Origin of the sequence: Rhodococcus koreensis, from assembly GCF_017068375.1 — a bacterium.
Taxonomy (GTDB): domain Bacteria; phylum Actinomycetota; class Actinomycetes; order Mycobacteriales; family Mycobacteriaceae; genus Rhodococcus_F; species Rhodococcus_F koreensis.
This window is the reverse complement of record NZ_CP070609.1, coordinates 8,145,319-8,376,004: the sequence shown is the minus strand read 5'-3', so window position 1 is coordinate 8,376,004 and position 230,686 is coordinate 8,145,319. Positions and strand designations below refer to the sequence as shown.

Genomic DNA, 230,686 nt, shown 5'->3' with positions numbered 1-230,686 from the left:
GTAGCGGTGACTTAGCCTTGGCGGACTCTTCCCAAAGGTCCGACTCGGGAAGATGCTTCCTCCGGTACACCAGGAACGCGAATCCGCATGCAGCACCGAACAAGAACGCGATTCTCCAGCCCCACTGCACGTACGGAGAGTCCAGCCCACCAGCAGGTGCAACCCTCAGCATCACGAGTGTGACGAGCGAAATGATCACGAACGCTGCGCAATAGGCACCGGCCAAAATCCCTCCCACCAGGCCTCGCTTCTCGCGGTCGCAATATTCGTAGGCAAGCGGAACGGCCGCGGTGTACTCACCACCGAGAAAAATGCCATCGATGAACCGGAGCCCCACCAACAGAACGATCGACCACATGCCCACTGTCTGGTACCCCGGCAGAAAAGCGATCAGGAGAGTGCACACCGAGAAGCCCGCGACCGAGATCATCGTGATCCGACGACGTCCGATTCGGTCGGCCATCGAACCGAAAAGGAGTGCGCCGATCGGGCGGCCGAGGAGTGTGGCCGCGAACGTCACGAAGTAGATCGTCGACTTCATCGCCGGTGACAAGTCGGCCGGCTGAAAGTAGATGATCGCGGGAACCAGGGCGATCACGGGGAGGTATATGTCGATGAAGTCGACCAGTAACCCCTGATAGGCGCCGACGATTGCCTTCCGGCGCTTCGAGGGATCGACCCTGCGCCCGACGTGCCCGGACTCTGAGTTGGTTATCGCTGTCATGCAAAGCTCCTTGTGCATAACCCATGACGTGGGGTTTTGAAGTGCCAGCGGACTGAGACAGCCCGGACAGATAGAAGCGTAAGTGCCTCAAGTCACCCAGTCAATGCTAAATGCATTCTGCATCGACCGGTGGTAGGAATAGACGACGGCCACTCGAGGCCGAACAGCTCCGACGGACGATGGATCGCTTCGTCAGGCCCGCAGGTGTCGATGAACGGCCGGCAAACGGTCACGCCGTTCGCCAGGAATTTGGTGCGCACCCCGCTGTCCCTACTCTCGCAGTCCGCGCTTGTGCATCGTGTACACCGGTGAGCGGTTCACTTCTCGGATCCCATTCATGAGGACGACTGATGACCACCATCCCTCCCCTACATCAATCCAACGGCGATAATGGGCGTCCAACAGACAGAGGTCCCGCGCTCGCGACTCAGATTCGCGCGTACAAGCAAGCGCGCCGCCGAAGGCTCCAGGCCGTCACAGCTGAGAGAACTCGTCGTCGTGTCCCGCGGGAAACCGAGGAAATTGTCGGCTTCGCCCAGATGTGGATCCCATACGGTGGGGCACCAAACGCCGAGATATTTCTGCATTTCGGCATGTCGGCTTCCCAATTCTCTGTCCGACTCTGGAAGGCAGTCTCGGACATGAAGTGCGCCGCGCAATCCGTGCGGAGGCTAGCCGAGGTCTACCCTCGCCCACGTACAGGATTTTCGTCGAGGAAGCTCGCAAGAGCGAGAGGATCTGCGGGCAATGCAGATGCCTGGAACGCTGCGCACCAATCAGCGAACAACGCCCAGTCGTATCGATGGCCCGAACCCTGATCCTTATCGCCGAACAGGGCGGAAACATTCTGCCCGCCTGTGAATTCCGTCTGGCCGTTGGTCACTGCTCAAGGTTAGGCAATCCGCGGCCGCCAATCACGCCTCGGAGGGTCTGTGTCGCCATGAAGACTACCCTCGGGCAAAAGCTGGTTCACTTGCTTGCGCAACACCAGGCGTGACCCCAGCCCGCAAAGTGCCAGTGGATCACGACAAATGCGAACTGTCGAGTAGACGCTCTGCAGCAGCGCCGGCCCTCAACGACTGACCCCCGACCCTGCTGACCACCTCATCCGAATAGCCCGCGAGGGCTGCGCGTCGCCTATCGCAGCGTGAATCGCTGAACCGGACAGCGGTGCCGCACTGATATTGCCGTTCGCGCGTATTGCGCGGAACACAGGAAACGCTAGCCGCAATAGCAGCGCCTTCCGTAACCTGACCTGCGGAAACGACTTCTCCGCTGGCGATTGGGTCCGTCCGGTGGTCAGATCCAGTCGATGTGGACGGAATCGATGTGGTCGAAGTGGAACCCGAACTGGTCGCTGTATTTGTCGAAGCCCTTGTTCTCCGGGTAATCGAGGGTGGCGTGCCGCTCCAGCAAGGCGACGACCCGGGCGTGATCGTCGTTGGCCAGCGCGGCGGCGAGTTCGCGGGACTCGTCACTGGTGAAGGGTGTGTCGGAGTTCGCGAAGTCCAGGGTGCGGACCCGGTAGTCGTAGCCCTCGTCGGCGCCGTTGCGGACCATGACACCGCCCCTGACCCGGATGACTGCCCGTTTCGGGGTTCCGTCGGGCCGCAACACCCCGGCCCGTTTCATGATGTCCTGCGCCTTCACGGTTTTGAGTTTCTTGCTGGCATCGGCCCGCAACTCGTTCGTCTCCCCCGACCGATACCGAGAGACGGCGGAGCGAGACCGGCCGATCTTCGCGGCCACCGCATCGACGCCACCCAATCGTTCGATCGCCGCACGGCGCTGGGCACGCTCGAGGATGTCCGGGTGCGGGATGCGGCCCTGTTGCGCCCACCGGCGCAGTGTGCGCGCGGATGGGGGTGTGCGGCCGGCATCGATCGCCGCCTGCCGCAAACCCTCGTTGCCGAGCTCCTTCCGCAGCTGCGTGACCGAGACCTTGCTGGTCAGCCCGGCCAAACCCCCGCTCTTGACCTGCTTGGATTTCTCGACACCGCTGGTCGCGGCGTTGGCGACGGACACCTTGAGGCCGTCGAGACCGACCGCCTGCTGCGCCGGTTTCGTGGTGCGCGGCTTCGGCAAGTGCAGGGCCATCAGAGCGCCCCCTCCCCTTCGTCGTCGGCGAAGTCGTCGTCGGCGAAGGCCGCCCGGATCGCCAGATTCACCTCGTGCACATCCTGAGCCGACGCCAACGCGGTCAGGAGTGGGTCGGTGAGGGGGGTGTCCTTCTCCACCGACATCTTCCCCAACGCCGCACTCGGATCGGCGATATCCTCCCCCTCGGCGAGCAGGTACACCCAGGAGTCGGTGACCGTCCGGATCGGCCACCGCCCCCGCTCGCGGCCGATCCGCATCGCCACCCGCCGGCCCCGCCACCGGCAGTGCGCGATGATCGCCGCCCGCCACAAAGGTTGGTGGTGATGGGCCATCCGGGTCGCGGTCCACATGTCCGGGTTCACCATCCGCCCGATGTAGCCCTTGTAGCAGGACCCGAGGAATCGTTTCGTCGCCGCATCCTCGGTGTCCACCGACACCTTCCGCGCCTCCCGCAAAATCTTCGCCCACTTGTCCAGCACCCGGCCCTGCTGCGGATACACCCAGGCCTCGGTGACATCCAGATCATCGATGTCGGCGCCGATCCCCCCATCCGCCACCGGTGCGCACAACCCGTCCAGGCTGACCGTAGTGACCCAGGTCTGCACCGGCTGATCGGCGAGCATGTGCGGGTGCGGGGGCGGCAGCCTCTCCGGCAGCGACAACGTCTGCGCCGCCGGGAGGGTGACCCGCCACAACCCGAACGGGGCCCCCTTCTCCCCCACCGCCGCAGCGGCCGCCGCCCCGCCGGTCAAATGGGCGGGCTGCCCGTACCCGAATTCCAGCATCCCCGCCGACGCCAGATAGGCGGCCCGCTGGTCGATGGACACCAACCGGTGGACGTTGTCGAGTTCATCGGCCTCCGGGACGCGTGTCCACCCCACCGCGGGTTCGAGGTCCCCGCGCGGGGCCCCGTCCAGCGGCGGCACCGGGCCCGCCGTCGCCACCACCAGACCATTGCCCGACCGGGTGCGTTCACGCTTGATCTTGTCGACGATCGCCGCACCGGTCCGCGCCGGGGTCGGCCCCGGAAGCACGCCGAGGTGTTTCGCGGACCACGCCAACCGGCGACCCAACTCCCGCGCCGCCGGCAGGTCATCGTCCGGGAGATACGTGCCGGCCGTCGGTGAGCCGAGGATCCCCATCTCCCCGACCCGGTTGTTCCAGCCGAAGTCCTTGTTCCAGTACGTCCACACGTACGGCTCAATCACCACATCGACCATCGAGGTGAACTTGCCGATGCTGCGGGACAGGTGCACCACATGCCCCGGATCTCCCCGCAACTCCCACCCCGCGCTCAGCATCGGCGTCAACGTCGCCTGCAGCACCGCGGTCAGGTCGGCGGCGGCGCGGGTGCGCAGTGCCTCCATGTCGTCGAAGTCGTCCTCACTGCCCGGGTCGATCACCCACCCCAACGATTCACACGCGCCCTGGCCCACGATCCACACCTGCGGCGGCGAACCCAACGGCGTCAGGGCGGCCCAGCGCACCAGCTTGTCCAGCTTCTCCACCGAATCGACCGGACCGGTCAACTCCCGCCCCGACGGCGTGTACGTTCCGTCGGCGGTCACGATCAGCGCGTGCTCATCCGCCTCCGCACCCACCGGCAGCGACTCCCACACCGGCCGGCTCGGTGGTGTCGGCTCGGGTGCCGGTGCAGTCGGCGGTTCCACGGCAACGGTCGGTGCCGGCGGTTCCGCCACAGCGGCCTCCTCCGCGTCGATCTCGTCGGTATCGTCGGTAGCAGGATCCGGGGCGGAGGGCTGGTGCAGGTCGAACAGGGCAATCTGCTCCCACGGACGGCTCATCGCTCTACTGCTCCCCGATCCGACCATCAGGATCGGCCGGCGATACGTCGTAGCGGTCCAGCAACTCCTGCAGGGCCACGTCCACGACGCTGGTGACCGTGAACTGTCGGTTCTTCACCAGCCACTTCAGCCGGGCCTCCGTCGACGCCAGCACCCAGGTGTTCAGCTGCACCTTCACCGGACCCCTGCGGGACTCGAGCTTCGACGTCAAACCTGCAATGGACGGCTCCACCTCGGGGCTACCTCCCGACACACGGGCATCGTTGTGCAGCTTCGAGGTTCGGCCTCTCTCACTCGGTCGCGACGAGTGGCCTCCACGTTTTCCGGCCTGCGCCATGCCCACTCCTTTGCCCCACTGGCCTTGGCCGCCGCGCGTGTTGCCGGCCGCCACTGCAACCCATCCTAGTCGATACACGCAAGTTCGCACGCTTTATTACGCGCAGATGTGCACGCATGTTTGATGCAGAAAACTGCCCGACTCCACACGTTGTGAGACACGCCCATTCTCAGAATCCGGTCAATGGAGCGGCAATGATCGCCGCGGATGCCTGGTCCAGATCGCTCGAGCAGCGGATCCAGGTTAAGGAACTGGCCAAACGCCGGCGCCCGGTAGCAGCGTGGTGGGCGTGCCCAGGTAACCGGGCATACCGCCCGCTGTGAAGGCAGCAACCACCGTCCCGGATCCAGTCTGGGCGACCCCCCGAGAAGGTCCGTACAAGAGGTCCGCAGCGCCACTCGCGCCGGTCGATAGGTTCCGCCAGTGGACGACTAGATCGCAGTAGGGGTATGCGCCGCAGCGGAATCGAGTGATTCCCGGCTCGTCTGGGTCAGTTAGGACAGAGATGAACGTACTGGACGGCGGGTTGGTGAATCCAGTCGGTCCATTGGTCAGTCCCGCGAAGGGGATCGGCAGGACCGTGTCGGTCGGGGCTGCGCTCGCCGGCGGAGCCGCGAGCAGCAGTGCCGCGAGTGCGATCCCGGCGAGAGTAGTCATGCTGCGGGGCATCGAAGCGGTTCGAAACATGGTCCACCCCCTGTCAGGCGTCGAGCTGCGCGTAGCCGGACGGATCCGTTGCTGGTCGCGCGTCTGGCAGAGGCTGCCGAAGCCCCCGCGATGCTATTGAGAGCAGTCCTATTTGCCGATCGGTCTAACCCATACGGCGGGATCGGAATCACCGTCATCACCTCCGGTTGGTGAAAAGAAGGGCGTTTCACCACGCAAGGAAGTTGGGCACCGCAGGCCAGAACGGAGACCAGAAGTAAAGATCCACGGCAACCACCTCCTGCGCTGTGTATCGCCCGCCGGAGGCGGATCGGTACAGCTACGCATCGGGACGCTCCACACAAGCGGGATCACGCTGAATCGGGTCGAGTCCCGAGGCGTGGTGTACGAGTTCATCGCGTGACTCCTCGTGGGGGGTATGCGGTTAGCTCCGCGGGTGTCACCTCCTGGTCAGGTTCGGTCGTGGTGTTGTCGCCACGAGAACGGGCGAGCACGTCGAGACCGAGATAGCGGAGCCCCTCGATCCACTCATCGTGTTGCTCGGCGAGGACGGCTCCGACGAGGCGGATCAACGCGGTGCGGCCGGGGAAGGTCCCGACCACATCGGTTCTCCGGCGGATTTCCTTATTGAGACGCTCCTGTGGATTGTTGCTCCAGATCTGTTTCCAGATCTGCATGGGAAATGCGGTGAACGCCAACAGGTCCGATCGCGCGGCATCGAGGTGGTCGGCAACCTTCGGCAGCTTCTCGGCAGTGCGTTGATGATCCGATCATGTTGAGCATGAACGGAATCGGCGTCGAGTTGGTCGTAGACCGAATGCAGCAGTGTCTTCACCCTCCCCCCGCAAGCGGGCGGTACCCCCACGGCCACGACGCCTTCTCCGGTCACCGCCATGAGGTTCGTCGAGCATGCGTTCGGCACCTCTGCCACGAGGCACCGGGCAGGGTCGCGCCGATCGCCGCCACCTGCCCGGCGTGGGCGTCGGAGGTCACCAACCCGACCCCGGACAGGCCGCGTGCCACGAGCGGGCGGAAGAACGCCAGCCAGCCGGCACCGTCCTCGGACGAGGTCACATCCACACCGAGTATCTCCCGGTAGCCCTCGGCGTTGACGCCGACCGCGACCAGGGTGTGCATGTTGACCACCCGCCCGTTCTCGTGAACCTCGAGGGCGGGGGCGTCGGCGGCGACGAACATGTATGGGCCGGCGTCGAGCGGCCGGCTACGAAACGCCTCGACTTGTGCATCAAGGCGCTGGGGACATGCAGAGGCGCGACGGGCGACACCCGGGTGATCACGTCGAACGTATACGAGCTCAAACGTCGGCATCATCTACAGCCCAGTCCCACACGCTCTATGTCACTCCTCGAGCGAATTCCGAGATCCCGACCCGCGCCGCGCCCCGTCTCCGCCGAAGAACTACGGGAGCCTCGGACCTTGTGAGGGAGGAAGGCCGCCGACACTGCTGCAAAGACGCTAACCGTGATCATCCCGCTACTCTTTCCGGGTATGGGGACCACCTTCCACGGGCCGAGCCCTTGGCCGCACATCACCCGCGCCATCCGCACGCGCGGACCTCGGCACGCCGCGATCGCCTACCTCGGCCAGGACGCCCCCACCCTGCTGCCGCTGCGCGCCGGAGACGTCCTCGTCGTGAACGCCTCGCGGGCCGCGGTGCGCGCCCACGCCACCTCCCCGGCCGCGCTCGCGCACTACGTGGCCGCCGGGGTGCGGGTGCTGTCGTCGCCTAACCTGCACACAGGCGTGATCGCCACCGGTAGGTGGGCTGTCATCGGCTCCGCAGGCGCCTCCCACAGCTCCACGATCTCGGATGAGGCCGTGGTCATCACCGATGATCCCGAGATCGTGGCCGCCGTCCGGACATTCATCAACGGTATCGACGAGATCACCGAGGTCGACCAGCTGTTCCTCGACAACGCCACCGCCATCTGGCAGATCGGCCGGGCCGTACCCCTGCCCGGGATCGGCGGCCGCAACCGCGCCGAACCCGACTTCCTCCCCACCCCGGTAACTCGGATGTTCCTGTGGCACATCACCCACTACCAGCCCGGCGCCGCGGAACAACACGAGCGCGCAGCCCACACCAGCCTCCACAGTACGTCCGCGGGTCCGGCGGCGAAATACCAGCTCGAATGGTTCCGCATCGACACCCCCGCCGGCCGCGGCCGCGGCCGGCTCCAGCGTGGCGACGTCCTGCTCCAGGTCACAGCCGACAACGAATGGCTCTACCCGCCCGCGGTCGTGGACTCCGACCCGATCGCGATCCCCCACACCCGCACAGCGGTGGCACACCACCTGCGTACCCGGATCGACCTGGAGCCGATCGCGGTGACCGACGCGGAAGTACTGCTCGCCGACCTCGGGCACCCGGGCCCCCGGCTGCGCACCGACCACCGCATCGTCTCCGCCAGCCTGCGGGCCGCGCTGCTTCGACTCTGGAACCTGTGACCCGATCCGCACGATTCCCGGCTCGACCCCGTGCCTACGACATGACCGGCGACGGCGACGGCGCACCGAGATCGCCGCGGGCACAGGCTGGAGTGATCAGGCCAACGCCAGAACGGGGCGGGCGCTTCCCTGCACCGGGGGCAGCCACCGATCCCGGCGGGCCGGTGCGCGTGCGCGGAATGATCCTTCGCGCTGCCGATCAGCTTCTGGGTTCCACCAGTTGTCACGACCTGTGCACAAGGTGCCATCCAAGACGCGTCGACTTCCGTGACAGATCGTCACAGAGGTGGACATACTTTGACTTCACGACTACCGGGCAACACGGGACGGCTTTCCCAGGGATGTGATCTCGATGCGAGCACACCGGTCGGCGGCCTCACCTCTGCAGCTCTACGCCGAGTTTCGCCGCCGTCACCCCGCACTCGTGATGCCCGCCGACTACGTTACCGAATGCGGCTTCCGACTGGGACGATGACAGGACCGCCAGCGAGTGGCCCGCATGCTCGGCACCCTGCCGCCGCAACGCATTGCGCAACTCGATGCGATCGGCTTCGTGTGGACCGAGGACAGCGCGCCGCTACCTGACGTGCCGCCGGCCGAGGGTAAGCGGCGACGGATGCTCACCGAAATCGCCGCCTACCGCGAAGAACACGGCGACGCACTCGTCCCCGCAAACTCTGTCACCGCCGACGGTGAACAGGTGGGCAAGTGGCGCTACCAGGCAGCGAAAAAGTGGTGAGCCAACGCACTGCCGGACGACGAGCGGCGCCCCCTCGCAGTCCTCGTGTGGTCCCCCCGGGCCGCGCCCACGGGGACCACGACTATCAGCGCACCCGATGCGATAGCCCCCACCACCCGTCCCTCAGACAGATCGACAGTCGTGGTCTCTGAGGCGGGCAGGGGTAGCGCCCATCCCAGTCGGCCGCGCCCACGACGAGGTGAAGGACACAGCGTCCGGACCAGCACCCGGTGCACATGCTTCGGTGCTCGGCGAGGTGAAGGACTGTCAGATCCAGTCGATGTGGACGGAGTCGATGTGGACGAAATGAATCAGAACTGGTCCGCTGCACTCCGGGACGGCCACTGACCAACCCTGCTTCGGCCGCGTAGGTCCGAACTCCAGCCAGAGAAGTGGTCGCTGAATCACACGCAGCTTTACTCGTGTGTCGGCACGCATTGCGACGCGCCTGCCGCCACGCACCGGGCCACCGCACCTTCTGCCCTGACACCGCTGGCGTCTGCCTGCTGTCGGGTTTCGGCGGTTTCACTTTCCACATCAGTGCAGCGCGATCGGTGAGGGTTCGCAGCCGCCGCGCAATCTCCACTGCCTGTTCGCGGGTCTGGGCCGCGATACCGACACGCAGATCGCCGCGGTGCGCCAATGCTGCCGCGAGAAGGCCCGGTCCGGGTCGATCTCGAAGGTCTCGAGCAGCGTGTTCCGACTCGTCGTCGATGCGTAGCGACCGCACCTACCGATAACGTGCCACGACCGACCGACCGACCGACCGACGAGGCGGGCGAGGCCTGTCAGTGCGCGTGGTGGAACCCCTGCTCGATCTCGGCGGGAATCCGGCCACGGGAAGACAGCTCGTAGCCCCGCTCGATCGCCAGGCGCGGATCTTCTTGGATTCGCCCCGCGGCAGGCCGATCCGAGCGGTGTGTGCGGCCGCCGACCCGGGTGGAGTGGGCGATGTCGCCGGTCCAGGTGCAGTCCCTGTGAACCGAGGCAGACACCCGGATCACGCCGCCGCCGGTCGTTCCTTCGGCACCAGTAACGCCACCAGCGCGACGATCAGGCCACCACCAGCGAGATACAACCCCCAGCGATCGGTGAACACGGTGTCGGAGTTGTCCCGGAGGTAGTCGCCGACACGGTCATTGAGCCGCCACCCGAACACCGCGAGGGTGCCGATCCCCCCGATCACCCCCACCCACTCGGCCGCACATGAACCCACCCACGCGGCGACCAGCAGCAAGGCCGCAGCCCCCAACAGCAATACCGTCATCGACCGGTAGAAGGTCACGGCCTGATTCTCGATCTGCTCGACGGTGATTCCGGCAGGGAAGCCGTCGCGCAGATCGATCACCGCGACGTCGCCCGGGGAAATGCCGCCGACCACGGGAAGAAAGGCACCGATCGCGACTGCAATGGCGCACGCGAACAGGACCACATGGACGAAGCTGCGCATCGGCATTCTCCTGGATATCGGGCGGATGATATGGCGTGGGTTCGGTTACTCGTCCGGCACCGGGGGCGGGGAAGCGGCCCGAAGCTGACCGAGCGACAACGACACCGTGGTCGCGCGGACCCCACCGAGCCGGGACCGTGCCACCCCACACGCCTCGAAGGCAGTCGACATCCCCAGGCGGCCACGGCGCCGACTCGACCGGTGTCAACCCACACCGCCCACAGCGGTCCGACAGCCGTCCGATGACACCGTCGAGCGCGGCACTCTGCGCACACTCCGCATCAGGACCCGCGGCGACACCAACTCAACGGTGCCCCGACCCTGCTCCTCGGCCAGGTCCGCCATCACGGCCAGCGACAGTGACACCGCAAAGTCCTCCTCGAAGTGGGCGGCCCGAGTCCGAACCCCTGCCACTATCGCGCATCACCGTGCCTCACGCCGAACACCCCGGACCGACGGAGCGTCACATCGATCTCACTGCCCGCACAACATGGATGGACCGGGCGTTGAATCGACGGTCGATCGATCACTACTCAGGTCCACTGGAGAAAATGACCATCAAGCCCAGCCACGTCAGCGCAGTAGCCTCTGTCGTCGACGTCGAGGCCGCCGTTACCTGGTACACGAGTTTCTTCGACCGACCTGCCGACCGTCACACCGGACTCGCCGAATGGCAGCTCACCGGTGACGCGGCCCCGCCGGCCGGTACTCGATCCGTACGGCGCCGGCCACCAGGCGGTCACTCCGCACGCAAACGGCATGCACGACGTCCCCGCCGAACCCGAGCACCACGACATCACCCCGCAGCCGGAAGATCGAACAAAGCACCAAATACGCTGTTGGGTATGACTTTTCGATTACAGAATCCACCGATTCCGAGACAACGACAGTCGGGGCGGCGGAGAGTACCTGAAACAGTGAGGCCCACGCTCGACGGTGACGTGCTCGCTGCACTGGGCGCCGCATCCGAGGCGAGGTTCACGACCGGCCAGTTGCACCGGGTGCTGCACCGCCATTCGAAAGAGGGGATACAGAAGGTGCTGCAACGATTGAGCAAGCAGGGCACGGTATGCCGCCGTGTTCGGGTCGGCGGCAAACGGAACGATGACGATCGACAGTGACATCGACCTCTTCCTGGTCCGGCCGGATCACGCCTCGGATGAGCAGTGGGATGAGCAGGTGGCGGAACTGATGGCCGAGGTCACCAGATGGACCGAGCCGAACAGCTCTTCCACCTGGCCGAGACCGGTCGCGACGTCGCCGACGAACCTGGACGGTGTCGATGATGCGGTCACGACATTCTGGGTGCACGCGGGCATCGCAACATCGGATGTCATCCACTGCGCCCGACCGCCGAACCGTCACCGTGGCAGATGATCGAACTTGCGTTCGACTGAAATCGCTTGTCGGCGTGGTCCCCTAATGTCGTGTCTATCCTGAGTCCGCCATTCCGACGCGAAGAAGGAGTCGACCCGATGACGAAGTACCTGATCTCGTTCCCGAGTGGTGCCATGGTCATTCCCGACGGGGATCTGCAGGCAGTGTCCGATGCGTCGCACGCGGTGGTTCAAGAGGCGAAGGACGCCGGCGTCTGGGTGTTCGGCGGTGGCATCGACGAAAGTGTTCCACCGGTCATGGTCGACGGGGACGGAACGGTGACCGCGGGCACGTACCCGCAGACGACTCAGCTCGAAGGCGGCTACGCGGTACTGGAACTGCCGTCCCGTGAGGCGGCACTGGAATGGGCCGCGAAGCTCGCAGTTGCCTGCCGGTGCGCGCAGGAGGTGCGCGCGTTCGGGTACGACCCCGCCAGCTGACCGGTCTCGACCTCGCTGGGAATCGCCCACGAGGCTCCGCCGTCGCCGCTCGCCGGGCGAACCGGGACCGGAACGCATATGCTTCCGGTCCCCCGCCGGCACACATCAGACAGAGCGGAGCGCACGATGACCATCACGATCTACGCCAAACCGGCCTGCGTGCAATGCACCGCCACTTACCGCGCCCTGGACAAGGAAGGCCTCGACTACACGGTCGTCGACATCACCCGCGACCTCGACGCCCACGACTACGTGCGGGCTCTCGGTTACCTGCAGGCGCCCGTCGTCGTGGCCGGTGACGACCATTGGGCCGGTTTCCGGCCCGACCGCATCAAGGCCCTCACCGCGGCCTGACCGAGGCGCGCCCACCCCTCAGCGGCCTGAAGATTGCTCGACCTGAGGCGCCCGGAGCCGCGGGCGCACATGTTCGAAGATCAGGATGGTCTCGGTCGAGGCGACCGCAGGGTGCGCGCTGAGGTGGTCGAGGACGAAACGCCTCAACTCCTCACTGCTGCCGGTGGCGACGTGGATGAGGTAGTCGTCGGCGCCCGCGATGAAGTACACGTTCAGCACGTCCTCGAGGGTGGCGAGTTGCTCGGCGAGCTGCCCGAGGTGCTGTCTTGCATTGGCCTGCACGCGAACTGCGATCATCGCCTGCAGATCCCTGCCGAGGGTGGCGGGGTCAATGTCGGCGTGGAAGCCGCGGATCACTCCACGGTCGATCAGGGAGCGCACCCGACCCAGGCAGGTCGACGGGGCGATGCCCGCGAGCGCGGCGAGGGCGTTGTTGGGCGTACGGGCGTCCCGCGAGAGTTGATCGAGGAGGATCCTGTCGATGTCGTCGATCGGCGCCCCCGCTCGAACATCATTCGATCGCGGGCCTTCGGCATACGGCGTGCCCGGAACATTCTTCTTCATCGGCCCAGTCTAGAGAATTTTCTTCTTTCACCTTGGATTCGGTGCGCCGATTGTTCACCATTGGTGCCTGTCAGCCGAATTTTCCGGCAGACCTTCACGAACCACAAGCACCGCCCGCACCACCGTCCCACTCCCCTGGTCCACGGCTGCAAATGCCCCGACACCGAGATCGTCGCTTCCCAGCGTGATCGGAAAGGCTCATGATGAGCAACCCCCAGTCCCCGCCCGCACGCCACCGCGTCGTGGTGATCGGATCCGGCTTCGGTGGGTTGTTCGCGATCAAGGCCCTCCGCCGCGCGGACGTGGACGTCACGGTGATCGACCGCACCACCCACCACCTGTTCCAGCCTCTCCTGTATCAGGTGGCGACCGGTATCCTCTCCGAGGGCGAGATCGCCCCGTCGACGCGGATGATCCTCAAGGACCAAGCGAACGCCGCCGTCCGTCTCGGTGAGGTCACCGGCATCGACCTGACCGAACGCACGGTGACGTCCGAACACCTCGGGCAGGCCACCGTCACCGGGTACGACAGCCTCATCGTGTCCGCCGGGGCACAGCAGTCGTACTTCGGCAACGACCACTTCGCCGAACACGCCCCGGGGATGAAGTCCATCGACGACGCCCTCGAACTCCGCGGCCGCATCCTCGGCGCGTTCGAGCAGGCGGAAGTGACCGCCGACCCGCAGGAGCGGGCACGCCTGCTCACGTTCGTGGTGGTCGGTGCCGGGCCCACCGGCGTCGAGATGGCCGGTCAGATCGCCGAACTCGCCCACCGAACCCTCGTCGGGGCCTACACCAACTTCGACCCCCGCGACGCGCGGATCATCCTGCTCGACGCGGCCTCCGCGGTACTGCCGCCATTCGGTGACAACCTGGGTTCGGAGGCGGCGGAAACCCTCGAAAAGCTCGGTGTCGAGGTGCGACTGGGTGCGTCGGTGACCGACGTCGACGCCGGCGGACTGACCGTCCGGGATGCGGAGGGCACCGAGCACCGCATCGCGTCCGTCTGCAAGGTCTGGTCCGCGGGGGTGGCGGCGAGCCCACTCGGCGCGCAGCTCGCCGCCCAGTCGGGTGCCGCCCTCGACCGCGCCGGCCGAGTCGCCGTCGACGAAGACCTCACCCTGCCGGGCCATCCCGACGTGTTCGTCGTCGGCGACATGATGTCGCGTGATCGCCTGCCCGGCGTCGCCCAGGTCGCGATTCAAGGGGGCCGCTACGCCGCGAAGCGGATCGCCGCCGAGGTCGCCGCGGCGGCCAAGGGACGCCCGGCGCCGGAACGGCCACCGTTTCGATACCGCGACAAGGGCTCGATGGCCACCATTTCCCGGTTCAACGCGGTCGCCCAGATCGGCGGCGTCGAGCTGACCGGCTTCCTTGCGTGGATCATGTGGCTGGCCGTGCACGTGGTCTACGTCGTCGGGTTCCGGAGCCGTGTCGCCACCCTGTTGTCGTGGGCCTGGACCTTCCTCGGCACCTGGCGCGGGCAACTGACCAACACGCATCAGCAGATCACCGCCCGCAATGCGATCGCGCAGCTGCACAGCCTCGAGCGTCGTATTGAGGATGCGGACGCCCCTGTCGCGCAGGCGAGCTGACGGTCTCGTCCGCCGTGGGCGCGCGTCGTGAACGACGCGATCTCGCCCCGCCGGGCACGCAGCTCGAAGATCCGCACTTGTGGTTTCGGCGAGCCAAACATTATGATTCGCCACGTGAAAACAACGTCCTTCAAGGTGGGTGCGCGACGACGGCCGGCGACCGCTGCCGCGGTACTGACAGTGCTGGCCGCGACGCTGATGCTGTCCGGGTGCGGCAAGGGCGACGGGCCCGCCGACGACAAACCGGTGGTGCTGACCACGTTCACCGTGCTCGCCGACATCGCCGCGAATGTCGGCGGCGAGCACCTGACCGTCGAGTCGATCACCAAGGCGGGCGCGGAAATTCACGGATACGAGCCCACCCCGGGCGATATCAAGAAGGCCGCGCAGGCCGACCTGATCCTCGACAACGGCATGAACCTGGAGGCCTGGTTCGGCCAGTTCGTCGACGGGGTGGACGTCGAGCACGTAGTCGTCAGTGAGGGCGTCGAACCGATCGCCATCGGTGAAGACGCGTACGCGGGGAAACCGAATCCGCATGCCTGGATGTCACCGCTGAACGTGCAGATCTACGTCGACAACATGGTCGCCGCGTTCAGCGAACTCGATTCCGCTCATGCCGCCGACTACCGCTCCAACGGCGACGCGTACAAGGCGCAGTTGCAGGCCGTGCAGGACGAGTTGGTCGCCGAACTGGGCGCACTGCCGGTCAACGAACGGGCGCTGGTCACGTGCGAGGGAGCGTTCTCGTACCTGGCCCGTGACGCGGGGCTGACGGAGAAGTACATCTGGCCGGTCAATGCCGAGCAGCAGGCCACTCCCCAGCAGATCGCGTCGACGATCGAGTTCGTGAAGCAGAACCGGGTTCCGGCGGTGTTCTGCGAGTCCACGGTGTCGGATGCGCCGATGCAACGGGTCGTCGAAGCGTCCGGCGCCGCGTTCGGTGGCACCCTGTACGTCGACTCGCTGTCCGAGGCGGACGGGCCCGTGCCGACGTATCTCGATCTGATCCGGCACGACGCCGACACCCTCACCTCCGCACTGAACGGGCAGCGGTCGTGACCGCGCAGCCGGCCGTCGAGGTCGAGGACGTCACCGTCCACTACGGCGACGTCCTCGCGCTCGACCGAGTCTCCCTCGCCCTTCGCCCCGGACGCGTCTGCGGACTCGTCGGCATGAACGGCTCAGGAAAGTCCACCCTGTTCAAGACGATCATGGGCACGGTCAAACCCGACGCCGGCGCGGTCCGCATCAACGGCGCGGCGCCGGCCGCGGCGCGCAAGGCCGGGGTGCTGGGGTACGTCCCGCAGAGCGAGGACGTCGACTGGACGTTCCCGCTCTCGGTGCGGGACGTGGTGATGACCGGCCGGTACGGGCGCATGGGACCGACCCGGAGGCCCGGAAAGGCCGACCGCGAGGCCGTCGATCACGCTCTCGAACGCGTCGAACTCACGGACCTGGCGGACCGGCAAATCGGGCAACTGTCCGGCGGCCAGAAGAAGCGCACGTTCGTTGCCCGGGGAATCGCGCAGGGCGCCACCATCTTCTCTCGACGAACCGTTCGCCGGGGTCGACAAACGCTCCGAGGCCACCATCACCGCGCTGCTGCGTGAACTCGCCGACGCGGGCGCGGCGATCCTGGTCTCCACCCACGACCTGCATGCGCTACCCGATCTGGCCGACGAAGCGATCCTGCTGCTGCGCACGGTGCTGATGCACGGCGACCCGGCGGTCGTGCTGCAACCGGAGAATCTGGCGGCCGCGTTCGGCCTCGACGTGATGACAAGGACCTGAGAATCAATGGACGTCATCGATTTCTTCGTCGACCCCCTGCGCTACGACTTCATGGTCCGCGCGCTGATCACCACCCTGATCGCGGCGGTGGTGTGTGCGGTGCTGTCGTGCTGGCTGGTGCTGATCGGCTGGTCGCTGATGGGTGATGCGGTCTCGCACGCCGTCCTGCCCGGCGTGGTCCTGGCCTACATCGTCGGCGCCCCGTTCGCGATCGGCGCGGTGATCTTCGGATTCCTGGCCGTGGCACTGATCGGATTGGTCCGCGACACCAGCCGGGTGAAGGAGGACGCCGCGATCGGCATCGTGTTCTCCACACTGTTCGCCCTCGGACTGGTGCTGGTCTCGGTCACCCCCAGCCAGACCGATCTGAACCACATCATCTTCGGCAACCTGCTGGGCGTCAGCCGGTCCGACCTGGTCCAGATCGCGATCCTCGGGGCGTTCGTGTTCATCGCACTGATCGTCAAGCGCCGCGACTTCACGCTGTACGCCTTCGATCCCACCCATGCGCACGCCATCGGCCTGAACCCGCGGCTGCTCGGGGCGGCGCTGCTGGGGCTGCTGGCCTTGACGGCGGTGGTGGCTCTGCAGGCCGTCGGCGTCATCCTGGTCGTGGCCATGCTGATCATTCCCGGGGCGACGGCGTACCTGCTGACCGACAGTTTCCATCGGATGCTGATCATCGCCCCGGCGGTCTCGGCATCCTGCGCCGTCATCGGCCTGTACCTGAGCTATCACCTCGACACCGCCAGCGGCGGCATGGTGGTGCTGTCCCAGGGCGCGGCCTTCGCGCTGGTCTATCTGTTCGCGCCGCGGCAGGGCGTGATCGGTCGCCGGATCACCGCGTCCCGGCGTCGCCGGGCATCCACGTCCGCGGCGGTGGTGGCCGAGCGCTGACGGTTATGCCGCCGGTGCGTGTCTCGGCACGATCATCACGGGCACGGGAGCGTGCCGCAGAATTTTCGAGGCGGCCGAGCCGAGGAACACGTGCGCGGCGGGTCCGGCGGCTCCCGACCCCAGCACCAGCATGTCGTCGGGTTCCCAGGACACGGCCTCGACCGCCGCGCGCCAGTCGGTGCCGCTGCCGATCTCCACGTCCACGTCGGGAACCGGGATGCGGGCGCGAACCGCGTCGAGTTGCCGGGCGATGTCGTCGGTTGTCCGGCGCGTCCACTGCTGGACGACGAGATCCTCGGTCGATTGCTCGATCGCGCCACCGAACCTGGACACCGGCCGCACCGTGAACGACACGATCCGCAATGTCGCCGGCCACCGTGCGGCCATCTCGGCGGTGGCGGCGATGAGGCCGTTGACGTCGGCTTCGCCGCCGTAGGCGGCGGTGAGCCTGCGGATCGGTCCGGGCGCCGGTGGGTAGCCGCGCGGCGCGATCGCGACGGGCACTGCCGCGGTGTGCACGAGCCGTTCGGTGACGCTGCCCAGCGCCACCCGGCCCAGCAGACCGGACGACGACGACCCGACGACGACGAGGGTGGCGTCGTGGGTGGCGACGAGTTCGATCAGCCCGGTGGGAATCGAGGTCGATCGGTGGACGACGGTGGGGATGTCCAGGTCGCCCGGCAGACCGCCGACCACCCCGTCGAGTGCCCGTGACGCCTCCGCGGTGACGTAGCGCAGGTATTCGCGGTCGATGGGGTCGTCCTTCCCCGGCCACGGCTGTTCCACGATCGCCGCGGCGACGACCGTCTCCCCGGTCCAGCGCGCTATCCGTGCCGCCAGGTGCAGCGGCGCGGTCCCCTGACGGCTCGAGCTGAATCCGGCGATGATCGTCATCGAGCGGATTTCCCTGCGCCGATCGGATTGACCACCACGTGTGTCACCGGCACATCGTGCTCGGCGCGGGCGCGGTCCACGACGTCGAACCGGTGCCACACCGACTCTTCGGGTGGCAGCGTGGAGATGACGATCTGATCCGGATGGAACGACTCGACGCCGGCGGCCAGTGCGCGCAGCGGCCGGTAGTCCCCCACCTCGCCGTCCGCGTCGAGGTCCTCCGAGCGGAGCGTCGACAGCGTGTCGTCGAGTCGCTGCCGGGCGACTTCCCGGGTCGCTTCCGCGACGTCGAGCGGGCCGTGGGTAGCGGCGGTTCCGGTCTCGATCGGGCTGGCAGGCACGACCACGAAGTAGGTGGCATCCCGATCCGCGTCGATGCGACGGAGCTCGTCGAGCATTTCCTTGGACTGGACGGTCTGGTTCGCCAGCACCAGCACGCGGTGAGGTCGTGCCGTTGCCGCGACCCCTTCCACGACGGGACGCCGGCCCACGAACCACTTGTTCGCGAGGAACAGCACGATGACGACGGCCCACGACAGCAGGCTCAGCACCAGTTGCGACCGCACATCGTCTTGCAGATACATCTGCACCAGGATCGCCACGATCGCGGCCGCGGTGATGATCGACACCACCGGGAACAGCCACATCTTGACCCGCAACTCCGAGTCCGGGGTGCGGTACCGCAGCACGATCTGCGAGACGGCGATGAGCAGGTAGACGAACAGGATGACCGCACCGCTGGAGTTCAGCAGGAAGGCGAAGACGGTGTCCGGTGACACTGCCGCGGCGATGACGCACAGAAAACCGATGACCGAGGACGCGAGTATCGCGATAGCGGGCACCCCTCGACGCGTCACCCTGACCAGCTGCGCAGGCGCCTCCCGGCGCGCAGCGAGGACGAACAGCATGCGGGAGGCGGTGTACATGCCCGAGTTGAGACAGCTCAACACGGCCGTCAACACCACGGCGTTCATGATGTGGTCGGCGTACGGGATCCCCATTTCGGTGAACGCGGCGACGAAGGGGGACGCGGCCGCATCCTCGTCGTTCCACGGCAGGATGGTGGCCAGCAGGAACGTGGAGCCGACGAAGAACACCGCGATCCGCACGATCACCGAGTTCGCGGCCTTGGTCACCGCCCGCTCCGGATCCGCCGACTCCGCGGCCGCAATCGTCGCGATCTCGGCGCCGACCATGGAGAAGATCACCGTGACGACGCCGACGGTGACGGCCATGGCGCCGAAGGGAAGGAACCCGCCGTGGCTCCACAGGTTGGAGAAGTCGAGTGCCTTGTTCGGCCACACGCCGAGCACGAACAATGCGCCCAGCGCGATGAACACCACGATCGCGGCGACCTTGATGCCGGCGAACCAGAATTCGAACTCGCCGAACGACGACACGGAGAACAAGTTCGTCGCCGTCATCAGGATCATCAGAACAAGCGCGGACAGCCACAGCGGGATGTCGATCCAGTACTGGATGATCGTCGCGCCGGCGATGGCCTCGAAGCCGACGACAATCACCCAGAAGTACCAGTACAACCAGCCGACGGAGAAACCGGCCCAGTTACCCAGCGCGGCGCGCGAATAGTCGGCGAACGACCCGGTCGACGGATTGGCCACCGCCATCTCGGCCAGCATCCGCATGACCATGATGATCAGGACCCCGGCAAGAGCGTAGGTGATGAAGGCTCCCGGCCCGGTGTCGCCGATGACGACGCCCGAGCCGACGAACAGGCCTGCGCCGATCACGCCGCCGATAGCAATCATCGTCAGCTGCCGCTGGCTCAGCGCCTTCTTCAGTGCGGGTGTTCCGCTCATGTCATCCCTCCGATGCTTCACGCGCCGGCGTGCTCGCTCCTGGCGAGACCGACTGTCGGAGTCCGAAGGGTGGTTCGGCTGGGCGACGTCGAGGGGGGGCTTCGGCCGCAGGGCCTCGAAATTCAATCGTAGGCCGCGGCACCGGTCCGGCGAGCGGGATTCGATGTCCGTCCCTTCGCGCCGTTTACCGGCCTCCGCGGCGGGTATCAATACGGTGACGTCCGGAGTGAGACCGCCGAGAACGAAGGTTCCGCTGATGACACTCGTGCCCCGGGTCGCGGTCGCGCTGATCGCCGCAGGCCCACTCGCCCTGTTCCTGGCCGCGCCCGCCGCCGCGGACCCGCCGGACGTGACCCTGGCCGCCGCGGTTGCCGGGAGCACCGTCACGACGACGCTCACCAACGACACCGGTGCGGACATCGTGTGCGGACTCGGCGGACTGCGGGCGGCGGACGACATCGTGAACCCCGAGTCCGTGGCGGTGTTTCACCGATCGAATGTGGTGATCGGGCCGGGACCGCGGGAGTTCGTGTTCGAGGCGGTACCCGACGGCGACTATCTGATCCACTGGATCTGCAGCGAGAACGCCGGTCCCGGTGACGAGGTGTGGGGTTCGGCGCCGCTTCCGGAGGCCGCGTACGCGAAGCCTGCGACGGCGGAACCGCTCCCCGTCACCGTGCGAACGCAGACGTGTTTCGGATCGTTGTGCCTGCCGCCGGGGCTGGGTCTCTGAGCGCGCGCGTCATCCGATCGAATCGCGCTGTGTCCGAAGGAATTCCCGCTCGGCCGCGTTCTCGGTGCGGTCGTGTGCCGCGTCGTAGGCGCGGGCGGCCTCGACGGGGCGCCCGAGGCGGCGGAGAAGGTCGGCCCGCACCGCGTGGTACAGGTGATAGTCGTCGAGGTCGAGCTGGTCGACGAGCGCCAGCCCCTCCGCCGGACCCCGTACCTCCGCCACGGCGACGGCCCGGTTCAACGCCACCACCGGGCTCGGCGCCAGCGACATCAGCTGGTCGTACAGCTGCAGGATCTGCCACCAGTCGGTGTCGGCGGCCGTCTCGGCGTCGCTGTGGACGGCGTTGATCGCGGCCTGGATCTGATACGGGCCCGGTTTGTTGCGTCGCAGGCAGTCCCGCACCAGAGACTGTCCCTCGGTGACGAGGTCGCGATCCCACCGACTGCGGTCCTGGTCGGGCAGGAGCACGAGTCGCCCGTCGGCGTCGGTGCGGGCGGCGCGCCGCGATTCGATCAGCAGCATCAACGCGAGCAGCCCGGTGACCTCCGGTTCGCGGGGCATCAGGGCGGCCAGGACCCGGCCGAGTCGGAGGGCCTCGGCGCACAGATCCGCCCGCGTCAGCCGGTCCCCCGAACTCGCCGTGTACCCCTCGTTGAATATCAGGTAGACGACAGCCAGGACGGTGCGGAGACGGTCCGGGAGATCGGTCTCGTCCGGCACCCGGTACGGGATCCGGGCGTCCCGGATCTTCCGCTTGGCCCGGACGAGGCGCTGCGCCATGGTCGGCTCGGGCACCAAGAAGGCGCGGGCGATCTCCGCGGTGCCGAGTCCGCCGAGGAGGCGCAGGGTCAGTGCGACCTGGGCGGTGGGTGCCAGCGCCGGGTGGCAGCAGGTGAAGATCAGGCGTAGCCGGTCGTCGTGCACGGCGCCCTCCTCCGTCGGTTCGTCGCGGGCGAGCAGCAGCGCGGCCTGCGCGTGCCGGTCGTGCCGGGACGCCTCGCGCCGGAGTCGGTCGATCGTGCGGTGCCGGGCGGTGGTGATGATCCACCCTGCGGGGCTCGGTGGCAGCCCGGCCGACGGCCAGCGCTGCACCGCCTCGGCGAAGGCGTCCTGGACGGCATCTTCGGCGAGATCGATGTCGCCGAACACGCCGACCAGGACGGCGACCGCGCGACCGTGTTCGGTGCGGAACACGTGTTCGATGTCGGCGGTGCCGATCACGTCAGTGGCTTCCGGCCCCGGCGTGGTGGGCGAACGGCCGGACCTCGATGGGCAGCGTCGTCGCCCGGGTGAGCTTGCGACCCCACCCGAGCGCGACGTCCAGGTCCGGGGCCTCGACGATGGTGAATCCGCCGAGATACTCCTTGCCTTCGGTGTAGGGGCCGTCGGTGACGAGCACGTCGCCGCCGCGGGCCCGCATCACGGTCGCGGTCGTCGGGGCGCACAGTCCCCCGCTGAACACCCAGGCGCCTGCGGACACCATCTCCTGGTTGAGGGCGTCGAGGTCGTCGGCGATCTTCGCGAGGACGTCGGGTTCGGGAGCGGGACCGTCGGGCTGGTACACGCTCAACAGGTACTGGGTCATGTCGGGTTCCTCCTCGGATCGGAAGGTCGGCTCCTCGGGATGTGCTGTGGCCGGCCGCCACCTCCTATACGAACGCCGGCCCCCCGAATCGACACTGTGCACGAAAAACACTGTGCACGAGGAAACACTGTGCACGACGAAGTTGCCCCGGGTGCCGTCAGTTGTGCTCGGACACCAGCACGGCGCGGGTCCCCGGCTCCAGCGCCTCGAACACGTGTGCAACATCGCCCGGGTAGGCGATGTAGTCACCGGGCCCGAGCTCGACGGGGGCGCTCGCGAGGCCGACGAGTGCGCGCCCGGCGCTGAGGATGACGTGCTCGACCACGCCGGGCATGTGCGGTTCGGATTCGCGGGCCGGTCCCGGTTCGACGGCGAGGCGGTAGAGGTCCCGGCGCGCGGACGGCGGGCAGGACGCGACGAGGGTGGCGCGGTAGTCGGCCCGGTCGGAGGTCAGTTCCGGTCCCTCGTCGGCCCGGATGACCTGGACGCGCGGGCGGGGCGGATCGAGGAGTTGCGACATCGGCACATCCAGCGCCACACACAGGGCCCACAGGGTTTCGACGCTCGGGTTCCCGCCTCCCGATTCCAGTTGGGACAGAGTGGATTTCGCAACCCCGGCACGGCGGGCGACCTCAGTCAGGGACATGCCCGACCGTTCGCGCTCGCGGCGCAGCGAGGGGCCGATGTATCCCAGCGGGGATTGCCCGTCCATGATTCCCTTCCCGAGGCTGTTCATTATTTCGGTCGTCTCGTTCGACTTGACGAACAATACGCCACCTGTTCAGTATATAAGTCATGCGTTCGATGAAGCGAACACTCGGCTCGCGGGACCTCCGGAACATCGCGCTCGTGTGCCTGGCCGACGGACTGGTCGGCATGTCGTACGGCGCGATCGCGGTCGGCTCGGGGCTCGGCGCATGGCTGCCCGTCGCATTGTCGGTGCTGGTCCTCGCCGGTTCCGCGGAGTTCCTGTTCGTCGGCATCGTCGCGGCCGGCGGCAGCCCGATCGCGGCGACGATCGCCGGACTGCTGGTGAACGCGCGGCACCTGCCGTTCGGTCTGGCGGTCGGTGACGTGCTCGGGCGGGGGCTCCGGCGCGTCGCGGGCAGTCACCTGATGAACGACGAGTCGGTGGTGTTCGCGCTCGGAGAGACGGACCCGGACCGCAGGCGCGCCGCGTACTGGGCGTGCGGTGTGGGGATCGCGGTGTGCTGGCCGCTCGGGGCGCTGCTCGGCGCGCTGGCGGGCAACGCGATCGGCGACCCCGCCGCGCTCGGTCTGGACGCGATGTTCCCGGCGGTGCTGCTGGCCCTGGTGCTGCCGGCGCTGCGTGATCGGGACGTGCGGGTGCCTGCGCTGATCGGTTCCGTCGTCGCCCTGGCGGCCACGCCGGTCCTGCCCGCCGGGCTTCCGGTGCTCGCAGCGCTGGTGGGTCTGCTCGCGGGTGTGCGGCGGACGGTGCTGCGGTGACCGGGCACCTCGTGTTGATCGGGTCGGTCGGGGTGCTCGCGGCGGGCACGTTCGCGTTCCGATTCGCCGGGCCGGTGCTGCGGCCGCGGATCGCGACCCGGCCCTGGGTGGAGCGGACCATGGCGTCGGCCGCCGTGGTCCTGCTCACCGCCCTGGTGGGCACGGCGGCGCTCACCGAGGGCCACGACCTCGCCGGAGTGGCGCGTCCCACCGGGGTCGTCGTCGCGGGCCTACTCGCCTGGCGGAAGGCGCCTTTCGTCGTCATCGTCCTGTCCGCTGCCGCCGCGGCCGCCGGATTGCGGCTCCTCGGCGTGCCGTGAGGATGCATCATCGAGGGGTGTTATTTCATCTCTGTGCCACGTGCGGCGTCGAACAGGACCCGAACACCCCGCTCCCCGACGAGTGCGCGATCTGCGCCGACGAACGCCAGTACATTCCGCTCGGCGGGCAGGAGTGGACCACCGTCGAGGCGCTGGCAGGCGCGGGGTACCGCGCCGTCGAACACGAAGTCGAGCCGGGACTGCACGGCCTGTACGTGGACCCGAAGACCGCGATCGGTCAGCAGTCCCTGGTGATCAGCACCCCCGCCGGGTCGCTGCTGTGGGATCCGATCGGATTCGTCGACGCTGCGGCCGTCGACGCCGTCGCCGCGCACGGCCCGGTCATCGCCGTCGCGGGCAGTCACCCGCACATGTTCGGTGTCCAGACGCAGTGGTCGACGGCGCTCGGTGAGGTGCCCATCCTGGTGGCGGAGGCGGACCGCTCCTGGCTGGCGCGTTCCGACGGGCCGATCGTGTTCTGGTCCGGCACCCACGAGGTGGCGCCGGGGCTGACCCTGCACCAGATCGGCGGGCACTTCCCGGGCAGCGCCGTCGCGCACTGGCGCGGCGGCGGCGACGGCCGGGGTGTGCTGCTCACCGGCGACGGCGTGTTCCCCAACCCGGACCGCCGCACCGTGTCGTTCCTGCGGTCGTACCCCAACCGGCTGCCGCTGTCCGCGGCGGTGGTGCGGCGCATCGCGGACCAGTTGTCGCACCTGGAGTTCGACCGCATCATCGGCAACTTCGACAACGTCATCGACCACGACGGCCGGGAGGCGCTCGAGTATTCGGCGACCCGGCACTGCGCCTGGGTGACCGGGGAGTTCGATCACCTCACGTGACGGTCGCGGAACCGGCCACGGCGCCGGGCGGCGCCTTCGAGGGGGCACTGTAATCGTTCTTCCCCGCCGACGCGGCGATAGCGGCTACCCTCCGCAGTAGCGTGAGCAGCGACTGAGGAGGTAGGTCTGATGGACTTGACAGCAATTGGTGTCGGTTTCGGCTACGTGGTCGTAGTCCTCACCATTCTTGTCGTCGTGGTCGGGGTGACGGCCCTGTTCGTGTTCTCGATCAAATCGGATTTCATCCCCCCGGACTCCACCGGAACCCCCTCGGGCAGGAAGCGGATCGGCCGGGCGGAATAGCCGCGTCGAGCACCGGAAGGCGGGCAGTCCCTCACGGAGGGGCTGCCCGCCTTCGTACGTGGCGGGGGCGGCGGGTCTTCTGGATCGATTCCGGCCGCGGGCGCAGGGAAGCACGCCTTACTGAGACGCTCGAGGACAAGGCGACTACCGTGACAGGAGTCGCCTATTTTTCGAGGAGCACGGAATGAGTATCCAGTCGGTTGAGTCACGCCGCCATCGCGTCGTGGTCATTGGATCCGGCTTCGGTGGGTTGTTCGGCACACAGGCGCTGAAGAATGCCGATGTCGACATCACCATGATCGCGCGCACCACTCACCACCTGTTCCAGCCGTTGCTGTACCAGGTGGCGACCGGCATTCTCTCCGTCGGCGACATCGCCCCCGCCACCCGGCTCGTGCTGCGGAAGCAGAAGAACACGCAGGTGCTGCTCGGCGATGTCGAGAAGATCGATCTCGAGGCGAAGACGATCACCTCCCGGTTCCTGGACCGGACCACCGTCACCCCGTACGACAGCCTGATCGTCGCCGCCGGCGCGGGACAGTCGTACTTCGGCAACGATCACTTCTCCGAGTTCGCGCCCGGCATGAAGACGATCGACGACGCACTGGAGTTGCGCGGCCGGATTCTCGGCGCGTTCGAGCAGGCCGAGTTGTCGAGCGATCCCGCCGAGCGGGCCCGGCTGCTGACGTTCGTCGTCGTCGGGGCAGGCCCGACCGGTGTCGAGCTCGCCGGCCAGATCGCGGAACTGTCGCGGCGCACCCTGTCGGGGGCGTTCCGCAACATCGACCCCCGCGAGGCCCGGGTGATCCTGCTGGACGGCGCGGACGACGTCCTGCCCGTCTACGGCGGCAAGCTGAGCCGCAAGGCCCGCCAGCAGCTGGAGAAACTCGGAATCGAGATCCAGCTCGGCGCGATGGTCGTCGACGTCGACGTGGACGGCCTCGTCGTCAAGGACAAGGACGGCACGCAGCGCCGGATCGAGTCGCAGTGCAAGGTGTGGTCGGCCGGTGTGCAGGCGAGCCCGCTGGGCAAGCAGATCGCGGACCAGTCCGACGCCGAGATCGACCGCGCCGGACGCGTCCTGGTCAACCCGGACCTGTCGGTGCCCGGGCACCCGGACGTGTTCGTGATCGGCGACATGATGTCGCTGGACAAGCTGCCGGGTCTGGCGCAGGTCGCGATGCAGGGCGGCAAGTACGCGGCCAAGCAGATCAAGGCGGGGCTGAGCGGGCAGACGCCGGCGGACCGGCCGCCGTTCAAGTACTTCGACAAGGGCAGCATGGCCACCATCTCGCGGTTCAGCGCGGTGGCGAAGGTCGGCAAGCTCGAGATCAGCGGATTCATCGGCTGGGTGGCGTGGCTGGCGATCCACCTGATGTACCTGGTCGGGTTCCGCAGCCGGCTGTCGACGGTGCTGTCGTGGACGGTGACGTTCCTCGGTCGCGGACGCGCGCAGATGGCGTCCACCGAGCAGTGGGTGTTCGCCCGCAACGCGATGGAGCAGTTGGAGCGGCACGAACGGGAGAAGGAGACCGCGGAGAAGTCGTCCGGCGGCGAGCAGCGCAAGGCCGCCGGGTGACACGGTCATCCACCTGAGCTGACCACGGCGGAGGGGACGGACCATCGGGTCCGTCCCCTCCGCCGTGTCCGGGGTGTGTCAGTTGCCGAGGCGTCCGGTGTCGGTGATGTTCGCGAGCCGGACCTGTCCCTTGGAGACCAGCCGATCCTGTTCGTCGGTGATCCGGACCTCCCACAACTGCTGGGTGCGGCCGCGGTGGACGGGGCTGGCCTCGGCGGTCAGCGTTCCCTCCCGCGTCGCGCGGAGGAAGTCGGTGTTGTTGTTGACGCCGACGACGTGGCCGCGGCCGCCGAGCCAGACCGTGCCCGCCGTGCTGGCGACCGATTCGATGACAGAGCAGTACACGCCGCCGTGCTGGATTCCGGCCGGTTGCTGCAGGTCGGTGGTGACCGTCCACTGCGCGCGCACGCGGTCGGGGCCGAGTTCGAGGTATTCGAGTCCGATGAGGGCGTCGAATCCCTTGCCCAGTTGATCGGCCAGCGCGGCGGTGTCGCCGTGCCCGTCGCCGTTCGATGCCTGCTGCTGCCCGGAATCCACCATCGCACTCTCCATCGGATCGCTGTGCGCTCTCGCGGCGCACCCGCACTCCTGCCTACACGACGGGACGGGCGGCGGGGGAAGCAGGTGGGGCAAACGGATCGGCGGGCCTCACGCTTGTTCAGCGTGAGGCCCGCCGTGGGATGGACCTGGGAGTCACTGCAGCCCTCAGGACTCCTGCGCGGTCCGGTAGTTCGGTTCTCGGCGCCGGCGTTTCCGCTCGACGTCTGCCATGAGTATAGGCAAGGCTTCCCTAATTAAGCAAGCGCTTCCGCGCCTGACCCAGCCGACCGCAGTGCGGGCGCGTGATCCGGCCCTTCGAGCGAACCGGTACGCCGGCAGCCACGAAGGCGTCCAGGATGCCCTGACCGCGGCGCTGCGCGGCAGCCTCACCGCCACACGCGAGGATCGGCACGTACGTCGCGGCGCCGAGCACCGACTCCCCCACGAGCCCCCAGAATCGGGACGCATCGATCGGCGTCAGCCGGGCGATCGCGTCGAACACCGCGTGCAGCGACGTGAGACTGCGATGCACCGTCCAGAGCAGCAGTGCCCGCTCGCACGGCACGGTGACCGTCCGGGGCGCGCCGGCGTAGGGGTCGTCCGGCAGCACGCGCATGGTGTCGTCGGCGAGGCCCGCCCAGTCGATTCCCTCGTCACTGTCCATGTGGATCCACAGGTTCTCGAGCCCCGGGTCCCAGGCCCGCCCCTCCAGCACGACGAGGGCCGTGACACGCCCGACCACCGCGTGGATCAGCGCGGTGGCCACCTGCATCGCGGCGACGTCCGGGTCGGGGACGTCCTCGAGCGAACGCGCCCACATCCGGGGCACCCGGTCGCCGTCGAGGTCGCCGGCGAGCGACCACCACCTGCGTTTACCCTCGTCTGCCATCGTCGCGACCGCGTACATGCGCGGATACTCGGCGTTCAGCGCGCGAAGTCGTGTGCAGGACACGTCCAGTGCGGTCGCGGGGGCGGACAGGGTCGAAGTCACCGTGCACTCCAATCGGTCGGGATGGAACTCCACCAAACATAGGTGAGCCTAACCAAATATCAAGAGTTGACATCGTGTGATGTGGGGCACCCCCGCGAACCGTGGCACCCGGGACGCCCCGCCGGATGTGGCATCGGGGATAGGGTTCCGTAACCTAAGTAGTTGAATCAGTGCAGATCCCGTGCACAGGCACACACGTCAGGAGCTTCCCCCGCCAGTGACGACGACGAGACAGTTCGGCAGCGACATCCCGCACCTGCCGACCGACGAGCCCTACGGAAAGCGCGACGTTCCGCGCGGTCCCGCCCCGCTGTACCTCCGGGCACTCGCGGGAGTGCTCGACATCGGGATAGTGGCCATCCCGCTCGTTCTCGGGTGGTACATCGTCGACTCCCTCCGCGACGACAACGGCGGCGGGGAGGCCGACCGGGTCGTGTTCGGCGGCGCCGCCGTCGCGATCGCGCTGGGACTCGCCCTGTGGAACCGCGGATTCCGCGAAGGCAACACCGGGCAGAGTTCGGGCAAGGGCTGGGTCGGCCTCGTGACCCGCGACACCCACACCGGCGACGCGATCGGCCCGAAACGGTCGCTGCAACGGGCGTTCCGGCGCACCGGCACCGAGGTCGTCCGGGAAAGCACCGCCACCGACGAGGGATTCGCCGTCCGCGAGAGGGACGTCAGCGTCGCCGCGATCCGCCGGCGCCGGCTGATCGGTCTGGGCGTCCTCGTGATCCTGCTCGGACTGGTCCTGCTCGCCAGCGTCGCGGTCGGGGCGCGGCCGCTGTCGTTCGCGGAGATCTTCCACGCACTGTTCGATCCGGACGGCTCGCAGACCGACATCATCGTGCGGACGCTCCGCGGCCCGCGCACCGTGCTCGGCCTCGTCGTCGGAATGGCGCTCGGTGTCGCGGGCGCCCTCATCCAGGGGCACACCCGCAACCCGCTCGCCGACGCCGGACTCCTCGGCCTCAACGCCGGCGCCGCGTTCCTCGTCGTGCTGTCGATGTACCTGTTCGGGTTCAGCGCCCCCAGCGAATACCTGTGGTTCGCGTTCGCCGGATCCTTCGCGGCGAGCGTGATCGTGTTCGGGCTCTCGTCGATCGGCAACGGGGCGGCGAGCCCGCTGAGTCTGGCGCTGGCCGGCGCCGCCGTCGCGTTCTTCCTGCAGGCGATGACCAACGCGATCATCATCGTCGACCAGTCCAGCCTCGACTCCTACCGGTTCTGGGTGGTCGGGTCGGTGGCCGGCCGCGGCTTCGACGTGCTGTGGCAGGTGCTGCCGTTCCTGGTCCTCGGGCTGATCCTCGCCCTCGTCAGCACGCCGGGCCTGAACGTCCTCAGCCTCGGCGAGGACGTGGCCCGGTCGCTGGGCACCAACATCGCGGCCAGCCGTGCGCTCGGCATCGTCGCGATCACCCTCCTCACCGGTGCGGCCACCGCGGCATGCGGTCCGATCGCGTTCATCGGCCTCGTCGTCCCCCACGTCGCGCGGGCCATCACCGGCCCCGACTACCGGTGGCTGGTCCCCTACGCCGGGCTCCTCGGCGGCGTGATGCTCGTGACCGCCGACGTCATCGGACGGGTCGTGGTCCGGCCCGGTGAGTTGCAGGTGGGAATCGTGCTCGCCGTATTCGGGGCACCGTTCTTCATCGCGTTGGTTCGGCGCAGAAAGTTGGCAAGCCTGTGAGCACTCGAGACGACGTGCGCCCCGACCTCGGCGCCGTGCCTGCGGCCCGGGTGCCGGCCCGCCCCGCGTTCCGCCTCGGACCGATCTCCCTGGTCCTGCGCCCCCTCGGCATCGCCGTCAACGTCGCGCTGCTGGCGGCCCTGTTCCTGGTGCTGTGCCTCAACATCGGCCGCGGCGACTACCCGCTGTCGATCCCCGAGGTCACGCGGGTGCTGTTCGGCGGCGGCACGAAGGCCCAGAACTTCATCGTCATGGACCTCCGCCTGCCGCGGTCGCTGACCGGGGTGTTCATCGGCATGGCCCTCGGCCTGGCAGGCGCCATCACCCAGTCGATCGCCCGCAACGCCCTCGCCAGCCCCGACATCCTCGGCATCACGTCCGGTGCCAGCGCCGCCGCGGTCGCGCTGATCGTCCTCGGCGGCGGCGGCAGCTTCGTCGGCATCCTCGCCACCCTGGGGATCCCGCTGGCCGCTTTGGTCGGCGGACTCCTCACCGCCCTGGTCATCTATCTGCTCGCGTGGCGCGGCGGGGTGGAGGGGTACCGGCTGATCCTGATCGGCATCGGTGTCAACGCCATGCTCATCGCGGTCACCGGGTGGCTGCTGATCTCGGCGGACATCAACGACGCCTCGCGGGCCCAGGTGTGGCTCAACGGGTCCCTCAACGGCGCCTCCTGGAGTCAGGTGTGGCCCGTCACGATCGCCGTCGTCCTCGTCGGCGGCTACGCGGTGATCTCCTCGTTCACGATGGGCGCGCTGCGTCTCGGCGACGACAACGCCGTGTCGCTGGGGGTGCGGCTGCAGTGGTCGCAGGCCCGGCTGCTGCTCATGTCCGTCGCCCTCGCCGGCATCGCCACCGCCGCGGCAGGCCCGGTCGGATTCGTCGCGCTCGCCGCGCCGCAGGTGGCGCTGCGACTGGTGCGGTCCGCCGGTCCGCCACTCATCGCGTCGGCGCTGACCGGCGCCGTGCTCGTGGTGGGCAGCGACGTCGTCGCCCGCACCATCCTGCCCGTCGAACTGCCCGTGGGTATCGTCACCTCGGCACTCGGTGGCCCATTCCTGCTCTATCTGCTGGTTCGCAACAATCGGAAGGTCTCGGCATGACCGTGCAGACTGACTCTCGACTGATCGCCGACAACCTGAGCCTCGGGTACGGCGACCGGGTCATCGTCGACCACCTGAACCTCGAGGTGCGGACCGGGGTGATCACCACCGTGATCGGGCCGAACGGCTGCGGCAAGTCCACGCTGTTGCGCGCGCTGGGGCGACTCTTGAAGCCGCGCAACGGTTCGGTGCTGCTGGACGGCAAGGCCATCGGGTCGATGCGCACCAAGGACGTCGCCCGCACCCTCGGCATGCTCCCGCAGGCGCCGGTGGCCCCCGAGGGCCTCACCGTCGCCGACCTGGTGGCCCGCGGCAGGCACCCGCACCAGTCGTGGCTGCGGCAGTGGTCCTCCGACGACGAGGGCGAGGTCGCCGAGGCGCTCGCCCTGACCGGGGTGTCCGACCTCGCGGACCGCCCCGTCGACCAGCTGTCCGGTGGTCAGCGTCAGCGGGCGTGGATCTCGATGGCCCTCGCGCAGGGAACCGACATCCTGCTGCTCGACGAGCCCACCACCTACCTGGACCTGGCGCATTCCGTCGAGGTCCTCGACCTGGTCGACCGGATGCACGAGGAACTGGGCCGCACGGTGGTGATGGTGCTGCACGACCTCAACCTCGCGATCCGCTACAGCGACCAGCTGATCGTCATGCGGGACGGCACCATCGTCGCGTCCGGCGCGCCGAAGGACGTCATCTCCGCCGAACTGCTGCTTGAGGTGTTCGGCCTGGAGGCCGCGGTCATCGCCGACCCGGTGTCCGACCGCCCGCTGGTGGTGCCGATCGGCACCCGCCACGTGTACGGCGCGATCGGCGGACCGGACGCGAAGTAGCGGCCGTCAGCGCCGCCCGCCGATCATCGTCCGCACCAGCCGGTAACTCTGCCCCAGCGACACCGTCGGCAGGTACGCCCTGCCGACGGCGTTGCCGATGCTGGGGAGGGCGGCCGGGTCGGCGAACGTCATGTGCATGGCCACGTACCGGGGCTGGAACTTCGACTTGAACGCCAGCAGCGAACGGAACCCGTACACCGGTTCCAGGGTGCGGCCGAGCAGATCGAGCACGCTGTCCATCACCGCCGACAGGCTCGACGACTCCGACCGTTCCCGCTCGTCGGCGTCGCCGTCCGGTTGCTCGACCTTCGCGAGCGGGGCGCCGGACAGGCTCAGGAACTGGGCCCCTTCCTCCTCCAGTTTCAGTGCCGCGGACGCGATGAGGAACTCCATCGCCGGCCGGAACCCTTCGGCCCGCCGCCGCATGAAGTCGAGGGTCCAGCCGACCACCCGCCCGTCCTGGTACACCGGCAGCCAGGACGTGATGCCGTGGACGGTGCGGTCCTCGTCGACGGCGATGAGGCAGCGGACCTCCGGGTCGTCGACCTCGTCGAGTCCGCCGAGTGTGAAACCCATTTCGGGCATGCCCTTGTCGGCCACCCATTCCTCGGAGATCGCGGTGATCTGATCGGTGATCGCCCGGGGGGCGCTGGGGAAGCTGACCCATTCGGCGGTGATCCCCGATTTCTTCGCCTTGTTCAGGGCGGTGCGGACGTCCTGGAACCGTTTGCCGGTGAACGCGATCTGCCCCAGATCCAGCACCGTCTCCTCCGCGACCTGGATGCCGCTCCAGCCGAGAGCGTCGGTGATGTCGCGGACCTCACCGGTCACCGAGTAGAAGCACGGAATCCAGCCGTTGGCGGCGGCGAACTCGGCGAAGTGTTCGACGGTGTCCCGCAACCGGTCCGGTGGGCCGACCGGGTCGCCGGTGGTCAGGGCGACACCGGCGATGACCCGGTACGCGACGTAGCTGGTGCCGTCGGCGGAGAACCAGTAGTTGTTGCCGCGCCACGTCGTCATCCAGGACAGCGGGCTCCCGCTCCCCGACTTCAGGAGGGCCCGGGCGCGTTCGGTGGACTTCGAGTCCGAGCCGATGGCGGGGCTGAGGAATGTCGCGGCGACCAGCGCGCAGAGGGCGACCCAGAACACCACCCCGGTCCACTCGTACAGCAGCGTCGCGGGGATGCTCTCCGGCAGCAGCCGCGGGTCGAGCCATTGCAGGTACACGGGCGGGATCAGCCGCTCCGGGAAGTCGGCCAGCAGCGTCGTCGTTCCCGGCCGGGGGTCGAACCCGTGCCGCGCCCACAATCCGCCCAGGACGTAGAGGACGGCGAGACCGGCGACCAGCGCCACCAGGACGCCCGCCAGCCGCCGGTACGTCCCGGCCGGGGCGGAGACGTCGAAGAACCGCCGGGTCGCGAGCAGCACGACCAGGATCGCCAGCGGGGTCAGGAACGGCACCAGCGTCCGGTACAGGTTCGGGTCGGCGAGACCGTAGAACAGGGAGTCCTCGTCGAGGGAGTCGACGAACCGGACCGCGAAGTTCAGCAGCGACAGCACCAGCAGGACGACCTGGGCGATCACCGACGCCACCCACGCGAAGCGACGGCCCCGTCGGAGGCCGTCGCTGAGGGTGAGCAGGAACAGGGACGGCATCAGACTCAGCAGGGTCGGCCCGACCCCGGACAGGCGCAGTTCGAGCAGCCCGCGCCGGCATTCGGGGTCCGCCGCCGACACCTCGCACAGGTCGCGGACCTCGCCGGCCGTGTACGGCACGCCGCGGAACAGGTCGCGCAGCACGGCGAGCGGCCCGACCGCCTCCGCGGACAGCGCGGCGATCATCGGACCGATCGCGCTGGCCGCCACCACGATCGCGACGAGCACCCGGCCCTCCCGCTGGGTGCCCGCGATCCGCTCGCCGCGGGCGGAGCGGCCGACGATCCAGCGGCCGATCACCAGCCCCACCACAGCCGCGGCCAGCCGGACCACGTCCTGCAGCGACCCGCTGAACAGCGCCAGGGTGATCGTGAACGCGAGGACTCCGACGCGGATCCGCCGCCGCCACAGCGTGCCCATGTTGGAACTGGCCACCATCGCGGCGCCGACGATCCAGGTGCTCGGGCCGACGGCCATCCCCACGTGCAGCCGGAAACCCCAGTTCGCGTCGACGACCTTCGCGACCGCGGCCACCGACAGCGCCAGCAACCCGCCGAGCACCTGGGTGGCGACCGCGGCCAGGGTGAACCGCGCCGACCCCATCCGGCGTTCCAGCGGCGCGGCCACCACCAGGAGCAGCACGGTCGTCGACAGGTACGCCAGGACGTCGTCGCCCCACAGCCCGGCGGTGAGCAGCGTCCACACCCAGCCGTTCTGGAACGCCCGGATCCCGATCGCGACGTGCTGGGACAGGTCGTGGGAGGGCCCGCCGATCACGCTGGACGTGGCGATCGCCAGAATCCAGATCGCAACCAGTAGCGAGATGCTGACCGGCGCGCCCCGCACCCCGCCCCAGACCCGTTCCGCGGCCCGCCCCGTCCGACCCTTGACCCTCGCTGCCATACCGTGTCCGGTTGCCGCGCTGTCGTCGGTCTTCATCCGCCAGGTCCCCACTCTCTCCGCGATGTCGAGAACGAAAGCTTGCCCGGCGGGTCGGCCGCTAGCCAACCCGACCGTAATCCACCCGTTCGGACTATGGCCAATACCACACGCCGTGACGCAGTTTTACTACTACCAGTAGTACGTATCTGCGTCGTCGTATCCGTAGAATCGATTTATGGCTGGACTCGGCGAACTCGAACGCGCAGTGATGGATCACCTGTGGTCCACTTCGGAACCGCAGACGGTACGGCAGGTGCACGAGGCACTGGCGGCACGCCGTGAACTCGCGTACACCACTGTCATGACAGTGCTTCAGCGGCTGGCGAAGAAGCACCTCGTCATCCAGCAGCGCGACGACCGCGCCCACCGGTACCTGCCGGTGCACCAGCGTGAGGAACTCGTCGCGAGCCTCATGGTGGACGCCCTGCAGCAGGCCGACAAGTCCGGCAGCCGCGCCGCCGCACTCGTGCACTTCGTCGGCCAGGTCGGCGCCGACGAGGCCGACGCGCTCCGCGAGGCCCTCGCCGCGCTCGAGGCCAAGGAACGGACCACCGGAGACAATCAGTCGGGAACCGTTCGCGCCGGCTGACGTTCGTCATGCATGATGAGTAGGACATGGACGCCACCACCGCGCTGGTATTCGGAGTACTCGCACTTCTTCTCGCAGGGCCTGTCCCTGCGCTGCTGAGTCGAGCCCGATGGCCGCATCACGCCCCCCGAGCAGCACTCGTGCTGTGGCAGGCAATCGCCCTCGCCGCGGTCCTGTCCGCGTTCAGTTCGGGACTCGCGATCGCCAGCCAGCTCCTCGTCCCCGGACCGGACGGCCGCCCCACCACCGCACCGGTCGCCGAGATCGACGCCCTCGGCCTGCCGCTGTGGCTGCTGTACGTGGTGGTGTTCGCGCTGACCCTCCTCGTCGGGGCCAAACTGATCTTCGCGATCGTGCAGGTCGGTGTCCGCACCCGGCGTCGGCGCGCCCGGCACCGCATGCTCGTCGACCTCCTCGACCGCTGCGACTCGTCGTCCCCGCTCGCCCGCACCCCCGACCTGCGGGTCCTCGACGTCACCGAGCCCATCGCCTACTGCCTGCCCGGGCTGCGGCAGAGGGTGGTGCTGAGCCAGGGCACGTTCACCAGCCTCGACGACGCGGAGATCACCGCGATCCTCACCCACGAGCGGTCCCACCTGCGGGCCCGGCACGACCTCGTCCTCGAGGCCTTCACCGCCGTCAACGCCGCCTTCCCCACCGTGGTGCGCAGCAAGTCCGCGCTTGGATCGGTGCAGCTGCTGGTGGAGATGCTCGCCGACGACTCCGCCGTCCGCGCCACCGGGCCGACCGCACTGGCTCGCGCACTCGTCGCCTGCTCGGGGTCGGTCGCCCCGAAGGGTGCCATGGCCGCCGGCGGTCCCAGCACCCTGCTGCGGGTGCAGCGCCTGGCGTCCACGGAACAGGGCACCCGGGTCGCGCTCGCCGCCTACGCGGCGTCCGTGGCCATCCTCGTGGTGCCGACCATCGCCGTCGCCGTCCCCTGGCTCACCGAGCTGAGTCGGTTGTTCAGCGCCGTATAGTCGCCCACCTCACAGTCCGCCGGGTTCGATAACCGGGTGCCCCGTCGCGTACACTGGTCGGCGGTCGCCACTGCGGCCCATCAACACTGAAACGGCACACAGCCCAATTCCCCGCACTTCCGCGAATGGATTGACCAGGTGACATGTGCCCTGGCTCGTCCCTTTGTGCGTGCTGCATGACAGCCCCCGCTCCGCGACGCGCCCTATGCCCGGAGAGGTATTTGCGTGACCAACGCTGTCCAGACGACGTCTGCCCCACTAGAGCAGACCGAGACCGAAACCCCTGATCAGAACGCCACCGTGACGTTCGCGGAGATCGGCCTGCCCGCACCCCTGGTGCAGGCCCTCGCCCGCAACTCCATCACGGTCCCGTCGCCGATCCAGGCGCTGGCCGTCCCCGATGCGCTGGCCGGCACCAACGTGCTCGGCCGCGCACAGACCGGATCGGGCAAGACCCTCGCATTCGGCCTGCCGATGCTCACCCGCCTGTCCCGGCACGAGGACCGGCCCGCACCCAAGCGTCCCCGCGCGCTGGTGCTCGTCCCCACCCGTGAACTCGCGTTCCAGGTGGTCGACTCCCTCAACTCGTACGCCGGGGCCATGGGACTGACCGTCCGCCCCGCCGTCGGCGGCACCCCGTTCACCAAGCAGGTCGACCAGCTGCGCCGCGGCGTCGACATCCTCGTCGCCACCCCCGGCCGGCTGAACGACCACCTGCGTCAGGGCACCTGCATCCTCGACTCCATCGAGATCACCGCGCTCGACGAGGCCGACCAGATGGCCGACATGGGCTTCCTGCCCGAGGTCCGGGCCATCCTCGGCGAGACCCCGGCCGACGGCCAGCGTCTCCTGTTCTCCGCCACCCTCGACCGTGAGGTGCAGTCGCTGGTCCGCCAGTTCCTGCCCGACCACGTGCAGCACTCCACCGAGGACGGTCGCGCCAGCGTCGACACGATGGAGCACTACGTGCTGCTCGTCGATCGCGGCCAGAAGGACAACGTTCTCGCCGAAATCGGTGCCCGCGACGGCCGCACGATCATGTTCGCCCGCACCAAGCTCGGCTGCGAGGGCATCACCGACCGCCTCCGCGCGGTGGGCATCGCCGCCGAGGCCCTGCACGGCGGCAAGGCGCAGAACCAGCGCACCCGGGTCCTCGAACGCTTCAAGAACGGCCGCACCCCGGTGCTCGTCGCCACCGACGTCGCCGCCCGCGGCATCCACGTCGACGGCATCGACCTGGTCGTGCACGTCGATCCGCCCGCCGACCACAAGGACTACCTGCACCGCGCAGGCCGGACGGCCCGCGCAGGCGAGAAGGGCACCGTCGTCGCGATCGTGCTCCCCAACCAGAAGCGCACGTTCCGCCGCCTGACCGGCATGGCGGGTGTCGACGCCACCGCCGTGCCCGTCACCCCCGGCTCGGAGAAGCTGGCCAGCATCACCGGCGCCAAGGCGCCCAGCGGAGAACCGGTGCGCGACACCTACTCCCGCGGCGAGCGCGGCGGCGACCGCAAGTTCGGTGACCGCGGGCCCCGCCGCGAAGGGGGGTACGCCGGCCGCGACGGCGGCGGGTACCGCGGCAACCGCGGCTTCGACGGTCGCGGCTCCTCCGACCGGGGCGGCCCCCGCCGCGACGCCGGTGAGCGCAGCTACGGTGACCGCCCGTCGGGTGGTCGCAGCTTCGAGGGCCGCGGCAACGAGGGCCGGAGTTACGAGGGGCGGGGTTACGAAGGGCGCGGCCCGCGCCGCGACCAGACCGACAACCGGTCCGGCGGCTACCGGGGCGACCGCCCCCAGCGTGACGGCGACAACCGCGGTGGGTACCGCGGTGACCGCGACAACCGGACGTTCTCCGATCGGGCTCCGCGCCGCGACTTCGGGGACAGCGCACCCCGGCGCGACTACGGGGACCGCGGCGACAGCCACCGCGGTTCCGGCGAGCGCAGCTTCGACCGCAGCGCACCGCGCCGCGACTTCGGCGACAACCGCGGCGCCGCAGGCGGGTTCCGCCGGGACGATCGGCGGGACGATCGGCGCCCCGCAGCCACGTCGGAGCGGCGTCCCGCGTCGACCGGCGGCGGGTTCCGCAGCCGTACCGACCGTCGCTCCTACGACGGCTTCGACGGCCCGCGCCGTGAGCGCCGCAGCTGATCGAACGATGCCGTGACACGAAGGCCGGCCGTCGCATGTGCGACGGCCGGCCTTCGTGTGTTTGGCTTAGCCGGTCGAGCTTTTCGTAGCCGCCGATTTCACTACCGCCGAGCGAGAGGGAATGCTGTATCCATGACTATCGACAACACTGAGGGTGCCCGCGCGCAGATCGGCGTCACGGGACTGGCCGTCATGGGCTCGAACATCGCCCGCAACTTCGCCCGGCACGGTCACACGGTCGCGCTGCACAACCGCAGCATCGCCAAGACCGACGCCCTCATCGAGGAGCACGGCAGCGAAGGTGACTTCGTCCGCACGGAGACGATCGAGGAGTTCGTGGCAGCGCTGCAGAAGCCGCGCCGCGTGCTGATCATGGTCAAGGCCGGCGACCCCACCGACGCCGTCATCGAGGAACTCGCCTCGGCGATGGAGCCCGGTGACATCATCATCGACGGCGGCAACGCCCTGTACACGGACACGATCCGGCGCGAGGCTTCCCTCCGGGACCGTGGCCTGCACTTCGTCGGTGCCGGCATCTCCGGCGGCGAGGAGGGCGCGCTGAACGGCCCGTCGATCATGCCGGGCGGACCGAAGGAGTCCTACCAGGCCCTGGGCCCGCTGCTCGAGTCGATCGCCGCGCAGGTCGACGGCACCCCCTGCTGCACGCACATCGGCCCCGACGGGTCCGGGCACTTCGTGAAGATGGTCCACAACGGCATCGAGTACGCCGACATGCAGCTGATCGGCGAGGCGTACAACCTGTTCCGCGACGCCCTCGGCTACGACGCCGACCAGGTCGCCGACGTGTTCACCGAGTGGAACGCGGGCGACCTCGAAAGCTACCTCGTCGAGATCACCGCCGAGGTGCTGCGGCAGAAGGACGCGAAGACCGGCAAGGCCCTCGTCGACGTGATCGTCGACGCCGCGGAGCAGAAGGGCACCGGCCGATGGACCGTCAAGTCCGCCCTCGACCTCGGTGTCCCCGTCACCGGCATCGCCGAGGCCGTGTTCGCCCGTGCCCTGTCCGGTGCCCGCGAGCAGCGCAAGGCCGCGGTCGGTCTCGCGTCCGGTCAGCTGGCCGACAAGCCCGCCGACGCCGCCCAGTTCACCGAGGACATCCGGCAGGCCCTGTACGCGTCGAAGGTCGTGGCCTACGCGCAGGGATTCGACCAGATCGCGGCAGGCAGCGCCGAATACGACTGGAACCTGCACCCCGCCGACCTCGCGACGATCTGGCGTGGCGGCTGCATCATCCGCGCCCGGTTCCTCAATCGCATCAAGGACGCGTACGACGAGAACCCGAAGCTGCCGAGCCTGATCCTGGCCCCGTACTTCCGGGACGCCATCGAGACGGCCATCGACAGCTGGCGCCGCGTGGTGTCCACCGCCACCCTGCTGGGGATCCCGGTGCCGGCGTTCGCGTCCTCGCTGTCCTACTACGACGCCCTGCGCGCCGAGCGGCTGCCCGCCGCCCTGACGCAGGGGCAGCGGGACTTCTTCGGCGCCCACACCTACGAGCGGGTCGACGCCGAGGGCAAGTTCCACACCCTCTGGAGCGGTGACCGCAGCGAAGTGCAGGCCTGACCCTCCCCGATCGACCGTCCCCGGCCGTGACGTACCCCGTGTACGTCACGGCCGAGGCGTCGGAGGCCCCGCGCTCGAGGCGGTAGCCTTCTCGATATGCCCGACGACGAGTTCTCCTCGCCCGCACCGGTGGGTGAGACGTTCCTCGCGCTCGGTCTCCCCGCGGTGATGACCCACGCCCTCGACCGCGGCGGCATCGCCGCGCCGTTCCCGATCCAGGCGGCCACCATTCCCGACGTCCTCACGGGCCGGGACGTGCTGGGCCGGGCGCCGACCGGGTCGGGAAAGACCCTCGCGTTCGGGTTGCCGATGCTCGTGCGGCTCAAGGGCGCCGCCAGCAGGCGCGGGTACCCGCGCGGCGTCGTGCTGGTGCCCACCCGCGAGCTGGCTGTGCAGATCGAACGCGCACTGGACGAGCCGGCCCTGTCGGTGGGGTTGCGGGTGGCGAACGTCGTCGGCGGGGTTCCGATCAAACGGCAGGTCGAGACGCTGTCGCGGGGTGTCGACCTGCTGATCGCGACGCCGGGGCGCCTCGCCGACCACCTGTCGCAGGGCTCGGTGTCCCTCGACGACGTGACGGTGCTGGCCCTCGACGAGGCCGACCACATGGCGGACCTGGGGTTCCTGCCGCAGGTCACGGCAATCCTCGACAAGACGCCGGCCGGGGGGCAGCGGCTGCTGTTCTCGGCGACCCTCGACGGGGAGGTCGACACCCTCGTGCGCCGGTACCTGCACGACCCGGTGACGCATTCGACGGCGCCGGTCGCGGCGGCGGTGCCGACGATGCGGCACCACCTGCTGTACGTCGACCGGCAGGACAAGTATTCCGTTGTGGCACATATCGGTTCACGGTCGGGGCGGACGTTGATGTTCGTGCGCACCAAGTACGGTGTGGACCGGGTGGCGCAGGAACTGCACGCCGCCGGCATCGCGGCCGGGGCCCTGCACGGCGGCAAGGCGCAGAACAACCGCACCCGCACCCTGGAGTCGTTCGCCGACGGCACCACCCCGGTCCTGGTGGCCACCGACGTGGCGGCCCGCGGCATCCACGTGGACGGCATCACGCTCGTCGTGCACGTCGATCCGCCCACCGAGGCCAAGGACTACCTGCACCGGGCGGGGCGCACCGCCCGCGCGGGCGAGTCCGGGGTGGTGGTCACCCTTGTCACCGAGGACGAGCGGGCCGCGGTCGAGAAGCTGACCCGCAAGGCCGGTCTCGACGTCACCGGCACCCCGGTGCGGCCGGGTGACCGGGTGCTGGCCGAGCTCACCGGGGCCCGCCGTCCCACCGGGAAGGCCGTCCCCGCACCGGACACCCGGGCGCAGGCGCAGGACACCCCGAAGAAGGGCAGGCAGGCGCACGACCCCGCGGGTCGCGCCGCCCGCCGCGGCAGGCCCGGCGACGGCGGAGCGGCCCGGTCGGGTGCGCGCCGCGGCCGGAAACCCGGACCTGCGTCAACTCCCCACGGACACCGCAACCGCGGGGCACACTGAGAGGCATGTCCCTGCCGTTCGCGTCGGTCGTGTGCGCGCTGATCGCGGCGCTGCTGTTCGCGTGCGCGTCGGTCGCGCAGCAGAGTGCCGCGTCCGAGGTCCCCGAGGACGCCGCGTTCCTGGCCACCCTGCTGCGCAGTCCCCGCTGGTGGGCCGGCATCGTCGGGGACGGCGGCGGCTACGTGATGCAGGCGGTGGCGCTGGCGCTGGGGTCGGTGCTCGTGGTGCAGCCGCTGCTGGTGACGGCGCTGCTGTTCGCGTTGCCGCTGTCGGCGAAGTTCTCCGGGTACCGGCTCAGCCGCACCACGTGGGCCCTCGCCGTCGCGCTGGCCGTGGCGCTCGCGATCTTCCTGGTGATCGGCGACCCCACCGAGGGGAACATCGACGCCCCGTTCCGGGAATGGGTGGTGCCCCTCGGCATCCTGCTCGCCGTGGTGGCGGCCGCGGCCGCGGCGGGGATGACGAAGATCGACCCCGGGTGGCGGGCCCTGCTGCTCGGCGGGGCGGGCGGCATCCTGTATGGGGTGGCGGTCGCGTTCACCAAGTACGTCGTCGAACTCGTCCCCCGCGGGTTGTGGGCGGTGCTGAGCAGCTGGCAGGCGTGGGCGCTGGTCGCCGCCGGGCTGGCCGGGGTGTATCTGCAGCAACGCGGCTTCCAGGTGGGGCCGCTGTCCGCGTCGCTGCCCGCGCTGACCATCGCCGAACCGCTCGCCGCCGTGTTCCTCGGCATGACCGTCCTCGACGAACGCCTGCGGGTCGCAGGACCCGGACTGGTGGTGGTCGGCTGCTCGGTCGCGGTGATGCTGGTGGCCACGATCGGACTGTCCAGGTCGCAGGCTCAGCGGACATCCGGCATCGCCGCAATTTCCCCGGTATCGTCCTGAAATGTGCAGTTCCTCGACGGGCATCGCCCTCCCTATGACCTGACGTACGACGACGTGTTCCTGGTGCCCAACCGCACCGAGGTCACGTCGCGATTCGACGTCGACCTGGCCACCGCCGACGGTTCGGGCACCACCATCCCGATCGTCGTCGCGAACATGACGGCGGTGTCCGGGCGCCGCATGGCCGAAACCGTCGCCCGCCGTGGTGGTCTGGTGGTCCTCCCGCAGGACCTTCCCGCCCGTGCCGTCGCGGAGACCGTGGCCTTCGTCAAGAGCAGGCACCTGGTCGCCGACACCCCGGTCACCCTCGGCCCCGACGCCGCCGTGTCCGACGCGCTGGCGCTGCTGCCGAAGCGGGCGCACGGCGCCGTCGTCGTCGTCGAGGACGACCGCCCCGTCGGTGTCGTCACCGAGGCCTCCTGCGCGGACGTCGACCGGTTCGCGCGGCTGCGCGCGGTGGCGCTGACCGACTTCGTCACCGCCCCCGACTCCGCGTCGCCGCGGGAGGTGTTCGAACTCCTCGACGGCACGCACGACTCCCTCGCCGTGATCGTGCACCCGGACGGCACCCTCGCCGGTGTCCTCACCCGCACCGGCGCCATCCGGGACGGCATCTACCAGCCCGCCGTCGACGGCAACGGGAAGCTGCGGGTGGCCGCGGCCGTCGGCGTCAACGGCGACGTCGCCGCGAAGGCGCGCGCCCTCGTCGATGCCGGGGCCGACCTGCTGGTCGTCGACACCGCGCACGGCCACCAGCAGAAGATGATCGACGTCCTCGGCGCACTGAAGAAGGCCGATCTCGGGGTGCCGCTGGTCGCAGGCAACGTCGTGTCCGCCGCCGGCACCCGGGACCTGATCGACGCGGGCGCCGACATCGTGAAGGTCGGGGTCGGGCCGGGCGCGATGTGCACCACCCGGATGATGACGGGGGTGGGCAGGCCGCAGTTCTCCGCCGTCGAGGAATGCGCCGCGCAGGCCCGCGCGATGGGTGCGCACGTGTGGGCGGACGGAGGCGTCCGTCACCCCCGCGACGTGTCGCTCGCCCTGGCCGCGGGCGCGGCGAACGTGATGATCGGATCGTGGTTCGCCGGCACCTACGAGTCGCCCGGCGACCTGCGCGTGGACCAGTCCGGCAACGCGTACAAGGAGAGCTTCGGGATGGCCTCCAAGCGCGCGGTCGCGGCGCGCACCGCCACCGACACCGCCTTCGACCGGGCCCGGAAAGGGCTGTTCGAGGAGGGTATTTCGAGTTCCCGGATGCGCTTGGACCCGGAGCGTCCCGGCGTCGAGGACCTGATCGACCACATCTGTTCCGGGGTGCGCAGCACCTGCACGTACGCGGGCGCGCGGACGCTGGCGGAACTGCACGAGCGGGCCGTTCTCGGTGTGCAGTCGGCCGCCGGGTTCGCGGAGGGTCGCCCGCTGCCGGCCGGCTGGTGAGGACTGCATCCTGAAGTGCCGGAGGGTGTCCTGTTCCACGGAACCGGACATCCCCCGGTATCATGGGTCGCTCAACCACACCAGTTCTCGGCGCCGGACCCGTCCGGGCCGTCGAGGCCGAACGAGAGGACTCCGGTGCCCGCGGCACCCACATACGCAGCAAGCGCTCCACCCGCCGTCTCCGGGAGTGTCGTCCCCTCCTGCTCCGTGGAATCGGACTCCGATTCCGCCGGTTCGGAGGGCTCCTCTATCGAGCCGGGTGACAAACCCGGCGACCCCCGTTCCTCCGCCCGGCGGCGATGACCGATGGACATCGCGCTCAGCATTCTCGCCCTGCTCGGCTTTCTCGCCCTGACCGCGGGTACCGCGTTGTTCGTGGCGGCCGAGTTCTCCCTCACCGCCCTCGAACGCAGCACCGTCGACGCGCACGCCCGCACCGGTGACCGGCGGGCCCGGCAGGTGCAGCACGCGCACCGCACCCTGTCGTTCCAGTTGTCGGGGGCCCAGCTCGGCATCACCATCACCACGCTGATCACCGGCTACCTGTCCGAACCGGTCCTGGCACGCTTCATCACCCCGGTGCTGTCCGCGATCGGCTTCAGTGAATCTGCCGCTGCGGCAACGTCTTTGGTGATCGCCCTGATTCTCGCGACCTCGTTCTCGATGGTGTTCGGCGAACTCGTGCCGAAGAACCTCGCCATCGCGCACCCCTTGCCCACGGCGCGGGCGACGGCCGGGATGCAGGCCGCGTTCTCGCTGATCTTCAAATGGGCCATCAACGGGCTCAACGGAAGCGCGAACTGGCTGGTGCGACGCCTCGGCATCGAACCGGCCGAGGAGTTGCGGTCCGCGCGGTCCCCGCAGGAACTCGGTTCGCTCGTGCGGACGTCCGCGCAGCGCGGCGCCATCGACAAGGGCACGGCGCTGCTGGTCAACCGCTCGCTGCGCTTCGGCGAACGCACCGCGGAGGAACTGATGACCCCGCGCGTGAAGATCGAGACCCTGTCCACCACGGACACGGTGGCCGATCTGATCGACACCGCCGCCCGCACCGGGTTCTCCCGCTTCCCCGTCGTCGACGGCGACCTGGACGACGCCGTCGGCATCGTCCACATCAAGCACGCGTTCGCGGTGACCGCGCAACGCCGCCGCACCACCCGCCTCAACACGCTGGCCCAGAAGGTGCCGGTGGTGCCGTCCAGCCTCGACGGCGACGCGCTGATGGAACGGATCCGGTCCGACGGCATGCAGGTCGCGTTCGTCGTCGACGAATACGGCGGCACCGCCGGGATGGTCACCATGGAGGACCTGATCGAGGAAATCGTCGGCGACGTCCGCGACGAGCACGACGAACCGGAGATCGACGTCCAGCGGATCGGCGACAGCTGGTCCTGCTCCGGGCTGCTGCGCGTCGACGAGGTGTCCGAGACCACCGGCTACACCGCCCCCGAGGGGGAATACGAAACCCTCGGCGGTCTCGTGCTCACCGAACTCGGGCGGATCCCCGACGAGGGCGACGAGGTGCAACTCCCGCTGGCCGAGGGCGCGCACGACCCCGGCGGCCGGTGGGTGGCCACCGTGACCCACATGGACGGCCGGCGCATCGACCGGGTGCTGCTCACCCCGAAACCCGATCGGACCACCGGCACCGGCAGCGAGGAGGACGACGATGAGTGACCTCTTCGGTGTGCTGCTCACGTTCGTGCTGCTCGCGGGCAACGCCTTCTTCGTCGGCGCCGAGTTCGCGCTGATCTCGGCGCGCCGCGACCGGCTCGAGGCCCTCGAATCGCAGGGCAAGAAACGCGCCCGCACCGTGATCCTCGCGGGCGAGAACCTGTCGCTGATGCTGGCCGCCGCGCAGCTCGGCATCACCATCTGCTCGATCCTGCTCGGCAAGGTCGCCGAACCGGCGATCGCGCATCTCCTCGAGGTCCCGCTGCACGCGGTCGGGCTGCCCGCCGGGCTGCTGCACCCGATCGCGTTCACGATCGCGCTGGCGCTCGTCGTGGTGCTGCACATCCTGCTCGGTGAGATGGTGCCGAAGAACATCGCCCTGGCGGGCCCGGAGCGGACGGCGATGCTGCTGGTCCCGGTGCACCTGGTGTTCATCAAGCTGGCCCGGCCGCTGATCTCGTTCTACAACCTGTGCGCCAACCTGACGCTGCGGTTGCTGCGGGTGGAGCCGAAGGACGAACTCGACGTCACCGTGTCGGCGGTGGAACTGTCCGAGATGATCGGCGAATCCCGGTCCGAGGGGCTGATCGACGCGGAGGAGCACCGCCGGCTCACCCAGGCGCTGGAGACCACGGACCGCACCGTCACCGAGGTGATGATCCCGCTCAGCGAGGCACGGACCATACCCCTGACGGAGGGTGGTACCCGGCTCGGCGCCATCGAGCAGGCCGTCGTCGAGACCGGCTACTCCCGGTACCCGGTGCGCGCCGAGGACGGGTCGCTGGTCGGGTATCTGCACCTGAAGGACGTGCTCGACGACATCCTCGACGAGGAGGCCGGACCCGACACCCTGATTCCGCGGTCGGACATCCGCCCGCTGCCGCGGATGTCGACCACCACCCCGCTCGCGGAGGCACTGGCGAGTCTGCGCCGCGCCAGCTCCCACCTGGGGGCGGCGGCGGACCCGTCGGGGCAGATCGTCGGCATCGTCGCCCTCGAGGACCTCGTCGAGGAATACGTGGGCACCGTCCGCGACGGCACCCACCGGAACAACGGCGTCAATCCGGGACAGCGAACGAGCTGATCGGATGAACGTTCTGGACGCGTCGGAATGGATCCCTCGCCGCGACCGGCACCGGGCGAGGGTGTCCGCGCTGATCGGGCCGCACCTCGAGCGGCGGGACCGCGGGGCGACCCACCCGGTGAACGACTTCCTGTTCACCTATTACAGCTACCGGCCGAACCAGCTGCTCCGCTGGCACGCCGGGTGGGGCACCGTCCTCGCCGGCGCGGACGAGTACGCCGACCTCCGCGGCTATCACCGCGCCGACGGCGGTGTCACCGTCGACCCGGAGTTCCTGCGGCGCCGCGCGGACACGGTCGCGTTCACTGCCCGACTGATGGAGGCGACCGGTGGGCGGCCCCCGCACCTGTCCTGCTTCGGCCTGCACGAGTGGGCGATGGTGTACCGGTCCGAGGAGGTGCGGCACGGCGGCGTGCCGCTGCGGCTCGGGGCGGGCGGCACCGACTCCGTGGTGGAGTCGCTGCAACTGCGCTGCACCCATTACGACGCGTACCGCTTCTTCACCCCGGCCGCCGAACCCCGGAACAGCGTGCCGCTGACCCGGGCCGACCAGCTCGGCCGGGAGCAGCCCGGGTGCCTGCATGCGTCGATGGATCTGTACAAGTACTGCTACAAGCTCGCGCCGATGATCGACTCGGACCTGACCGTCGACTGCTTCGAACTGGCGCTTGCCGCACGGGAACTCGACATGCGGGCCAGCCCGTACGACCTGAGCGGATACGGCTACACCCCGATCCCGATCGAGACCCCGCACGGCCGCGCCGAATACGTCCGGGAGCAGGCCGCGCTGGCCGCCCGCGCCGCACCGCTGCGTGCCGCGTTGCACGACCGGTGCCGCCGGTTGCTCGCCGCCGTGGGGCCGTGACTCCCCCGGTGCCCGTCCACGCCGGGGACTACCTGGCGGCCCGCCTCCCCGTGTACGCGGTGGCGGCGGGCTCGCTGACCGCCCTCACCGGCGCCGTCGACCGGTTCGACCGCGCGCACGGCCGCGACCCCCGGCAGTGGCGGCTCGACCCCGAGCGGATCGCCGCGTCGTTCGCGAGCGACCGTCTGCTGCGGTTGTCGGGCGCCCCGGTGTCCGGTTTCGCGGAGCTGTCGGGGTTCTTTCCGGCGTCGGACGGCTGGGTGCGGACCCACGCCAACTACCCGCACCACCGCACCCGGCTGCTGTCGGCGCTCGACCTGTCCGCCGACGCCGGCCGGGACGCGGTGGCCGCCCGGATCGGGACCCTCACCGCCGCCGAGATCGAGGATCGGGCCGCCGCCGCGCAGGCCGTCGCGGTGCGGGTGCGGACCGCGGCGGAGTGGGCGGCGAGCCCGCAGGGGGCGGCCGCCGCGGCCGGCGACCTCGTGTCCACCGTGGTGCACGCCGCCGGGCAGCGCTCCCGCATCGTTCCCGGTCCGGGACCGTTGGCGGGGGTGCGGGTTCTGGACCTGACCCGGGTGATCGCGGGCCCCGTCGCCACCCGCACGCTGGCGCTGCTCGGCGCCGAGGTGCTGCGGATCGATCCCCCGTCGCTCCCCGAGATCGTCGTGCAGCACCGCGACACCGGGCAGGGCAAGCGGTCCGCGCTGCTCGACGTGCGGTCCGCGGACGGCCGAGCGGTGTGGGACCGCCTGCTCGCCGGGGCGGACGTGGTCGTCACCGGCTACCGTCCGGGCGCGCTGGACGGGCTGTTCGACCACGCCCCACCGCATCTGGTGCGGGGACGGGTGTGCGCGTGGGGCGGCTCCGGTCCCTGGGCGGACCGGCGGGGATTCGACAGCATCGTCCAGGCGGCGTCGGGGATCGCGACGATCGAGGGCGTCGGCGACATTCCGGGCGCGCTGCCCGCGCAGGCACTCGATCACGCCACCGGGTATCTGCTCGCCGCCGGCATCGTCGACGCCCTCGCCGCCGGGTACACCGACGGGCGCGGCCGCTCCGTCGACGTGTCCCTGGCCCGCACCGCGGCGTGGCTGCTGACCGCGGACGGCCGATCCGAGGATCCGCCGCCGCCGGCGGTGCCCGGACCCCGCTGCCTCACCGCGCACGGCGACCTGGTGACGGCCCGCCCCGCCCTGGCCGAATTCGACGACTACCCGTTCCCGGCCCGTCCCTGGGGCGGCGACGTCCCCGCCTGGCCCGGGCTCACCCCGTCGCCGTGAACCGTGCGCTCGGTTCCCCGCGCAGATGTCCCGGCGGCAACCGGCGACCGCACAGCACGAGGAGCAGGTCCTGGGCGGAACCGCGCAGCGGCGCACCCACACCGAAGGTCCAGGTTCGATCGTCCGCCGTCAACTGCACGCCCGTCAGGTCGACGCCGAAGTACTTCACGTGCTTCGGGCCGACGCCGCCGAGGACCCGGTCGAGGCGGTCGTCCGGGACCCGCCTGCCCAGGCCGAGCGCCACCGACACGTCGAGACCGTGGATCACGTCGTGGGACAGTGCCCCCTCGAAGCCGCCTCCCGGCGGCGTCCACGGGTGCGCGACGTTCTCCTCCAGTGTGCGCAGTAGCGCGCCGGCGGTCAGGGTCCGCGCGTCCTCGCGAGCCTGCGCGTCCGACATCCGGTTGAATTTGCCGCGCGCCTTCACCATCTTCAGCAGGATCCGCGGCGTCGACAGGCGATACGGCATGGTGATGTGCGCGATCACCTCCCGGGTGCGCCACCCCGCGCACAGCGACGGCGCGTCCCATTGCTCCGGCGTCAGTCCCGCCAGCATCGACGCCAGGTCGCGCCGCTCCCCCGCGACCCAGTCCGGGGCCGTGTCCCGTGCCATGTCCGTCTCCTCCGGTCGCCGTGTCGTGCTCTACGTGAACAGACCGTGCCCGCCCGCGAAACTCATCGCACGGCCGTGAAGAATGATCGCGTGAGCACACACGACTACACGCTGACGGTCACCTGGACCGGCAACCGCGGCGCGGGGACGTCGGGCCCCGACACCTACGACCGGGACCACGTGATCGCGGCGGCCGGCAAACCGGATCTGCCGGGCAGCGCCGACCCGTCGTTCCGCGGCGACGCCGCCCGCTGGAATCCGGAGGAACTGCTCGTCGCGTCGCTGTCGCAGTGTCACATGCTCTGGTATCTGGGCCTGGCCGCCGCGGCCGGTGTGGTCGTCGTCGACTACCGGGACGACCCGACGGGCACGATGGTCGAACACCCGGACGGCGCAGGCGAATTCACCGAGGTGGTGCTGCATCCCACGGTCACCGTCGCGGAGGCGGCGATGGCCGCGCGCGCCGAGTCGCTGCACGCCCGGGCGCACGCGAAGTGCTTCATCGCCCGGTCGGTCGCGTTCCCCGTGCACCACCGGCCGACGGTGGTGACGGCGTGAGCAGGCAGCGGCTGATCGTCGACGTCGACACCGGCATCGACGACTCCCTCGCCCTGCTGTACCTGCTGGCCAGCCCGGAGGCCCAGATCGCGGGCATCGCCAGCACCGCGGGCAACGTGCCCGTCGAGCAGGTCGCGGCGAACAACCTGAACTGGCTCGAACTGTGCGGGGCACCCGACGTCGAAGTGGCGCTCGGCGCCCGGGTGCCGCTGGACTGCCCGCTGCGCACCACCGAGGACACGCACGGCCCGCAGGGCATCGGGTACGCCGTCCTCCCCCCGTCCGGCCGGTCGCTGTCCGAGCGGGACGCGACCAGCCTGTGGGTGGACCTGGTCCGGGACGCTCCCGGGGAGCTGACCGGGCTGGTGACCGGGCCGCTGACGAACCTGGCCCTCGCGATCCGCGAGGAACCGGAACTGCCCCGGATGCTGCGGCGCCTGGTCGTGATGGGCGGGGCGTTCAACCACCCCGGCAACACGACCCCCACCAGTGAATGGAACGTGTCGGTGGATCCGGAGGCGGCCAAGGAGGTGTTCGACGCCTTCTCCGGTCTGCCCGAGGGCAGGCGGCCCATCCTGTGCGGGCTGGACGTCACCGAGACGATCGAGATGACACCGGACCACGTGCGGCGGCTCGCGGAGGCGGCCGGCAGCACCCCCGCCGAGATCATCTCCCCCGACGACGGCCCGCAGGTGCGCTCGACCGCCAGCAACGCGGTGATCCGGCACCTGTCCGACGCCATCCGGTTCTACATGGACTTCCACCGCACCCACGACCAGGGTTTCCTGGCGCACATGCACGACCCGTTCGCGGCGGCCGTGGCACTGAACCCGGCGATCGCACGGACCCGGCCTGCGACCGTCGACGTCGAACTGCACGGCCGGCTCACCCGGGGCACCACGGTCGCCGACTGGGTGGGCCACTGGAACCGGGAACCCAACGTCGACGTCGCGGTGAGCACCGACCCGGCCGCGTTCTTCGACGATCTCGTCGACCGGGTCGGGCGCTTCGCGAAATCAGTCGGCTGACGCGTCCGCACCGTCGAACGCGTCGAGGATCTCGGCGGCGGCCAGCGCCGCCGTCAGGGATCCGTCCCGCACCCGCTGTTCGACGTCGCCGCGGATCGCCTTGACCCTCGTGTTCGACGCGAGGCGGCGCAGCAGCTGGTCGTTGACCATCGTCCACGTCCAGTCCACCTGCTGGCGGCGCCGGTTCTCCTCGAACTGCCCGGCCGCGGTCAGCACGTCCCGATGCTTGCAGACGGTGTTCCAGAAGTCCTCGAGACCGACACCCTCGAGACCGCTCATCGTGATCACCGGCGGCGTCCAGACGGCGTCGTGTGGGTAGATCAGGCGCAGCGCACCGGCGAGTTCCCGGGCGGCGCCCTTCGCCTCCCGCTCGTGCTTGCCGTCCGCCTTGTTCACGGCGACGAGGTCGGCGAGTTCGAGGACCCCCTTCTTGATGCCCTGCAACTGGTCGCCGGTGCGGGCCAGGGTGAGGAAGCAGAAGCAGTCCACCATGTTCGCGACCGTCACCTCGGACTGCCCGACACCGACCGTCTCGACGAGGATCACGTCGAAGCCGGCCGCCTCGAGCAGCACGATCGTCTCGCGGGTCGCCTTCGCGACCCCGCCGAGGGTCCCCGACGTCGGGGACGGCCGGATGTAGGCGTCCTTCTCGACGGTCAGCCGCGCCATCCGTGTCTTGTCGCCCAGGATCGACCCGCCGGTGCGTGTCGACGACGGGTCGACGGCCAGGACCGCCACCCGGTGCCCCTGCCCGATCAGGTGCATCCCGAGCGCGTCGATGAACGTGGACTTCCCGACGCCGGGCACCCCGGTGATCCCGACCCGGTGCGCCTTCCCCGACTCCGGCAGCAGCTCGAGCAGCAGCCGCTGCGCCGCCTCACGGTGATCGGTGCGGGTGGACTCGACCAGGGTGATGGCCTTCGCCAGGCCGGCGCGCTGGTTGGCGCGCACGGCCTGGGCGAGGGCATCGATGTCGACTGGAGGCCGCCCCATGCTATTCCGGGGTGCCCGTCAGGTCGTGGCCGAGCTGCGCGGCCAGCTTCTCGAGCAGACCGCTGGCGGCGTCCGCGATGACCGTCCCCGGCGGGAAGATCGCCGCGGCGCCGGCCTCGTACAGTTCGGCGAAGTCGCCGGGCGGGATGACGCCACCGACCACGATCATGATGTCGGGGCGTCCCACCGCCGCGAGTGCTTCCCGGAGCGCAGGCACCAGCGTGAGGTGACCTGCGGCCAACGACGACACACCGACCACGTGGACGTCGTTGTCGGCCGCCTGGTTGGCGACCTCTTCCGGGGTCTGGAACAGCGGTCCGACGTCCACGTCGAATCCGATGTCCGCGAAGGCCGTGGCGATCACCTTCTGGCCGCGGTCGTGACCGTCCTGCCCCATCTTGGCGATGAGGACACGGGGACGCCGGCCCTCCTCTTCCGCGAACTTCTCGACGAGTTCGGTTGCCTTGTTGATGTTGTCGACCTTCCCGGCCTCGTCCCGGTACACCCCGCTGATGGTGCGGATCTCGGCCTGGTGACGCCCGTACACCTTCTCGAGCGCCTCGGAGATCTCCCCGACCGTGGCCTTCGCCCGGGCCGCGTCGATCGCCAGCGCCAGCAGGTTGTTCTCCATGCCGCCTTCGGTGGCCGCGGCGGCGCGGCTCAGTTCCGCGAGCGCCGCCTCGACGGCTCCCGAGTCCCGGTCGGCGCGCAGCCGGTCCAGCTTCTCGAGCTGTTCCTTGCGGACCCGCGAGTTCTCGACCTTGAGGACCTCGATCTCGTCGGCCTCGTCCGGCACGTACTTGTTGACGCCGATCAGCGGCTGCCGGCCAGAGTCGATACGGGCCTGGGTGCGGGCCGCGGCCTCCTCGATGCGCAGCTTCGGGATGCCCTCGCTGATCGCCTGCGCCATGCCGCCGGCCTCTTCGACCTCGGCGATGTGCGCGCGCGCACGGTTCGCCAGCTGGTGGGTGAGCCACTCGACGTAATGCGAACCGCCCCAGGGGTCGATGGGACGGACGGTCCCCGACTCCTGCTGCAGCAGCAGCTGCGTGTTGCGGGCGATGCGGGCGGAGAAGTCCGTCGGCAGGGCGAGGGCCTCGTCGAGTGCGTTGGTGTGCAGCGACTGGGTGTGCCCCTGCGTCGCCGCCATCGCCTCCACACACGTGCGGGCCACGTTGTTGTACACGTCCTGCGCGGTCAGCGACCAGCCCGACGTCTGCGAGTGGGTGCGCAGCGACAACGACTTCGCGGACTTCGGTTCGAACTTCGCGACCAGTTCACTCCACAGCAGGCGGCCGGCGCGCAGCTTCGCGACCTCCATGAAGAAGTTCATGCCGATCGCCCAGAAGAACGACAGCCGCGGCGCGAATTTGTCGATCTCCATGCCCGCGTCGAGGCCGGCGCGGATGTATTCGACACCGTCGGCGAGGGTGTACGCCAGCTCCAGGTCGGCGGTGGCTCCGGCCTCCTGGATGTGGTAGCCGGAGATGGAGATCGAGTTGAACTTCGGCATCTTCGCGCTGGTGTACGCGAAGATGTCGGAGATGATCCGCATCGACGGCTTCGGCGGGTAGATGTAGGTGTTGCGGACCATGAACTCCTTCAGAATGTCGTTCTGAATGGTTCCGGCCAGCTGCTCCGGGGCGACACCCTGCTCCTCGGCGGCCACGACGTACAGCGCGAGGATCGGCAGCACCGCACCGTTCATGGTCATCGACACGCTGACACTGTCGAGCGGGATGTGGTCGAACAGCTGACGCATGTCCAGGATCGAGTCGATCGCCACACCGGCCATGCCGACGTCGCCCTGCACCCGCGGGTGGTCGGAGTCGTAGCCTCGGTGCGTCGCCAGGTCGAACGCCACCGACAGACCCTTCTGACCGGCCGCGAGGTTGCGGCGGTAGAAGGCGTTGGATTCGGCGGCGGTCGAGAAGCCCGCGTACTGGCGGATCGTCCACGGCTGGTTCACGTACATGGTGGGGTACGGCCCGCGCACGAACGGTGCGGCGCCCGGGAAGCTGCCCACCGGGTAGCCCTCGGCCTCGGCGGCGTCCCGGTCGGCCTTGGTGTAGACCGGTTTGACGTCGATGCCCTCGGGGGTGGACCACACCACCTGTTCCGGGCTGTAGTGGTTCGCCGCCGCGGCGGACGCGATCAGCTCGTCCGTCTGCTCCGGCGTCGGAGCGGACGGCTGAGGAGACTGCGGATCCTCCAGTGGCACTTCGGCGAAGCTGCCGATCGCGTGCTTGACCTCGCGAGTAGTCACTTCTTGCTCCCTGTGTCGCCCGAGGAGTCGCTCGGGCTCTCGATGGTGTCGAGCAGGCCGGACAGGACCGAGACTGCGTCGATGCGGGCGGTGACGAATCCGTCGGGCCGGGCGGCGCCGTCCGCGTCGGCGACGACCTTCTCCGGGCCGGCGAGCAGCACGGTGCCGATTCCGGCGGCGCGCAGTTCCTCCACCGCGGCCGTGGCCTCGGCGGCGTACCGCTTGTCGGTGCCGCAGATCACGGCGATGCCGGCGCCGGAGTCCTTCGCGGCGGCGGCGATGCTGCCGTCACCGACCGCGAGGGGGCCGGGGTTGAGTGCCTCGATGCCGCCCGACGCCAGCAGGTTCGCGCTGAACGTGGTCCGCACGTTGTGCTCGGCGACGGGTCCGAGCGGGGCCAGGAACACGGTGGGGCGCGCACCGTTGGCCGCCAGGTAGGCGTCGGAGCGGTCCCGCAGCACCTCGAACGCGGCGGCGTACCGCGCGACGCGGCCGGTGTCCGCGGCGCCCGCGGGCAGCGGTGCCTCGCCGAGGTTCGGGAACTCGTTGACGCCGGTGACGGTGGTCTTGCGGTGCGCGATGTCCGAATCACGTTGCGCGCGGGTGGAAGCGATCCGTTCGCCGATCAGGCCGGCGTCGAGCGCGGCGAGGTAGCCGCCGGCCGCCTCGATCTGCTGGAAGAACTCCCACGCCTTGGCCGCGACCTGCTGGGTGAGGTCCTCGACGTACCAGGACCCGGCCGCGGGGTCGAGCACCCGGCCGAGGTGCGACTCCTCGAGCAGCAGCAGCTGGGTGTTGCGGGCGATGCGCGCGGCGAAGGTCTTCGACACCCCCAGCGCCCCGGCGGGCAGCGCGGAGTCGAACGTCAGCACCGTGACGGCGTCCGCGCCGCCGACGCCGGCACCGAACGCGGCGAGGGTGGTGCGGAGCATGTTCACCCACGGGTCGCGCTGCGCCATCATGGCGGCGGACGTGACGGCATGCTGCGGGGCGCCACCGAAGTCGGAGGCGCCGCACACCTGGGCGATCCGCGCCCACACCAGCCGCGCGGCACGGAACTTGGCGATGGTCTGGAACTGGTCGTCGGTGGCCGAAAACCGGAAGCCGAGCTGCCCGAGGGCCTGCCCGATGGTCAGCCCGCTCGCGGTGAGCACCCGCAGGTACTCGAGCCCCGCCGCGATCGACGCACCGAGTTCCTCGGCGTCGGAGGCGCCTGCGTCGTGAAATACGGTGCCGTCCACGGCGATCGCCCGCACGCTCTCGGACCGGGCCGCGGACTCGGTGGCGAGGGTCACCGCGTCGCCGAGTTCCACGTCGGCAGTACCGGCGAACGCGCTCGTGAGCGGTGCGGCGCCGAGGTCGACACGGACCGCGGTGCGGTCGGTGACCCCGTCGCCGGCGGCGGCACGGGCGTCGAGCAGCGCGAACAGCGCCCGCGCCGCGAGCGGTGCGTCGGTACCGGCGTCGAGGGTCAGCGGGGCGAGGTCGAGGAGCACACCGTCGAGGGCCGTCTCCAGGGACCGGACGGGGAGGTCGGCGCCGCCGACGGCGAGCCACAGGGCGCTGACCCCGTTCTCCAGGGAGTCCAGGACGGAGCGGTTGACGTCCGCGGCTTCCGCACCCTCACCGAAGCGGGCGCTGACCAGCCAGCCGGCGTTGACGTCGCGGGTGGCGTCGGCGCCGCGCACGTAGGGGAAGGTGCCGGGCAGGGGCTGCTCCGGGCGCTCGTCGCGGGGGCTGTACAGCGGTGCGATGGTGACACCGTCGTAGGTGACGGTCTCGAGGAGCTTCTGGGGTTCCGGACCGAGTTCCGCGGCGTCGATCCGACGCGACTTCGCGAGGACTCCGGCCACGGAGTGCTGCCAGTCGGCGTACGCCCGCGCAGCTTCCTCGGTTTCTGAAGCTAGTGACACGGTGTCGGCTTCCTCTCCCTGATGAGCGATCGATCAATACGTTGTGTGACTGTGATGCTAGCCGCAGTTCGGCGCCCCCTATCGTGAGGATCACCACACGATGAATAACCTCAGGTCATGAGCGTTGCGCACGAACCGGCGGTGACCGGTCGCACGAACACCCAGCGGCTGTTCGGGCTCGGTGCGCCGACCCGGGACGTCGACGACCGCGGCGAACCACTCAATCGTATGAGCATGGACATCGCTGCGCTCGCCGCGAAGACCGCCGACATCTCCTACGGCGGCGTCCTCGCCGTGCTGCTCGACGACCTCCTCGGATTCACGGTGTGGGACCGGCGCGGAACACGCGACGGCCTGGTCACAGCCGAGTTGTCGATGGACGTCGTCACGCCCCGGCGGTGGCGGGGCCCGGCGCTGTGGGCGGAGAGCCGGCTCCTCGCGGTCACCGCCGACGGCGGCATCTCCACCGCCCGCGTCCACGATGCGGCCGGGACCCTGATCGCCACCGGCACCCTGTGGGGCAACTTCGTGGACCTGCCGGCGCCGGCGCCGGACGGTGGCGCCCTCCCCGAGTTCCCGGAACCGGGGGTCGCGCCGCTCGACTGGATCGGCGGGCGGGTCGAGGACGCCGGTACGCGGGTGGTGGTGCCGGCGAACCCGCTGATCGCGAACAAGCTCGGGTTCGTCCACGGCGGCGTCCAGGCCTGCGCGACGGACCTCGCCGCGAGCGCGGCCCTGAGCGGGCAGGGCGCGGACATGGACACCGCTTCCGTGCGGATCAACTATTTCCGCCCGGTTCCGCTGGGCTGCGACACGACGTTCACCGCGGACGTGGTGCGGGCGGGCCGCGCGGTGGCGACGACCCGGGTGGCCGGGACGTCGGGCGGGCGGGTCTGCGTCGAGGCGACGGTGACCGGGCGCCGCCGGCTGCCCTGACCGGCGCTCGCGGCGCCCCGGACCGGTCTCCCGGGTAGCCTGGTGCCCTGTGAAGAGACGCCTCGGGGACCGCAGGGTGATCGGCGTCGCAGTACTGGCAGTCGCGCTGGTCGTCGTGGCGCTGCTGGCCCCGCATCCGTCCGTGCTGCAGGTGCGGGAATGGGCGCACTCCGTCGGTCCGGCGTTTCCCCTCGTCTTCTTCGCCGTGCACGCGGTGGTGACGGTGTTCCCGTTCCCCCGCACGGTGTTCACGCTCAGCGCCGGATTGCTGTTCGGCGCGTGGCTGGGCATCGCGATCGCGGTGCTGGCGTCGACGGTGAGCGCCGTGCTCGCCCTCTACCTGGTGCGTGCCGTCGGCCGGGACGTGGTGTGGCAGCGCATCTCCAACCCGACGATCCGGCGGGTGGACGAGCGGATCGCCCGGCGCGGCTGGCTCGCGGTGGGGTCGTTGCGGCTGATCGCGTTCGTCCCGTTCTCCGTGGTGAACTACTGCGCAGGCGTGTCCTCGATCCGGCTGATCCCGTACGTGCTGGCCACGGTGATCGGTGTGCTGCCGGGGACCGTCGGCATCGTCGTGCTCGGCGACGCGCTCACCGGGGAGACGAAGCCGGGACTCCTGGTGCTGTCCGCGGTGTGCATCGCCGTCGGAATCGCCGGGCTGGTGGTGGATTCCCGGCGGCCGCTGGACGGTTCCGGTGACGCGGTGCCGGAACCGGTTGTCGACCGCCCCGCCGAGGATGAGTCAATCCCGCAGTCTTGAACCCGCGAAGTCAAGCTTTGAGTATTGACATCGTGATATCCAGTTTCTAGCCTTGACTCATGTTCGTGTTGACGGTCGACCAGCGCGGCAGCCGCCGCGACATCGACCGTGTCGCCCCACTCCTCTCCGAATTCGCGCACCGCGACCTCGTCCGCCCGTTCCAGCGGACCGCGGGCGACGAGGTCCAGGCCGTCGTCGCGGACCCGGCGACCGTCGTCGACCTCGCCCTCGACCTCGTCGCCCGCGAACACTGGAGCATCGGCATCGGCGCCGGACCCGTCGAGGAACCCCTCCCCAGCGAAACCCGGGCCGGGCGCGGCCCCGCGTTCGAATCCGCGCGGATCGCCGTCGACCGCGCCAAGAGCGCCCCCGGACGGGTGGCCGTCGAGGGTCCGGACCCGGACGGCGCCGCCGACGCGGACACCGCGCTCGCCCTCGTCGCGGTCCTCGTCGCGCGCCGCACCGAGGAGGGCCGCGAGGCCGTCGAGCAGATGCGGCGCGGCTCCACCCAGACCGAGGCGGCCCGCGCGCTGGGCATCAGCAAGCAGGCCGTCTCCCAACGACTCTCCACCGCGGGCTGGCACGTCGAGACCGCGGGGCGACGACTGGCCGAACGACTCCTACGCAAGGCGGACACGTGACGACCCTGGCCCTCATCGCCCTCGGCGTCGCCGCGCTCGCACCCCTGGTGCTCGCGGGGCCCCGCGGCCCCCGCTGGATGTCGCAGTGGGCGGCGCCGATCGTGGTCGTGCTCGCCCTGACCGTCGCGGCGGTCGCCGCATCCGCCACCACACCGGTCACCGGGTTCGCCCTCGCCGCGACCCTCGTCCTGTGCGTCGCGGCCGCGACCACCGGCGGGGCGCCGCTCGTGCTGGCCGCGTTCCGCATCGCGCGCCGCCAGCCCGACGCCGGATCCGACCCGCGACCCGACGCCGGGCCGCTGCGCGGCGGACGGATCATCGGCCTCCTCGAGCGTGCCGCCGTCGCCGTCTCGATCCTCGCGGCCTGGCCGGAGGGCATCGCCGTCGTACTGGCGGTCAAGGGACTGGCCCGCTACCCCGAACTGCGCGAGGCGCACGCCTCGGAACAATTCATCATCGGCACGTTCACCAGCGTGCTCTGGGCGATCGCGGTGTGCGGAACGGGCCGCGCCCTCATCACGTAGCAGCCCGTCCCGGTGACCTCCACCGGTGTGGGACATTCACCCCGGGGGTGCGCGAAACCAGCCCTGGGGGTGATGGGTTCCCGCCTCGGCGCGGACGAGAGTCGTACTCGTCCAATCCGAGGGAGAGAGCATCCTTGCCTACCGATTTCGTGTCCCACGTCCGCGCCCAGGTCGCCGTCTACGGCGACGACCGGTCCTACACCTACCACCGCGAGGTCGGCCGCGAACTCGTCGCCGAGGAAGTGACCTACCGCGAACTGGACCGGGACGCCCGCGCACTCGCGGTGTGGCTGTCGACGCGGCCCGAGGCCGAACACCCGGTGATGCTGCTGTACGTCGACGGAATCGACTTCCTCCGCGCGTTTCTCGGCTGCCTCTACGCCGGGGTGGTCGCCGTACCCGCACCGGTCCCGCACGACGAGCGCAGCATGCAGCGCGTCGCCACGATGTTCGCGGACGCCGACGTGCGCCTCGTGCTCACCACGTCCGCGGTCGCCGAACCGCTCGACAGCTGGATCCGCGAGTCCGGGCTCGCCGCCACGGTTTCCGTCGCCGCCACCGACACCGCCGAACTCGGCGACCCCGACCCCGACCACTGGCGCCTGCCCGGACTCGACGCCGGCACCCTGGCCTTCCTCCAGTACACGTCCGGTTCCACCAGCGAACCGAAGGGCGTGATGGTGACCCACGGAAACCTGCTGCACAACGCGGCCGCCATGACCGAGGCCAACGGCGCCGACGACACGGTGACCGGGGTCGGCTGGCTCCCGCACTTCCACGACATGGGGCTGATCGGCATGCTGCTGCTGCCGCTCTACTTCGGCGGCAACCTCGCGTTCATGTCGCCGATGACCTTCCTCAAACGGCCGGTGCGCTGGTTGCAGCTGATCGACAGCTACCGCGCCGACATGACCCTCGGCCCGAACTTCGCGTACGACCTCGTCGCCCGCCGGATCCCCGACGACCAACTGGCCGGGCTGGACTTGTCCTCGGTGCGGGTGGCGCTGAACGGGGCCGAACCCATCCGGCCCCGCACCCTCGACGCCGTGATCGACCGGCTCGGGCCCGTCGGTTTCCGGGCGGGTGCCTTCCTGACCGCGTACGGCATGGCCGAGGCGACCCTGCTCGCCACCGCCAGCGAGGTCGGCTGCGCCCCAAAGTATCTCGACGTCGACGCCGCCGCACTGGAGCGTCACGAACTGACGCCGAAGGCCGGCGGCGCCCGGCTGGTCGGCAGCGGCAGGCCGTTCGGGTGCGACATCCGCATCGTCGACCCGCACACCGGCCGGGAGCAACCGCGCGGGCGGGTCGGGGAGATCTGGATCTCCGGCGGCAGCGTCGCCGCCGGCTACTGGAGACGGCCGGACGAGACCGCGGAGAAGTTCCGCGCCACTCTCGACGGCGACGGACCGTACCTGCGCACCGGCGACCTCGGGGTGTTCGACGACGGGCACCTCTACGTCACCGGCCGCCTGAAGGACCTGCTGATCGTCAACGGCCGCAACCTGTACCCCCAGGACATCGAGGAGGCCGTGCGGGACCTGCATCCGGCGCTCACCGGTTCCGCCGGGGTGGTGTTCTCGCTCGACACCGGGCAGCACGAGCGGCTGCTGGTGATCCACGAGGTCAGGACCGCGCTGATCGACGACTTGACACTGCCCGCACTCGCCCGCCGGATCAGGCTCGGCGTCGCCCGGACCTTCGACGTCCACGCGCCGAGTGTGGTGCTGGTCGACCGCCGCGGCGTGCACCGCACCACCAGCGGGAAGGTCCAGCGCAGATCGATGCGCGCCTCGTTCCTCCGGTCCCGCGTCGACGCCGTCCTGCACGAGGACATCGACCCGGCGGTGCAGCGCCTCCGGACCACCACCGCCGTGCCCGCCTGACCCCGATCACCGACCAGGAGTACCCGATGCCCGTCCCCGAGCAGATCACCCGCCGCGACCTCGCCCCCGTCATCGACTGGCTCGCCTGCCGGGTCGCCGATCACACCGAACGGCCGGTGCACGACGTCGATCCGCACCTCCCCCTCGCCGAGCTGGGAATCGAATCGGTGTCCGCGGTGAGCCTGTGCGGCGAGATCGAGGACCGGTGGGACCTCGAACTCGATCCGACCGTGGTGTTCGACTACCCGACGATCGCCGAGATGGCCGTCTTCGTCGTCGGCGAAACCGCACTGCGGCACCGGAAGGCCTCATGACCGACGTCGCGATAGTCGGCCTCGACTGCCGCTTCCCGCAGGCCCCCGACCCCGCCGCATTGTGGACGCTGCTGATGGAGGGCAGCGACGGCATCACCGACGTCCCCGCCGGACGCTGGAACGCGGACGTCGTGTTCGACGCCGCCGGTGGTCCCGGCACCGTCAACAACCGCAGCGGCGGATTCCTCGCCGACGCGGACGCCTTCGACCACGACTTCTTCGGCATCGCACCCCGCGAGGCCGCGGCGATGGACCCGCAACAGCGGCTGCTGCTGCAGGCGGCGTGGCGGGCGTTCGAGGACGCCGCACTCGATCCGCGGGCCCAGGCCGGTTCGAACACCGGCGTGTACGTCGGCGTCATGGCCAACGAGTGGAATCTCCAGATGCGCGACCTCCCGCGCATCACTCCGCAGCTCGGCAGCGGCAACGGCTATTTCATGACCGCCAACCGGGTCTCTTACCAGCTGAACCTGCAGGGCCCGAGCATGGCGATCGACACCGCCTGCTCGTCGTCGCTCGTCGCCGTCCACCTGGCCTGCGCGGCGCTGCGGTCCGGGGACTGCGACCAGGCCCTCGCCGGGGGCGTCAACCTGACCCTGACCCCCACGGTGAACGTCTTCTACACGCAGGCCGGGCTGTCCGCGCCGGACGGCAGGTGCAAACCGTTCAGCGGTGCGGCCGACGGAATCGGCCGCGGCGAGGGGGTCGCGGTACTCGTGTTGCGCCGGCTCGCGGACGCGCAGGCGGAGGGCCTGCCGATCTACGCCGTGATCAAGGGCAGCGCCGTCAACAACGACGGCCGCAGCAACGGGATCACCGCCCCCAACCGCTGGGCCCAGCAGCAGGTCGTCGAGAAGGCGTACCGGCGTGCGGGTGTCACGCCCGCACAGGTCGCGTTCGTCGAGGCGCACGGCACCGGGACGGTGCTCGGCGACATGATCGAGATCAAGGCCCTCGGTCACGTCCACGCGGTGCCCCGCCCGCGGCCGTGCGCGATCGGGTCGATCAAGGGCAATCTCGGTCACACCGAGGGCGCGGCCGGGGTGGCCGGACTGATCAAGGCAGCCCTGGCGCTGCACCACCGGGTGGTGCCGCCCAGCCGCGGCGCGGCGGATGTCAACCCGCGGCTCCGGTTGGCGGACAACGGTCTTCAGATCCTGTCGGAGCCGATGCCGCTGCCCGTCGGCGACGTGCACGGCGCCGTGAGCAGTTTCGGGCTCGGCGGCACCAACGCCCACCTGCTGCTCGCCGCGGCGCCCGCCGGCGAGCAGCACGCGGCGAGCACGGGCGGCGGCGTGCTCACCCTGTCGTCGAACGACCGGGACGGCCTCGCCCGCACCGCCGCCGCCCTGGCCGACGATCTGCTCGCCCACCCCCACGCCGAACTGGGCCGGGTGTGCTGGAGCACGAACACGGTCAAGGCATCCGGGCGCCACCGGCTCGCGCTCCCCGCCCACGACCGGGAGGAGGCCGTCGCGGCGCTGCGCGCGGCGGCCGGTGACGAACACCTGCTCGAGTCGCTGTCCGGGACGGCCCGCCCGGTCAGCGTCGGCTGGTTCTTCACCGGGCAGGGCGCGCAGTACCCGGGAATGTCCCGCGCCCTGCACGAGAAGCACGGCGCGTACCGGCGGGCGCTGTCCGACGTGGACGAGCGGATGACCCCGCACCTGGGCCGCTCGGTCCGGGACGTGCTGTTCGGCACCGGCGAAGACATCCACCGCACCGAGTTCGCGCAACCCGCCCTGTTCGCGGTCGAGTACGCGCTGGCCCGGACGCTCGGTGAACTGGGCATCGAACCGGCGTGGCTGATCGGCCACAGCGTCGGCGAATACGCGGCCGCCGCCCACGCAGGCGTGTTCGGCCTGGACGACGCGTGCCGGCTGATCGTCGCGCGGGGACGGCTCATGCAGCAACTACCCGCCGGCGGCACGATGCTGGCGGTGCGGGCCACCCCGGACGACGTCGCCGCCCTGCTCGCCGGCGAACCCGCGGCCGCACTGGCGGCGGTGAACGGGCCGCGGGACGTGGTGCTGTCGGGGGCGGCAGACGCCGTCGACCGGATCGGCGCCGCGCTGACCGCGGCCGGAGTCCCCGTCCGCAGGCTCACCGTCTCGCACGCCTTCCACTCCCCCGCGATGGCACCGATCCGGGACGCGTTCGCCGAGGTCGCCGCCGACTGCACGTACAGGCCGCCCGAGATCCCGATCTTCTCCACCACCCGGGGGCGGCTCCTCGACGTCAACGAACCGATGGACGCGACCTACTGGACCGACCACATCACGGCCACCGTGCGCTTCGCGGACGCCACCGCGGCCGCCCTGACCTGCGATCCCACCCACCTGATCGAGGTGGGCCCCGCACGAATCCTGTTGCCGCTGACCGCCCGCGCCCATCCCGGCTCGCTGGCGCGGCACCTGGCGCCGTGCCCCGGCCCGGCCGCCACCGGCGACGAACTCCCCGCAACCGTCGCCGCCCTGTACCGGGACGGCCACGACCCGGCGTGGGACGCGCTGTACGAGCCGGGCGCCCGGGTCCGCCGGCGACTGCGCGGGTACCCGTTCGCGACCACCGCCCGCTTCTGGACACCCGAGAACGCACCCACCGCGGCGCAACCCGCCGAACCCGCACCACCCACCGTCGCTGCCGAGCCCGAGGACACCACCATGGACCACCTGATCGCTCTGTTCCGGGAGCAGGCCGCCGTGCTCGCCGCCGCCGCCGGTGTCCCCGGGACGGGACTGTCCGTCCCGGGGGCGACACCGGACACCGCGCCCGGTCCAGCGGCGTCGGCCGGCGACACCGCGACCCGGGTGCGCGCGGAAGTCGCACGGGTCAGCGGATTCCCCGCGGCCGCGCTGACCGCGACGCAGACGATCGCCGGCGACCTCGGATTCGACTCGATCATGATCACCGACCTGTTCGGCGGGTTGCGCCGCGCATTCCCCGGTCTCGTCGTCGAACCGGACTGGTTCACACCGGGCCGCACGCTCGGCGAGGTGATCGACCACGTGACGGCGCACCGCGTCCCCGGGTCGCGGCCCGCCGTGACGCCCGTCCCGGACCCGGAACCGGCGGTGGCACCCGAGTTCCGCATCGCCGACTTCCCGGAGGTGCAGGCGCTCGCCGCACGGCTGACCGCCGCCGAGGGGCTCGGCGTCACCAACCCGTACTTCCTCGTCAACGACGGCGTCACCCGGGACACGTCGACGATCGACGGCGCGGAGGTCCTCAACTTCTCCAGCTACAACTACCTCGGCATGTCCGGGCACCCGGCCGTCGTCTCCGCGGTCCAGGACGCCGTCGCCCGCTACGGCAGCTCCTGCTCGGCCAGCCGCGTGCTGTCCGGGGAGAAACCGGTACACCGCGAACTCGAGGCCGCACTGGCCGGGCTGCTCGGAACCGACGACGCCATCGCCCTCGTCAGCGGGCACGCCACCAACGTCACGGTCATCGGCCACCTCCTCGGGGAGGGTGACCTCGTCGTCCACGACAGCCTCGCGCACGACAGCATCCTGCAGGGTTGCGCACTGTCCGGCGCCACCCGGCGCCCGTTCCCGCACAACGACCACGCGGCGCTCGATGCCCTGCTCACCGCGATCCGCTCGCGGTACCGGCGGGTCCTCATTCTCATCGAGGGCGTGTACAGCCAGGACGGCGACATTCCCGACCTGCCCGCGATGATCGCGGTGAAGAAGAAGCACCAGGCGCTGATGATGATCGACGAGGCGCACAGCATCGGGGTGCTCGGCGCCACCGGCGGCGGCATCGGCGAGCACTTCGGCGTCGACCGCGACGACGTGGAATTGTGGTCGGGCACGATGTCGAAGGCGCTGGCCGGGTGCGGCGGCTATGTCGCGGGCAGCGCCGAACTGATCCGGTTCCTGAAGTACACGACGCCCGGCTTCGTCTACAGCGTCGGGATGACGCCGATGAATGCCGCGGCGTCCCTGGCCGCGATCCGGCAGATGCGCGCCGAACCCGAGGCCCTCGGCAGGTTGCGTCGCAACTCCCGGCTGTTCCTGCAACTCGCCGCGGACGCCGGAATCGACACCGGGGACAGCGGGGACACCCCGGTCATCCCCTGCATCGTCGGGGATTCACTACGCACCCTCGCGCTGTCGGGTGCGCTGCTCCGGCGCGGCATCAACGTCAACCCCATCCTCTACCCGGCGGTGCCGGAGAATCTCGCGCGGTTGCGCTTCTTCGTCACCTCCTGCCACACCGAGGACCAGATCCGGTCCACCGTGGCGGCTCTCGCCGAGGAACTCGGCGCGCTCGCCGCGGCCGCGTAGCGCCGTGCCCCTCCGGCTGTTCTGCTTCCCGCACGCCGGCGGCGGGCCCACGACGTACCGCCACTGGCACCGCGCCCTGGGCCCGCACGTGTCGGTGCGGCCCGTGCACCTGCCCCGGTGCGCGGGCGGGGCCGGGTTCACCGACGTCGATTCCCTCGTCGCCGCACTCGACTCCGAACTCGCCGAACAGCTCACGGCGCCGCATGTGTTCTTCGGCCACAGCATGGGTGCGCTGGTGGCGTACCGGCTCGCGTGCCGTCGGCGCGCGAGCGGTCACCCACTCCCGCGGGCGCTGCTGCTGTCCGGGTACGCGGCGCCGCACCTGCCCGCACCGCTACCGCCGGTCGACGGCCTGGACGACGCGGCCCTGATCGCGGTGCTGCGCGCCGCCGGGGGTGTTCCCGCCGGCCTCCCGGACCTGCCGGACTTCCTGGACCGCTACCTTCCCGCGCTGCGCGACGATCTGCGCCTGTGCACCGCCTTCCGCGACCCCGGCGACCCGCCGCTCAGCTGCCCGGCGCACGTGTTCGGCGGGGACGCCGACCCGCTGGTCGGCGAGCGGGAACTGCACGCCTGGGATCGGCACACCACACGGCTGTCCGGGGTGCGCATGCTGGCGGGCGATCACTTCTACCTCGACCACGCACCCGAACAGCTCTTCCGGGTACTCCGGCCGCTGCTGCGCCGCTACGCCGCGGCCGGGTAGGCGGGGGTCAGCCGTGCGGGGGGACGGGCGGCGGCAACTGCCCGGGCGCTCCCCCCGGGTACAGCGGCGCGTGCTCGTCGGCGCCGCCGGGCTTCGTGAGCGGTCCCGGACCGTCGACGGGCTGCCGCGCCTCGACCTCCGCGGCCCGGACGGCTTGCGCGATGGCCGGGTCGGACTTGGTCTCGAACCAGTCGGCGACCTCTTCCGAATCGTCCTCGGGCTTGGGCAGATCCTCGTCCGTGGTGGACGGCTCGTACCGGAACACCCCGTCCTGCCCCTGCGCGCCGAGGGTCTTCGCGAAACCCTTGAGGGCGTCACCGAAGTCGCTGGGCACCAGCCACACCTTGTTCGCGTCGCCCTGCGCCATCTGCGGCAATGTCTGCAGGTACTGGTACGCGAGGAGTTCGGGGGTGGGTTTGCCGGACTTGATTGCGGCGAACACCTTTTCGATCGCCTTCGCCTGACCCTGCGCCTGCAGGTACTTGGCGGCCCGATCGCCCTGCGCTCGCAGGATCCGGGACTGCCGCTCACCCTCCGCGGTGAGGATCGACGCCTGCTTCGCGCCCTCCGCGGCGAGGATGCGGGACTGCTTGTCGCCCTCCGCCGTCTTGATCGCCGACTCCCGGTGCCCCTCGGCGGTGAGGATGGTGGCCCGCTTCTCGCGGTCCGCCTTCATCTGCTTCTCCATCGACTCCTGGATCGACGGCGGCGGATCGATGCTCTTGAGTTCGACCCGGGCGACGCGCAGACCCCAGCGGCCGGTGGCCTCGTCCAGCACCCCGCGCAGCTGCCCGTTGATGGAGTCACGCGAGGTGAGCGTCTCCTCCAGCGTCATGCCGCCGACGACGTTGCGCAGCGTGGTGGTGGTCAACTGCTCGACACCGACGATGTAGTTGCTGATCTCGTACACCGCGGCCTGCGGGTTGGTGACCTGGAAGTACACCACGGTATCGATGTTCAACGTCAGGTTGTCCTGGGTGATCACCGGCTGCGGCGGGAACGACACCACCCGTTCGCGCAGATCCACCTTGGCCCGGATGCGGTCCGCGAACGGGATCAGGAACGTCAGCTGACCCGACACGGTCCGCGAGTACCGGCCGAGTCGCTCGATCACCGCGGCCTCGGCCTGCGGCACCAGCGCCACCGATTTGGCCACCACCAGCGCAACGAACAACACGAGCACGATCAACACGATGAGTGCTGCCATCTACGGTCCCCTCCATACGACGGCGGTCGCGCCGTCAATTTGCATTACCGTCACGGTCGTTCCCGGTGGATACACTTCCGTGCTGTCGAGCGGGCGGGCCGTCCACACGTCCCCGCCGAGTTTGATCTGCCCGGCGTGCTCGGCGACTTCCTCGAGCACCAGGGCCTGCTTGCCGGTGAGCGCCTCGATCCCCGTCGGGGTCGGCGGCGGTGTCTCGAACTTGCGCAACAACACCGGGCGTACCCCGAGGATCAGCGCGAGGGACAGTATTCCGAAGATCACCGCGTCGACCCAGACCGGGAAGTCGGTGATCGCGGTGACCCCGGCCGTGGCCAGCGCACCGCCCGCCAGCATGAGGAGGAAGAAGTCCCCCGTCAACGCTTCGGCGGCGGCGAGCAGCACCCCCGCTACCAGCCAAATCAATGCAGCCACAACACCATCTAACCAGAATCTCCGGAACCGACGGTGACGAAGTCGACCAGCTGTTCGACCGCCCCGATCAGCGGCGCCTCCAGGTCGCGGAACGTGTCGACGGCCGAGTACACCCGGCGCCACCCGTCGCGCGGTGTCCCCCAGCCCAACTCGCGGCACACCCCGGTCTTCCAGTCCTCACCGCGCGGAATCTTCGGCCAGGCCGCGATACCCACCGCCGACGGCCGGACCGCCTCCCACACGTCGATGAACGGGTGCCCGGTGACGAGCACGTTCGGACCGAGCCCCTGCGTGAGCTGGGTTTCCTTGGACCCGGTGACGAGGTGGTCGACGAGCACGCCGACGCGCCGTCCCGGTCCGGGGCGGAACTCCGCGAGCCGCTCCCCGAGGTTGTCGAGGCCCTCCAGGTGCTCGACGACGACCCCCTCGACGCGCAGGTCGTGCCCCCACACCCGTTCCACCAGGGCGGCGTCGTGGACGCCCTCCACCCAGATCCGGCTGGCCAGCGCGGTCCGGGCCCGCAGCCCCTCGACCTTCGTCGACCCCGATGCCGACCGGGTGGCCGGCGGACCGGCGGGCTTGGCCGCGGGGCGCACCAGGGTGACCGGTTTCCCGTCGATCAGGAACGCCGCCTCCCGCATCGCGAACAACCGGGTGCGCCGCGCCCCGTCCTCGAGCCGGACGAAATCGCCGTCGTAGGTGCGTTCGAACCCCACCACCGCCCCGCAGAACCCGGTGCCCGCGTCCTCGACCACGAGGTCCCGTTCGGCCGGGACCGTCGGCGTCACCGGCTTCCTCGCGCGTGGGTGTCCGGAAAAGATGTCGCCGTATCTGTCGCCTCCGCTCACGGGCGCTGACGCTATGCCAGCGGCGCCGTTACACACACGCCGCCACGCCGACATATGCTCGTTTATCGTGACTTCACCCAGCGCCACTCTCACCGTGTGGGCCAGTTCCTGGCTCGCCGGGAACAGTGCACCCGACGACGTCATCGACGCCCTCCACGCGTGGGCGCCGATGCATCTCGCCTGCGCGGAGGATCAGGACACGGCCCGGCGCACCGGACTGCCGTGGCCCGACCCGCAGGACGCCGGGGTGACGGCGTTGCTGCAGACGATGCGCCGTTCCGTGTCGCAACCCGAGACCGAGATCCGGCTGGTCCTGCCCGGGCCGGGGGACGTGCGCGGGTTGCCCGCGGGCACCGAGTTCGCGTCCGCCGCGATCGGCACCGGCGAAGGTGTCCTCGTCGGGCCGCCCGGCCGGTCCGGGACGGGGCTCGTCCCGCACGTCGAGGGTCCCGACGTGCTGCGGTGGACGGTGTCGACGATCGAGCGGCTCCCCCTCGACGCCCACCACACCGGTCTGGGTGAGGCCGAGTTCACGATGCGGGAGGCGGTGCGCGACGCCGCGGCCGCGCTCGAGGCCCTGCACATGCTCGACTCCGGTTTCGGCGCCGATCCGCGCGCCCTGATCGCCGATGCGCTGGCGAAGTCCGCGCTGCACCGGTACCCGACGACGATCGCGCCGCGGGCGCTGCGGATCCTGGACTCGGCCGATCAGGTGGCCGCGATCCTCACCGTCGCCGAGCAGATGGCCCCCGCCCGCACCGTGTCCGCGTCGGGCGCGGCCACCCTCGAGGACCTGCTGCGGCCGCTGCGTTCGGCGGTGCGCTCGGCGCGCACCGCCGCCGTCAATGCGTGTGCGCGGGACGGCCTGACGGCCTGACGACGGCCTTGCAGCAGTCGACCGCGCAGGATTCGCCGTCCAGGGTGGACCCGAGCAGCGGCTCGGATCCGAGCCGCGCGGCGGACGCGCCGGTCAGCTGCTCGGTGACGAGTGCGACCACGAGTTCCGCGAACCGCCGGTCCGTCCCGGGTGTGGCCGCGCGCACGAAGTCGATGCCGAGTTCGGCGGCCTTGTCCCGCGCCTCGGTGTCCAGGTCCCACACCACCTCGAGGTGGTCGGAGACGAATCCGACCGGGCACGCGATCACCGCGCGCACGCCGTCGCCGGCGAGGGTGTCGAGGTGGTCGCAGATGTCCGGTTCGAGCCACGGCACCTGGGGTGGCCCGGACCGGGACTGCCACACCAGATCGAAGTCGTCGAAGCCGGCGGCGCGGGCGGTGAGCCTCGCGGCCTCGGCCACCTGCCGGCTGTAGAGGCGGCCGCCCTCCGCGGGCGGTCCGGCGTTGACGTCCGCGGAGACCGGCACGGAGTGGGCGGTGAACACGAGTCGCGCGTCTGCCCGGTGCTCGGCGGGGAGCTGCGCGGCGGCCGCCCGGACGGCGTCGGCGAACGCCCCGATCAGCAGCGGGTGGTCGTAGTACTGCCGCAGCTTCAGCAGGTGCGGCGCCCCGTCGCCGGCCACGGCCCGCGCCCGGGAGACGTCCTCGTGGTATTGCCGGCACCCCGAGTACCCGCCCCACGCCGACGTCGGGAACACCAGGGCCGAGCGGACACCGTCCGCACCCATCCGGGCGACCGTGTCCTCGACCATCGGATGCCAGTTCCGGTTACCGAAATAGACGGGCAGATCGATTCCGGCGCTTGCCAATTCGGATTCGACGCGGGAGATGATGTCGCGGTTGAGGGCGTTGATCGGCGACACACCCCCGAAATGCAGGTAGTGCTCGGCGACCGCGTCCAGACGTTCGGGCGGCACCCCCCGGCCCCGGGTGACGTTCTCCAGGAACGGGCGCACGTCCTCGGGCTTCTCCGGACCCCCGAACGACAACAGAAGAAGGGCGTCGAACCGGGAACCGGAACCGTCCGTCGAATTCACAGCGATCATGATCCCCATCTTCCGTGCTGCCGTTCGGGGCGCACTCCCCGGGTAGTGCCCTAGCCGGCCATCGCGTGGGCGCCACCGTCGACGTAGATGATCGACGCGGTGGTGCCGGGCAGCCAGTCGGACAGCACGGTGCACACGGTCTTCGCGACCGGCTCCGGGTCGTCGACGTTCCAGCCGATGGGCGCGCGCTCGTCCCACGCCGTGTTCAGCTCGTTCATCTGCTTGGCGTCGTCGGTGGCGGTGCCGGCGATGGCCTTGGCGGCGAGGGTCTTGATCGGGCCCGCCGCGACGAGGTTGGAGCGGATACCGCGTTCGCCGACCTCCTTGGCGACATACCGGTTCACCGACTCGAGGGTGGCCTTGGCGACGCCCATCCAGTTGTAGAACGGCACCGCCCGCGCCGGGTCGAAGTCCATGCCGACGATCGACGCGTTGTCGTTCAGCACCGGCAGCAGCGCCTTCGACAGGGACGCGTACGAGTACGCCGACACCTCGAACGCCACCCCGACGTCGGACCACGGTGCGTCGAAGAACGGGCTGCCCAGGCAGGACCGCGGCGCGAACGCGATGGAGTGCACGACGCCGTCGACACCCTCCGGCGCGATCTCCCGGATCCGGTCGGCGAGGCTCGCGAGGTGCTCGGGGTTCTGCACGTCGAGTTCGAGCGCCGGCGGCACCGGCTGCGGCAGCCGCTGCGCGATGCGGTCGATCAGCCGGAGACGGTCGAATCCGGTGATGATCACCTTGGCGCCCTGTTCCTGGGCGACCTTGGCGACGTGGAACGCGATGGACGCGTCCGTGATGATGCCGGTGACGAGAATGGTCTTACCTTCGAGCAATCCGCCCATGAGGTGTCCTCCTGTGAAGAAAAGTCCGGGAAGTGGTGTGGGAGTTCTAGTGGCCCATGCCGAGGCCGCCGTCGACGGGGATCACCGCGCCGGAGACGTACGCGGAATCGTCGGAGGCCAGGAAGCTCACCACCGCGGCGACCTCCTCGGGCTTGCCCTGCCGCTGCAGCGGGACGGCGCCGGTGATCATGTCCTTGTACTTGTCGTCGAGGACCGCGGTCATGTCGGTGTCGATGAATCCCGGGGCCACCACGTTCGCGGTGATCGACCGGGACCCGAGTTCGCGGGTCAGCGACCGCGCGATGCCGACCACACCGGCCTTCGACGCCGCGTAGTTGACCTGGCCGGGACCGCCGGCGAGCCCGACGACCGACCCGAGGAACACGAACCGGCCGAACCGTGACCGCAGCATCGACCGGGTGGCGCGCTTCGCGACGCGGAACGCGCCGGTCAGGTTGGCGTCGACGACGGAGGTGAACTGTTCCTCGGTCATCCGCATGATCAGCGTGTCGTCGGTGATGCCGGCGTTCGCGACGAGGACCTCGACCGGACCCTGGTGCGCCTCCACTTCCTTGAAGGCACGGTCGATCGACTCGGTGTCCGTGACGTCGCACTGGACGCCGAACAGACCCTCGGGCGCACCCGAACCGCGGTGCGTGACCGCGACCTTGTGCCCGTCCGCCGCGAGGCGCTGCGCGACAGCGAGGCCGATCCCGCGGTTGCCGCCGGTGACGAGCACCGACCGGGGAGTGGACACCGTCCTCACCGACGCGTCAGTAGTTTCTGGGGTAGACATGCGGATAAACCTATCTGTTCAGATGTGCAGGAGTGGAAGCGCGGGGCCGCGGTCAGCAGGGCTCTGATGCCGAGAACGCCGGCGGAACGCAGATCACGGCAGCCGTTGACGCAGGACCAGCGCGAGGATCAGCCCCGCCGTGGCGGAGAGGACACCCAGCACGAGCCACGGGCGGCTGGCGTCGCCGCGGGTGGTCTCGAACCCGATCTGCTCCTCGAGGGTGTCGTAGACGTCGCGCAGTTCCTCCAGGCTCGACGCCGTGAAGAAGCTGCCGCCGGAGAGATTCGCGATCTCCCGCAGCGACGGGTCGTCGACGGGCACCGGGATGCGTTCGTCCTCGATCTCGACCTTGCCGTAGCTGGTGCCGAACGAGATCGTCGAGATGGGAACGTCCTTGTCCTTCGCCTGCCGGGCCGCGGTGAACCCGCCGCGCGGATCGTCCGGATTCTCGGGGACCGTCTGCTTGCCGTCCGAGAGCAGCACGATGCGGGCGGGCGGCGCCTGATCACTGCCGCCGAGCACCGCGGCCAGCGTGTCGATCGACTGCAGCGATGTGAAGATCGCCTCACCGGTGGCGGTCCGCTCGCTCAGCTGCAGATTGTCGATCGCGACCTTGGTGGCCTCCCGGTTGGTGGTCGGCGATACCAGCACCGACGCGGTGCCTGCGAACGCGACGAGACCGAGGTTGATGCCGGGGGTGAGCCCGTCGGCGAACGACTTCGCGGCGTCCTGCGCGGCGGCCAGACGGGTCGGTTCCACGTCGGTCGCCTTCATCGACAACGACACGTCGATGACGAGGATCACGGTGGCCCGGTTCCGCGGAACCCGCTTGTCCTCCGTCGGGCCGGCCAGCGCCACACTGAAGAACACCAGCGCCAGCACCATCAGCAGCGCCGGGATGTGCCGGGCCCGGCCCGGCCGCGACGGCGCGACCTTCTCGAGCAACGCGTAGTTGGTGAACCGCAGGGTGTGCTTCTGCCGCTGCCGCTGTACCCACACGTATCCCGCGACCAACGCCACGACCACCAGGAGGAACAGCAACCACCACGGTGAGGTGAACTGCGAAAGACTCACCGGCGGGACCTCTGGTTCGTCGCGGTCCCGTAACTGTGTTTCCGGGCGGACACGAACCGCACCACGTCCGAGATCCAGTCCCGGTCAGTCCGCAGGCTGAGCAGCGGGGCACCGCACCCCCGCAACGACTGCTCCACCTGCAGGCGGTGCTCGTCCGCGGCGCGCGCGAAGTCGGCGCGCAGTTGCGGTGTGGTCGTGAACTCGCGGGTCCGTCCGGACTCCGGATCGTGCAGCACTACATCCCCCAGGTCGGGTAATTCCAGATCTCGCGGGTCGAGCACCTCGACACCGAGTACGTCGTGGCGCCCTGAGATGGCCCGCAGCGACCGCTCCCAGTCGATCGGTCCCAGGAAGTCACTGATCACGACGGCAAGACCGCGGCGGCGCTGCGGCCGGCGCAGCGACTCCACCGCCCCCTGCAGGTCGCCCCGCACCCCGTCCGGGGCGTGCGGGGTGGTCGCGATCTGACGCAACATCGCCTGCGCGTGGATCCGGCCGCCGCGGGCCGGGATCCGGGTGGTCTGGGCGCCGGTGGAGACGATCGCCCCGATCCGGTTGCCGCCGCCGCTGGTCAGATGCGTGACGGCGGCGGCCGCAGCCACCACCAGATCCCGCTTCTCGCACCCGGCGGTACCGAAGTCCAGGCTCGACGACAAGTCGACGACGAGCCACGTCTCCAACTCCCGGTCCGCGACCGACTGCCGGACGTGCGGGTGCGTCGTCCGGGCGGTCACCGACCAGTCCATCTGACGGACGTCGTCACCCGGCTGGTACTCGCGCGCATCACCCGGCTCCGAGCCCGGACCCGGGATCAGGCCCAGGTGGTCGCCGTGCAGCACACCGTCGAGGCGTCGGCGGACGGTCAGTTCCAGCGTCCGCAGCGCAGCGGACAGTTTGGGATCACGGAGTTCGCCGGAGCGAAACGACGGCGGCGGGCCGGAACTCTGCGCACCGGCGGTACGCGCACTCACCGTGGCTGGCTCATCGCCGTCGGTCCGGGCACCGACGTGGACGGGACAGGCGGTCCGTTGTGACCGGCGGGAGCGGCCGGGACCGTCGTCGGCTGTGCGGCGATCTGCGGCAGACCCACCGTCTGCAGCACACGGGAGATCACGTCGTCCGGGCTCACCTCGTCGGCGAGAGCGTCGTAGGACAGCACGAGACGGTGACGCAGAACGTCCGGGATCACCTCGAGCACGTCCTGCGGCACCACGTAGTCACGCCCGCGCAGCAACGCCAGCGCCCGCGCCGAGGAGATGATGCCCAGCGTCGCACGCGGTGACGCGCCGTACGCGATCCAGCCGTCGACGTCGGGGAGACCGAACTCCGCCGGCGTGCGGGTGGCCGCGATGACCCGGACCACGTAGTCGACGAGCGCATGGTGCACGAACACACCGCTCGCGACCTTCTGCAGGCGGACGAGTTCCTCGGGATCGAGAACCTGGTGCGGTTCCGGCGCATCGACACCCATCCGGTAGACGATCTCGCGCTCCTCCTCCACCGTCGGATAGTCGACGAGGATCTTGAACAGGAAGCGGTCGCGCTGCGCCTCCGGCAGCGGGTACACACCCTCGTTCTCGATCGGGTTCTGCGTCGCCATCACCAGGAACGGGTCGGGCATATGGTACCGCTTGCCGCCGATCGAGACGTGCCGCTCGGCCATCACCTCGAGCAGCGCCGACTGCACCTTCGCCGGTGCGCGGTTGATCTCGTCGGCGAGCACGAAGTTCGCGACGACCGGGCCGAGTTCGGTGTCGAACTCCTCCCGCCCCTGCCGGTAGATGCGCGTACCGATCAGGTCGGTGGGCACCAGGTCCGGGGTGAACTGGACGCGCGAGAACGACCCGCCGACCACCTTCGCGAACGTCTCGACGGCCAGGGTCTTCGCCACACCCGGCACACCCTCGAGCAGTACGTGCCCCTTCGCGAGCAGACCGACCAGGATCCGCTCCACCAGCCGGTCCTGCCCGACGATCACGCGTTTGACCTCGTAGATCGCGCGTTCCAGCGTCTGAACGTCGGCGGCGAGATTGGGCGCGACCGACTTCGTCAGCGCGGCCTGCGTGCCCGCATCCTGTGAGGGTGCCGTCGGCGCGGTGGCGTTCTGGGGACCCGATCCGTTGGACGCACCCCCGTTCTTCACACCTTCGGGAGCGGCCTTCGCGGGCGACTCCTTCCGGGCTGCACCCTCCGATACCGCATCATCACGTGAGGTCACCAAGAATCCACCGCTTTCACCTAGATCGTTCCGCCCGTTCACGTACTTGCTCAACTATTCCAGGTGCAAGCAACCCCCGCCGCAACCAAGCACGATCCGCACCGCGGACTACTTCATCGACATCATGGATCACGACACCATACGGACAGCGTAAGGGGTCATGCCGTCCCATCGCACCGGGGAGATCTTGACGACGTCCCCCGACTCGGGCGCCTCGAGCATCTGGTCGTCCCCGAGATACAGGGCGACGTGCTGGCTGGCGTTCGGGCCCCAGAAGATCATGTCGCCGCGCTGCATCTCCTCCGAGGGAACCTGCTCGCCCGCGGTGTACTGGTACCCGGTGTAGTGCGGCAGGGAGATGCCGATCCCGGCGAACGCGTAGATCATCAGACCGGAGCAGTCGAAACCGACCTTGTTGAAGTCGCCGTAACTGTCGGCGACACCGCCGTCGCGAATACCGAGGGTGGGGCCGTTCTCGTCGCCGCCGCCCCACGCGTACTCCACACCGATCTGGGACAGGCCGCGGTCGATGACGGTTTCGATGGCCTCACTACCCGTCAGGTTCTCACCGCTGGTCGACGGTTTCGACTTGGGGGTGGATTTCGGCGTGGTCGTTCCCCCGCCGGTGGCGGAGTCCTCGTCCTCCGAATCGTCCTCGATCGTGGTGTGCGCCCGCTGCCCCGCGGCGAGTTCCGCCGCGCGCTGACGTGCCGCCTCGTTGGCGGCGACCCGCGCGACAGCCTGCGTCGCGGCCTCCCGGGCCGCGGCGGCGATGGCAGCCTTCTGCGCGTCCTCGGCGCGCTTCTGCTCCTCCCACGTCGCGTACGCCTCACGCTGCCCCTGCAGCCCCGCGACGTTGCCTCGGGCGGCGTCGAGCTGGGCCTGCGCGGCCGCCCGGTTACTCTCGATCTGCGCCTTCTTGGCCGCCTGGTCCTGCAACGCCGACCGGGCGATCGCGATCGCCTGCTCGGCCAGTGACTTCTTCGACGCGGCCTGGTCGGCGGCCACGTCCGCCTGCTGCTTCGCCTCGCGCGCCGCGGAATCCTTGTTGGCCTGCGCGGTCCGGGCGCGCTGCAGGCCCTCGAGCACCGCGTTCTGGCTGGTGGCGAGGAGTTTCAGAACCTGCGCGCGGTCCAGGACGTCACCGGGCCCCTGGGCGCCCAGGTATGTCGAGATCGCGGAGACGTTGGTGCCCTGCGTGTAGCTCGACCGGGCGTACTTGTCGAAGTCCTTCTGCGCCAGTTCGATCTGTGCGCCGGCGTCGCGCAGCGCCTGCTGGGAGGCGCCGACCACACTGGCGGCCAGATCGGCGGCGCTGCGGGCGTTCTGCAGATCGACCAGCGCCCGGTTCACGTCCTCGCGCTTGATGGCGACCTCGTTGTCGAGCTGGGCGAGTTGCTGATCCGCGGAGGCGACCTGGTTGATCAGTTCGCTGACCTGCCCGAGGCCGGCCGATACCTGGGTCTGGGCCTGCGCGATGTCGGAGTCGGACGGATTCGGCGGCGGGGGCGGCACTGCGGCGGCCAGGCCGGGCGTGCTGCCGACCAGCGCGCCGACGATGCCCAGTCCGATCAGGAGGCGCACGACGCGAGCGCGCCTGCGGGAGAAGCTACGGTGCCCCACTCCAGCTCGTGCTTGTCGCTTCACAACTCTCTCCCTCGGTTCTGCACCGATCGCGCAGGCCGCGCTGTGCTCGTCGTGGGGAGAATTTGCGGCAGTCACACCTTCCGTGTTTCGGCGACACCGACGTACGCCGGAACGCCGTCACTCTGGACGTCAATCACCAGCCTGCGACACTTCTTCCCCAAGAGCGCCAAATGCACCGTACGACACTTCCGGACTCTATGGAAACTTTAGTCACAAATAACACATGAGTAATTTGACCAGCGGAAATGTCGAACTGTGAATCGTCGGCGCCATTTACGCGCATCGACGCAGGCAGCGGCCGCACACGGGCGAATCGTGAAAATGCCGCCGAGTTATCCCGGGAATTCGGAAGGCGTCAGGGCTTCTGTCGCTCGTACGTCGTGCCGGCGCCCGCGGCACCATCACCCTTTTTCGCGGCGTCGCCGTCCTTCGAGCCGGACGCCCGGCGCGACTTCGCGAAGAACGTCGCGGCCGACGCGATGACGACGATCGCCACGATGACGGCGGTGAACAGGGCCCACGGCGGTCCCGGCTCCATCACCTCGTCGACGAAGTGATTCGCGGAGACCACCGCGTCGCCGGTATACGTGCGGTCCTGACCCGACTCGAGCAGCACCCGGCTGATCGAATCGCTGTACGTGCCGACCCAGCTGGGGCTCAGCACCAGAACGGTGCCGCCCTCCTCTGCGCCGACCTCGGTCGCGAGGTCGCGTAGCTGCGAGTCGCGGCCTGGATCCTCGTCCAGCACCACGATGCTCAGCTTGATGCCGTGCTCGGCCGCGCGGTCGACGACGGCGGCGAGCTCACCGGTCTCGTCGGACGGTGCCGACACCCCGTCGTCGGACACGTCCGCGACCACGTCGGAGACGTCGATCTCTTCCGGAAGGTCCGTCGACAACGGGAGGGCCGAATGGACGGGAACCGTGACACGGGCAGGAAGTGCGGTGGCGATAGGGGCAGGCATCTCTCATCCGGGTGTGCTGTAGGAACGTAAGCCTCGCGTGAACACTACGTGAGGAGTCCCCGAAGTTCCGTTCCGTCCGGCCGCATCCCCGCCGCGGTAGTGGAGAATCGCCGGGAGTACGGGCCCGTTTCCGCCCCGAATTCTCACAGGACAAGCGTACTGTTAGACTACCGGAGGTACCGCGGTAGGGGCCGATTCCGTACATCGCTAGCTCGACAGCGCACACGGATCAGCCGTGCCCGCAGTGCCTGCAGCCGTCGACACAGCCCCGTCGGTGGCGACCCTCACATAGACGAGTGGAGCTGACGTGAGCACCAGTATTGATTCATTCGGAGCAAAGGGAACCCTCGAGGTCGGTGAGAACTCCTATGAGATCTTCCGACTCGCGGCCGTCCCCGGCACCGAGAAATTGCCTTACTCCTTGAAGGTTCTCGCCGAGAACCTTCTCCGCACCGAAGACGGAGCCAACATCACCGCGGATCACATCCGCGCAATTGCAGGCTGGGATCCCTCGGCTCAGCCGAGCATCGAAATCCAGTTCACGCCGGCTCGCGTGATCATGCAGGACTTCACCGGCGTTCCTTGCGTCGTCGACCTCGCCACCATGCGTGAGGCTGTCACCACCCTCGGCGGCGACCCCAACAAGGTCAACCCGCTCTCCCCCGCCGACATGGTCATCGACCACTCGGTCATTCTCGACATCTTCGGCCAGGCCGATGCACTCGAGCGCAACGTCGACCTCGAATACGAGCGCAACGGCGAGCGTTACCAGTTCCTCCGCTGGGGCCAAGGCGCATTCGACGACTTCAAGGTCGTCCCCCCGGGAATGGGCATCGTTCACCAGGTCAACATCGAATACCTGGCACCGACCGTCATGGCCCGTAACGGCCAGGCATACCCCGACACCTGTGTCGGCACCGACTCGCACACCACCATGGTCAACGGCCTGGGCGTGCTGGGCTGGGGCGTCGGCGGCATCGAGGCCGAGGCAGCCATGCTCGGCCAGCCGGTCTCCATGCTCATCCCCCGCGTTGTCGGCTTCAAGCTCTCCGGTGAGATCAAGCCCGGCGTCACCGCGACCGACGTCGTGCTCACCGCCACCGAGATGCTCCGCAAGCACGGCGTGGTCGGTAAGTTCGTCGAGTTCTACGGCAAGGGTGTTGCCGAGGTTCCGCTCGCGAACCGCGCAACCCTGGGCAACATGAGCCCCGAATTCGGTTCCACCGCAGCGATCTTCCCGATCGACAGCGAGACGATCGACTACCTGCGCCTCACCGGCCGCAGCGACGAGCAGCTCGCCCTCGTCGAGGCCTACGCCAAGGAACAGGGCCTGTGGCACGATCCCGACAAGGAGCCCGTCTTCTCCGAGTACATCGAGCTCGATCTGGGAACCGTTGTTCCCTCGATCGCCGGCCCGAAGCGCCCTCAGGACCGAATCCTGTTGTCGGAGTCGAAGACCGCGTTCCGCAAGGACATCCACAACTACGTGGAAGAGAACTATCCGACCGAGCACACTCAGCTCGACGAGGCCGTCGAGGAATCCTTCCCGGCGTCCGATCCCGCAGTTCTGTCGTTTGCCGATGACGGAGCAGTCGACGTTCACTCCGCCGCCAACGGCGCAGAAGGCCGCCCGAGCAAGCCGGTTGTCGTCAAGTCCGACGCAGGCGAGTTCGTTCTCGATCACGGCGCCGTCGTCGTTGCCGGCATCACGTCCTGCACCAACACGTCCAACCCGTCGGTCATGCTCGGCGCTGCGCTGCTTGCGCGTAATGCCGTCGAGAAGGGCCTCGCCACCAAGCCGTGGGTCAAGACCAACATGGCACCCGGTTCACAGGTTGTCACCGACTACTACGAGAAGGCCGGCCTCTGGCCGTACCTCGAGAAGCTCGGCTACTACCTCGGCGGCTACGGATGCACCACGTGCATCGGCAACACCGGCCCGCTGCCCGAGGCAGTCTCCAAGGCCATCAACGACAACGACCTGTCGGTGACCGCGGTGCTCTCGGGCAACCGCAACTTCGAGGGACGCATCTCCCCCGACGTCAAGATGAACTACCTGGCCTCCCCGCCGCTCGTCATCGCCTACGGCCTTGCGGGAACCATGGACTTCGACTTCGAAACCGACTCGCTCGGCGACGACAGCGATGGCAACCCCGTGTTCCTGAAGGACATCTGGCCGTCCACACAGGAGATCGAAGAGACCATCAAGACGGCGATCAGCCAGGACATGTTCCGCAAGTCCTACGCAACGATCTTCGCGGGCGACAGCCGCTGGCAGAACCTCTCGACCCCTGAGGGTGACACCTTCGAGTGGGACGAGAACTCGACCTACGTCCGCAAGGCTCCGTACTTCGACGGCATGCCGAAGGATCCGGCTCCGGTCAAGGACATCAAGGGCGCTCGCGTCCTCGCCCTGCTCGGCGACTCGGTCACCACCGACCACATCAGCCCGGCAGGTCCGATCAAGTCCGGCACCCCCGCCGCGCAGTACCTCGATTCCCATGGCGTCGAGCGCAAGGACTACAACTCGCTCGGCTCGCGTCGCGGCAACCACGAGGTGATGATCCGCGGAACGTTCGCGAACATCCGTCTGCGCAACCAGCTCCTCGACGAGGTCTCCGGTGGCTACACCCGCGACTTCACCCAGGACGGCGGCCCGCAGGCCTTCATCTACGACGCGTCGCAGAACTACCAGGCAGCCGGCATCCCGCTGGTCGTCCTGGGCGGCAAGGAGTACGGCTCCGGATCGTCGCGTGACTGGGCCGCCAAGGGCACCAGCCTCCTCGGCGTCAAGGCCGTCATCACCGAGTCGTTCGAGCGCATCCACCGCTCCAACCTCATCGGCATGGGCGTCGTTCCGCTGCAGTTCCCGGTCGACGAGTCGGCTGCGTCGCTGAAGCTCGACGGCACCGAGACCTTCGACATCGAAGGCGTCGAGAAGCTCAACGAGGGCGTCACCCCGAAGACCATGAAGGTCACGGCAACGCGCGAGAACGGCGAGAAGGTCGTGTTCGACGCAGTCGTACGCATCGATACCCCCGGTGAAGCGGATTACTACCGCAACGGCGGCATCCTGCAGTACGTGCTCCGCAACATGATCAAGGGCTAGGCGCTCTAGGCGCTCCGCGCCTGTGCGTGTTTCCGGCCTGAACAGGCACTGAGCGCGCACGACCACTTCGAGCGGATCTCACCGTCCCGAATGACTGGTCGTGCGCGCTCAGTGCTTGAGGTCACCTTTTCTCGCGAAGGGCCGACAACATTGCACAGGCCGACGAAGGAGGCACTTTGCCCAAGGTCAGTGAAGACCATCTCGCGGCCCGGCGCAGTCAGATCCTGGACGGCGCCCGCCGATGCTTTGCAGAATACGGTTACGACGGCGCCACCGTCCGCCGGCTCGAGGAAGTGACCGGACTGTCACGCGGGGCGATCTTCCATCACTTCAAGGACAAGGACGGGTTGTTCCTGGCGCTCGCCCACGAGGACGCGACCAGGATGGCCGACGTGGTCGCCCACGAGGGTCTCGTCCAGGTGATGCGGGACATGCTCGCCCAGCCCGACCAGTTCGACTGGCTGGGAACCCGACTCGAAATCGCCCGGCGGCTGCGGAACGATCCCGACTTCCGCAGAAGCTGGTCGCAACGGTCGGCGGAACTGACCGAGGCGACCATGGCACGCCTCGCGCGGCAGAAGTCGGCCGGCCGCCTCCGCGACGACGTGCCGACCGACGTCCTCATCGGCTACCTGGACCTCGTGCTCGACGGCCTCGTCGCGCGCATCGCCTCCGGGCACGCCGGTGAGAACCTGTCGGCCGTGCTCGATCTCGTCGAGGAATCCGTCCGACGCCGCGACTGACACGGCACTCCCTCACCGACGCCGGTCAGGTCCTACGACGGTGAGCTCCGCCTCGTCCGCGGAGCTCCACCTCGGACTCCGCGAGAATGTTGCGGACGAATCCGTACGATCGCCCCATTTCCCGGGCGAGGGAACGAATACTCGCCCCGGCCTGATAGCGCTGTTTCAGCTCCGCCTGCAGATCGGCACGCGACGGTCCCGTGATCCGAGCGCTCTTGGCGAAGACCCCGATGTCAGCCATGAACTCCTCCAGTCGGCGAGCGACGGTGGTTTCCACGGTAGAGCGGAGCGACCGCGATATCTACGCGCCGGCTCAGGCGAGCTGAATCAGTTCCAGGTAGTCCTGCGACCAGTGGTCCTCGGTGCCGTCGGGCAGGAGGATGACCCGCTCCGGGTCGAGCGCCTCGGCGGCACCCGGGTCGTGGGTCACCAGCACGACGGCACCGGTGTAACTGCGGAGCGCGTCGAGCACCTGTTCGCGGGAAACGGGGTCGAGGTTGTTCGTCGGCTCGTCGAGCAGCAGGACGTTCGCCGCCGACGACACGAGCCCCGCGAGCGCGAGGCGGGTCTTCTCTCCGCCGGACAGTGTGCCCGCCGGCTGCTCGAGCTGCGGGCCGGTGAACATGAACGCACCGAGCAGCGAACGCAGCTCCTGCTCCCCCGTGTCCGGCGCCGCGTGGCGAATGTTCTCCCACACCGACGCGTTGTCGTCGAGGGTGTCGTGTTCCTGCGCGAAGTAGCCGATCTTCAGTCCGTGGCCGGGGACGAGTCCACCGGCGTCGGGGGTCTCGACGCCGCCGAGGATGCGCAGCAGCGTCGTCTTACCCGCACCGTTGAGGCCGAGCACGACGACGCGTGACCCACGGTCGATCGCGAGGTCCACTCCGGTGAAGATCTCGAGCGACCCGTAGACCTTGGTCAGGTTCTCCGCCATCAGCGGAGTCTTGCCGCACGCGGCCGGCTCGGGGAACCGGATCCGGGCCACCTTGTCGGACACGCGTTCCGCGTCGAGGTCCGACATCAGCTTGTCGGCGCGCTTCGCCATGTTCTGCGCCGCCACGGCCTTGGTGGCCTTCGCGCCGAGCTTCGCGGCCTGCGCGCGGAGCGCTCCGGCCTTCTTCTCCGCGTTCGCGCGCTCACGCCGGCGACGCTGCTCGTCGGTCGCGCGGGCGTCGAGGTACTTCTTCCAGCTCATGTTGTACACGTCGGCTTCGCCGCGTACGGCGTCGAGGAACCACACCCGGTTCACGACGTCGTTGAGCAGATCGACGTCGTGGCTGATCACGATCAGACCACCCTCGTGGTTCTGCAGGAATCCCCGCAGCCACGTGATCGAGTCGGCGTCGAGGTGGTTAGTGGGCTCGTCGAGCAGCAGGGTCGTGTCCGACCGTCCGCCGCTGCCGTCCGACGCGGCGAACAGGATGCGCGCCAGTTCGACTCGGCGGCGCTGACCACCGGACAGGGTGTGCAGTTGCTGACCGAGGATGCGGTCGGCCAGTCCGAGGCTGTTGCAGATGCGTGCCGCCTCGCTCTCGGCTTCGTACCCGCCGAGGGCGGAGAACCGGTCTTCGAGGTTGCCGTACTTGCGGACCGCCTTGTCGCGTTCGGCGTCGTCCACGACCTCCGACATCAGGATCTGCTGCTTCTCCATGTCCCGCAGCAGCGAGTCGAGACCGCGCGCGGACAACACCCGGTCCTTCGCGAGGACGTCGAGGTCGCCTTCCTTCGGGTCCTGCGGGAGGTACCCGAGGTCGCCGGTGCGTACGACGGCTCCCGCGTACGGCTCCCCCTCCCCCGCGAGGATGCGGAGGGTGGTCGTCTTGCCGGCACCGTTACGGCCGACCAGCCCGATGCGGTCGCCGGGCTGCACCCGCAAAGCCGGCCCGGGAGCAGACAGCAACGTCCGCACTCCAGCTCGAACTTCCAGGTCGGTAGCGGTGATCAACAAGAACTCCTAGGAATATGACACAGGCGCTTAATGAGAGAAACTGCGCAAAGAACACACGAACCAGCAATTTTACCCGACTGCCGCCCACTCGGAACACGCCCGTCAGTGATTCCGCTAACGTTCGCCGCCGTATCCGATCCCCCGGCGACCTCCGCCCCGGCCTTCGCTGCTGGACGGAACGTGAAAAATGCTGTCTGGACCAGTGCACGGTGGTGAGTTCGGTTGGTTCGATGGTGAGCTGCCCAATCTAGAATTCTGGAAACTGCAGCGTTCCGTCACGGTCCGACTATGGAATCGGGTCGCATGGCGGCGGAAAACTCGGCAGCCGTGACAGGCTGGCGGCGTGACAGCCACTTCCCGTCCGCCGATCTGGGACGTCGCGATCGTCGGCCTCGGCCCCGCCGGCCGCGCCCTCGCCCACCGGGCCACCGCCCTCGGTTCGGCAGTCGTATCGGTCGATCCGCTCCCCCGTCGGTCGTGGACCGCGACGTACGCCGCCTGGGAAGACGAACTCCCCGACTGGCTCCCGCGGGATGCCGTCGCGACGAGAACCGACCGCCCGGCAGCGTGGACAATGCGCCGCCACACTATCGATCGCACCTACTGCGTTTTGAATACACCTAGGCTGCAATCAATACTCGGTGACAATTGCGGAACTGTTATCGCAGGTAGAGCGATGGACATCTCCCCCACCTCCGTCCGACTGGACGACGGTTCGACGCTGAACGCTCACGCCGTCGTCGATGCCCGGGGTACGGGCGACAGCCCCGACCTCGCCCAGCAGACGGCGTACGGCGTCGTAGTGGACCCCGGCACGGCCGCGCACGCACTGGGCGGCGAGGCCGCGGTGTTCATGGATTGGCGCCGCGACAACGGCACGTCATCCATGGACGCGCCGTCCTTCCTCTACGGGGTCCCGCTCACCCGGGACCGGTTCCTGCTCGAGGAGACCTGCCTCGTCGGCCGGCCCCCACTCCCGATCTCCGAACTCGCCACCAGACTCCACGACCGGCTCCGGGCGCGCGGCATCACCGTGCCGTCCCATTCGGACGTCGAGCGCGTGAGGTTCGCCGTGGAGCCACCACCCGAGGCCGGTCGTTCCCACAGCTCGGACCAGGTGCGCTTCGGAGCCCGCGCCGGGCTGATGCACCCCGGCACCGGCTACAGCGTCGCCGCGTCACTTCTGTACGCAGATGCCCTGGCCCGGGACCTTCGTGACGGCTCGAACGCGCGACTGTGGCCGTGGAAGGCTCGCGCCGTCGCGTCACTGCGATCGATCGGTTTGCGCGTCCTTTTGGATCTGGGGCCCGAGCACGTCCCCGAATTCTTCGGGCATTTCTTCGATCTGCCGCCGCAACTGCAGGCCGCATATCTGTCCGAACGGTCGAATCCGCGTGGAACACTGTCGGCAATGGGCCGGATGTTTCTCGCATCCTCCGGCGATATCCGCGGTGTGATTCTCCGTTCCACGCTTCGCCGGGAAGTTCGATGAACTGTCGCGCGAACGCGAAAAGGAGACCATCATGGAACGCATGCGGTCGATATGGAAGGGCTCGATAGCGTTCGGACTCGTGAACGTGCCGGTCAAGGTCTATTCGGCAACCGAAGATCACGACATCAGATTTCACCAGGTCCATGCCAAGGACGGCGGCCGGATCAAATACAACCGCGTGTGCTCCGAATGCGGCAACGTCGTCCAATACGCCGATATCGACAAGGCCTACGACTCCGATGACGGCGTCCGAGTGGTGTTGACCGACGACGATTTCGGCAAGTTACCCGCCGCCGAGAAACACGAGATTCCCGTTCTGCAGTTCGTGCCGACCGAACAGATCGACCCCATTCTGTTCGAGAAGAGTTACTTCCTCGAACCGGATTCCAGCTCTCCGAAGGCCTATGTCCTACTCGCCACGGCCCTCGAGAACAGCGACCGCACCGCTCTCGTCCACTTCACGCTCCGCCAGCGCACCCGACTGGCCGCGATGCGCTCGCGAGACGGAGTGCTGGTGATCCAGACTCTGCTGTGGCCGGACGAGGTACGCGCGGCCGAGTTCTCCTCACTCGACGACGTGGACAAGCCGAAGGCGAAGGAACTCGCGATGGCCGAGACCCTCGTCGACAGCATGGCCGACGACTTCGACCCCACCGAATTCACCGACGACTACCAGGTGCAGTTGCGTGAACTGCTCGACGAGATGATCGAGTCGGGCGGCAAGAAGGTCATTCCCGTCGCCGAGGTCGAGAAGAGCGGCGAGGACGCCGAAGTGGTGGATCTCGTCGCCGCACTGCAGCGCAGCGTCGATGCCGCGGGGAAGAAGGCCGCACCCGCCAAGAAGACGCCGGCGAAGAAGGCCCCGGCCAAGACCGCGGCGAAGAAGGCCACAGCGAAGTCGTCCACCTCGGAACGCAAACGCGCCTGAATCGACGACAGGGCGCGGCCGGACGGACCCGGAACTCCTCAGATCCGGCGGATCACCGATACCACCTTGCCCAGGACGACTGCGTCGTCGCCGTCAATCGCGGTGTAGGCCGGATTACGGGGCTCGAGGGAGACATGGCCACCGCCTCCGAAAGGTGCACACCTCGCTCACGGCGGCACCCCGACGTTTCCGCACCGCACCCGCCACCCTCGCCCGCGACTTCGGCGCCGCGCTGCCGCGGGCGCTGCGCGGTCTGATCTCGCGAACACCGTTGCGGGCGCTGACCATGCCCACGCCACGGGTCAACCTGATCATCTCCCACGCCGCCGGCCCTGCTCAGCCGCTCTATACCGCGGGCATCGAGGTGACCGGGAACTTTCCCGTCTCCGCCGTCAGCGACGTGGCCGGCGACATCACCGTCGCCGCCATGTCCTACGGCCGGCACCTCGACGTCGGCATCATCGCCTGCCGAAACCTCGTCCCCGATGTGTGGGACGTGACCGAGCAGCTGCACCAGGCCCTCTCCGAACTGACCGCGTGCACCCGCAACGTCGAAAACCTGCGCCCCGGCCGTCCCCCGGTATCGAGGTAACCGCTCTCGTCATCGGCGCCACCATACCGACCCGAACATGTAGAAAGTCACAGCTCTACCCGGACACGATCTCGCGTGGAGGCCGCCCTGTAGAGCGGATCCTCCACCACGACACGTCACCATATGTGTTACTGGGAACCGTTGCCAGCCGGGGAATCCGGCTGCCCCTCATCAGGTGTCGGCGATGGGCGTGATCACGTACGGCGCGCCGACGCCGACTGCTACCGGTAGCAGTATGAATCGGACGAGGCATCGCCGCCCTGGAGGCGAACCTGGTGCACCCGCAGACCCCGGAAGTCCTCGTCATGAGGGAAGAAGGCCTCGTCGATGGTCATTCCGCCGCGAGGATCGGCGTGCATCTCGGCCATCCAGGCACCAACCCCGTCCGGGTAGAACTGGTCGTCCCAGGCGCCGTAAAGGGAGTTGGTGACGTAGACCCGCCGACCATCACGGCTGATCTCGACCATCTGTGGGCCACCGGACAGCGACCGGTTCGGTGCCGCCGGATGAGTGCTGTGGCCCACGATCCCTCCGAGCCGGACGGACCCGGTCTCTATGGGGCTGGCTGGGTCGTGCACGTCGAACTGTTTGAGTTCCCCGATACCCCAGCACGAGACGTAGAGGAATTTGTCGTCGACCGACAGGTCGATATCGGTCACCAGCGGTGGCACCGCACCGAACGGTTTCAGCGCAGGCGGCAACAGGTCGGGATCGGCCGGCTCGGCCGGGATAGTGATCACCTTGTCCACCGCCCAGCTGTCCCTGTCGCGGTGCCAACGCCACACCGAGGCCGACAGATCCTCGGTCGAGATCACCACGCCGAGGAATCCCCACGTGGCCTCCGGGTCGTGCGACGGGCGCAGCTCGAGCGGCATCTGGTGCTGCGCGCCGAGGTCCACTCGTTGCTGGTGCTTGCCGGTGCCGAGGTCCCAGAAATGGATCGCGTGGCCGTACTTGTTCTCCAGCAACAGCTCCGGTACCAGCCCGTCCTCGATCATCGACGGCGTGCCCCACTCGCTGCTGATCAGTGTGTTCTGGTTGAGGTGCCACCAGGCGTCGTACGCGAGATATTGAGGCCCCCGGTCGGTCTCCCATTGCCGGAGCACACCGAATGTGGAGTGATCGAGCAGTGCGATCCCGCCCGGCCCGTCCGATTCGTCGGCACCGCCGAGGCAGGTCATGAACACGCCGTCCGGCCCGCAGTGCAACGTGTGTGGTCGGGAGTAACCGGCCTTGGCTGCGAGCTCGGCGCTGTCCACGATCTTGGCCAGCGTGGGCTGACGTGGATCGGGCTGAGTATCGAACACATACAGGTTGGACGAGCGCAGACCCGGCACGATCAGGTACCGGCGAGCCAACCCCTCCATGTGGTGACCCTCGTGTTTCAGCGCGCTGCTACAGGCGTTCCAGCCGAAGTGGTGCAACTCGTTGCCCCGATGGGGTACCTCGGTCCAGCCCACCACCCGGCCGTATGTGCCCGAGCCGGGATCCACGTCGATCACGCTCAGCGCATCGGGCTTCTCCGCTGCGCGATCGAACGCGACCACGTAGGCCAGTTGCTCCGGTGCGGCGGCGGCCGCCTCGGCTGCGCTGCGATAGAAGGTCGGGTCCATAGTTGGCTGACTCATCTCAGCCTCCTTCGTATCGATACGACGAGACCCGCTCATACCTCCTGCTACAAGTACCGCAACCCGCGCCCACGGGGTCGCAGCGATGAGAAAGGACGCACGGGCTCTCGGTGTACACCAAACCCGTCTGCGCGCACAAACACCCGCCCGTCTACCGCGTATCGGGACATGGATACCCACTAAGGATAGGAGAAGCGGACGACGGGCGGAACCGGCTCGACCCGGCAACTCCAGCACTTGCGGGAATCCCGCATAGATATGCAGTCATACACGGTCCGGTTCTGAAATCCCAGCATACTGGGATGTGCTCAGCCGGCGCAGTCCAGGTAGATCATCTGCCCACCGGCCGTGCCCGCGAGGCGGCTGCGGTGATGGACGAGAAAACAACTGGTGCAGGTGAATTCGTCTGCCTCCTCGGGAATCTCCCGTACCGGGAATACCTCGCCGAACAAGTCGGCCCCGGGCAGCTCGAAGGACTCCGCGGTGTCCGTCTCCTCGACGTCGACGACGGCCGACTGCGATTCGTTCCTTCTGGCCTCGAGCTGGTCGAGCGAGCGCTCGGATGGCTCGTCGTCGGTGTTGGTAACTCTGGGTGGTCGTAGTCGGTCGGCCGACCCGGGCGTCACACCCGCGAGTGCAGGTCTGCGGCGAGCTGTGTCACGGTCCCCGAGGCGCAGCTGCGGTTGTCGCCGACGCCGCCGGAGGCGCCTCGTTTCGCCCAGCCGACGACATACAGTCCGTCGAGCGGTTCGCCCGTCTCGAGAGAGATCACTCGTCCTCGGCGGTTGGGCACCAGCCCCCGCCCGTCGACGGGGATGCCGTCGATCTGCTTCGTCGTGAATCCGGTCGCGCATATCGCGGAGTCCGCGAGGAAGGTCCGACCGGTCGTCGTGGTGACGGCGACGCCGCCGGCCGCTGTCTTCCCGAGATCGGTCACCTCCTGTCCGAAGGACAACACCACGCGCAGCAGGCCCGCGGCGGTGGCGGTCGGGCCGTCTGCCGCCCAGATATCGGCAGCCGGCAGGGCGGCAAGGTCACGGAGCAACGGGGTGTCCGCAGCGGCGACCGGCCGGCGGCCGGAGCGGTCGATCAGCACCTCGGCATTCTCGAGGTCCAGAAGTTCGTAGAACGCCGACGGCGTGAAGGAGGCGCGATCGGGGGCCGATCGCGACAACACGACCACCTCCGTCACCGCTTCTGCCGCGGCACCTCGGTCGCGTGTCTTGGCCATCCATCGGACGACATCGAAGGCGACGTTTCCCGCCCCGATCACGATGGATCTCGGTCCCAGCGGCCCGCGCGGGCGAAAGCCGGACACCCCACAGTTCTCGGCCACCAGAATGTCGATGGCCTCATAGACACCCTCGCCGCGATCCGCAGTCGTAGGTCCGAGTCTGCGCGGTTGTGAAGCGCCACACGCGAGCACTACGGCGTCGAATCTGGTCCGGAGATCGTCGACCGAGACATCCACACCGACTTCTGTGTTGTGGATGATCGTGACGCGATCGTCGTTGAAGGGCACGTCGAAGAGCCGGATCATGTCGCGAACGCCGATGTGGTCCCGGGAGACACCCCGGCGCAGTAGGCCCCCGATCTCGCCGTGCTGTTCGAAGACGGTGATGCGTACCGAGGTCGATCGCCGGAGGAGTTCGCGAACGGTGTACATCGCCGCCGGCCCGGATCCAACGACGGCGATCCTCAGCCTGTCACTCGGCCTGCCCAGCGGTTGCTCGAAGCGGATCCGTCGCGACAGGGGCCGGGACTCGGGAGCCTGCTCGAAGAACTCTGCGTTGCGGGCCGCGTCGCGTCGTTCGGTGAGGGTCAACGTCCACTCGGGTTTGATGGCAGACGCCGGGCAGGCCTCGACGCAGGCAGTGCAATCGATACACGAGCGCGGGTCGATGAACAACGTCTCGGCCGACTCGAAACCCGCTTCACCCGGGGCGGGATGAATGCAGTTCTGCGGGCACACTCGCACGCACGAGGCATCCTTACAGCAATGCCCCAGGACAACGTGGGTCACAACGACTCCTGCTTGCTCAGAGAAGATTCGATTTTCGGTAGATCCATCGCGCGCCGAAATTCAGCAGCCCTTCTCTGCTCAGGAATTCGATAAACGGTTCTGCGGCCCTGCGGAACATTATCCGGTGGTGTTCGTTTGCGTCGATTTCCGCGCCCACGACCTTCCAATCCAGGCCGAGATCCTCGTACATTCGACGATTGATCAGGCTCTTCGCGATGAGATGCGTTCCCATCGCGATGACCAAGGTGCTGATAAACCGCCGGACGCGCGAAATCGTGATCAACCGAGTCCGGATTTTCTGACGCGCGTACGCCATGTGCCGGGCTTCCTCGATAACATGGATATAGCAAGCCCTGCGGATGGGCGCGGCAACGTCTTCGCTCGCCATCCAGTCGCGTTGCATGACGTCGAAGATCTCTTCTCCGGCCAGCACGATTCCGTACGCCACCTCGTCCCACGCGATGGTCCGAAACAGCCATCCGAAAAAATCCAGTGAGCGGTCGCGCCTATAGAAATGCGATCCGATGCTGTCGATGACGTTGACGAACATCAACGAGTGCAGATTCTCGTCGGCGCATTCATTGAACAGAAACTTGACGTCCGAGCGGGCGGGGTCCGCGCTGTGGCTCGCCCGCAGCAATGCCACCTGCAATCCCACCTCCAGCCAGATTCCGACGCCCAGGAACTGCGCAACCTCGCTTCTGGTGAGGCGGACGCGCTCCGGCTCGGTCATGGAGTCCCACGTAGCGGTGCCGAACAGAGGCGACCACTCAGGTGTCATCCCGTGAAATTCGACGCCACCTGAATCGGGTTCGCAAACTAGGGGGTCCCGCGGATCGAATGAGAGGCGCTTGGCCGATTCCAAGAGAGTCTCGAATATCGCATCGCTTCCGGATGTCGTCATCCTTTCTTTACTCCTATATTCCGTTCCAATCGAATCTCGAATCGATTAGAGCTAATGTGATTATCTCGGGCGCAAAAACTCACCTTGCGCTCTGTCTCAACTGTGTTCCGCCCGGCATTCGAGTCGGTTACAACAGCCATCGCAGCGTACCCCGCCACCGACTCGACGATCAGGTTGCGGCATCCACTGAATTGATCTCGAATGTTTCGGCGTTTTTCATGAGAATTCAAGTAACACGCAGTTGTTCTGGGAAACCATGGCGCTGACGCTCTTGAACGAGTCGACGCCGACCACCGCGCTCGCCGCAATCGCAATCGTGCTCGACTCCCAGATCATGTCATCGGCACATGGAGCCTGCGCCTGGAATTCGGAGCGATCGCCGCCCTCGGTGCAGCACTGGTCCGCAAGAGATCCGCGCTGCTCGCGTTCGCCACCCCAACCGGCCGATACCGACGCATCAGACCCGGAGTCGCCCGTGCTCACCGCCCCGGCGGTGCACCGGGACCGAGGTCGGCACCGGGTCGCACTGGGCATGGACGATCCGCGTCGGCAGCTCGTCCGTGAATCGCGCTCCGGTTAGAGGGTCGACGACGGCGTCGGGGCGCGGGGTTCGGAAGAACACGAACGATTTACCGCCCACCTGGGAGATGGGGTTGCCGCGAGGCCCGTATTCGACCTCGGCGTGAGGCATTCTCAGGGCGAGTTCGTGGACATCTTCGACCCGCGCGTGCCGCGGTTTCGCCGCCATCACAGCAGTGATGGTGTCATGTCCCGCTCCGAGTAGGCCACGGCATCGATCGTCATACCGTTCGGGCACCGAGAAAAGGGGCTCGGCGAGATGGTTCTCGCCGAGCCCCTCCGTCAACGGTGGTGGGTCGTCAGACCGTGAAACCGAGGGCGCGCAACTGCTCGCGGCCGTCCTCGGTGATCTTGTCGGGGCCCCACGGCGGGAGCCACACCCAGTTGATCTTCAATTCGTTGCACAGCCCGCTGCGCACGAGTGCACCGCGAGACTGGTCCTCTATGACGTCGGTCAGCGGGCACGCCGCCGACGTGAGGGTCATGTCGAGGGTCACGACGTCCTCGTCCTCGGTGATCCCGTACACCAGGCCGAGATCGACGACGTTGATGCCGAGTTCGGGATCGACGACGTCACGCATCGCCTCCTCGAGCTCCTCGAGGCGTTTCGGGTCGGTGATCGCACCCGATGCGGCGGGCGCGGATTCGCCGCCCTGGTCCGCCGGCGCCTGCTCCGGTGCGGCTGCGGCGTCCGCCTGCGGCGTCTGCGTCTCGCTCATGATGCCTGTCCTCCGATTCGAGCTGGTTCGCCGTCTGCTGTCGGAACGGCCGAATCCTGTTCGTCCACGACGCGGTCGTCCACTATCTGAACAACCGCGTCCTTGAATGCCATCCATCCCAGCAACGCGCACTTCACGCGGGCCGGGTACTTCGAGACGCCGACGAAGGCGATGCCGTCCCCGAGGACGTCCTCGTCACCCTCGACGGTACCGCGGCTGCTGACCATTTCGTTGAACGCGGCAACGGTCTGCAGCGCCTGCTCGACGGGCATCCCCACCACCTGATCGGTGAGCACCGACGTCGACGCCTGGCTGATGGAGCAGCCCTGGCCGTCGTACGACACATCCACCACCGTGCCGTCGTCGGCGAGTTGCACGCGCAACGTCACCTCGTCGCCGCACGTCGGGTTGACGTGATGGACTTCGGCGCCGAACGGTTCACGAAGGCCGCGGCCGTGGGGATGCTTGTAGTGGTCCAGGATCACTTCCTGGTACATCTGTTCCATTCTCATGCAGGAACCTCCCCGAAGAACTCCTGGGCACGCCGCACCGCCGCCGCAAGAGCGGCGACCTCGTCGACCGTGTTGTACAACGCGAACGACGCCCTCGCCGTGGCCGCGACACCGAAATGCCGGTGCAGGGGCCAGGCACAGTGATGGCCGACGCGGATGGCGACGCCCTCGTCGTCGAGGATCTGGCCGAGATCATGCGCGTGGATCCCGTCGACCACGAACGACACTGCCCCACCACGGTTCTCGGCGGTCGTGGGTCCGATGATGTGCACGCCGTCAATGGCGCCGAGCGCTGCCAGTGCCGCCTCGACCAGGGTGTGCTCGTGCGCGGCGACTGCGTCCATCCCGATCTCGTCGAGATACCGGACCGCGGCGCCGAGACCGACCACCTGCGAAGTCATCGGAACGCCGGCCTCGAACCGCTGCGGCGGCGGCGCGTAGGTGGTGCGTTCCATCGTGACGGTCTCGATCATCGAGCCGCCGGTGATGAACGGCGGCATCGCGTTCAGCAGTTCGCGGCGCCCGTACAGGACACCCACGCCGGACGGGCCGAGCATCTTGTGCCCGGAGAACGCCGCGTAGTCGACTCCGAGCGCGTGGAAGTCCACCGCCATGTGCGGGACGGACTGGCAGGCGTCGAGCACCACCAGTGCGCCGACCGCGCGGGCGCGGCGGACCAGTTCCTCGACCGGTGCCACCGCCCCGGTCACGTTGGACTGGTGGGTGAACGACACGACCTTGACGGCATCGGTCAGCTCGAGCGAGTCGAGATCGATGCGGCCGTCGTCGGTGACGCCGTACCAGCGCAACGTGGCACCGGTGCTGCGCGCAAGCTCCTGCCACGGCACCAGATTGGCGTGATGCTCGAGCTCGGTGATGACGATCTCGTCGCCGGGACCGAGGTGCCGTTCGAAGCGATCGTCGCCGAGGACGTGGGTGACGAGGTTGAGGGACTCCGTCGCGTTCTTGGTGAACACGAGTTCGTCGCTGTCGGCGCCGACGAACTCGGCGATCGCCGCACGCGCGTTCTCGTACGCGTCCGTGGCCTCTTCGGCGAGCTGGTGAGCGCCTCGGTGCACGGCGGCGTTACAGGTGGTGAGAAACTCCCTCTCGGCGTCGAGCACCTGATTCGGGCGCTGCGATGTGGCACCCGAATCGAGGTACACCAGCGGTTTTCCGTCGCGGACCGTACGCGCCAGGATCGGGAAGTCCTCCCGGATCCGGGTGACGTCGAATACGCGCACCGAGGTGGTCATCTGCGTTTATGCTCCTTGCGTTGCTGCAGCCTGGGTGAAGCGCTCGTAGCCGTTCGCCTCGAGCTCGTCGGCCAGTTCCGGCCCGCCCGACTCGACGACGCGACCGCCGACGAACACGTGGACGTACTCCGGCTTGATGTACCGGAGGATGCGCGTGTAGTGCGTGATCAGCAGGATTCCGCCGTGCTCGCGCTCCTTGTAGCGGTTCACACCCTCGGAGACGACGCGCAGGGCGTCGACGTCGAGTCCGGAGTCGGTCTCGTCGAGGATCGCGATCTTCGGCTTCAGCAGGCCGAGCTGCAGGATCTCGTGGCGCTTCTTCTCACCGCCGGAGAAACCTTCGTTGACACTGCGCTCGCCGAACGAGGGGTCGATGTCGAGTTCGGTCAGCGCCTCCTTGACCTCCTTCACCCAGTGGCGGAGCTTCGGGGCCTCGCCACGGACGGCGGTGGCCGCGGTGCGCAGGAAGTTCGACATCGAGACGCCGGGAACCTCGACGGGGTACTGCATCGCGAGGAACAGTCCCGCGCGGGCCCGCTCGTCGACGCTCATCTCGAGGACGTCCTCACCGTTGAGGGTGATGGACCCCGAGGTGATCTGGTACTTGGGGTGACCCGCGATGGCGTACGACAGCGTCGACTTGCCGGAACCGTTGGGCCCCATGATCGCGTGCGTCTCGCCGGACCGAACCGTCAGGTTCACACCCTTGAGGATGTTGATCGGTTCGGCGTTCTCGTCGGTGTTCGCGACGTCGACGTGCAGGTCCTTGATTTCCAGGACCGAGGTTTCGGGGGTGGAAGCGTCAGGGGTAGACATTGTGATCCTTCGAAGAAATGGGAAGTAATGGTCCGGCGGCGCGGCTCAGACGCCGACTGCGGCGAGTTCCGCCTCGACGGCAGCCTCGAGACGCTCGCGGATCTCGGCGACGGCGATCTTGTTGATGATCTCGTGGAAGAACCCGCGCACGACGAGTCGCCGTGCCGCGTCCTCGGGGATTCCGCGGGCGCGCAGGTAGAACAACTGCTCGTCGTCGAATCGACCCGTGGCGCTGGCGTGGCCGGCACCCACGATCTCGCCGGTCTCGATCTCCAGGTTCGGGACCGAGTCAGCGCGGGCACCGTCCGTGAGGACGAGGTTGCGGTTCAGCTCGAACGTGTCGGTGCCTTCGGCCGCCGCACGGATCAGCACGTCGCCGACCCACACGGTGTGGGCGTCGGGCTTCCCCGACTCCGGATCACCCTGCAGGGCGCCCTTGTAGACCACGTTGGACTTGCAGTGCGGCTGCGAGTGATCCACCAGCAGTCGCTGCTCGAAGTGCTGTCCCGCGTCGGCGAAGTACAGACCGAGCAGTTCGGCGTCGCCGCCGGGACCGTCGTATTTGACGGTCGCGGACAGGCGGACGAGGTCGCCGCCGAGGCTCACGGCGTTGTGCCGCAGGACCGCGTCCCGGCCGAGGCGCGCGTGATGCGACGCCACGTGCACGGTGTCGTCCGCCCAGTCCTGGACGGCGACGACGGTGAGGTGGGCGCTGTCGCCGAGCACGAATTCGACATTCTCGGCGAACGTGCCGCTGCCGCGCTGGTCGATGACGACGGTCGCCTTCGCGAACGCGTCGAGCCGGATCTGCAGGTGCCCGAAGGCGACCTTGCCCTCGCCCGGGCCCGTGATCGTGATGTTGATCGTCTCCGCGACCTCGACCTCGCGGCCGACGGTCACGACGGTCGCCGTCTCGAAACCCGAGTACGCCTGTGCGGCAACACGGTCGGCGGGAACGCCGGCCTTGCCCAGCCGGTCGTCGTCGCGGCCGACGGTCTCGACCTTCACGGAGTCCGGGCCTGCGACGTCGACGGTGGCCGTGCCGCTCGCCACGGCCGATCCGTCGTGCAGTCCGCGCAGACGGCGCAGCGGGGTGAACCGCCAGACCTCGTCACGACCACCGGGGATCTCGAACGCGTTGACGTCGAACGACGTGAAGACCTCGCCCTTGTTGGCGATCGGCGAGCCGGTGGACGTCCGCGCTATCCGCGGATTCTCGCCGGCGACGGCTCCCGTGACTCCGAGATTCTGGACACCAGTTTCTGGCGTGGTCACTAACCCACCGCCCCTTCCATCTGCAGTTCGATCAGGCGGTTCAGTTCCAGGGCGTACTCCATCGGGAGTTCCTTGGCGATCGGCTCGACGAAGCCGCGCACGACCGTGGCCATGGCCTCGTCCTCGGTGAGCCCGCGGCTCATCAGGTAGAACAGCTGGTCGTCGCTCACCTTCGACACGGTGGCCTCGTGACCCATGGTCACGTCGTCCTCCCGGATGTCGACGTAGGGGTAGGTGTCCGAGCGGCTGATCTGATCGACCAGCAGGGCGTCACACTTGACCGTCGACTTGGAGCCGTGGGCGCCCTTGTTGACCTGGACGAGTCCGCGGTAGGACGCGCGGCCGCCGCCGCGGGCCACCGACTTGCTGATGATGGTCGACGACGTGTGCGGCGCGAGGTGCAGCATCTTCGCACCGGTGTCCTGGTGCTGGCCCTCACCGGCGAATGCCACGGAGAGAACCTCGCCGCGGGCGTGCTCGCCCATCATCCAGACGGCCGGGTACTTCATGGTGACCTTGGAACCGATGTTGCCGTCGATCCACTCCATGGATCCGCCGGCCTCCACCTTGGTCCGCTTGGTGACCAGGTTGTAGACGTTGTTCGACCAGTTCTGGATGGTCGTGTAGCGGCAGTGGCCGCCCTTCTTCACGATGATCTCGACCACCGCGGAGTGCAGCGAGTCGGACTTGTAGATCGGTGCCGTGCAGCCCTCGACGTAGTGCACCGAGGCGCCCTCGTCGACGATGATCAGGGTCCGCTCGAACTGGCCCATGTTCTCCGTGTTGATGCGGAAGTAGGCCTGCAGCGGGATGTCGACGTGCACGCCCGGCGGGACGTAGATGAACGAGCCACCCGACCACACCGCGGTGTTCAGCGCGGAGAACTTGTTGTCGCCGGCCGGGATGACCGTGCCGAAGTACTCCCGGAACAGTTCGGGATGCTGCTTCAGACCCGTGTCGGTGTCGAGGAAGATGACGCCCTGCGACTCGAGGTCCTCACGGATCGAGTGGTAGACGACCTCCGACTCGTACTGCGCCGCGACACCGGCGACGAGGCGCTGCTTCTCGGCCTCGGGGATGCCCAGCTTGTCGTACGTGTTCTTGATGTCCTCGGGCAGGTCTTCCCAGCTCTCGGCCTGCTTCTCACTCGAGCGCACGAAGTACTTGATGTTGTCGAAGTGGATGCCTTCGAGGTCCGATCCCCAGTTCGGCATCGGCTTCTTGTCGAAGGTCTTCAGCGCACGCAGACGGATGTCGAGCATCCAGTCCGGTTCGCTCTTCTTCGCCGAGATGTCGCGCACGACGTCTTCGGACAGACCGCGCTGCGCACTGGCACCGGCCTCGTCGGAATCGGACCAGCCGTACCCGTAATGCCCGAGTGACGCGATGGTCTCTTCCTGCGTGAGCGGCTCGGCGTTGGCCGACGCAGTGGATGTCACCTGGTCTGATGTGACGGTCATGCGAGCTCCTTCCGGAGTCTTGTTACGAGACCGGCGAGGGCTGGTCGCCGGTGGAAAACAGGTTGCTGACTAGGGGATCTATCGGGATAGCGTTGCTATTTGGGGCCGGACGGTGGGACGAGTGGAACGTGGGTGGTGCAGGCGCAGTCGCCGTTCGCGATGGTCGCGAGCCGCTGGACGTGGGTGCCGAGCAGTTGGGCGAACGCGGCCTGCTCGGCTTCGCACAGTTCCGGGAATTCCTCGGCGACGTGCGAGACCGGGCAGTGGTGCTGGCAGATCTGCACGCCGTTGCCGACCGGGCGGGTCGAGGCCGCGAATCCGGCGGTGGTGAACGCGTCGGCGATGGCGTCGGCGGTGGTTTCGAGGCCTTCGGCGCTCTGATCCGCGGCCGGGGTGACGTCGCCGACGATCGCCTGCACTCGGCGGCGAGCGAATTCGGTGATCGCGGCGTCTCCCCCGACCTCCCGCAGTTGGCGCATGGCCGCGCCCGCGAGGTCGTCGTACGCGTGACCGAGTCTGCCGCGGCCTTTGGCAGTGATCTGGAAGTATTTGGCGGGCCGTCCCCGTCCGCGGTGACGCACGGCGACGGAGGACGCCTCGCGCGCCTCGCCGGATTCGAGGAGTGCGTCGAGATGGCGACGGACGCCTGCGGCGCTCAGGCCCAGGCGGGTTCCGATTTCCGACGCGGTGATGGGTCCCTCCTCGAGGAGGAGCTTCACGACGGCCGCGCGGGTGTGCCCTTCGTGGCCCACGGCGACGGGTGACGCGGTTGCGACAGGCGCCGCCGAAGGAGGCGCGTGAACTGCGCTTTCCTTCGCTGCACGTGGTGTCGTATCCGTTTTCACAACACCAGTGTGACGGAATTCCGATCGCAGGTCTACTAAGGGTGCCCTGCCTTACACCTGTGATTATGTGCCGCCCGGGCGCGGGAATACTGGCCGAACCGGCCGTGTTCGGCGCACCGCTACGCTGCCTGTGTGCCGCAGACCCCCGAGAACCCGGAGCCGACCCGCGCGGAGCCGACCTTGACGGCTCGCGCCGCTCTTCGACATCCGGCCGAGCTCGTCCGGCGGGCGCTGGGCATCGACGGACCCTCCCCCCGCTCGTCGGTGGCGGCCGCGCTGCACGGCGACGAACCGGAGACCGCAGGCCTGAACGGGCAGGAGACCGCGCAGCTCCGCGGCATCCGCCGGTTCGGCGCGACCGGCGCCGTCCTGATGGCCGTCGGCGCACTGGGCGCCGGCGCCCAACCGGTACTGCAGAACCCCGTCCAAGGGCTGCGCATCATCGGACTTCCCGCCCGGATCCCCAGCGTCGCGCTGACCCTCGCCATGACCGGCACGGTGATGATCGTGCTTGCGTGGCTGCTGCTCGGACGGTTCGCGATCGGCAGCCTGCAGTCGGGGGCCGTGCGCCGCCTCAACCGGTCCCAGCTCGACCGCACCCTGTTGCTGTGGATCATCCCGCTGTCCGTCGCGCCGCCGATGTTCAGCAAGGACGTGTACTCGTACCTCGCGCAGAGCGAGATCGCGGCCCGCGGGCTCGACCCCTACGCCATCGGTCCCGCGGGCGCTCTCGGCGTCGATCACGTCCTGACCCGCACCGTGCCGACGATCTGGCGGGACACACCGGCGCCGTACGGCCCACTGTTCCTCTGGATGGGTCGCGGGATCAGCTGGCTGACCGGCGAGAACATCGTCGCGGGAATCTTCCTGCACCGGCTGCTCGCGCTCGCCGGTGTGGCCATGATCGTGTGGGCGCTCCCCCGCCTTGCACGCCGCTGCGGCGTCGCCGAGGTCAGCGCCCTCTGGCTGGGCGCCGCCAACCCCCTGCTGCTGTTCCACCTGGTCGCCGGGATCCACAACGAGGCGCTGATGCTCGGCCTCATGCTGGCCGGGATCGAACTGGCGCTGCGGGCCGTCGAACGGGCGGATCCGATCCGCGGGCAGTCCCTTCTCCTGCTGCTGTCGGGGGCGGCGCTCATCGCCCTGTCGTCGACGATCAAGATCCCCTCCCTGCTCGCGCTGGGATTCGTCGGGATGGCGCTGGCCAGGCGATGGGGCGGAACCCCGAAAGCGGTGCTCACCGCGGCCGCACTGCTCGGCGGGGTGGCCCTGGTGGTCACCCTCGTCATCAGCACGTCCAGCGGGCTCGGCATCGGCTGGGTGCACACGCTCGGCACGGCGAACGCGGTCCGCAGCTGGATGTCGATTCCCACGCTCCTCGGGCTGGGCACCGGACTGGCCGGGGTTCTGCTGGGCCTCGGCGATCACACGACGGCGGTGCTGAGCCTGACCCGGCCGATCGCCGCCGTCGCTGCGGCGTTCATCACACTCCGGATGCTCGTCGCCACCCTCGTCGGCCGCATCCACGCGGTCGGCGCGCTCGGACTGTCCCTCGGCGCGGTCGTCCTGCTGTTCCCCGTGGTGCAGCCCTGGTATCTGCTGTGGGCGGTCCTGCCGCTCGCCGCCTGGGCCACTGCACCCGCGTTCCGGGTCCCCGCGATCGTCTTCTCGTCCATCGTCAGCGTCATCCTGATGCCGAACGGCGGCGAGTACCAGCCCTTCGTCATCGTCCAGGCCGCCATCGCCACCATCTTCACGGCGGGAACGCTGATCGTGATCACCCGCAACCGCCTGCCGTGGCGGGTCGGTCCGGGGCAGCAACAGGCCGTGCCGGAACCGCAGGATCCGCCCCGGGACGACGCCGGCGCGGAAAGCCGGGGCACCGGCCGGGTCACACCCGGCCAGGGCTTACGCTGATTCCCCGTGACCTCGCGAACGCCCGGATCGGCGCAACCTGCTGTACGCCTGGAAGGCGTGGTGAAGACCTTCGACGGTGTGAGGGCCGTCGACGGGCTCGATCTCACCGTCGAACCGGCACAGGTCGTGGCGTTGCTCGGTCCCAACGGCGCGGGTAAGACCACCACCGTCGAAATGTGTGAGGGTTTCGTCCGCCCCGACAGCGGCACCGTGCGCGTCCTCGGACTCGACCCCATCGCCGATGCCGGCGCCGTCCGGGCCCGGATCGGTGTGATGCTGCAGGGCGGCGGCGCGTACCCCGGTTCCCGCGCCGGCGAGATGCTCGACCTGGTCGCCGCCTACTCCGCCGACCCCCTCGACCCCGACTGGTTGCTGCGCAGCCTCGGCCTCGAGGAGGCGCGTCGCACCCCGTACCGCCGGCTGTCCGGCGGGCAGCAGCAACGCCTTTCCCTGGCCTGCGCGCTGGTCGGCCGCCCCGAACTGGTCTTCCTCGACGAACCCACCGCCGGGCTCGACGCCCAGGCCCGCCTGCTGGTGTGGGAACTGATCGACGCGCTGCGCCGCGACGGCGTCAGCGTGCTGCTGACGACGCATCTGATGGACGAGGCCGAGGAACTCGCGGACCGGCTCGTCATCATCGATCACGGGTCGATCGTCGCTGCCGGAACGCCCGCCGAGGTCACCAGCCGCGGCGCCGAAGGCCAGTTGCGGCTCACCGCGCCCGCCGGTCTCGACACCGGACCGCTCGCACGGACCCTCCCCGACGGCTTCCGGGTGGCCGAGTCCGGACCGGGGACCTACCTCGTCGAGGGGCCGATCGACCCGAAGGTGGTGGCCTCCGTCGCGTCGTGGTGCGCCGATCTGGACGCCCTGATCAGCGACATCCGCGTCGACCAGCGCAGCCTCGAGGACGTCTTCCTCGAACTCACCGGCCGGGAACTGAGGGGATGACGATGAGCACCAGTGACCGTCTGACGGAGAATCGTTTCGCCCCCGGCACGTTCACCCCCGATCCCCGCCCGAGCGGCGCGGCGGTCATGCTGCGGGCGCAGACCGCGCTCGAGCTGAAACTGCTCCTGCGTAACGGCGAACAGCTGCTCCTGACGATGTTCATCCCGATCACGCTGCTGATCGGGCTGTGCCTGCTGCCCATCGGCGACCTCGGAACGTCGCGCGTCGACAAGGTGGTGCCCGCCGTGATGATGGTGGCCGTGATGTCCACCGCGTTCACCGGGCAGGCGATCGCGGTCGGGTTCGACCGCCGGTACGGTGCCCTCAAACGGCTCGGCGCGACTCCCCTGCCCAAGTGGGGAATCATCGCCGGGAAGAGCGCCGCGGTGGTCATCGTCGTCGCCCTGCAATCCGTCCTCCTCGGCGTGATCGGGCTGGCTCTCGGCTGGCGTCCGAGTGCGTGGGGACTCGTCCTCGGCGCCGTGATCATCGCGCTGGGCACCGTGACGTTCGCGGCGATGGGCCTGCTGCTCGGCGGCACCCTCCGCGCCGACATCGTCCTCGCCCTCGCCAACATCCTGTGGTTCGTGATGGTCGGTGTCGGCAGTGTGGTGTTCGCCACCGGCGACCTCCCGTGGCTTCTCCACACCGGGGCCCGGCTGATTCCGTCCGGAGCGCTCGCGCACGCGCTGGACGCCGCACTGTCGGGTTCGGTGGACGTGCTCAGCGTCGTGGTCCTCGCCGTCTGGGGCGCGGCCGCGGGGGCCCTGGCCGCAAGGACGTTCCGATTCACGTGATCCGTCGACTCACGGCCCGCCGCGCGGGCACCGTTCTCGCTGTTCTGCTCGCCGTTCTCTGGGGTGGCGCGCTGCCCGCGGGCGCCGCACCGCAGTGGGGTCCGCCTGCGGCGCCGAATCCGTTCCTCGGACCCGCGGGCACGTCCACGATGCACGGCGACGCGGGGTCCACCGACGTGACGCCGCTGCCCGGTCCCGGCACCGGCCCGGTCACGCTGTCCGCGTACCCGCTCGTGTCCGCGTGCCCGACCCTCCTGCAGGGTTCCGACCGGCTCGTCGTCGCCCTGTGCACGTCCGTGGCCGGCCAGGTTCCCACCGTGCACCTGATCGACCCCGCGGCCCCGGCGGCGCCGTTCGGCGGCTCGCTCGCCACGTTCGCGCTGGCGAAGGGCAGCCTGCTCGGTGGCGTGTACGCGTTCCTCGACAACGACAACCGCCTGGTCGTCGTCGACGGCAACCGTCAGCTACTGCGCCTCGGACATTCGAAGGACCCCGCAGGCCAGTGGCGGATCACCGTCGACTCGCACGTCGATCTGTCCGGCAGTGTTCCCCAGGGCGACAACGTGACCGGGCTGACTCCGGACTGGCAGGGCAACGTCTGGTTCGCGACGGGCGGCGGTGTCGTCGGAGCCGTGGATCGCGGCGGTGTCGCGCACACCCTGCCGCTGGCCGCGGGCGAGCAGGTGCAGAACAGCATCTCCACCTCGCCGGCAGGCGCCGCGGTCGCGACCACGCACGCCCTGTACCAGTTCGCGCTCCGCGACGGCGAGGTCCGTCTGGATTGGCGCCGCGAGTACGACCGCGGACCGGACCGTAAGCCGGGGCAGCTGAGCCACGGCACGGGCTCCACCCCCACCTACTTCGGACCGTCCACCGGCAGCGATTTCGTCGCGATCGTCGACAACGCCGACCCGCAGGTGAATCTCCGGGTCTTCCGCGCCGATTCCGGCGACGAGATCTGCACCCTCCCGGTGCTCGGCAACCCGGGCGGCAGCGAGAACTCGCCGATCGGCATCGGCAACTCGGTGTACGTCGCCGGGACGTACGGCTACCCGTATCCCACCGTCCCGGACGGGGCGGGACCGGCCGTTCCGACGAACGCGCCCTTCACCGGCGGCATGACGCGGGTGGACATCGACCCGATCGGCTGCCACCAGGTGTGGAGCAACGACGTCCGCAGCGCCGCGGTCCCGCACCTGTCGACCGGCGACGGCCTGCTGTACACCGTGATCCGCCAGGGGTTCGACGTCACGACACCCCTGGACGGTTTCGCGTTCGCGGTGATCGACCCGTCCGACGGCTCCGTCGAGCACACCAGCCCACTCCCCGGCACCGCCGTCAACGACACCCTGCAGATGTCCGGACTCGTCACCGATACCGGCGACTTCTGGCAGGGCACGGTGACCGGCATCCTGCGCATTCGCGGCGAGTAGCACGAAGTCGGCTGCGCCGCCACCGGCCCAACGACACGCTGTAGTTGACCGCCCTCTACCATCGATGCCGTGCTGTATCGCGGGTTTCTGAGCCTGGTAGACCGTCTCCCCCTTCCGTCGCTGACCGTGCAGCGTGTCATCGCGTTCGCGGTGATCCTCACGCAGGGCGGCATCGCCGTCACCGGGGCCGTCGTCCGGGTGACGGCCTCCGGCCTCGGCTGCCCCACGTGGCCGCAGTGCTTCCCCGGCAGCTTCGTGCCGGTCGGGCACGGCGAGGTCGCCGTCGTCCACCAGGCGGTCGAATTCGGCAACCGGCTGCTGACGTTCGTCGTCGTCGTGGCCGCGGCCCTGATCGTCCTCGCGGTCACCCGCGCGCGCCGCCGCAAAGAGGTCCTCGTCTACGCGTGGATGATGCCTCTCGGCACCGTCGTGCAGGCCGTCATCGGCGGTGTCACGGTGCTCACCGGACTGCTGTGGTGGACGGTCGCGGTGCACCTGCTCGCATCCATGGCGATGGTGTGGCTGGCGACCGTGATGTACGCGAAGATCTGCGAACCGGACGACGCCCCGGCGATCGACGTGATCCCGGCACCGCTGCGCTGGCTCACCGCGCTGTCGGCGGTCGCGCTGGCCGGGGTCCTCGCCGCCGGAACGCTGGTCACGGGTGCGGGACCGCACGCGGGAGACAAGAGTCTCGACCGCGTGGTTCCCCGCCTCGAGGTGGAAATCGTCACGCTCGTGCACCTGCATGCGCAACTGCTCGTGGGTTATCTGGCGTTGCTGGTCGGCCTGTGCTTCGGTCTGTACGCCGTCGGCGCCGGCCGCGCGGTGAAGGTCCGGGTGCAGGTTCTGCTCGCGCTGGTGGTGGCGCAGGCGCTGATCGGGCTGGTCCAGTTCTTCACGGACGTTCCCGCCGCCCTGGTGGCGTTCCACGTCGCGGGGGCCGGGCTGTGCACCGCGGCCACCGCGGCGGTGTGGGCCGCGGGACGCACCCGCGAGTACGTCACGCAGCCCGACACCGCGAGCGTCTAGCGCTCGTTGCGGGCCTTCGGGAACCGGGTCTGCCGCGCGACCCAGCCGGCCATCTTCTGGATGTGACCCTTGCGGGGCGTGACGATGCTGGTGATCGCGCGGTCCCACTCCGAGACGGTGACGGCGTCGAGCGAGGCGACGACGGCGTTCGCGGTGGCGAGATCCTCGACGACCTGGTCACCGAGGATGCCGTCGGCTCCGACGAGGGTGATCCGGACGCCGGCGAGCCCGATGGGCTGGATGACGGCGCTGGCCGAACCGCCGTGCTCGGCGACGAACTTCTTGATCGCGTCGACCGTGTGGGACGGCAGCGAAGGCGCCGGGCTCGAGGGGGCCTGTTCCGCATGGGTGTCGGTACTCATGGTCCGAGAATACTGGGCGGTAGTCGTGCCGTGTCCGCCAGGCTCCGTGCGGCGGGCCGCGCCGTGTAGAACTGAAACCATGCGCGCTATACAGGTTTCCCGTCTCGGTGGTCCCGACGTCCTCGAACTGGTAGAGGTTCCCGAACCCGAGATCGGAGCGACGGATCTGCTCGTTCGTACCGACGCGATCGGCATCAACTTCATCGACACGTACTTCCGGACGGGGCTGTATCCGCGGCCGCTGCCCTACGTTCCCGGCGACGAGGGCTCCGGCGTCGTGGAGGCCGTCGGCGGCGATGTTGCGGATTTCGCGCCCGGCGACCGGGTGGCCTGGTGCGCCGCTCCCGGCAGCTACGCGGAGAAGGTGGCCGTGCCCGCGGCGGCCGCGATCGCCGTCCCCGACTCCGTGCCCGCCCCGCAGGCCGCCTCTGCGCTGCTGCAGGGCATGACCGCCCACTACCTGGCCCACTCCACGTACCCAATCCAGTCCGGCGACACCGTCCTCGTCCACGCCGGGGCGGGCGGAGTCGGTCTGATCCTCACCCAGATGGCGACGACGCTGGGCGCCCGGGTGATCACCACGGTGTCCTCCGACGCGAAGGAGCAGCTGTCCCGTGACGCCGGAGCCCACGAGGTGCTGCGCTACGACGACGACATCGCGGCCCGGGTGCGGGAACTGACCGACGGCGAGGGCGTCGCAGCCGCGTACGACGGTGTCGGCGCGTCCACGTTCGAGGCCAGTCTCGCGTCGGTGCGGATCCGGGGAACGGTCGCGCTGTTCGGTGCGGCGAGCGGGCCGGTGCCGCCGTTCGATCCGCAGCGACTGAACCCGGCAGGTTCGCTGTTCCTCACCCGGCCGACGCTCGCGCACCACGTCCGCAACCGGGAGGAACTGACGTGGCGGGCGGGAGACGTGTTCGCCGCCCTCGCCGACGGTGCACTCACGGTCCGGGTGGGAGCGGAGTACCCGCTCGAGCGGGCGGAGGAGGCGCACCGCGACCTCGAGGCGCGGGCGACGACGGGATCGATCGTGCTGGTGCCCTGAGACGAAGCGGGGTCAGCTCAGCAGGCTGCCGACGGTCTGCAGTCCCAGCACCGAGTCGACGGCGAGCCCGACGAAGACGATGGCCAGGTAGTTGTTGGACTGCAGGAACAGGCGGAGCGGTTTCACGGCCGCTCCGCCGCGGACGCTGCGGTACAGCTGATGGGCCATGAGCAGGAACCAGGCGCCGGCGACGAGGGTCACGGCCGCGTACACGACTCCGGCGGCGGGGACGAGCACCAGCGACGTGATCACCATCGCCCAGCTGTACAGCAGGATCTGCTTGGTGACGTGCTCCTCCGTGGCGATCACCGGCAGCATCGGGACACCGGCCGCCTTGTAGTCCTCCTTGTAGCGCATCGCGAGCGCCCAGGTGTGCGGCGGCGTCCAGAAGAAGATGACCAGGAACAGCACGATGGGCTGCCAGCTCAGCGATCCGGTGACCGCCGACCAGCCGACCATGACGGGCATGCAGCCCGCGGCGCCGCCCCAGACGACGTTCTGCCAGGTCCGGCGCTTGAGCACCATCGTGTACACGAGCACGTAGAACGCGATGGTCAGGACGACCAGACACCCGGCGAGCAGGTTCGCCCGCCACCACAACCACAGGAACGACGCGACCCCGAGGGTCATGCCGAACACGAACGCGTGCGACGTCGGAACCGCGTCGCGGGCCAGCGGCCGCCGCGCGGTGCGCTTCATGACCTTGTCGATGTCGGCGTCGACGACGCAGTTGAGGGAGTTTGCGCTCGCCGCACCCATCCATCCGCCGAACAGCGTGCTGAGGATCAGCAGGATGTCGACGTTGCCGCGGTCGGCCAGCAGCATCGCCGGGATGGTCGCGACCAGCAGCAGTTCGATCACCCGCGGCTTGGTCAACGCGATGTAGGCCAAGACCTTGCCCGTGACGCGACCCAGCACCGTGTCGGTGCCGGTCGCGCGGGGGGCGGGGCTGGGGCTGCCGAAGCCGTGTCCGCTCGGCTGATGCCCTGTCCGCACGTTCTCTCCTCGCACCACGCGTAATTCCACATCCGAATGCCGGTGCCTGCTCCCGAAGTCCTTCGCGACGGCCGGCCGTTCTACTACAAACGATGGTAGACCGCCGTAATGCGCGAACCGAATCGACCCGGATACGACCGCGCACTAGGCTGGAGTCGCACAAGAGGCCCACGCATCCTCAGGCTCCACGTTCACCCATGTCAGGAGACTTCTGCCCGTGTCGATCACAGACGACATCCACGTCCTCACGCAACCGGTTCATCCCGCCGACTGGACCGAACTGGACACCAAGGCCGTCGACACCATCCGGGTGCTCGCCGCCGATGCAGTGCAGAAGGTGGGCAACGGCCACCCCGGCACGGCCATGAGCCTGGCCCCCCTCGCCTACACCCTGTTCCAGCGCGTCATGCGTCACGACCCCACCGACGCCGACTGGATCGGCCGCGACCGGTTCGTGCTGTCCTGTGGACACTCCAGCCTCACCCTCTACATTCAGCTGTACCTCGCCGGTTACGGGCTGGAACTCGAAGACCTGGAAGCACTGCGCACCTGGGGCTCGAAGACCCCCGGCCACCCCGAGCACGGCCACACCCGCGGCGTCGAGATCACCACCGGGCCGCTGGGTCAGGGTCTGGCCTCCGCCGTCGGCATGGCCATGGCCGCCCGCCGTGAGCGCGGCCTGTTCGATCCCGAGCCCGCGCTCGGCGACAGCCCGTTCGATCACCACATCTACGTGATCGCCTCCGACGGCGACATCGAGGAAGGCGTCACCTCCGAGGCGTCGTCCATCGCCGGTGTGCAGCAGCTCGGCAACCTGACGCTGATCTACGACGACAACAAGATCTCCATCGAGGACGACACCGCCATCGCGCTGTCCGAGGACACCGCCGCCCGCTACGAGGCGTACGGCTGGCACGTGCAGATCGTCGAGGGTGGCGAGAACGTCGTCGCCATCGAGGAGGCCCTGAACAAGGCCCGCGAGGTCACCGACAAGCCGTCGCTGGTCCTGCTCCGGACGATCATCGGCTACCCGGCACCGAACAAGATGAACACGGGCGCAGCGCACGGCGCCGCCCTGGGCGCCGACGAGGTCGCCGCCGTCAAGAAGGCGCTCGGCTTCGATCCGGACAAGACGTTCGAGGTTGCCGACGAGGTCATCGCGCACACCCGCAAGGTCGTCGAGCGCGGTGCGCAGGCGCACAAGGAATGGCAGGCCCAGTACGACGAGTGGGCGCAGCGCGCCCCGGAGGGCAAGAAACTCCTCGACCGCCTGATCGGACGCGACCTGCCCGCCGGCTGGGCCGACGTGCTGCCGATGTGGGAGCCCGACGCGAAGGGTCTCGCCACCCGGAAGGCGTCCGCCGCCGTCCTGAACGCCGTCGGACCGGTGCTGCCCGAGCTGTGGGGCGGCTCCGCCGACCTCGCGGAGAGCAACAACACCACCATCAAGGGCGCCGACTCGTTCGGTCCCAAGTCCATTTCCACCAGCATGTGGAACGCGGAACCCTACGGTCGCACCCTGCACTTCGGTGTCCGCGAGCACGCCATGGGCTCGATCCTCAACGGCATCGCCCTGCACGGTCCGACCCGCCCCTACGGCGGCACGTTCCTCGTCTTCAGCGACTACATGCGTCCCGCCGTCCGGCTGGCCGCGATCATGAAGACCGCGGTCACCTACGTGTGGACGCACGACTCCATCGGACTCGGCGAGGACGGTCCCACCCACCAGCCGATCGAGCACCTCGCGGCGCTGCGCGCCATCCCCGGCCTGTACGTCGTGCGGCCCGGCGACGCCAACGAGACCGCGCACGCGTGGCGCGCCGTTCTCGAGAAGGGCGCCGAAGAGGCCACCCGCGCTCCCGCCGGTCTCGCCCTGACCCGCCAGGACCTGCCGGTCCTCGAGGGCACCAGCTACGAGGGTGTCTCCCGCGGCGGTTACGTCCTCGCCGACGCGTCCGCCGGGGCACCGGAGGTCGTGCTCATCGGCACCGGCTCCGAGCTGCAGCTGGCCGTCGCCGCCCGCGAGGCGCTCGAGGCCGAGGGCATCCCCACCCGGGTCGTGTCCATGCCCTGCGTCGAGTGGTTCGACGCCCAGGACCAGGCCTACCGCGACGGCGTGCTGCCCCCGACCGTCAAGGCGCGGGTCGCCGTCGAGGCCGGCATCTCGATGCCGTGGTACCGCTTCGTCGGTGACGCAGGCGAAATCATCTCCATCGAGCATTTCGGCGCCTCCGCCGACCACAAGACCCTGTTCCGCGAGTTCGGCTTCACCGCCGAAGCCGTCACCGCCGCCGCACAGCGCTCGCTCGCACGCGTGAAGGGATAGAACGCCATGACTCAGAACCCCAACCTCCAGAAGCTCTCCGAAGCCGGCGTCTCGGTGTGGCTCGACGACCTCTCCCGTGACCGCATCGAGTCCGGCAACCTCGCCGAGCTCATCGCGACCAAGAGCATCGTCGGTGTCACCACCAACCCGTCGATCTTCCAGGCCGCGCTCAGCAAGGGCCACGTCTACGACGCACAGGTCCGCGAACTCGCCGAGCGCGGCGCCGACGTCGAGGCCACCATCCGCACGGTGACCACCGACGACGTCCGCGCCGCCTGCGACGTCCTCGCCCCGCAGTTCGAGGCGAGCCACGGCGTCGACGGCCGGGTGTCCATCGAGGTCGACCCGCGCCTGGCCCACGACGCCGACAAGACCGTCGCGCAGGCCGTCGAACTGTGGAAGATCGTCGACCGCCCGAACCTGTTCATCAAGATCCCGGCCACCGAGGCGGGGATCCCGGCGATCGCCAAGGTGCTCGGTGAGGGCATCAGCGTCAACGTCACGCTGATCTTCTCGGTGGAACGCTACGAACTCGTCATGGGCGCCTACCTGGACGGCCTCGAGGCCGCGAAGGCCGCCGGCCACGACGTCTCCCGCATCCATTCGGTGGCCTCGTTCTTCGTCTCCCGCGTCGACACAGAGATCGACAAGCGGCTCGACAAGATCGGCACCCCCGACGCCCTCGCGCTGCGTGGCAAGGCCGGCGTCGCGAACGCCCGCCTCGCGTACGCCGCGTACCAGCAGGTCTTCGAGGTGCAGCCGCGGTTCCAGGGTCTGCTCGCGGCCGGTGCCCGCCCGCAGCGCGCACTGTGGGCGTCGACGGGAGTCAAGAACCCCGACTACCCGGACACCCTGTACGTCGCCGACCTGGTCGCCCCGAACACCGTGAACACGATGCCGGAGAAGACCCTCGACGCGTTCGCCGACCACGGCGAGGTCGCGGGCGACACCGTCTCCGGCACCGCGGTCGCCTCGCAGGAGATCTTCGACCAGCTCACCGCCGTCGGCATCGACCTGCCCGACGTGTTCAAGGTGCTCGAGGACGAGGGCGTCGACAAGTTCGAGGTGTCCTGGAACGAACTCCTGGAGGCCACCGCGGAGCAGCTGCGCGCAGCAGGGCAGAAGAGCTGATACGTGAGCGAGCCCGCAGCGTCAGACGATTGGGTCAATCCACTTCGCGACAGTAGGGACAAGCGCCTACCACGCATCGCCGGGCCGTGTGCGCTGGTGATCTTCGGTGTCACCGGCGACCTGGCCCGGCGCAAGTTGATGCCCGCCATCTACGATCTGGCCAATCGTGGTCTTCTGCCGCCCGGGTTCGCTCTCGTCGGGTTCGCCCGCAGGGATTGGTCGGACGAGGATTTCGGCAAGATCGTCCACGATGCCGTGCGCGACCATTCCCGGACCCCGTTCCGGGAGGACGTGTGGGAGCGGCTGTCGGAGGGCCTGCGTTTCGTCAAGGGCAGCTTCGACGACCCGGCGTCCTTCCAGGAACTGGCGAGCACCCTCGCCACGCTCGAACGCGAACGCGGGACCGGCGGCAATCACGGGTTCTATCTCGCGATTCCGCCGGACGCGTTCCCGGTGGTCCTCAAGCAGCTGTCCGAGGCCGGCCTCGCCCGGTCGAACGACAGCCAGTGGCGCCGGGTGGTCATCGAGAAGCCGTTCGGTCACGACCTCGCGAGCGCACGTGAGCTCAACGCGGTCGTCAACGAGGTCTTCCCCGAGGACACCGTCTTCCGGATCGACCACTACCTCGGCAAGGAAACCGTTCAGAACATCCTGGCGCTGCGCTTCGCCAACCAGTTGTTCGATCCGATCTGGAACGCCCACTACGTGGATCACGTGCAGATCACCATGGCCGAGGACATCGGTCTCGGTGGCCGGGCCGGGTACTACGACGGCATCGGGGCGGCGCGCGACGTCATCCAGAATCACCTGCTGCAACTCCTCGCGTTCACCGCGATGGAGGAGCCGATCAGCTTCGAACCGTCGGAGTTGCAGGCGGAGAAGATCAAGGTGCTCTCCGCCACCACACTCGCGCAGCCGCTCGACGAGACCACCGCGCGTGGCCAGTACGCGGGCGGCTGGCAGGGCGGCACCCGGGTGGTCGGTCTGCTGGAGGAGGACGGCTTCTCGCAGGACTCCACCACGGAGACGTTCGCCGCCATCACCCTCGAGGTCGACACCCGCCGCTGGGCGGGTGTGCCGTTCTACCTCCGCACCGGGAAGCGGCTCGGCCGCCGGGTCACCGAGATCGCCGTGATCTTCAAGCGCGCGCCGCACCTGCCGTTCGATCGGACGATGACCGAGGAACTCGGGCAGAACGCGCTCGTCATCCGGGTGCAGCCGGACGAGGGTGTGACGATGCGCTTCGGATCCAAGGTCCCGGGATCGAGCATGGAGGTCCGCGACGTCAACATGGACTTCAGCTACGGTCAGGCGTTCACCGAATCGTCCCCCGAGGCGTACGAACGCCTCATCCTCGACATGCTGCTCGGTGAACCTTCCCTGTTCCCCGTCAACGCCGAGGTCGAATTGTCTTGGGAGATCCTCGATCCGGCGCTCGCCGCCTGGGCCGCGGAGGGCAAACCGGAACCGTACGAGGCAGGCACGTGGGGTCCCCCGTCCGCGGACGAAATGATGCACCGCACCGGTCGCGAATGGAGAAGGCCGTAGATGATCATCGACATCCCCTCGACCACCACCGGCCAGGTCAACAAGAAGCTGGTGGAGCTCCGGAAGACCGGCGGGGCGGTGACGCTGGGACGGGTTCTCACCCTGGTGGTGTGCACCCGGGACAGCGAGAACTCCGAGGACATCATCGACGCCGCCAACGAGGCGAGCCGGGAGCATCCCTGCCGTGTCATCGTCGTCGCCCGCGGTTCCCGCGACGCCGAGCCCCGGCTGGACGCCCAGATCAGGGTCGGTGGTGACGCCGGCGCCTCGGAGGTGGTGGTGCTCCGCCTGTTCGGCGAACTCGCCGACCACGAGAGCAGCGTGGTCGTGCCGTTCCTGCTCCCCGACACCCCGGTCGTCGTCTGGTGGCCCGAGACCGCTCCCGCCGTCCCCGCGAAGGATCCGGTCGGGAAGCTCGCGATCCGGCGCATCACCGACGCCACGGACCGTGCGGATCCCGCCGCCGAGATCAAGGGCCGCCTCGCCTCCTACACGTCCGGAGACACGGATCTGGCGTGGAGCCGCATCACGATGTGGAGGGGGCTCATCACCTCGGCCGTCGACCAGCCACCGCACTCGCGCATCGAATCGGCAGTGGTGTCGGGGCTCGTGGACGAGCCCGCCGTCGACATGATCGCCGGATGGCTGGCGGGCCGTCTCGATGCGCCCGTCAGCCGCAGGGTCGGACCGCTGTTCGTGACCCTCGAGTTCGCGGACGGCGGCACGCTGACCATCAGCCGCCCGCAGACCGGCACCACCGCGACGTTGTCGCGGACCGGCAAACCGGATGCGCTGGTGGCGCTGGGCAGGCGGGAGACCCGCGACTGCCTGGCCGAAGAACTCCGCAGACTGGACCCCGACGAGGCCTACGAGGCCGCACTCGCCGGGCTGACGAAGGTGACGTATGAGTGACATCCACGTAGAAGTGCACCCCGACACCGCCACGCTGGTGACGAAGGCCGCGGAGCGGTTCGTAGCCACCGTCGTCGCCGCCCAGAAGGACCGCGGGTCGGCGTCGGTGGTCCTCACCGGCGGCGGCACCGGGATCGGGTTGCTCGAGAGGGTCCGGGAGAACCCGGGCGACATCGACTGGCGCGCGATCGACATCTTCTGGGGTGACGAGCGTTTCCTGCCCGCCGGCGATCCGGAGCGCAACGACGTGCAGGCGCGGGCCGCGCTGCTCGACCACGTCGACGTCGATCCCGACCGCGTGCACACCATGCCCGTCGCGGACGGGATCTACGAGAACGACCCGGAGGCGGCCGCCGTCGCGTACGCACAGGTGCTCGGGGCGCACGCCGACGGCAGGCAGGTCCCGGTCTTCGACGTCCACCTGCTCGGCATGGGCGGTGAGGGACACGTCAATTCGCTGTTCCCCGACACCGACGCGGTCCGCGAGGAGCACCGGTTCGTCGTCGCGGTGACGGACTCCCCCAAGCCGCCGCCGGTGCGGGTCACGCTGACCCTGCCCGCCGTCCGGCACGCCGACGAGGTGTGGCTCGTCGTGTCCGGTGACGCCAAGGCCGAGGCCGTGGCCGCGGCGATCGCGGGCGCACCGCCCGTCGAGATCCCGGCGTCCGGGGCGCGCGGACTCTCGGCCACCCGGTGGCTGCTCGACACGTCGGCCGCGTCCCGGCTGCCGAACTGACCCTCGCCGAACTGACCCTCGCCGAACTGAGGCTCTCATCCGACGGGGTCCTCGTCGTCGTCCGCCGGTAACCCGGCGGGCGACCGGGGGTCCCGTTCGACGGGTGTCCGGGTGACCCGGCATTCGGTGACGATCCGGCCGGCCCGACGCGGGCTCGCCGTCCGCGTCCCCCGCCGCCCGATTCCGCCGCGCCAATAGACCGGGTCACCCGCGCATCGCCTCATCCGTCGCCCCACTTCGTCTCGGAAACGTTGTGCTCTTTCCCGTTTTGACGCAGGGACGGACGGTTCGGTTCCCCCGCCCCGGAAGAAAGTTCATGCACTTTCTCGCGGGGCGCGGGAACCGCCCTCGCTACCCGCTGTTGCGCAGTGCGGTCGCCAGCCCGTTCATCGTGAGCTGGATGCCGCGGCGCGTCTGATCACTGTCGTCCCCGGCCCGGTAGCGGCGCAGCAGTTCCACCTGTAGGTGGTTGAGCGGCTCGAGGTACGGGAACCGGTTGTGCACCGACCGCTCCAGACCGGGATTGTCCGCGAACAGCGTGTCGTTCCCGGTCACGGCCTTGTACATCCGGATGGTCCGCTCGTGCTCCTCGGCGATCTTGCCGAACACCCGTCGCCGCAGTTCCTCGTCGGGGACGAGTTCCGCGTAGCGGGCGGCGAGACCCATGTCGGACTTCGACATCACCATCGCCAGGTTCGACAGTACGGTCCGGAAGAACGGCCACGTCTCGTAGAGGCGGGACAGCATCGCCACCCGTTCGGGGTCGCCCTGCGTCCATTCCTCGAACGCGGCGCCGGTGCCGTACCACCCGGGCAGCATGACCCGGGACTGACTCCACGACAGCACCCACGGGATGGCCCGCAGGTCGGAGATGGACGTGGTCTGCTTGCGGGAGGCCGGACGGCTGCCGATGTTGAGCGCCCCGATCTCCGCGACCGGCGTCGACATCTCGAAGTACTCCACGAATCCGGGTGTCTCGTGCACCAATTCGCCGTAGGCGCGGCGGGCCAGCGCGGCGAGTTCGTCGAGGATGCGGTACGCCGGTTCGGCGTCGTCGCCGAGGCCCTCGACATCGAGCAGGGTGGCCTCGAGGGTAGCGGCGAGCAGCGTTTCGAGATTGCGTTGCGCGAGGCGGGGTTCCGCGTACTTGGCGGCGATCACCTCGCCCTGTTCGGTGATCCGCAGCGATCCGGCCACCGCGCCGGGCGGCTGCGCGAGGATCGCCTCGTAGCTGGGTCCGCCGCCGCGGCCCACGGTGCCGCCGCGACCGTGGAAGAGCCGCAACCGGATTCCCGTCTTGCGGGCCGCATCGACCAGGTCGAGCTCGGCGCGGTACAGCGCCCAGTTGGCCGCCAGGTAGCCGCCGTCCTTGTTGGAGTCGGAGTACCCGAGCATCACTTCCTGGGCGTCGCCGCGCACCGACACCAGGGCCCGGTAGATCGGGACCTCCAGGGTGGCCTCGAGGGTGGCGGCGCCCTGCTGCAGGTCTTCGATCGTCTCGAACAGCGGCACGATGCCCACCGGGCAGGACGGCGCCTCCCCCGACCCGGGATCGAGGATGCCGACCTCCTTCAGCAGGACCGCAGCCTCGAGCATGTCGCTGACGGAGGTGCACATGCTGATGATGTAGTTGGGCACCGCGCCCGCACCGAGGGTCCGCACCGCGTCGGCGCCGGCCTGGAGAATGGCGAGTTCCTTCGCCGTCAGTTCGCTGAACTCGGCGTTCGCCGTGGTCAGGGGGCGCCGGGTGGACAGTTCCGCCGACAGCAATTCCACCCGCTCGTCCTCGGACAGCGACGAGTAGTCGGCGTGCACCCCCGCCCACGCCAGCAGTTCGGCGACGACGGTCTCGTGCACGTCCGAGTTCTGCCGCATGTCGAGGCCGGAGAGGTGGAAACCGAACACCTCCACCGAGTCCCGCAACGTCGCCAGTCCGTCGTCGGCGATCGTGCCGTCGCCGCCGCGCCGCAGGGAGTCGTCGACGACGTCGAGTTCGCCGAGCATCTGCCGCGGCGTGTCGTAGGGTGCGAGCCCGAGGTCGAGCCCGTGATCCGGCGCCGCCCCGAGGATGCGGTGCGCCGTGGCCGTGAGCCGCCCCCGGATGCCCCGCACCGCGCGCCGGTACGGCTCGTCGGCGCGGAACGGTGAATCGTCCTGGGACGCCGCGGCCAGGAGGTCGAGGGCGGGCGTCACGGTGACGAGACGGGCCGACATGGACAGTTCCCGCTCGAGTGTCTCGAGTTGCCCGAGATGATGCTCGAGCGCGGTGGCCGCGGCCTGGGTCGTGGCCTGACGGACCACCTCGTCGGTGACGTAGGGATTGCCGTCGCGGTCCCCGCCGATCCACGATCCGGGACGCAGGATCGGTTCCCGGCCCAGATCGGCGTCCGGCCACCGCGACTGCAGGGCACTGCGCAGTTCGGCGTTGATCTTCGGGACGACCTCGAACAGCGCCGCGTCGTAGTACCGCAGCCCGACCTCGATCTCGTCCTGGATCCGCAACCGCGACAACCGGATCAGCGCGGTCTGCCACAGGGTGAGGATCTGCCGCCGCAACCGGACGTCGACGTCCGCCGTCTCGGATTCGGTCAGGGCGGTGCGTTCGCGGTACCGCATCAGTTCGGTGATCCGCGTCTGGGTCTCGAACACCGTGCGGCGACGGGTCTCGGTGGGATGCGCGGTGATGACCGGCGACACGAGCGCCCCGCGCAACGCGTCCGCGACGACGTCGCTGCCCAGATGAGCGGCGTCGAGCTTGGCGAACGTGGCGGTCAGGGTGCTGTCGGGCGCGGGTTCACCGGCGGCGACGTGGACGGCGCGCCGGCGTTCGCGGTGGTTGTCCTCGGCGAGGTTGGCCAGCAGGGCGAAGTGGCTGAAGGCCCGGATGACGGGAATGGCGTCGCTCGTGGACACCTCGGTGAACATGTCGGCCAGATCGGCGCGGTCGATCTCGGAACGACGAACCCGGAACGATTCGACCCTGGCCTTCTCGACGAGGTCGAAGACGCCGTCTCCGGCCTGCTCCCGCACTATCTGACCGAGGATGCCGCCCAGGAGCCGAATGTCTTCGCGGAGTGGTTCAGTGGCCTCACGTGGGGTTTCGATCATGCATCCAGTATCGACCGGTGACGGCCCCTCTGCATGATGAAGCGGATCAGCCGAACTTGATCTCCAGACCGATACCGATGATGGCGATGAACCAGATCAGACCGGTGAAGATGGTGAGCCGGTCGAGGTTCTTCTCGACCACGGTGGAACCGGACAGGCTGGACTGGACGCCGCCGCCGAACAGGCTGGACAGACCGCCGCCCTTACCGCGGTGCAGCAGCACCAGCAGAATCAGCAGCAAGCTGGTGATCACCAGCAAGATATCCAGGAACAGTTCCATGTCTGTCTACGTCCACCCATCCAGTAGGAACAACTACGACCTCGTACACCCTACAGGCGCTCCGCGCCCGTGCGCCTTTCCGGTACCCACCGCTACCGGAAAGGCGCACGAGCGCCGAAGGCGCCTTACGGCAGAGGTCCGCCCGCGGCGATCGCCGACAGGGTGGCGAACTCGTCGGCCTTCAGTGACGCGCCGCCCACGAGGGCGCCGTCCACATCCGTCTGACCGACGATCTCGCCGACGTTCTTCGCGTTGACGCTGCCGCCGTACAGAACACGGACACCGGACGCGACGTCCGGCGAGGCCAGCTCGCCGAGCGTGGCGCGGATCGCGGCGCAGACTTCCTGCGCGTCCGCGGCACTGGCCACCCGGCCGGTGCCGATGGCCCACACCGGCTCGTACGCGATGACGACCTTGGCGACGTCATCGGCGGACAGTCCGGCGAGGGAGCCCCGCAACTGCTCGACGTTGTAGGCCACGTGCTCGCCTGCCTCGCGGATATCGAGGCCCTCACCGATGCAGACGATCGGAGTGAGCCCGTTCTTCAGCGCGGCCTTGGTCTTGGCCAGCACGGTGTCGTTGTCCTCACCGTGCAGGGTCCGGCGCTCCGAGTGCCCGACGACGACGAACGTGCAGCCCAGCTTGGCCAGCATGGATCCGCTGATCTCGCCGGTGTACGCGCCCGAATCCTGGGCCGACACGTCCTGCGCACCGTAGGTGAGCAGGAGCTTGTCGCCCTCGACGAGGGTCTGCACGCTGCGGATGTCGGTGAACGGCGGGATCACCGTCACGTCGACCTTGTCGAAGTACTTCGCCGGGAGCGAGAAGGCGATCTTCTGTACCAGCGCGATGGCCTCGAGGTGGTTCAGATTCATCTTCCAGTTGCCGGCGATCAGCGGCTTCCGTGCCATGCCTCAGCCCTCCAGAACTGCGATGCCGGGGAGTTCCTTGCCCTCGAGGTACTCGAGGGAGGCGCCGCCACCGGTGGAGATGTGCGAGAACCCGTCCTCGGGCAGACCGAGCTGGCGCACCGCCGCGGCGGAGTCACCGCCACCGACGACGCTGTACGCGCCCTTGCCGGTGGCCTCGATGATCGCCTCGGCGACACCCTTGGTGCCCGCGGCGAACTTCTCGAACTCGAACACACCCATCGGGCCGTTCCAGAACACGGTCTTCGCGCTGGTCAGGATCGCCGCAAACCGGCGAACCGACTGCGGTCCGATGTCGAGTCCCATCCAGCCGTCCGGGATCTCGAGCACCGAGACGATCTTCGATTCGGCGTCGGCCGAGAACGAATCGGCGATGACCACGTCCTGCGGGATGTGGATTACGTCGGCGTACTGCTCGAGCAGCGCCTTGCACGTGTCGATCATCGATTCCTCGCACAGCGAGTTACCGACCGAGACGCCCTGCGCCGCGAGGAACGTGTAGTACATGCCGCCGCCGATGACGAGGGTGTCGACCTTGGGGGCCAGCGCCTCGATCACCGCGAGCTTGTCCGACACCTTGGATCCACCGAGCACGACCGCGTACGGCCGCTCGGGCTCCTCGGTGAGCTTGCCGAGCACCTCGATCTCGGCGTCGACGAGCTTGCCCGCGTAGTGCGGGAGCAGCTTCGCGACCTCGTACACCGACGCCTGCGCGCGGTGCACGACACCGAACCCGTCGGACACGAACGCACCGTCGTCGCCGACCAGTTCGACCAGAGCCTTGGCGAGCTTCGTCCGCTCGGCCTCGTCCTTGCTGGTCTCCCGCGGGTCGAAGCGGATGTTCTCCAGCAGGAGGACGTCGCCGTCGGTGAGTCCCTCCGCGCGTGCCAGCGCGTCCTGGCCGACGACGTCGCCGGCGAGCTGGACGTTGCGCCCCAGCACCTCGGCGAGTTTCACCGCCACCGGTGCGAGGGAGTACTGCGGGTCGGGTTCGCCCTTGGGGCGACCCAGATGGGCGGTGACGATGACCTTGGCGCCCGCCTCCGCCAACGCCTTCAGCGTCGGCGCGGAAGCGAGGATGCGCCCGGGATCTGTGATCCGGTCACCGTCGAGCGGAACGTTGAGGTCGGAGCGCACCAGCACGGCACGCCCTTCGACCCCAGCGTTCAGCAGATCGTCGAGAGTCTGAACTGCCACTGTTATACCGGACCTTCGCTCAGAGAGACTTGGCGACGAGACCGATGAGGTCGGCCAGACGGTTGGAGTAACCCCACTCGTTGTCGTACCAGGACACGATCTTGGCCTGATCCTCGATGACCTTGGTGAGGCCGGAGTCGAAAATCGAGCTGTGCGGGTCGGTGACGATGTCGGACGACACGATCGGGGCGTCCGTGTACTTCAGGATGCCCTTGAGCGGTCCCTCGGCGGCAGCCTTCATCGCGGCGTTGATGTCCTCGACGCTGGCCGACTTCCGCAGGTTCGCGGTGAGGTCGGTGACCGAACCCGTGGGGATCGGGACGCGCAGCGCGTAGCCGTCCAGCTTGCCGAGCAGCTGCGGGAGGACCAGGCCGATGGCCTTGGCGGCACCGGTTCCGGTGGGGACCACGTTCAGCGCGGCGGCGCGGGCGCGACGCAGGTCGCTGTGCGGGCCGTCCTGCAGGTTCTGGTCCTGGGTGTACGCGTGGACCGTCGTCATGAGGCCCTTGACGATACCGAACTCGTCGTCGAGCACCTTGGCGATGGGACCGAGGCAGTTCGTGGTGCAGGAGGCGTTGGAGATGATGTTCTGGCTGCCGTCGTACTTGTCGTCGTTGACGCCCATCACGATGGTGATGTCCTCGCCCTTGGCCGGGGCGGAGATGATGACCTTCTTGGCGCCGGCCTCGAGGTGGCCCTTCGCCTTGGCTGCGTCGGTGAAGATGCCGGTGGACTCGACGACGACGTCGACGCCCAGGTCGCCCCAGGGAAGCGCCGCGGGGCCTTCCTTGATGGCGAGCGCCTTGATCTTCTGGCTTCCGACGACGATGGTGTCTTCACCCTCGAGCGAGACGTCGTGCGGGAGACGACCAAGGATGGAGTCGTACTTCAGGAGATGCGCCAGCGAAGCGTTGTCCGTGAGGTCGTTGACCGCCACAATCTCGATGTCGGTGGTTCCGAGCGCCTTCTGCGCATCCACCGCCCTGAAGAAGTTACGTCCGATACGGCCGAAACCGTTTACGCCTACCCGGACAGTCACAATCTGCTCCTTTGCGCATGATTCTGGTTGTGCAGCTCTGCTCCCGCGCCGCTACGACACCACCGACGGGTGGCCGGCGCGGGTTTCATCGGTCGATGTGGTTCTTACCCTAGTGCGCGAGCCACGCGCGCGCGCAGTCACCTCGGGGCGCCCTCCGCCGGGCCGCCCCGACCGGAACGAACGGGACGCTCGTTCGATCTGACGCGACGAGCGTCCCGTTCGTCCGGTCAGGCGTCGTCGAGAAGGTCTGCGGTGACGGCCGACTCGGTGTCCGGGATGCCGGTCTCCTTCGCCTTGCGGTCCGCCATCGACAGCAGTCGCCGGATGCGGCCTGCCACGGCGTCCTTCGTCATCGGCGGGTCGGCGAGCTGGCCGAGTTCCTCGAGGGACGCCTGCCGGTGCTCCACCCGCAGGTGCCCCGCGGCCGCCAGGTGGTCGGGGACCTCGTCACCGAGGATGTCGAGGGCCCGCTCGACGCGTGCCGCGGCCGCGACCGCGGCACGCGCGGAGCGGCGCAGGTTGGCGTCGTCGAAGTTGGCGAGCCGGTTGGCGGTGGCACGGACCTCCCGGCGCATGCGCCGTTCCTCCCACACGAGGCGGGTGTCCTGGGCTCCCATCCGGGTGAGCAGCGCGCCGATGGCCTCGCCGTCGCGGATCACGACGCGGTCGGTGCCGCGGACCTCGCGGGCCTTCGCGGAGATGCCCAGCCTGCGCGCCGCCCCGACGAGGGCGAGCGCCGCTTCCGGGCCGGGGCAGGAAACCTCGAGCGCGGACGAGCGTCCCGGCTCGGTCAGTGAACCGTGCGCCAGGAACGCACCGCGCCACGCGGCTTCCGCGTCGGCGACGCTACCGCCGACGACCTGCGCGGGAAGCCCGCGCACGGGGCGTCCCCGCAGGTCCAGCAGCCCGGTCTGGCGGGCGAGGGCCTCCCCCTCCTTCGCGACCCGCACGATGTACCGGGACGACTTGCGCAGCCCGCCCGCGCTGAGGACGTGGACGTCGGCGCTGTAGGTGAACAGGTCGAAGATCTCGCGCCGCAACCGGCGGGCCGTGGACCCCAGATCCACTTCCGCCTCGACCACGACCCGGCCGCCGACGATGTGCAATCCCCCGGCGAACCGCAGCAGCGACGAGACCTCGGCCTTCCGGCAACTCACGTGAGTGACGACGAGACGACTGAGTTCGTCTTTGACCTCTGCTGTCATTGCCACGAAGCGCTCTCCCTTTCCTCTGGTGTCTCGGCCGCTTCGCTCCCCCGAGACCCCGCATCGGGGTCGCTCCAGAGCTGTTCGAGAACGGACGCAAGTTTTCCTGCATGGTGCGTGTGGGTGCCGTGCTCGGACACGTCGGCGTAGACGACGCGTGCCCGGAACTGTCCGGCGGCGCGGGCGAGGTGCTCGCGCTCGCGCCCCGGTGGAACCGAACCCGAATCGACGACGACGAAGTCGACGGTGAGTTCGGGTGCGTGTTGGGACAGTACGTGCAGATGACGCTCGGTGGAGAATCCCGCGGTCTCGCCGGGTTCCGGAGCCAGGTTGAGTACCAGCACCTTCCGCGCGGGGGTGGCGATCAGCGTGTCGAGGAGTTCGGGCACGAGAACGTGCGGGATGACACTGGAGAACCACGACCCGGGGCCGAGGACGACCATGTCGGCGACGTCGATCGCCCGGACCGCGTCCGGGCAGGCGGGCGGATTCGCCGGCAGCAACCGCACGCGGCGCACCTTGCCGGGGGTGGTCGCGACCGCGACCTGACCGCGGATGCAGCGGCTGACCCGGGGGTCCGCCTCGAGGCCCTGCACGTCGGCCTCGATGTCCAGGGCGATCGGCGACATCGGCAGCACCCGCCCGTCGATCCGCAGCAGCCGGGCGAGTTCGTCGAGCGCGGCGACGGGGTCGCCGAGCACCTCGGTGAGACCGGCGAGGATGAGATTGCCCACCGAGTGTCCGGCGAGGGCGCCGATTCCGCCGAATCGGTGCTGGATGGTGTCGGTCCAGTCCTGCACCTCGGGGTCGTCCGCGGCGAGCGCGGCGAGCGCCATCCGCAGATCCCCGGGCGGGATGACGCCGAGTTCGGCCCGCAGCCGTCCCGAGGATCCGCCGTCGTCCGCGACGGTGACGACGGCGGTCACGTCACGGCTGAGCCTGCGGGCGGCGCTGAGGGTGGCGAACAGCCCGTGGCCCCCGCCGAGCGCGACGATCGCGGGCGCCTGGCGCACCGGCCTCATTCGCGCCCCAGATCACGATGGACGACACGCACGTTCAGCCCGGAGTCCTTTCCGAGCCGGCCCGCCAGGGCCTCCGACATCGCGACGCTGCGATGTTTCCCCCCGGTGCATCCCACCGCGATGGTCATGTAGCGCTTCCCCTCCCGACGATATCCGGCGATCGTCAGATCCAGCAGGTGGTGGTACGTGGCGAGATAGTCGTCCGCACCGTCCTGCGACAACACGTAGTCCCGCACGTCCGCGTTCTGCCCGGTGTGCGGACGCAACTCGGGGATCCAGTGCGGGTTGGGCAGGAACCGGACGTCGCAGACGAGATCGGCGTCCATCGGAAGACCGTACTTGAAACCGAACGACTGGACTGTTACCTGCATGGTGCGGTTCTCGGCGTCGCCGAACGCGTCCTCGATCTTCTGCCGCAACTGGTGCGCGGCGAGGGACGACGTGTCGATCACCAGATCCGCGGCGGCCTTCACCTTCGCGAGCTGGTCGCGCTCGGCGGCGATGCCCTCCGACAGGGTGCCCTCGGCGCCCCCGCCGGACAGCGGGTGACTGCGGCGGACCTGTTCGAATCGGCGGACCAGGACCTCGTCCGACGCGTCGAGGTACAGCACCCGCGTGTGCACGGGCTTGCTCTCCAGTTCGGTGAGGACCCAGCCGAGGTCGCCGGTGAACAACCGGCTGCGCACGTCGATGACGACGGCGAGCCGCTCGAGCCGCGAATCGGATTCCAGGCTCAGATCCACCATCCGGGAGATCAGTTCCGGGGGAAGGTTGTCCGCGACGTACCACCCGAGGTCCTCGAGGACCTTCGCCGCCGTCTGCAGACCCGCCCCGGAGAGCCCGGTGACGAGAAGGAAGTCCATCGGCCGAACCGTGGGCGGACGGTCGCTCTGCGCGTGCTGCTCGTTCACTCGACACCTGTCCGTTGCGATGCGCTCTGTGCTGCCGGGCCGTGCTGTCCTACCGGTTCGCGGGGTAGGTCCGCGCCGTTGCGTTCTGCCGTGCCCGGCCCGTTCCGATCTGCTTCATCATCCCCCACTCCCACGACGTCCGCAGACGGTTCCTCCGCCCCGAGAGCGGTGAGTACCGCCTTCGCCGTGGCCGTTCCGATGCCGGGCACGGCGGTGATCTCCTCGACGGAGGCCTGTTTGAGTTTGGCGACGGAGCCGAAGTGCGTCACCAGGGCCTTGCGGCGGGTGTCGCCGAGACCGCGGACCGAGTCGAGTGCGGAGGCCGTCATCCGGCGGGACCGTTTGCTGCGGTGGAACGTGATCGCGAAGCGGTGCGCCTCGTCCCGCACCCGCTGCAGCAGGTACAGCGACTCGCTGGTGCGCGGGAGGATCACCGGGTCCTCCTCCCCCGGCACCCACACCTCCTCGAGCCGCTTGGCCAGCCCGATCACGGCGACGTCGGTGATGCCCAGTTCGTCGAGCACCGCCGAGGCCGCGGCCACCTGCGGGGCGCCGCCGTCGACGACGAACAGGTTCGGTGGGTACGCGAACCGCCGCGGCCTGCCGGTCTGCGGGTCGATCGCCGCCTCGGGGGCGAGGTCGCCGCCGTCGCCGCCGGACACCTGGTCGGCGTCCGTCCCGGCCGCTTCCGCGCGCAGCACCCCGACGTCACGGTTGTGCCGGAGGAACCGGCGCCGGGTCACCTCGGCGATGCTGGCGACGTCGTCCGAGCGGCCGTCGCCGGCGGCCTCCTTGATGGCGTAGTGCCGGTAGTCGGACTTGCGCGGCAGCCCGTCCTCGAAGACGACGAGGGAGGCCACCACGTCGGTGCCCTGCACGTGGCTGATGTCGACGCACTCGATGCGCAGCGGCGCCGAATCCAGGTCGAGGGCCTCCTGGATGCCCTGCAGGGCCGCCGACCGCGACGTGAAGTCTCCGGCGCGGCGCAGCTTGTGCTGTTGCAGCGCCTCCATCGCGTTGCGCTGCACGGTCTCGGCGAGCGCCTTCTTGTCGCCGCGCTGGGGCACCCGGAGACGGACGGCGGAACCGCGGAGACCGCTGAGCCATTCCTGCACCTGCTCGGCGTCCGGCGGCAGCACCGGCACCAGCACCTCCCGCGGCACCCCGCCGCTGCCCGCCTCCTGGTCGGCCGCGCCCGACAGCGCCGCCTGCTCGCCGTAGAACTGGGTGAGGAACTGCTCGACGAGCAACGGCAGGTCCGAGCCCGCCTCGGAATCGACGCTGGCCCAGTCGATGACGTCGCCGGCCTTCTCGACCACCCAGCCGCGCTGCCCGCGGACGCGGCCGCCCCGGACGTGGAACACCTGGACCGCGGCCTCGAGTTCGTCGGTCGCGAATGCGGCGACGTCGGCGTCGGTGCCGTCGCCGAGCACGACGGCCTGCTTCTCGAGCGCCCGCCGCAACGCGCCCACGTCGTCGCGCAGTCGCGCCGCCGTCTCGAAGTCGAGTTCCTCGGACGCCTGCTGCATCCGGGCCTCGAGCTGCCGGACCAGCTTGTCGGTGCGCCCCGACAGGAAGTCGCAGAAGTCCTCGACGATCTTGCGGTGTTCGGCCGCGGACACGCGTCCGACGCACGGCGCGGAGCACTTGTCGATGTAGCCGAGCAGGCAGGGCCGGCCGATCTGGTTGTGCCGCTTGAACACCCCTGCCGAGCAGGTGCGGGCGGGGAACACCCGCAGCAGCAGGTCGAGGGTTTCGCGGATGGCCCACGCGTGCGAGTAGGGGCCGAAGTAGCGGACACCCTTGCGCCGCGGGCCGCGGTAGACGAACAGCCGCGGGTACTCCTCGTTCAGGGTGACCGCGAGAACCGGGTACGTCTTGTCGTCGCGGTAGCGGACGTTGAACCGGGGATCGAATTCCTTGATCCAGTTGTATTCGAGCTGAAGCGCCTCGACCTCGGTGCTCACCACGGTCCACTCGACGCTGCCGGCCGTGGTCACCATCTGGCGGGTGCGCGGGTGCAGCGTCGAGACGTCGGCGAAATAGGAATTCAGCCGTGATCGAAGACTCTTCGCCTTCCCGACATAGATGACCCGGCCGTGCGGATCGCGGAACTTGTACACCCCAGGGTCGACCGGAATCGTTCCGGTCGCGGGGCGATATGTCGAAGGATCGGGCACCCCTCCACGTTAGTCGGCGCCACCGACCAACCCCGCATCCGCGGCGTCGCGGAGGGGTGGCCGCCGGTCAGGACGGCGCGTACTCCGACGCGAGCGCGCGGAACCGGTCGACGGCGTCCACGGCGTACTCGCGATCGTTCGACTGGATGGCCATCACGGCCAGGTACTCGTCGTCGGGCAGCTCGATCCGGGCCCACGCCGCGCCGTCCGGGAAGGACAGCCCCTCGTACAGGTCCCAGTCGACGATCCGCTCACCGAGCACGTTGCGCACGCCGATGCCGCGGGGCCCGATGCGCACCCGCGGGCGGGTCAGCAGCAGGACGGCGGCCGCGAAGAGGCAGCCGATGCCCGCGAACGCCAACTGGTCGGCGAGCCGGAAGTACACGCCCGTCGAATCGCCGCGCAACAGGATCGCGAACGTCACGTGCACGACCACGAGCAGGACCGCCACCCCGATCGCGTAGCGGCGGGACTTGCGTGGCTTCGCGACGAGAGTCCACTCGGATTCGGGGGTGGTCACGGGTGGATCCGGATCATGCGAAGGACTCCTCGGCCCGGCGCAGCCGCGCCAACGTGACGGCGGTGTCGAGTGCGGCCGCGCATGCCTGCCCGCCCTTGTCCTCGACGGCTCCGGGCAGGCCGCTGCGGTCGACGGCCTGCTGCTCGGTGTCCGTGGTGAGCACACCGTTCCCGACCGGGGTGCTTTCGTCCAGCGAGACCCGGGTCAGACCGGCCGTGACGGCGTCGCAGACGTATTCGAAGTGCGGGGTCCCGCCGCGGATCACGACACCGAGCGCGACGACGGCGTCGTGGCTGCGGGCGAGCGCCTGCGCGACCACGGGCAGTTCGATGGCGCCCGCGACGCGGACCAGCGTCACGTTCTTCACGTTCGCCTCGGCGGCCACCCGCTGCGCGCCGGCGATCAGCGCCTCCGAGATCTCGGCGTGCCAGCTGCCTGCGACGATGGCGAGCCGGAGGTCGCCGGCCTCCCCGAGTTGCAGCTCCGGCAGTCCCTCGCCGCTCACAGCATCTCCCCCGCTTCGAAGTCGTCGAGCCCGATCAGGTCGTGGCCCATGCGGTCGCGCTTGGTGCGCAGGTACGTCAGGTTCTCGGCGTTCGCCCGCAGCGGCATGGACACCCGCTCGGTGATCTGCAGCCCGTAGCCGTCGAGTCCGACGCGCTTGGCCGGGTTGTTGGTGAGCAGCCGCATCGAGGAGATGCCCAGGTCGACCAGGATCTGAGCGCCGATGCCGTAGTCGCGGGCGTCGGCGGGCAGGCCGAGCTCGAGGTTGGCGTCGACGGTGTCCGAGCCGGCGTCCTGCAGCTGGTAGGCCTGCAGCTTGTGCATCAGGCCGATGCCGCGGCCCTCGTGCCCGCGCATGTACAGGACCACCCCGCGGCCCTCCTGCGCGACCATGTCCAGGGCGGCGTCGAGCTGGGGACCGCAGTCGCAGCGCAGCGAACCGAACACGTCGCCGGTGAGGCACTCGGAGTGCACGCGCACCAGCACGTCGCTGCCGTCGCCGTCCGGGCCGGGCAGGTCGCCGCGGACCAGGGCCACGTGCTCGACGTCGTCGTAGATGCTCCGGTACCCGACTGCGGTGAACTCGCCGTGCCGGGTGGGGATGCGCGCGGACGCGACCCGCTCCACGTGCTTCTCGTGCTTGCGGCGCCACGCGATCAGGTCGGCGATGGAGATCAGCGCGAGGTTGTGGTCGTCGGCGAAGACCCGCAGCTCGTCGGTCTGGGCCATGTGGCCCTCGTCCTTCTGGCTGACGATCTCGCAGATCACGCCTGCGGGACGCAGGTCGGCCATCCGGGCGAGGTCGACGGCGGCCTCGGTGTGACCGGGACGGCGCAGCACGCCGCCCTCCTTGGCCCGCAGCGGCACGACGTGGCCGGGGCGGGTGAAGTCCTGGGCGCCGCTGGCCGGGTCGGCCAGCAACCGCATGGTGGCGGCGCGGTCGGACGCGGAGATGCCGGTGCCGATGCCCTCGCGGGCGTCGACGGTGACGGTGTACGCGGTGCCGTGCTTGTCCTGGTTGGTGGCGTACATGGGGGGCAGGCCGAGGCGGTCGCAGTCGGCGCCGTCGAGCGGCACACAAAGGTAGCCGGAGGTGTATCGAACCATGAAGGCAACCAACTCGGGGGTGGCTTTCTCCGCGGCGAAGATGAGGTCTCCCTCGTTCTCGCGGTCTTCGTCGTCGACGACGACGACAGCCTTGCCTGCGGCGATATCCGCAACGGCGCGCTCGATAGTGTCGAACCTGGTCACGTGCTCGGTCTCCAAAGTCTTGACTGACGCATCTTCGAATACAACGGATGCATCCGTGGGATGCTCCTCAACAGTACGACTCAGCGGCCGGCCGCTTGCAGCCGCTCCACATACTTCGCGATCACGTCGACCTCGAGGTTGACGGGCGTCCCGACGGACGCCGCCCCGAGCGTGGTCAGTTGCAGCGTGGTCGGGATGAGCGAGATCTCGAAGTATTCGGCGCCGCGTTCCCCGCCGAGCGCCGACACCGTCAGCGACACACCGTCGACCGTGATCGAACCCTTCTCCACGACGTACCGGGAGATGGCGTCCGGAAGGGCGATGCGCACGACCTCCCAGTTCTCGGACGGGCTGCGGCTGATGATGTGCCCGGTGCCGTCGACGTGGCCCTGGACGAGGTGGCCGCCGAGGCGGCTGTTCAGCGCGGCGGCCCGCTCCAGGTTGACGCGGCTGCCCACGTCGATCTTCTCCAGACTCGACCGGTTCAGCGTCTCCTGCATGACGTCCGCGGTGAAGGAGCCGTCGGCGAGCACCTCGACGACGGTCAGGCACACACCGTTCACCGCGATCGAATCGCCATGCGACGCATCGGAAGTCACGACCGGACCACGCACGGTGAACCGTGCGGCATCGGCCAGTTCCTCCTTGGCGACGATCTCACCCAACTCTTCGACGATCCCGGTGAACACTGTGGCTTCTCCTACGTTCGGTGACTGTCAGGGTTTTCGGACACTGCTGGAACCAGACTCAACAACAGATCGGGGCCGATTGTTTCGACCGACTCGTGCCGGAACCGCAGGGCGCCGTCGATCGTCTGCACACCCGCCTCCGACACCGCGGACGCACCCGCACCGAGGACCAGCGGGGCGAGGTACGCCTGGATGCGGTCGACCCGGCCCGCGGCGAGGAACGCGCCCGCCAGCCGGGGCCCGCCCTCGAGCAGCACGTCGGTGTAGTCGGCGAGCGCGGCGAGGACCTCGTCCACGTCCCGGGTGCGCAGCACCAGCGTGGGCGCCGAGTCGTCGAGGACGCGGGCGCCGGGCGGGATGTCGCCGAGTCCGACGACGACGCGCACCGGCTGGTGCGCCGCGAGCGACCCGTCGGGCGTCCGGGCCGTCAGGCGCGGGTCGTCGGCCAGCACCGTCCCCGTCCCGACCACGATCGCATCGAGTTTCGCGCGGTCGGCGTGCACGCGTTCGCGCGCCTCGGGGCCGGTGATCCACTGACTGGTGCCGTCGGCGGCCGCGCTGCGCCCGTCCAGGGTGGCCGCGTACTTCCAGGTCACGTGCGGTCGTCCGGTGCGCTGCCGGTGCAGCCAGGCCCGGAGCGGGCCGCGTTCGACGTCCTGCGCGCGCAGACCGGACGTCACTTCGACGCCCGCGGAGACGAGGGTCTCGGCGCCGCCCGCGGCCTCCGGGTTCGGGTCGCCCACCGCGTAGTGCACGGCGACCACACCGGCGTCGAGGAGCGCCCGCGAGCACGGCCCGGTGCGGCCGTGGTGGTTGCACGGTTCCAACGTGACGACGGCGGTGCCGCCGCGGGCGGCGTCCCCCGCCTCCCGCAGCGCGACGACCTCCGCGTGGGGGCCGCCCGGCGGCTGCGTCATCCCGACGCCGGCGATGCGCCCGGCGGCGTCGAGGACCACCGCGCCGACCGCCGGGTTCGGGCTGGTGAATCCGCGCGCCGACTCCGCGGCGCCGATCGCGATCTGCATCGCGGCGTCGAGGTCCGCAGCCGAATTCTCGTGCCGCACGTGGGGGTTCACGATGTGCCGGGTGCCGCTACCGCGACAGGCTCAGGTGCGGCGACGCCTTCGCGGCGCTGGCCCGCAGCGCGCGCACGGCCTCCGCGGGATCGCTCGTGCCGTAGACGGCGGAGCCGGCGACGAAGCAGTCGACGCCGGCTTCGGCGGCGGCCTCGACGGTGTCGGCGTTGATGCCGCCGTCGATCTCCACGACCAGCCGCAGCTCACCCGAGTCGACGAGGCGGCGGACGGCCTTCGCCTTCGACAGGACCTCCGGGATGAACGACTGACCACCGAAGCCGGGTTCGACGCTCATGACGAGGAGTGTGTCGAAGTCCTTCAGGATTTCCAGGTACGGCTCGATCGGCGTGCCGGGCTTGACGCTGAGGCCGGCCTTGGCGCCTGCGGCGCGGATGTCCCGGGCGACGGACCGGGGGTCGTCGGTCGCCTCGGCGTGGAACGTGACGTTGTGCGCGCCGGCCTCCGCGTAGGGCGGCGCCCAGCGGCCGGGGTCGTCGATCATGAGGTGGCAGTCGAGCGGGATGTCCGTCGCCGCGAGGAGACTCGTCACGACGGGGAGGCCGAGGGTCAGGTTGGGCACGAAATGCGCGTCCATCACGTCGACGTGCAGCCAGTCGGCACCGGCGACCGCGTCCGCCTCCTCGGCGAGACGCGCGAAATCGGCAGACAGAATGGACGGTGCGATCATCGGGGTTGCCACGCGCCGAAGTTTAGTCGTACGCGTGTGGGGGCCGGGTCACGCGGTCCATACTGGGCGCATGCCGACCTGGACGGACGTCGTGGCGATCGGTGCGTCTCTGCCGGAGGTGCAGGAGAGCACCTCGTACAACACCCCGGCACTGAAGGTGGCGGGCAAGTTGCTCGCCCGGTTGCGGGCCGAGTCGGACGGCGGCCTGGTGGTGATGTGCGACCTCGACGAGAAGGCGGCCCTGCTCGCCGAGGGCGCGCCGTTCTACACCACCGCGCACTACGACGGCCACGGTTCGATCCTCGTGGACCTCGAGAACATCGACGTCCCGCAGCTGACCGAGTTGCTGCGGGACGCCTGGCGGATCAAGGCCCCGGCGAAGCTGCGCAGGCAGTTCGACCAGATCTGACGGGTCGGCGCCCGCACACCGGCCCGGACCCTCATCGGATCGGCGTCAGACGCCGAGCTTGAGGCCCGCCCCCGCATCGACCCGGAGTTGCTGACCGGTGACGAACCGGGACTCGTCGGACGACAGGAACACCACCGCGTGCGAGATGTCCTCGGGTTCGACCCACGGGGTGGGCATCGCCTGCATGAACGGGAACGTGACCTTCGCGTCCTCGGCGGTCGGGTTTTCGAGGTCGGGGCGGAACGTGCGGAACATCGGGGGGCTCTGCAGCATGTCCGTGTTGCAGTTGGTGGGGTGGATCGCATTGACGCGGATGGACTTCGGGCCCAGGGTGAGCGCGAGCGAGTTGGTGTACGTCCACAGCATCTTCTTGGCGAGGCCGTAGCCGTCGCCGCCCGGCCCCTGCAGGGCCTGCTGGCCGTTCAGGCCGGTCTGCGGGACCAGCCCGGCCACCGACCCCGTCGCGATGATCGACGCGCCGGCGTCCAGGTGCGGGAGGGCCGAGTGAATCGTGTTGATCACACCGACGAAGTCGACGTCGAACGCATCGACGAAACCCTCGACGGGCACGTCGTTCCCGAGGGGCGCGATTCCCGCGTTGGCGACCACGACGTCGAGCCGTCCCAGCGTCGCGACCGCGGCGTCGAGTTCGCGGCGCAGCGCCGCCCGGTCGCGCACGTCCACCTTGGCGGTGACGACGCGGCGCCCCGCCTTTTCGACGAGCCGTCCCGTCTCCGCGAGGTCGGCCTCGGTGGCCAGCGGGTACTCGTTGGATGCGATGTCCTCGCAGAGGTCGAAGGCGATGATGTCGGCGCCCTCGTCGGCGAGATGCACCGCATGACTACGACCCTGGCCCCGCGCCGCTCCGGTGATCAGAACGACCTTCCCCGCTACCCGATTCATCTGAAGTCCTCCACTCGCTTCGTGACGTACGTCTCTGTCGCGAGAAGAATTAGAACACGTTTCACAGTAAAAAGTGAAACAGGTTCTACCGAGTGTCGGGCGGAGGACCGGGCAGCGGGAAGGCGACCGCCTAGGGCTTGCGCAACGCGGCCATGAACATCGCGTCGGTCCCCTGCCGGTGCGGCCAGAGCTGGACGCTCGGACCGTCCCCCAGACCCGGCACCCCGGGAACGAGCTCACGCGTGTCGAGCGCCGTGAGCCCGTGGCGCCGCACCGCGTCCGCGACCACGGCCACCGTCTCGGACAGGTGCGGCGAACATGTCGCGTACAGGATCACGCCACCCGGGCGAACCAGCTCGGCGGCCGACGCGAGGAGTTCCCGCTGCAGTTTCGCGAGCCCCGCCACGTCCGACGGCTGCCGGCGCCACCGCGCCTCCGGACGTCGGCGCAGCGCACCCAGTCCGGTGCACGGCGCGTCGACCAGGATGCGGTCGAACCCGCCCTCCAGCCCGGGATCGCGGCCGTCGGCGACGTGCACGTCGACCGGAAGTTCCTTCGTCGTCTTGCGGATCAGGTCCGCACGGTGCGCCACGGGCTCCACGGCGTCGAGACGCCCGCCCTCGATCCCGGCGAGCGCGCCGAGCAGGGCGGCCTTGCCGCCGGGGCCCGCGCACAGGTCGAGCCACCGGCCGGTGTCCGGGCCGTCCAGCGGCGCCAGCGACAGTGCCCGGGCGACGAGCTGGCTGCCCTCGTCCTGCACTCCGGCGAGTCCCTCGCGGACCGCGTCGAGCAGACCCGGGTCGCCGCCGTCCAGGTAGACGGCATACGGCGAGTACCGGCCCACCTCGCCGCCGGTGGCGAGCGCGAGTTCCTCCGACGAGATCTCCCCCGGGCGGGCGACGAGATGCACCGCGGGCCGCGCGTCGTCGGCGACGAGCACGTCCTCGAGTTCCCCGGCGTCGGCGCCGAGCGCGTCCGCGAACACCTGCGCGATCCACGTGGGGTGCGCGTGCTCGAACGCCAGCCGGCCCACCGGGTCGGCCGGGGCGAGACGCTCCACCCACTCCGCCTCCGACCGCTCCGACACCCGGCGCAGCACGGCGTTGACGAACCCCGCCTTCCCCGGACCGGCCTCCGCACGGACCAGGTCGACGGAGGTGGCGACGGCGGCGTGCGGGGCGACGCGGGTGCGCAGCAGCTGGTAGGCGCCCAATTGGAGAACGTCGAGGAGCGGTCCGTCGATCTCGGCGATCGGCCTGCCCGCGCAGTCAGCGATCACGGCGTCGAGGAGCCCTCGGGCACGGGCGGCGCCGTAGGCCAGTTCCGTGGCGAGGGCGGCGTCGCGTCCGTCCAGGCGCCGCTCACGCAACAGCCCGGGCAGGACGAGGTTGGCGTAGGCGTCGCGTTCCCGGACGGCGCGCAGCACGTCCCTCGCGGCGAGCCGTGGCTGGTCGAGTCCGGACTGGGACGCGTCGGGGCGGCGCGCCTGACGGGGGCGGTTGATGCGGCCCCCCGAGCCGGACTGGCCGCGACGTGCGGGCCTTCTGGATTCGCTCACTGTGCCCGTACCTCCGCGTCGAGTCGTGCGCCTCGCGCCCAGTCCAGGGCGGCCATCTGTTTCTTGCCCTGCGGCTGGACGCGGTCGAGCCGCACCGCCACCGTGGACGTCCCGATCAGAAATCCGGACTTGGTCACGGAGATCTCCCCCGGCTCCAGTCGCTCGTCCGTCACGGTGACCGGGCCGACCTTGACGCGCAGATCACCGATCGTCGTCCAGGCGCCGGGCGCGGGGGTCACCGACCGGACGTGCCGGTCCACCACCGCAGCCGTTCTGTCCCACCGGATCCGAGCCGCCTCGACCGTCACCTTGGCGGCGTGCGAGACCCCCTCGGCCGGTTGCGGGACCGCGGTGATCGCGCCGTCCTCGATCCCGTCGAGGACCGACTCCAGGAGCACGGCGCCGCTGTCAGCGAGGCGTCCGAGGAGGTCGCCCGCGGTGTCGGTGTCGCGGATCCGCTCGGTGACCACCCCGTAGACCGGGCCGGTGTCCATCCCCGCCTCCAACCGGAACGCGCTCGCACCCGTCATGTCGTCGCCCGCGCCGATCGCGGCCTGCACGGGGGCGGCCCCGCGCCACGCCGGCAACAGCGAGAAGTGCAGGTTCACCCAGCCGTGGGCCGGGATGTCGAGCACCTTCTGCGGCAGCAGCGCCCCGTAGGCGACGACGGGCGCGCAGTCGGGTGCGAGGTCCGTGAGGCGCGCCAGGAACTCCGGTTCCGTGGGCCGCTCCGGGGTGAGCACCTCGATGCCGTGGAAGTCGGCGAGCGCGCCGATCGGTGAGCGGACCACCTTACGTCCACGTCCGGCGACCGCGTCGGGACGCGTGATCACCGCCACGACGTCGTGGCGCGGCGAACGGATCAGTCGCTCGAGTGAGGGAACGGCGGGCTCGGGGGTTCCGGCGAAGACTATGCGCACGCCGGCGACCCACACGACGGATGGTGGACCGCTGCGCGGGCCGAAACGGTACTCACGAAGAAAGCTCCCCTTGGATCGACGATGTGCCGACCAGTCTAGGGAGTCGCACACGGGCCATGACACTCGGCGAAGCGATTCCGCGGAACCGCCCACAGCGACGGCGGACGGGTATTGACTGTTCTGAGGCCGGCGCGAACGGTCGGGCCGGTGTCCCGTTTTCGAACCTCTGGAGGTAACGATGGCAGGAATCGAGAGCAAGTTCGACAAGGCGTACGAGACGAAACCGATCGAAGAACTGGCAGGCGCCCCCGTCGCCGCCCTGCAGGGCGTGAGCGATTCCGACGCCGAACACCTGGCGGCCGCCTTCAACATCAAGACCGTGAAGGACCTCGGCACCAACAAGTACTTCCTGTGGGCGCAGGCCGTCGCGAAACTGGCGGAGTAGCAGCCACACACGAGAGGCGGGGAGCCGTGCACTGCACGGCTCCCCGCCTCTGTCCCTGAGGGCTAGCGGTTGCCGTCGACGACGACCTCCGGGATACCCGCACCGATCGGCACGAACTCGCAGCGAGCGAGCGGAACCGCATCCGGATCGAGCGCCGCACGGACCAGGTCGAGCGCGAACGGATCGTAGGGTGCCCGGAAGTGCCCGGTGCCGTCCTCCGGGCATCGATCCTGGATCAGGATGTTGACCGCCCCGGCGCCGCGGAGCGCCATGTTCGTGTACGGCTGGATCATCTCGTCGTACCGCGACCCGATCGTCGTGTACGAGACGCCGGGCACGGTGTCGCCGCCCGCGTTGAGGGCGTTCATGAACGGCGAGCCCTGCATCTGCTGGCTGACGGCGACCGACGTCACCGTGCGGGCGAAGTCCGGGCCGCCGGGCAGCGCCTGCACGACCGGAACGAGGCCGTACATCACTCCCCCATAGCTGGGCGACGCCAGTCCGACCCAGTGGTCGACGAACGGAACACCGCCGAGCTTGTTGACGTAGTACCTGGTGACGTTCGCGCCCTGCGAATAACCGACGACGTCGACCTTGTCGGCGCCGGTCGCATCGCGGACCCGGTCGACGAACCGGCCTAACTCACCCGCGCTCGCGACGATGTCCTCGGTCCCGAACGAATCGGCACCCGGCGCGCCGCCGTAGTTGAGGGCGAAGACGCAGTATCCGTCCGCGGCGAGGATCGGCGACAGGGCGGCCCAGTCCGCGTACGCGCTGGCGTCGGTGCCGTGTGCGAGCACGACCGGCTCGGGGTGGTCCGCGGAGGGCGTACACGTGAAGTCGTTCGATCCGGCGGGTGCGCTGCCCGGGTGGTCGTGCGCGTACGCAGCGGCGGCACTACGACCGGTCTGGGGAAGCCCGGCGCCGGCGGGCACGACGAGTGAGGGCGGGGAGGCGTCGTCCGCCTGGGCGGTGGACACTGCGCCGGACATCAGCAGGACGACACCCGCGACGACCGCACCGGCACCCCGAAACCTCATGATCTCTCCCGACTTCACTGAGACATTGCTGTGAACCTTCCCAGAATGTGCACGCGCTGTCGCGTCGAGCCGGCGGGTCCGCGGCGGGGTGCGGCGCCCTACGAGTCGGTGACATCCTTGCCGGCTTCGCTCTGATCGTCTTCTGCGAGAAGGCGATACAACGAACGCCGCGCTTCGGTGAGAATCTCGCCTGCCCGCCGGACCTGTTCGTCGTCACCGACCGCGGCGACCTGCCCCGCAGCGCCCATCAGCAGCCCGATCAGGCCCCGCAAGTCCTCGGCCGGCCTGCCGACGCTCTCCCGCACGTCGTCCCACGGGGTGCCGAGTTCGGTCTTGTTCGCCTCGACGAAGGCCTTGCCCTCGTCCGTGAGGCGCGCGGTCTTGCGGCCCGCCACCTTTTCGATGAGCACCAGACCTTCGTCCTCGAGCTGCGACAGCGCAGGATAGATCGAACCGGGACTGGGCTTCCACACCCCGTCGCTGCGTTCGACGATCTGCTGGATCAGCTCGTAGCCGTGCATCGGCTGCTCGGTGAGCAGCAGCAGGATCGCGGAGCGGACATCGCCGCGCCGTCCCCTGCCACCCCGCCCGCGTCCGCGGCCGAAGTGCATTCCGGGCCCGAAGCCCGGACCGCCCTCGGGGCCGAAGCCGCCTCGGCGGTGTCCGTGACGGTGCGGCCCGTCGGGCCGTGCCATCCGTTCGCGTCCGAATCGTTCCCGTCGGGAACCTCTGTGTTCGAAATGGAAGTCTTCCATCATCAGCCTCCTTCTGTATCGCTGATGCATCAACGATATATCGTCAATTGCGACGCGACAAGGCCCCTTTTCTGTGACGGCGGTCAACTACCCGATGCGAATGGGGTCGATCTGTACCCGCGCGGGTAGCGAATCCTTCCGCGCACTGCGCACCGACTGCGCCTCGCCCAGCGCCTTGGCCAGCGGTTTCCCCTCCCCGCGGGGCACCCGGATCAGCATGCGCTCCACCTCCGCCGGCTCCGGCGCGTCACCGGAGAACGGCAGCCGCTCCCCGGCAGGCAGCTCGACCGGGCCGAGCAATTCGGCGTTCGCCGGCAGATCGGCGAGGTCCAGGAGGTCGGCGATCGCCTTCGCGCTGCCGTCGATCGCCGCGAGATGGATAGCGGGCGGAAATCCGACCTCGGCCCGCTCCTCGTACTGCGCACGCGCGTGACCGACCGGATCCCAGCGGACCAGCGCCTGCACCGTCGGAATGCCCGAATCGGCGACCACGACCACCTGACCGCCGTCGGCGAACGAGCGCACGAGCGACGACGCCGTCATCCACCGCCGCATCGTCTCCTCGGCGGCACGCAGATCGGGGCGGCCCAGGAGCGCCCAGCCGTCGAGCAGCAATGCCGCGCCGTAACCGCCCGGCATCACCGGTTCCGCCCCGACCGTCGACACCACGAGGGTCGGGCCCTGCTTCACTTCGTCGACGACGTCCGACCCTCCGGACATCCGCACGGCGACCCCGGGGAAGGCACGACCGAGTTCCTCGGCGGTGCGTCCCGCGCCGACCACGACGGCCCGCAGCGCCCGCGCTCCGCACGCGTGGCAGCGATGTGCGGCGTCGGCGACGCCGCACCACCGGCACGCGGGTGTTCCCGCCCCGTCCGGACCGGCCGCGGACGGCAACGCGAGCGGTCCGTTGCATCGCCGGCACCGCGCGGGCGCCCGGCACTTGCCGCACGCGAGGCTGGGGACGTAGCCGCGCCGGGGGACCTGGACCAGCACTCCCCGGCCGGCGCCGAGAGCCTCCCGGGCGGCGGCGAAGGCGATGGCGGGCAACCGGGCGGCCCGCGCTCCGGGGTCGCGGGCCAGGGCGTGGTCGCTGTCCGCGAGTGCGGTGATCTTCGGGGCGGCCGCCCGCACGGAGTCCCGGGAGGCCACGAGGTCGTGCGCCCAGCCCGAGTCGACCAGGGCCTGGGCCTCCGCGGTGCGCGCGTGCCCGGCCAGCACCACCGCACACCCACTGGCGTACGCGCGGAGCAGCGCCACCTCGCGGGCGTGCGGGTACGGTGCGCGCGGTTCGGAATGGTTGTCGTCCCCGTCGTCCCACACCACGATCAGTCCGGTACGCGGCGTCGGCGCGAACACCGAACTCCGGGTCCCGACGACGACCCTGGCGGTTCCGCGGAGCGCCGCCAGCCAACGCCGGTACCGCAGGGCGGGCCCGAGACCTGCGGCGAGTCCGACGACGGCGTCCTTGCCCAGCAGCGTCTCCACGGCAGCGACCACCCGGTCGAGGTCGCGCTGGTCGGGGACCACGACGACGGTGCTCGCCCCGATGGCGGCGACGAGCCCGGACAGTTCGGCGAGACGCGCCGGCCAGTCCTCGCCGGGGAGTGCCTGCCACACCGCGCGGGGGGCGCGCCCCTCGGACAGCGCCGTCAGGAAAGCGGCGCCGTGGACGTACCGGTCCCACGCGTCGGTGGCGATCGCGGTGCCGGACGCCTCGGGCGGTTCGGACGCGGCCTCGGACTCCGCCCGCGCGTGCCTCGGCGGAATCGCGAGCCGCAGGACGTCGGCACGGGTTCCGGCGTAGCGGCCGGCGACGAGGTCGACGACCCGGGTGATCTCCTCGGTCAGCACCCGCTCCGGTGAGATCACCCGTTCGAGCCAGCCGAACCGGCCCTGATGGTCGCTCGTCGCGGTGCGGGCCACGACGAATCCGTCGACGAGGCGCCCGGCGAACCGGATGCGGACCCGGACCCCGGGCTGCGCCTGCTCGTCGAGGTCCTTCGGCACGAGGTAGTCGAACTCGCGGTCGAGGTGCGCGAGCGGAAGCAGCGGCAGCACCCGGGCAACCGGGTCGACTTCCGCCGCGACCTTGTCCGCGCTCACGCGGCGGCCCCTACCGCAGCGGCGCCCGCCGGGCCGTGACTACCGATCAGAGGCCTGCGGCTGCCCGCAGCTTCTCCGCCCGGTCGATGCTCTCCCACGGGAGGTCGATGTCGGTGCGACCGAAGTGACCGTACGCCGCGGTCTGCGCGTAGATCGGGCGCAGCAGGTCGAGGTCGCGGATGATGGCGCCCGGACGCAGATCGAACGTCTCGGTGATGGCCTGCTGGATCCGAACCGGGTCCGTCTTCTCGGTTCCGAACGTCTCGACGAACAGGCCGACGGGCGCGGCCTTGCCGATCGCGTACGCCACCTGCACCTCGATCCGGTCCGCGAGACCCGCCGCGACCGCGTTCTTGGCCACCCAGCGCATGGCGTAGGCCGCCGACCGGTCGACCTTCGACGGGTCCTTGCCGGAGAACGCGCCGCCGCCGTGGCGGGCCATGCCGCCGTAGGTGTCGACGATGATCTTGCGGCCGGTCAACCCGGCGTCGCCCATCGGGCCGCCGAGCACGAACTTGCCGGTCGGGTTGACGAGCAGGCGGATGTCCGAGACGTCGAGTTCGGGCATGTCGATCTCCGCGAGAACCGAACCGAGCACCTTCTCCCGCAGATCCGGGGTGAGCAGGTTGTCGAGGTCGATGTCGGCGGCGTGCTGCGTCGAGATGACCACGGTGTCGAGGCGCACCGCCTTGTCACCGTCGTATTCGATGGTGACCTGGGTCTTGCCGTCCGGACGCAGGTACGGCAGGACCCCCGACTTGCGGACCTCGGTGAGTCGACGCGACAACCGGTGCGCCAGCGCGATCGGCAGCGGCATCAGTTCCGGGGTGTCGGTGGTGGCGAACCCGAACATCAGTCCCTGGTCGCCCGCGCCCTGACGGTCGATCTCGTCGTCGCTCAGTTCGCCGGTGCGAACCTCGTGCGAGTGGTCGACGCCCTGGGCGATCTCCGGGGACTGCGCCCCGATCGCCACGTTGACGCCGCAGGAGTTGCCGTCGAAGCCCTTGGCCGAGGAGTCGTACCCGATCTCGAGCACGGTGTCGCGCACGATCTTGGGGATGTCGGCGTAGGCGGTGGTCGTCACCTCACCGGCGACGTGGACCTGTCCGGTGGTCACCAGCGTCTCGACGGCGACGCGGGCACGCGGGTCGTCGGTGAGGAGCGCGTCGAGGATGGAGTCGCTGATCGCATCACAAATCTTGTCCGGGTGCCCCTCGGTCACAGACTCACTGGTGAATAGCCGACTACCGGACTGGCTCACAGAATTCCCTCTCGACAGTTGTCCTGAACAGCACGTGAAAACAGCTTAGCTGCGTAATACAACGAACGACCCTAGCGCCACCCCGGCGGGAGTGACCACCCTTCGAATCACCGAAACTCTGCCGGATATTCCGTCAGAGTGTCCGGCAAAGCTGGCCGACGGCGTCGAGTACCCGGCTCGCCATCAACGCCTTCGATCCGTGCTCGAGCGCGGACTCGGAGCCGTCGGCTCCGAGCAGCCAGCCGTCGTTGTGGTCGACCTCGAACGCCTTGCCCTCACCGACCGCGTTGACGACGAGGAGGTCGCAGCCCTTCCGGGCGAGCTTGGCCCGTGCATACGTGAGGACGTCGCCGTCGGCGTCGCCGGTCTCGGCCGCGAATCCGACGATCACGGTCTTCGCCGGGATCTCGCCGTCCCTCCGGGACTGCACCAGGCCGGCGAGGATGTCCTCGTTCTTGGTGAGTGCGATCGAGTCTGGCTCGCCCGCGCCCTTCTTGATCTTGCTCGCCACCGTCGTCGTCGGCCGGAAGTCGGCGACGGCCGCGGCCATGATCACCGCGTCGAACCCGGGCGCGTGCTTGGCGACGGCGACCCGCATGTCTTCCGCGGTGCGCACGTGCACCATGTCGACGGCGGCCGGGTCGGCGAGGCCGGCGGTGTACCCGGAGACGAGGGTGACCTCGGCCCCGCGCTGCACGGCGAGCCGGGCGATGGCGTACCCCTGCTTGCCCGAACTGCGGTTCCCGAGGAACCGCACCGGGTCGAGCGGCTCCCGGGTGCCGCCCGCGGACACGAGGACCCGCCGGCCCACGAGGTCACGGGGCAGCGCGTCGGGACGCTCGACCAGCAAGGACGCCAATCCGACGATCTCGTCGGGTTCGGGCAGCCTGCCTGCGCCGGTGTCCTTGCCGGTGAGACGGCCGGATGCGGGTTCGATGACGGTCACGCCGCGGTCGCGCAGCGTGGCGACGTTGGCGACGGTGGCCGGGTGCTCCCACATCTCCGTGTGCATCGCCGGTGCGAACACGACGGGACATCGCGCGGTGAGCAGCGTCGCGGTGAGCAGGTCGTCCGCGCGTCCCGCCACGGCCCGCGCCATGAGGTCGGCGGTGGCGGGCGCGATGACGACGAGGTCCGCTTCCTGCCCGAGACGCACATGCGGGACCTGCGGAACGTCGGTGAACACACCCGTGTGCACGGGGTTGCCCGACAGCGCCTCGAACGTCGCCTTGCCGACGAACTCGAGCGCGGACTCCGTCGGGATGACCCGCACGTGGTGTCCGGCCTCGGTGAAGGCTCGGATGACGGCGCAGCTCTTGTACGCGGCGATGCCGCCGCCGACACCGACGACGATCCGCTTGCGCGCCCCCGAGGGCCCCGGTTCCGGTGAATCCGTCACGCGCCCGGAGTCCGGGCCCGCTGCCTGGTCAGGCACTGCAGGTCCTCCGCTCACTCGCCTTCGGTGTGCTCGAGAAGATCGGAGTGGATCTCACGCAGCGCGATCGACAGCGGCTTCTCCTGCAGGCCCGGCTCCACGAGGGGGCCGACGTACTCGAGGATGCCGTCGCCGAGCTGGTTGTAGTAGTCGTTGATCTGACGCGCACGCTTGGCCGCGTAGATCACCAGCGCGTACTTCGACGACGTGCGAGCGAGAAGCTCGTCGATCGGAGGGTTGGTGATGCCGAGCGGGGTGTCGTAAGCCGGCAGGGCGCCGTGGCTGGGTGTTGCGGACGCTGCTGCGGGGGTGCTGCTCACTCGGTATCTCCTGAAATTGTTCTGGCTAGTTGATGTGAGATCTAGTGGGTCGACTCGGACTGTTCCGGTCGTCCAACCAACAAGGATACCAACTCGTCGCACGTTCGGCTGACATCCTCGTTCACGACGACCACGTCGAACTCGTCCTGCGCCTCCAGCTCGACCCGGGCGGTCGCGAGACGCCGCTCCACGACCTCCGCGGATTCGGTGCCCCGGCCGGTCAATCTCTCGACCAGCACGTCCCAGCTCGGGGGCGCCATGAAGACGAGCAGCGCCTCCGGCATCGCGGCACGGACGGCCCGCGCACCGGCGAGATCGACCTCGACCAGCACCGGTCTGCCCTGTTCGATCGCCGCGCGGACGGGTGCGGCCGGGGTTCCCGACAGCTGGAGTCCGCCGTGGATCTCGGCCCATTCGAGCAGCTCACCGGAATCGATCATCCGCTGGAACTCGCCACGAGAGGTGAACCGGTAGTCCTTGCCGTCCACCTCGCCCGGGCGTGGATCACGCGTCGTCGCGGACACGCTGAAGACGAGCTCCGGCATCCGCTCACGCAGGAGTCGCACCACGCTGGACTTACCGACGGCCGAGGGGCCGGCCAGTACTACCAGCCGACCCCTCCGCACTGCGGTCTTGCTCTCTGACACTTGTGCGTCAGCTACCACTGTCGTGCTCAGGCCTCGAAGTCGAACTTCGCGAGCAGGGCCTTCCGCTGCCGATCGCCGAGGCCACGGAGGCGACGGGTCGGAGCGATCTCCAGCTCGGTCATGATCTCCTGCGCCTTGACCTTGCCCACCTTGGGCAGCGCCTCGAGCAGTGCCGACACCTTCATCTTGCCCAGGATCTCGTCGTCCTCGGCGTCCTTGAGAACCTGCTTGAGGTCGGTGCCACCACGCTTCAGGCGCTCCTTGAGCTCAGCCCTGGCCTTGCGGGCAGCAGCTGCCTTCTCCAAAGCAGCAGCGCGCTGCTCATCAGTCAACTGGGGAAGGGCCACGGTTCCTCCGTCTCGTCGTTGGCAAATAGTCCAAACCACTGGATAACCAGCAGCGATAGCGACCGTACTCACGCCAGGCGCCGATTGCGAACCCACCCCCCGAGGTCAGAGCCGGATTCAGGTGGGCTATGAGAGTGCGGACTCGATCTCGTCACGCACCTTCACGGCCGCCTCACGCAGTGCCGCCGCCGACGGTCCCGCCCGAAGAACACCACGAGAACTGTTCGGCAACAACAGTTTACGGGAATCGGGAAAAATGTCGGCGAGATCACCGGGAGTCGCCCCCTGGGCGCCGAGACCGGGCGCGAGAATCGGCCCGGAAAAATTCGACAAATCCAGGCCGTGTCCGCGTGTCGCGCCCACCACCAGACCCACGAGACCCGGTTGCGCGTCGTTGTGCCGGACTGCCGCGTCCACCACGGACTGGGCCACGGACACCCCTGCGGCCGTCCCTGCCGCCTGCAGATCGCCGCCCTCGGGATTGGACGTCCGCGCCAGCACGAAGAGCCCGCGGCCCTGCTCCGCCGCCAGCGACAGCGCCGGATCCAGGGCACCGAATCCCAGGTACGGCGACACCGTCACGGCATCGGACGACAGAGGGGACTCCGCGCCCAGCCAGGACTGCGCGTACGCCGCCATCGTCGACCCGATGTCCCCACGCTTGGCGTCGGCGACGACGAGCGTCCCTGCCTCTCTGAGGACCGAAATGGTGCGTTCGAGCACCGCGTACCCGGCGGAGCCGTACGCTTCGAAGAACGCCACCTGAGGCTTCACGACGGCCACCTCACCGACGAAGGCCTCCACGCAGATCTCCGCGAACGTCTCCAGCCCCTCGGCGGAGACGGGAAGGCCCCACGCCTCGAGCAGCCCGGGATGCGGGTCGATGCCGACACACAACCGCCCCCGGTGCTCGACCGCCGACGTCAGCCGATGCACCCAGGAGTGGTGGTGGTGATGGTGTCCGCTCACGACGAGACGGCCCCGCTCGCGGGGGCCACGACGACGGCGGGCGAGCGCAGCCGCGCGTGCAGCGCCTGGAGCGACTGAACGCCGATGTCGCCGCGGATCGCGGCCTCGATGCCCTGCACCGCGGCGGACGCGCCCTGCACGGTGGTGACGCACGGGATGTTCGTGGCGACGGCCGCGCTGCGGATCTCGTAGCCGTCGACACGCGGTCCGGAGTTGCCGTACGGCGTGTTGATCACCATGTCGACCTCGCCGTCGCGGATCGTCTCGACGATGGTGCGCTCCCCCGCCTCCAGCTTCTCGCCGGAGTGCTTGTGCACCTCCTGGCAGGTGATCCCGTTGCGGCGGAGGACCGCCGCGGTGCCCTCGGTGGCCAGGATCCGGAAGCCGAGGTCGGCGAGCCGCTTGACCGGGAAGATCAGCGACCGCTTGTCCTTGTTGGCGACCGAGACGAACACCGAGCCCGAGGTGGGCAGCGAACCGTACGCGGCCGTCTGGCTCTTGGCGAACGCGGTGCCGAAGTCGGCGTCGATGCCCATGACCTCGCCGGTCGACTTCATCTCCGGGCTCAGCAGGGTGTCGACCCCGGTGCCGTCGGCGCGGCGGAACCGGTTGAACGGCAGCACCGCCTCCTTGACGGCGACGGGCGCGTCCGCCGGGGTCCAGCCGCCGTCGCCGGTGGCCGGGAGCACGCCGCTCGCGCGCAGATCGGCGATGGACTCGCCGAGCATGACGCGGGCGCACGCCTTGGCAAGCTGCACGGCCGTCGCCTTCGACACGAACGGCACGGTGCGGCTGGCGCGGGGGTTGGCCTCGAGGACGTACAGGATGTCGTCCTTGAGTGCGTACTGGACGTTGAGCAGGCCCTTCACGCCGATGCCCTTCGCGAGCGCCTCCGTCGAGCGGCGGACGTTCTCGAGGTCGGCGCGGCCGAGGGTGATCGGCGGCAGCGCACAGGCCGAGTCGCCCGAGTGGATACCGGCCTCCTCGATGTGCTCCATCACGCCGCCGAGGTACACCTCGGTGCCGTCGCAGAGTGCGTCGACGTCGATCTCGATGGCGTCTTCCAGGAAGCGGTCGACCAGCACCGGCCGGTCGTCGGAGATCTCGGTGGCGCGGGAGATGTAGCTTTCGAGGGACGCCTCGTCGTACACGATCTCCATGCCGCGGCCACCGAGGACGTACGACGGCCGCACCAGCACCGGGTATCCGATGCCGGCCGCGATGTCGCGGGCCCCGGCGAACGTGGTGGCGGTGCCGAACTTGGGGGCGGGCAGGCCGGCGTCGACCAGCACCTTCCCGAACTCGCCGCGGTCCTCCGCGAGGTCGATCGCCTCGGGGCTGGTGCCGACGATCGGCACCCCCGCCGCCTTCAGCCGCTTCGCCAGACCCAGCGGGGTCTGACCGCCGAGCTGCACGATCACACCGGCGACGGTGCCCGAGATCGACTCCGCCCGGTACACCTCGAGCACGTCCTCGAACGTGAGCGGTTCGAAGTACAGCCGGTCGGCCGTGTCGTAGTCGGTGGAGACGGTCTCCGGGTTGCAGTTGACCATCACGGTCTCGTAGCCGGCCTCCGACAGCGTCAGGGCGGCGTGGACGCAGGAGTAGTCGAACTCGATGCCCTGACCGATGCGGTTCGGTCCGGAACCGAGGATCAGGACCTTCGGACGCTCGGTCTGCGGGGCCACCTCGGACTCGGCCGCCGGGTCCAGTTCGTACGTGGAGTAGTGGTACGGCGTCTTCGCCTCGAACTCGGCGGCGCAGGTGTCGACCGTCTTGTAAACGGGGTGGACGTCCCACTGCTCACGCAGCGCGCGGACCGCGTCCTCGCCGCCGATCTCGGGGCGCAGGGCCGCGATCTGCCGGTCCGACAGGCCATGGTGCTTGGCGCGGCGCAGGACCCGCTCGGTCACCTCGGGCGCCTCGCGCAGCGCGTCCCCGAGTTCGTGGATCTGCATGATCTGGTCGAGGAACCAGGGGTCGATCTTCGTGGCGTCGAACAGCTGCTCGACGGTGGCGCCGAGCGCGAACGCCTTCTCCAGGCCGTACACGCGACCGTCGCGGGGGATGCTCAGTTCCGCGAGGAGGCTGTCGAGGTCGTCGGCCTCCACGTCGGGACCCGTCCAGTACCCGGCCCGCTTGGTCTCGAGGGAGCGCAGCACCTTGCCGAACGCCTCGGTGAAGTTGCGGCCGATCGACATGGCCTCACCGACCGACTTCATCGTGGTGGTGAGGGTGTCGTCGGCGCCGGGGAACTTCTCGAACGCGAACCGGGGCGCCTTGACCACGACGTAGTCGAGGGTCGGCTCGAAGCACGCCGGGGTTTCCTTGGTGATGTCGTTGACGATCTCGTCCAGCGTGTAGCCGATGGCGAGCTTCGCGGCGATCTTCGCGATCGGGAAGCCGGTCGCCTTGGACGCGAGCGCGCTGGACCGGGACACGCGCGGGTTCATCTCGATGACGACGAGACGCCCGTCGGCAGGGTCCATCGCGAACTGGATGTTGCAGCCGCCGGTATCGACGCCGACCTCGCGGAGGATGTCGATCGAGAGATCGCGCATCGCCTGGTACTCGCGGTCGGTGAGGGTCATGGCGGGGGCGACGGTGATCGAGTCACCGGTGTGCACACCGACCGGGTCGACGTTCTCGATCGAGCACACGATCACCACGTTGTCGCGGCCGTCGCGCATCAGCTCGAGCTCGTATTCCTTCCACCCGAGGATCGACTCCTCGATCAGCACGTTGGCGGTGGGGGACGCCGCGAGGCCGCCGCCGGCGATCCGCGTGAGGTCCTCGTCGTCGTAGGCCATGCCGGAGCCGAGTCCGCCCATCGTGAACGACGGCCGCACGACGACGGGGAAGCCCAGTTCGGCGACCGTGTCGCGGACCTCGTCCATCGTGTAGCAGACGCGGGAGCGCGCCGACTCGCCGCCGACCTTGGCGACGATGTCTTTGAACTTCTGCCGGTCCTCGCCGCGCTGGATGGCGTCGAAGTCGGCGCCGATCAGCTCGACGTCGTACTTCTCGAGGATGCCCTGCTCGTGCAGCGCCACCGCGGTGTTCAGGGCCGTCTGGCCGCCGAGCGTCGCGAGGACGGCGTCGATCGGGTGCCCCTTCTCGGCCTCGAGGGCGATCACCTTCTCGACGAACTCGGCGGTGATCGGCTCCACATACGTGGCGTCCGCGAATTCGGGGTCGGTCATGATCGTGGCCGGGTTGGAGTTGACGAGGCTGACCCGCAGGCCCTCCTCGCGCAGCACCCGGCAGGCCTGGGTTCCGGAGTAATCGAACTCACAGGCCTGGCCGATGACGATCGGCCCGGAGCCGATCACCAGGATGTGGGAGAGATCTGTACGGCGTGGCATTAGTTCTTGACTCCCTCGAGCAGGCTGGTGAAGCGGTCGAACAGGTACGCGGCGTCGTGCGGGCCCGCCGCGGCCTCGGGGTGGTACTGCACCGAGAAGGCCGATCCGTCGAGCAGGCGGACTCCCTCGACGGCGCCGTCGTTGGCGCAGGTGTGGCTGACGACGGCCTTGCCGAACGGGGTGTCGAACTCTTGTCCGGCCTCCCCCTCCAGCGCGAACCCGTGGTTCTGTGCGGTGATCGCGATGCGTCCCGTCTCGTGTTCGACGACCGGGATGTTGATGCCCCGGTGACCGAACTTCATCTTGTACGTGCCGAGACCGAGTGCGCGCCCGAGAATCTGGTTGCCGAAACAGATGCCGAACAGGGGCAGACCCTGCCCGATGACTTCCTTCGTCAGGTGCACGGCGCCGTCGGCGGTCGCCGGGTCGCCGGGACCGTTGGAGAGGAAGACGCCGTCGGCCTTCAGGTCCAGGATCTGCGCGAGCGTGGCGTCGGACGGGAGCACGTGCACCCGGATGCCGCGCTCGGCGAACATGCGCGGGGTGTTGGTCTTGATGCCGAGGTCGATGGCCGCGACCGTGAAGCGCGCGTCTCCCCCGGTCGGCTCGACGACGTACCCGCTGGTGGTGCTGACCTCGCCGGCCAGGTCCGCGCCGAGCATCGACGGCTGGCCCTTCACCCGCTCGAGCAGCACGTCGGTGTCGGCGAGGGCGTCGCCGGAGAACACGCCGGCGCGCATGGAGCCCCGGGTGCGCAGGTGGCGGACCAGGGCCCGGGTGTCGATGCCGGCGATCCCGACGACTCCCTGCTTGACGAGCTCGTCCTGCAGGGATCCGGTGGCGCGCCAGCTGGAGGTGCGGCGGGCGGGGTCGCGGACGACGTACCCGGCGACCCAGATCTTCGCCTCGGCGCTGCTGCCGGTCGGCCCGACGGACTCGTCGTCCTCGTCGTTCCACCCGGTGTTGCCGATCTGCGGCGCGGTGGCCACGACGATCTGGCGGTGGTAGCTGGGGTCGGTGAGCGTCTCCTGGTACCCGGTCATGCCGGTGCTGAAGACGGCCTCACCGAGCGTCTGACCGACGGCACCGAAAGTGGTGCCCCGGAATACCCGTCCGTCCTCGAGGACCAGTACTGCAGAGTCGGTGTCGTAGCCGCTCATGCGTTCTCTCCGTTCTGCTCGACCTCACCAGAGCTCGCCGCATTCGCTGAATCTTCACTGTCTGTCTTGCCGTCCGGCTTCCCTGCGCCCACCCAGGCGGGGTACACGGACTTGTCGTCGCTGCGGAATCCGGTGTCGATCTCGGTGCCGGTCGGCAGCTCCCACCGGATCACCAGGACGCCGTCCTTGCTCATGACCTTGCCCGCGAGGCCGCGTTCGGTGCGCACGGCGCGGACCGCGTCCTGCGGTATCCAGATCGCCGACGCCCCGTCCCGTTCGAGCAGGATCCCGGTTTCGTAGCGGGAGATCTCACCCGTCGCCCGGAAGCCGAGGTCACCGACCGCGATCCGGTCCTGCCAGCTGGGGGCGAGGGTGCTGCCCACGTACAGTCCGGTGGCCGGGGCGATCGTCTGCGCGCCGAGGTGCGCGGGCACGCCGGGAAGCTGCCCGACCCGGTCGGCCTGCCGCCGGGCGCGACCGCGCCAGCCGACGTACATGAGGAAGATGGCCAGCGCCCAGAACGCGACGAGGCCGACTACCCACAGAATTCTCTCCACCGTCATCCCCTGCCGTTTCGCACCCGGACGCGGGCCTGGCCGTCGCTCGCGGTGATCCGGCCGCGCAGGATCGTCGTCGTCACCCGGGCCGGAAGGGTCATCGACTCGTAGGGCGTGTTGTGGGCGACGCTGGCGAGATCGGGGCCGTGGACCGTCCATTCGGCGTCCGGATCGATCAGCACGAGGTTGGCGGGCTCGCCCACCTCGAGCGGGCGACCCTGGTCGTCGAGTCCGACGATCTCGGCCGGGCGCTCACTCATCACCCTGGCAACGCCGCGCCAGTCGAGCAGCCCCGTGCGGACCATCGTCTGCACGACGATCGACAGCGCGGTCTCGAGCCCCAGCATTCCGGGGCGGGCGGCCGCGAACTCGCAGCACTTGTCCTGCTCGGCGTGCGGCGCGTGGTCGGTCGCGACGCAGTCGATGGTCCCCTCGGCCAGTCCGGCCCGGAGCGCGGCGACGTCGCTCGCCTCCCGCAGGGGCGGGTTCACCTTGTTGACGGCGTCGTACGTCTCGAGCCGCGAGTCGTCGAGCAGCAGGTGATGCGGGGTGACCTCGGCGGTGATCGAAATACCTTGCCCGCGTGCCCACTTCATCAGTTCGACGGTGCCGGCGGTGGAGGCGTGGCAGATGTGCACCCGCGCCCCGGCGTCGCGGGCGAGCAGTGCGTCACGGGCGACGATCGACTCCTCGGCGGCGCGCGGCCACCCCGCCAGCCCGAGCCGGGCGGCGGTGGGTCCTTCGTGCGCGATCGCCCCGACGGTCAGTCGCGGCTCCTCCGCGTGCTGCGCGATGAGCACTCCGAGCGAGCTCGAGTACTCGAGGGCCCGGCGCATGATCAGCGGGTCGTAGACGCAGTGGCCGTCGTCCGAGAACATCCGCACCCGGCCGGCCCCCGACGCCATCGTGGCCATCTCGGCGAGCTGCTTGCCCTCGAGCCCCACGGTGACGGCGCCGACGGGGTGCACGTCGACGAGCCCGACCTCCCGGCCGCGGCGCCACACGTGGTCGGTGACGACCACCGAGTCGGCCACCGGGCTGGTGTTGGCCATCGCGAACACCGCGGTGTACCCGCCGAGCGCGGCGGCGGCCGAACCGGAATCGATGGTCTCGGTGTCCTCGCGGCCGGGTTCCCGCAGGTGCGTGTGCAGATCGACGAAACCGGGGAGCAGGATCTGCCCCGCCGCGTCGATCACCTCGGCGTCGGGCGTGGCGTCCTTGCCCGCGTCCGCTCCGATCGCGGCGATGACGCCGTCACCGAGCAGAACGTCGGTGGGCTCGCCCTCGCCGTACAGCAACACGTTCTTGATGAGCACTGTCTCTCCTGTCACTGCACTGTCACTCATCCCGCAACTTCCTCCGCCCCGACCAGCAGCCGGAACAGCACCGCCATCCGCATGTGCACACCGTTGGTCACCTGCTGCAGCACGGCGGTTCTCGACGAATCAGCCACCGCCGAGGCGATTTCCATGCCGCGCAGCATCGGACCGGGGTGCAGCACCACCGCGTGCTCGGGAAGCAGCGCGAGCCGCTTCTCCGACAGGCCGTAATTGATCGAGTACTCCCGCTGGGACGGGAAGAACCCGCCGTTCATCCGTTCCGCCTGCACCCGCAGCATGAGGACGGCGTCGAGACCGGGCAGCTCCGCGTCGAGGGAATGCGCCACCGACACCGGCCACGACGACACACCGACCGGGAGCAGCGTGGGCGGCGCGACGAGGACGACCTCGGCGCCGAGCATCGACAGCAGCAGCGCGTTCGACCGCGCGACCCGGCTGTGGAGGATGTCGCCGACGATGGCGATGCGCTTGCCCTCGATGTCGCCGAGGCGCTGACGCAGTGTGAGCGCGTCGAGAAGCGCCTGGGTGGGGTGTTCGTGCGTGCCGTCGCCCGCATTGATCACCGCGGGTCCGCCGTCGTCCTGACGTCCGGTCCAGCTCGCGATCTGGTGGGCCGCACCCGACGCGGGGTGCCGCACGATCAGGGCGTCGGCGCCGGCGGCGCGCAACGTCATCGCCGTGTCCCGGAGCGATTCACCCTTCGACACCGACGAACTGGACGCGCTGACGTTGATGACGTCTGCGCTCATCCACTTGCCTGCGACCTCGAACGACACCCGGGTGCGGGTCGAGTTCTCGAAGAACACGGTCATCACGGTCCGGCCGCGCAGCGTCGGGAGCTTCCGCACCTCACGCCCGAGGAGGGCCTGTTCGAAGCGTTCGGCCTCGTCGAGAAGTTCGACGGCCGATTCCCGTGTCAGGTCCGCGATCGACAACAGGTGCTTCACTTAGCTCTTCCCCCCGGAGATCATGACCGCGTCGCGGCCGTCGTGTTCGCTCAGGAGCACCTTGACGTCCTCGGTGCGGGCGGTGGGCACGTTCTTGCCCACGTAGTCGGCGCGCAGCGGCAGTTCACGGTGCCCGCGGTCGACGAGGACGGCCAGCTGGACGGCACGGGGCCGACCGAGGTCGCGGAGGGCGTCGAGCGCCGAGCGGACGGTGCGGCCGGAGAACAGCACGTCGTCGACGAGGACGACCAGGGTGTTGTCGACGCCGCCCTCGGGCACCGAGGTGCGTTCGAGGGGCCGGTGCGGTTTGGTCCGCAGATCGTCGCGGTACAGGGTGATGTCGAGGGAGCCGACCGGTGGGCGCACCCCGGAGAATTCTTCGACCTTCCCGGCGAGCCGCGCGGCGAGCGTCGTGCCCCGGGTCGGGATGCCGATCAGAACGACACGCGGCGCTTCACCGTCCGCGGCGTCGATCGCGGTCTTCTCGATGATCTGGTGCGCGATTCGCGCAATGGTCCGTCCCACATCGGCTGCGGACAGCAGCTCTCGTGCGGGTTCGACGGACGGGGACTCTTCTGGTGTTGAATCCGCCGGTTCCCCGGCGGGGCGAGACCCTTCGGGCACGCGCATACAACGACCTCCTTCTCCGCCTCACTGGACGGATCGTTAAAGGATGCCTGACGCGGACAGCTTATCAGCGCGTCGACTGCGCCAGGCCCGGACCCCTGACCTGCGGACCCGCCGACGCGGGCCCGCAGCGGGACACGAACTTACGAGCGGGCGTCGTTCGACTCGCCGTCGGCGGTCTCGGCGCGGCGCGACGTCGCGGCCGCAGCCGACCGCACCTGCGGGGCCACCAGCACGACCTGACCGAGGATGCCGTTGACGAAACCCGGCGACTCGTCGGTGGAGAGCTGCTTGGCGAGCTCCACCGCCTCGTCCACGGCCACGACCGGAGGCACGTCGGTGGCGTGGAACAGCTCCCACACGGCGATCCGCAGGATGGCGCGGTCGACGGCGGGAAGCCGCTCCAGCGTCCAGTCCTGCAGGTGGGACGAGATCACCTCGTCGAGACGGTCCAGGTTCTCCGCGACACCCGTCACCACGGTGACGGTGTACGGGGCGACCGGTGCCACCGCATCGTCCTTGCCGGACAATTCCGCGCGCTCGGTCGCGAGATCGACCGGATCGAGATCTCGCGCCTCGGCCTCGAAGAGGAAATCGACGGCGCGTTTGCGGGCCTTGTGCCGTGCGCCGAGTTTCTTATGCGTACCGGACACTCAGGAATTCACACGCCCGAGGTAGTTGCCGTCGCGGGAGTCGACCTTCAGCTTGTCACCGGTGTTGATGAACAGCGGAACGTTGATCTCGGCTCCGGTCTCGAGGGTGGCGGGCTTGGTGCCGCCGGTGGAGCGGTCGCCCTGCAGGCCGGGATCGGTGTGCTGGACCACCAGTTCGACGGTGACGGGCAGTTCCACGAACAGCGGAACGTCCTCGTGCGTCGCGACCTGCACGGCCATGTTCTCGAGCATGAAGCGGGCGCCGTCGCCGACGGTGGCCTCGCTGATCGAGATCTGGTCGTAGGTGTCGCCGTCCATGAAGATGTAGTCGGTGCCGTCGTGGTACAGGTACGTCATGTCACGGCGGTCGACCGTGGCCGTGTCCACCTTGACGCCGGCGTTGAACGTCTTGTCGACGACCTTGCCCGAGAGCACGTTCTTCAACTTGGTGCGCACGAACGCGGGACCCTTGCCGGGCTTCACGTGCTGGAACTCGGTAATCGTCCACAGCTGGCCTTCGATCTGCAGGACCAGGCCGTTCTTGAAATCACTGGTGGAAGCCACTTGCTTCGCGTCTCCTCGATAAGGTCGAAACCGTCTACACGACAGTCAGGTCTTTGGTGGTGAGTGTGAGCAGTTCCGGTCCCTGCTCACGAACCACGAGCGTGTCCTCGATCCGCACGCCTCCGCGCCCGGAGAAGTACACGCCCGGCTCGACGGTCACCGCCGCACCGTCCAGAAGTGTACCGGTGCCCAGCTTGCCGATTCCCGGAGCTTCGTGGATCTCCAGGCCGACGCCGTGTCCGAGCCCGTGCAGGAACAGCTCCCCGTAGCCGGCGTCGTCGATGACCCGGCGGGCGGCGGCGTCCACCGCGGACACCTCCGCTCCCGGGCGCAGCGCGTCCCGCCCGGCCTCCTGCGACCGCGCGACCAGCGCATACACGTCGCGTTGCCAGTCCGCGGCCTGCCCCAGGACGTACGTTCTGGTCATGTCCGAGTGGTAACCGCCGATCTCCGCCCCGAAGTCCAGCTTGACGAAGTCGCCGCTGCCGAGCACCGCCTCGGTCGGGCGGTGGTGCGGGATCGCCGAGTGGGCGCCGGCCGCGACGATGGTCTCGAACGAGATGCCGTCGGCGCCGTGCGCGAGCATCAGCGCCTCGAGTTCCCGGCCGACCTCCTTCTCGGTGCGCCCTGGGCGGAGACCACCGCGCTCGATCAGCTCGGCGAGCGCGGAGTCGGCGGCCGCGCACGCCGCGCGCAGCAGTCCGACCTCGAAGTCGTCCTTCACCATCCGCAGTTCCTCGACGAGACCCGGAACGGGGTCGAGCCGCGCGTCCGGCGCGAGCACCGACCAGGCGGCGAACTCGTCCACGGTGACGACATGACTCTCGAACGCCAGCGACGAGGGGCTCTGCCGCCTCACCGATTCGATGAGGTGGGCGGCGCTGGCGCGGGCAATCTCGGCCCGCAGATCGGGAACCTGTTCTCCGACCTGCGTGAGGTAGCGGCCGTCGGTGCAGATGACGGTGCGCTCCTCGGCGCCCTCCGCGTCCGACGCGTGCACGAGCAGCGCGGCGTTGGAGCCGGTGAACCCGGTGAGATACCGGATGTTCACCAGATTCGTCACCAGAAGTGCGTCGAGATCCCGGGCGGCGAGGGCCGCACGCAGCGCCGCGCGCCGCGAACCATGATCAGCAGGCATGTCGTCAAACGTACCGGCAATCCGCCGCCGGGAGGGCGCGGATCGACGGCACCGGTGCAGCGGCGAGAACAGGTTCCAGACAGCCCCCGTGTGGGTTAGGCCACACGGGCGAAAACCCGCTCGTTACGCTGTGCCCATGAATGCGTGGGTGGTACGCGGCCTCGGCATGGCCCTGATACATGTTTTCGTTCGTGTGATCCTCGGTGTGTCGATTACACAGTGGCCGCTTCAGGGTTCCGCTCTGAGATGGCTCGCACTGCTGATCGTGGTGTTCGTGGCACTGATCTGGGCCGGCATCGACGGCATCCGGGACCGTCGCCGGAACCCCGATCCGGAGGACGGCGCCGACCTGACGATGCTGTGGCTGAAGGCGGCCCTGCTCGGCGGAGTCGTCGCGGGTGTGGGGAGCTGGCTGGCCAACCTGGTGCCGAACCTCAACGTCACCCAGAACTCGTTCTTCTTCGAGATCACGTCCGGGGCCGCGTTCACGGTCCTGCTGATCTTCGTTCCTGCCATGCTCGCCGTGTTCCTCGGCCGGTTCTTCGTCGGCCGGGACTCCAGGAAGACGGTGAAGGACCGCGGCGAACGCCGGCCGGCGGCGCACGGCGCCGGAGTGGCCGCAGGAGCCGCAGCGGGGGGAACCGCAGCCGCAGCCGTCGCCGACGACGACGGGTACGGACAGAACTACCCCGGCCAGGCATACGAGCAGACCCCGGACACCGGGTACGCCGGTTCCGACGCCGACACCGCGGTGTTCGAACCGGTGCACAACTACCGCGAGGACACATCGGACCTCGATCAGTCGCAGGGCGGGGACACCACCTGGCAGGACCCGGTCGACCTCGGGAAGCGGACCACGGACGACCCGCGCCGCGGCGAGTAGCAGCCGTTCGACTCTCCAATACCCGACCGACGACACACCGACAGACGGCGCGGCGGTGTGAGCGCACTCGCTCACACCGCCGCGTCCCTGCTTCTTCGCGCTACGTCACAGGAGGTTACGTCACAGGAGAACGGCGCCGCCGGCGCCCGGCGTCGCCTCTCGGGCCACCGCGGAGTACGCGGCGACGAGCAGAGACGGGTCCGGGCCCTCGAGCCGTCCGGGCTTCGCGAGCCCGTCGAGCACGACGAACCGCAGCACGCCGGCCCGGTTCTTCTTGTCCGTCTGCATTCCCTCGACCAGCTGGCCGAACGCGTCCGCGTCGTACGTGGTGGGCAGCCCCACCAGTTCCAGGATGGTGCGGTGCCGGTCCGCCGTCGCATCGTCCAGACGTCCCGCCAGCCGTCCCAGCTCGGCCGCGAAGACGAGCCCGACGGCGACCGCCGCACCGTGACGCCAGCGGTAGCGTTCACGCCGCTCGATCGCGTGCCCGAGCGTGTGCCCGTAGTTGAGGATCTCCCGCAGATCCGACTCGCGCAGGTCCGCGGCCACGACCTTGGCCTTGACCTCCACGGACCGCCGGATCAGTTCGGGCAGAACGGTTCCCGTGGGGTCCAGCGCGGCCTCGGGATCCTTCTCGATGAGCTCCAGGATCACGGGGTCGGCGATGAATCCGGTCTTCACGACCTCCGCCATGCCCGCGACGATCTCGTTGCGGGGCACCGTCTCGAGCGTCGCCAGGTCGATCAGCACCGCCGACGGCTCGTGGAACGAGCCCACCAGGTTCTTGCCGGCCTCGGTGTTGATGCCGGTCTTTCCGCCGACCGCCGCATCCACCATCGCGAGCAGCGTCGTGGGCACGTGGATCACGCGCACCCCGCGCATCCACGTGGCCGCAACGAACCCGGCCAGATCGGTGGCCGCGCCGCCCCCCAGACTGACGACCGCGTCGCTGCGGGTCAGGCCGATCCGGCCGAGGACCTCCCAGCAGAACCCGGCGACGGCCAGATCCTTGCCGTCCTCCGCGTCCGGAATCTCGATGCGGTGCGCATCGATCCCCTTCTCGGCGAGCGCCGCGCGCACCGCCTCCGCCGTCTCCGCCAGCGGCGGCTGGTGGAAGATCGCCACCGTCCTCGTGCCGGCGAGTTCGTCCACCAGCTCGCCGAGCAATCCGCGCCCGATGATGACCGGGTAGGGGTTCGCCGTCTGCACCTGTACGCGTACCGGTTCGGTCACTGTCTGCTGCTCCGCTCCGTCTTGTCCGAGGTTCTCGGATGTCTCTGTTCCGCCGGGTCGCCCATCACTCCGCGGCTCCGCCGGGGTCGCCGATCACTCGGCGAGTTTCGCCACCAGCTGCTGCACCACGCGGGCGGGACTCCGCCCGTCCGTGCGTATCCGGATGGACGCCACCTCCCGGTACAGCGGTCGGCGCTTGCGCATCAACTCGGTGTACTTCTGGCGGGGGTCGCCACCGGCGAGGAGCGGGCGCGCGGTGTTGGTTCCCGTGCGCTTGAGCCCCTCGGCCACGCTGATCTCGAGGTAGATCACCGTCTGGCCCTTCAACAACTCACGGGTGCGCTCGGAGAGGATGGACCCACCACCGAGCGAGACGATCCCCTCGTGACTCTCGATGGCCTTCCGCACGATCTCTTCCTCGAGGGCCCGGAAGGCTGGTTCACCCTCCTGGACGAAGATCTCGGCGATCGTGCGTCCCGCCTCTTCCTCGACGGCCACGTCGGTGTCGAACAACGACAGGTCCAGCGCCTGCGCGAGGCGACGCCCGATCGTGGACTTACCTGCTCCCGGCGGACCGACGAGCACGGCTTTCGGTGCCATCACCCGTCACCGCCCCGGCGCGACGGCAGACGGGCTGGTCATCGCGCGAGCCGGGCTGCGACACCCGACGCGTAACGCTCGTAGTTGGCGGCCGTCTCGGCCACCGAGTCGCCGCCGAACTTCTCGAGCGCGGCCTGGGCGACGACCAACGCCACCATCGCCTCGGCCACGACACCGGCGGCAGGCACCGCGCACACGTCGGACCGCTGGTGGATGGCCACGGCTTCCTCACCGGTCGACATGTCGACGGTGGCGAGCGCGCGCGGAACCGTCGAGATCGGCTTCATCGCCGCGCGCACGCGGAGCGCCTCGCCGTTGGTCATGCCGCCCTCGAGACCGCCGGCGCGGTTGGTCGAACGCAGAATTCCGTCCGGGCCGGGCCGCATCTCGTCGTGCGCCTGGCTGCCGCGGCGGCGCGCGGTCTCGAAGCCGTCGCCGACCTCGACGCCCTTGATGGCCTGGATTCCCATCAGGGCGGACGCGAGGCGGGCGTCGAGGCGGTCCGCGCCGCTGATGAACGATCCGAGACCCACGGGGAGACCGTGGATGACGACCTCGACGACACCGCCGAGGGTGTCGCCGTCACGCTTGGCGGCCTCGATCTCGGCGATCATCGATTCCTCGGCGGCCTTGTCGAACGCGCGGACCGGGCTGGCGTCGATCGCCGCCAGGTCCGATGCGGTGGGTTCGGGGCCGACGTACGGGTCGGACGCGCCGATCGAGATCACGTGTGACAGCACCTCCACGCCGAACACCTGGCGCAGGAAACCCCGGGCGAACGTCGCGGCCGCAACCCGGGCCGCCGTCTCACGCGCACTCGCGCGTTCGAGAACGGGGCGCGCGTCGTCGAACCCGTACTTGAGCATGCCCGAGTAGTCGGCGTGACCGGGGCGCGGACGGGTGAGCGGCGCGTTCCGCGCCTGGTCGGCGAGCAGGTCTGCGTCCACCGGGTCCGCGGACATGATGGTTTCCCACTTGGGCCACTCGGTGTTGCCCACCTCGACAGCGATCGGGCCGCCGAGCGTCCGGCCGTGTCGGACACCACCGACGATGGTGACCTTGTCGGCCTCGAACTTCATCCGCGCACCGCGGCCGTAGCCGAGGCGGCGTCGCGCGAGTTGGGTCGAAATGTCCTCGGACGTCACTTCGACGCCCGCGACCATCCCCTCGAGCATCGCGACGAGGGCGGGACCATGGGATTCTCCGGCAGTTATCCAGCGCAGCACGCCAATATCCTTCCATGTCGCCGCGTCCGGCAGTGACGGTGGTCCTCTCGGGGCGCGCGCGGGGTGCGGACTCGGTCAGGTGAGGTGCCCGGCGAACAACGCCACCAGCGTCGCGGCACACATGGCGGGTCCGTGTGGGAGCGGCGGCGGCGAGCGCCGGACGGCGAGGACGACGCAGCCCGCCACTGCGGTCAGTGCCGGCGCGAGCGCGGCCGCGAACACCCAAGCCTCTCCCCCGGCCAGCCCGGCGGCCGCGCCGACGCCGAGCGCAAGTTTCACGTCGCCCGCGCCGATCGCACCGGGCGCTCCCAGGTAGAGGGCGAGATAGGCCGCCGCCAGCAGGAGTCCGCCGATCACGGCGGCGGACGCGGCGCCGGTCGCGACACCGATGCCGACGATCACCAGGAACCCGGGCAGCGTCAGCAGGTTCGGCAGCCTCCGGGCGCACAGGTCGGTGGCGGCGAGACTCACACACCACCACCAGAACGCGAGCGCACCCGGCAGTATCCACACCGGGTTGCGGCCGGCGTCGGCCCAGACCGCGGCGGCGACGCCGACCGCGCACATCGCCTCGCACCAGCCCGGCGGCACCGGACCCACGAACCGGCCCGCGGTGAGGCGCGCACACCGCCCCACAGCCGCACCGGCCACCACACTCGTCACGATCAGCCACCACATGCCGACCAGCGTGCGGGACCGGACACCCGGACCCCTCGCGGCGACCTGCGGGAACGATCGCCCTGTGGATGGCGGCCGGGCCTGTGGACAACTGATATGGACGCAGATTTGTCAAGAGGGCAGCAGGAGGCGGACGTCCAGGACCGTCGTCGAGGGACGTCCGCCTCGGGTGGCCCCGGATGAATCTGTTGGTTGGTGGCGAGCGTGTCGGTTGTCGACGCGTTGTCGAAGTCTGATATGCGCGGGTTGGCTACCGCAAAGACAGTTGTTCGGCTGGAGTGGATCGCTGGTCTAACCTCGAGCGTGATCCCAACGTGCAGTTGAGGATTGCTCATAGTTGTCTCGCGGGTCACTCCCAGGCGCTGTTGTCACCAACCGTGTGATCATCCGGGACGTTCGTGGGGCCTTCGGCCCCCCGGTCCGTGCCCCATCGGTCGTCGCCGAGGAGCGGGGGCAAGGTGGAGTCCCCGCAGCGCAAGCGAGGAGAACCGACCTTGCCGCCCGACGAGCAACGACCAGAATGGCCGCGACGGGGGGAAGGCCCCGTGGGTCAGTCGTCGAGCACGGCCAACGACCAGCACCACCCGGCGAGCTCGCGGGCGATGGCGGTGTTCGCCAGCACGGGACGCTTGCGGCGGGCGTCGAACCCGGCCCAGCGCTCGTGCAGGCGCCGGTTGCCTCGTTGCCCGCGGGCTCGGGCCGCCGGTGAGGCCTTGTCCCAGCGGCGCCGCAGATCCACCCCGGCACGATAGGGCTGCCGGTGATGCCAGGCGGCCTCGATCAGCAACCGGCGCGCGTGCCCGTTGCCGGTCTTGGTGATCGCCCCCTGCGAGCGGGAGGCGCCCGAGGACGACTCGGTGGGCACCAGTCCCAGGTACGCGCCGATCGAGCGGCCGGTCAGCCGGTGCCAGTCCCCGATCTCGACCGCCAGCCCGAACGCGGTCAACGTGGACACCCCCCGCAGGCACCCGAGCCGGGTCACCACCGGGGTGAAGGCGCTGTCGGCGGCCATCCGGGTGATCGCGGCATCCAAACGGTCGCGCCGGCCGACGGCGGCGAGCATGGTGTCGTACGCGGTCTCGTACGCCAACTGCAGACCGGGCTCATCGAAGTGCTGGCTGCGCAGCCAGGTGTCGTGCACCTGCGTCCACGCGTGCCCTCCGTAGTAGACGATCCCCTGCCGCAGAAGAAGTTTCGACAGCCTGTGCCGAGCCGCCATCAGATCCCGGCGCACGTCCTCACGGGCGCGCACCAGATCCCGGGCGGCCTCCTGCGCCACGCTCGGCACCGTGACCGAGGTGATCTGATCGAGGTGCAGCAATCTCGCCAGATGCCGTGCATCTCGCGCGTCGGTCTTGACCCGATCTCCGGACGGGCGCTGCAGCTTCGAGGGCGCGGCCACCAGACACTCGATGCCGACTGTGTCCAGGAAACGGGCCAGCCCGAACCCGGTGGGCCCGGCCTCGTACGTCGCCTTCACCGGATCCGGCAACGACCGGATCCACTCGAGTATGTCGCGATGATCGGGCGTCAATCGGCGCTCGAACAGCTCACCGGTCCGCCCGTCGAGGCCGCACGCGACGACCGATCGTGCGTGCACATCCAATCCGACACTCGTACGCTGATTCATTGCTGGGGCCTCCCACATCTTGTGGCTCTACCGGCCAGGACCCGTTTCCTGTCGGCAACCCACGTTCACATGTGGAGTGGGCCCCAGCCCATACCCTCATACTGTCTAGCCCAGAGCGGCCGCCATCGCCTCGCGCGGCGCCGGGCGGCCGGTAAACTGCTCGACTTGCCCGAACGCCTGGTGCAGGAGCATCGACAGACCGCCGACGACCGTTCCCCCGGCCACCTCGACCGCGGCCGCCAGTGGGGTCGGCCACGGGTCGTAGATCGCGTCGAGCACGAACGGCGCCCGGCCGAGAACGTCCGCGTAGTCGGTGATCGCGGCGGACGGAACGGTGCTGACGAGTGCGGCGGCCGCGGCGCACCGGGCACCGAGTTCGGGGCTGTCGAAGCCGAGCAACCGGACCTCGAGCCCCACCGATTCCGCGCACCCCAGCGCACCCGCCGCGCGACCCGCGTCGCGGGCTACCACGGTCACCGATTTCACGCCCAGGTCGGCGAGCGCGACGAGCGCAGGCCTGGCCGTTCCCCCGGCGCCGACGACGACCGCCTCGGCGCCCGCGACGGCACCGACGCCGCCCGCGGTGAGCGCGCCGCTGACCCCGTCCACGTCGGTGCAGTCGGCACGCCAGCCGCCCTCGATGCGCACGAGGGTGTTCGCGGAGCCGATCGCCACGGCCCGGTCGGTGCGCTCGGACGCGAACTCGAGCGCGGCGATCTTGCCCGGCATCGTGACGGACAGACCGACCCATTCCGGGCCGAGCCCGGACACCAGCCCGGGGAGTCGCTCCCCGTCGCACTCGATGCGGTCGTACGTCCACCCGGTGAGACCGAGCGCCCGGTACGCCGCGAGGTGCAGTTGCGGTGATCGCGAATGCGCGATCGGGCTGCCCAGCACCGCAGCTTTGCGTGCGGTCACCAACTCATCGTCCACTGTTGAGAATCCCGTTGTTCAGAGCCTGGTCGATGTTGGCCAGGTGTTCGTCGTAGCTCTTCGTGAAGAGTGTCGTGCCCTTCGAATCGACCGTCACGAAGTAGATCCAGTCGCCGGGCGCCGGTTGTTCGACCGCCTGGAGCGCCCCGATGCTCGGCGACGAGATCGGCGTCGCGGGCAGGCCGGGGCTGGCGTACGTGTTCCAGGGGGTCACCTGCGCGCGGTCGGCGTCGGTGGTGGCCAGTTCGGTGGTGTCCAGCGCGTAGTTGACCGTGGAGTCGAATTGCAGCGCCTGGTTGACGGCGAGCCGGTTCAGAATGACGCGCGCGACCTTCGAGAAGTCGTCGGGCATCGCCTCGCGTTCCACCAGCGACGCCGCGACCAGCATCTTGTACGGGGTGAGACCGACCTGGTTGCCCGCGGTGAGGATCCCGGTCTTCTCGTAGCTCGCGGAACTCTCGGACACGAGCTTCTGCAGAATGGCGGCGGGACCCGCCGTCGGATCGAAATCCCAACTGCCCGCGGCGATCAGTCCCTCGAGCTGGCGATCCCGGTCCGGGACACCCGCGACCGAGTCCTTCGCCCAGTCGGGCACACCCAGCGCGGACAGGTCGCCCGCGCCGGCGGCGTTGAGGTCGTCGTAGCTGATGCACTTCTGCTGACCGGCGTCACCCAAGCAGCTGGCCTCGGAGATCAGCGTGTAGATCCCCTTCTTCTTGGCGCCGGTCTGCACGTCGGTCGTGTCGTGGAGTTGCCTGCCCTCGGAGATGATCATCTGCCCGACGCGGGAGGCCGGGTCGACCAGTTCCTGCACGGCGTCGTCCGCCGGAATCTGGGTGGAGAGGCTGTAGAAACCGGGTTGCACCGAGTTCATGGCGTTGCTCTGGACTGCGGCGTTGAAGAACGCCGATCCGCTGGCGACGACGTCGCGGTCCGCCAGGGTGGTGGCGATCTCCTCCGCGGTATCGCCCGGATGGACCTGCACGACCACTTCGGGACCGCCGGGGCCTGCGTAGTCCGCGGGCGCGTCGGACCCGCCGAAGAACAACTTGCCGCCGACGAACACGACACCGACCAGCACGATGAGGACCGCCGCGGCGGCGAGGACGCCGAACACCTTGCCCCGGCGTGCGCGTCCCCTGGTTTGTTTGCGGCTGCGGGCCTGCGTGCGAGCAGCGGCGCGGGTCGGTGGGAACTCCTCCGGAGTCGCCGAGGGTGGGATCTCCTCGGGAATCGCCGAGATGATCTGCGTCTCGGCCTCCGCGAACGCGACGTCGGGTTCGTCGTGCGGGCGGTCGTAGCCGTCGTCGGGGTACGTGTGGGCCTCGTCCGGCTCGTCGACATGGTCGTCCACATACGGGTGGTCGTCGGCCGGCGTCTCCCGGTAGGAGCGGGCGTCGCCGTAGGAGCGGGGACCGTATCCGTCCTCGTACACGGGTTCGGGGTCGTAGCGCGGGTCGTACCGCGGCTCCGCGTAATTGCGGTGCGACTCGTAGCGCTGCGGTTCCTCGAGGTGCTGTTCCTCGTAGTGCGGCTCGTCGAGGTGCTGTTCCTCGTAGTGCGGCTCGTCGTACACGACGGCGTGGCGGCCGGTGGTGACGAGGTCGTCGTCGGGGGGTGGCGTGTAGTCGACCTCGTCGTCGTCCCCGTCGAGGTAGCGGTGCCGTCGGGGTTCGCGGGGGATGTACTGAAAGTCGGGTCGCTCACCTGCGGGGCGGCGGTGATTGCTCACTGGCCTGCCTCCGGTAGCTGCACGTCCCCACCTGAATCCCCTGCATTCACCGACCTGCTCCGCTCGTCCAACCATCCCTGCAAGATCGCCACCGCCGCAGCCTGGTCGATCACAGGACGCTGGCCCCTCGCACTGACACCGCTCTCGCGAAGCGCCCGCGCTGCAGTGACCGTCGTCAGACGTTCGTCCGCCATCCGCACCGGTATCGGGTCGACCTTCCTTCGCAATCGCTTCGCGAACACAGTAGCGATCGAGGCGGCTTTTCCCCGTTCACCCCGCAGGGTCTGCGGCAGACCGACGATAACCTCCACCGCCTCGTATTCCTCGACAATGTCGGCAATGCGCCGGATATCCGGCGCGTCGGGCCCGCGTTCCTTGGACCGGGGCACCGTCTCCACCGGGGTGGCGAGGATCCCGTCGGGGTCGCTCGACGCGACGCCGATGCGGACGCTGCCCACATCGATGCCGATACGCCGACCACGCCCAGGGTCGTCGACTCCCGGTCGATCCGGACCCTGTTCCGCGTGATCCACCGCTACTGGCTCCCCACCTTGTCCGCGACTTGTCCCCGGACCGCGTCGAGAGCGGCCGCGATTCCGCTGGTGTCCGAACCGGAACCCTGTGCCATGTCGGCCTTTCCGCCGCCGCGGCCGCCGATCTTCGGACCGAATTCCTTCACGAGGTCGCCGGCCGACAGGCCGAGTTCCTGCGCGGCCTTGCTCACGGCCACCACGAACGGCACCTTGCCGTCGACATCACCGAGCAGCACGACGACGGCGGGCTGGGTGCCGAATCGGCCGCGGATATCCGTGACGAGCCCGCGCAGGTCGTTGCCGCCGACACCGGCCGGGGCGGAATCCGCGACCAGCAGCACCGGCCCGACCCGCTGGGCCTTGTCGACGAAGGTGCCCGCCGAGGCGAGAACCGCCTGCGCGCGGGTCTGTTCGAGTTCCTTCTCCGCCACCCGAAGTCGCTCCACCAGTGCCTCGACGCGGGCGGGCACCTCTTCCGAGGGCACCTTCAGCGACGACGACAGCCCGGCGAGCAGGGCCCGTTCCTTGGCCAGGTAGCGGTACGAGTCGAGCCCGACGTAGGCCTCGACGCGACGCACGCCGGAGCCGACTGACTGCTCACCGAGCAGCGTGACGTTGCCGATCTGCGAGGAGCTGCCCACGTGAGTTCCACCACACAGCTCCATCGAGAACGGTCCGCCGATCTCGACGACCCGCACCTCGTCGCCGTAGTTCTCGCCGAACAACGCCATCGCGCCCATCGACTTCGCCTTGTCGAGGTCGGTGACGAACGTGTTCACGGAGTAGTCGGCGGCCACCGCCTCGTTCGCGACGACCTCGATGTCCTGCTTCTGCGCTTCAGTCAGCGCACCCTGCCAGGAGAAGTCGAACCGCAGGTAGCCCGGCTTGTTCAGCGAGCCGGCCTGAACGGCGTTGGGGCCGAGCACCTGTCGCAGCGCGGCGTGCACCATGTGCGTGCCGGAGTGCCCCTGCGTGGCGCCCTTGCGCCACGCGGCGTCGACCTGCGCGAGCACGACGTCACCCTCGGTGATCTGCCCCTCCTGCACGGTCACCTTGTGGACCCACAGCTTCTTGGCGATCTTCTGGACGTCGTTGACCTTCACCCGCAGCCCCGGACCGGTGAGGGTGCCGAGGTCGGCGATCTGGCCGCCCGCCTCCGCGTACAGGGGGCTGCGGTCGAGGATGACCTCGACGTCCTGGCCGACCGTCGCGACGGGGACGCGCTGCCCCTGCGAGATCAGCGCGAGAACGTGTGCCTCGGAAACCAATTCGTGGAATCCGGTGAACTCGGTGGGTCCGCGGTCAAGGAGTTCCTTGTAGACGGTGAGGTCGGCGTGCGCGTGCTTGCGCGCCTGGGCGTCGTCCTTCGCGCGCTGCCGCTGTTCGGCCATCAGCGCGCGGAAACCCTCCTCGTCGACGGTCAGACCGGCCTCGGCCGCCATCTCCAGGGTCAGGTCGATCGGGAAGCCGTACGTGTCGTGCAGCGCGAACGCCTGTTCGCCGCCGATCGTCGACTTGCCGGACGCCTTCACCGATTCGGCGGCGCCTTCGAACAGCTTGGAACCGGACGTGAGGGTCTTCAGGAACGCGGTCTCCTCCCCCACTGCGACCGTTTCGATGCGGCCGAAGTCGGTGTCGAGGACCGGGTACGACGGCGCCATCGTGTCGCGGACGACGGTGATGAACTCCCGCATGCTGGGCTTGTCGGCGCCGAGCAGCTTCGCTGAGCGGACGATGCGCCGCAGCAGGCGGCGCAGGACATAGCCGCGGCCGTCGTTGCCGGGGTTCACGCCGTCGGCGATGAGCATCGCGGCGGTGCGCGCGTGGTCGGCGATCACCCGGAACCGCACGTCGTCGTCGTGGTCGGCGCCGTACTTGCGGCCCGACAGTTCCTCGGCCTTCGCGATGACCGGGCGCACGAGATCCGTCTCGTACACGTTGTCGACGCCCTGGAGCAGGAATGCGACGCGCTCGACGCCCATGCCGGTGTCGATGTTCTGCTTCGGCAGCGGCCCGAGGATCTCGAAGTTGTCCTTGCTGATGCCGAGACCGCGCTCGTTCTGCATGAACACGAGATTCCAGATCTCGATGTAGCGGTCCTCGTCGGCCTCGGGGCCGCCTTCCACACCGAATTCGGGGCCGCGGTCGAAGTAGATCTCCGAGCACGGGCCGCAGGGCCCGGGGATGCCCATGGACCAGTAGTTGTCGGCCATGCCGCGGCGCTGGATCCGGCTCTCGGGAACGCCGACCTCGTCGCGCCAGATGTCGCGGGCCTCGTCGTCGTCGAGGTAGACCGTCACCCAGATCCGCTCCGGGTCGAACCCGTAGCCGCCGTCGTCGACGCCGGAGGTCAGCAGCGACCACGCGTGCTTGATCGCGTCGCGCTTGAAGTAGTCGCCGAAGGAGAAGTTGCCGGCCATCTGGAAGAACGTGTTGTGCCGTGTGGTGATGCCCACATTCTCGATATCGAGGGTGCGCACACACTTCTGGACACTGGTCGCCCTCGGGTACGGCGGCGTCTGCTGGCCGAGGAAGAACGGCACGAACTGCACCATTCCGGCGTTGACGAACAGCAGGTTCGGATCGTCGAGAATCAGCGAGGCGCTGGGTACCTCGGTGTGGGCCGCCTTGACGAAATGGTCGAGGAAGCGCCGGCGAATCTCGTGGGTCTGCACGTCAGTGATCCTTATTGTCTGTCTCGAGGGCAACTACGGTCGCCGGGTGGCTGGGCACACCCGGCGGTTCGGCAACATTCAGCTTAACCGGCCACCCTGACGGTTCGTGCCGCGGACGATGGCCCGCAGTTTGTCCACGCGCCCCGCGATGTCACGCTCGCCGCCGTGGGTGGTGGGCTGGTAGTAGTCGACGCCGACGAGCTCGTCGGGCGGATACTGCTGCGCCAGTACCCCGTCCGGGTGGTCGTGGGGATATCGGTAGCCGACGGCGTTGCCGAGCTTGGCCGCCCCCGCGTAGTGGCCGTCGCGCAGGTGCGGTGGAACGAGCCCGGCGTTTCCCGCCGCGACGTCCGCCATCGCGGCGCCGAGCGCGGCGATGACGGCCCCCGACTTCGGCGCGGTCGCGAGGTGGATGGTGGCCTGGGCGAGGGCGAGGCGGGCCTCCGGCATCCCGATCAGCTGCACCGCCTGCGCGGCGGCGGTCGCGGTCTGCAACGCGGTGGGGTCGGCCATCCCGATGTCCTCGCTGGCATGGACGACCAGCCGCCGCGCAATGAAGCGGGGGTCCTCGCCCGCGGTCAGCATCCGCGCCAGATAGTGCAGGGCGGCGTCGACGTCCGAACCGCGGATCGACTTGATGAACGCACTGATCACGTCGTAGTGCTGGTCGCCGTCGCGGTCGTAGCGGACGGCGGCCTTGTCGACGCTGGCCTCCACCGTCGCGAGGTTCAGCAGCACCGGACGGTCCGCGTCACCGGCCTGGTCGAGCGCCGCGCCCGCCGCCGCCTCGAGCGCGGTGAGCGCCCGCCGGGCGTCACCGGCCGCGAGGCGCACCAGATGGTCCATCGCGTCGCCGGCGATCTCGATGTCCCCGCCGAGACCCCGCTCGTCGGTGCGCGCCCGCTCGAGGAGGTTCTCGATGTCGTCCGCCGTCAGCGACTGCAGTTGCAGGACCAGCGAGCGGGACAGCAGCGGGGACACCACGGAGAACGACGGATTCTCGGTGGTGGCGGCCACGAGCAGCACGATCCGGTTCTCCACCGCCGCCAGCAGTGCGTCCTGCTGGGTCTTGGAGAAGCGGTGCACCTCGTCGATGAACAGCACCGTCTGCTCGCCCGCGAGGAGCCGTCGGCGAGCGAGTTCGATGACGCCACGCACTTCCTTGACACCGGCGGACAGCGCGGACAGCGCCTCGAAGCGGCGCCCGGTGGCACCGGAGATCAGCGACGCCAGCGTGGTCTTGCCGGTGCCGGGCGGACCGTACAGCAGCACGGACGCCGCCCCCGACCCCTCCACGAGCCGCCGCAGCGGCGCACCGGGGCCGAGGAGATGCTGCTGCCCGACCACCTCGCCGAGCGTGCGGGGACGCATGCGCACCGCCAGCGGTGCGCGGTGGTCGACCGGCACCGGACCGGGAACCGAGCGCGGAGCCGCCGCCTCGTCCGGCTGCGCCGTCTCGAACAGGCCCGCCGACTCGTCCTCGCCGACATCCGAACCGAAAAGATCGCTCACAAGTTCGACGCTACTGGAACCCGCACCGTCCGACCCAGTCCGGCCGGACCTCGCGTCAGCCGACGGACAGTCCCCGGATCTTGTCGGCGATGACGCGGGCGTCGTGGGCGACCACCGTGTTCCCCGCGTGATCCGCCGAACGGGCCAGCTTGTCCCAGCGCTGGGTCAGCGCCTCGGACCGCGGCACCGACAGGTGATGCTCGCGGACGGCGGCGATCCGGGTGTGGTTGTCCGGCAGGAACAGGTAGGTGCTGAGCCACACCCAGATCAGTTGCGCCTCGACCATGCGGGCGGCGAGCACGTTGTCGTCGGCGAGCGCGGGCCACATCCCCACGACCTCCGCCCGCCAGGCCTCGATCATCGCCTGGGTGCGGTCCTCGGACAGTTCGATGCTGCACAGGCAACCCGGGAACGAGACCAGCGCGTACGCGATGTCGAGCATCGCGTCGCGGAACCCGCCCCACTCGTAGTCGAGGAACCGGACGCCCTCGTCGTTGACGATGATGTTGTCCGGGCACAGGTCCGACGGGCTGAACGCCCGGAACCGCCCGCTCTCGAACAGCTTCGCGGCCCGCGCCACCTGCTCGGTCAGCTCCGGCGAGACGTCGACACGGAGAATGTCGGACAGCAGACCGGGCACGGCGGGCACCGCACGCTCGACCTGCTCGGCCACGGTGTCGTCGCAGTGCGCCACCTCGGCGCGGCGCAGCAGCGCGGTGAAGTCTTCTTCGCGGCCCACGGTGGCCGCGTGCATGCGGCCGAGCGCCTGGGCCATGGCCATCAGGGTGTTGGTGACGGTGTCGGAATCGGAGTGCTCGAGCAGCGCGCTGATCGGGGTGGCGTCCCCGAGGTCGCTGAGCACGAGGAGCCGGGCTTCGAGGTCGGATGCGAGCAGTTCGGCTCCGGGGCGGCTGTCCGTCGCCAGCGCCGTGGCGAACTGGTACGAGACGGCCTCGCGGAGGAAGGCGCTGCGGCTGTCGCCGGACAGGTCGTCGGGATCGACGGCCCGCGCGCCGGACACACCGGACTCCTCGCGGACCTGCTTGATCACCAACGTCCGGGGGAGGGAGAACGGATTCTCCGCCACCCGCACACGGAGCACGATGGTGCGGCCACTACCGCCGAGATCCACGGGATCCACCAGTGTCACGGGTGCCCCTGTGCGACGGGTGAGCAGCTTCTCGGCTGCGGCAACTACCTCTGAAACGGGGTCTGCCAGTATTGCAGTCATCGCGGACCAACTTACCTGCTAGTGACACGGATCATCGAGTCCTCCTCCGGAAGCCCCGATGAATTTCAGCATTTCGGCTGATCCGGTGCGAGTACTTCCATCGGCGCCACGTCAACCGACACCGCAATGGTGCTGTTTCGTGCCTCTGTGTATATGACACCGCGCAGCGGCGGCACGTCGGCGTAGTCCCGGCCCCACGCGACCACCGTGTACCGCTCGTCGACGAGCTGGTCGTTGGTGGGGTCGAAGGCCAGCCACCGGTCCCCCGGCATCCACACCGCGGCCCAGGCGTGCGTCGCGTCGACTCCGATCATCCGTTCCTTGCCGGGCGGCGGCTGCGTCGCCAGGTACCCGGACACGTACCGGGCCGCGAGTCCGCGTGAGCGCAGGCAGGCGATGGCGAGCCGGGCGAAGTCCTGGCAGACGCCCGACCGCTTCTCCAGCACCTCCGCGACCCGCGTCGAGACCGACGTCGACCCCGACTTGTACTCGAAGTCGCGGTGGATGCGGGTCGTGAGATCGACCACCGCGTCGACGAGGGGCCGTTCCGGCGGGAAACTCGGTGCCGCGTACTCGCGGACCGCGTCGCCGATCTCGGGGGGATCGAGGTCGAGCACGAACTCCTGCGCCATCGCGCCCTCGGTGCCCACGGGCCGGGACAGCTCCCACGGCGCGTTCGCCGGTGCGGCGGCGAGCCTCGCCTTGTCCGGTCCGTAGACCTCGATCTCGGATTCGGCCGCCACCACCAGTTCCTCGTGCGGCGTGCTCACCTGGAAGTACAGGTCCCGGTTGCCGTACACGTCCGACCCGGTGGAGCGGTCTGCGGGCGGCGGTGTGATGTCGACGACGGAAGCGACGCACCGCTGTTCCTCGGTGTCGCGCGGCAGGAGGTAACCCCGGCCGTACGACGAGGTCACCGGCCCCGAGTAGGTGTACGTCGTGCGGTGGGTGATCTTGTATCTGCGCAGAACCGGACGTTCCGCTGCCGGGTCCGTGCGGGGCGTCGTGTCGGTCATGCAGAGACTCCGCCCGGGGAGGTGCTCCACGAGGTGCCGCTGCCCCACAGCGGCTGGGTGCCGCCGGGCAGCGACAGCTGACCCTTCAGCATCACGTCGGACAGTTCGCTCAGCAGTGCGCGCATCGTGGTCGTCAGCTCGCCCAGCTCCTTCCGGGACCCGCCCGCGTCGACCGATTCGAGTCGGACGGGGTCGACGCGCCGCACGGTGTTGACCATGTCCTCGGCGAGCCGCTCCGCACGGGACGCACCCGAGGCGTCCGGCAGTGCGGCCAGATTCGTGCGCAGCGCCTCCAGTTGGAACGCCAGCGACCGCGGGTTCTTCACGTCGAACAGCAGCAACTCGGCGACGGCCGCCGGGCGGATACTGCGGTTGCGGCGGCGGTAGACCACGGAACTCTCGGTGGCGACGAGAAGCGATTCGATCACCGCCCGTTCGGTCGCGGGATCCGTCCTCCGCCCGAGGGTGGAGTCCACCAGCGCGATCAAGGTGGATGCCCTCTCGATCCGTTTGCCGATGTCCATGACGTGCCAGCCGGTGTCGCGAACCAGCGACTCCGCGGCGACCCCGGACAGCGCGAGCATGCCGCCGAGCACCGCGGACTGCGCCTCGAACAGCGCGGACCCGTCGTCGACGGTGTCGGCCGCGACCTGTCCGAGCGCGCGTTCGACGGAGCTGAGGACGGCCCAGATGTCGTTCGACAGTTGCCCGCGCACGGCCCGCGCGGCCTGCTCGACGCCGCGCACCGCGTGGGCGAGCGACCCGTCCCGGTCCGGGTCCGCCGTCAGCGAGCGGAACTCGGAGCGCACCCGCCGCTGGTCGGTGACCGGATCGGAACCCGAGTCGGCCACGGCGCGGTTCCCGGCGTCGGCGACCCGCAGGACCGTGTTCAGCAGGATCGGGAGGCTTCCGCCGCCCGCCAGCCACGGTCGCAGGCGGTAGTCGCGGTACTTCTCCCCCACGGCGATCATCAGCCGGGCCGCACCCTCGGCGCGCTCCGCGAACCGGCCCATCCAGAACAGTTCGGTCAGCGCGCGCGGCGACGTCATCAGGTCGGACGTCGTCGCCGCATACGTGGGCAGGGTCTCCCCGTCCCGCTCGGCGCCGTCGCCCGGGTCGGTGGACGCCGTGCGCTGGGCCAGCCGGATCCACACGTCCTTCGCCCCGGCGTGGCGCCGGTCCCCGCGCTCGGCCCCGGGAACGAGGGACGTGCCGAGACCGCCGGCCATCGGCGTGAATCCCACCTGCTGCGCGACGCTGAACAGCCGCATCCCGACCGGTGCGAGCACGACGTCCCCGGATCCACCGGCGGCGGGTGCGTACGAGGGGTCCGGGACGATCTGCCCGACCCACCGCCCGGGTTCGGCCCGCACCCGGTCCAGCAGGGTGTCCCGGTCGGCGGCACCGAGGTCGGCGGGCACGATCGGCGCACCCCCGTGCACCGCGCGCAGCACCATCGACGAGGCGTTCGAGAGGATGTGCGACAGCTCCGACCGGTCGCCGCCCCAGAAGCTCGGAACCGACGGCAGCAGCAGATCCTCGTCGAGCAGCCGTCGGCACAGGTCCGGAAGCAACCGGGTGAGGGCGGGGTTCTCGAGGATTCCGCTGCCGAGGGTGTTGACGACGGTCACCGCGCCCCGCCGCAGCACCTCGACGAGACCGACCACCCCGGACCGGGAGCCGGGGCGCAGGTCGAGGGGGTCGGCGAGGTCGGCGTCCACCCGCCGGACGATGACGTCGACGCGTTCCAGACTGCCGAGGGACCGCATCCACACGTGGCCGTCGCGGACCACCAGGTCGGCACTCTCCACGAGCGGGAAGCCGAGGACCGTCGCCAGATACGCCTGATCGAATGCGGCCTCGGACCGGGTGCGGGGGCTGAGGACGACGACGAGCGGGTCCTCGGTGCCCGCGGGAGCGGCGTCGATCGCCGCGAGCCGCATCGACTGGGCGAACGAGGACAGCGGGCGCGGTCCGACCGTCTCGTAGATACCGGGCATCGCCCGTGCGATGACGCGGCGGTCCGCCATCGCGTAGCCGGCGCCCGCCGGGGACTGCGTGTGGTCGCGCAGCGCGTGGAACGTGCCGTCCGCCCCGCGGCCGACGTCGAGTCCGTGCAGGAACAGCTGGTGGCGGCCCGGCACCGTGATGCCGTGCGCCGCACGGACGTAGCCGGGGTGCCCGAACACCGTGCGGGCCGGGACGGCGCCGCTCCGGACGAGGGTCATCGGTCCGTACAGGTCCGCGAGTACCGCGTCGAGAAGCCGGGAGCGCTGCACGAAGCCCGCCGCCAGCTGCTCCCACTCCTCGGCCGCGACGATCAGCGGGACGGCGTCGATCTCCCATCGTGGCGGTGCGATCGGCGCGTCCGAACCGTCGAGGGGGTTGTAGGTGATCCCGTGGTTGTCGACGAGCAACCGGATGCGGGACTGCAGGCGGCGGACGGAGTCCGGCCCGCCGTCCGTGAAGTCCTGGGCCAACTCCGCCCACGGTTCCCGGAGGCCGCCGTCGTGGTCGAACAGTTCGTCGTAGCCCGCGCCGTCGTGCGGCGAGACGCTCATCAGGCCCTCCGCCGCTGCGCCACGGAGCGTTCTTTCCGCGCCTGCTCGAGCAGCCGGCGGGGATCGCCGCCGCTGCGGAGTCGCAGCGCCACGACCAGGACGCCGGCGACGACGATGCCCACCATGTTGACCCCGAGTTGCAGCGCCGCCAGTGCCGCGACGCGCCATTCGCCCACGGTGACCGCGACGACGGCGAATCCGGCGGCCGGAACGGTGGTGACGGAGATGAAGACGCCGACGAGCGCCGCCGACTTCGAGGACACGAGCGCGAGCATGCCCGCCGCGCCGGCGAGGAGCGCGACGATCAGCGACAGCGGTCCGACCCGGTAGATGAAGTCGACCTGGTCGAGGGACTCGATGCTCTCGAACTCCATCCAGCCGACCTGCTCCATCAGCAGGGTCGCGACCAGCGTCGCCGCCATCGCGAACGGGAAACCGAACAGCAGGGCGATCAGCGACCGCCGCGCCAGCCCCAGCTTGCGCCGCATCAGGGCGACGGCGAGCGCGGCGAGCGGTCCGAACTCCGGTCCCACCACCATGGCCCCGACGACGGTGATCGGCGAGTCGGTCACCACACCCACCGCGGCCAGCAGGCACGCGATGGTGAGGAACGCGAGGAAGGTGCCGTTGAGCGTCGACTCCTCGCGCGTCCGGCTGACCAGTTCCTCCCACACGACGCTGTCCGCGGGATCGCCCGGGGCCGCCTTCTCCGCCTCGTGTGCGGACTTCGAGAGCACCGTGTCGACGGGCTCCACCGTGATCGCGCCGGTGCGATCGATTCCCAGGGCCTCGAGCGCGTCGATCACGTCATTCGCGGACTCGCGGGCCACATCGGTCTGGATCGCGTCACCGGCGGGGTCGATCGCGGCGTCGCGCAGCACCACCACGTGGGTCGCGCCGGGTTCCGCGGCGAGCACACCGAGGACGTCCTCGGTGTGCTCGGCCGGACAGATCACTCGCAGGTGCAACATCGTGTCCCCCGGCTGTTCCGCGTCGTCCGGTCATCGAGTCCCGCCGGCAGATCGTGCCGGAGGACCCGCCTACTTGTCGGCGTGTGCGTCGGGCTTGGCCGCCGCGGCGTCGCCCTTCGGCTCCGGCTTGGCGTCCACCCCGGACTCCTTGCGCTGCTGCGCGGTGATCGGAGCCGGAGCACTCGTCAGCGGATCGACGCCGCCACCCGACTTCGGGAACGCGATGACCTCACGGATCGAATCGACACCGGCGAGCAGGGCGGTGATGCGGTCCCAGCCGAACGCGATGCCGCCGTGCGGCGGGGCGCCGAACGCGAACGCGTCGAGCAGGAAGCCGAACTTCTCCTCGGCCTCCTCGTGGGAGATGCCCATCACCTTGAACACTCGCTCCTGAATGTCCTTGCGGTGGATACGAATACTGCCGCCGCCGATCTCGTTGCCGTTGCAGACGATGTCGTAGGCGTACGCGAGCGCGGACCCCGGGTCGGTGTCGAACGTGTCGATCGACTCCGGCTTGGGCGAGGTGAACGCGTGGTGCACCGCCGTCCAGGCGCTGTAGCCGAGTGCGACGTCGCCGCTCGCGGTGGCATCCGCCGTCGGCTCGAACAGCGGTGCGTCGACGACCCACACGAAAGCCCAGGCGTCCGGGTCGATGAGGTTCTGCTTGCGGGCGATCTCGCCGCGCGCGGCACCGAGCAGCGCCCGGGACGACTTGGTGGTGCCGGCGGCGAAGAAGATGCAGTCGCCCGGCTTCGCGCCGACGTGCGCGGCGAGGCCCTCACGTTCGGCGTCGGTGAGGTTCTTGGCCACCGGTCCACCGAGGGTGCCGTCCTCGCCGACGAGCACGTAGGCCAGGCCCTTCGCCCCGCGCTGCTTCGCCCACTCCTGCCAGGCGTCGAGCTGCTTCCGCGGCTGGCTCGCACCGCCGGGCATGACCACCGCCCCGACGTATTCCTGCTGGAAGACCCGGAACGTGGTGTCGGTGAAGAATTCGGCGCACTCGACCAGTTCGACACCGAAGCGCAGGTCCGGCTTGTCGGAACCGTAGCGGCGCATCGCCTCGGCGTACGTCATCCGCGCGATCGGCGTCTTGATCTCGTGCCCGACCAGCTTCCACAGCGAGGCCAGCACCTCCTCGGCGAGGAGGATGACGTCGTCCTGGTTGACGAAGCTCATCTCGATGTCGAGCTGAGTGAACTCGGGCTGGCGGTCCGCGCGGAAGTCCTCGTCGCGGTAGCAGCGCGCGATCTGGTAGTAGCGTTCGATGCCACCGACCATGAGCAGCTGCTTGAACAGCTGCGGGCTCTGCGGCAACGCGTAGAAGCTGCCCGGCTGCAGACGCGCGGGAACCAGGAAGTCGCGGGCGCCCTCCGGCGTCGACCGCGTCAACGTGGGCGTCTCGACCTCGACGAACTCGTGGTGTGCGAGCACGGCGCGGGCCGCGGCGTTGACCTTGGACCGCAACCGGATGGCATGGCCGGGGCCCTCACGGCGCAGGTCCAGGTAGCGGTACTTCAGGCGCGCTTCCTCACCGGCCTGGTCATCCAGCTGGAACGGCAGCGGCGCGCTCTCGTTGAGGACCTCGAGGTCGGTGACGTTGACCTCGATGGCCCCGGTCGGGATCTCGAAGTTCTGGTTGCCCTCGGGACGCACCTCGACCACACCGGTGACCTTGACGCAGTACTCCGCGCGCAGACGGTGAGCCTGCTCGGCGGCGGCACCCTCCCGGAACACCACCTGGGACACGCCCGACGCGTCACGTAGATCGATGAAGATCACCCCGCCGTGATCACGACGCCTGGCAACCCAACCGGTGAGGGTTACGGTCTGCTGGGCCTGCTCGGCTCGCAATGAACCGGCGAGATGTGTGCGCAGCACGGGATTCCTTTCGAAACATGGGGCAAGCTACTTCGTTGGCTGAGATCCTACGGAGACACCGTGCGTGAGCGGAAACGCATACCCGCTTCACGTGCGAGGCTCGATCGGCACGCACCGGAAAACTGACGAGAAAGCGAAGACACATGACCTTCAACGAGGGCGCCCGAATGGACTCCGGCCGGGTGTCGACCGGAGGTGGGGGCGGCGGTGGCCTCGGCGGCAAGTTCGCGTTGGGCGGCGGCGCCGGCGGGCTGATCGTGCTGGTTCTGGCGCTGCTCCTCGGTGGCGATCCCGGTTCGCTGCTCGGCGGTCTCAGCGGTGCCACCGAGTCCGGCCAGAATTCCGGCGCGGGCCTCGAAGGGTGCGAGACCGGCGCGGACGCCAACCGCGACGTGAACTGCCGGGTGGTGTTCACCGCGGGCAGTCTCGACTCGGTGTGGGGACAGGAACTCGCGCAACAGACCGGCACCGCGTACGTGCCGCCGGAAGTCGTGCTGTTCTCCGGTTCCGTCAGCACCGGCTGTGGCAACGCCACCAGCGAGGTCGGGCCGTTCTACTGCCCGGCGGACTCGACGGCGTACTTCGACACCAGCTTCTTCCAGCTCCTCGTCGACCGCTTCGGGTCCAGCGGCGGCCCGCTCGCGCAGGAGTACGTCGTGGCCCACGAGTTCGGCCACCACATCCAGAACCAGCTCGGCGACATCGGACGGGCACAGGCCGACCCGCGGGGCGCCGACTCGGCCGCGGTGCGAACCGAACTGCAGGCCGACTGCTACGCGGGCGTGTGGGCCCACTATGCCGACACCCTCCCCGGCCCCGACGGCGGACCACCGTTCCTGAACACCCTCACCGACACCGACATCGACGACGCCCTCTCCGCCGCATCCTCGGTCGGCGACGACCGGATCCAGCAGTCCGCGGGCGCCCGGGTGAATCCGGAGGGCTGGACACACGGCTCCTCGCAGCAGCGCCAGAAATGGTTCGCCACCGGATACCGGACCGGCCAGGTACAGGCCTGCGACACCTACTCGGCACGCGATCTGAACAACCCGCCCGCGCTCCGCTGACCGGAATCCGCCCGACAAATTTTTTTGTCTTGACAGAATTTACTGTCGGTGCGACAGTGGACGCATGTTGGACCTAGCAGTGATCGATCAAGCGGCCGCCGCCGAGATCTCCCTGGACCCGGTCCGGGCGCGGTTGCTGGCGGCGCTCGCCGAACCCGGTTCGGCGAGTTCCGTCGCCGTGCAGGTGGGATTGACACGGCAGAAGGCCAACTACCACCTCCGGGCGCTCGAGGAGCACGGCCTCGTCGAACTCGTCGAGGAACGCAAGAAGGGCAACGTCACCGAGCGGCTGTTCCAGGCCACCGCGGCGTCGTACGTCATCTCCCCCGCCGCGTTCGCCGCCCTCGCGCCCGATCCCGACCGGGCACCGGACCAACTGTCGGCCCGCTGGCTGGTGGCACTGGCCGCGCGACTGGTGCGTGAGGTCGGCGAGTTGATCGCCGGCGCCACCGCGGCGCGTCAGCCGCTGGCCACCTTTGCGATCGACAGCGAGATCCGGTTCTCGTCGGCGGCCGACCGGTCCGCGTTCGCCGACGAACTCGGCGAGTCCGTGAAGAACCTGGTGTCCCGTTACCACGACGAGAACGCCCCGAACGGGCGCAGGCACCGCCTCGTCGTCGCACTGCATCCGAGCCTGAAAACACCGCCCGCGCAAGCGAAGTCATCCGACAACCGCCACGAGGAGAGCTAGCCATGTCGAAGAATTTCGAGATCCGTCGCGAAGTCGTCCTGAACGCCACCCCCGAGGACGTGTTCGCCGCCGTCACCACCGGCACCGGCGGCTGGATGTTCCCCACCGAACTCGATCCCGGGGTCGGCAGCGAGGGGCCGGACGACCCCGCCGTCATCGCCTGGGAGCCGCCGCAGAAGTTCGCGGTCCGCCAGGAGGGCCCTGACGGCTGGTTCAACGCTCTCGAGTACCTCATCGAGGCGCGGGACGGCGGCACCGCGGTGCTGCGCTACGTGCACAGCGGCATCTTCACCGACGACTGGGACGCCCAGTACGACGGCGCCGACAAGCACACCACGTTCTACCTGCACAGCCTCGGCCAGTACGTCCGGTACTTCGCGGGCCGCGCAGCCACCTACATCGCGACCGGCGGCCCGGCGGCCTCCGCCGATCCCGGCGCGATGATCACGCTCCGCGGCGCGCTCGGCTTGTCCGACACGTCGACCGCCGGCGACACCGTCACCGTCGACGTCCCCGGATTCGGCACAGTGGACGGCGTCGTCGACTACCTGACGCCGCACTTCATCGGCATCCGGACCGCCGACGCGCTGTACCGGTTCTACGGTCGCAACGCATTCGGCGGAACGGTCGACGCGGCGCACCACCTGTTCGCCGCGGGCGCCGACCAGGAGAAGTCGCAGGACGCGTGGACGTCGTGGCTGGACGACGTCTTCGCGTGACTCTCCGTGGTGCCCGAGTTCAGGAGGCCGTGAACTCGCCTGTCCCCGGAATGTTCGGCGTGCTCGGGGTGATCTCGACACGGACGCGACCCGCCCCCGGATCGAAGTAGACGGCTGTCGGAGCCTCCGGACCGTCCCATCCGCTCAACGCCCATTGCTTCGTTCCGGAGGCGCCGGTGTCGAGGTTGCGCCAACGCAACGTTCCGTCGACCATGCAGACCCGGGAACTGCCCACGAAATGCGTCCTCAGCATGACGTAGTTCGGCCCGTACGGCCCCGGGTAGCCGGACGACGCCTGGGCGTCGATTCGGCCACCGCACACGCTGATGTCGCCGGGGTTCAGACCGTGCCCGATCGTGAACGTGGGTGTCAGCGTCGCCGTATCCGCAACGGCAGCAGTGGGTGCGCCGATCAGCGCGGCAGCGGCGAGCGACGCCACCACCGCCGAACGGCCTACCAGATTTCCCACAGTCATGGCGCTCCTCGGTCGTGTGCGGCGGGCGAACCCCTCCCCCGTGTGTCTCCCGGGAATGCGGGGCGCGTTACGCGTCCGCACCGCCGGGGTCGACGTATCGTTCGTCGCGCGATCCATCCGGGCCTACGGCGCGGCCGATCAGCCGGTGGAACGGGCCTCAGAAGAGGGTGAGCGCCGGTCCGGGACGACCCGCCCCGACCAGTTCACGGCGATCCGGTTCGGGTTGTCCGGCCTCCCGGTGTTTCGCACCGCCGCCGAGACCGTATCGGTCGACGAGTGGGTCGACTCGCTGCCTCAGCCACGACTTGTATTCGGGCGGAACGTAGGCCGCCCGCCCGTACAACTGCCGGTACTGACGGACCAGCGCGGGATGCTCCGTCGACAGCCAGTTCATGAACCAGCCCTTCGTGCTGCCGCGTAGATGCATCGGAAAGACGGTCACGCCCGAGGCGCCGGCATCGGCGATCGATTCGAGCAGGCCGTCCAGGTGCCGCACCGAATCGGTGAGGAACGGAATGACGGGGGCCACCATCACATTGCACGGCAGCCCGGCGTCGGTGATCGCCCGGATCAGATCGAGGCGCGCCTTCGGGGTGGGTGTTCCCGGCTCGATCGACTTCTGGAGGTCGGGATCGTGGATCGCCAGCGAGACGCCGATGCTCACCGGGACCTGCCGGGCGGCGAGAGTCAGTAGCGGGAGGTCGCGCCGCAGCAGCGTCCCCTTGGTCAGAATCGAGAACGGGGTCGCGGATTCGGCAAGCGCGCGAATGATGCCGGGCATCAGACGGTACCGGCCCTCGGCGCGCTGATACGGATCGGTGTTGGTGCCGAGCGCCACGTGTTCACGCTTCCACGACCTGCGCCCCAACTCCTTGCGCAGCACCGCCGCGACGTTGGTCTTCACGACGATCTGGCTGTCGAAGTCGCGGCCCGCGTCGAGGTCGAGGTATTCGTGGGTGGGCCGGGCGAAACAGTAGCGGCACGAGTGCGAGCACCCGCGAAAGGCATTGACGGTGAACCGGAATGGTAGTTGCGACTCCTCGGGCATCTTGTTCAGCGCGCTCTTGCAGAGCACTTCGTGAAAGGTGATGCCGTCGAACTCGGGTGTCTGCACGCTCCGCACGAGTCCGGCGCGTTCCAGCCCCGGCAATGCACCGTCGTCGGCGTCGACCGCTTGCCCATCCCACCTCATGAGTACATGCGAACATTTGTTCTAACCGGTGTCAAGACTTCGCACCGGGTGGACACGAGATCGTCACCGTCGACCGCGCTGGTGAGCGCCGGATCGGGGCTTGCGACAATGTCGCTCATGTCGAACAGAAACAACGTCTCGTCCGGTTCCGAGTGGGAAGGCAAGATCGGCTATTCCCGTGCCGTGCGTATCGGGCAGCTCGTGTCCGTGTCGGGCACCACCGCGTCGGGTCCCGACGGCCCCGTCGGCGGAGATGATCTCGCAGAGCAGACCCGCGAGGCGCTGCGCCGAATCGAGGCGGCGCTCGCGGAGGCCGGCGCGAGCACGACCGACGTGATCCGCACCCGCATGTATCTCACCGACATGAGCCGGTGGGAAGAAGCGGGCATCGCACACGGCGAGGTCTTCGGCGAGATCCGTCCCGCCACGACAATCCTCGAGGTCAGCGCGCTGATCGCCCCCGGCCTGCTCATCGAGATCGAGGCCGACGCCGTCATCGGCGACTGACCGTCCGGGGAGGCGGCACCACGCCGACGAGCCCACGTCCGCCTCCCCGCCTACCAGTGGTCCACCGGAAGTACCCACTCTTCGACGACATTGGGTGAACAATTGTCGCGGTGAGCCCCCTGGGACGAATCGGTCGAGCGCTCCTCGCGTTCGCGCTGGTCGTTGTCATCGGCACGGTCGGATACATCGTCCTCGGCTTCGGGCTCCTGGACGCGCTCTACCAGACCGTCACCACGATCACGACCGTCGGATTCCGCGAAGTACATCCGCTCAGCCGCGTCGGAGAAATATTCACGATCATACTCATCCTTGCGGGGGTGGGCACCGCGCTGTACATGTTCGGCGTCCTCCTCGAGGCGCTCATCGAGGGCCACCTACGCCACCACATGGAGAGACGGCGAATGGATCGACGCATCAGCCGGATGACCGGCCACATCATCATCTGCGGATGGGGCCGGGTGGGTACTGCGAGCGCGCAATACCTCACCTCACTCGGCCGCGAGATCGTCGTCATCGACCGCGTACCGGACAGACTCCGAGATATCGAGCATCCCACCGTCATCGGCGACGTCACCGACGACCGGACCCTCGAAGCAGCCGGGATCGCGCATGCACACGCCTTGATCTCCGCGCTCGACACCGACGCCGACAACGTGTACGTCACGCTGTCGAGCCGGGCATTGCGCCCGGATCTCATCATCATCGCCCGCGCCCGGAACGAGGGGTCGATGTCCAAACTGGTACGCGCCGGCGCCAACCGGGTTGTAAACCCGCAACTGATCGGCGGCCGCCGAATGGGTTCCTTTGCACTGCAACCCCACGTGGCCGAATTCTTCGATGTGGTGATGCACGACGAAACCCTCGACTACCGAATGGAAGAGATCACCGTCGGTTCCGCTTCACCCTGGGTGGGATACACGCTCGCGCAGATGGGACTTCACGTAAGCGGCGCACTGCTGCTTGCGATTCGCACCGTCTCCGGTCAGTTCGTCGCCAATCCGGCGCCCACTATCCAACTCGAACCCGAAACGATCCTCATCGCTCTCGGAACCCCCGACGAACTCGATGCGGCACGCCACCACGTCAACCCGTAACTCCCTGCGCGGGTTGATCACCGGCCTACCCGAGGGCTCACACCGAACCGATGTGGGCGGCTCTCGAGGGGTCACCTCCCTGTGTTCTCTGCCGAAACAACCTCGGCTTCATCAGGTTTCCCAACGATCCGGACTCGACGAACTCGGTCGCGGCCGCGGAGTGACAGATTCCGATCGAGGTCGACGGCCTCCGCCCCGCCCTTCCCCGGCGTCACCGTCCTGACCATCCGGGTTGGCCGGAGGAGGACACACATGCGATGAATGCGCGGGGTGAGGCATCGCCCATGAGAGGCCGCGCGGCCGGTTGGTCACCCGTCACGTTGTGGCGGATGCGTGTCATTCGCGCCCCAACCGCGCCGAGTGGCCCGATAATCGGGCGAGCACCGGTTGCGTCGTTGCCGGTGCATCGTCGCAGGAGGTGCCGAATTGCAATCCAGGACCGTTCTCAAACTCACCGGCGCCACGGTGGCCGCGGGAGTGCTGCTGGCCGGGGTGATGTTCCCGATCGCCGCCGGGCTGGGGTACGCATCCAACCGCGCCGCCGACAGCGTCGGTAACTCCTCGGCCGAACTGGCCGACGGGGTGGTGCCTGCGGTGACGACCATGACCGACGTCACCGGCAACCCGATCGCCTGGCTGTACGACCAGCGCCGATTCGAGGTCCCGAGCGACCAGATCTCCAACGACATGAAACTGGCGATTCTCTCCATCGAGGACAGACGGTTCGGCGAACACCAGGGGGTGGACTGGCAGGGCACGATGCGGGCGTTCTTCACCAACACCACCAGCGGTCAGATCGAACAGGGTGCCTCGACGATCAATCAGCAGTACGTGAAGAACTACCTGCTCCACGTGGTCGCCAAGACCGACGGCGAACGCCGGGCCGCGATCGAGACCACGCCGGTCCGCAAGATCCGCGAGATCCGGATGGCGATGACCCTCGACCAGGAACTCTCCAAAGAGGAAATTCTCACCCGGTATCTGAATCTGGTGCCGTTCGGCAACGGTTCCTTCGGTGTGCAGGACGCCGCCCGCACGTACTTCGGCATCGACGCCAAGGACCTGAACCTGGAGCAGTCGGCGATGCTCGCGGGCATGGTGCAGTCCAGCTCCGCACTCAACCCCTACACCAACCCGGAGGGGGTGTTCGAGCGCCGCAACGTCGTCCTGGACACCCTGGTCGTGAATGTTCCGGACCGGGCCGCCGAGATCCGCGCCCTGAAGGAGACGCCGCTCGGGGTGCTCCCGAAACCGAACAACCTGCCCCGCGGATGCATCGCCGCCGGCGACCGCGGGTTCTTCTGCGACTACGCGTTGCAGTACCTCCAGAACGCCGGACTGTCGCGGGAGCAACTCGAAAGGGGCGGCTACCTGATCCGCACCACCCTCGATCCGGCCGTACAGGGATCGGTGAAGTCGGCGGTGTCCACCTACGCCGACCCGAAACTCCCGGACATCGCGAGCGTGATGAACGTCGTGCAGCCCGGGCAGGACCAACACCGAGTCCTGGCGATGGCGGGCAGCCGCAACTACGGCCTGGACGCAGCCGCCGCCGAGACGGTGCAGGAGCTGCCCTATTCCCTCTCCGGGCACGGCGCCGGATCGGTGTTCAAGATCTTCACCACGGCAGCGGCCATGGAGAAGGGGCTGCGTCTGAACGCGATCCTCGACGTACCGGGCCGGTTCGATGCCTACGGGATGGGCGACGGCGGCGCGCCCGGGTGTCCCGGCGGCGCCTACTGCGTGCAGAACGCCGCCCCGTATCCGCGGGCACTGTCGCTCACCGACGCCCTCGCCCAGTCACCGAACACCGCGTTCGTGAAACTTCTCCAGGCCACCGGGGTCGATGCGACGGTGGACATGGCGGTACGCCTCGGCATGCGGTCCTACAACGAACCGGGCACGTCCGGGTTCGGGGACCAGAGCCTGGCCGACATGCAGAAAGACCAGAATCTGGGGTCGTTCACCCTCGGCCCGGTGTGGATCAATCCGCTGGAGCTGTCGAATGTCGCCGCGACCCTGGCCTCACACGGCAAGTGGTGCCCGCCGAGCCCGATCGACTCCATCGTCGACCGGCAGGGCCGGCCGGTCCCGCTCACCCAGCAGGCGTGTGAGCAGGTCATCGATCCCGGCCTGGCCGACACCCTGTCCAACGCGCTCAGCAAGGACGACCTGCCCGGTGGCACGGCGTCGGCCGCGGCCGGCGCCGCCGGGTGGAAACTGCCGATGTCCGGCAAGACCGGGACCACCGAATCGCACATGTCGTCGGCTTTCGTCGGGTACACGAACAACCTGGCCGGCAGCGTCTACGTGTTCGGGGACACTCCGACCCCCGGCCAGATCTGTACCAGCCCGCTGCGCGCGTGCGGGGACGGAAACCTGTTCGGCGGCACCGAGCCGGCCCGCACCTGGTTCACGGCGATGATGCCGATCGCGAACAACTTCGGCCCCACCGCCCTGCCTCCGATCGACCCGCGCTACGCCCGCTGACCGGGTGGTGTGGAGGCCCGCGACGACCTGAGCGGGCCTCCACCCCTGTGCGGTTCAGCGCCACCCGGGTTCGGCACGCCGCCCCTCAGGTGTGCGCCCGCAAGAGTTCGTCGCGGGTGCCGGGCATGCCGCTGCTGCCCCGATCGGTGCTTTTGACTGCCAGAATCTGGTTGATCCCGAGCCGGTTCGCCGAGAAGGCCAAGGCCGCTCCGGCCATGTACAGCCGCCACACCCGTGCCCGCCCGGCGCTGCTGGAGGCCACCGCCTCGTCCCAGTTCGCCTCCAGGTTCGCCACCCAGGCCCGCAGGGTCAGCGCGTAGTGCTCGCGCAGCGACTCGACGTCGCGCACCTCGAAGCCGGCACCTTCGAGCGCGTCGATCATCGGTGCCATCGGTTCGATTTCACCGTCGGGGAACACATAGCGATCGATGAACGACGTCGTGGAGAAACTGTCCGCGGTCTTGCGTGGTCGCCGCGAGATCGCGTGGTTGAGCAACCGGCCCTCCGGGCGTAACAGTGCGAACAGGTCCGCAGCGTAGGTCGCCAGCATCGTTTCGCCGACGTGTTCGGCCATGCCGATGCTCGAGATCGCGTCGTAGGGGCCGTCCGCGACGTCGCGGTAGTCCTGGACCCTGATCTGCACCAACTCCCCCACCCCGGCGTCGACCATCCGTTTGGCGGCGTAGTCCGCCTGCTCGTGGGACAGGGTGACACCGACGACGTGCACACCGTAATGACGTGCCGCGTGCAGCGCGAAAGTCCCCCACCCGCAGCCGACGTCGAGTACCCGCATCCCCGCGGTCAGTCCGAGCTTGCGGGCCACCAGATCGCATTTGGCGTACTGGGCCGCGTCCAGATCCCCGCCCGGCTCCGCCCAGTACGCACACGAGTAGGTCATCGACTCACCGAGCACGAGTCGATAGAAATCGTTGCCGACGTCGTAGTGGTGGCTGATCGCGGCGGCGTCCCGGGCCTTGTCGTGCCGGCGCCCGCGCGCCAATTTCATCTCCTCCGCCGGCGGCTTCGGTGGCAGCCCGACGATCCCCAGGCGCAGCGCCGCCGTCACCAGTGCCTTCTTCGTCTGCCCGTCGATCCGCACACCGGGGCCCCGGCTCGGGTCCGCCACCTCCTCCAGCGCGTCCAGTCCGGCGAGCAGGTCACCCTCGATGTCGATGTCGCCGGACACGTAGGCCCGGGCGAAACCGAGATCGTTCGGCGCCCACAGCAACCGCCGCAGACCCCGCCGATTGACGAGGTGCACCTGCCACGGCGCGTCCGGAGGCCCACTGCGACTACCGTCCCAGCACCTGATCCCCACCGGGACCTGTGTACCGAGCACCGCGCGAACCAGCGGAGCCACCGTGTCAGCGACCGTCATACCCACCTCCGTCGAAGTGTGGGTCCGGCGTGCGCACTTCATGCCGCTCGCCGTGACCCACAGGCCTGTCAACCCACAAACGTCCCACAATCCACCTCGTCGACCATATCGATGGAACGTCCGTCGCCGCAGACCATCACACCAACTACTGCTACCGATTCGGGCGCCGCGATTCTCGAATCTCGCCGCCCGCACGCCTGGGAACGACTAGGTGAATGTCGGTGTTCTCTGCTCGTCTCGCCGACGACCCTGAAGTGGTCGCCCAGGTCGCCTGGACCGCCGACACAGCGAAAGGACTCTCCGTGCCACCTGACACCTCCGCTGCAGCCGGACGGAACCCTCCGGAGGAAGCACGTGCACAGCTACTGTCCACCGCGGACCCCTTCACGCCCAGCGGCAACGTCACACACGATTCCGGTGACTGGCAGGCGCGTGCCGCGTGCCGCGGTAACGATCTGGCAGTGTTCTTCGCCCCCGATGCCGAACGCGGAAACGCCCGTGCCCGGCGCGAAGCGCAGGCCCGGCAGATTTGCCTGCCCTGCCCCGTGCTCGAACAGTGCCGCGATCACGCGCTCACGGTGGGTGAACCCTACGGCGTGTGGGGTGGTATGACGGAAACGGACCGGCGAAGGCACACCAAGCGACTCCGCGGCGGTGAGCGCCGTCCACTCGGTTCCCAGCACCCGCGCCCCGGACGGACCTCGCGATTTGAGGCAAACGCCTCATGCGACGACGGAACCGGCGGACCGATGATCAGGGCATGACAAAGCGAGTTCAGGAATCACGGAAATCACCGGTCACGACCGAATCGGCGTTCGAACCACCGACCGTCGGGCGGGTCGGTATTTGCCTGTCGGATCACGCACCTGAAGTGGCGGACGGCGGGCGGGTCGATGCGGTCGACGTGAGCAGGAGTGTCGGGGGGCGGCAGATCCTCCAGGAGCTGTCGCTATCGGTCGAACCGGGCGAGTTGGTCGCCATTGCCGGCGGCAGTGGAGCAGGAAAGAGCACGTTGCTGGAAATCCTCGCCGGACTGCAACCACCGTCGGCCGGGGAGGTTCGGCACGACGGCGTCGTTCGCGGGGCCCGGGTCGTCGCCGATTCGCGTATCGGCTACGTACCCCAGGACGACATCATCCACCTCGAGATGCCCCTACGCCGCACGCTGCGGTACGCGGCGCGGCTCCGGCTGCCCGCGGGCACGTCGGCGGCCGAAGCGGACCGGATCGTCGACGAGACCATGCAGGACCTCGACCTGGCCGATCGGGCCGAGGTGCCGGTCCGTGCGCTGTCCGGCGGCCAACGCAAGCGGGCCAGTATCGCCGTGGAGCTACTCACCCGGCCACGCCTCTTCTTCCTCGACGAACCCACCTCCGGGCTCGATCCGTCGACCGCAGCCGACGTGATGCGCCTGCTGCACCGACTCAGCCGGCGCGGGGTCACAGTCGTCCTCACGACACATGAGCCGGCCGGCATCGACCGGTGCGACCGGGTGGTGTTCCTGGCTCGCGACGGCCACCTGGCCTTCACCGGCAGCCCGACCGAGGCTCGACGCTACTTCGGTGTGGAGGATCTGGCCGAGGTGTACGACCGGCTGGCACGCGAGCACACCCCTCAGATCTGGGCGGAGCGATTCGCGGACAGCGGTGAGAATTCGGACGCCCGGCCCGGCTCGGCACCACCGCCCCTCCCGGCCACCCGTTCGGACGTAAAACGCACGGGCATGGTGCAGCAATGGTGGCTCCTCACACGACGCAATGTCGACGTTCTCCTTCGCAACCGGCTGACCCTGGCGGTCTTGCTCGGCTCACCGGTGCTGGTCACGGCGATGATGGCGACGCTGTTCCAGCGCGGCGCGTTCGATCCGCGCAGTGCGGCCGACCTCGGCCCCGCCCAGATCGTGTTCTGGATCGCCTTCGCGGGCTTCTTCTTCGGCCTCACGTACGGACTGCTCCAGATCGTCGGGGAGATGGCCGTCTTCCGGCAGGAGCGCCTGGCCGGGCTCAGCGTGAGCGCCTACGTGGCATCCAAGGTGACAGCGCTGCTTCCGGTGCTGGCGGGAGTGAGCGGGCTGCTGCTCGGTGTTCTGCGGGCGCTCGGTCGGCTCCCCGCGGTCGGATGGCACGTGTACGCCTTCCTGTTCGTGACGATTGTGATCGAAGCGACGTCCGCGCTGGTCCTCGGTTTGCTCGCCTCGGCCGCGGTCTCGAACGCCGCGCAGGCCGCCCTCGCCCTGCCGATGCTCTGCTTCCCTCAGGTTCTGTTCGGTGGCGCCATAGTTCCCGTTGACGAGATGGCCGTCCCGGGACGCCTGATGAGCCTCGGCCTGTCCAACCGCCACGCATTCGAAGCATTGGGTCGCGACCTGGATCTCGACCGGTACAGCGCCACGGTGCCGGCCATGTCCGCCTACGGCGACACCTTCCGGGGTGGCACCGGCGGCAGTCTCCTCGCGCTCGCCTCGTTTGCCGTGGGCCTCACACTCGCCACGGTGTGGGTACTGGACCGGCGGTCCCGGCCCGGCGCATCCCGGCGATGACGGCCCGGCACGGTCGGTCCCGCCGGACGGCGGACGCGTCACTTCCCCACGACTGCATTGACCGGGAATCCCACCAGACCCCGGTCGATCGCGGCGAGACTGGCCTGCGTGCGGTTGTTGACACCGAGCTTGGCGTAGACACGTTCGACGTGGTTGCGTGCCGTCTTCTCTGCAATGAACAGTTCGGCGGCGATTTCCCGGTTGGACCGGCCCTGCGCGACGAGTCGCAGGATCTCGACTTCGCGGTCGGTCAGCCCGGCCGGCCAGGGCGTGCGCCTCGACAGCCGTTGCCCGGCCGCCGCCAGCACGGCCGCCACCGACTCGGCGTCGAGGCGTCCGGCACGCGCCTCCTCGCGCAGCCGATCCGCAGCGCCGCGAGGATCGAGCGCCGGCCGGTGTGGACGCGGTTCGAGCAGTCGCTGATATGCGTCCGCCGTGGCAAGCAGCCGGTCCTGCGCGGTCAACTCCGCGCCGGCGATCCCCCGGGGAAAGCCGGACCCGTCGATCCGTTCCCGGTGCTTCATCGCGACGGACACCACCGATTCCAAGCCATTGACGCGGCTCAGTATCCGGCCGGTCAGATCCGGATACATCCGTACCCGTTCCCATTCGGCCGTGGTGAGAGGCTTCTTCTTCTCCCAGATCTGGTTGGACACCCCCATTTTGCCGAGACTGTGCACGAGACCGGCACGGTAGAGATTCGTGACGTCCGGTGGTGACATGCCCAGGTGTCGGGCCGCCCCGGCGACCAGATTCGCGACGCCACGCGAATGCCCCAGGGTGAACGGCGATTTGAGATCGACGAAATCAGCCATGGCCCTGAGCAACTCGTCGCTCTCGTCGGCCGTCAGGGTTCGGTCACGATCCGGCGCTTGGGCCAACGCCGCGATCCACACGTCTGTTTCCAGCACCCCGTCGACGATCGCCGCCGCGTCACGTTCGAACACCTCCGCCACGGCCGGGCTGAACTGGCTGCCGCGCCGGGAACGCAGAACGTCCTTCGCGTGCGCGAGCCCACCCGTCCGCAGGTGCACCTCGACGACGTCTGCTACGTGAGCGATGTGGATCTCGACCGGGATACCCTCCCCGCGACAACCGTTCGGCAATCCGCGGCCGTCCCAGCGTTCGAAGGCGTAGGCCAGCGCCTTTCCGACCTGCCCGTCCAAACCCATCCGATCGGAAAGAACCCCGGCGGAACTGCAATGCGAATGGATCAGCGTGGCGACCTGACCGCGCGCGGCGACCAGGAATGCTGCCGCACGGATACCGCGCTCCCAGCCCGGCAATCCGCGTCCCACATGACTCATCGTCAGCCGCAGAAACGGCAGGCCTGTCATGTCCACCGCGTAGGTGTCGGCGCGGAAGGCGATGTCGTCGCCGAAGAGCGCCGAGAGTTCGTGGGAGTCGGCGTGACAACCGATCCACCCGATCAGATTGGCGTAATAGACGGTCTCTCGCTGCCGGGGGTCGAGCCCCATCCGCTCGGCGATCCGTGTCGCGATCAACGACGATCGAAGCATGTGTTCCATCGGTTGACCCAGACCGAGGTCGATCGCCAGCGATACCGAGGCCAGCAGTTCGGCTCTGCTCAGTCCCTTTTCCGAGCCGGGCAGCGTCCCGTGCGGGTGCATCTACCCATTGTCCACCTGAACACGGTCCACCTGAACACGGTCCACCTGAACACGGTCCACCTGGACACGGTCTAGCGCTGCCGGGAACAGTCGACGAATGGGACCGGTGTTGCCCGATTCGGGCTATGACCGGCCCGCAAACTGGGTAGGGTCCGATTCCATGGCTGACCAGGGGAAGATCCGGACCGTGGTATGGGGAACCGGGAATGTGGGGCGGGCCGCGATCCGCGCCGTCGACGCCCACCCCGGACTCGAGCTGTCCGCGGTGCTCGTGGCGAACCCGGAGAAGGTCGGACGCGACGCCGGCGACCTCGCGCGCCTCGGCCGCTCGCTCGGGGTGGCGGCAACCGACGATGCCGACGCAGTGCTCGCGAACTCTCCCGGCGCCGTCGTCTACGCCGCGTCGGGTGACATCCGCCCGGACGAGGCCGCGGCCGACATCACCCGCGCGTTGAATGCCGGGGCGGTCGTCGTGACCCCGTCGATCTATGCGCTCTACGACCACCGTAATGCGCCGGCCGAATTGCGCGACCCGATCGAGGCGGCCGCGAAGTCCGGTGGCGGCGCGCTGTTCGTGTCGGGTGTCGATCCGGGATGGGGCAACGACATCCTGCCGATCCTGATGACGGGCCTGGCGGGCACGATCGACCGGATCCGGTGCCAGGAGATCTTCGACTACACCACGTACGACCAACACGATTCGGTGCGGTACCTCGTCGGCATGGGCCAGCCGATGGACTACGAACCGCCGATGGTCGCGGCGACGGTGCCGACGATGGTGTGGGGCGGCCAGATCCGGCTCATCGCCCGCGCTCTCGGGGTGGAACTCGACGAGATCCGGGAGACGCTGCTACGCCGGCCGCTCGAGGAGACGATCGCCACCGAACTCATGGGCGAGTTCGAGGCGGGAACCCAGGGGGCACTGCGTTTCGAAGTTCAGGGCATCGTGGGCGGCGAACCCCGCATCGTCATCGAGCACGTCACGCGGATCCACCCGTCGTGCGCCCCGGACTGGCCCGTGCCACCGGACGGCGGGGACGGCGCCCACAAGGTGATCATCGAGGGCCGTCCGCGGATCGAGGTCAATGTGGAGGCCACCGACGAGGGCGGCAATCGAGCGGCCGGTGGCAATGCCACCGCGGTGGGGCGCCTGGTCAACGCGATTCCGTGGCTGCGGACGGCCGCGCCGGGGCTCTACGACGCCCTGGATGTCCCGCTCGTCCCCGGTCACGGCAAGCTCGGCTGACACCAGCCAAACAGTTAGCCCTTGCGCTAACCATCGTTGCGGTAAATACTTTGCCTTGTGGCTCAGTATCCGGAGCAGCTCAACGGTATCTTCCAAGCGCTCGCCGACCCCACCCGGCGGGCCGTGCTGGGCCGCCTGAGCCGCGGCCCGGCGACGGTCAGCGAACTGGCGAAACCGTTCGACATGGCCCTGCCCTCCTTCATGAAGCACATCCACTTCCTGGAGGACAGCGGGTGGATCCGGACACGCAAGGAAGGCCGGGTACGGACGTGCGCGATCGAGAAGGCGCCGTTCACGGCGGTCGGAGTTTGGCTCGCGGAGCAACAGGAACTCTGGGAGGGCCGCACCGACAGGCTCGAACAATTCGTCACCGAACACACAGTCACCACTCACGCGAAGGACACACCGCAATGACCGACACTGCGAGACCCGATCTCGACCTCACGATTTCGCGCATCATCCGGGCGCCCCGGGCCGTCGTGTGGCGCGCCTGGACCGACCCTGCCAGCTTCGAACAATGGTGGGTTCCCGCGCCTTCCCGGTGCCGGGTCGTCGACATGGAATTACGCCCGGGCGGCGCGCTCACCACCCAGATCAGCGAAGACGGCGGCGAATTCGTGCCCCATATGAATGGCTGCTTCCTCGCCGTCGACGAACTCGAACGCATCGTGTTCACCAACTCCCTCGTCGGTGGCTGGCGACCCGCCGAACAGCCGTTCATGACCGCGATCATCACGTTGACCGACCATCCGACGGGCACCGAATACGTCGCCCACGTGATGCACAAGAACAACGCCGACCGGAATACCCACGAAGAAATGGGCTTCTACGACGGCTGGGGCACCGTCACGGAGCAACTCGCCGAACTCGCCGAGCGACAGGCGTAACCGAGGAGGCCGGACATGCGCAAGATCGTCCTGCAGATGATGACGACCCTCAACGGCCGCCTCGACGACCCCACAGCGTGGGTCCACGACGTCGTCGACGACCAGTACCGCGAGATCGATCGAATCTACTCGACCTACGACACTGTGCTGGTCGGGCGCACCACCTACGAGGAGATGGCCGCGTACTGGCCCCGCGCACTGGCCGAACACGAAGGGACCGAGACCAATCAGGTCATGGCCGAGCGAATGAACACCTACCGGAAACTGGTGTTCTCGCGTTCCGGCAACACTCCGCTGACCGAATGGGCCAACACCGAACAGGTCGTCGTGGCCGCGGACAGCGACCTGGTGACCTACCTCGAGAAGCTGAAGGCGGAGCCGGGCAAAGACATTCATCTGTCCGGCGGATCTTCCCTGGCACGCTCGGTCGTGGCGGCGGGTCTCGTCGACGAGTTCTATTTCTTCGTCTACCCGGTGGTCTCGCCCGGCGCGCCCTGGTTCTCGGAGATCCCCGATCAGCGGCGCCTGCAGTTGGTCGGTTCCGAGTCGTTCGGCAACGGGGTGGTCGAAGTCCACTACGTGCCCCGCGAGCACGACGACGCACCGCGGCCGGAGAGCTTCACCGACCTGCTCGCGTGACGAGCGATCAGCCCACCGTCGCGAATTCCCCTGCTGCGGACCATCGTTGCCGCTCAGCGGCGAACGCGACGGCCTGTTCGGCTCGGAATCCGCCGATCGATTCGGCATTGGCCGCGAGGAACTGCTGGTGCTCGGCGAGCGAGAACGTGCCCTCCGTGATCTCGATTCCGCCGCCGCGGCCGGCGGCGACGTCGGATCGCAGGTCCACCAGCTCGTCCGGTTCCACGGGGTACCAGGAGATCCGGTCGAAGAAGCGCAGCAGCCAGGGGGTGCCGTCCTCGAACGGTCCGGACTTCTCGGGGTGCCGATGGTTCCACACCTGGGTGGTGCGGCCGACGAACTGGTAGCCGCCGGGGCCCTCCATCCCGTAGATGCAGAGGTATGCCCCACCGATCCCGACCGCGTTCTCCGGCGTCCACGTGCGGGCGGGGTTGTACTTCGTTGTGACCAGCCGATGCCGTGGGTCGAGGGGTGTCGCGACGGGCGCGCCGAGGTAGACGTCGCCGAGTCCGAGCACCATGTACTCCGCCCCGAAGACGGTGTCGAAGACGTCGTCGACACTGCCGAGGCCGTTCATGCGACGAATGAACTCGATGTTCCAGGGGCACCACGGCGCATCGGCGCGGACACCGTGCATGTACCGCTGGATCGCCTCACGCGTCGAGGGGTCGTCCCACGACAGCGGCATCCGCACGGACCGGCTCGGCACCACGAGTTCGTTCGCCGCGGGCAGCGCGTCCTCCGCCTCGGCGAGCAGCCCCATCAGCTTCGGGATCGGCAGCACGTCGGGGTCGACCCGCACCTGCAGTGACCGGATGCCCGGTGTCAGGTCGAGGAGCCCGGCCGGCTTCTCGACCTCGAGCCGCTGGTGCAGCGCATGTGCGCGGGCCCGCAGTGCGAGGTCGAGGCTCATGTCGCCGTATTCGACCAGGACGTTGTCGTCGCCGGATCGCCGGTACGTCACGGCGGTCTCTCCGTCGCGCCGGGCGATCACGCCGTCGTCCCGGTCACCGGCGGTGGAGAAGACCGTCGAGAACGCCGCCCGCCGGGCAGGCCCCAGCGCACGCGTGGACGCGGCCCGGTCGGCCCGGATCGGCACGAAGCGCACCGTGTCGCCGGGGGCCAGTTGTCCGAGCTTCCAGCGTTCCGCGGAGACGACCGTGACGGGGCACACGAACCCGCCGAGGCTCGGCCCGTCCGGGCCCAGGAGGATCGGGGTGTCTCCCGTGAAGTCCAGGGCGCCGACCGAATACGCGTTGTCGTGGATGTTGGACGGATGCAGGCCTGCCTCGCCGCCGTCCGTGCGAGCCCAGTCGGGTTTGGGCCCGATCAGCCGCACCCCGGTGCGGTCCGAGTTGAAATGCACCTCGTAGTCGGTCCGGTACAGCGTGTCGATGTCGGCGCGGGTGAAGAATTCGGGTGCGCCGTGCGGGCCCTCGGTGACCGCGATCTCCCAGCGACGGCACAGGGCCGGGACGTGTTCGGCGGGAACGGCGGCCGCGCGGGCGCCGGTGTGCTCACCGACCGCGAGAACATCGCCCTGCCGCAGCGTGCGGCCCTGATGACCGCCGAACTTGCCCAGTGTGAAAGTCGAGGCGCTGCCGAGGAAGTCGTCGACGTCGAGCCCGCCCTGGACGAGGAGGTAGATGCGCAGCCCTGGTCCGGCGACCGCGCCGACATCCAGGGTCCCGCCCGCCGGAACCCGTACCGGTCGCCACTGCGCGTGCAGCACGCCGTCGACGGTGACCGGGGCGGGCGCACCGGTCACGCAGACCACCGTCTCCTCGTCGAACTGCAACGCGGGGCCGGACATGGCGCATTCGATTCCGGCGGCGCCCTCGTCGTTGCCGAGCGCGGTGTTCCCGAGCCGGAACGACAGGTCGTCCATCGGACCTGACGGCGGCACCCCGACGTGCCAGTACCCGGTCCGGCCCGGGAAGTCCTGGACCGTGGTGAGCATGCCGGGCCGCTGAACCGTGATCTTGGCGCTCATGCGGGTGCTCCCGCCGGCCGGGTCACGATCATCCGCACCGGCGTCGGGTCGAACCCGTTGCAGGGGTTGTTGATCTGCGGGCAATTGGACACCAGTACCAGAACGTCGCGGTCCGCGCGGAGTGCGAGCCGGCGGCCGGGTGCGGAAAGGCCGTCGACGATGCCGAGTGTGCCGTCGGCGTCGACGGGGACGTTCATGAAGAAGTTGATGTTCGACACCAGATCCCGCTTGCCGATTCCCCACCGCGACCCTTCCGCGAGAAAGTTCTCGACGCAGGCGTGCTGATGCTTGGTGTGGTGGCCGTACCGCAGGGTGTTCGACTCCTGGGAGCAGGCGCCGCCCACCGTGTCGTGGGAGCCGACCTCGTCGGCGACGAGTGTCATCAGCGCGTCGTGATCGTCGGTGCGGAGCACACTTCCCGTGGTCAGGAACAGATTTCGCTGCGCCGACACCGTCGCGGCGGCCGAGTAGCGCTGCCGGTGGTCGCCGGCCGCGTAGATCAGGGTGTCGACGGCCTGGTTGCCGTACAGATCCACGATGGTCAGGACGTCGCCGGCCGCGACGACGGCGGACCAGGGTCCGCGGGCGCCGACCTCCTCGTCCAGGATCACCGTTCCCGGTACCAGCGGCGCGGTCTCGATGGTGGTGGTCATGCCTGCTCCCGTCCCTGGCGCTGCGCTGCAGCCCAGACGTCTTCGGTGTTGAGGAAGGCGCGCCGGTACTCCGGGTCGGCGTCGACGGGCTCGGCCACGTCGGCGCCGGTCCAGGCGAGCACCTCGAGCGCGGTCGTGTCGTACGTCGGCGACGGATCCAGGGGGTGCGCCGTGTTGGCGATCAGGACGATCACCGGGAGGTGGATCACGAGTTCGACGGCGGTGTCCGCGCCGGCGGATCCGATGCTGCTCAGCGATCCGTCCGCGCCCACCCGCACCCCGTGGAAGAACGACAGCGAGGGCGGGAGGTCGCGACGCTCGAGCCCGTGCTTCGCGGCCGCCACGGTGAAGAGCTCACGGCCGGCCGGAGACCCCGAATGCAGGCTGCCGTCACCGTATTTCGCAGTGTTCGTGGCGAGCGAGGTGGTGCCGCAGAGGGCGTCGTGCCGGCCGGACCCGTCCGACACCACGGTCGCGAGGACGCGCCCCTGATCGGAGAGCAGCGGATGCCCGGTCCCCGTGTACGCCTGCCACGGCACCTTCACCGTGTCGGCGACGTTGAGCCGCTCCCACGGCGCGTCCGCCCGGTACAGCAGCAGGTGGGCGCAGGCCCGGCCGTCGAGGTCCCGCAGTCGCAGTCGGGTGCCGCGGCCCAGCACTTTCGTGGTGTACCGGCCGCCGGGAACGGTCTCCGCCCACGTGAGCAGCGCCGGATCGACACCGGACGGAGGGGTGGGCCAGGACGACGCGGGGACCACCGGCATCGAGTCGGTGACCACGCCCGACTGGGCACGCGCGTGTTCCTTCGCGGCACTGGTGGTCGAGGTGTCCACTGAGGTCATGTCAGGCTCCGATCGTGACGGGGTTGGGGGTCGTGCGGCCGCGCGGAAAGCACGCGATCCCGAGCGCGACCACGGCGGCGACGGTGACCGGGGCGGCCCACCGCAGGAGTGGGTAGTCGCCGCTGGGGTCGAAGATCTCGGCGCGCGGCCAGGACAGGTTGACGACCATCAGCGCGCCGTAGCCGACGGCCAGGATGTTCACGGGCAGTCCGAACCGTCCGAGCGAGAACAGCGTCCGACCGTCCGCGTCGACCTGCGGTCCCCCGTGCGGCCAGCCCTTCAGCCTGCGCAGCAGGAGCGGCACCGTGACCATCAGGTAGGCGAGGTAGATCAGGATGATGCAGACGCTCGAGAGGGTCGCGAAGATCGCGGAGTTCCCGACGTTGACGGCGAGGATGCCGATGCACACGAGGCCGATCAGCACGGACGGCGCGATGGGTGTTCCGGTGCGGGGGTTCACCGTCGACAGAATCCGCGAGGCCGGCAGCCGGCCGTCCCGGGCCATCGAGAACACCAGCCGTGATGCCGCCGTCTGGATGGCGAGCGTGCAGACGAAGACGGCGATCGCGACGTCGACGAGGAGCAGGGTTCCCCACGGGGAGCTGAGGATCGACGAGAGCACGTACGGCAGTCCCTCGGCGGCGAGACGGCCGTCCGTCAGGCTCGGCGCGGCCATCAGGGCGCCGATGATCATCAGCCCGCCGCCGAGCGCCGACACGGACAGCGCGAGGCGGATCGTGCGCGGTGCGACCCGGCGCGGGTTCCTGGTCTCCTCGGCGAGTTCGCCCGCCGAACCGAACCCGACCATCACGTATGCCGCCATCAGCCCCGACACGATCCACGCCCATCCGTAGCCGGGCGACGCGCCCGCCGTGCCGGTGTCGAACACGACGTCCGGTCCGCGCCGGGCGTGAGTGAGGAACATCCCGACCACCGCGATGACCCCGACGATCTCGCAGGTCACACCGATGTTGTTGATCCGGGACATCCAGTTGACGCCGATGCAGTTGATGAACGTGGTCAGCACGAGCAGGACGGAGCCGAGGAGCACCGCGTTGGCGGCACCGCTCGCGGACGTCAGTGTGCTGTCCTCCCCGATGATCTGGAATCCGCTCCACACGTTGGGGAGAACGACCTGCAGGGCGATGGCCGCGGCGGACGCCGTCACCATCTGCGCGAGGATCATGAACCAGCCGGCGAACCAGCCGACCACCTCGCCGCCCATCCGGCGGGACCACTGGTAGATCGCCCCCGAGATGGGGTACCGGGCGGCGAGTTCGGCGAAGTTGAGCGCCACCATGAACTGGCCGGCGAACACCACCGGCCACGTCCAGAAGAAGGCGGGCCCGGCAAACCCGAATCCGAGCCCGAAGAGCTGGAAGATCGTGGTGAGGATGGAGACGAACGAGAAGCCGGCGGCGAACGACGCGAACTTGCCCAGGGAGCGGTGGAGCTGCTGCTCGTAGCCGAATTCGCCGAGGTCGCCCGTGTCGTCGACGCCGGACGGGCGGAGAGGTGCGGGAGCCGGCGCGGTCGGCACCTGCGCAGTCCTTGTGGGTGTACTCAAGGGCGTACTCCTTCGGCGAGGGCAATATCTGTCGCTCGATAGTTTTCTCGCGGAGAGGCCCCGATGGGTGACGCCCGCGTATCCAGATCGCGGTCGGCCGTAACAGCATCGTTGCCTACGTTTCGGTCGCGTGACGAAACCCTCACGGAGGGTGGTCGGGGTCGGCTCCGGACGCGACCTGACATCATGGAGCGGTGACCACAGGGCCGGGACGACCCCGACTGACCAGTCAGCGCAGACCAGGGCAGACCACTCCCGAGGAGATCCTCGACGCGGCCGGAGAGTTGTTCACCACCAAGGGTTTCGCCGCCACCTCGACCCGGCGGATCGCGGAGATGGTCGGCATCCGGCAGGCGTCGCTCTACCACCACTTTCCCAACAAGGAGGAGATCCTGGCGGCGCTGCTCGAGGAAACGGTCTCCCCCGCGCTCGCCGCCGCCGAGCGGCTCACCGGCGCCGACGCCCCCGCCACGGTGCGCCTGCACGCGCTGGCCACCTACGACGTCACACAACTCACGGCCACCAGATGGAATCTCGGTGCGCTGTACCTTCTCCCGGAACTGCTGACCGATCGATTCGAGCCGTTCCGCACCCAGCGCACCCTGCTCCGCGGGCACTATCGGCAGCTGGCGGACCGGGCGCTCACGGAAATCACCGGCGAATCCGGCAGCACCTCCCCAGCCCTGGCCGACCTGCCGTTCCGAATCGTCGAGAGCGCCATCGCAACCCGCGCCGACATCGAACGCGGACTGCTGCCCGGGCCCGAGAACGAGGGCGCTGCCGGACTCCTCGCCGACGCCTGCCTCCGCGCACTCGGATGGACGGACCCGCTGGACGAAATCCGGGCGAAGTCGCGCGCACTGCTCGCCGAGACCGAGGGCGGAACACCCCTTCACCTCTAGCCGGGCATGTCGTTCCCGTGCGATAAAGTCTGGCGAACGCTTAACACTGGGGGGTTATCTTGAGCGAAGTCTTCGTCGTCACGGACGGCATCAGGAAATACGGCGCCACCGCTGCGCAGGCCGCCGAACAGATCAGCAGCGCCGCCGCACTCGATCTCGGCGCGAATCTCGCGGCGCTCGCGCCCGTGTTCGGCCCGATCGGAGCCGACTTTCTCGCGTCCTTCGCTGCCGCGCAGGCACGTCACGCCACATCGGTCGCCGAACTCGCAACGCACTACGCGCAGACCGCGATCGCGGCCGACGCCACCGCCCGGTCCTACGACTCCGTCGACGGCGCCAACGGCGCAGCGCTCGGCGCCGTCGGCGACGGGCTCGGGGGCCTCGCATGACCTCCCCCGAAGCCGCCGGTCATCCCGCCGAGCCCGGATCTGTTCTCGACCTGATCCAGGGCTCGCCCGTCGGCGACGCCCTCGCCACACCACTGCCGAGCACCCCGCTCGAGGCCCTGCAGAATTCCCCGCTCGGCCCGTTGCTGGATGCGCCGCTCGGTGAGCTGCCACCGTTGCCGGCCCTGCCGTCGTTGCCGCCCCTGCCACCGAACCCGGTCGAGGCACTGCTGCAGGGGCACGCTCTGCCCGCACTGCCGGGTGTGGACGAATTGTTCAAGCCGCTCACCGATCTCGCCGGGAGCTTCGGCACCGGCACGTTCGGCTCGTTCGACCCGACGTCCGTCCTCGACATGTCCTCGGGCCTGATCGACCAGGCCATGTCGATGAGCCTGTCGGGTCTGAAGGTCCTCGACCAGATCTGGCAGAGCCAGGCGGCGCAGGCGGCGCAGTCCCAGGGTGTGCAGGCCCAGGCGAGCGGCACCGAACTGAGCGAACGTGGCACGGAGATCGCGACCACCACCCAGACCGCCGCCGCGTCCGTGGCGCGGGGCAACGCGAACCTGATGACGATCACGGAGTCGTTCGCGGCCACCGCGGTCGCCGCCGCGCCGATGGTGATGACTCCGCCTGGGCAGGCGATGCTTCTCGCGTCCGCGGCCGAGCACATCAAGGCGGCCATCGGAGTGGTGACGCAGACCCGCACCGAACTGAACGAGCAGACCCTCACGATGAACGGTCTCGCCGCGCCGGTCCCGGTACCGCCGCCCCCGGCACCCGGAGCCGTGGCGGGAGCGGCACCGACGTCACCGTTCGCTTTCGCGTCCACCGTCATCGAGGGCGTGGGCAAGCCGATGATCTCCACCGTCACCGACGGCGTCGGAGACCTCGTGTCGGCGAGTACCCAGGCGGCCAGTGTCTCCTCGTCCGATCTGCCCGCCGACACCGTCGCGGCGAAATCCGCCGTCACCCCGGCACACGGTGCCGTCGGCGGAGTACCCGGCGCGGTGGGCACGGCAGGCGGCGCGGGCATCGGCATGTACGGCGGCGGCGCGGGCGGAAGCACCTCGGCGGGAAGCAGTTCGGTACCCCGCGGAGCGGTTTCCGGGGCGGTCGTGCCCCCGGCGACTGCGACCCCGACGACACCGGGCACCGCTCCGGCACCCGGCGCCACTCCGGCCGCCTCGTCCCCTCTCGCACCGGGCGGGGCAATGGGCGGCGCCGGCATGGCGGGCGCGGGGCGCGGCGGCGACGAACAGCTGAGCGGCCGGTCCACACCGAGCTACCTCGTCAACGCCGGCGAGAACAACGCGTTCGTCGGCGACCTGCCGATGGTCGCGCCCGCCGTGATCGGCGGCGAGGATCTCGACGACGCCGCGTTCGGCGATCGGGGCTGATCGCTCAGTCGAGCAGTGCCGCCACCTCGTGATCGGTGAGCGTGGTGGTGGGCACGCGGCCCTCCGAACGCACCAGTTCCACGGCCCGGAACAACGCGCGTTCGGGGAGGGCCGCGCCGCGCGCTTCCGCACGGAGTTGCTCGATGAGGACCGACGCGATCGCCGCAGCCGGTACCAGCTCACTGGTCGTCAGGGCGTCCGCCAGCCTGCGGAGCCCGAGGATCTCGAGTTCCCGGCCGCCGTCCGTCGTGTAGAGGGCGAGCGGAATCGCGAGGCTCCCGTCGGGATCCGTGATCCGGACACTCACCTCGCTGACCCGGGCCGAACGGACCACCAGTTCCGCGGCCACCGCGTGGGTGACGTCGACGTGCCGGCTGCGCAATCCCCCCGTCGACCGGATCCGCCCGGCCTGCAGCGTGATGCGACGCCGCAACGTGAGGAGCGCGGACGCGGCGGTCGGGACTGCGATCACGGCCCCGACCGTCACGCCGACCCACACCGGGCCGAAGAACCCGACGACGACGCCGACCACGACACCGATCAGCACGGCGATCGCCGCGACCTTCTTGAGCCGCGGCGCGATCAACGCGATCGGGACGAGGTCGAGCGACACCGGCGCGGTGTCGTCAGGCGCCAAGGATGGCTCCGACGCGCGCGAGAACATCCGCCGACGACACCGATTCCTGATCGCCGGTGGCGAGATTCTTGATTCCCACCGTGTCCTCGGCGATGTCGCGGTCGCCGAGCACCAGCGCCAGCGCGGCGCCGGACCGGTCTGCGGCCTTCATCGCGCTCTTCACGCCGCGGTTGCCGTACGCGAGATCGACTCGAATTCCCTGGGCGCGCAACTGCTGCGCGATCACCACCAGCTTCGCCTTCGCCTCCTCGCCCAGCGGGACGCCGAAGACCTCGCAGCGGGCCGTCGAGCCCGCGGTCTTGCCCTCGGCGGCGAGCGCCAGGACGGTGCGGTCGACGCCGAGCCCGAAACCGATGCCGGACAACGGCTGACCACCCAGCTGGGCCATCAGACCGTCGTAACGTCCGCCGCCGCCGATTCCCGACTGCGCGCCGAGACCGTCGTGGACGAACTCGAACGTCGTCTTCGTGTAGTAATCGAGGCCGCGGACCATCCGCGGGTTGACCACGTACGGCACCCCCAGCGCGTCGAGGTGCGCGAGCACCTCGTCGAAGTGCGCCTTCGCCGTATCCGAGAGGTGATCGAGCATGAGCGGGGCGTCCGCCGTCATCTCGCGCACCTCCTTGCGCTTGTCGTCGAGCACCCGCAGCGGGTTGATCTCCGCCCGCCGACGGGTCTCCTCGTCGAGGGGAAGCGCGAACAGGAACTCCTGCAACCGTTCCCGGTACTGCGGACGGCACGTGTCGTCGCCGAGGGACGTGACCTCCAACCGGAAACCCTCGAGACCGAGGCCGCGGAAACCCGCGTCGGCGACGGCGATGACCTCGGCGTCGAGTGCCGGGTCGTCGACGCCGATGGCCTCGACCCCGACCTGCTGCAACTGGCGGTACCGGCCGGCCTGCGGTCGCTCGTAACGGAAGAACGGGCCGGCGTAGCTCAGCTTGACCGGCAACTGGCCGCGGTCCAGGCCGTGCTCGATCACGGCCCGCATGACACCCGCGGTGCCCTCGGGCCGCAGTGTCACCGAACGGTCACCGCGGTCGGCGAACGTGTACATCTCCTTGCTGACGACGTCGGTGGACTCGCCGACACCGCGGGCGAACAGCCCGGTGTCCTCGAAGATGGGAAGTTCGATGTGGCCGTATCCGGCCAGACGCGCAGCGCGCGTGAGTCCGTCACGGACCGCGACGAACTCGGACGACTGCGGCGGGACGTAATCGGGGACGCCCTTGGGGGCGGAGAAGGTGCTGGCTTTGCTCACTGTCGTTACTTTTCCTTATTTCGATCCCGGGAGTCCAACGAGAAACGGGTTCGACCCACGTTCGGCGCCGACGGTGCTCGAACCGCCGTGCCCGGGGAGGACCGCCGTGTCGTCGGCCAGGACCAGAAGCTTGTCGGCGATGGACTGCAGCAACTGTTCGTGGTTGCCGCCGGGCAGGTCGCTCCGGCCGATCGATCCCTGGAACAGCGTGTCACCGGTGAGGGCGATCTCGACGGGGCCGTTCTCGGTGACGACCCGGGTGCGGAACACCACGGACCCCTGCGTGTGCCCGGGGGTGTGGTCGACGGCGAACGACATCCCGGCCTGCTCGATCACGTCGCCGTCGGCCAGTTCGATCACCTCACCGGGCTCGACGAACGTCATGCCCTCGATGAACGGCTTCATCGTCGGGCCGATGCCGCGGCCGGGGTCCGACAGCATGTAGCGGTCCTCGGGGTGGATGTACGCGGGGATCCCGAACTTCTCGCAGACGTCGTAGGCGTTCCAGACGTGGTCGAGGTGTCCGTGGGTCAGCAGCACCGCCGTCGGGGTCAGATTCGACTGGTCCAGGAACTCGAACAACGGTTCGGCGGCATCCTGCCCTGGGTCGACGACGACGCACTCCGGGGCATCGTCCTGCGCGAGGATGTAGCAGTTGGTCTGAAACATCCCGGCCGGGAATCCTGTGACGAGCACGCGCGACGCTCCTGTTCGAGTGGTCATTGCAGTCGCTACAGCCTAAGCCGCCGCCCCGCCAGGATGTTCTCAGGTTCGGATGGCAGACTCTGGAGGTCGTGTGCCGGGGGCAGTTCGCACCGGCCAACGGCCCTATCGACCGACTTCCAGCCAGACCGACACGGGAGGACCACCGCAGTGCCGAGCAACGAGCAGCGCCGGGAAGCAGCGAAACGAAAGCTCGAGCGTCAGCTCGAACGCCGCGCCGACAGAGCACGCAAGCGTAAGCAGCTGACCATCGCCGGTTCGGTGCTCGGTGTCGTGCTCGTGGTGGCCGCCGGCGCCGTCGTCTTCTCCCTCACCCGCGGCGACGACGAGGCGACGGAGGCATCGGCGGCGGAGTCGGTGTCGGCGTCACCGCAGTCGCCCGGTGTGATGCCCGCAGGCCGGTCCGAACCGCTGCCCGAGAAGGTGTCCTGCACGTACACCCCCGACAGTCAGCCGCCGGCGAAGCAGGTTAACCCGCCGCGCACCGACGAGATCGACACCACGCTCCGGGAAGTCAGCGTCAGCATGCAGACGACGCAGGGAAACATCGGTCTGGTCCTGGACAACGCCGACTCCCCGTGCACGGTCAACAACTTCCTGAGCCTGGCGAGCCAGAACTACTTCGACAACACCCCTTGCCACCGGCTCGTCACGTCCGAGGGACTGAAGGTCCTACAGTGCGGCGATCCCACCGGCGCGGGCACCGGCGGTCCGGGCTACGGGTTCGCCAACGAATTCCCCACCGACCAGTACGAGGCGTCGGATCCGGCGCTGCAGGTTCCGGTGACCTACCCGCGCGGCACGATCGCGATGGCCAACAGCGGTCAGCCCGACAGCAACGGCAGCCAGTTCTTCCTCGTCTACGCGGATTCGCAGCTCCCCCCGCAGTACACCGCGTTCGGGAAGGTCGACGAGACCGGTCTCGCGACCATCGAGAAGGTGGCGGCGGCCGGTGACGACGGATCGATGCAGGCCGGCGGCGGCAAGCCGAACCTGCCCATCGACATCACGTCCGTCCGGATGGACTGACGTCACGTGTGAGGATGGACCGATGAAACGCACCTCGATTCTCGTCGCAGGCGTGAGCCTCGCGGTCCTCCTCGCCGGCTGTTCGGATTCGTCCGACTCCGGCGGCTCGTCGACCAGCACCTCGTCGAAGGCGGCCGCCACGAGCGCGGCGGAGCAGTCGCTCGACCTGTCCAAGTTCGGCACGCTCCCCGCGGTCCCGGCTCCCGCCGGGGCCACCGTGGACTGCACGTACCCGGCGGGGCGGCCCGCCGTCAAGGACGTCACCCCGCCGCCCACGTCCGGTGTGTCCACCGTGGGCACGGTTCCCGTCGATCTCCAGACCAGCGCCGGACCGATCGGCCTGGTCCTGGACCGCGCCGAGGCCCCGTGCACGGTGAACAGCTTCACGAGCCTGGCCCAGCAGGGGTACTTCGACGACACCCCCTGCCACCGGCTGACGACCGAAGTGGGTCTGCAGGTGCTGCAGTGCGGCGACCCGAGCGGGGCGGGCACCGGCGGCCCGGGCTACGGATTCGACACGGAGTACCCCGAGACCGCGTTCGCGCCGAACGATCCGGCACTCGCGAATCCGGTGGTCTACCCCCGCGGCACCGTCGCGATGGCCAACAGCGGGCAGCCCGGCAGCAACGGCAGCCAGTTCTTCCTCGTCTACGCCGACTCGGTGCTCCCGCCCAACTACACCGTCTTCGGTTCGATCTCCGAGGAGGGCCTCGCGACCGTCGAGAAGATCGCGGCCGACGGCGACGACGGATCCATGTCCGCAGGCGGCGGCAAGCCCAACACCCCGGTACAGATCGAGACCGCGAAGGTCGGCTGACCCCGCACCCGACCGCACGAACGGGACGGTCGTTCGATCTGCTCGAACGACCGTCCCGTTCGTCGCCGGGAACAAGCGCTAGGCGGCGGACGTCACCCGGTACACGTCGTACACGCCCTCGACGTTGCGGACCACGTTCAGCACATGCCCGAGGTGCTTCGGGTCGCCCATCTCGAACGTGAACTTACTGATCGCCACCCGGTCGCCGGACGTCGTCACCGACGCCGACAGGATGTTGACCTTCTCGTCCGCGAGCGCCTTCGTCACGTCCGACAGCAACCGGTGCCGATCGAGCGCCTCGATCTGAATGGCCACCAGGAACACCGACGACGGGGACGGCGCCCACTTGACCTCGATGATCCGCTCCGACTGCTCCTGCAGGGAGCCGGCGTTGGTGCAGTCGGTGCGGTGGACGCTGACCGCGCCGCCCCGGGTCACGAAGCCCATGATCTCGTCGCCGGGAACGGGTGTGCAGCACTTGGCGAGTTTGGCGACCGTGCCCTCCGCGCCGGGAACCAGCACACCCGCGTCGCCGGTGCTCCGCGGACGCATCGGCATGGTCGACGGGGTGGACCGCTCGGCCAGCTCCTCCTCGACGTCGCCGACCCCGCCCAGATGGGCCACCAGACGCTGGACTACGTGCTGCGCCGACACGTGACTCTCGCCGACCGCCGTATACAGCATCGACACGTCGGTGTAGTGCAGTTCGTGTGCGATGGACGCCATCGACTCGGCGTTCATCAGGCGCTGCAGCGGCAGGCCGACCCGCCGCACCTCCTTCGCGATAGCGTCCTTGCCCGCCTCGAGCGCCTCTTCGCGGCGTTCCTTGGCGAACCACTGCCGGATCTTCGTCTTGGCGCGCGGCGACACGGCGAACGTCTGCCAGTCGCGGCTCGGACCGGCGTTGACGGCCTTGGAGGTGAAGACCTCCACCACCTCGCCGTTCTCGAGCTTGCGTTCGAGCGCCACCAGCCTGCCGTTGACCCGGGCGCCGATACAGCGGTGCCCGACCTCCGTGTGCACCGCATACGCGAAGTCGACGGGCGTCGACCCGGCGGGCAGGGTCACCACGTCGCCCTTGGGGGTGAAGACGAAGATCTCCTTGACCGCGAGGTCGTAGCGCAGCGACTCCAGGAACTCACCCGGGTCGGCGGCCTCACGCTGCCAGTCGAGGAGCTGACGCATCCACGCCATGTCGTCGACCTCGGCGACGTCACCGGAGTGCCTGCCCTTGGTCTCCTTGTACCGCCAGTGCGCAGCGATGCCGAACTCCGCGGTCCGGTGCATGTCGTGGGTGCGGATCTGCACCTCGAGGGGTTTGCCCTCGGGTCCGACGACGGTGGTGTGCAGCGACTGGTAGACGCCGTAGCGCGGCTGCGCGATGTAGTCCTTGAACCGGCCGGCCATCGGCTGCCACAGCGAGTGGACGACACCGACGGCCGCGTAACAGTCGCGGACCTCGTCGCACAGGATCCGCACCCCGACCAGGTCGTGGATGTCGTCGAAGTCGCGGCCTTTGACGATCATCTTCTGGTAGATCGACCAGTAGTGCTTGGGCCTGCCCTCGACGACCGCGTTGATCCGCGACGCGGTCAGGGTCGCGTTGATCTCCGCGCGCACCTTCGCCAAGTAGGTGTCGCGGGACGGCGCCCGGTCGGCGACGAGCCGCACGATCTCGTCGTACTTCTTGGGATGGAGGATCGCGAAGGACAGGTCCTCGAGTTCCCATTTCACGGTGGCCATGCCGAGCCGGTGGGCCAGCGGCGCGATCACCTCGAGCGTTTCGCGGGCCTTGCGGGCCTGCTTCTCGGGTGGCAGGAACCGCATGGTCCGCATGTTGTGGAGCCGGTCGGCCACCTTGATCACCAGCACGCGCGGATCGCGGGCCATCGCGATGATCATCTTGCGGATGGTCTCGCCCTCGGCGGCGTTGCCGAGCACCACCTTGTCGAGTTTGGTGACGCCGTCGACGAGGTGCGCGACTTCTTCGCCGAACTCGTCGGTCAGCTGGTCGAGGGAGTAGCCGGTGTCTTCGACGGTGTCGTGGAGCAGGGCCGCGACCAGGGTGGTCGTGTCCATCCCCAGTTCGGCGAGGATGCTGGCGACGGCGAGCGGATGCGTGATGTACGGGTCGCCCGACTTGCGGCGCTGGCTGGCGTGCCGTTCCTCGGCCACGTCGTAGGCGCGCTGCAGGAGCGCCAGGTCCGCCTTGGGGTAGAGCTCGCGATGCAGACTGACGAGGGGTTCGAGAACCGGCCGGATGGTCGTGTTCCGCTGACCTGTGATGCGCCTGGCGAGTCGCGCTCGTACCCGGCGCGATGCGGACGCCGGAACGGCGAATCCCTGTGCTCCACGGTTGTTACCGGAAGCCGGGTTCGCTGCAGGTGACTCGGCATCGGATTGCGCAGACGCGGGTGTTCCCGTGTTCTGCGACCGATCAAGATTCGAAGTCATGCCGTCACCTCCTACCACTGAAATGGCTCGGGCTCTGGGGCCCTGGCTGGTCTCGGGCATGCGCCCCGGTGGCCGTGACGACCACCAGGCCCAACTTTAGTACTCAGACCGTGACGAGGGACGTGAGCGGGTACTTTCCGAGGCGCTCGCGGCCGCCCAGCGCGGCGATCTCCAGGACCACGGCGATGCCGATCACACGGGCACCTGCGGATTCCACCAGCCGCGCCGTCGCGTCGAGGGTGCCGCCGGTGGCGAGGACGTCGTCGACGACGAGAACCGAACGCCCCTCCAGGCCGATCGATCCGTCCGGGATCTCCAGCGTGGCCGTTCCGTACTCGAGGGTGTACGACTGCGACAGCACGGGCGGCGGCAGTTTGCCCGACTTCCGCACTGCCACCACACCGGATCCCAGCTCCCGGGCCACGCCGCCGCCGAGGAGGAACCCCCGCGCGTCGACGGCGGCGATCACCTCCGCCGCCGGCGCGCACGCGGCCAGGGCGTCGACGACGACACGGAAACCGTCGGCGTCGGAGAAGACGGGCGTCAGATCGGCAAACCGCACGCCGGGTTGCGGGAAGTCGTCGGCCCACCGGGTGAGCCGGGTGACGGCGTCACGGGCCGCGGAATGATCGATCACCGGCGCAGAACCCACCTGTCCATGTTCCACCCGGCGCCCGAAACAGTCGGATTGACCGTTCCCGCCTGCAGACCCGACGCGAACGCGACGGTTCGCGGCTGGTCGAACAGCGGCACCGTCGGCACGTCCGACCACAGGATGTTCTCGACCTCCGTCGACAGCGACAGCTGGGTGGCGGTCGAGTCGTCGACGGCGAGCTGATCGACGATCCGGTCGACGCGACTGTTGCTGTAGTCGCCGAAGTTCGATCCGTTTCCACTGCGGAGGGCGTACATCGCGGTGGTGGCCGCGGCGGTGCCTGCCGCACCGGGGGCGGACGCCGTCCCCGCGAGCACCACGTCCACCTGCCCGCCGCGCAGCATCGACGGTGTGAACTCCGGCGAGGCGACGTCCTGCACGGTGATCCCGGCCGGGGCGCATGCCGCCGCGACCGCGGACACGATGTCGGCGCGCCGCGGGTTCGGGCCCAGGTATCCGATCCGGACGGTCGCCGACGTGTTGTCGGTGTCGGCGAGCGCGGCGGTGGCCGCCGCCGTGTCCGCCGTCTCGTACCGGCCGCCGACAGCGCCGGCCACCGACTGGTGGACGAGACTGTCGGGTGCGGTGACCCGCGTGCCGACCGGACCGCCGGAGCCGGCGCCGTCCGCGTCCGGTTCCGCGGCGAGCCCGAATTTCGCCGCCAGCTCGTCGCGGGGCAGGCAAGCCGCGAACGCCCGCCGTCCCGCCGCGTTCTCGAACAGCCCCGAGGTGGACAAGACGAACTGCTCGACGCTGCGGGAGGCCACCTCGGTCACCTCGAACCCGCCGAGGTCCAGATCCGGCGCCGATCCCGCGGCGACGTCGACGACCTCGACCGCACCGTCACCGATCCGCGCGCTGATGTCGGAAGACTTGGGCCACACCACGATCCGAGACGTGGCGGGACGGTTCCCCCACCAGCGGTCGTTGGCCACCAGCACCAGACCCTCGTCCGCGGAGAACGATTCGACCTTGTAGGGGCCGGATGCCGGGAACAGCGTGAGATCGAGGTCGCCCGGTGTCATCGTCCATCCGGAGTTCCAGAAGTCCGCGACGCGCGTGAGGGCCGCGGTGTCCGAATTCTGCACGGCGGACACGATGTCGGGGACACCGGTGGCAGTGGCGACGACGTGCGCCGGCATCATCGACGTCGCACCGAACAGCGACTTCCAGTCGGTGACGTTCCGTCCCGCCTTGAACGTGACGACGGCATCCTTCGCACCGGTCTGGCAGTCGATCCGGTCGATGTCCGTGTAGCCGGCGGTACTCGCCGCATCGAACATCGGGACGGTCGCGCCCTGGTCGTTCCGGCGGGTGAAGCGGCCGCTGTTCGCCGCCCAGGTGAGCACCAGGTCGTCGCAGGACATCGGGACGCCGTCGGAGTAGACGGAGTTGGGGTTCAGCTTGTACTGGATGGTGAGGGCGTCCCCGGGCATCGCGTTGGCGGTGCCGATGTCCGTGTCGGCCACCGGTCCGCCTTCGGGCCCGGTGTAGTTGAACCCGGGCAGGACCCGCGCGAACGCCTGACGCGCCCCCGACACCGCACCCGCGACGCTGTTCGCGTTGTAGGTGGTGACGGTGTTGTCGATGGCGTAGCCGATCGACGGGATCTGCTCGCCCTCCTCGGCGCATCCGACGAGGGTGCCTGCGAGGAGCACGGCCGCGAGGAGACCGGCACCCGACACGGCCGCCGTCCGGCCGCGTCGGGTGGGCGCACCGCGCCGGGTGCTGTGCGATGCGGGCATGTCAGTGCCTCTTCTTGTTGCGCTTCCCGGTGGGACGTGAGCCCGGAGCAGGTGCGGTCGACGCGGTTCGGGAACGCGGCACGGCCGCCTCCGGGGTGGATGCGGTCGCCGGCGCGCCGGCCTTCTGCGCTCCGCCTTCGGCCAGGGTCGCCCGTCGGGCGAGGACCTTCCGCGTGTGCGCGGCCACCGGACCCCACCGCTCCTTCAGGGTGACCAGCAACGGTGTCGCGAAGAAGATCGACGAGTACGCACCGACGATGATGCCGACGAGCTGCACCAACGCCAGGTCCTTCAGCGTTCCGACACCGAGCATCCACACCGCGACCACCATCAGCGCGAGCACCGGCAGCACGCTGATCAGTGTGGTGTTGATGGAGCGCATCAACGTCTGGTTGACCGCGAGGTTCGCCTGCTCGGCGTACGTGCGTCGGGTCAGATGCAGAATTCCCCGGGTGTTCTCCTCGACCTTGTCGAACACCACCACCGAGTCGTAGAGCGAGAATCCGAGAATCGTCAACAGGCCGATGACGGTCGCCGGGGTCACCTCGAAGCCGACGAGCGAATACACACCGGCGGTGACGGCGATGTCGAAGAACAATGCGACGATCGCGGCGATCGCCATGTCGCGCTCGAACCGGACGGCGATGTACACGCTGACGATCACGAGGAACACAAGCAGCGCGATCAGCGCCTTCTGGGTGATCTGCCCGCCCCACGTCTCGCTGACGTCGGCGACGCTGATCACGTTCTCGTTGACGGTGCCGTCACTGTCCTTCGGCTGGAACTCGTCGTACAGCGCGTTCTGCAGCTTCACCACCTGGGCCGCGTCGAGCGCCTCCGAGCGGATCTGCACGGTCGCACTCGAACCCGAGCCGACGGTCTGCACCGAGACGGGGTCCATTCCCAGCGCGTCGGAGTAGACGTTCTCCACCTGTGTGGTGTCGACCCCGTCGCCCGCGGGGAACTGGATCCGCGATCCACCCTCGAAGTCGATACCGAGGGTGAATCCACGGACGAGGATGCTCAGCAGCGAGATCAGCACGATCGTGCCGGTCAGGATGTAGTAGAAGCGGCGGCGGCCGACCACCTCGAAGGCGCCGGTTCCGGTGTACAGCCGGGACAGCCAGCTGTGCCGGGGCATCGATGTCTGGTTGACGCCCGAATCGGACAGCGAAGACTCGGGGTCCGTCTGCGACGCAGACTTGGACGACGTGGTCGATTCGCTCATACTCGTGACTCCTTCGCCGACGCTGCGGCAGCCTTGCGTTCCTTGGCGATCTGCTGCACGGCACCCAGTCCGTTGACGCCCGGCCTCGACCAGAACGGCGACTTCGAGGCCAGGTGGACCAGCGGCCACGTCACCAGGAACACGACGACGACGTCGAGAATGGTGGTCAGGCCGAGGGTGAACGCGAACCCGCGCACCTGGCCGATCGCGAGGATGTACAGCACCGCGGCGGCGATGAAGCTGACCGCGTTACCGGACAGGATGGTCCGGCGCGCACGCGCCCAGCCGCGCGGAACCGCGGACCGGAAACTGCGTCCCTCTCTCATCTCGTCCTTGATTCTCTCGAAGAACACCACGAACGAGTCGGCCGTCATGCCGATGCCGATGATCAGACCGGCGATGCCGGCGAGATCGAGGGTGAAGTTGATGTACCGGCCGAGCAGCACCATGATCGCGTAGACCATCACACCGGACAGGACCAGGGACAGCGCCGTGAGCACTCCGAGCATGCGGTAGTAGAGCAGGCAGTAGAGCAGCACCAGGACCAGACCCACCAGACCGGCGATGAGACCGGCCTGCAGCGAGGCGAGACCCAGGGTCGCGGACACCGTCTCGGCCTCCGACGCCGCGAACGACAGCGGCAGCGAACCGTACTTCAGGGTGTTCGCGAGTTCCTTCGCGCTGTCCGCGGTGAACGAACCGGTGATCGACGTCGAACTGCCTGCGGGTGTCGCGCCCTGGACGACCGGCGCGCTCACCACCTTGGAGTCGAGTGTGAACGCGGCCTGCTTACCGATGTTCTGCGACGTGAACGTGGCCCAGGTGTTGCTGCCCTCGGACTTGAACGTCAGGCTCACCTCGTGCCGCGACTGCTGGGAGTTGTACCCGGACGTCGCGTCGGCGATCTCCTGGCCGTCGATGATCGCCGGTTCGAGCAGATACACGGCCTGACCGTCGGTGGAGCACGCAACCAGCGGCAGAGCCGGGTCGTCGTTGCCGCGCAACGGGTCGGGCACGCTGCAGTCGAGGGTCGCCATGGCCTGCTGCTGTACGGCAGGGTCGGTGCTCTGGCGCGTGGCCCGGGCGGCCGCGATCTCGTCAGCCGCCTCGGCGGTTTCGGTCCCGGACTCGTCGGTGGGCGCCGGTTCCACCGTGGGGGCGGGCGCGGGTGACGTGGACGGGTCCTGTGCCGGGAACGGCCGGTTCTGCGGCGCGGGAGTCTCGGTTCCGGCGGGCGCCTGGGCCGGCGTCTCACCGGCGGCGGGCGCCTGCGTGCCTGGAGCGGCCGCGGCCTGCGACGTCTGGACGGGGCGGACGTACAACCGCGCCGTCTGGCCGAGCGACCGGGCCTGGGCGCTGTCGTCGCCGGGGACGGTGATGACCAGGTTGTCGCCGTCGATGACCACCTCGGAGCCGGACACGCCGAGTCCGTTCACACGGGTCTCGATGATCTCCTGCGCCTGCCGCAGGCTGTCCGGCGTCGGCTTGCTGCCGTCCGGGGTGCGTGCGGTGAGGGTGACTCGGGTCCCACCTTGCAGGTCGATGCCCAGCTTGGGTGTCGCGGACTTGTCGCCGGTGAAGAACACCAGGGCATACAGAACCGCCACGAGCACCGCGAAAACGGTGAGGTAGCGGACGGGATGCACCGATCCTGTGGAAGGTGCCACGATCTCTATGTCTCCTCAGTACGTGCAGTTCGGGTGGGAACGCTCACAGCGCACGGGACCGGCGGACGCAGGGCTGTGCCCCGGTCACCGCGCCCGGGGCGCGACGCGACGGTTGCGTGGGTGCACCGCGGAAGCGCCGGTCAATCCTTGTTCAGCCGCGGCGTGGTGTCGCCGCCGTTCTCACGATCCTCGCGCACGATGTCGGTGGCGGGGGCCTCGGTGCTGATCGACTCGTGGTCGATGGCACCGTCACCCTGCAGCGGGGCGTCGACGATCTGCTCGCGGACGACGAGACGCGACCACGTGGTGACCACGCCGGGAGCGATCTCGAGGTCGATCGTGTCGTCGCCGAGCGCGACGACGGTGCCGTGCAGACCGGCGGTCGTGAGGATGCGGTCGCCCACCGAGAGCGAGTCCTGCAGAACAGTCACCTTGGCCGCCTCCTTCTTCTGCCGGCGGATCCCCAGGAACATCGGGACGAGCAGCGCCAGAATCAGGAGCGGGAAGAGAAAATCCATCTGTAAGTCAACCTCGAGGTATGTCGCACGGTCCGAAGCACTGGTCCCGGTTGGACCGATGCAATACACCAGTGTGCCATCACCGGCCCGGACACCGGTTCGGTCGGCACGAGGCGGGCGTTTCTCCGGGAGTCGATCAGGGGTCTTCCGGATCGAACAGGGAGGCCTGCGGTTCGTTGACGCGGACCTCGATTCCGCCGGTCACGGCGTCCGGCGGCGGGGTCAGGCCCAGTTGTATCCACGCGGCCGCGGTGGCGACACGGCCGCGGGGTGTGCGCGCGATCATTCCGGCGCGGACGAGGAACGGCTCACACACCTCCTCGACGGTGGCGGGCTCCTCACCCACCGCGACCGCCAGGGTGGACACCCCGACCGGGCCGCCGCCGAAGCTGCGCACCAGGGCGCTGAGGACGGAACGGTCGAGGCGGTCGAGTCCCAGCTGGTCGACGTCGTACACGGCGAGGGCGGCGTGCGCGATCTCGCGGGTGACGACGCCGTCCGCGCGGACCTCGGCGTAGTCGCGGACGCGGCGGAGCAGGCGGTTCGCGATGCGGGGTGTGCCCCGGGACCGGCTCGCGATCTCGGCGCCGGCCTCCTCGCCGAGTTGCACCCCGAGGATGCCCGCCGATCGCATGAGGATCTGCTGCAGCTCCGCCGGTTCGTAGAAGTCCATGTGGGCGGTGAACCCGAACCGGTCGCGCAGCGGCCCGGTGAGCGCCCCCGAGCGGGTGGTGGCCCCGACCAGGGTGAACGGCGCGACCTCCAGGGGTATGGAGGTGGCGCCGGGACCCTTGCCGACCACGACGTCGACCCGGAAGTCCTCCATCGCGAGGTAGAGCATCTCCTCCGCCGGACGGGCGATGCGGTGGATCTCGTCGATGAACAGCACGTCGCCCTCGACGAGATTGCTCAGCATGGCGGCCAGGTCGCCGGCGCGCTCGAGCGCCGGACCCGACGTCAGTCTCAGCGAGGAACCCAGTTCGGCGGCGATGATCATCGCCATGCTGGTCTTTCCCAGCCCGGGAGGTCCGGAGAGCAGGATGTGGTCGGGGGTGCCGCCGCGCATCTTGGCGCCGGTCAGGACGAGTTGCAACTGCTCCCGGACCCGCGGCTGCCCGATGAAATCGTGCAGGTTCTTCGGCCGCAGGCTGGCCTCGATGTCGCCGTCGCCGGCGACGAGATCGGCCGAAACCGGGGACTCGTCGTCGTAGTCGCCGCCGGGTTCCGGATTCATCTGGTCTTCCCGAGCAGGGACAGGGCGGAGCGCAGCGCGGACGAGGTGGTCGACTCGGGGGCCTCGGCGAGGACGGAGTCGGTGGCCTGTTCGGCCTGCTTGGCCGGGAAGCCGAGCCCGACGAGCGCCTCGACGATCTGATCGCGGATCGATCCGCCGCCGCCCGCGCCGAGCGGCACCGCCCCGGACGTGGACGCGACCGCGTCGACCTTGTCGCGCAGTTCGACGACCATCCGCTCGGCCCCGCGCTTGCCGATGCCGGGCACCCGGGTGAGTGCCGTGACGTTGCCCTCGGCGAGCGCGGCCCGCAACGCCTCGGGTTCGAGGACGGCGAGTGTCGCCATCGCCAGGCGTGGACCGACACCCGACACCGTCTGGAGCAGCCCGAACAACTCCTTGGACTCAGAGTCGGGGAACCCGTACAGCGTCATCGAGTCCTCGCGGACGATCATCGCCGTGACCAACCGGGCCTCGGTTCCCCGCTGCAGCCCGCCGAGGGTGGCCGGGGTCGCGTTCACGCGATATCCCACTCCCGCGGATTCGATCACCGCATGGTCGAGGGCGATCTCGAGCACCTCGCCGCGGACGGACGCGATCATCGTGTACCTGCCTTCTTCACTTCGGCCAGCCGGGCCTGGTAGCGACGTTTCTGTTCGGCGGCCGCGGCCTCGGCGCGGGCCATGCGTTCGATCATCGGCGCCCGCCAGCAATGGCAGATCGCCAGGGCCAGCGCGTCCGCGGCGTCGGCCGGTTTGGGCGCGGCCGCCAGCTTGAGGATGCGTGTCACCATCGCCGTCACCTGAGCTTTGTCGGCCGATCCGCTTCCGGTGACGGCCGCCTTGACCTCACTGGGGGTATGGAAACACACGCCGATGCCGCGGCGCGCGGCGGCGAGGGCGACGACGCCGCCCGCCTGCGCGGTACCCATCGCGGTGCGCACGTTGTGCTGGGAGAACACCCGCTCGATCGCCACGACCTCCGGCCGGTGCAGATCGATCCACGATTCGGCGGCCTCCGAGATCCGCAGCAGTCGTGACGACAATTCGAGGTCTGCCGGGGTTCGGACCACGCCGACGGCCACCGGGGTGACGGTGCGGCCGTTGCCGCCGTCCACCACTCCGAATCCGCACCGGGTCAGACCGGGATCCACACCCAGCACACGCACGCAAAGCCACCTCTCCCACGCCGAACAGCTGTTCGATAGCTTAGCCGTGGCGTCGGACGTGTCGGCGCACCAACACGCAGGAAGGCGCGGGGCGGGCGAGCACCGCTCCCCCGCCCCGCGCCGTGCGCCCGTGCGATCAGTCGTCGAGTTCGGCGAGCACCTCGTCGGAGAGGTCGACGTTGGTGTAGACGTTCTGCACGTCGTCGGACTCCTCGAGTGCGTCGACGAGCTTGAACACCTTGCGGGCCCCGTCCGCGTCGACCGGGACCTCGACGGATGCGCGGAAGTCGGCCTCGGCGGAGTCGTAGTCGATGCCCGCCTCCTGCAGAGCGCTGCGCACGGCCACGAGGTCGGTGGGCTCGCTCACGATCTCGAACGTCTCGCCCAGGTCGGTGACCTCTTCGGCGCCCGCGTCGAGGACCGCCATGAGCACGTCGTCCTCGGTCTGGTCGCCCTTCTCCAGGGTGACGACGCCCTTGCGGGCGAACAGGTAGGACACCGAACCCGGGTCGGCCATGTTTCCGCCGTTGCGGGTCATCGCGGTCCGCACCTCGCCGGCCGCACGGTTGCGGTTGTCGGTCAGACACTCGATGAGGACGGCGACGCCGTTGGGTCCGTAGCCCTCGTACATGATGGTCTGCCAGTCGGCGCCGCCCGCTTCTTCACCGGCGCCGCGCTTGCGGGCGCGCTCGATGTTGTCGTTGGGGACCGACGTCTTCTTGGCCTTCTGGATAGCGTCGTACAGGGTGGGGTTTCCCGCAGGGTCGCCACCGCCGGTACGGGCCGCCACCTCGATGTTCTTGATCAGCTTCGCGAAGGCTTTGCCACGCTTGGCATCGATCACAGCCTTCTTGTGCTTGGTGGTGGCCCATTTGGAGTGGCCGCTCATGCGATTCAAGCCCCTTTCCTGCTGCTTTTGGCACGCCGACTGCGCGGTTTCAGCTTTGACGATGTTACCCGCAGCCCGGCCACCCCTGCGCTATCCCGGGGTAACAACTCGCAAAAGTCACCATTGTTTGCATAGAATGCAAACATGTTGATGCGAGTCGACCACAGCTCCGGCACCCCACTGGGCGAACAGATCGCCGCCAATGTGCGCGGCGCGTTCCTGCGCGGCGAGATCGACGCGGGCGACCGGCTGCCCTCCGCCCGGGCACTGGCCGAGTCCATCGACGTCAACCTCCACACGGTGCTGCGCGCCTACGCCACCCTCCGCGACGAGGGGCTGATCGACCTCCGCCGGGGCCGGGGCGCGGTCGTCCGCGCCGACACAGACCCGATTCGTACCGGATTGACCGAAGCCGCACGCACTTTCGTCGCCGAGGCACGGCGCCTCGGACTCGACACCGAACAGATGCTCGACGTGATCAAGGAGACCACCGAACAATGACGACCTCCCGCACGCGCCTCCTCACCGCGACCTCGGCGGTACCCCTCCTCGCCCTCGTGATCGCGAGACTCGCGTGGGGCGGCGATCTGCCGCCGGTGGTGGCCAGCCACTGGTCCGGCACCCGACCCGACGGTTTCAGCGACACGACCACCTACTTCTGGATCGCCCTCGCCGTCTGCGCGATCGCCGCGGGCACCGCCGGCGTCGCCGCGGCCCGGATCCGCACCGACGCCGCGCTCTGGCTCCCCGCCACCGTGTTCACCGGGTGGACGGTGGCCACGACGTGGATCGTCAGCGTCGCCGCCACCGTCCGTGCGGGCTCGCCCGACGCGGCGACGCTGGGCTGGTGGATCGTGATCCCCCTGCTGGGAATCCTGTGGGCGGTCGCCACGTTCGTCCTGCTCCCCCGGCCGTCGCACGCCACGGAGAACGGCCCCGCGCCGACACTGCCCGTCCCCCTGGCGCCCGGCGAACGCGCGTCCTGGACCGGATACGCGCGCGGGCGCTGGGCGGGCGTGCTCGCTCTCGCCATGGCCGTCGCCGCGCTCGTGTCCGCGCTGGTGGGCGCACTCTGGCTCGCGGCGCTGTTCCTCGTCCTGGTGGTCGCCGGCGGCGCCTTCGCTTCCGTGACCGTGCAGGTCGACCGCACCGGGCTGAGCCTCGCGTCGTGGAACGTGCGCTGGCGGCACATCCCACTCGACGCGGTCGACGAGGCGCAGGTGACCGAGATCCGCCCCGCGGACTGGGGCGGCTGGGGATACCGCTTCTCACCGCGCGGAACCGCGGTGGTGATCCGCGGCGGCGAGGGCATCGTAGTGACCCGCGCCGGCGGCCGCCCGTTCGCCGTCACCGTCGACGGCGCCGCTCAGGGTGCGGCGCTCCTCAACTCGCTCGCCGCACCCCGTCCGGCGGGTTAGGGCGTGTCTCCCGATCCCTCTCGGGAGCGCCGAAACGGGGATCGGGGAAGATGCCCTAGACCCCGCGGACGATGTCGACGAACAACTCGTGCACTCGCCGATCCCCCGTGACCTCCGGGTGGAACGACGTCGCCACCACGGAACCCTGCCGCACGGCCACGATGCGTCCGGCGGCCGCGCCACCCGACTCGGGCACCCGGGCGAGGACCTGGACGTCGTCGCCGACGCGCTCCACCCACGGGGCCCGGATGAACACGGCCCGCATCGGGTCGCCGACGATGCCCTCGAATTCGAGGTCGGACTCGAAGGAATCGACCTGACGGCCGAATGCGTTGCGGCGCACGGTCATGTCGATGGCGCCGAGGTGCTGGGCGTCGGGTCGGGTGTCGAGGATCTCGCTCGCGAGGAGGATCATCCCGGCGCACGACCCGTAGGCGGGCAACCCGTCGCGCAGGCGGGCCTTCAGCGGCTCGAGCAGTTCGAAGATCTGCAGCAGCTTGCTCATCGTCGTCGACTCACCGCCCGGGATCACCAGGCCGTCGATCTTCTCGAGCTCCTCCGGGCGACGGATGCCCACGGCGTCGGCGCCCGAATCATTCAGTGCAGCAAGGTGTTCACGGACGTCGCCCTGCAGGGCGAGCACTCCGACGAGGGGACGGGTCATGCCATGTTTCCTGTCTCGATGTCGCGCTGGTCCTGATCGCGCTGGATGCGGGTCAACCCCTCCTGCACCACGGCGGCGACCATGGTGCCGTTCCGGTCGAACATGCGGCCCTGGGTGAGGGCGCGGCCGAAGCCGGCGGAGGGTGAGGTCTGGTCGTAGAGCAGCCACTCGTCGGCGCGGAACGGGCGCAGGAACCACATGGCGTGGTCGAGCGACGCGGTCTGGGTGACCACTCCGGGGTGCGGGACCTTCGACGCGCCGAGGAGCGTCATGTCACTGAGGTAGGCGAGGGTGCAGATGTGGAAGACCCGATCGTCGGGCAGTGTGTTGCGGTAACGCATCCACACGCGTTGCTGCGCGGCGATTCCGGGAGTCTTCCTGGTGCAGTCGGCCGGAACGATACGGACGTCCCATTCCTTCCACTCCCGGTAGAGATCGGTGGCGGCCATCTCCTCGACGGTCTGTGCGTCGACGAGCTCTTCGGGCTCGGGGACCGACGGCATCGTGTCCTGGTGCTCGATGCCCTCGTCCTGCGAGTGGAACGAGGCCGACATGGTGAAGATCGCCTTGCCGTCCTGGATGCCCGTGACGCGCCGGGTGCAGAAGGACCGGCCGTCCCGGATCCGGTCGACCAGGTACACGGTGGGTTCCGCCGGATTTCCGGGGCGCAGAAAGTACCCGTGCAGGGAGTGCACCTCGAATATCTCGTCGACGGTGCGGACGGCGGAGACGAGCGACTGACCGGCGACCTGCCCGCCGAACGTCCTCTTCAGCACGGACGGATGAACCGACCCGCGGAAGATGTCCTTCTCCAGCGCTTCGAGTTCGAGAATGTCCTCGATGCTCGCCATCCGCCCTCCTTCTGTGCCTGGTCAAGGTTATCCGCCCGGTTCGGGCTCGAGGCACCATGGGTGCCATGACGATGTTCACACCGACGAGCCCGGACGGTCTCGTCGCACTCGTCACCGAGCGTTGTCTCGCGGTGGACGGCACCGCCGTCGTCGCGATCGATGCCCCCGACGCCGCGCAGCCGCTCCCCCTCTCGGACGCGATCTGCGCGTCGCTGCGCGAACAGGGCCGGCCCTGCGACGTCGTGTCCGTCCACGACTACGTCCGGCCCGCCTCCCTGCGGTTCGAGCACGGACGCGACGACGAACTCAGCTACCGCACGCTCTGGTTCGACTACGACGCACTGAACCGGGAGGTGGTGCGGTCGGTCCGCGCCGACCGCCGGTGGTTGCCGCGGCTGTGGGACGAGGCCGAGGATCGCTCCGCCCGCTGCGCCCGCGTGCCCGCCGCCGACGGGCAGGTGCTTCTCGTGACAGGCCCGATGCTGCTCGGCCGGGACCTCGACTTCGACGTCACCGTGCAACTCCACCTGAGTGAAGGGGCCCTGCGGCGCCGTACTCCGGACGATCAACGATGGACCGTGCCCGCACTGCTGCGCCGCGCCGCCGACGTCACCGACGAACCCGACCTGCTGGTGCGGTACGACCATCCGCCGAAACCCGCGGTCCGAGCAGGCCGCTGAGCCGCTCACGTCGTGCGCAGGAACCGGGTCAGCCCTTCCTGCACCACGGCGGCGACCAGGTTCCCCTTCCGGTCGAAGATCCGTCCCTGCGCGAGAGCCCGGCCGAAGCCGGCGGCGGGCGACGTCTGGTCGTACAGCAGCCATTCGTCGGCCCGGAACGGGCGCAGGAACCACAGCGCGTGATCGAGTGAGGCACTGTCGATCTCGACACCGGGATGCGGGGTCATCGCGGAACCGATGAGCGTCATGTCGCTCATGTACGCCAGCGCGCAGACATGGAAGACGGGGTCGTCGGGCAGCGTCCTGCGGGACCGGAACCACGCCTGCTGCTGCGCGGCCGCACCGCGGATGCGGTCGACCTCGCCGTGTCCGACGATCCGGATGTCCCAGTCGGACCACTCCCGGGCCAGCCAGGCGATCTCCGGGTCGTCGGATTCGCCGGCGAACGGCAGATTGTCGGGCGGCTGGACCACGGGCATCTCGTCCTGGTGCTCGATGCCCACGTCGTCGACCTGGAAGGACGCCGACATCGTGAAGATGGCCTGGCCGTCCTGAACGGCGCTGACCCGCCGGGTGACGAACGAGCGGCCGTCCCGGATGCGGTCCACGAGGTACACGATCGGCATCGTGGGATTGCCGGGGCGGAGGAAGTAGCCGTGCAGCGAATGCACCGCGAAGCGGGGGTCGACGGTGCGGACCGCCGCCACCAGCGCCTGACCGGCCACCTGCCCGCCGAAGGTGCGGGGAAGCATGGTCTCGGTCGCTATGCCCCGGAAGATGTTCTCCTCGAGGCGTTCCACTTCCAGGATCTCTTCGATCGTCGCCATCCACGGCCCCTTCCGATGCTCGTCCGCTGACACTCTCCCACGGTCCCGGGCACCGGGCCGCACCGCACGGGCCCCGGTGGGGGCCTCGTGCGGTGCGAGCGGAGGAACAGCGCCGGGAGCGCCGACGCTCGATCAGTGATCGAGCGGGGGGATCACCAGCCGCGCTCGGCGAGCCGGTGCGGGACGGGGATGTCGTCGACGTTGATGCCGACCATCGCCTCGCCCAGCCCGCGGGACACCTTCGCGAGGACGTCCGGGTCGTCGAAGAACGTGGTCGCCTTGACGATCGCCGCGGCGCGCTCGGCCGGGTTGCCCGACTTGAAGATGCCGGAACCGACGAACACACCCTCCGCGCCGAGCTGCATCATCATCGCCGCGTCCGCCGGGGTGGCGATGCCGCCGGCGGTGAACATGGTGACCGGCAGCTTACCGGCCTTGGCGACCTCGACGACCAGGTCGTACGGGGCCTGCAGCTCCTTGGCCGCCACGTACAGCTCGTCCTCGCTCAGCGACGTCAGCCTGCGGATCTCCCCGCCGATGGTGCGCATGTGGGTGGTCGCGTTGGACACGTCCCCGGTGCCGGCCTCACCCTTCGAGCGGATCATCGCCGCACCCTCGGTGATCCGGCGCAGCGCCTCACCAAGGTTCGTGGCACCACAGACGAACGGAACGGTGAACTTCCACTTGTCGATGTGGTTGGCGTAATCGGCGGGCGTCAGGACCTCGGACTCGTCGATGTAGTCGACACCGAGCGACTGCAGGATCTGCGCCTCGACGAAGTGCCCGATCCGGGCCTTGGCCATCACCGGGATCGACACGGCGGAGATGATGCCATCGATCATGTCCGGGTCGCTCATCCGGGACACGCCGCCCTGGGCGCGGATGTCCGCGGGCACCCGCTCGAGTGCCATCACCGCAACGGCACCGGCGTCCTCGGCGATCTTCGCCTGGTCGGGGGTGACGACGTCCATGATGACCCCGCCCTTCAACATCTCGGCCATGCCACGCTTGACGCGCGCCGTACCGGTGGTGGGGGTGGTGTCGGGGGTGCTCACAGCGAACTCCTGAGGTGTGGCGTGGATTGATTGCGATAGCGGCATGCGTGAGCGACGACGTTCACGCTGCAGTACTTGATTCTAGGACGAACGCCAGTCCACTTCCGTAGCCAGTCCGCGATTGCTGGCTTTCTCCGGATCTGCGGGCGGCTCAGGTGATCGCGCGCACCTCGGGGTCGTCGGCGGCAACAGCGACCGCTTCGGCCTCGTCGAGGAGATCCGCGAGGTCGTGCGGGTACACGGCTTCGCCCGCCGCCGCCAGTTCCCGTACCGTGTCCGCGGTGCACCACCGGTGACCGGTGATGGTGCGGCTCTCGAGTTCGGTGAAGCCGCCGTGATGCGGCTCGAACCCGTCGGTGCGCAACGCGAAGAACAGCTCCTCGGACCGGATGAGCTGCCCGTTCCAGGAGAAGATCGCCACCCGACGCCACATCGGTCCGCGCAGCGACTCGGGCGACGCGGTGTGCCCGGTCTCCTCGGCGATCTCCCGGACGGCGGCCGCCCGCAGGTTCTCGCCCTTCTCGACGGCGCCGCCGATCGTGAACCAGTAGTAGATGTCGGGGACGGTGGGGTCGTGTCCACGCAGCAGCAGCACCCGGCCCTCACCGTCGAGCAGCACCACCCGGGCGGAGGTGCGGACCGAGTCGAGGGACAGTCCCTCGGTGACCGCGGCGGCGGACGAACGTTCGGTGATCTCGAAGTACGTCGGCAGCGGGGCCGTGCCCCCGAGGTGCAGCCATCGGACGGGCCGCCGGGTGCGTAGGGCGAGCGTGTCGCGGACGGCGTCGTTGTGGAATCGGCGGGCGATCAGCACCCGCGCCTCGGCGTCGGCGAGTTCCGCCACCAACTGGGGGCGCAGGGTGTCCGGGTCGAGCGACGAGAGTGCGCTGGACAACGCGTTCTCGGCGATCTCCCGGTCGGCCCGGTCCGCTCGTTCGGCCCTGGCCGCCAGCGCGGCCAGCGACCTGCCCTCGGGTGGGTCCATCGCCGCGGCCGCCGCACGGACGACCACCGCCCGGCGGGCGAGGGCAGCGTCGAGGGCCTGCCAGGACAGGTCGGAGCGGACGTGCAGGCGGTCGAGGCGGTTGGCCGTGCCGTACGCCCACAGGCCGATCGCGAGGACGACGGCCGCGACCAGCGCGAGAACCAGGATCGTGAGGGCGGAGAGCGTCACGAGCCGACCTCCCGCACGCCGTCGCGGCCGACGGTGACCGTCTCGTAGACACGCAGGATCTGCTCGGCCACCACCGGCCAGTCGTATTCGGTGACCACCGTGCGGCCGACGTCGGTGAGCGCGGCGCTGCGCTCGGGGTCGCCGAGCACCGAGTCGATCCCGGCGGCGAGCGCCGCCGCATCCCCCACCGGCACCAGCACGCCCGCCTGCCCGTCCCGCAGGACCCGGCGGAATGCGTCCAGTTCGCTCGCCACGACGGCGGCCCCGGCGGCCATCGCCTCCACCAGCACGATGCCGAAGCTCTCACCGCCGAGGTTGGGGGCGCAGTACACGTCGGCGCTCCGCAGCGCCGACGCCTTCTCGGCGTCGTCGACCTGGCCGAGCAGACGTAGATGCCCGAACACCGGGCCCGCCTCGCGGCGCAACTTGTCCTCGTCGCCGCGGCCGACCACCAGCACCTCGAGATCGGGATACTTCTCCACCAGCGCGGGCAGCGCCTTCAGGAGCACGGCCATGCCCTTGCGGGGCTCGTCGTAGCGGCCGAGGAAGAGGATGGTCTTGCCGGGGCGCGGATAGCCGGGCAGCGGTTCGGCGTGCGCGAACGCCGGGACGTCGACGCCGTTGGGGATTTCGACGGCGTCGGAGCCGAGCGATTCCACCTGCCAGCGCCGCGCGAGTTCCGATACCGCGATGCGCCCGCTGATCTTCTCCAGGTACGGCTGGAGCACACCCTGAAACGTGCTCAGCACCAACGACTTCGTGGTCGAGGTGTGGAACGTCGCCACGATGGGCCCCTCCGCCACCCGCATGGCGAGCATCGACAGGCTCGGCGCGTTGGGCTCGTGGATGTGCAGGACGTCGAAGTCGTTGTCCGAGATCCAGCGCCGGACCCGGGCACTCGCGGCGGGGCCGAAACTCAGCCGGGCCACCGAACCGTTGTAGGGAATCGCGAGGGCGCGTCCCGCCGACACGACGAAACCGGGCAGGTCGACGTCGTCGGACGCCGGCGCCAGGACGCTCACCTTGTGCCCGCGCTCGATCAGGACCTCCGCGAGGTCGACGACGTGGGCCTGCACTCCGCCCGGGACGTCGAACGAGTACGGGCAGACCATGCCGATCTTCACGAGTTCTCCATACGGGAGAGCCTCGCCTGCGACAGGTCGGACAGCCACAGCGGCTGAAGCATGTGCCAGTCCTCGGGATGTGCGGCGATGTTGGCCTCGAACCGGTCCGCCAGGACCTGGGTCGCCGCGGCCACGCCCGCGGTCGTGTCGATCGGCGGGTCGATGCGGAAACCCCACCCGCTGTCGGTGAACCAGCAGTGCACCGGCAGCAGCGGCGCACCGGTGTCGATCGCCAGCTTGGCGGGACCGGCGGGCATGCGGGTCGGTTCCCCGAAGAACGTCACCGGGACCCCCTTCTTCGCCAGGTCGCGTTCACCGAGGAGACACACGATGCCGTTGTCCCGCAGCCGCTCCGACAGTTCCACGAACGGGGGGTGCTCACCGCCGCTGAGCGGGAAGATCTCGAAGCCGAGGCCTTCGCGGTAGTCGACGAACCGCTGGTACAGCGATTCGGGTTTCAGCCGTTCGGCGACCGTGGACAGGCCACCCCAGTGCTGGGCGCACCACACACCGGCCATGTCCCAGTTGCCGCTGTGCGGAAGTGCGAGAATCGCGCCCCGGCCGGCTTCCTTCGCGGCGTCGAGGTGCTTCTGTCCCTCGATCAGCTCGTCGAGGGCGGCGCCGGTCTTCACCAGGTCCATCGACGGCAGCCGGAACGCCTCCCGCCAGTACCGTGCGTAGGACCGCATCGACGCCCGCATCAGCGCATCGGGCACCTCGGCGGGGGTCACCCCCAGCACCCGGGCGAGGTTGCGGCGCAACTGGTCCGGGCCGCCGTTCCGGACGGCGAAGTCGGCTCCCCTGTCGAACAGGGTGACCGCGGCCTTCTCGGGCAGGGCACGCACCAGCCGCCAGCCTGCCGCGTACCCCAGGTCGCTGAGGCGTTCGGACACGCCGCTCACTGCGCGGTCGCCTGTCCGTCTTCCGGCGTCGGATCTGCGGGCGGCAGGGGCAGCACGTCCCGCGCCCCCGGCGACCGGCGGACCGCCAGAACCCGCTGGAACACGGTGATCACGCTGCCCGCCGACAGCAACCACATCGCGACGTGCACGGCCCACGGCACTCCGAGCCCGGTGACGCCGGCGCCGACGAGCACGATGATCAGCCGATCGGGCCGTTCGATGAGGCCGCCGTCGGCGGACAGTCCGCTCGCCTCGGCGCGCGCCTTGGCGTACGAGATCACCTGCGACGTGACGAGGCACAGCAGCGTCGCGATCAGCAGCGGCTTGCTGTTCTCGTGGTAGACGGCCCACCAGGCGAGGCCGGCGAAGATCGCGCCGTCGGCTACCCGGTCGCAGGTGGCGTCGAGCACGGCGCCGTACCTGGTCCCGCCGCCCCGCGCGCGTGCCATCGCGCCGTCCAGCATGTCGAACATCACGAACAGCCAGATGAACATCGCTCCCCAGAACAGATGTCCGCTGGGAAACAGTGTGACCGCACCCGCCACGGTCGCGACGGTGCCGATGACGGTGACGGAATCGGGGGTGAGCCCGGTCTTGACCAGGGCCTTCCCCAGCGGCGCCGTCACCTTGGACACCGATGCCCGCCCGAAGAAGCTCAGCACCTCTCCACCCCGTTCTTCACTTCCCGACAGGAACCCCGAACGCGTGAGTCAGCGACTCGCGCGTCATTCATCTATCGCGTCATTCATTCCAGGCCTTCGCCAGCAGCCCCCGGGTCTCGCGCAGCAATTGCGGCATGACCTTGACCCCGGCGAGGACCGTGATGAAGTTCGCGTCTCCGCCCCAGCGCGGAACGATGTGCTGATGCAGGTGCTCGGCGAGCGAACCACCCGCCGCCGCACCGAGATTGAGGCCGACGTTGAAACCGTCCGGCCGCGACACCCGCTTGATCACGCGCAGCGCCTGCTGTGTGAACGACATCAGCTCGGCGCTTTCCTCTTCCGTCAGGTCCTCGAGCGCCGCGACCTTGCGGTAGGGCACCACCATCAGGTGCCCCGGGTTGTACGGGTACAGGTTGAGCACCGCGTACACGTGCTCCCCGCGGGCGACGATCAGCCCGTCCTCGTCGTCCATCTTCGGGATGTCGATGAACGGCTCGTTCGGGGTGTCCCGCGACTTCGGCGTCTCGGCGATGTACGACATGCGGTGCGGCGACCAGATCCGCTGAAGGTGATCGGGCTCGCCGGGGCCGCGGTCGACCAGGCGGCCGGGGCCGCCGAGCATCTCGTCGGCCGTCAGGTCGTCACCTCCGGTCATGTGCGTCACCCTTCCTGACCGGATTGCAGCAGTTCCGCGGTCGGCGAGGCGTTCTCGCGGCGGCCGATCCACTCGGTGACGATGCGCACGGCGTCGTCCACGGACACCCCGTTGACCTGGGTGCCGTCGCGGAATCGGAAGCTTACGGCGCCGGCTTCGACGTCGCGCGCACCCGCCAGCAGCATGAACGGCACCTTCTGCGCCGTGTGGTTGAAGATCTTCTTCTGCATGCGGTCGTCGCTCGCGTCGACCTCGGCGCGGACACCGGCGGCCTTCAGCCGCTTCACCACGTCGAAGAGGTGATCGGCGAACGTCTCGGCCACCGGGATGCCGACCACCTGGACGGGCGCCAGCCAGGCGGGGAACGCACCCGCGTAGTGCTCGGTGAGCACACCGAAGAACCGTTCGATGGAGCCGAACAGGGCCCGGTGGATCATCACCGGCCGCTGCTTGGTGCCGTCGTTGGCGGTGTATTCGAGGTCGAACCGCTCGGGCAGGTTGAAGTCGAGCTGAATGGTCGACATCTGCCAGGTGCGCCCCAGGGCGTCCTGCACCTGCACCGAGATCTTCGGGCCGTAGAACGCGGCGCCACCCGGATCGGGAACGAGGTTCAGCCCCGACGACTCCGCGACCTCGGCCAGCGTCGCTGTCGCTTCCTCCCACACGGCGTCGTCGCCGACGAACTTGTCCGGGTTCTTGGTGGACAGCTCGAGGTAGAAGTCGTCCAGTCCGTAGTCCTTCAGCAGGCCGAGGACGAACTGCAGGGTGGTCGCCAGTTCGTCGCGCATCTGCTCGCGGGTGCAGTAGATGTGCGCGTCGTCCTGCGTCATGCCCCGCACGCGGGTCAGTCCGTGGACGACACCCGACTTCTCGTACCGGTACACCGAACCGAACTCGAAGAGCCGCAACGGCAGTTCGCGGTACGACCGTCCGCGGGACCGGAAGATGAGGTTGTGCATCGGGCAGTTCATCGGCTTGAGGTAGTAGTCCTGGCCCGGCTTGCGCACGGTGCCGTCCTCGTTCAGTTCCTCGTCGATGTGCATCGCGGGGAACATGCCGTCGCGGTACCAGTCCAGGTGACCCGACACCTCGTAGAGGTGGCCCTTGGTGATGTGGGGGGTGTTGACGAACTCGTACCCCTCCTCGACGTGGCGCTTGCGGGAGTAGTCCTCCATCTCGGTGCGGATGATCCCGCCCCGGGGATGGAACACGGGCAGTCCCGAGCCGAGCTCGTCGGGGAAGCTGAACAGGTCGAGTTCCGACCCCAGTTTGCGGTGGTCGCGGCGCTCGGCCTCGGCGAGCAGTTCCAGGTGCTGCTCCTGCGCCTCCGCCGACTCCCACGCGGTGCCGTAGATGCGCTGGAGGTCGGCGTTGTCCTGGTTGCCGCGCCAGTACGCCGCCGAGCTGCGGGTGAGCTTGAACGCGGGGATGTGCTTGGTGGTGGGAATGTGCGGGCCGCGGCACAGGTCACCCCACACCTTCTCGCCGGTCCGCGGGTCCAGGTTGTCGTAGATGGTGAGCTCGTTGCCGCCCACCTCCATGATCTCCGGATCGTCGATTCCCGACTTGTCGTCGATGAGTTCGAGCTTGAAGGGCTCGTTCGCCAGTTCGGCGCGGGCCTCCTCCAGCGAATCGACGACGCGGCGCGAGAACCGCTGTGATCCCTTGACGATCTTCTTCATCCGCTTCTCGAGGTTCGCGAGGTCCTCGGGAGTGAAGGGGCGTTCGACGGCGAAGTCGTAGTAGAAGCCGTCCTTGATCGGCGGGCCGATGCCGAGTTTGGCCTCGGGGAATTCCTGCTGGACAGCCTGCGCGAGCACGTGCGCCGCCGAGTGGCGGATGACGCTGCGGCCGTCGTCGGTGTTCGCCGCGACCGGTTCGACCTCGACGTCGGCGTCGGGCACCCAGGACAGGTCCTTGAGCTGGCCCTCGGCGTCACGGACCACGACGACGACGTCCGGGCCCTTGCTCGGGTAGCCGGCCTCCCGAACCGCTGTACCGGCCGTCGTCCCCGCGGGCACCCGGACGAGGGTGGCTGGGGCGGCGGATGCGGGGGTGCTCACGGCGATGTTCTCCTAGGTGAGGTGTGCGGTGCAGACATGGTGAATGTGCCAGCCCATGTTATCGGCCCAGCACTGACACCCAATCATGCGTCCGGCTAGAGCGGGCTCTCCAGCCACGGGTAGTCGAGGCCGATCCACGTCCCGACGAGCCCGAACGTCCCGAGCAACCACAGCGTGGCGAGGACGACGGCACACGTCAGCAACGCGCCCGCCCCCTTGACCACCAGCGACTGCCGCGAGAACCAGTCCATGAACTTGTCGTAGCGCTGCCGCGCGTAGTGCAGCAACCGGTGCGCCCACGCGAACTCGGACGCGAGGATGCCGAGCCCCGCGAATACGATCAGCCAGCCGGGGCCGGGGTACGGGATCGCGACGATCCCGGCGGCGAGCACGAGAACGCCGATCACCCCCACCACGATGCGGTACGCCAGGTTGAGGCTCGGGCGCGCGGCGACGTGTGCCCGCCACCGGCGCCAGCGGCTCTCCGCTTCCTGGAACGGGGACAGATCCGAGTCGTCCACATCCCCGTTCTCGGGCGCGGGTCCCGGTCGAGCTTCTCTGCTGGTCACCAGTCCACCCTACCGACCGCGACCTGCGGTCACCCCTTCACACAGACGACCTGCCGCAGGTGTGCCACGACCTCGACGAGATCGGCCTGCGCTTCGATCACCTGCTCGATGTCCTTGTAGGCGCCGGGGATCTCGTCGATCACGCCGGCGTCCTTGCGCGACTCGACGCCGGACGTCTGCCGCACCAGGTCGTCGACGGTGAACCTCTTCTTCGCCTTGGTGCGGCTCATCGTCCGTCCCGCCCCGTGCGACGCCGAATTGAACGACAACTCGGAGCCCAGGCCCCGCACCACGTAGGAACCGGTGCCCATCGACCCGGGGATGAGTCCGAGATCACCCCGGCCCGCCCGGATCGCGCCCTTACGCGTGACGAGCATCGGCTCGCCGTCGACGATCTCCTCCGACACATAGTTGTGGTGACAGGAGATCGGCTCGTCGAAGCGCACCGTCCTGCCGGGCAGGGACTGCCGGAAGGCCTGCATCACCAACGTGAGCATGACGGCACGGTTCCGGGCCGCGTATTCCTGCGCCCACGTCAGGTCGTGGCGGTACGCGTCCATCTCCTTGCTGCCTGCGAGGAACACCGCGAGATCGCGATCGACCAGCCGCTGGTTGTGCGGCAGGGCCCGCGCCACCGCGATGTGCCGCTCCGCCAGCTCCTTACCGATGTTGCGTGACCCGGAGTGCAGCATCAGCCAGACCTCGTCGGCGTCCGACAGGCACACCTCGATGAAGTGGTTGCCGCCGCCGAGGGTGCCGATCTGCTTCATCGCCCGCGACTCCCGGGACTGCACGCCGGAATGCAGGTCGCCGAACTCCTGCCAGAAGCGGTGCCACCCCTTCTTCACTCCCCCGGCATCCGTACCCAGCGCGCCGACGTTCACCGAGTGCTCGTGCATGGCGAAACCGACGGGCACCGCCCGCTCGATGTGCGACCTCATCGACCGCAGGCTGTCGGGCAGGTCGCCCGCGGTCACATCGGTCCGGACCGCCGTCATTCCGCAGCCGATGTCGACGCCGACCGCCGCGGGGGCGACCGCCGCCCGCATCGCGATGACGGAACCGACCGTCGCGCCCTTGCCCACGTGGACGTCGGGCATGACGCGGACCCCGTGCACCCACGGCAGGTCCGCCATGTTCCGCAGCTGCTGCAACGCCGCCTGCTCGATGGTCTGCTCCTCCGCCCACATCAATGTCGGCGCGGTGGTGCCTTCCAGCCTCACGGGGAACATGGGACTTCAATCCTTCGGTAGCGGATCACCCGGGAAATTTCGGCCGGCTCAGTTCATTGTCCGTCGCGCCGGAGAGTGGCAACAACCGATTTTCCGAGTGCGCACACGAAAAAGAAGAGGCCGTTTCCGATTTCGGAAACGACCTCTTCTCTCGGTGGTCCCGGCTGGGATCGAACCAGCGACCTTCCCGGTGTGAACGGGACGCTCTTCCACTGAGCCACGGGACCGAGGCGCGCCAGACACTCGCGCTCGAACGAGTTGGAACATTAACAGACCCGGCGGCCGAACGAAAATCACCCCGATGGGATTCGTGTGGGATTCGTGCCGGACCCCGCATACGGCGCGCCCGCGACCCGGTCCCGTTCACACGCAGTTCACCGTCTGATGCCTTGACCTGCAGATTTGTAACTATCGCGGATGGTCGGCTAATGTTCTCAACCGCACCACGGAGAACATTCTCCGCGAGTTACACGGTGCATGCGGACGTGGCGCAGCTGGTAGCGCACAACCTTGCCAAGGTTGGGGTCGCGGGTTCGAATCCCGTCGTCCGCTCGAGAGGTTGGACTCAACCTTTACGGTGGAGTGGCCGAGTGGTGAGGCAACGGCCTGCAAAGCCGTGCACACGGGTTCGATTCCCGTCTCCACCTCGCGCGATTAGCTCAGCGGGAGAGCGCTTCCCTGACACGGAAGAGGTCACTGGTTCAATCCCAGTATCGCGCACCGAGATAGATGCTAGATGCTCGACTGTTAGATGTTTGACTTGCTCGACAGTGACGGCCCCGCAAGGGGCCTTCACGAATGCGGACGTGGCGCAGCTGGTAGCGCACAACCTTGCCAAGGTTGGGGTCGCGGGTTCGAATCCCGTCGTCCGCTCTCTTTTTTCCGTCCCGCGCGATTAGCTCAGCGGGAGAGCGCTTCCCTGACACGGAAGAGGTCACTGGTTCAATCCCAGTATCGCGCACCATTTCGCGTTCAACAGAACAGTTCACGACGTGCGGCCCCGGTCACAGACCGGGGCCGCACGTCGTTGTGCGTCAGGCGGGCCGGAGCCGGTTGGCGCCGGAGATCATCGCCCGCAGA

At 69.1% G+C, this 230,686-nt stretch carries 206 protein-coding genes, 6 tRNA genes and 9 pseudogenes (2 of these 221 running past the window's edge); 84 read left to right on the top strand and 137 right to left on the bottom strand.

Annotation, left to right across the window (positions count from 1 at the left end; all coding sequences use genetic code 11):
* From JWS14_RS38110 to JWS14_RS38090, 5 genes and pseudogenes are all read right to left on the bottom strand, one after another.
* Nucleotides 1-742, bottom strand: the 5' portion of a protein-coding gene (locus JWS14_RS38110) for an MFS transporter (protein WP_083395542.1). The gene continues 635 nt to the left of window position 1, outside the view; 742 of the gene's 1,377 nt are visible here — the first part of the coding sequence; it begins with the start codon at nucleotides 740-742; its stop codon lies off the left edge, out of view.
* A 1,281-nt stretch (nucleotides 743-2,023) separates the two neighbouring features.
* Nucleotides 2,024-2,821, bottom strand: coding sequence for a hypothetical protein (locus JWS14_RS38105; RefSeq protein WP_206015464.1), 798 nt, complete (start codon nucleotides 2,819-2,821; stop codon nucleotides 2,024-2,026).
* Nucleotides 2,821-4,629 (bottom strand): hypothetical protein, encoded by a 1,809-nt coding sequence (locus JWS14_RS38100; protein ID WP_206015463.1) that lies wholly within the window; start codon nucleotides 4,627-4,629, stop codon nucleotides 2,821-2,823. Before JWS14_RS38100 ends, JWS14_RS38105 begins: the two co-directional genes overlap by 1 nt.
* Nucleotides 4,630-4,633: 4 nt before the next feature.
* Nucleotides 4,634-4,882 (bottom strand): hypothetical protein, encoded by a 249-nt coding sequence (locus JWS14_RS38095; protein WP_241031568.1) that lies wholly within the window; start codon nucleotides 4,880-4,882, stop codon nucleotides 4,634-4,636.
* A gap of 1,142 nt (nucleotides 4,883-6,024) precedes the next feature.
* A pseudogene (locus tag JWS14_RS38090) lies at nucleotides 6,025-6,907 on the bottom strand (IS256 family transposase); the annotation flags it as partial.
* 234 nt (nucleotides 6,908-7,141) lie between these two features.
* Between JWS14_RS38090 and JWS14_RS38085 the strand changes: the two are divergent.
* A complete protein-coding gene (locus JWS14_RS38085; RefSeq protein WP_072941971.1) occupies nucleotides 7,142-8,101 on the top strand; it encodes a phospholipase D-like domain-containing protein in 960 nt (319 codons plus the stop codon).
* 352 nt (nucleotides 8,102-8,453) lie between these two features.
* Nucleotides 8,454-8,946 (top strand): annotated as a pseudogene (locus tag JWS14_RS38080) (helicase associated domain-containing protein).
* Between the two features lie 354 nt (nucleotides 8,947-9,300).
* On the opposite strand, the pseudogene JWS14_RS50345 reads toward JWS14_RS38080, so the two are convergent.
* The 3 genes and pseudogenes from JWS14_RS50345 to JWS14_RS38070 all read right to left on the bottom strand — a co-directional run.
* Nucleotides 9,301-9,498, bottom strand: a pseudogene (locus JWS14_RS50345) (AAA family ATPase); the annotation flags it as partial.
* 130 nt (nucleotides 9,499-9,628) lie between these two features.
* Nucleotides 9,629-9,793 (bottom strand): annotated as a pseudogene (locus JWS14_RS38075) (histone-like nucleoid-structuring protein Lsr2); the annotation flags it as partial.
* 47 nt (nucleotides 9,794-9,840) lie between these two features.
* A complete protein-coding gene (locus JWS14_RS38070; protein WP_206015461.1) occupies nucleotides 9,841-10,290 on the bottom strand; it encodes a hypothetical protein in 450 nt (149 codons plus the stop codon).
* Between the two features lie 941 nt (nucleotides 10,291-11,231).
* Between JWS14_RS38070 and JWS14_RS38065 the strand changes: the two are divergent.
* From JWS14_RS38065 to nrdH, 3 genes and pseudogenes are all read left to right on the top strand, one after another.
* Nucleotides 11,232-11,505 (top strand): annotated as a pseudogene (locus JWS14_RS38065) (nucleotidyltransferase domain-containing protein); the annotation flags it as partial.
* A gap of 260 nt (nucleotides 11,506-11,765) precedes the next feature.
* Nucleotides 11,766-12,107, top strand: a complete 342-nt coding sequence (locus JWS14_RS38060) for a YciI family protein (protein WP_072941977.1) — start codon at nucleotides 11,766-11,768, stop codon at nucleotides 12,105-12,107.
* A gap of 126 nt (nucleotides 12,108-12,233) precedes the next feature.
* Nucleotides 12,234-12,461, top strand: coding sequence for a glutaredoxin-like protein NrdH (gene nrdH, locus JWS14_RS38055; protein ID WP_095860565.1), 228 nt, complete (start codon nucleotides 12,234-12,236; stop codon nucleotides 12,459-12,461).
* Between the two features lie 18 nt (nucleotides 12,462-12,479).
* Here nrdH and JWS14_RS38050 read toward each other — a convergent pair whose 3' ends face one another.
* Nucleotides 12,480-13,025 (bottom strand): Lrp/AsnC family transcriptional regulator, encoded by a 546-nt coding sequence (locus JWS14_RS38050; protein WP_206015460.1) that lies wholly within the window; start codon nucleotides 13,023-13,025, stop codon nucleotides 12,480-12,482.
* 203 nt (nucleotides 13,026-13,228) lie between these two features.
* Here JWS14_RS38050 and JWS14_RS38045 point away from each other — a divergent pair, with 203 nt between their 5' ends.
* The 4 genes and pseudogenes from JWS14_RS38045 to JWS14_RS38030 all read left to right on the top strand — a co-directional run bounded on the left by JWS14_RS38045 (nucleotide 13,229) and on the right by JWS14_RS38030 (nucleotide 17,311).
* Complete coding sequence (locus JWS14_RS38045) at nucleotides 13,229-14,620, top strand: NAD(P)/FAD-dependent oxidoreductase (RefSeq protein ID WP_206016263.1); 1,392 nt, start codon at nucleotides 13,229-13,231, stop codon at nucleotides 14,618-14,620.
* Nucleotides 14,621-14,755: 135 nt separating this feature from the next.
* Nucleotides 14,756-15,682 carry a metal ABC transporter substrate-binding protein gene (locus JWS14_RS38040; protein WP_338051575.1) on the top strand — a complete coding sequence of 309 codons (927 nt, stop codon included), beginning with the start codon at nucleotides 14,756-14,758 and terminating at the stop codon, nucleotides 15,680-15,682.
* Nucleotides 15,679-16,414: pseudogene (locus JWS14_RS38035) on the top strand (metal ABC transporter ATP-binding protein). The gene JWS14_RS38040 and the pseudogene JWS14_RS38035 overlap by 4 nt, the downstream one beginning before the upstream one ends.
* 6 nt (nucleotides 16,415-16,420) lie before the next feature.
* The gene (locus JWS14_RS38030; RefSeq protein WP_095860569.1) at nucleotides 16,421-17,311 is read left to right on the top strand and encodes a metal ABC transporter permease; all 891 of its coding nucleotides are present in this window, start codon (nucleotides 16,421-16,423) and stop codon (nucleotides 17,309-17,311) included.
* Nucleotides 17,312-17,314: 3 nt separating this feature from the next.
* Here JWS14_RS38030 and JWS14_RS38025 read toward each other — a convergent pair whose 3' ends face one another.
* Both JWS14_RS38025 and JWS14_RS38020 read right to left on the bottom strand, forming a co-directional pair.
* Entirely contained in the window at nucleotides 17,315-18,205 is an 891-nt protein-coding gene (locus JWS14_RS38025; protein WP_206015458.1) for a universal stress protein, read from the bottom strand.
* Nucleotides 18,202-20,025, bottom strand: a complete 1,824-nt coding sequence (locus tag JWS14_RS38020; RefSeq protein WP_206015457.1) for an amino acid permease — start codon at nucleotides 20,023-20,025, stop codon at nucleotides 18,202-18,204. The genes JWS14_RS38025 and JWS14_RS38020 overlap by 4 nt, the downstream gene beginning before the upstream one ends.
* Nucleotides 20,026-20,281: 256 nt before the next feature.
* Here JWS14_RS38020 and JWS14_RS38015 point away from each other — a divergent pair, with 256 nt between their 5' ends.
* Complete coding sequence (locus JWS14_RS38015; RefSeq protein WP_095860572.1) at nucleotides 20,282-20,758, top strand: hypothetical protein; 477 nt, start codon at nucleotides 20,282-20,284, stop codon at nucleotides 20,756-20,758.
* A gap of 9 nt (nucleotides 20,759-20,767) precedes the next feature.
* Here the strand turns inward: JWS14_RS38015 and JWS14_RS38010 are convergent, their stop codons facing one another.
* The 3 genes from JWS14_RS38010 to JWS14_RS38000 all read right to left on the bottom strand — a co-directional run bounded on the left by JWS14_RS38010 (nucleotide 20,768) and on the right by JWS14_RS38000 (nucleotide 23,055).
* On the bottom strand, nucleotides 20,768-21,979 hold the full coding sequence (locus JWS14_RS38010) for an RNA polymerase sigma factor (RefSeq protein ID WP_206015456.1): 1,212 nt from the start codon (nucleotides 21,977-21,979) through the stop codon (nucleotides 20,768-20,770).
* Between the two features lies 1 nt (nucleotide 21,980).
* Nucleotides 21,981-22,343, bottom strand: a complete 363-nt coding sequence (locus tag JWS14_RS38005) for a YciI family protein (protein WP_206015455.1) — start codon at nucleotides 22,341-22,343, stop codon at nucleotides 21,981-21,983.
* A gap of 157 nt (nucleotides 22,344-22,500) precedes the next feature.
* Nucleotides 22,501-23,055, bottom strand: coding sequence for a helix-turn-helix domain-containing protein (locus tag JWS14_RS38000; protein WP_072942439.1), 555 nt, complete (start codon nucleotides 23,053-23,055; stop codon nucleotides 22,501-22,503).
* Between the two features lie 83 nt (nucleotides 23,056-23,138).
* On the opposite strand from JWS14_RS38000, the gene JWS14_RS37995 reads away from it, so the two are divergent.
* The 5 genes from JWS14_RS37995 to JWS14_RS37975 all read left to right on the top strand — a co-directional run bounded on the left by JWS14_RS37995 (nucleotide 23,139) and on the right by JWS14_RS37975 (nucleotide 26,857).
* Nucleotides 23,139-23,813 (top strand): AzlC family ABC transporter permease, encoded by a 675-nt coding sequence (locus JWS14_RS37995; protein WP_072941998.1) that lies wholly within the window; start codon nucleotides 23,139-23,141, stop codon nucleotides 23,811-23,813.
* Entirely contained in the window at nucleotides 23,810-24,133 is a 324-nt protein-coding gene (locus JWS14_RS37990) for an AzlD domain-containing protein (protein WP_072942000.1), read from the top strand. The genes JWS14_RS37995 and JWS14_RS37990 overlap by 4 nt, the downstream gene beginning before the upstream one ends.
* Nucleotides 24,134-24,150: 17 nt before the next feature.
* A complete protein-coding gene (locus JWS14_RS37985; protein WP_072942002.1) occupies nucleotides 24,151-24,975 on the top strand; it encodes an MBL fold metallo-hydrolase in 825 nt (274 codons plus the stop codon).
* Between the two features lie 129 nt (nucleotides 24,976-25,104).
* On the top strand, nucleotides 25,105-25,278 hold the full coding sequence (locus JWS14_RS37980; protein WP_072942004.1) for an adenylate cyclase: 174 nt from the start codon (nucleotides 25,105-25,107) through the stop codon (nucleotides 25,276-25,278).
* Nucleotides 25,279-25,462: 184 nt separating this feature from the next.
* Nucleotides 25,463-26,857 (top strand): NAD(P)/FAD-dependent oxidoreductase, encoded by a 1,395-nt coding sequence (locus JWS14_RS37975; RefSeq protein ID WP_072942006.1) that lies wholly within the window; start codon nucleotides 25,463-25,465, stop codon nucleotides 26,855-26,857.
* 78 nt (nucleotides 26,858-26,935) lie between these two features.
* Here JWS14_RS37975 and JWS14_RS37970 read toward each other — a convergent pair whose 3' ends face one another.
* On the bottom strand, nucleotides 26,936-27,397 hold the full coding sequence (locus tag JWS14_RS37970) for a PaaI family thioesterase (RefSeq protein ID WP_072942441.1): 462 nt from the start codon (nucleotides 27,395-27,397) through the stop codon (nucleotides 26,936-26,938).
* A gap of 250 nt (nucleotides 27,398-27,647) precedes the next feature.
* Entirely contained in the window at nucleotides 27,648-28,421 is a 774-nt protein-coding gene (locus tag JWS14_RS37965) for a hypothetical protein (RefSeq protein WP_206015454.1), read from the bottom strand.
* A 184-nt stretch (nucleotides 28,422-28,605) separates the two neighbouring features.
* Between JWS14_RS37965 and JWS14_RS37960 the strand changes: the two genes are divergently transcribed.
* From JWS14_RS37960 to JWS14_RS37950, 3 genes are read left to right on the top strand one after another with little or no spacing between them, the layout of a single operon-like run.
* Nucleotides 28,606-30,075 carry a FecCD family ABC transporter permease gene (locus tag JWS14_RS37960; protein WP_206015453.1) on the top strand — a complete coding sequence of 490 codons (1,470 nt, stop codon included), beginning with the start codon at nucleotides 28,606-28,608 and terminating at the stop codon, nucleotides 30,073-30,075.
* Nucleotides 30,072-31,178, top strand: a complete 1,107-nt coding sequence (locus tag JWS14_RS37955) for a FecCD family ABC transporter permease (protein WP_206015452.1) — start codon at nucleotides 30,072-30,074, stop codon at nucleotides 31,176-31,178. Before JWS14_RS37960 ends, JWS14_RS37955 begins: the two co-directional genes overlap by 4 nt.
* The gene (locus JWS14_RS37950; RefSeq protein ID WP_206015451.1) at nucleotides 31,175-32,008 is read left to right on the top strand and encodes an ABC transporter ATP-binding protein; all 834 of its coding nucleotides are present in this window, start codon (nucleotides 31,175-31,177) and stop codon (nucleotides 32,006-32,008) included. The genes JWS14_RS37955 and JWS14_RS37950 overlap by 4 nt, the downstream gene beginning before the upstream one ends.
* 6 nt (nucleotides 32,009-32,014) lie before the next feature.
* Here JWS14_RS37950 and JWS14_RS37945 read toward each other — a convergent pair whose 3' ends face one another.
* Nucleotides 32,015-34,603: a rhomboid family intramembrane serine protease gene (locus JWS14_RS37945; protein ID WP_206015450.1), complete on the bottom strand. Its 2,589-nt coding sequence runs from the start codon at nucleotides 34,601-34,603 to the stop codon at nucleotides 32,015-32,017.
* 178 nt (nucleotides 34,604-34,781) lie between these two features.
* On the opposite strand from JWS14_RS37945, the gene JWS14_RS37940 reads away from it, so the two are divergent.
* From JWS14_RS37940 to JWS14_RS37910, 7 genes are all read left to right on the top strand, one after another.
* Nucleotides 34,782-35,195 (top strand): BlaI/MecI/CopY family transcriptional regulator, encoded by a 414-nt coding sequence (locus JWS14_RS37940; protein WP_015890703.1) that lies wholly within the window; start codon nucleotides 34,782-34,784, stop codon nucleotides 35,193-35,195.
* A gap of 26 nt (nucleotides 35,196-35,221) precedes the next feature.
* Nucleotides 35,222-36,175, top strand: coding sequence for a M56 family metallopeptidase (locus JWS14_RS37935; RefSeq protein ID WP_206015449.1), 954 nt, complete (start codon nucleotides 35,222-35,224; stop codon nucleotides 36,173-36,175).
* Nucleotides 36,176-36,400: 225 nt separating this feature from the next.
* Nucleotides 36,401-38,326: a DEAD/DEAH box helicase gene (locus JWS14_RS37930; RefSeq protein ID WP_095860580.1), complete on the top strand. Its 1,926-nt coding sequence runs from the start codon at nucleotides 36,401-36,403 to the stop codon at nucleotides 38,324-38,326.
* Between the two features lie 132 nt (nucleotides 38,327-38,458).
* Entirely contained in the window at nucleotides 38,459-39,910 is a 1,452-nt protein-coding gene (gndA, locus tag JWS14_RS37925; RefSeq protein WP_072942016.1) for an NADP-dependent phosphogluconate dehydrogenase, read from the top strand.
* A 96-nt stretch (nucleotides 39,911-40,006) separates the two neighbouring features.
* A complete protein-coding gene (locus JWS14_RS37920; protein WP_095860581.1) occupies nucleotides 40,007-41,404 on the top strand; it encodes a DEAD/DEAH box helicase in 1,398 nt (465 codons plus the stop codon).
* Nucleotides 41,405-41,409: 5 nt separating this feature from the next.
* On the top strand, nucleotides 41,410-42,288 hold the full coding sequence (locus JWS14_RS37915) for a DMT family transporter (RefSeq protein WP_072942019.1): 879 nt from the start codon (nucleotides 41,410-41,412) through the stop codon (nucleotides 42,286-42,288).
* Nucleotides 42,289-42,291: 3 nt separating this feature from the next.
* On the top strand, nucleotides 42,292-43,728 hold the full coding sequence (locus JWS14_RS37910; RefSeq protein WP_206015448.1) for a GuaB1 family IMP dehydrogenase-related protein: 1,437 nt from the start codon (nucleotides 42,292-42,294) through the stop codon (nucleotides 43,726-43,728).
* Between the two features lie 71 nt (nucleotides 43,729-43,799).
* On the opposite strand, the gene JWS14_RS37905 is transcribed toward JWS14_RS37910, so the two are convergent.
* Nucleotides 43,800-44,042 carry a hypothetical protein gene (locus tag JWS14_RS37905; protein ID WP_241031567.1) on the bottom strand — a complete coding sequence of 81 codons (243 nt, stop codon included), beginning with the start codon at nucleotides 44,040-44,042 and terminating at the stop codon, nucleotides 43,800-43,802.
* Here JWS14_RS37905 and JWS14_RS37900 point away from each other — a divergent pair.
* The 4 genes from JWS14_RS37900 to JWS14_RS37885 are packed head-to-tail and all read left to right on the top strand — an operon-like array spanning nucleotide 44,035 to nucleotide 48,634.
* Nucleotides 44,035-45,405, top strand: coding sequence for a hemolysin family protein (locus JWS14_RS37900; RefSeq protein ID WP_206015447.1), 1,371 nt, complete (start codon nucleotides 44,035-44,037; stop codon nucleotides 45,403-45,405). The two genes, JWS14_RS37905 and JWS14_RS37900, sit on opposite strands and share 8 nt — an antisense overlap.
* Nucleotides 45,398-46,486, top strand: coding sequence for a hemolysin family protein (locus JWS14_RS37895; protein WP_072942022.1), 1,089 nt, complete (start codon nucleotides 45,398-45,400; stop codon nucleotides 46,484-46,486). Before JWS14_RS37900 ends, JWS14_RS37895 begins: the two co-directional genes overlap by 8 nt.
* Nucleotides 46,487-46,490: 4 nt before the next feature.
* On the top strand, nucleotides 46,491-47,351 hold the full coding sequence (locus JWS14_RS37890; protein ID WP_072942023.1) for a 3-methyladenine DNA glycosylase: 861 nt from the start codon (nucleotides 46,491-46,493) through the stop codon (nucleotides 47,349-47,351).
* Entirely contained in the window at nucleotides 47,348-48,634 is a 1,287-nt protein-coding gene (locus JWS14_RS37885; protein ID WP_206015446.1) for a CoA transferase, read from the top strand. The genes JWS14_RS37890 and JWS14_RS37885 overlap by 4 nt, the downstream gene beginning before the upstream one ends.
* Here the strand turns inward: JWS14_RS37885 and JWS14_RS37880 are convergent.
* Nucleotides 48,618-49,247, bottom strand: a complete 630-nt coding sequence (locus JWS14_RS37880) for a maleylpyruvate isomerase family mycothiol-dependent enzyme (RefSeq protein ID WP_206015445.1) — start codon at nucleotides 49,245-49,247, stop codon at nucleotides 48,618-48,620. The two genes, JWS14_RS37885 and JWS14_RS37880, sit on opposite strands and share 17 nt — an antisense overlap.
* Nucleotides 49,248-49,337: 90 nt before the next feature.
* On the opposite strand from JWS14_RS37880, the gene JWS14_RS37875 reads away from it, so the two are divergent.
* The gene (locus JWS14_RS37875) at nucleotides 49,338-49,805 is read left to right on the top strand and encodes an OsmC family protein (protein WP_206015444.1); all 468 of its coding nucleotides are present in this window, start codon (nucleotides 49,338-49,340) and stop codon (nucleotides 49,803-49,805) included.
* Nucleotides 49,802-50,833 carry a nucleoside hydrolase gene (locus JWS14_RS37870; RefSeq protein WP_072942026.1) on the top strand — a complete coding sequence of 344 codons (1,032 nt, stop codon included), beginning with the start codon at nucleotides 49,802-49,804 and terminating at the stop codon, nucleotides 50,831-50,833. The genes JWS14_RS37875 and JWS14_RS37870 overlap by 4 nt, the downstream gene beginning before the upstream one ends.
* On the opposite strand, the gene meaB is transcribed toward JWS14_RS37870, so the two are convergent.
* The 3 genes from meaB to JWS14_RS37855 are packed head-to-tail and all read right to left on the bottom strand — an operon-like array spanning nucleotide 50,822 to nucleotide 56,005.
* The gene (gene meaB, locus JWS14_RS37865; protein ID WP_095860588.1) at nucleotides 50,822-51,826 is read right to left on the bottom strand and encodes a methylmalonyl Co-A mutase-associated GTPase MeaB; all 1,005 of its coding nucleotides are present in this window, start codon (nucleotides 51,824-51,826) and stop codon (nucleotides 50,822-50,824) included. The two genes, JWS14_RS37870 and meaB, sit on opposite strands and share 12 nt — an antisense overlap.
* A gap of 1 nt (nucleotide 51,827) precedes the next feature.
* Nucleotides 51,828-54,092 carry a methylmalonyl-CoA mutase gene (gene scpA / locus JWS14_RS37860; RefSeq protein ID WP_095860589.1) on the bottom strand — a complete coding sequence of 755 codons (2,265 nt, stop codon included), beginning with the start codon at nucleotides 54,090-54,092 and terminating at the stop codon, nucleotides 51,828-51,830.
* Nucleotides 54,089-56,005: a methylmalonyl-CoA mutase family protein gene (locus JWS14_RS37855; protein WP_206015443.1), complete on the bottom strand. Its 1,917-nt coding sequence runs from the start codon at nucleotides 56,003-56,005 to the stop codon at nucleotides 54,089-54,091. Before JWS14_RS37855 ends, scpA begins: the two co-directional genes overlap by 4 nt.
* A 117-nt stretch (nucleotides 56,006-56,122) precedes the next feature.
* Between JWS14_RS37855 and JWS14_RS37850 the strand changes: the two genes are divergently transcribed.
* The 8 genes from JWS14_RS37850 (at nucleotide 56,123) to JWS14_RS37815 (ending at nucleotide 66,064) form a co-directional block, all read left to right on the top strand.
* Complete coding sequence (locus JWS14_RS37850; RefSeq protein ID WP_206015442.1) at nucleotides 56,123-56,941, top strand: PaaI family thioesterase; 819 nt, start codon at nucleotides 56,123-56,125, stop codon at nucleotides 56,939-56,941.
* Between the two features lie 49 nt (nucleotides 56,942-56,990).
* Nucleotides 56,991-57,701, top strand: a complete 711-nt coding sequence (locus tag JWS14_RS37845) for a TVP38/TMEM64 family protein (protein ID WP_244163569.1) — start codon at nucleotides 56,991-56,993, stop codon at nucleotides 57,699-57,701.
* 59 nt (nucleotides 57,702-57,760) lie between these two features.
* Nucleotides 57,761-58,342 carry a hypothetical protein gene (locus JWS14_RS37840; protein WP_072942034.1) on the top strand — a complete coding sequence of 194 codons (582 nt, stop codon included), beginning with the start codon at nucleotides 57,761-57,763 and terminating at the stop codon, nucleotides 58,340-58,342.
* Nucleotides 58,339-58,866, top strand: a complete 528-nt coding sequence (locus JWS14_RS37835; RefSeq protein WP_072942036.1) for a hypothetical protein — start codon at nucleotides 58,339-58,341, stop codon at nucleotides 58,864-58,866. The genes JWS14_RS37840 and JWS14_RS37835 overlap by 4 nt, the downstream gene beginning before the upstream one ends.
* A gap of 134 nt (nucleotides 58,867-59,000) precedes the next feature.
* Nucleotides 59,001-60,752: a fatty acyl-AMP ligase gene (locus JWS14_RS37830; protein WP_206015441.1), complete on the top strand. Its 1,752-nt coding sequence runs from the start codon at nucleotides 59,001-59,003 to the stop codon at nucleotides 60,750-60,752.
* Nucleotides 60,753-60,778: 26 nt separating this feature from the next.
* A complete protein-coding gene (locus tag JWS14_RS37825) occupies nucleotides 60,779-61,066 on the top strand; it encodes an acyl carrier protein (RefSeq protein WP_072942039.1) in 288 nt (95 codons plus the stop codon).
* Entirely contained in the window at nucleotides 61,063-65,358 is a 4,296-nt protein-coding gene (locus JWS14_RS37820) for a type I polyketide synthase (RefSeq protein WP_206015440.1), read from the top strand. Before JWS14_RS37825 ends, JWS14_RS37820 begins: the two co-directional genes overlap by 4 nt.
* A 4-nt stretch (nucleotides 65,359-65,362) precedes the next feature.
* Complete coding sequence (locus JWS14_RS37815; protein ID WP_206015439.1) at nucleotides 65,363-66,064, top strand: thioesterase II family protein; 702 nt, start codon at nucleotides 65,363-65,365, stop codon at nucleotides 66,062-66,064.
* Nucleotides 66,065-66,071: 7 nt separating this feature from the next.
* Here JWS14_RS37815 and JWS14_RS37810 read toward each other — a convergent pair whose 3' ends face one another.
* The 3 genes from JWS14_RS37810 to JWS14_RS37800 are packed head-to-tail and all read right to left on the bottom strand — an operon-like array spanning nucleotide 66,072 to nucleotide 68,551.
* A complete protein-coding gene (locus JWS14_RS37810) occupies nucleotides 66,072-67,271 on the bottom strand; it encodes an SPFH domain-containing protein (RefSeq protein ID WP_072942045.1) in 1,200 nt (399 codons plus the stop codon).
* Nucleotides 67,272-67,703, bottom strand: coding sequence for an NfeD family protein (locus JWS14_RS37805; protein WP_072942046.1), 432 nt, complete (start codon nucleotides 67,701-67,703; stop codon nucleotides 67,272-67,274).
* A gap of 8 nt (nucleotides 67,704-67,711) precedes the next feature.
* Entirely contained in the window at nucleotides 67,712-68,551 is an 840-nt protein-coding gene (locus JWS14_RS37800; protein WP_072942048.1) for a DUF3097 domain-containing protein, read from the bottom strand.
* Nucleotides 68,552-68,618: 67 nt separating this feature from the next.
* On the opposite strand from JWS14_RS37800, the gene JWS14_RS37795 reads away from it, so the two are divergent.
* Nucleotides 68,619-69,428, top strand: coding sequence for a hypothetical protein (locus tag JWS14_RS37795; RefSeq protein WP_072942049.1), 810 nt, complete (start codon nucleotides 68,619-68,621; stop codon nucleotides 69,426-69,428).
* On the opposite strand, the gene JWS14_RS37790 is transcribed toward JWS14_RS37795, so the two are convergent.
* The 8 genes from JWS14_RS37790 to JWS14_RS37755 form a co-directional block, all read right to left on the bottom strand.
* Nucleotides 69,394-70,503, bottom strand: coding sequence for a ferrochelatase (locus tag JWS14_RS37790; RefSeq protein WP_206015438.1), 1,110 nt, complete (start codon nucleotides 70,501-70,503; stop codon nucleotides 69,394-69,396). The genes JWS14_RS37795 and JWS14_RS37790 overlap by 35 nt on opposite strands.
* A gap of 41 nt (nucleotides 70,504-70,544) precedes the next feature.
* Nucleotides 70,545-71,342 carry an NADH-dependent enoyl-ACP reductase InhA gene (gene inhA / locus JWS14_RS37785; RefSeq protein WP_005241845.1) on the bottom strand — a complete coding sequence of 266 codons (798 nt, stop codon included), beginning with the start codon at nucleotides 71,340-71,342 and terminating at the stop codon, nucleotides 70,545-70,547.
* A gap of 46 nt (nucleotides 71,343-71,388) precedes the next feature.
* Entirely contained in the window at nucleotides 71,389-72,138 is a 750-nt protein-coding gene (gene fabG1, locus JWS14_RS37780) for a 3-oxoacyl-ACP reductase FabG1 (protein WP_072942052.1), read from the bottom strand.
* Between the two features lie 93 nt (nucleotides 72,139-72,231).
* Nucleotides 72,232-73,212, bottom strand: a complete 981-nt coding sequence (locus JWS14_RS37775; RefSeq protein ID WP_095860600.1) for a VWA domain-containing protein — start codon at nucleotides 73,210-73,212, stop codon at nucleotides 72,232-72,234.
* Nucleotides 73,209-74,183, bottom strand: a complete 975-nt coding sequence (locus tag JWS14_RS37770) for a DUF58 domain-containing protein (protein ID WP_095860601.1) — start codon at nucleotides 74,181-74,183, stop codon at nucleotides 73,209-73,211. Before JWS14_RS37770 ends, JWS14_RS37775 begins: the two co-directional genes overlap by 4 nt.
* Nucleotides 74,180-75,355, bottom strand: coding sequence for an AAA family ATPase (locus JWS14_RS37765; RefSeq protein ID WP_095861037.1), 1,176 nt, complete (start codon nucleotides 75,353-75,355; stop codon nucleotides 74,180-74,182). Before JWS14_RS37765 ends, JWS14_RS37770 begins: the two co-directional genes overlap by 4 nt.
* Before the next feature lie 204 nt (nucleotides 75,356-75,559).
* Nucleotides 75,560-77,053, bottom strand: a complete 1,494-nt coding sequence (locus tag JWS14_RS37760) for an NlpC/P60 family protein (RefSeq protein WP_206016262.1) — start codon at nucleotides 77,051-77,053, stop codon at nucleotides 75,560-75,562.
* A 379-nt stretch (nucleotides 77,054-77,432) separates the two neighbouring features.
* Nucleotides 77,433-78,041, bottom strand: a complete 609-nt coding sequence (locus JWS14_RS37755; RefSeq protein WP_206015437.1) for an Rv1476 family membrane protein — start codon at nucleotides 78,039-78,041, stop codon at nucleotides 77,433-77,435.
* Between the two features lie 307 nt (nucleotides 78,042-78,348).
* On the opposite strand from JWS14_RS37755, the gene acnA reads away from it, so the two are divergent.
* Both acnA and JWS14_RS37745 read left to right on the top strand, forming a co-directional pair.
* Nucleotides 78,349-81,150, top strand: coding sequence for an aconitate hydratase AcnA (gene acnA / locus JWS14_RS37750; RefSeq protein WP_206015436.1), 2,802 nt, complete (start codon nucleotides 78,349-78,351; stop codon nucleotides 81,148-81,150).
* A 176-nt stretch (nucleotides 81,151-81,326) separates the two neighbouring features.
* Nucleotides 81,327-81,893 (top strand): TetR/AcrR family transcriptional regulator, encoded by a 567-nt coding sequence (locus JWS14_RS37745; protein ID WP_206015435.1) that lies wholly within the window; start codon nucleotides 81,327-81,329, stop codon nucleotides 81,891-81,893.
* Nucleotides 81,894-81,918: 25 nt separating this feature from the next.
* On the opposite strand, the gene JWS14_RS37740 is transcribed toward JWS14_RS37745, so the two are convergent.
* Together JWS14_RS37740 and JWS14_RS37735 are read right to left on the bottom strand one after the other, a co-directional pair.
* Complete coding sequence (locus JWS14_RS37740; protein WP_179377512.1) at nucleotides 81,919-82,134, bottom strand: helix-turn-helix domain-containing protein; 216 nt, start codon at nucleotides 82,132-82,134, stop codon at nucleotides 81,919-81,921.
* 72 nt (nucleotides 82,135-82,206) lie between these two features.
* On the bottom strand, nucleotides 82,207-83,838 hold the full coding sequence (locus JWS14_RS37735; RefSeq protein WP_072942064.1) for an ABC-F family ATP-binding cassette domain-containing protein: 1,632 nt from the start codon (nucleotides 83,836-83,838) through the stop codon (nucleotides 82,207-82,209).
* A gap of 346 nt (nucleotides 83,839-84,184) precedes the next feature.
* Between JWS14_RS37735 and JWS14_RS37730 the strand changes: the two genes are divergently transcribed.
* A complete protein-coding gene (locus JWS14_RS37730; RefSeq protein WP_206015434.1) occupies nucleotides 84,185-85,333 on the top strand; it encodes a lycopene cyclase family protein in 1,149 nt (382 codons plus the stop codon).
* Nucleotides 85,334-85,373: 40 nt separating this feature from the next.
* On the top strand, nucleotides 85,374-86,261 hold the full coding sequence (ku, locus tag JWS14_RS37725; protein ID WP_452589427.1) for a non-homologous end joining protein Ku: 888 nt from the start codon (nucleotides 85,374-85,376) through the stop codon (nucleotides 86,259-86,261).
* 38 nt (nucleotides 86,262-86,299) lie between these two features.
* On the opposite strand, the pseudogene JWS14_RS50340 reads toward ku, so the two are convergent.
* Nucleotides 86,300-86,401 (bottom strand): annotated as a pseudogene (locus JWS14_RS50340) (transcriptional repressor LexA); the annotation flags it as partial.
* A gap of 14 nt (nucleotides 86,402-86,415) precedes the next feature.
* Here JWS14_RS50340 and JWS14_RS37720 point away from each other — a divergent pair.
* A complete protein-coding gene (locus JWS14_RS37720) occupies nucleotides 86,416-86,853 on the top strand; it encodes a WS/DGAT domain-containing protein (RefSeq protein WP_241031566.1) in 438 nt (145 codons plus the stop codon).
* Between the two features lie 221 nt (nucleotides 86,854-87,074).
* Here the strand turns inward: JWS14_RS37720 and JWS14_RS37715 are convergent, their stop codons facing one another.
* The 13 genes and pseudogenes from JWS14_RS37715 to JWS14_RS37655 all read right to left on the bottom strand — a co-directional run bounded on the left by JWS14_RS37715 (nucleotide 87,075) and on the right by JWS14_RS37655 (nucleotide 98,870).
* Nucleotides 87,075-88,481 (bottom strand): selenium-binding protein SBP56-related protein, encoded by a 1,407-nt coding sequence (locus JWS14_RS37715; protein WP_206015432.1) that lies wholly within the window; start codon nucleotides 88,479-88,481, stop codon nucleotides 87,075-87,077.
* A gap of 308 nt (nucleotides 88,482-88,789) precedes the next feature.
* Nucleotides 88,790-89,088 (bottom strand): annotated as a pseudogene (locus tag JWS14_RS37710) (DUF4193 domain-containing protein); the annotation flags it as partial.
* Nucleotides 89,089-89,103: 15 nt separating this feature from the next.
* The gene (locus JWS14_RS37705) at nucleotides 89,104-90,504 is read right to left on the bottom strand and encodes an FAD/NAD(P)-binding protein (protein WP_206015431.1); all 1,401 of its coding nucleotides are present in this window, start codon (nucleotides 90,502-90,504) and stop codon (nucleotides 89,104-89,106) included.
* A gap of 16 nt (nucleotides 90,505-90,520) precedes the next feature.
* Nucleotides 90,521-91,408: an AurF N-oxygenase family protein gene (locus JWS14_RS37700; RefSeq protein WP_072942073.1), complete on the bottom strand. Its 888-nt coding sequence runs from the start codon at nucleotides 91,406-91,408 to the stop codon at nucleotides 90,521-90,523.
* Nucleotides 91,409-91,624: 216 nt separating this feature from the next.
* Entirely contained in the window at nucleotides 91,625-91,891 is a 267-nt protein-coding gene (locus JWS14_RS37695) for a hypothetical protein (RefSeq protein WP_167372157.1), read from the bottom strand.
* Between the two features lie 73 nt (nucleotides 91,892-91,964).
* Nucleotides 91,965-92,156, bottom strand: a pseudogene (locus tag JWS14_RS37690) (hypothetical protein); the annotation flags it as partial.
* 130 nt (nucleotides 92,157-92,286) lie between these two features.
* Nucleotides 92,287-92,706, bottom strand: coding sequence for a metal-sulfur cluster assembly factor (locus JWS14_RS37685; protein ID WP_072942075.1), 420 nt, complete (start codon nucleotides 92,704-92,706; stop codon nucleotides 92,287-92,289).
* Nucleotides 92,703-93,218 (bottom strand): Fe-S cluster assembly sulfur transfer protein SufU, encoded by a 516-nt coding sequence (gene sufU / locus JWS14_RS37680; RefSeq protein ID WP_072942076.1) that lies wholly within the window; start codon nucleotides 93,216-93,218, stop codon nucleotides 92,703-92,705. Before sufU ends, JWS14_RS37685 begins: the two co-directional genes overlap by 4 nt.
* Nucleotides 93,215-94,474, bottom strand: a complete 1,260-nt coding sequence (locus JWS14_RS37675) for a cysteine desulfurase (protein WP_206015430.1) — start codon at nucleotides 94,472-94,474, stop codon at nucleotides 93,215-93,217. Before JWS14_RS37675 ends, sufU begins: the two co-directional genes overlap by 4 nt.
* A 6-nt stretch (nucleotides 94,475-94,480) precedes the next feature.
* Nucleotides 94,481-95,290 (bottom strand): Fe-S cluster assembly ATPase SufC, encoded by an 810-nt coding sequence (sufC, locus tag JWS14_RS37670; protein ID WP_072942079.1) that lies wholly within the window; start codon nucleotides 95,288-95,290, stop codon nucleotides 94,481-94,483.
* A gap of 45 nt (nucleotides 95,291-95,335) precedes the next feature.
* The gene (gene sufD, locus JWS14_RS37665) at nucleotides 95,336-96,565 is read right to left on the bottom strand and encodes a Fe-S cluster assembly protein SufD (protein ID WP_095860612.1); all 1,230 of its coding nucleotides are present in this window, start codon (nucleotides 96,563-96,565) and stop codon (nucleotides 95,336-95,338) included.
* Nucleotides 96,565-98,025, bottom strand: coding sequence for a Fe-S cluster assembly protein SufB (gene sufB / locus JWS14_RS37660; protein WP_072942082.1), 1,461 nt, complete (start codon nucleotides 98,023-98,025; stop codon nucleotides 96,565-96,567). The genes sufD and sufB overlap by 1 nt, the downstream gene beginning before the upstream one ends.
* A gap of 95 nt (nucleotides 98,026-98,120) precedes the next feature.
* Nucleotides 98,121-98,870, bottom strand: coding sequence for a helix-turn-helix transcriptional regulator (locus JWS14_RS37655; RefSeq protein ID WP_275957901.1), 750 nt, complete (start codon nucleotides 98,868-98,870; stop codon nucleotides 98,121-98,123).
* Between the two features lie 132 nt (nucleotides 98,871-99,002).
* Between JWS14_RS37655 and mptB the strand changes: the two genes are divergently transcribed.
* The 5 genes from mptB to JWS14_RS37630 all read left to right on the top strand — a co-directional run bounded on the left by mptB (nucleotide 99,003) and on the right by JWS14_RS37630 (nucleotide 105,000).
* Nucleotides 99,003-100,787, top strand: coding sequence for a polyprenol phosphomannose-dependent alpha 1,6 mannosyltransferase MptB (mptB, locus tag JWS14_RS37650; protein WP_072942085.1), 1,785 nt, complete (start codon nucleotides 99,003-99,005; stop codon nucleotides 100,785-100,787).
* 6 nt (nucleotides 100,788-100,793) lie between these two features.
* A complete protein-coding gene (locus JWS14_RS37645) occupies nucleotides 100,794-101,738 on the top strand; it encodes an ABC transporter ATP-binding protein (RefSeq protein WP_072942087.1) in 945 nt (314 codons plus the stop codon).
* Nucleotides 101,735-102,535, top strand: a complete 801-nt coding sequence (locus JWS14_RS37640) for an ABC transporter permease (RefSeq protein ID WP_072942088.1) — start codon at nucleotides 101,735-101,737, stop codon at nucleotides 102,533-102,535. Before JWS14_RS37645 ends, JWS14_RS37640 begins: the two co-directional genes overlap by 4 nt.
* A complete protein-coding gene (locus JWS14_RS37635; protein WP_206015429.1) occupies nucleotides 102,532-103,968 on the top strand; it encodes a hypothetical protein in 1,437 nt (478 codons plus the stop codon). Before JWS14_RS37640 ends, JWS14_RS37635 begins: the two co-directional genes overlap by 4 nt.
* Nucleotides 103,969-104,037: 69 nt before the next feature.
* Complete coding sequence (locus JWS14_RS37630) at nucleotides 104,038-105,000, top strand: COX15/CtaA family protein (protein ID WP_072942092.1); 963 nt, start codon at nucleotides 104,038-104,040, stop codon at nucleotides 104,998-105,000.
* Here the strand turns inward: JWS14_RS37630 and JWS14_RS37625 are convergent.
* Nucleotides 104,997-105,362, bottom strand: a complete 366-nt coding sequence (locus JWS14_RS37625; protein ID WP_072942093.1) for a hypothetical protein — start codon at nucleotides 105,360-105,362, stop codon at nucleotides 104,997-104,999. The two genes, JWS14_RS37630 and JWS14_RS37625, sit on opposite strands and share 4 nt — an antisense overlap.
* A 79-nt stretch (nucleotides 105,363-105,441) precedes the next feature.
* Between JWS14_RS37625 and JWS14_RS37620 the strand changes: the two genes are divergently transcribed.
* Entirely contained in the window at nucleotides 105,442-106,407 is a 966-nt protein-coding gene (locus JWS14_RS37620; protein ID WP_072942095.1) for a quinone oxidoreductase family protein, read from the top strand.
* Between the two features lie 12 nt (nucleotides 106,408-106,419).
* On the opposite strand, the gene JWS14_RS37615 is transcribed toward JWS14_RS37620, so the two are convergent.
* Nucleotides 106,420-107,403 (bottom strand): heme o synthase, encoded by a 984-nt coding sequence (locus tag JWS14_RS37615; protein WP_072942445.1) that lies wholly within the window; start codon nucleotides 107,401-107,403, stop codon nucleotides 106,420-106,422.
* A gap of 217 nt (nucleotides 107,404-107,620) precedes the next feature.
* On the opposite strand from JWS14_RS37615, the gene tkt reads away from it, so the two are divergent.
* The 5 genes from tkt to pgl are packed head-to-tail and all read left to right on the top strand — an operon-like array spanning nucleotide 107,621 to nucleotide 114,056.
* Entirely contained in the window at nucleotides 107,621-109,729 is a 2,109-nt protein-coding gene (tkt, locus tag JWS14_RS37610) for a transketolase (protein WP_206015428.1), read from the top strand.
* 6 nt (nucleotides 109,730-109,735) lie between these two features.
* Nucleotides 109,736-110,860 carry a transaldolase gene (gene tal / locus JWS14_RS37605; RefSeq protein WP_072942098.1) on the top strand — a complete coding sequence of 375 codons (1,125 nt, stop codon included), beginning with the start codon at nucleotides 109,736-109,738 and terminating at the stop codon, nucleotides 110,858-110,860.
* Between the two features lie 3 nt (nucleotides 110,861-110,863).
* Nucleotides 110,864-112,408 (top strand): glucose-6-phosphate dehydrogenase, encoded by a 1,545-nt coding sequence (gene zwf, locus JWS14_RS37600; protein ID WP_072942100.1) that lies wholly within the window; start codon nucleotides 110,864-110,866, stop codon nucleotides 112,406-112,408.
* The gene (gene opcA / locus JWS14_RS37595; RefSeq protein WP_072942102.1) at nucleotides 112,409-113,320 is read left to right on the top strand and encodes a glucose-6-phosphate dehydrogenase assembly protein OpcA; all 912 of its coding nucleotides are present in this window, start codon (nucleotides 112,409-112,411) and stop codon (nucleotides 113,318-113,320) included. It abuts the gene before it with no gap.
* On the top strand, nucleotides 113,313-114,056 hold the full coding sequence (gene pgl, locus JWS14_RS37590; RefSeq protein ID WP_072942104.1) for a 6-phosphogluconolactonase: 744 nt from the start codon (nucleotides 113,313-113,315) through the stop codon (nucleotides 114,054-114,056). Before opcA ends, pgl begins: the two co-directional genes overlap by 8 nt.
* A gap of 351 nt (nucleotides 114,057-114,407) precedes the next feature.
* Here the strand turns inward: pgl and ppc are convergent, their stop codons facing one another.
* From ppc to rpe, 15 genes are all read right to left on the bottom strand, one after another.
* Nucleotides 114,408-117,164, bottom strand: coding sequence for a phosphoenolpyruvate carboxylase (ppc, locus tag JWS14_RS37585; protein WP_072942106.1), 2,757 nt, complete (start codon nucleotides 117,162-117,164; stop codon nucleotides 114,408-114,410).
* A gap of 46 nt (nucleotides 117,165-117,210) precedes the next feature.
* The gene (gene secG / locus JWS14_RS37580; protein WP_072942108.1) at nucleotides 117,211-117,444 is read right to left on the bottom strand and encodes a preprotein translocase subunit SecG; all 234 of its coding nucleotides are present in this window, start codon (nucleotides 117,442-117,444) and stop codon (nucleotides 117,211-117,213) included.
* A 125-nt stretch (nucleotides 117,445-117,569) separates the two neighbouring features.
* A complete protein-coding gene (gene tpiA, locus JWS14_RS37575) occupies nucleotides 117,570-118,355 on the bottom strand; it encodes a triose-phosphate isomerase (protein ID WP_206015427.1) in 786 nt (261 codons plus the stop codon).
* A 3-nt stretch (nucleotides 118,356-118,358) separates the two neighbouring features.
* Nucleotides 118,359-119,570, bottom strand: coding sequence for a phosphoglycerate kinase (locus JWS14_RS37570; RefSeq protein WP_072942111.1), 1,212 nt, complete (start codon nucleotides 119,568-119,570; stop codon nucleotides 118,359-118,361).
* A 19-nt stretch (nucleotides 119,571-119,589) separates the two neighbouring features.
* On the bottom strand, nucleotides 119,590-120,609 hold the full coding sequence (gene gap, locus JWS14_RS37565) for a type I glyceraldehyde-3-phosphate dehydrogenase (protein WP_015890630.1): 1,020 nt from the start codon (nucleotides 120,607-120,609) through the stop codon (nucleotides 119,590-119,592).
* 227 nt (nucleotides 120,610-120,836) lie between these two features.
* Nucleotides 120,837-121,820: a DNA-binding protein WhiA gene (whiA, locus tag JWS14_RS37560; RefSeq protein ID WP_005262275.1), complete on the bottom strand. Its 984-nt coding sequence runs from the start codon at nucleotides 121,818-121,820 to the stop codon at nucleotides 120,837-120,839.
* Nucleotides 121,811-122,836, bottom strand: a complete 1,026-nt coding sequence (locus JWS14_RS37555) for a gluconeogenesis factor YvcK family protein (protein ID WP_072942113.1) — start codon at nucleotides 122,834-122,836, stop codon at nucleotides 121,811-121,813. The genes whiA and JWS14_RS37555 overlap by 10 nt, the downstream gene beginning before the upstream one ends.
* Nucleotides 122,833-123,699 carry an RNase adapter RapZ gene (rapZ, locus tag JWS14_RS37550; RefSeq protein WP_072942446.1) on the bottom strand — a complete coding sequence of 289 codons (867 nt, stop codon included), beginning with the start codon at nucleotides 123,697-123,699 and terminating at the stop codon, nucleotides 122,833-122,835. The genes JWS14_RS37555 and rapZ overlap by 4 nt, the downstream gene beginning before the upstream one ends.
* 44 nt (nucleotides 123,700-123,743) lie before the next feature.
* Nucleotides 123,744-125,927, bottom strand: coding sequence for an excinuclease ABC subunit UvrC (gene uvrC / locus JWS14_RS37545; protein WP_072942114.1), 2,184 nt, complete (start codon nucleotides 125,925-125,927; stop codon nucleotides 123,744-123,746).
* A 67-nt stretch (nucleotides 125,928-125,994) separates the two neighbouring features.
* Nucleotides 125,995-126,447, bottom strand: coding sequence for a PH domain-containing protein (locus JWS14_RS37540; RefSeq protein ID WP_072942116.1), 453 nt, complete (start codon nucleotides 126,445-126,447; stop codon nucleotides 125,995-125,997).
* A 13-nt stretch (nucleotides 126,448-126,460) separates the two neighbouring features.
* The gene (gene ribH, locus JWS14_RS37535; RefSeq protein WP_072942117.1) at nucleotides 126,461-126,952 is read right to left on the bottom strand and encodes a 6,7-dimethyl-8-ribityllumazine synthase; all 492 of its coding nucleotides are present in this window, start codon (nucleotides 126,950-126,952) and stop codon (nucleotides 126,461-126,463) included.
* A complete protein-coding gene (locus JWS14_RS37530; RefSeq protein ID WP_072942447.1) occupies nucleotides 126,949-128,202 on the bottom strand; it encodes a bifunctional 3,4-dihydroxy-2-butanone-4-phosphate synthase/GTP cyclohydrolase II in 1,254 nt (417 codons plus the stop codon). The genes ribH and JWS14_RS37530 overlap by 4 nt, the downstream gene beginning before the upstream one ends.
* An 80-nt stretch (nucleotides 128,203-128,282) precedes the next feature.
* Nucleotides 128,283-128,891 (bottom strand): riboflavin synthase, encoded by a 609-nt coding sequence (locus JWS14_RS37525; RefSeq protein ID WP_072942119.1) that lies wholly within the window; start codon nucleotides 128,889-128,891, stop codon nucleotides 128,283-128,285.
* 11 nt (nucleotides 128,892-128,902) lie between these two features.
* Entirely contained in the window at nucleotides 128,903-129,955 is a 1,053-nt protein-coding gene (ribD, locus tag JWS14_RS37520) for a bifunctional diaminohydroxyphosphoribosylaminopyrimidine deaminase/5-amino-6-(5-phosphoribosylamino)uracil reductase RibD (protein ID WP_072942120.1), read from the bottom strand.
* Between the two features lie 28 nt (nucleotides 129,956-129,983).
* Nucleotides 129,984-130,667, bottom strand: a complete 684-nt coding sequence (gene rpe / locus JWS14_RS37515) for a ribulose-phosphate 3-epimerase (RefSeq protein WP_072942121.1) — start codon at nucleotides 130,665-130,667, stop codon at nucleotides 129,984-129,986.
* 58 nt (nucleotides 130,668-130,725) lie between these two features.
* On the opposite strand from rpe, the gene JWS14_RS37510 reads away from it, so the two are divergent.
* Complete coding sequence (locus JWS14_RS37510) at nucleotides 130,726-131,064, top strand: MmcQ/YjbR family DNA-binding protein (RefSeq protein WP_095860621.1); 339 nt, start codon at nucleotides 130,726-130,728, stop codon at nucleotides 131,062-131,064.
* 45 nt (nucleotides 131,065-131,109) lie between these two features.
* On the opposite strand, the gene JWS14_RS37505 is transcribed toward JWS14_RS37510, so the two are convergent.
* From JWS14_RS37505 to fmt, 3 genes are all read right to left on the bottom strand, one after another.
* A complete protein-coding gene (locus JWS14_RS37505; protein ID WP_206015426.1) occupies nucleotides 131,110-131,967 on the bottom strand; it encodes a mycofactocin-coupled SDR family oxidoreductase in 858 nt (285 codons plus the stop codon).
* A gap of 130 nt (nucleotides 131,968-132,097) precedes the next feature.
* Nucleotides 132,098-133,525: an RsmB/NOP family class I SAM-dependent RNA methyltransferase gene (locus JWS14_RS37500; RefSeq protein ID WP_206015425.1), complete on the bottom strand. Its 1,428-nt coding sequence runs from the start codon at nucleotides 133,523-133,525 to the stop codon at nucleotides 132,098-132,100.
* Complete coding sequence (gene fmt / locus JWS14_RS37495; RefSeq protein ID WP_095861038.1) at nucleotides 133,522-134,445, bottom strand: methionyl-tRNA formyltransferase; 924 nt, start codon at nucleotides 134,443-134,445, stop codon at nucleotides 133,522-133,524. Before fmt ends, JWS14_RS37500 begins: the two co-directional genes overlap by 4 nt.
* A gap of 238 nt (nucleotides 134,446-134,683) precedes the next feature.
* Between fmt and JWS14_RS37490 the strand changes: the two genes are divergently transcribed.
* Nucleotides 134,684-134,890: a hypothetical protein gene (locus JWS14_RS37490; protein WP_072942124.1), complete on the top strand. Its 207-nt coding sequence runs from the start codon at nucleotides 134,684-134,686 to the stop codon at nucleotides 134,888-134,890.
* 62 nt (nucleotides 134,891-134,952) lie between these two features.
* Here the strand turns inward: JWS14_RS37490 and JWS14_RS37485 are convergent, their stop codons facing one another.
* The 18 genes from JWS14_RS37485 to JWS14_RS37400 all read right to left on the bottom strand — a co-directional run bounded on the left by JWS14_RS37485 (nucleotide 134,953) and on the right by JWS14_RS37400 (nucleotide 154,121).
* The gene (locus tag JWS14_RS37485; RefSeq protein WP_206015424.1) at nucleotides 134,953-135,930 is read right to left on the bottom strand and encodes an esterase/lipase family protein; all 978 of its coding nucleotides are present in this window, start codon (nucleotides 135,928-135,930) and stop codon (nucleotides 134,953-134,955) included.
* 98 nt (nucleotides 135,931-136,028) lie between these two features.
* Complete coding sequence (locus tag JWS14_RS37480; RefSeq protein WP_206016261.1) at nucleotides 136,029-136,685, bottom strand: PadR family transcriptional regulator; 657 nt, start codon at nucleotides 136,683-136,685, stop codon at nucleotides 136,029-136,031.
* Nucleotides 136,686-136,772: 87 nt separating this feature from the next.
* Nucleotides 136,773-138,791 carry a primosomal protein N' gene (locus JWS14_RS37475; protein ID WP_206015423.1) on the bottom strand — a complete coding sequence of 673 codons (2,019 nt, stop codon included), beginning with the start codon at nucleotides 138,789-138,791 and terminating at the stop codon, nucleotides 136,773-136,775.
* Nucleotides 138,792-138,837: 46 nt separating this feature from the next.
* Nucleotides 138,838-140,052, bottom strand: a complete 1,215-nt coding sequence (gene metK, locus JWS14_RS37470; RefSeq protein ID WP_072942128.1) for a methionine adenosyltransferase — start codon at nucleotides 140,050-140,052, stop codon at nucleotides 138,838-138,840.
* Between the two features lie 133 nt (nucleotides 140,053-140,185).
* Nucleotides 140,186-141,487 carry a bifunctional phosphopantothenoylcysteine decarboxylase/phosphopantothenate--cysteine ligase CoaBC gene (coaBC, locus tag JWS14_RS37465; RefSeq protein ID WP_206015422.1) on the bottom strand — a complete coding sequence of 434 codons (1,302 nt, stop codon included), beginning with the start codon at nucleotides 141,485-141,487 and terminating at the stop codon, nucleotides 140,186-140,188.
* 14 nt (nucleotides 141,488-141,501) lie between these two features.
* Nucleotides 141,502-141,807, bottom strand: coding sequence for a DNA-directed RNA polymerase subunit omega (rpoZ, locus tag JWS14_RS37460; protein WP_009480427.1), 306 nt, complete (start codon nucleotides 141,805-141,807; stop codon nucleotides 141,502-141,504).
* A 41-nt stretch (nucleotides 141,808-141,848) separates the two neighbouring features.
* A complete protein-coding gene (gene gmk, locus JWS14_RS37455; RefSeq protein WP_206015421.1) occupies nucleotides 141,849-142,472 on the bottom strand; it encodes a guanylate kinase in 624 nt (207 codons plus the stop codon).
* Nucleotides 142,473-142,480: 8 nt separating this feature from the next.
* On the bottom strand, nucleotides 142,481-142,801 hold the full coding sequence (gene mihF / locus JWS14_RS37450; protein WP_072942134.1) for an integration host factor, actinobacterial type: 321 nt from the start codon (nucleotides 142,799-142,801) through the stop codon (nucleotides 142,481-142,483).
* Between the two features lie 126 nt (nucleotides 142,802-142,927).
* A complete protein-coding gene (gene pyrF / locus JWS14_RS37445) occupies nucleotides 142,928-143,737 on the bottom strand; it encodes an orotidine-5'-phosphate decarboxylase (protein ID WP_095861041.1) in 810 nt (269 codons plus the stop codon).
* Nucleotides 143,738-143,766: 29 nt separating this feature from the next.
* Nucleotides 143,767-147,135 (bottom strand): carbamoyl-phosphate synthase large subunit, encoded by a 3,369-nt coding sequence (gene carB / locus JWS14_RS37440; protein ID WP_206015420.1) that lies wholly within the window; start codon nucleotides 147,133-147,135, stop codon nucleotides 143,767-143,769.
* On the bottom strand, nucleotides 147,135-148,295 hold the full coding sequence (carA, locus tag JWS14_RS37435; protein WP_072942140.1) for a glutamine-hydrolyzing carbamoyl-phosphate synthase small subunit: 1,161 nt from the start codon (nucleotides 148,293-148,295) through the stop codon (nucleotides 147,135-147,137). The genes carB and carA overlap by 1 nt, the downstream gene beginning before the upstream one ends.
* A complete protein-coding gene (locus tag JWS14_RS37430; protein ID WP_072942142.1) occupies nucleotides 148,292-148,858 on the bottom strand; it encodes a PH-like domain-containing protein in 567 nt (188 codons plus the stop codon). The genes carA and JWS14_RS37430 overlap by 4 nt, the downstream gene beginning before the upstream one ends.
* A complete protein-coding gene (locus JWS14_RS37425; RefSeq protein WP_206015419.1) occupies nucleotides 148,855-150,198 on the bottom strand; it encodes a dihydroorotase in 1,344 nt (447 codons plus the stop codon). Before JWS14_RS37425 ends, JWS14_RS37430 begins: the two co-directional genes overlap by 4 nt.
* Entirely contained in the window at nucleotides 150,195-151,139 is a 945-nt protein-coding gene (locus JWS14_RS37420) for an aspartate carbamoyltransferase catalytic subunit (protein WP_072942146.1), read from the bottom strand. Before JWS14_RS37420 ends, JWS14_RS37425 begins: the two co-directional genes overlap by 4 nt.
* Entirely contained in the window at nucleotides 151,140-151,769 is a 630-nt protein-coding gene (gene pyrR, locus JWS14_RS37415) for a bifunctional pyr operon transcriptional regulator/uracil phosphoribosyltransferase PyrR (RefSeq protein WP_015890604.1), read from the bottom strand.
* A 140-nt stretch (nucleotides 151,770-151,909) separates the two neighbouring features.
* Nucleotides 151,910-152,419 (bottom strand): transcription antitermination factor NusB, encoded by a 510-nt coding sequence (gene nusB, locus JWS14_RS37410; RefSeq protein ID WP_072942147.1) that lies wholly within the window; start codon nucleotides 152,417-152,419, stop codon nucleotides 151,910-151,912.
* Nucleotides 152,420-152,983, bottom strand: coding sequence for an elongation factor P (gene efp, locus JWS14_RS37405; protein ID WP_005241702.1), 564 nt, complete (start codon nucleotides 152,981-152,983; stop codon nucleotides 152,420-152,422).
* A gap of 34 nt (nucleotides 152,984-153,017) precedes the next feature.
* Nucleotides 153,018-154,121 (bottom strand): aminopeptidase P family protein, encoded by a 1,104-nt coding sequence (locus JWS14_RS37400; RefSeq protein ID WP_072942149.1) that lies wholly within the window; start codon nucleotides 154,119-154,121, stop codon nucleotides 153,018-153,020.
* Nucleotides 154,122-154,257: 136 nt separating this feature from the next.
* Between JWS14_RS37400 and JWS14_RS37395 the strand changes: the two genes are divergently transcribed.
* On the top strand, nucleotides 154,258-155,004 hold the full coding sequence (locus JWS14_RS37395) for a B-4DMT family transporter (protein WP_072942150.1): 747 nt from the start codon (nucleotides 154,258-154,260) through the stop codon (nucleotides 155,002-155,004).
* A gap of 120 nt (nucleotides 155,005-155,124) precedes the next feature.
* On the opposite strand, the gene aroB is transcribed toward JWS14_RS37395, so the two are convergent.
* The 15 genes from aroB to aspS all read right to left on the bottom strand — a co-directional run bounded on the left by aroB (nucleotide 155,125) and on the right by aspS (nucleotide 175,413).
* Nucleotides 155,125-156,237, bottom strand: a complete 1,113-nt coding sequence (aroB, locus tag JWS14_RS37390) for a 3-dehydroquinate synthase (RefSeq protein WP_072942152.1) — start codon at nucleotides 156,235-156,237, stop codon at nucleotides 155,125-155,127.
* A 93-nt stretch (nucleotides 156,238-156,330) separates the two neighbouring features.
* On the bottom strand, nucleotides 156,331-156,837 hold the full coding sequence (locus tag JWS14_RS37385; protein ID WP_072942154.1) for a shikimate kinase: 507 nt from the start codon (nucleotides 156,835-156,837) through the stop codon (nucleotides 156,331-156,333).
* A gap of 38 nt (nucleotides 156,838-156,875) precedes the next feature.
* Entirely contained in the window at nucleotides 156,876-158,063 is a 1,188-nt protein-coding gene (gene aroC, locus JWS14_RS37380) for a chorismate synthase (RefSeq protein ID WP_072942156.1), read from the bottom strand.
* Between the two features lie 75 nt (nucleotides 158,064-158,138).
* Complete coding sequence (locus JWS14_RS37375) at nucleotides 158,139-158,741, bottom strand: prepilin peptidase (protein ID WP_206015418.1); 603 nt, start codon at nucleotides 158,739-158,741, stop codon at nucleotides 158,139-158,141.
* A gap of 550 nt (nucleotides 158,742-159,291) precedes the next feature.
* The gene (locus tag JWS14_RS37370) at nucleotides 159,292-160,371 is read right to left on the bottom strand and encodes an IS110 family RNA-guided transposase (protein WP_241031565.1); all 1,080 of its coding nucleotides are present in this window, start codon (nucleotides 160,369-160,371) and stop codon (nucleotides 159,292-159,294) included.
* A gap of 105 nt (nucleotides 160,372-160,476) precedes the next feature.
* Entirely contained in the window at nucleotides 160,477-161,304 is an 828-nt protein-coding gene (locus JWS14_RS37365) for a shikimate dehydrogenase (protein WP_072942161.1), read from the bottom strand.
* A complete protein-coding gene (locus JWS14_RS37360; protein ID WP_206015416.1) occupies nucleotides 161,294-163,036 on the bottom strand; it encodes an endolytic transglycosylase MltG in 1,743 nt (580 codons plus the stop codon). The genes JWS14_RS37365 and JWS14_RS37360 overlap by 11 nt, the downstream gene beginning before the upstream one ends.
* Entirely contained in the window at nucleotides 163,033-163,569 is a 537-nt protein-coding gene (ruvX, locus tag JWS14_RS37355; protein WP_072942164.1) for a Holliday junction resolvase RuvX, read from the bottom strand. The genes JWS14_RS37360 and ruvX overlap by 4 nt, the downstream gene beginning before the upstream one ends.
* A 2-nt stretch (nucleotides 163,570-163,571) precedes the next feature.
* The gene (gene alaS, locus JWS14_RS37350; RefSeq protein WP_206015415.1) at nucleotides 163,572-166,244 is read right to left on the bottom strand and encodes an alanine--tRNA ligase; all 2,673 of its coding nucleotides are present in this window, start codon (nucleotides 166,242-166,244) and stop codon (nucleotides 163,572-163,574) included.
* A 78-nt stretch (nucleotides 166,245-166,322) separates the two neighbouring features.
* Nucleotides 166,323-167,756 (bottom strand): replication-associated recombination protein A, encoded by a 1,434-nt coding sequence (locus tag JWS14_RS37345; RefSeq protein WP_095860629.1) that lies wholly within the window; start codon nucleotides 167,754-167,756, stop codon nucleotides 166,323-166,325.
* Nucleotides 167,757-167,811: 55 nt separating this feature from the next.
* On the bottom strand, nucleotides 167,812-168,987 hold the full coding sequence (locus JWS14_RS37340) for a phosphotransferase family protein (protein WP_072942170.1): 1,176 nt from the start codon (nucleotides 168,985-168,987) through the stop codon (nucleotides 167,812-167,814).
* Between the two features lie 65 nt (nucleotides 168,988-169,052).
* Nucleotides 169,053-170,003 (bottom strand): transglutaminase family protein, encoded by a 951-nt coding sequence (locus JWS14_RS37335; protein ID WP_072942172.1) that lies wholly within the window; start codon nucleotides 170,001-170,003, stop codon nucleotides 169,053-169,055.
* A complete protein-coding gene (locus JWS14_RS37330) occupies nucleotides 170,000-172,564 on the bottom strand; it encodes a circularly permuted type 2 ATP-grasp protein (protein WP_206015414.1) in 2,565 nt (854 codons plus the stop codon). Before JWS14_RS37330 ends, JWS14_RS37335 begins: the two co-directional genes overlap by 4 nt.
* A complete protein-coding gene (locus JWS14_RS37325; protein ID WP_206015413.1) occupies nucleotides 172,564-173,535 on the bottom strand; it encodes a DUF389 domain-containing protein in 972 nt (323 codons plus the stop codon). The genes JWS14_RS37330 and JWS14_RS37325 overlap by 1 nt, the downstream gene beginning before the upstream one ends.
* A gap of 69 nt (nucleotides 173,536-173,604) precedes the next feature.
* The gene (gene aspS / locus JWS14_RS37320; RefSeq protein ID WP_072942177.1) at nucleotides 173,605-175,413 is read right to left on the bottom strand and encodes an aspartate--tRNA ligase; all 1,809 of its coding nucleotides are present in this window, start codon (nucleotides 175,411-175,413) and stop codon (nucleotides 173,605-173,607) included.
* Nucleotides 175,414-175,556: 143 nt separating this feature from the next.
* Between aspS and ypfJ the strand changes: the two genes are divergently transcribed.
* The 3 genes from ypfJ (at nucleotide 175,557) to JWS14_RS37305 (ending at nucleotide 177,890) form a co-directional block, all read left to right on the top strand.
* Nucleotides 175,557-176,480, top strand: a complete 924-nt coding sequence (gene ypfJ, locus JWS14_RS37315; RefSeq protein WP_072942179.1) for a KPN_02809 family neutral zinc metallopeptidase — start codon at nucleotides 175,557-175,559, stop codon at nucleotides 176,478-176,480.
* Nucleotides 176,481-176,544: 64 nt separating this feature from the next.
* A complete protein-coding gene (locus JWS14_RS37310) occupies nucleotides 176,545-177,171 on the top strand; it encodes an ArsR/SmtB family transcription factor (protein WP_206015412.1) in 627 nt (208 codons plus the stop codon).
* 2 nt (nucleotides 177,172-177,173) lie between these two features.
* Nucleotides 177,174-177,890, top strand: coding sequence for an SRPBCC family protein (locus tag JWS14_RS37305; RefSeq protein ID WP_072942183.1), 717 nt, complete (start codon nucleotides 177,174-177,176; stop codon nucleotides 177,888-177,890).
* A 19-nt stretch (nucleotides 177,891-177,909) separates the two neighbouring features.
* Here JWS14_RS37305 and JWS14_RS37300 read toward each other — a convergent pair whose 3' ends face one another.
* Nucleotides 177,910-178,365 (bottom strand): hypothetical protein, encoded by a 456-nt coding sequence (locus JWS14_RS37300; protein ID WP_206015411.1) that lies wholly within the window; start codon nucleotides 178,363-178,365, stop codon nucleotides 177,910-177,912.
* 157 nt (nucleotides 178,366-178,522) lie between these two features.
* Nucleotides 178,523-179,557: an Rv2578c family radical SAM protein gene (locus JWS14_RS37295; RefSeq protein WP_095860637.1), complete on the bottom strand. Its 1,035-nt coding sequence runs from the start codon at nucleotides 179,555-179,557 to the stop codon at nucleotides 178,523-178,525.
* A 108-nt stretch (nucleotides 179,558-179,665) separates the two neighbouring features.
* On the opposite strand from JWS14_RS37295, the gene JWS14_RS37290 reads away from it, so the two are divergent.
* The 3 genes from JWS14_RS37290 (at nucleotide 179,666) to JWS14_RS37280 (ending at nucleotide 183,648) form a co-directional block, all read left to right on the top strand.
* Entirely contained in the window at nucleotides 179,666-180,064 is a 399-nt protein-coding gene (locus tag JWS14_RS37290; protein WP_072942187.1) for a RidA family protein, read from the top strand.
* A gap of 110 nt (nucleotides 180,065-180,174) precedes the next feature.
* Nucleotides 180,175-181,158 (top strand): potassium channel family protein, encoded by a 984-nt coding sequence (locus tag JWS14_RS37285; protein WP_206015410.1) that lies wholly within the window; start codon nucleotides 180,175-180,177, stop codon nucleotides 181,156-181,158.
* A gap of 426 nt (nucleotides 181,159-181,584) precedes the next feature.
* The gene (locus JWS14_RS37280; protein ID WP_072942191.1) at nucleotides 181,585-183,648 is read left to right on the top strand and encodes a transglycosylase domain-containing protein; all 2,064 of its coding nucleotides are present in this window, start codon (nucleotides 181,585-181,587) and stop codon (nucleotides 183,646-183,648) included.
* Between the two features lie 85 nt (nucleotides 183,649-183,733).
* Here JWS14_RS37280 and JWS14_RS37275 read toward each other — a convergent pair whose 3' ends face one another.
* The gene (locus JWS14_RS37275; RefSeq protein WP_095860639.1) at nucleotides 183,734-185,026 is read right to left on the bottom strand and encodes an SAM-dependent methyltransferase; all 1,293 of its coding nucleotides are present in this window, start codon (nucleotides 185,024-185,026) and stop codon (nucleotides 183,734-183,736) included.
* A gap of 365 nt (nucleotides 185,027-185,391) precedes the next feature.
* On the opposite strand from JWS14_RS37275, the gene JWS14_RS37270 reads away from it, so the two are divergent.
* Nucleotides 185,392-185,790 carry a WhiB family transcriptional regulator gene (locus tag JWS14_RS37270; RefSeq protein WP_206016260.1) on the top strand — a complete coding sequence of 133 codons (399 nt, stop codon included), beginning with the start codon at nucleotides 185,392-185,394 and terminating at the stop codon, nucleotides 185,788-185,790.
* The gene (locus JWS14_RS37265) at nucleotides 185,787-187,565 is read left to right on the top strand and encodes an ABC transporter ATP-binding protein/permease (protein ID WP_241031564.1); all 1,779 of its coding nucleotides are present in this window, start codon (nucleotides 185,787-185,789) and stop codon (nucleotides 187,563-187,565) included. The genes JWS14_RS37270 and JWS14_RS37265 overlap by 4 nt, the downstream gene beginning before the upstream one ends.
* A 38-nt stretch (nucleotides 187,566-187,603) precedes the next feature.
* Here JWS14_RS37265 and JWS14_RS37260 read toward each other — a convergent pair whose 3' ends face one another.
* The gene (locus JWS14_RS37260) at nucleotides 187,604-189,196 is read right to left on the bottom strand and encodes an HD domain-containing phosphohydrolase (RefSeq protein ID WP_206015408.1); all 1,593 of its coding nucleotides are present in this window, start codon (nucleotides 189,194-189,196) and stop codon (nucleotides 187,604-187,606) included.
* Nucleotides 189,197-189,356: 160 nt separating this feature from the next.
* Between JWS14_RS37260 and JWS14_RS37255 the strand changes: the two genes are divergently transcribed.
* Genes JWS14_RS37255 through JWS14_RS37240 form a run of 4 tightly spaced genes read left to right on the top strand, consistent with a single transcriptional unit; the run spans nucleotide 189,357 to nucleotide 191,968 of the window.
* Nucleotides 189,357-190,442 carry an NAD(P)H-dependent amine dehydrogenase family protein gene (locus JWS14_RS37255; RefSeq protein ID WP_206015407.1) on the top strand — a complete coding sequence of 362 codons (1,086 nt, stop codon included), beginning with the start codon at nucleotides 189,357-189,359 and terminating at the stop codon, nucleotides 190,440-190,442.
* Nucleotides 190,443-190,499: 57 nt separating this feature from the next.
* Entirely contained in the window at nucleotides 190,500-190,856 is a 357-nt protein-coding gene (locus tag JWS14_RS37250) for an ArsR/SmtB family transcription factor (protein ID WP_095860643.1), read from the top strand.
* The gene (locus tag JWS14_RS37245; protein WP_095860644.1) at nucleotides 190,853-191,329 is read left to right on the top strand and encodes an SRPBCC family protein; all 477 of its coding nucleotides are present in this window, start codon (nucleotides 190,853-190,855) and stop codon (nucleotides 191,327-191,329) included. Before JWS14_RS37250 ends, JWS14_RS37245 begins: the two co-directional genes overlap by 4 nt.
* Before the next feature lie 15 nt (nucleotides 191,330-191,344).
* Nucleotides 191,345-191,968, top strand: coding sequence for a dihydrofolate reductase family protein (locus JWS14_RS37240; RefSeq protein WP_206015406.1), 624 nt, complete (start codon nucleotides 191,345-191,347; stop codon nucleotides 191,966-191,968).
* Nucleotides 191,969-191,975: 7 nt separating this feature from the next.
* On the opposite strand, the gene JWS14_RS37235 is transcribed toward JWS14_RS37240, so the two are convergent.
* From JWS14_RS37235 to JWS14_RS37220, 4 genes are read right to left on the bottom strand one after another with little or no spacing between them, the layout of a single operon-like run.
* On the bottom strand, nucleotides 191,976-193,961 hold the full coding sequence (locus JWS14_RS37235; RefSeq protein WP_206015405.1) for a 5-oxoprolinase/urea amidolyase family protein: 1,986 nt from the start codon (nucleotides 193,959-193,961) through the stop codon (nucleotides 191,976-191,978).
* A complete protein-coding gene (locus tag JWS14_RS37230) occupies nucleotides 193,958-194,614 on the bottom strand; it encodes an urea amidolyase associated protein UAAP2 (protein ID WP_072942210.1) in 657 nt (218 codons plus the stop codon). Before JWS14_RS37230 ends, JWS14_RS37235 begins: the two co-directional genes overlap by 4 nt.
* Nucleotides 194,611-195,456, bottom strand: a complete 846-nt coding sequence (locus tag JWS14_RS37225; protein ID WP_072942213.1) for an urea amidolyase associated protein UAAP1 — start codon at nucleotides 195,454-195,456, stop codon at nucleotides 194,611-194,613. Before JWS14_RS37225 ends, JWS14_RS37230 begins: the two co-directional genes overlap by 4 nt.
* A 1-nt stretch (nucleotide 195,457) precedes the next feature.
* Nucleotides 195,458-196,996 carry an amino acid permease gene (locus tag JWS14_RS37220; RefSeq protein WP_206016259.1) on the bottom strand — a complete coding sequence of 513 codons (1,539 nt, stop codon included), beginning with the start codon at nucleotides 196,994-196,996 and terminating at the stop codon, nucleotides 195,458-195,460.
* Between the two features lie 221 nt (nucleotides 196,997-197,217).
* On the opposite strand from JWS14_RS37220, the gene JWS14_RS37215 reads away from it, so the two are divergent.
* Genes JWS14_RS37215 through JWS14_RS37205 form a run of 3 tightly spaced genes read left to right on the top strand, consistent with a single transcriptional unit; the run spans nucleotide 197,218 to nucleotide 199,708 of the window.
* Nucleotides 197,218-197,925 (top strand): TetR/AcrR family transcriptional regulator, encoded by a 708-nt coding sequence (locus tag JWS14_RS37215; protein WP_072942217.1) that lies wholly within the window; start codon nucleotides 197,218-197,220, stop codon nucleotides 197,923-197,925.
* A gap of 59 nt (nucleotides 197,926-197,984) precedes the next feature.
* The gene (locus tag JWS14_RS37210; protein WP_095860651.1) at nucleotides 197,985-198,314 is read left to right on the top strand and encodes a type VII secretion target; all 330 of its coding nucleotides are present in this window, start codon (nucleotides 197,985-197,987) and stop codon (nucleotides 198,312-198,314) included.
* Entirely contained in the window at nucleotides 198,311-199,708 is a 1,398-nt protein-coding gene (locus JWS14_RS37205) for a hypothetical protein (RefSeq protein ID WP_206015404.1), read from the top strand. Before JWS14_RS37210 ends, JWS14_RS37205 begins: the two co-directional genes overlap by 4 nt.
* Nucleotides 199,709-199,712: 4 nt before the next feature.
* Here JWS14_RS37205 and JWS14_RS37200 read toward each other — a convergent pair whose 3' ends face one another.
* From JWS14_RS37200 to JWS14_RS37190, 3 genes are read right to left on the bottom strand one after another with little or no spacing between them, the layout of a single operon-like run.
* Nucleotides 199,713-200,372: a hypothetical protein gene (locus JWS14_RS37200; RefSeq protein WP_206015403.1), complete on the bottom strand. Its 660-nt coding sequence runs from the start codon at nucleotides 200,370-200,372 to the stop codon at nucleotides 199,713-199,715.
* Nucleotides 200,335-201,606, bottom strand: a complete 1,272-nt coding sequence (gene hisS / locus JWS14_RS37195; RefSeq protein WP_206015402.1) for a histidine--tRNA ligase — start codon at nucleotides 201,604-201,606, stop codon at nucleotides 200,335-200,337. The genes JWS14_RS37200 and hisS overlap by 38 nt, the downstream gene beginning before the upstream one ends.
* Nucleotides 201,607-201,621: 15 nt before the next feature.
* Nucleotides 201,622-202,302 (bottom strand): MBL fold metallo-hydrolase, encoded by a 681-nt coding sequence (locus JWS14_RS37190; protein ID WP_174705493.1) that lies wholly within the window; start codon nucleotides 202,300-202,302, stop codon nucleotides 201,622-201,624.
* A 177-nt stretch (nucleotides 202,303-202,479) separates the two neighbouring features.
* Here JWS14_RS37190 and JWS14_RS37185 point away from each other — a divergent pair, with 177 nt between their 5' ends.
* Both JWS14_RS37185 and JWS14_RS37180 read left to right on the top strand, forming a co-directional pair.
* On the top strand, nucleotides 202,480-203,358 hold the full coding sequence (locus tag JWS14_RS37185; RefSeq protein WP_072942228.1) for a peptidylprolyl isomerase: 879 nt from the start codon (nucleotides 202,480-202,482) through the stop codon (nucleotides 203,356-203,358).
* A gap of 22 nt (nucleotides 203,359-203,380) precedes the next feature.
* Nucleotides 203,381-204,175, top strand: coding sequence for a peptidylprolyl isomerase (locus tag JWS14_RS37180; protein WP_072942230.1), 795 nt, complete (start codon nucleotides 203,381-203,383; stop codon nucleotides 204,173-204,175).
* A 78-nt stretch (nucleotides 204,176-204,253) separates the two neighbouring features.
* Here JWS14_RS37180 and JWS14_RS37175 read toward each other — a convergent pair whose 3' ends face one another.
* From JWS14_RS37175 to JWS14_RS37130, 10 genes are all read right to left on the bottom strand, one after another.
* Nucleotides 204,254-206,629: a RelA/SpoT family protein gene (locus JWS14_RS37175; RefSeq protein WP_072942231.1), complete on the bottom strand. Its 2,376-nt coding sequence runs from the start codon at nucleotides 206,627-206,629 to the stop codon at nucleotides 204,254-204,256.
* A gap of 103 nt (nucleotides 206,630-206,732) precedes the next feature.
* The gene (locus JWS14_RS37170; RefSeq protein ID WP_072942453.1) at nucleotides 206,733-207,266 is read right to left on the bottom strand and encodes an adenine phosphoribosyltransferase; all 534 of its coding nucleotides are present in this window, start codon (nucleotides 207,264-207,266) and stop codon (nucleotides 206,733-206,735) included.
* Entirely contained in the window at nucleotides 207,263-209,029 is a 1,767-nt protein-coding gene (locus JWS14_RS37165) for an ABC transporter substrate-binding protein (RefSeq protein WP_206015401.1), read from the bottom strand. Before JWS14_RS37165 ends, JWS14_RS37170 begins: the two co-directional genes overlap by 4 nt.
* Nucleotide 209,030: 1 nt before the next feature.
* Nucleotides 209,031-210,257 carry a protein translocase subunit SecF gene (gene secF, locus JWS14_RS37160; protein ID WP_072942236.1) on the bottom strand — a complete coding sequence of 409 codons (1,227 nt, stop codon included), beginning with the start codon at nucleotides 210,255-210,257 and terminating at the stop codon, nucleotides 209,031-209,033.
* Entirely contained in the window at nucleotides 210,254-211,924 is a 1,671-nt protein-coding gene (gene secD, locus JWS14_RS37155; protein ID WP_206015400.1) for a protein translocase subunit SecD, read from the bottom strand. Before secD ends, secF begins: the two co-directional genes overlap by 4 nt.
* Before the next feature lie 140 nt (nucleotides 211,925-212,064).
* Entirely contained in the window at nucleotides 212,065-212,442 is a 378-nt protein-coding gene (yajC, locus tag JWS14_RS37150) for a preprotein translocase subunit YajC (protein WP_095860657.1), read from the bottom strand.
* Between the two features lie 136 nt (nucleotides 212,443-212,578).
* A complete protein-coding gene (ruvB, locus tag JWS14_RS37145; RefSeq protein ID WP_072942242.1) occupies nucleotides 212,579-213,676 on the bottom strand; it encodes a Holliday junction branch migration DNA helicase RuvB in 1,098 nt (365 codons plus the stop codon).
* On the bottom strand, nucleotides 213,673-214,275 hold the full coding sequence (gene ruvA / locus JWS14_RS37140) for a Holliday junction branch migration protein RuvA (RefSeq protein WP_072942244.1): 603 nt from the start codon (nucleotides 214,273-214,275) through the stop codon (nucleotides 213,673-213,675). The genes ruvB and ruvA overlap by 4 nt, the downstream gene beginning before the upstream one ends.
* Nucleotides 214,272-214,841 (bottom strand): crossover junction endodeoxyribonuclease RuvC, encoded by a 570-nt coding sequence (ruvC, locus tag JWS14_RS37135; RefSeq protein WP_072942246.1) that lies wholly within the window; start codon nucleotides 214,839-214,841, stop codon nucleotides 214,272-214,274. The genes ruvA and ruvC overlap by 4 nt, the downstream gene beginning before the upstream one ends.
* A 136-nt stretch (nucleotides 214,842-214,977) precedes the next feature.
* Complete coding sequence (locus tag JWS14_RS37130) at nucleotides 214,978-215,730, bottom strand: YebC/PmpR family DNA-binding transcriptional regulator (RefSeq protein ID WP_072942248.1); 753 nt, start codon at nucleotides 215,728-215,730, stop codon at nucleotides 214,978-214,980.
* Between the two features lie 144 nt (nucleotides 215,731-215,874).
* Here JWS14_RS37130 and JWS14_RS37125 point away from each other — a divergent pair, with 144 nt between their 5' ends.
* Both JWS14_RS37125 and JWS14_RS37120 read left to right on the top strand, forming a co-directional pair.
* On the top strand, nucleotides 215,875-216,231 hold the full coding sequence (locus tag JWS14_RS37125) for a GntR family transcriptional regulator (protein ID WP_206015399.1): 357 nt from the start codon (nucleotides 215,875-215,877) through the stop codon (nucleotides 216,229-216,231).
* Nucleotides 216,228-217,148 (top strand): hypothetical protein, encoded by a 921-nt coding sequence (locus tag JWS14_RS37120; protein WP_206015398.1) that lies wholly within the window; start codon nucleotides 216,228-216,230, stop codon nucleotides 217,146-217,148. Before JWS14_RS37125 ends, JWS14_RS37120 begins: the two co-directional genes overlap by 4 nt.
* Nucleotides 217,149-217,203: 55 nt before the next feature.
* Here JWS14_RS37120 and pdxT read toward each other — a convergent pair whose 3' ends face one another.
* Together pdxT and JWS14_RS37110 are read right to left on the bottom strand one after the other, a co-directional pair.
* Entirely contained in the window at nucleotides 217,204-217,812 is a 609-nt protein-coding gene (pdxT, locus tag JWS14_RS37115; RefSeq protein ID WP_087555886.1) for a pyridoxal 5'-phosphate synthase glutaminase subunit PdxT, read from the bottom strand.
* On the bottom strand, nucleotides 217,809-218,663 hold the full coding sequence (locus JWS14_RS37110; RefSeq protein WP_206015397.1) for an acyl-CoA thioesterase: 855 nt from the start codon (nucleotides 218,661-218,663) through the stop codon (nucleotides 217,809-217,811). Before JWS14_RS37110 ends, pdxT begins: the two co-directional genes overlap by 4 nt.
* A gap of 56 nt (nucleotides 218,664-218,719) precedes the next feature.
* Here JWS14_RS37110 and JWS14_RS37105 point away from each other — a divergent pair, with 56 nt between their 5' ends.
* Nucleotides 218,720-219,343: a nucleoside/nucleotide kinase family protein gene (locus JWS14_RS37105; RefSeq protein ID WP_095860660.1), complete on the top strand. Its 624-nt coding sequence runs from the start codon at nucleotides 218,720-218,722 to the stop codon at nucleotides 219,341-219,343.
* Between the two features lie 5 nt (nucleotides 219,344-219,348).
* On the opposite strand, the gene JWS14_RS37100 is transcribed toward JWS14_RS37105, so the two are convergent.
* The 11 genes from JWS14_RS37100 to JWS14_RS37050 form a co-directional block, all read right to left on the bottom strand.
* Nucleotides 219,349-220,170: an acyl-CoA thioesterase gene (locus JWS14_RS37100; protein WP_206015396.1), complete on the bottom strand. Its 822-nt coding sequence runs from the start codon at nucleotides 220,168-220,170 to the stop codon at nucleotides 219,349-219,351.
* A 152-nt stretch (nucleotides 220,171-220,322) separates the two neighbouring features.
* Nucleotides 220,323-221,225, bottom strand: coding sequence for a pyridoxal 5'-phosphate synthase lyase subunit PdxS (pdxS, locus tag JWS14_RS37095; RefSeq protein ID WP_015890540.1), 903 nt, complete (start codon nucleotides 221,223-221,225; stop codon nucleotides 220,323-220,325).
* Between the two features lie 151 nt (nucleotides 221,226-221,376).
* Entirely contained in the window at nucleotides 221,377-222,399 is a 1,023-nt protein-coding gene (locus JWS14_RS37090) for an NUDIX hydrolase (RefSeq protein WP_206015395.1), read from the bottom strand.
* A complete protein-coding gene (locus JWS14_RS37085; protein WP_095860662.1) occupies nucleotides 222,396-223,523 on the bottom strand; it encodes a glycosyltransferase family 4 protein in 1,128 nt (375 codons plus the stop codon). Before JWS14_RS37085 ends, JWS14_RS37090 begins: the two co-directional genes overlap by 4 nt.
* Nucleotides 223,520-224,425 (bottom strand): phosphatidylinositol mannoside acyltransferase, encoded by a 906-nt coding sequence (locus tag JWS14_RS37080; RefSeq protein ID WP_072942266.1) that lies wholly within the window; start codon nucleotides 224,423-224,425, stop codon nucleotides 223,520-223,522. The genes JWS14_RS37085 and JWS14_RS37080 overlap by 4 nt, the downstream gene beginning before the upstream one ends.
* Nucleotides 224,422-225,087 (bottom strand): phosphatidylinositol phosphate synthase, encoded by a 666-nt coding sequence (gene pgsA / locus JWS14_RS37075; RefSeq protein WP_072942268.1) that lies wholly within the window; start codon nucleotides 225,085-225,087, stop codon nucleotides 224,422-224,424. The genes JWS14_RS37080 and pgsA overlap by 4 nt, the downstream gene beginning before the upstream one ends.
* Before the next feature lie 79 nt (nucleotides 225,088-225,166).
* Nucleotides 225,167-225,742 (bottom strand): ATP adenylyltransferase, encoded by a 576-nt coding sequence (locus tag JWS14_RS37070; RefSeq protein WP_072942269.1) that lies wholly within the window; start codon nucleotides 225,740-225,742, stop codon nucleotides 225,167-225,169.
* Nucleotides 225,743-225,747: 5 nt separating this feature from the next.
* On the bottom strand, nucleotides 225,748-227,805 hold the full coding sequence (thrS, locus tag JWS14_RS37065) for a threonine--tRNA ligase (protein WP_072942271.1): 2,058 nt from the start codon (nucleotides 227,803-227,805) through the stop codon (nucleotides 225,748-225,750).
* Nucleotides 227,806-227,900: 95 nt separating this feature from the next.
* Nucleotides 227,901-228,326: a TIGR02611 family protein gene (locus JWS14_RS37060; RefSeq protein ID WP_072942273.1), complete on the bottom strand. Its 426-nt coding sequence runs from the start codon at nucleotides 228,324-228,326 to the stop codon at nucleotides 227,901-227,903.
* 77 nt (nucleotides 228,327-228,403) lie between these two features.
* Entirely contained in the window at nucleotides 228,404-229,606 is a 1,203-nt protein-coding gene (locus JWS14_RS37055) for an RtcB family protein (protein ID WP_072942275.1), read from the bottom strand.
* 155 nt (nucleotides 229,607-229,761) lie between these two features.
* Nucleotides 229,762-229,833: transfer RNA gene (locus JWS14_RS37050), tRNA-Val, on the bottom strand.
* A 252-nt stretch (nucleotides 229,834-230,085) separates the two neighbouring features.
* Between JWS14_RS37050 and JWS14_RS37045 the strand changes: the two genes are divergently transcribed.
* The 5 genes from JWS14_RS37045 (at nucleotide 230,086) to JWS14_RS37025 (ending at nucleotide 230,570) form a co-directional block, all read left to right on the top strand.
* Nucleotides 230,086-230,158 (top strand) — tRNA-Gly (locus tag JWS14_RS37045).
* Between the two features lie 24 nt (nucleotides 230,159-230,182).
* Nucleotides 230,183-230,253: transfer RNA gene (locus JWS14_RS37040), tRNA-Cys, on the top strand.
* A gap of 1 nt (nucleotide 230,254) precedes the next feature.
* Nucleotides 230,255-230,326, top strand: a tRNA-Val gene (locus tag JWS14_RS37035).
* Between the two features lie 80 nt (nucleotides 230,327-230,406).
* A tRNA-Gly gene (locus JWS14_RS37030) sits at nucleotides 230,407-230,479 on the top strand.
* A gap of 16 nt (nucleotides 230,480-230,495) precedes the next feature.
* Nucleotides 230,496-230,570 (top strand) — tRNA-Val (locus JWS14_RS37025).
* A 70-nt stretch (nucleotides 230,571-230,640) separates the two neighbouring features.
* Here the strand turns inward: JWS14_RS37025 and JWS14_RS37020 are convergent.
* Nucleotides 230,641-230,686, bottom strand: the end of a protein-coding gene (locus JWS14_RS37020; RefSeq protein ID WP_072942277.1) for a 2-isopropylmalate synthase. It continues 443 nt past the right edge of the window; 46 of the gene's 489 nt are visible here — the last part of the coding sequence; its start codon lies off the right edge, out of view — the gene reads right to left on this strand; it ends in the stop codon at nucleotides 230,641-230,643.

Excerpts from the sequence above, each read along its gene's own strand:
- JWS14_RS38105 (WP_206015464.1), bottom strand. The coding sequence starts at position 2,821 with ATGGCCCTGCACTTGCCGAAGCCGCGCACCACGAAACCGGCGCAGCAG.
- JWS14_RS38100 (WP_206015463.1), bottom strand. The coding sequence starts at position 4,629 with ATGAGCCGTCCGTGGGAGCAGATTGCCCTGTTCGACCTGCACCAGCCC.
- JWS14_RS38085 (WP_072941971.1), top strand. The coding sequence starts at position 7,142 with ATGGGGACCACCTTCCACGGGCCGAGCCCTTGGCCGCACATCACCCGC.
- JWS14_RS38070 (WP_206015461.1), bottom strand. The coding sequence starts at position 10,290 with ATGCGCAGCTTCGTCCATGTGGTCCTGTTCGCGTGCGCCATTGCAGTC.
- JWS14_RS38060 (WP_072941977.1), top strand. The coding sequence starts at position 11,766 with ATGACGAAGTACCTGATCTCGTTCCCGAGTGGTGCCATGGTCATTCCC.
- nrdH (WP_095860565.1), top strand. The coding sequence starts at position 12,234 with ATGACCATCACGATCTACGCCAAACCGGCCTGCGTGCAATGCACCGCC.
- JWS14_RS38050 (WP_206015460.1), bottom strand. The coding sequence starts at position 13,025 with ATGAAGAAGAATGTTCCGGGCACGCCGTATGCCGAAGGCCCGCGATCG.
- JWS14_RS38045 (WP_206016263.1), top strand. The coding sequence starts at position 13,229 with ATGAGCAACCCCCAGTCCCCGCCCGCACGCCACCGCGTCGTGGTGATC.
- JWS14_RS38030 (WP_095860569.1), top strand. The coding sequence starts at position 16,421 with ATGGACGTCATCGATTTCTTCGTCGACCCCCTGCGCTACGACTTCATG.
- JWS14_RS38025 (WP_206015458.1), bottom strand. The coding sequence starts at position 18,205 with ATGACGATCATCGCCGGATTCAGCTCGAGCCGTCAGGGGACCGCGCCG.
- JWS14_RS38020 (WP_206015457.1), bottom strand. The coding sequence starts at position 20,025 with ATGAGCGGAACACCCGCACTGAAGAAGGCGCTGAGCCAGCGGCAGCTG.
- JWS14_RS38015 (WP_095860572.1), top strand. The coding sequence starts at position 20,282 with ATGACACTCGTGCCCCGGGTCGCGGTCGCGCTGATCGCCGCAGGCCCA.
- JWS14_RS38005 (WP_206015455.1), bottom strand. The coding sequence starts at position 22,343 with ATGACCCAGTACCTGTTGAGCGTGTACCAGCCCGACGGTCCCGCTCCC.
- JWS14_RS38000 (WP_072942439.1), bottom strand. The coding sequence starts at position 23,055 with ATGGACGGGCAATCCCCGCTGGGATACATCGGCCCCTCGCTGCGCCGC.
- JWS14_RS37995 (WP_072941998.1), top strand. The coding sequence starts at position 23,139 with ATGCGTTCGATGAAGCGAACACTCGGCTCGCGGGACCTCCGGAACATC.
- JWS14_RS37980 (WP_072942004.1), top strand. The coding sequence starts at position 25,105 with ATGGACTTGACAGCAATTGGTGTCGGTTTCGGCTACGTGGTCGTAGTC.
- JWS14_RS37975 (WP_072942006.1), top strand. The coding sequence starts at position 25,463 with ATGAGTATCCAGTCGGTTGAGTCACGCCGCCATCGCGTCGTGGTCATT.
- JWS14_RS37970 (WP_072942441.1), bottom strand. The coding sequence starts at position 27,397 with ATGGTGGATTCCGGGCAGCAGCAGGCATCGAACGGCGACGGGCACGGC.
- JWS14_RS37950 (WP_206015451.1), top strand. The coding sequence starts at position 31,175 with ATGACCGTGCAGACTGACTCTCGACTGATCGCCGACAACCTGAGCCTC.
- JWS14_RS37945 (WP_206015450.1), bottom strand. The coding sequence starts at position 34,603 with ATGAAGACCGACGACAGCGCGGCAACCGGACACGGTATGGCAGCGAGG.
- JWS14_RS37940 (WP_015890703.1), top strand. The coding sequence starts at position 34,782 with ATGGCTGGACTCGGCGAACTCGAACGCGCAGTGATGGATCACCTGTGG.
- JWS14_RS37935 (WP_206015449.1), top strand. The coding sequence starts at position 35,222 with ATGGACGCCACCACCGCGCTGGTATTCGGAGTACTCGCACTTCTTCTC.
- gndA (WP_072942016.1), top strand. The coding sequence starts at position 38,459 with ATGACTATCGACAACACTGAGGGTGCCCGCGCGCAGATCGGCGTCACG.
- JWS14_RS37920 (WP_095860581.1), top strand. The coding sequence starts at position 40,007 with ATGCCCGACGACGAGTTCTCCTCGCCCGCACCGGTGGGTGAGACGTTC.
- JWS14_RS37915 (WP_072942019.1), top strand. The coding sequence starts at position 41,410 with ATGTCCCTGCCGTTCGCGTCGGTCGTGTGCGCGCTGATCGCGGCGCTG.
- JWS14_RS37900 (WP_206015447.1), top strand. The coding sequence starts at position 44,035 with ATGGACATCGCGCTCAGCATTCTCGCCCTGCTCGGCTTTCTCGCCCTG.
- JWS14_RS37905 (WP_241031567.1), bottom strand. The coding sequence starts at position 44,042 with ATGTCCATCGGTCATCGCCGCCGGGCGGAGGAACGGGGGTCGCCGGGT.
- JWS14_RS37895 (WP_072942022.1), top strand. The coding sequence starts at position 45,398 with ATGAGTGACCTCTTCGGTGTGCTGCTCACGTTCGTGCTGCTCGCGGGC.
- JWS14_RS37890 (WP_072942023.1), top strand. The coding sequence starts at position 46,491 with ATGAACGTTCTGGACGCGTCGGAATGGATCCCTCGCCGCGACCGGCAC.
- JWS14_RS37880 (WP_206015445.1), bottom strand. The coding sequence starts at position 49,247 with ATGGCACGGGACACGGCCCCGGACTGGGTCGCGGGGGAGCGGCGCGAC.
- meaB (WP_095860588.1), bottom strand. The coding sequence starts at position 51,826 with ATGGGGCGGCCTCCAGTCGACATCGATGCCCTCGCCCAGGCCGTGCGC.
- JWS14_RS37850 (WP_206015442.1), top strand. The coding sequence starts at position 56,123 with ATGAGCGTTGCGCACGAACCGGCGGTGACCGGTCGCACGAACACCCAG.
- JWS14_RS37840 (WP_072942034.1), top strand. The coding sequence starts at position 57,761 with ATGTTCGTGTTGACGGTCGACCAGCGCGGCAGCCGCCGCGACATCGAC.
- JWS14_RS37825 (WP_072942039.1), top strand. The coding sequence starts at position 60,779 with ATGCCCGTCCCCGAGCAGATCACCCGCCGCGACCTCGCCCCCGTCATC.
- JWS14_RS37820 (WP_206015440.1), top strand. The coding sequence starts at position 61,063 with ATGACCGACGTCGCGATAGTCGGCCTCGACTGCCGCTTCCCGCAGGCC.
- JWS14_RS37810 (WP_072942045.1), bottom strand. The coding sequence starts at position 67,271 with ATGGCAGCACTCATCGTGTTGATCGTGCTCGTGTTGTTCGTTGCGCTG.
- JWS14_RS37790 (WP_206015438.1), bottom strand. The coding sequence starts at position 70,503 with ATGGGGATCATGATCGCTGTGAATTCGACGGACGGTTCCGGTTCCCGG.
- inhA (WP_005241845.1), bottom strand. The coding sequence starts at position 71,342 with ATGGGCGGATTGCTCGAAGGTAAGACCATTCTCGTCACCGGCATCATC.
- fabG1 (WP_072942052.1), bottom strand. The coding sequence starts at position 72,138 with ATGTCTACCCCAGAAACTACTGACGCGTCGGTGAGGACGGTGTCCACT.
- JWS14_RS37755 (WP_206015437.1), bottom strand. The coding sequence starts at position 78,041 with ATGCCTGCCCCTATCGCCACCGCACTTCCTGCCCGTGTCACGGTTCCC.
- JWS14_RS37740 (WP_179377512.1), bottom strand. The coding sequence starts at position 82,134 with ATGGCTGACATCGGGGTCTTCGCCAAGAGCGCTCGGATCACGGGACCG.
- ku (WP_452589427.1), top strand. The coding sequence starts at position 85,374 with ATGCGGTCGATATGGAAGGGCTCGATAGCGTTCGGACTCGTGAACGTG.
- JWS14_RS37715 (WP_206015432.1), bottom strand. The coding sequence starts at position 88,481 with ATGAGTCAGCCAACTATGGACCCGACCTTCTATCGCAGCGCAGCCGAG.
- JWS14_RS37700 (WP_072942073.1), bottom strand. The coding sequence starts at position 91,408 with ATGACGACATCCGGAAGCGATGCGATATTCGAGACTCTCTTGGAATCG.
- JWS14_RS37685 (WP_072942075.1), bottom strand. The coding sequence starts at position 92,706 with ATGAGCGAGACGCAGACGCCGCAGGCGGACGCCGCAGCCGCACCGGAG.
- sufU (WP_072942076.1), bottom strand. The coding sequence starts at position 93,218 with ATGAGAATGGAACAGATGTACCAGGAAGTGATCCTGGACCACTACAAG.
- JWS14_RS37675 (WP_206015430.1), bottom strand. The coding sequence starts at position 94,474 with ATGACCACCTCGGTGCGCGTATTCGACGTCACCCGGATCCGGGAGGAC.
- sufC (WP_072942079.1), bottom strand. The coding sequence starts at position 95,290 with ATGTCTACCCCTGACGCTTCCACCCCCGAAACCTCGGTCCTGGAAATC.
- sufB (WP_072942082.1), bottom strand. The coding sequence starts at position 98,025 with ATGACCGTCACATCAGACCAGGTGACATCCACTGCGTCGGCCAACGCC.
- JWS14_RS37640 (WP_072942088.1), top strand. The coding sequence starts at position 101,735 with ATGACGATGAGCACCAGTGACCGTCTGACGGAGAATCGTTTCGCCCCC.
- JWS14_RS37625 (WP_072942093.1), bottom strand. The coding sequence starts at position 105,362 with ATGAGTACCGACACCCATGCGGAACAGGCCCCCTCGAGCCCGGCGCCT.
- JWS14_RS37620 (WP_072942095.1), top strand. The coding sequence starts at position 105,442 with ATGCGCGCTATACAGGTTTCCCGTCTCGGTGGTCCCGACGTCCTCGAA.
- tal (WP_072942098.1), top strand. The coding sequence starts at position 109,736 with ATGACTCAGAACCCCAACCTCCAGAAGCTCTCCGAAGCCGGCGTCTCG.
- opcA (WP_072942102.1), top strand. The coding sequence starts at position 112,409 with ATGATCATCGACATCCCCTCGACCACCACCGGCCAGGTCAACAAGAAG.
- pgl (WP_072942104.1), top strand. The coding sequence starts at position 113,313 with ATGAGTGACATCCACGTAGAAGTGCACCCCGACACCGCCACGCTGGTG.
- ppc (WP_072942106.1), bottom strand. The coding sequence starts at position 117,164 with ATGATCGAAACCCCACGTGAGGCCACTGAACCACTCCGCGAAGACATT.
- secG (WP_072942108.1), bottom strand. The coding sequence starts at position 117,444 with ATGGAACTGTTCCTGGATATCTTGCTGGTGATCACCAGCTTGCTGCTG.
- tpiA (WP_206015427.1), bottom strand. The coding sequence starts at position 118,355 with ATGGCACGGAAGCCGCTGATCGCCGGCAACTGGAAGATGAATCTGAAC.
- JWS14_RS37555 (WP_072942113.1), bottom strand. The coding sequence starts at position 122,836 with ATGAGGCCGGTGCGCCAGGCGCCCGCGATCGTCGCGCTCGGCGGGGGC.
- rapZ (WP_072942446.1), bottom strand. The coding sequence starts at position 123,699 with ATGGACTTCCTTCTCGTCACCGGGCTCTCCGGGGCGGGTCTGCAGACG.
- JWS14_RS37510 (WP_095860621.1), top strand. The coding sequence starts at position 130,726 with ATGCCGACCTGGACGGACGTCGTGGCGATCGGTGCGTCTCTGCCGGAG.
- JWS14_RS37505 (WP_206015426.1), bottom strand. The coding sequence starts at position 131,967 with ATGAATCGGGTAGCGGGGAAGGTCGTTCTGATCACCGGAGCGGCGCGG.
- JWS14_RS37490 (WP_072942124.1), top strand. The coding sequence starts at position 134,684 with ATGGCAGGAATCGAGAGCAAGTTCGACAAGGCGTACGAGACGAAACCG.
- JWS14_RS37485 (WP_206015424.1), bottom strand. The coding sequence starts at position 135,930 with ATGAGGTTTCGGGGTGCCGGTGCGGTCGTCGCGGGTGTCGTCCTGCTG.
- JWS14_RS37480 (WP_206016261.1), bottom strand. The coding sequence starts at position 136,685 with ATGGAAGACTTCCATTTCGAACACAGAGGTTCCCGACGGGAACGATTC.
- carB (WP_206015420.1), bottom strand. The coding sequence starts at position 147,135 with ATGCCACGCCGTACAGATCTCTCCCACATCCTGGTGATCGGCTCCGGG.
- carA (WP_072942140.1), bottom strand. The coding sequence starts at position 148,295 with ATGAGCGGCTACGACACCGACTCTGCAGTACTGGTCCTCGAGGACGGA.
- JWS14_RS37430 (WP_072942142.1), bottom strand. The coding sequence starts at position 148,858 with ATGACGGTGGAGAGAATTCTGTGGGTAGTCGGCCTCGTCGCGTTCTGG.
- JWS14_RS37425 (WP_206015419.1), bottom strand. The coding sequence starts at position 150,198 with ATGAGTGACAGTGCAGTGACAGGAGAGACAGTGCTCATCAAGAACGTG.
- pyrR (WP_015890604.1), bottom strand. The coding sequence starts at position 151,769 with ATGCGCGTGCCCGAAGGGTCTCGCCCCGCCGGGGAACCGGCGGATTCA.
- JWS14_RS37400 (WP_072942149.1), bottom strand. The coding sequence starts at position 154,121 with ATGCCTGCTGATCATGGTTCGCGGCGCGCGGCGCTGCGTGCGGCCCTC.
- JWS14_RS37395 (WP_072942150.1), top strand. The coding sequence starts at position 154,258 with ATGAATGCGTGGGTGGTACGCGGCCTCGGCATGGCCCTGATACATGTT.
- JWS14_RS37385 (WP_072942154.1), bottom strand. The coding sequence starts at position 156,837 with ATGGCACCGAAAGCCGTGCTCGTCGGTCCGCCGGGAGCAGGTAAGTCC.
- JWS14_RS37375 (WP_206015418.1), bottom strand. The coding sequence starts at position 158,741 with ATGTGGTGGCTGATCGTGACGAGTGTGGTGGCCGGTGCGGCTGTGGGG.
- JWS14_RS37370 (WP_241031565.1), bottom strand. The coding sequence starts at position 160,371 with ATGAATCAGCGTACGAGTGTCGGATTGGATGTGCACGCACGATCGGTC.
- JWS14_RS37340 (WP_072942170.1), bottom strand. The coding sequence starts at position 168,987 with ATGACTGCAATACTGGCAGACCCCGTTTCAGAGGTAGTTGCCGCAGCC.
- JWS14_RS37335 (WP_072942172.1), bottom strand. The coding sequence starts at position 170,003 with ATGACCGACACGACGCCCCGCACGGACCCGGCAGCGGAACGTCCGGTT.
- JWS14_RS37330 (WP_206015414.1), bottom strand. The coding sequence starts at position 172,564 with ATGAGCGTCTCGCCGCACGACGGCGCGGGCTACGACGAACTGTTCGAC.
- JWS14_RS37325 (WP_206015413.1), bottom strand. The coding sequence starts at position 173,535 with ATGTTGCACCTGCGAGTGATCTGTCCGGCCGAGCACACCGAGGACGTC.
- ypfJ (WP_072942179.1), top strand. The coding sequence starts at position 175,557 with ATGACCTTCAACGAGGGCGCCCGAATGGACTCCGGCCGGGTGTCGACC.
- JWS14_RS37310 (WP_206015412.1), top strand. The coding sequence starts at position 176,545 with ATGTTGGACCTAGCAGTGATCGATCAAGCGGCCGCCGCCGAGATCTCC.
- JWS14_RS37305 (WP_072942183.1), top strand. The coding sequence starts at position 177,174 with ATGTCGAAGAATTTCGAGATCCGTCGCGAAGTCGTCCTGAACGCCACC.
- JWS14_RS37300 (WP_206015411.1), bottom strand. The coding sequence starts at position 178,365 with ATGACTGTGGGAAATCTGGTAGGCCGTTCGGCGGTGGTGGCGTCGCTC.
- JWS14_RS37295 (WP_095860637.1), bottom strand. The coding sequence starts at position 179,557 with ATGAGGTGGGATGGGCAAGCGGTCGACGCCGACGACGGTGCATTGCCG.
- JWS14_RS37290 (WP_072942187.1), top strand. The coding sequence starts at position 179,666 with ATGTCGCTCATGTCGAACAGAAACAACGTCTCGTCCGGTTCCGAGTGG.
- JWS14_RS37275 (WP_095860639.1), bottom strand. The coding sequence starts at position 185,026 with ATGACGGTCGCTGACACGGTGGCTCCGCTGGTTCGCGCGGTGCTCGGT.
- JWS14_RS37265 (WP_241031564.1), top strand. The coding sequence starts at position 185,787 with ATGACAAAGCGAGTTCAGGAATCACGGAAATCACCGGTCACGACCGAA.
- JWS14_RS37260 (WP_206015408.1), bottom strand. The coding sequence starts at position 189,196 with ATGCACCCGCACGGGACGCTGCCCGGCTCGGAAAAGGGACTGAGCAGA.
- JWS14_RS37255 (WP_206015407.1), top strand. The coding sequence starts at position 189,357 with ATGGCTGACCAGGGGAAGATCCGGACCGTGGTATGGGGAACCGGGAAT.
- JWS14_RS37245 (WP_095860644.1), top strand. The coding sequence starts at position 190,853 with ATGACCGACACTGCGAGACCCGATCTCGACCTCACGATTTCGCGCATC.
- JWS14_RS37240 (WP_206015406.1), top strand. The coding sequence starts at position 191,345 with ATGCGCAAGATCGTCCTGCAGATGATGACGACCCTCAACGGCCGCCTC.
- JWS14_RS37235 (WP_206015405.1), bottom strand. The coding sequence starts at position 193,961 with ATGAGCGCCAAGATCACGGTTCAGCGGCCCGGCATGCTCACCACGGTC.
- JWS14_RS37230 (WP_072942210.1), bottom strand. The coding sequence starts at position 194,614 with ATGACCACCACCATCGAGACCGCGCCGCTGGTACCGGGAACGGTGATC.
- JWS14_RS37225 (WP_072942213.1), bottom strand. The coding sequence starts at position 195,456 with ATGACCTCAGTGGACACCTCGACCACCAGTGCCGCGAAGGAACACGCG.
- JWS14_RS37205 (WP_206015404.1), top strand. The coding sequence starts at position 198,311 with ATGACCTCCCCCGAAGCCGCCGGTCATCCCGCCGAGCCCGGATCTGTT.
- JWS14_RS37200 (WP_206015403.1), bottom strand. The coding sequence starts at position 200,372 with ATGTTCTCGCGCGCGTCGGAGCCATCCTTGGCGCCTGACGACACCGCG.
- JWS14_RS37180 (WP_072942230.1), top strand. The coding sequence starts at position 203,381 with ATGAAACGCACCTCGATTCTCGTCGCAGGCGTGAGCCTCGCGGTCCTC.
- JWS14_RS37175 (WP_072942231.1), bottom strand. The coding sequence starts at position 206,629 with ATGACTTCGAATCTTGATCGGTCGCAGAACACGGGAACACCCGCGTCT.
- JWS14_RS37165 (WP_206015401.1), bottom strand. The coding sequence starts at position 209,029 with ATGCCCGCATCGCACAGCACCCGGCGCGGTGCGCCCACCCGACGCGGC.
- secF (WP_072942236.1), bottom strand. The coding sequence starts at position 210,257 with ATGAGCGAATCGACCACGTCGTCCAAGTCTGCGTCGCAGACGGACCCC.
- yajC (WP_095860657.1), bottom strand. The coding sequence starts at position 212,442 with ATGGATTTTCTCTTCCCGCTCCTGATTCTGGCGCTGCTCGTCCCGATG.
- ruvB (WP_072942242.1), bottom strand. The coding sequence starts at position 213,676 with ATGAATCCGGAACCCGGCGGCGACTACGACGACGAGTCCCCGGTTTCG.
- ruvA (WP_072942244.1), bottom strand. The coding sequence starts at position 214,275 with ATGATCGCGTCCGTCCGCGGCGAGGTGCTCGAGATCGCCCTCGACCAT.
- JWS14_RS37130 (WP_072942248.1), bottom strand. The coding sequence starts at position 215,730 with ATGAGCGGCCACTCCAAATGGGCCACCACCAAGCACAAGAAGGCTGTG.
- JWS14_RS37125 (WP_206015399.1), top strand. The coding sequence starts at position 215,875 with ATGTTGATGCGAGTCGACCACAGCTCCGGCACCCCACTGGGCGAACAG.
- JWS14_RS37120 (WP_206015398.1), top strand. The coding sequence starts at position 216,228 with ATGACGACCTCCCGCACGCGCCTCCTCACCGCGACCTCGGCGGTACCC.
- pdxT (WP_087555886.1), bottom strand. The coding sequence starts at position 217,812 with ATGACCCGTCCCCTCGTCGGAGTGCTCGCCCTGCAGGGCGACGTCCGT.
- JWS14_RS37110 (WP_206015397.1), bottom strand. The coding sequence starts at position 218,663 with ATGGCGAGCATCGAGGACATTCTCGAACTCGAAGCGCTGGAGAAGGAC.
- JWS14_RS37105 (WP_095860660.1), top strand. The coding sequence starts at position 218,720 with ATGGGTGCCATGACGATGTTCACACCGACGAGCCCGGACGGTCTCGTC.
- JWS14_RS37100 (WP_206015396.1), bottom strand. The coding sequence starts at position 220,170 with ATGGCGACGATCGAAGAGATCCTGGAAGTGGAACGCCTCGAGGAGAAC.
- JWS14_RS37070 (WP_072942269.1), bottom strand. The coding sequence starts at position 225,742 with ATGACCGGAGGTGACGACCTGACGGCCGACGAGATGCTCGGCGGCCCC.
- JWS14_RS37055 (WP_072942275.1), bottom strand. The coding sequence starts at position 229,606 with ATGTTCCCCGTGAGGCTGGAAGGCACCACCGCGCCGACATTGATGTGG.